Annotated in this window: 211 protein-coding genes, 7 pseudogenes and 1 riboswitch (1 of these 219 only partly in view); of the genes and pseudogenes, 98 read left to right on the forward strand and 120 right to left on the reverse strand. The window is 62.3% G+C overall.

The features are described from left to right. From NHF53_RS15235 to NHF53_RS15245, 3 genes are all read right to left on the reverse strand, one after another. Window positions 1-674 (reverse strand): SDR family oxidoreductase (locus NHF53_RS15235; protein WP_308218662.1); only part of this gene is annotated, 674 nt, incomplete at its 3' end. A 27-nt stretch (window positions 675-701) separates the two neighbouring features. Next, entirely contained in the window at window positions 702-860 is a 159-nt protein-coding gene (locus NHF53_RS15240) for a hypothetical protein (RefSeq protein WP_252835009.1), read from the reverse strand. After that, window positions 853-1,182 carry an L-rhamnose mutarotase gene (locus NHF53_RS15245; protein ID WP_114363552.1) on the reverse strand — a complete coding sequence of 110 codons (330 nt, stop codon included), beginning with the start codon at window positions 1,180-1,182 and terminating at the stop codon, window positions 853-855. The genes NHF53_RS15240 and NHF53_RS15245 overlap by 8 nt, the downstream gene beginning before the upstream one ends. Window positions 1,183-1,537: 355 nt before the next feature. Between NHF53_RS15245 and NHF53_RS15250 the strand changes: the two genes are divergently transcribed. Continuing rightward, window positions 1,538-2,326 carry an IclR family transcriptional regulator gene (locus tag NHF53_RS15250; protein WP_252835010.1) on the forward strand — a complete coding sequence of 263 codons (789 nt, stop codon included), beginning with the start codon at window positions 1,538-1,540 and terminating at the stop codon, window positions 2,324-2,326. A gap of 75 nt (window positions 2,327-2,401) precedes the next feature. Then, on the forward strand, window positions 2,402-3,238 hold the full coding sequence (locus tag NHF53_RS15255) for an amidohydrolase (protein WP_252835011.1): 837 nt from the start codon (window positions 2,402-2,404) through the stop codon (window positions 3,236-3,238). Window positions 3,239-3,475: 237 nt separating this feature from the next. On the opposite strand, the pseudogene NHF53_RS15260 reads toward NHF53_RS15255, so the two are convergent. Continuing rightward, window positions 3,476-3,722 (reverse strand): annotated as a pseudogene (locus NHF53_RS15260) (CoA transferase); the annotation flags it as partial. 255 nt (window positions 3,723-3,977) lie between these two features. Between NHF53_RS15260 and NHF53_RS15265 the strand changes: the two are divergent. The 5 genes from NHF53_RS15265 to NHF53_RS15285 all read left to right on the forward strand — a co-directional run bounded on the left by NHF53_RS15265 (window position 3,978) and on the right by NHF53_RS15285 (window position 10,568). Next, window positions 3,978-4,943: a sugar-binding transcriptional regulator gene (locus NHF53_RS15265; RefSeq protein WP_252835012.1), complete on the forward strand. Its 966-nt coding sequence runs from the start codon at window positions 3,978-3,980 to the stop codon at window positions 4,941-4,943. A gap of 420 nt (window positions 4,944-5,363) precedes the next feature. After that, window positions 5,364-7,112: an acetate--CoA ligase gene (gene acsA / locus NHF53_RS15270; protein ID WP_252835013.1), complete on the forward strand. Its 1,749-nt coding sequence runs from the start codon at window positions 5,364-5,366 to the stop codon at window positions 7,110-7,112. Further along, complete coding sequence (pdhA, locus tag NHF53_RS15275; RefSeq protein WP_252835014.1) at window positions 7,109-9,121, forward strand: pyruvate dehydrogenase (acetyl-transferring) E1 component subunit alpha; 2,013 nt, start codon at window positions 7,109-7,111, stop codon at window positions 9,119-9,121. Before acsA ends, pdhA begins: the two co-directional genes overlap by 4 nt. Beyond that, entirely contained in the window at window positions 9,118-10,317 is a 1,200-nt protein-coding gene (locus tag NHF53_RS15280; protein ID WP_252835015.1) for a dihydrolipoamide acetyltransferase family protein, read from the forward strand. Before pdhA ends, NHF53_RS15280 begins: the two co-directional genes overlap by 4 nt. Continuing rightward, entirely contained in the window at window positions 10,314-10,568 is a 255-nt protein-coding gene (locus NHF53_RS15285) for an acyl carrier protein (RefSeq protein ID WP_114363543.1), read from the forward strand. Before NHF53_RS15280 ends, NHF53_RS15285 begins: the two co-directional genes overlap by 4 nt. 297 nt (window positions 10,569-10,865) lie before the next feature. Here the strand turns inward: NHF53_RS15285 and NHF53_RS15290 are convergent, their stop codons facing one another. The 6 genes from NHF53_RS15290 to NHF53_RS15315 all read right to left on the reverse strand — a co-directional run bounded on the left by NHF53_RS15290 (window position 10,866) and on the right by NHF53_RS15315 (window position 15,140). Further along, a complete protein-coding gene (locus tag NHF53_RS15290; RefSeq protein WP_252835016.1) occupies window positions 10,866-11,675 on the reverse strand; it encodes an IclR family transcriptional regulator in 810 nt (269 codons plus the stop codon). 18 nt (window positions 11,676-11,693) lie between these two features. Next, the gene (locus tag NHF53_RS15295) at window positions 11,694-12,083 is read right to left on the reverse strand and encodes a RidA family protein (protein ID WP_252835017.1); all 390 of its coding nucleotides are present in this window, start codon (window positions 12,081-12,083) and stop codon (window positions 11,694-11,696) included. 19 nt (window positions 12,084-12,102) lie between these two features. Continuing rightward, the gene (locus tag NHF53_RS15300) at window positions 12,103-12,873 is read right to left on the reverse strand and encodes an amino acid ABC transporter ATP-binding protein (RefSeq protein ID WP_252835018.1); all 771 of its coding nucleotides are present in this window, start codon (window positions 12,871-12,873) and stop codon (window positions 12,103-12,105) included. Between the two features lie 11 nt (window positions 12,874-12,884). Then, window positions 12,885-13,550: an amino acid ABC transporter permease gene (locus NHF53_RS15305; protein ID WP_252835019.1), complete on the reverse strand. Its 666-nt coding sequence runs from the start codon at window positions 13,548-13,550 to the stop codon at window positions 12,885-12,887. Window positions 13,551-13,559: 9 nt separating this feature from the next. Continuing rightward, the gene (locus NHF53_RS15310) at window positions 13,560-14,222 is read right to left on the reverse strand and encodes an amino acid ABC transporter permease (RefSeq protein ID WP_252835020.1); all 663 of its coding nucleotides are present in this window, start codon (window positions 14,220-14,222) and stop codon (window positions 13,560-13,562) included. Window positions 14,223-14,297: 75 nt separating this feature from the next. Continuing rightward, entirely contained in the window at window positions 14,298-15,140 is an 843-nt protein-coding gene (locus NHF53_RS15315; RefSeq protein WP_252835021.1) for a transporter substrate-binding domain-containing protein, read from the reverse strand. Between the two features lie 176 nt (window positions 15,141-15,316). Between NHF53_RS15315 and NHF53_RS15320 the strand changes: the two genes are divergently transcribed. Next, complete coding sequence (locus tag NHF53_RS15320) at window positions 15,317-16,396, forward strand: D-TA family PLP-dependent enzyme (protein WP_252835022.1); 1,080 nt, start codon at window positions 15,317-15,319, stop codon at window positions 16,394-16,396. A 63-nt stretch (window positions 16,397-16,459) separates the two neighbouring features. On the opposite strand, the gene NHF53_RS15325 is transcribed toward NHF53_RS15320, so the two are convergent. The 12 genes from NHF53_RS15325 to NHF53_RS15380 all read right to left on the reverse strand — a co-directional run bounded on the left by NHF53_RS15325 (window position 16,460) and on the right by NHF53_RS15380 (window position 26,643). After that, window positions 16,460-16,945 carry a VOC family protein gene (locus tag NHF53_RS15325; protein WP_252835023.1) on the reverse strand — a complete coding sequence of 162 codons (486 nt, stop codon included), beginning with the start codon at window positions 16,943-16,945 and terminating at the stop codon, window positions 16,460-16,462. Between the two features lie 68 nt (window positions 16,946-17,013). Beyond that, window positions 17,014-17,664 (reverse strand): glutathione S-transferase family protein, encoded by a 651-nt coding sequence (locus tag NHF53_RS15330; RefSeq protein ID WP_252835024.1) that lies wholly within the window; start codon window positions 17,662-17,664, stop codon window positions 17,014-17,016. A gap of 76 nt (window positions 17,665-17,740) precedes the next feature. Continuing rightward, the gene (locus tag NHF53_RS15335) at window positions 17,741-18,367 is read right to left on the reverse strand and encodes a TetR/AcrR family transcriptional regulator (protein WP_252835025.1); all 627 of its coding nucleotides are present in this window, start codon (window positions 18,365-18,367) and stop codon (window positions 17,741-17,743) included. Between the two features lie 111 nt (window positions 18,368-18,478). After that, window positions 18,479-19,369, reverse strand: a complete 891-nt coding sequence (locus NHF53_RS15340) for an energy transducer TonB (RefSeq protein WP_252835026.1) — start codon at window positions 19,367-19,369, stop codon at window positions 18,479-18,481. Then, the gene (gene exbD, locus NHF53_RS15345; protein WP_252835027.1) at window positions 19,366-19,839 is read right to left on the reverse strand and encodes a TonB system transport protein ExbD; all 474 of its coding nucleotides are present in this window, start codon (window positions 19,837-19,839) and stop codon (window positions 19,366-19,368) included. Before exbD ends, NHF53_RS15340 begins: the two co-directional genes overlap by 4 nt. Window positions 19,840-19,843: 4 nt before the next feature. Continuing rightward, window positions 19,844-20,725, reverse strand: a complete 882-nt coding sequence (gene exbB, locus NHF53_RS15350; RefSeq protein WP_374591208.1) for a tonB-system energizer ExbB — start codon at window positions 20,723-20,725, stop codon at window positions 19,844-19,846. A gap of 307 nt (window positions 20,726-21,032) precedes the next feature. Then, the gene (locus tag NHF53_RS15355; protein WP_252835029.1) at window positions 21,033-21,323 is read right to left on the reverse strand and encodes a YARHG domain-containing protein; all 291 of its coding nucleotides are present in this window, start codon (window positions 21,321-21,323) and stop codon (window positions 21,033-21,035) included. Between the two features lie 188 nt (window positions 21,324-21,511). Beyond that, the gene (locus NHF53_RS15360; protein ID WP_252835030.1) at window positions 21,512-22,297 is read right to left on the reverse strand and encodes an SDR family oxidoreductase; all 786 of its coding nucleotides are present in this window, start codon (window positions 22,295-22,297) and stop codon (window positions 21,512-21,514) included. Between the two features lie 49 nt (window positions 22,298-22,346). Then, window positions 22,347-23,297 carry a sugar-binding transcriptional regulator gene (locus NHF53_RS15365; protein ID WP_114363531.1) on the reverse strand — a complete coding sequence of 317 codons (951 nt, stop codon included), beginning with the start codon at window positions 23,295-23,297 and terminating at the stop codon, window positions 22,347-22,349. A gap of 20 nt (window positions 23,298-23,317) precedes the next feature. Further along, window positions 23,318-24,787 carry an FGGY family carbohydrate kinase gene (locus NHF53_RS15370; RefSeq protein WP_252835031.1) on the reverse strand — a complete coding sequence of 490 codons (1,470 nt, stop codon included), beginning with the start codon at window positions 24,785-24,787 and terminating at the stop codon, window positions 23,318-23,320. Between the two features lie 81 nt (window positions 24,788-24,868). After that, window positions 24,869-25,834 (reverse strand): transketolase family protein, encoded by a 966-nt coding sequence (locus NHF53_RS15375; protein WP_252835032.1) that lies wholly within the window; start codon window positions 25,832-25,834, stop codon window positions 24,869-24,871. After that, a complete protein-coding gene (locus NHF53_RS15380; protein WP_252835033.1) occupies window positions 25,834-26,643 on the reverse strand; it encodes a transketolase in 810 nt (269 codons plus the stop codon). The genes NHF53_RS15375 and NHF53_RS15380 overlap by 1 nt, the downstream gene beginning before the upstream one ends. Before the next feature lie 203 nt (window positions 26,644-26,846). Here NHF53_RS15380 and NHF53_RS15385 point away from each other — a divergent pair, with 203 nt between their 5' ends. From NHF53_RS15385 to ribB, 5 genes are all read left to right on the forward strand, one after another. After that, a complete protein-coding gene (locus NHF53_RS15385; RefSeq protein WP_252835034.1) occupies window positions 26,847-27,821 on the forward strand; it encodes an ABC transporter permease in 975 nt (324 codons plus the stop codon). Between the two features lie 121 nt (window positions 27,822-27,942). Continuing rightward, window positions 27,943-28,878: a substrate-binding domain-containing protein gene (locus NHF53_RS15390; protein WP_112689555.1), complete on the forward strand. Its 936-nt coding sequence runs from the start codon at window positions 27,943-27,945 to the stop codon at window positions 28,876-28,878. Window positions 28,879-28,899: 21 nt separating this feature from the next. Beyond that, complete coding sequence (locus NHF53_RS15395; protein ID WP_252835035.1) at window positions 28,900-30,393, forward strand: sugar ABC transporter ATP-binding protein; 1,494 nt, start codon at window positions 28,900-28,902, stop codon at window positions 30,391-30,393. A gap of 16 nt (window positions 30,394-30,409) precedes the next feature. Next, complete coding sequence (locus NHF53_RS15400) at window positions 30,410-31,198, forward strand: SDR family oxidoreductase (RefSeq protein ID WP_252835036.1); 789 nt, start codon at window positions 30,410-30,412, stop codon at window positions 31,196-31,198. Window positions 31,199-31,365: 167 nt separating this feature from the next. Next, window positions 31,366-31,510: riboswitch (FMN riboswitch) on the forward strand. Window positions 31,511-31,624: 114 nt separating this feature from the next. After that, window positions 31,625-32,260, forward strand: coding sequence for a 3,4-dihydroxy-2-butanone-4-phosphate synthase (gene ribB / locus NHF53_RS15405; protein WP_252835978.1), 636 nt, complete (start codon window positions 31,625-31,627; stop codon window positions 32,258-32,260). A gap of 179 nt (window positions 32,261-32,439) precedes the next feature. Here the strand turns inward: ribB and NHF53_RS15410 are convergent, their stop codons facing one another. From NHF53_RS15410 to NHF53_RS15430, 5 genes are all read right to left on the reverse strand, one after another. Further along, complete coding sequence (locus NHF53_RS15410) at window positions 32,440-33,087, reverse strand: hypothetical protein (RefSeq protein WP_252835037.1); 648 nt, start codon at window positions 33,085-33,087, stop codon at window positions 32,440-32,442. 97 nt (window positions 33,088-33,184) lie between these two features. Beyond that, a complete protein-coding gene (locus NHF53_RS15415) occupies window positions 33,185-33,730 on the reverse strand; it encodes a hypothetical protein (protein WP_252835038.1) in 546 nt (181 codons plus the stop codon). Between the two features lie 313 nt (window positions 33,731-34,043). After that, window positions 34,044-34,652, reverse strand: a complete 609-nt coding sequence (locus NHF53_RS15420) for a protein rhiA (RefSeq protein ID WP_114363521.1) — start codon at window positions 34,650-34,652, stop codon at window positions 34,044-34,046. A gap of 168 nt (window positions 34,653-34,820) precedes the next feature. Then, window positions 34,821-35,507 carry a hypothetical protein gene (locus NHF53_RS15425; RefSeq protein ID WP_252835039.1) on the reverse strand — a complete coding sequence of 229 codons (687 nt, stop codon included), beginning with the start codon at window positions 35,505-35,507 and terminating at the stop codon, window positions 34,821-34,823. Between the two features lie 146 nt (window positions 35,508-35,653). After that, a complete protein-coding gene (locus NHF53_RS15430; RefSeq protein WP_252835040.1) occupies window positions 35,654-36,694 on the reverse strand; it encodes a helix-turn-helix domain-containing protein in 1,041 nt (346 codons plus the stop codon). A gap of 535 nt (window positions 36,695-37,229) precedes the next feature. On the opposite strand from NHF53_RS15430, the gene NHF53_RS15435 reads away from it, so the two are divergent. The 5 genes from NHF53_RS15435 (at window position 37,230) to NHF53_RS15455 (ending at window position 44,038) form a co-directional block, all read left to right on the forward strand. After that, window positions 37,230-38,174, forward strand: a complete 945-nt coding sequence (locus tag NHF53_RS15435; RefSeq protein WP_252835979.1) for a TAXI family TRAP transporter solute-binding subunit — start codon at window positions 37,230-37,232, stop codon at window positions 38,172-38,174. A gap of 93 nt (window positions 38,175-38,267) precedes the next feature. Then, window positions 38,268-40,385, forward strand: a complete 2,118-nt coding sequence (locus NHF53_RS15440; RefSeq protein ID WP_252835041.1) for a TRAP transporter permease — start codon at window positions 38,268-38,270, stop codon at window positions 40,383-40,385. A gap of 2 nt (window positions 40,386-40,387) precedes the next feature. Next, window positions 40,388-40,795, forward strand: a complete 408-nt coding sequence (locus tag NHF53_RS15445) for a DUF1850 domain-containing protein (protein ID WP_374591246.1) — start codon at window positions 40,388-40,390, stop codon at window positions 40,793-40,795. A gap of 43 nt (window positions 40,796-40,838) precedes the next feature. After that, complete coding sequence (locus tag NHF53_RS15450; RefSeq protein WP_252835043.1) at window positions 40,839-42,689, forward strand: ATP-binding protein; 1,851 nt, start codon at window positions 40,839-40,841, stop codon at window positions 42,687-42,689. Next, entirely contained in the window at window positions 42,686-44,038 is a 1,353-nt protein-coding gene (locus NHF53_RS15455; protein WP_252835044.1) for a sigma-54 dependent transcriptional regulator, read from the forward strand. The genes NHF53_RS15450 and NHF53_RS15455 overlap by 4 nt, the downstream gene beginning before the upstream one ends. A gap of 129 nt (window positions 44,039-44,167) precedes the next feature. Here the strand turns inward: NHF53_RS15455 and NHF53_RS15460 are convergent, their stop codons facing one another. Further along, entirely contained in the window at window positions 44,168-44,710 is a 543-nt protein-coding gene (locus tag NHF53_RS15460) for a hypothetical protein (RefSeq protein WP_252835045.1), read from the reverse strand. 140 nt (window positions 44,711-44,850) lie between these two features. Here NHF53_RS15460 and NHF53_RS15465 point away from each other — a divergent pair. Beyond that, window positions 44,851-45,478: pseudogene (locus NHF53_RS15465) on the forward strand (site-specific integrase); the annotation flags it as partial. A 202-nt stretch (window positions 45,479-45,680) separates the two neighbouring features. Here NHF53_RS15465 and NHF53_RS15470 read toward each other — a convergent pair. The 8 genes and pseudogenes from NHF53_RS15470 to NHF53_RS15505 form a co-directional block, all read right to left on the reverse strand. Next, window positions 45,681-45,894: pseudogene (locus tag NHF53_RS15470) on the reverse strand (hypothetical protein); the annotation flags it as partial. Window positions 45,895-45,906: 12 nt separating this feature from the next. Beyond that, window positions 45,907-46,809 (reverse strand): SMP-30/gluconolactonase/LRE family protein, encoded by a 903-nt coding sequence (locus NHF53_RS15475; RefSeq protein ID WP_308218664.1) that lies wholly within the window; start codon window positions 46,807-46,809, stop codon window positions 45,907-45,909. A 29-nt stretch (window positions 46,810-46,838) separates the two neighbouring features. Further along, window positions 46,839-47,921 carry an ABC transporter ATP-binding protein gene (locus NHF53_RS15480; protein WP_252835046.1) on the reverse strand — a complete coding sequence of 361 codons (1,083 nt, stop codon included), beginning with the start codon at window positions 47,919-47,921 and terminating at the stop codon, window positions 46,839-46,841. A gap of 34 nt (window positions 47,922-47,955) precedes the next feature. Then, the gene (locus tag NHF53_RS15485; RefSeq protein ID WP_252835047.1) at window positions 47,956-48,795 is read right to left on the reverse strand and encodes a carbohydrate ABC transporter permease; all 840 of its coding nucleotides are present in this window, start codon (window positions 48,793-48,795) and stop codon (window positions 47,956-47,958) included. Between the two features lie 14 nt (window positions 48,796-48,809). Then, the gene (locus tag NHF53_RS15490; RefSeq protein WP_252835048.1) at window positions 48,810-49,727 is read right to left on the reverse strand and encodes a carbohydrate ABC transporter permease; all 918 of its coding nucleotides are present in this window, start codon (window positions 49,725-49,727) and stop codon (window positions 48,810-48,812) included. Window positions 49,728-49,838: 111 nt separating this feature from the next. After that, a complete protein-coding gene (locus NHF53_RS15495) occupies window positions 49,839-51,140 on the reverse strand; it encodes a sugar ABC transporter substrate-binding protein (protein WP_252835049.1) in 1,302 nt (433 codons plus the stop codon). Window positions 51,141-51,341: 201 nt separating this feature from the next. After that, window positions 51,342-52,259, reverse strand: a complete 918-nt coding sequence (gene kdgD, locus NHF53_RS15500; RefSeq protein ID WP_252835050.1) for a 5-dehydro-4-deoxyglucarate dehydratase — start codon at window positions 52,257-52,259, stop codon at window positions 51,342-51,344. Between the two features lie 74 nt (window positions 52,260-52,333). Then, window positions 52,334-53,080 (reverse strand): FadR/GntR family transcriptional regulator, encoded by a 747-nt coding sequence (locus NHF53_RS15505; RefSeq protein WP_308218665.1) that lies wholly within the window; start codon window positions 53,078-53,080, stop codon window positions 52,334-52,336. Window positions 53,081-53,340: 260 nt separating this feature from the next. On the opposite strand from NHF53_RS15505, the gene NHF53_RS15510 reads away from it, so the two are divergent. Next, complete coding sequence (locus NHF53_RS15510) at window positions 53,341-54,138, forward strand: NAD(P)-dependent oxidoreductase (protein WP_252835981.1); 798 nt, start codon at window positions 53,341-53,343, stop codon at window positions 54,136-54,138. A 96-nt stretch (window positions 54,139-54,234) separates the two neighbouring features. Here the strand turns inward: NHF53_RS15510 and NHF53_RS15515 are convergent, their stop codons facing one another. The 3 genes from NHF53_RS15515 to NHF53_RS15525 form a co-directional block, all read right to left on the reverse strand. Beyond that, window positions 54,235-55,494 carry a glycoside hydrolase family 28 protein gene (locus tag NHF53_RS15515; protein WP_252835051.1) on the reverse strand — a complete coding sequence of 420 codons (1,260 nt, stop codon included), beginning with the start codon at window positions 55,492-55,494 and terminating at the stop codon, window positions 54,235-54,237. Between the two features lie 173 nt (window positions 55,495-55,667). Next, entirely contained in the window at window positions 55,668-56,630 is a 963-nt protein-coding gene (locus NHF53_RS15520; RefSeq protein ID WP_252835052.1) for a mannonate dehydratase, read from the reverse strand. Between the two features lie 746 nt (window positions 56,631-57,376). Continuing rightward, window positions 57,377-58,417, reverse strand: coding sequence for an AraC family transcriptional regulator (locus tag NHF53_RS15525; RefSeq protein ID WP_252835053.1), 1,041 nt, complete (start codon window positions 58,415-58,417; stop codon window positions 57,377-57,379). Window positions 58,418-58,881: 464 nt separating this feature from the next. On the opposite strand from NHF53_RS15525, the gene NHF53_RS15530 reads away from it, so the two are divergent. The 4 genes from NHF53_RS15530 to NHF53_RS15545 all read left to right on the forward strand — a co-directional run bounded on the left by NHF53_RS15530 (window position 58,882) and on the right by NHF53_RS15545 (window position 64,398). Next, the gene (locus tag NHF53_RS15530) at window positions 58,882-60,891 is read left to right on the forward strand and encodes a primary-amine oxidase (protein WP_252835054.1); all 2,010 of its coding nucleotides are present in this window, start codon (window positions 58,882-58,884) and stop codon (window positions 60,889-60,891) included. A gap of 117 nt (window positions 60,892-61,008) precedes the next feature. After that, complete coding sequence (locus tag NHF53_RS15535; RefSeq protein ID WP_252835055.1) at window positions 61,009-61,740, forward strand: cytochrome c oxidase assembly protein; 732 nt, start codon at window positions 61,009-61,011, stop codon at window positions 61,738-61,740. 100 nt (window positions 61,741-61,840) lie between these two features. Beyond that, entirely contained in the window at window positions 61,841-63,442 is a 1,602-nt protein-coding gene (locus tag NHF53_RS15540) for an APC family permease (RefSeq protein WP_374591211.1), read from the forward strand. 122 nt (window positions 63,443-63,564) lie between these two features. Beyond that, window positions 63,565-64,398, forward strand: a complete 834-nt coding sequence (locus tag NHF53_RS15545; RefSeq protein ID WP_252835057.1) for a glutamine amidotransferase — start codon at window positions 63,565-63,567, stop codon at window positions 64,396-64,398. A gap of 247 nt (window positions 64,399-64,645) precedes the next feature. Here NHF53_RS15545 and NHF53_RS15550 read toward each other — a convergent pair whose 3' ends face one another. Further along, entirely contained in the window at window positions 64,646-65,572 is a 927-nt protein-coding gene (locus NHF53_RS15550; protein WP_252835058.1) for an AraC family transcriptional regulator, read from the reverse strand. A gap of 32 nt (window positions 65,573-65,604) precedes the next feature. Here NHF53_RS15550 and NHF53_RS15555 point away from each other — a divergent pair, with 32 nt between their 5' ends. Next, the gene (locus NHF53_RS15555; RefSeq protein WP_252835059.1) at window positions 65,605-66,507 is read left to right on the forward strand and encodes a cysteine hydrolase; all 903 of its coding nucleotides are present in this window, start codon (window positions 65,605-65,607) and stop codon (window positions 66,505-66,507) included. Between the two features lie 588 nt (window positions 66,508-67,095). Here NHF53_RS15555 and NHF53_RS15560 read toward each other — a convergent pair. The 5 genes from NHF53_RS15560 to NHF53_RS15580 all read right to left on the reverse strand — a co-directional run bounded on the left by NHF53_RS15560 (window position 67,096) and on the right by NHF53_RS15580 (window position 71,142). Further along, window positions 67,096-67,875, reverse strand: a complete 780-nt coding sequence (locus NHF53_RS15560) for an SDR family NAD(P)-dependent oxidoreductase (RefSeq protein ID WP_252835060.1) — start codon at window positions 67,873-67,875, stop codon at window positions 67,096-67,098. A 49-nt stretch (window positions 67,876-67,924) separates the two neighbouring features. Then, window positions 67,925-69,091, reverse strand: coding sequence for a 2Fe-2S iron-sulfur cluster-binding protein (locus NHF53_RS15565; protein ID WP_252835061.1), 1,167 nt, complete (start codon window positions 69,089-69,091; stop codon window positions 67,925-67,927). 301 nt (window positions 69,092-69,392) lie between these two features. Then, window positions 69,393-70,016, reverse strand: a complete 624-nt coding sequence (locus tag NHF53_RS15570; RefSeq protein WP_252835062.1) for a pyridoxamine 5'-phosphate oxidase family protein — start codon at window positions 70,014-70,016, stop codon at window positions 69,393-69,395. Between the two features lie 30 nt (window positions 70,017-70,046). Then, window positions 70,047-70,532, reverse strand: a complete 486-nt coding sequence (locus NHF53_RS15575; RefSeq protein ID WP_252835063.1) for a nuclear transport factor 2 family protein — start codon at window positions 70,530-70,532, stop codon at window positions 70,047-70,049. Between the two features lie 64 nt (window positions 70,533-70,596). Continuing rightward, complete coding sequence (locus NHF53_RS15580; protein WP_252835064.1) at window positions 70,597-71,142, reverse strand: carboxymuconolactone decarboxylase family protein; 546 nt, start codon at window positions 71,140-71,142, stop codon at window positions 70,597-70,599. Window positions 71,143-71,270: 128 nt separating this feature from the next. Between NHF53_RS15580 and NHF53_RS15585 the strand changes: the two genes are divergently transcribed. Then, on the forward strand, window positions 71,271-72,221 hold the full coding sequence (locus NHF53_RS15585) for a LysR substrate-binding domain-containing protein (RefSeq protein ID WP_252835065.1): 951 nt from the start codon (window positions 71,271-71,273) through the stop codon (window positions 72,219-72,221). Between the two features lie 311 nt (window positions 72,222-72,532). Here the strand turns inward: NHF53_RS15585 and NHF53_RS15590 are convergent, their stop codons facing one another. Next, window positions 72,533-73,423, reverse strand: a complete 891-nt coding sequence (locus NHF53_RS15590) for an AraC family transcriptional regulator (RefSeq protein ID WP_252835066.1) — start codon at window positions 73,421-73,423, stop codon at window positions 72,533-72,535. Between the two features lie 160 nt (window positions 73,424-73,583). On the opposite strand from NHF53_RS15590, the gene NHF53_RS15595 reads away from it, so the two are divergent. Beyond that, the gene (locus NHF53_RS15595; RefSeq protein ID WP_112691624.1) at window positions 73,584-74,153 is read left to right on the forward strand and encodes a carboxymuconolactone decarboxylase family protein; all 570 of its coding nucleotides are present in this window, start codon (window positions 73,584-73,586) and stop codon (window positions 74,151-74,153) included. Between the two features lie 96 nt (window positions 74,154-74,249). Further along, window positions 74,250-74,684 (forward strand): hypothetical protein, encoded by a 435-nt coding sequence (locus NHF53_RS15600; RefSeq protein WP_252835067.1) that lies wholly within the window; start codon window positions 74,250-74,252, stop codon window positions 74,682-74,684. A 1-nt stretch (window position 74,685) separates the two neighbouring features. Here the strand turns inward: NHF53_RS15600 and NHF53_RS15605 are convergent, their stop codons facing one another. The 12 genes from NHF53_RS15605 to NHF53_RS15655 all read right to left on the reverse strand — a co-directional run bounded on the left by NHF53_RS15605 (window position 74,686) and on the right by NHF53_RS15655 (window position 85,096). Then, on the reverse strand, window positions 74,686-75,324 hold the full coding sequence (locus NHF53_RS15605) for an ATP-binding cassette domain-containing protein (RefSeq protein ID WP_252835068.1): 639 nt from the start codon (window positions 75,322-75,324) through the stop codon (window positions 74,686-74,688). Next, window positions 75,321-77,030 carry an ABC transporter permease gene (locus NHF53_RS15610; RefSeq protein WP_252835069.1) on the reverse strand — a complete coding sequence of 570 codons (1,710 nt, stop codon included), beginning with the start codon at window positions 77,028-77,030 and terminating at the stop codon, window positions 75,321-75,323. The genes NHF53_RS15605 and NHF53_RS15610 overlap by 4 nt, the downstream gene beginning before the upstream one ends. Then, entirely contained in the window at window positions 77,027-78,232 is a 1,206-nt protein-coding gene (locus NHF53_RS15615; protein WP_252835070.1) for an ABC transporter substrate-binding protein, read from the reverse strand. The genes NHF53_RS15610 and NHF53_RS15615 overlap by 4 nt, the downstream gene beginning before the upstream one ends. A 37-nt stretch (window positions 78,233-78,269) precedes the next feature. Then, window positions 78,270-78,905 (reverse strand): CDP-alcohol phosphatidyltransferase family protein, encoded by a 636-nt coding sequence (locus NHF53_RS15620; protein ID WP_252835071.1) that lies wholly within the window; start codon window positions 78,903-78,905, stop codon window positions 78,270-78,272. Next, the gene (locus NHF53_RS15625) at window positions 78,902-81,061 is read right to left on the reverse strand and encodes an FAD-dependent oxidoreductase (protein ID WP_252835072.1); all 2,160 of its coding nucleotides are present in this window, start codon (window positions 81,059-81,061) and stop codon (window positions 78,902-78,904) included. The genes NHF53_RS15620 and NHF53_RS15625 overlap by 4 nt, the downstream gene beginning before the upstream one ends. Window positions 81,062-81,133: 72 nt before the next feature. Then, window positions 81,134-81,340, reverse strand: coding sequence for a zf-HC2 domain-containing protein (locus tag NHF53_RS15630; protein WP_252835073.1), 207 nt, complete (start codon window positions 81,338-81,340; stop codon window positions 81,134-81,136). After that, window positions 81,334-81,930 carry an RNA polymerase factor sigma-70 gene (locus NHF53_RS15635; RefSeq protein WP_252835074.1) on the reverse strand — a complete coding sequence of 199 codons (597 nt, stop codon included), beginning with the start codon at window positions 81,928-81,930 and terminating at the stop codon, window positions 81,334-81,336. The genes NHF53_RS15630 and NHF53_RS15635 overlap by 7 nt, the downstream gene beginning before the upstream one ends. 153 nt (window positions 81,931-82,083) lie before the next feature. After that, window positions 82,084-82,464: a hypothetical protein gene (locus NHF53_RS15640; protein WP_252835075.1), complete on the reverse strand. Its 381-nt coding sequence runs from the start codon at window positions 82,462-82,464 to the stop codon at window positions 82,084-82,086. A gap of 83 nt (window positions 82,465-82,547) precedes the next feature. Further along, a complete protein-coding gene (locus NHF53_RS15645; protein ID WP_252835076.1) occupies window positions 82,548-83,012 on the reverse strand; it encodes a DUF6789 family protein in 465 nt (154 codons plus the stop codon). Window positions 83,013-83,069: 57 nt separating this feature from the next. After that, window positions 83,070-83,642 carry a nitrate/nitrite transporter NrtS gene (gene nrtS, locus NHF53_RS24315; RefSeq protein ID WP_374591214.1) on the reverse strand — a complete coding sequence of 191 codons (573 nt, stop codon included), beginning with the start codon at window positions 83,640-83,642 and terminating at the stop codon, window positions 83,070-83,072. Continuing rightward, entirely contained in the window at window positions 83,539-84,639 is a 1,101-nt protein-coding gene (locus NHF53_RS15650) for an FAD-dependent oxidoreductase (protein WP_256481280.1), read from the reverse strand. The genes nrtS and NHF53_RS15650 overlap by 104 nt, the downstream gene beginning before the upstream one ends. Window positions 84,640-84,643: 4 nt before the next feature. Next, on the reverse strand, window positions 84,644-85,096 hold the full coding sequence (locus NHF53_RS15655) for a hypothetical protein (protein ID WP_252835078.1): 453 nt from the start codon (window positions 85,094-85,096) through the stop codon (window positions 84,644-84,646). Window positions 85,097-85,552: 456 nt separating this feature from the next. On the opposite strand from NHF53_RS15655, the gene NHF53_RS15660 reads away from it, so the two are divergent. After that, entirely contained in the window at window positions 85,553-85,999 is a 447-nt protein-coding gene (locus tag NHF53_RS15660; protein ID WP_252835079.1) for a hypothetical protein, read from the forward strand. 19 nt (window positions 86,000-86,018) lie between these two features. Next, entirely contained in the window at window positions 86,019-86,759 is a 741-nt protein-coding gene (locus NHF53_RS15665; protein ID WP_252835080.1) for a BON domain-containing protein, read from the forward strand. Between the two features lie 195 nt (window positions 86,760-86,954). On the opposite strand, the gene NHF53_RS15670 is transcribed toward NHF53_RS15665, so the two are convergent. Both NHF53_RS15670 and NHF53_RS15675 read right to left on the reverse strand, forming a co-directional pair. Beyond that, the gene (locus NHF53_RS15670) at window positions 86,955-92,483 is read right to left on the reverse strand and encodes a peptidoglycan-binding protein (protein WP_252835081.1); all 5,529 of its coding nucleotides are present in this window, start codon (window positions 92,481-92,483) and stop codon (window positions 86,955-86,957) included. Beyond that, complete coding sequence (locus tag NHF53_RS15675) at window positions 92,437-92,772, reverse strand: hypothetical protein (protein WP_252835082.1); 336 nt, start codon at window positions 92,770-92,772, stop codon at window positions 92,437-92,439. Before NHF53_RS15675 ends, NHF53_RS15670 begins: the two co-directional genes overlap by 47 nt. A 68-nt stretch (window positions 92,773-92,840) precedes the next feature. On the opposite strand from NHF53_RS15675, the gene nifB reads away from it, so the two are divergent. The 6 genes from nifB (at window position 92,841) to NHF53_RS15705 (ending at window position 96,939) form a co-directional block, all read left to right on the forward strand. Next, entirely contained in the window at window positions 92,841-94,322 is a 1,482-nt protein-coding gene (gene nifB / locus NHF53_RS15680; RefSeq protein WP_252835083.1) for a nitrogenase cofactor biosynthesis protein NifB, read from the forward strand. A gap of 45 nt (window positions 94,323-94,367) precedes the next feature. Continuing rightward, window positions 94,368-94,562 (forward strand): 4Fe-4S dicluster domain-containing protein, encoded by a 195-nt coding sequence (locus NHF53_RS15685; RefSeq protein WP_112691644.1) that lies wholly within the window; start codon window positions 94,368-94,370, stop codon window positions 94,560-94,562. A 110-nt stretch (window positions 94,563-94,672) separates the two neighbouring features. Next, window positions 94,673-95,452, forward strand: coding sequence for a 4Fe4S-binding leucine-rich repeat protein (locus NHF53_RS15690; protein ID WP_252835084.1), 780 nt, complete (start codon window positions 94,673-94,675; stop codon window positions 95,450-95,452). A 6-nt stretch (window positions 95,453-95,458) separates the two neighbouring features. Beyond that, window positions 95,459-95,770: a nitrogen fixation protein NifZ gene (locus NHF53_RS15695; protein ID WP_114363477.1), complete on the forward strand. Its 312-nt coding sequence runs from the start codon at window positions 95,459-95,461 to the stop codon at window positions 95,768-95,770. Further along, entirely contained in the window at window positions 95,767-95,979 is a 213-nt protein-coding gene (nifT, locus tag NHF53_RS15700; protein WP_114363476.1) for a putative nitrogen fixation protein NifT, read from the forward strand. Before NHF53_RS15695 ends, nifT begins: the two co-directional genes overlap by 4 nt. A gap of 30 nt (window positions 95,980-96,009) precedes the next feature. Then, a complete protein-coding gene (locus NHF53_RS15705) occupies window positions 96,010-96,939 on the forward strand; it encodes an SIR2 family protein (protein ID WP_252835085.1) in 930 nt (309 codons plus the stop codon). On the opposite strand, the gene nifA is transcribed toward NHF53_RS15705, so the two are convergent. The 11 genes from nifA to NHF53_RS15760 all read right to left on the reverse strand — a co-directional run bounded on the left by nifA (window position 96,926) and on the right by NHF53_RS15760 (window position 106,991). Then, window positions 96,926-98,665, reverse strand: coding sequence for a nif-specific transcriptional activator NifA (gene nifA / locus NHF53_RS15710; RefSeq protein WP_252835086.1), 1,740 nt, complete (start codon window positions 98,663-98,665; stop codon window positions 96,926-96,928). The two genes, NHF53_RS15705 and nifA, sit on opposite strands and share 14 nt — an antisense overlap. A gap of 149 nt (window positions 98,666-98,814) precedes the next feature. Then, window positions 98,815-99,114: a ferredoxin family protein gene (locus NHF53_RS15715; protein WP_252835087.1), complete on the reverse strand. Its 300-nt coding sequence runs from the start codon at window positions 99,112-99,114 to the stop codon at window positions 98,815-98,817. Window positions 99,115-99,168: 54 nt separating this feature from the next. After that, complete coding sequence (locus NHF53_RS15720; RefSeq protein ID WP_252835088.1) at window positions 99,169-100,476, reverse strand: FAD-dependent oxidoreductase; 1,308 nt, start codon at window positions 100,474-100,476, stop codon at window positions 99,169-99,171. A gap of 13 nt (window positions 100,477-100,489) precedes the next feature. After that, window positions 100,490-101,599, reverse strand: coding sequence for an electron transfer flavoprotein subunit alpha/FixB family protein (locus NHF53_RS15725; RefSeq protein WP_252835089.1), 1,110 nt, complete (start codon window positions 101,597-101,599; stop codon window positions 100,490-100,492). 16 nt (window positions 101,600-101,615) lie between these two features. After that, window positions 101,616-102,470, reverse strand: coding sequence for an electron transfer flavoprotein subunit beta/FixA family protein (locus tag NHF53_RS15730; protein WP_252835090.1), 855 nt, complete (start codon window positions 102,468-102,470; stop codon window positions 101,616-101,618). A 232-nt stretch (window positions 102,471-102,702) separates the two neighbouring features. Further along, complete coding sequence (nifW, locus tag NHF53_RS15735) at window positions 102,703-103,086, reverse strand: nitrogenase stabilizing/protective protein NifW (RefSeq protein ID WP_252835091.1); 384 nt, start codon at window positions 103,084-103,086, stop codon at window positions 102,703-102,705. Continuing rightward, window positions 103,079-103,909: a serine O-acetyltransferase gene (gene cysE, locus NHF53_RS15740; RefSeq protein WP_252835092.1), complete on the reverse strand. Its 831-nt coding sequence runs from the start codon at window positions 103,907-103,909 to the stop codon at window positions 103,079-103,081. The genes nifW and cysE overlap by 8 nt, the downstream gene beginning before the upstream one ends. Continuing rightward, on the reverse strand, window positions 103,897-105,063 hold the full coding sequence (gene nifV / locus NHF53_RS15745; protein ID WP_252835093.1) for a homocitrate synthase: 1,167 nt from the start codon (window positions 105,061-105,063) through the stop codon (window positions 103,897-103,899). Before nifV ends, cysE begins: the two co-directional genes overlap by 13 nt. 14 nt (window positions 105,064-105,077) lie before the next feature. Continuing rightward, on the reverse strand, window positions 105,078-106,253 hold the full coding sequence (nifS, locus tag NHF53_RS15750) for a cysteine desulfurase NifS (protein WP_252835094.1): 1,176 nt from the start codon (window positions 106,251-106,253) through the stop codon (window positions 105,078-105,080). An 11-nt stretch (window positions 106,254-106,264) separates the two neighbouring features. Continuing rightward, window positions 106,265-106,657, reverse strand: coding sequence for a NifU family protein (locus NHF53_RS15755; protein ID WP_252835095.1), 393 nt, complete (start codon window positions 106,655-106,657; stop codon window positions 106,265-106,267). Between the two features lie 13 nt (window positions 106,658-106,670). After that, the gene (locus NHF53_RS15760) at window positions 106,671-106,991 is read right to left on the reverse strand and encodes an iron-sulfur cluster assembly accessory protein (RefSeq protein ID WP_112691657.1); all 321 of its coding nucleotides are present in this window, start codon (window positions 106,989-106,991) and stop codon (window positions 106,671-106,673) included. Window positions 106,992-107,381: 390 nt separating this feature from the next. Here NHF53_RS15760 and nifH point away from each other — a divergent pair, with 390 nt between their 5' ends. The 11 genes from nifH (at window position 107,382) to NHF53_RS15815 (ending at window position 117,654) form a co-directional block, all read left to right on the forward strand. Continuing rightward, complete coding sequence (gene nifH / locus NHF53_RS15765; RefSeq protein WP_112691676.1) at window positions 107,382-108,272, forward strand: nitrogenase iron protein; 891 nt, start codon at window positions 107,382-107,384, stop codon at window positions 108,270-108,272. Window positions 108,273-108,357: 85 nt separating this feature from the next. After that, window positions 108,358-109,869, forward strand: coding sequence for a nitrogenase molybdenum-iron protein alpha chain (gene nifD / locus NHF53_RS15770; protein WP_252835096.1), 1,512 nt, complete (start codon window positions 108,358-108,360; stop codon window positions 109,867-109,869). 151 nt (window positions 109,870-110,020) lie between these two features. Continuing rightward, window positions 110,021-111,562 (forward strand): nitrogenase molybdenum-iron protein subunit beta, encoded by a 1,542-nt coding sequence (gene nifK, locus NHF53_RS15775; protein ID WP_114363466.1) that lies wholly within the window; start codon window positions 110,021-110,023, stop codon window positions 111,560-111,562. A gap of 66 nt (window positions 111,563-111,628) precedes the next feature. Beyond that, entirely contained in the window at window positions 111,629-113,134 is a 1,506-nt protein-coding gene (nifE, locus tag NHF53_RS15780; protein WP_252835097.1) for a nitrogenase iron-molybdenum cofactor biosynthesis protein NifE, read from the forward strand. Then, window positions 113,134-114,516 (forward strand): nitrogenase iron-molybdenum cofactor biosynthesis protein NifN, encoded by a 1,383-nt coding sequence (nifN, locus tag NHF53_RS15785; protein ID WP_252835098.1) that lies wholly within the window; start codon window positions 113,134-113,136, stop codon window positions 114,514-114,516. Before nifE ends, nifN begins: the two co-directional genes overlap by 1 nt. Further along, a complete protein-coding gene (gene nifX / locus NHF53_RS15790) occupies window positions 114,482-114,979 on the forward strand; it encodes a nitrogen fixation protein NifX (RefSeq protein WP_252835099.1) in 498 nt (165 codons plus the stop codon). Before nifN ends, nifX begins: the two co-directional genes overlap by 35 nt. 11 nt (window positions 114,980-114,990) lie before the next feature. Beyond that, on the forward strand, window positions 114,991-115,476 hold the full coding sequence (locus NHF53_RS15795; protein ID WP_252835100.1) for a NifX-associated nitrogen fixation protein: 486 nt from the start codon (window positions 114,991-114,993) through the stop codon (window positions 115,474-115,476). Window positions 115,477-115,490: 14 nt separating this feature from the next. Further along, window positions 115,491-115,691 carry a CCE_0567 family metalloprotein gene (locus tag NHF53_RS15800; protein WP_252835101.1) on the forward strand — a complete coding sequence of 67 codons (201 nt, stop codon included), beginning with the start codon at window positions 115,491-115,493 and terminating at the stop codon, window positions 115,689-115,691. Next, entirely contained in the window at window positions 115,691-116,014 is a 324-nt protein-coding gene (gene fdxB / locus NHF53_RS15805; RefSeq protein ID WP_114363460.1) for a ferredoxin III, nif-specific, read from the forward strand. The genes NHF53_RS15800 and fdxB overlap by 1 nt, the downstream gene beginning before the upstream one ends. A gap of 19 nt (window positions 116,015-116,033) precedes the next feature. Next, entirely contained in the window at window positions 116,034-116,675 is a 642-nt protein-coding gene (locus NHF53_RS15810) for a nitrogen fixation protein NifQ (RefSeq protein WP_252835102.1), read from the forward strand. Between the two features lie 172 nt (window positions 116,676-116,847). After that, on the forward strand, window positions 116,848-117,654 hold the full coding sequence (locus NHF53_RS15815) for a TOBE domain-containing protein (RefSeq protein ID WP_252835103.1): 807 nt from the start codon (window positions 116,848-116,850) through the stop codon (window positions 117,652-117,654). A 109-nt stretch (window positions 117,655-117,763) separates the two neighbouring features. Here the strand turns inward: NHF53_RS15815 and NHF53_RS15820 are convergent, their stop codons facing one another. The 3 genes from NHF53_RS15820 to NHF53_RS15830 form a co-directional block, all read right to left on the reverse strand. Then, window positions 117,764-121,006 carry an efflux RND transporter permease subunit gene (locus tag NHF53_RS15820; protein WP_252835104.1) on the reverse strand — a complete coding sequence of 1,081 codons (3,243 nt, stop codon included), beginning with the start codon at window positions 121,004-121,006 and terminating at the stop codon, window positions 117,764-117,766. 114 nt (window positions 121,007-121,120) lie between these two features. Next, on the reverse strand, window positions 121,121-122,302 hold the full coding sequence (locus tag NHF53_RS15825) for an efflux RND transporter periplasmic adaptor subunit (protein ID WP_252835105.1): 1,182 nt from the start codon (window positions 122,300-122,302) through the stop codon (window positions 121,121-121,123). Between the two features lie 61 nt (window positions 122,303-122,363). Beyond that, window positions 122,364-123,155, reverse strand: a complete 792-nt coding sequence (locus NHF53_RS15830) for an alpha/beta hydrolase fold domain-containing protein (RefSeq protein WP_374591217.1) — start codon at window positions 123,153-123,155, stop codon at window positions 122,364-122,366. 146 nt (window positions 123,156-123,301) lie between these two features. On the opposite strand from NHF53_RS15830, the gene NHF53_RS15835 reads away from it, so the two are divergent. The 3 genes from NHF53_RS15835 (at window position 123,302) to NHF53_RS15845 (ending at window position 125,258) form a co-directional block, all read left to right on the forward strand. Continuing rightward, window positions 123,302-124,249: a LysR family transcriptional regulator gene (locus NHF53_RS15835; protein WP_252835106.1), complete on the forward strand. Its 948-nt coding sequence runs from the start codon at window positions 123,302-123,304 to the stop codon at window positions 124,247-124,249. Between the two features lie 152 nt (window positions 124,250-124,401). Then, window positions 124,402-124,752, forward strand: coding sequence for an antitoxin Xre/MbcA/ParS toxin-binding domain-containing protein (locus NHF53_RS15840; protein ID WP_252835107.1), 351 nt, complete (start codon window positions 124,402-124,404; stop codon window positions 124,750-124,752). An 8-nt stretch (window positions 124,753-124,760) separates the two neighbouring features. Continuing rightward, window positions 124,761-125,258 carry an RES family NAD+ phosphorylase gene (locus NHF53_RS15845; RefSeq protein ID WP_252835983.1) on the forward strand — a complete coding sequence of 166 codons (498 nt, stop codon included), beginning with the start codon at window positions 124,761-124,763 and terminating at the stop codon, window positions 125,256-125,258. A gap of 13 nt (window positions 125,259-125,271) precedes the next feature. Here NHF53_RS15845 and NHF53_RS15850 read toward each other — a convergent pair whose 3' ends face one another. Further along, window positions 125,272-125,445 (reverse strand): hypothetical protein, encoded by a 174-nt coding sequence (locus NHF53_RS15850; RefSeq protein WP_252835108.1) that lies wholly within the window; start codon window positions 125,443-125,445, stop codon window positions 125,272-125,274. 218 nt (window positions 125,446-125,663) lie between these two features. Here NHF53_RS15850 and NHF53_RS15855 point away from each other — a divergent pair, with 218 nt between their 5' ends. From NHF53_RS15855 to NHF53_RS15880, 6 genes are read left to right on the forward strand one after another with little or no spacing between them, the layout of a single operon-like run. Next, window positions 125,664-126,260 carry a TetR/AcrR family transcriptional regulator gene (locus tag NHF53_RS15855; protein WP_252835109.1) on the forward strand — a complete coding sequence of 199 codons (597 nt, stop codon included), beginning with the start codon at window positions 125,664-125,666 and terminating at the stop codon, window positions 126,258-126,260. 29 nt (window positions 126,261-126,289) lie between these two features. Next, window positions 126,290-127,453 (forward strand): isovaleryl-CoA dehydrogenase, encoded by a 1,164-nt coding sequence (locus NHF53_RS15860; RefSeq protein ID WP_252835110.1) that lies wholly within the window; start codon window positions 126,290-126,292, stop codon window positions 127,451-127,453. A gap of 18 nt (window positions 127,454-127,471) precedes the next feature. Then, on the forward strand, window positions 127,472-129,070 hold the full coding sequence (locus tag NHF53_RS15865) for a carboxyl transferase domain-containing protein (protein WP_308218668.1): 1,599 nt from the start codon (window positions 127,472-127,474) through the stop codon (window positions 129,068-129,070). Between the two features lie 8 nt (window positions 129,071-129,078). Continuing rightward, window positions 129,079-131,073 carry an acetyl/propionyl/methylcrotonyl-CoA carboxylase subunit alpha gene (locus NHF53_RS15870; RefSeq protein WP_252835111.1) on the forward strand — a complete coding sequence of 665 codons (1,995 nt, stop codon included), beginning with the start codon at window positions 129,079-129,081 and terminating at the stop codon, window positions 131,071-131,073. After that, on the forward strand, window positions 131,066-131,938 hold the full coding sequence (locus NHF53_RS15875) for a hydroxymethylglutaryl-CoA lyase (RefSeq protein ID WP_252835112.1): 873 nt from the start codon (window positions 131,066-131,068) through the stop codon (window positions 131,936-131,938). Before NHF53_RS15870 ends, NHF53_RS15875 begins: the two co-directional genes overlap by 8 nt. Continuing rightward, window positions 131,935-132,705, forward strand: a complete 771-nt coding sequence (locus NHF53_RS15880; protein ID WP_252835113.1) for a crotonase/enoyl-CoA hydratase family protein — start codon at window positions 131,935-131,937, stop codon at window positions 132,703-132,705. Before NHF53_RS15875 ends, NHF53_RS15880 begins: the two co-directional genes overlap by 4 nt. A 25-nt stretch (window positions 132,706-132,730) precedes the next feature. Here the strand turns inward: NHF53_RS15880 and NHF53_RS15885 are convergent, their stop codons facing one another. From NHF53_RS15885 to NHF53_RS15930, 10 genes are all read right to left on the reverse strand, one after another. Further along, window positions 132,731-133,522, reverse strand: a complete 792-nt coding sequence (locus NHF53_RS15885; RefSeq protein WP_252835114.1) for a cyclase family protein — start codon at window positions 133,520-133,522, stop codon at window positions 132,731-132,733. A gap of 3 nt (window positions 133,523-133,525) precedes the next feature. Further along, the gene (locus tag NHF53_RS15890; protein ID WP_252835115.1) at window positions 133,526-134,443 is read right to left on the reverse strand and encodes an NAD-dependent epimerase/dehydratase family protein; all 918 of its coding nucleotides are present in this window, start codon (window positions 134,441-134,443) and stop codon (window positions 133,526-133,528) included. Then, window positions 134,443-135,420 carry a fumarylacetoacetate hydrolase family protein gene (locus NHF53_RS15895; protein WP_252835116.1) on the reverse strand — a complete coding sequence of 326 codons (978 nt, stop codon included), beginning with the start codon at window positions 135,418-135,420 and terminating at the stop codon, window positions 134,443-134,445. The genes NHF53_RS15890 and NHF53_RS15895 overlap by 1 nt, the downstream gene beginning before the upstream one ends. A 52-nt stretch (window positions 135,421-135,472) precedes the next feature. Continuing rightward, window positions 135,473-136,054, reverse strand: coding sequence for a cupin domain-containing protein (locus NHF53_RS15900; RefSeq protein WP_252835117.1), 582 nt, complete (start codon window positions 136,052-136,054; stop codon window positions 135,473-135,475). Beyond that, window positions 136,051-137,169: an MFS transporter gene (locus NHF53_RS15905; protein WP_252835118.1), complete on the reverse strand. Its 1,119-nt coding sequence runs from the start codon at window positions 137,167-137,169 to the stop codon at window positions 136,051-136,053. The genes NHF53_RS15900 and NHF53_RS15905 overlap by 4 nt, the downstream gene beginning before the upstream one ends. A 76-nt stretch (window positions 137,170-137,245) precedes the next feature. Beyond that, window positions 137,246-138,373 carry an FAD-dependent oxidoreductase gene (locus NHF53_RS15910; RefSeq protein ID WP_114363447.1) on the reverse strand — a complete coding sequence of 376 codons (1,128 nt, stop codon included), beginning with the start codon at window positions 138,371-138,373 and terminating at the stop codon, window positions 137,246-137,248. Further along, window positions 138,370-138,747, reverse strand: a complete 378-nt coding sequence (locus NHF53_RS15915; RefSeq protein ID WP_252835120.1) for a Rieske (2Fe-2S) protein — start codon at window positions 138,745-138,747, stop codon at window positions 138,370-138,372. Before NHF53_RS15915 ends, NHF53_RS15910 begins: the two co-directional genes overlap by 4 nt. Before the next feature lie 3 nt (window positions 138,748-138,750). Further along, window positions 138,751-139,698 (reverse strand): VOC family protein, encoded by a 948-nt coding sequence (locus tag NHF53_RS15920; protein ID WP_252835121.1) that lies wholly within the window; start codon window positions 139,696-139,698, stop codon window positions 138,751-138,753. 30 nt (window positions 139,699-139,728) lie between these two features. Further along, window positions 139,729-140,391 (reverse strand): EthD domain-containing protein, encoded by a 663-nt coding sequence (locus NHF53_RS15925; protein ID WP_252835122.1) that lies wholly within the window; start codon window positions 140,389-140,391, stop codon window positions 139,729-139,731. Beyond that, complete coding sequence (locus tag NHF53_RS15930; protein WP_252835123.1) at window positions 140,388-141,560, reverse strand: S9 family peptidase; 1,173 nt, start codon at window positions 141,558-141,560, stop codon at window positions 140,388-140,390. The genes NHF53_RS15925 and NHF53_RS15930 overlap by 4 nt, the downstream gene beginning before the upstream one ends. 187 nt (window positions 141,561-141,747) lie before the next feature. Between NHF53_RS15930 and NHF53_RS15935 the strand changes: the two genes are divergently transcribed. Together NHF53_RS15935 and NHF53_RS15940 are read left to right on the forward strand one after the other, a co-directional pair. Beyond that, window positions 141,748-142,689 (forward strand): LysR family transcriptional regulator, encoded by a 942-nt coding sequence (locus NHF53_RS15935; RefSeq protein ID WP_252835124.1) that lies wholly within the window; start codon window positions 141,748-141,750, stop codon window positions 142,687-142,689. Window positions 142,690-142,970: 281 nt separating this feature from the next. After that, window positions 142,971-143,858, forward strand: coding sequence for a transporter (locus NHF53_RS15940; RefSeq protein WP_252835125.1), 888 nt, complete (start codon window positions 142,971-142,973; stop codon window positions 143,856-143,858). A gap of 89 nt (window positions 143,859-143,947) precedes the next feature. Here the strand turns inward: NHF53_RS15940 and NHF53_RS15945 are convergent, their stop codons facing one another. Then, on the reverse strand, window positions 143,948-144,205 hold the full coding sequence (locus NHF53_RS15945; protein WP_252835126.1) for a hypothetical protein: 258 nt from the start codon (window positions 144,203-144,205) through the stop codon (window positions 143,948-143,950). Window positions 144,206-144,411: 206 nt separating this feature from the next. Here NHF53_RS15945 and NHF53_RS15950 point away from each other — a divergent pair. After that, a pseudogene (locus NHF53_RS15950) lies at window positions 144,412-144,642 on the forward strand (transporter); the annotation flags it as partial. A 121-nt stretch (window positions 144,643-144,763) separates the two neighbouring features. On the opposite strand, the gene NHF53_RS15955 reads toward NHF53_RS15950, so the two are convergent. Further along, a complete protein-coding gene (locus NHF53_RS15955; protein ID WP_252835128.1) occupies window positions 144,764-145,396 on the reverse strand; it encodes a TetR/AcrR family transcriptional regulator in 633 nt (210 codons plus the stop codon). Window positions 145,397-145,500: 104 nt separating this feature from the next. On the opposite strand from NHF53_RS15955, the gene NHF53_RS15960 reads away from it, so the two are divergent. Continuing rightward, the gene (locus tag NHF53_RS15960) at window positions 145,501-146,706 is read left to right on the forward strand and encodes a multidrug effflux MFS transporter (RefSeq protein ID WP_252835129.1); all 1,206 of its coding nucleotides are present in this window, start codon (window positions 145,501-145,503) and stop codon (window positions 146,704-146,706) included. Between the two features lie 145 nt (window positions 146,707-146,851). Here NHF53_RS15960 and NHF53_RS15965 read toward each other — a convergent pair whose 3' ends face one another. The 4 genes from NHF53_RS15965 to NHF53_RS15980 all read right to left on the reverse strand — a co-directional run bounded on the left by NHF53_RS15965 (window position 146,852) and on the right by NHF53_RS15980 (window position 151,307). Beyond that, window positions 146,852-147,697 (reverse strand): fumarylacetoacetate hydrolase family protein, encoded by an 846-nt coding sequence (locus NHF53_RS15965; RefSeq protein WP_252835130.1) that lies wholly within the window; start codon window positions 147,695-147,697, stop codon window positions 146,852-146,854. A gap of 63 nt (window positions 147,698-147,760) precedes the next feature. Beyond that, entirely contained in the window at window positions 147,761-149,257 is a 1,497-nt protein-coding gene (locus NHF53_RS15970; RefSeq protein ID WP_252835985.1) for a bifunctional 3-(3-hydroxy-phenyl)propionate/3-hydroxycinnamic acid hydroxylase, read from the reverse strand. 111 nt (window positions 149,258-149,368) lie between these two features. Next, a complete protein-coding gene (locus tag NHF53_RS15975; RefSeq protein ID WP_252835131.1) occupies window positions 149,369-150,262 on the reverse strand; it encodes a VOC family protein in 894 nt (297 codons plus the stop codon). After that, a complete protein-coding gene (locus NHF53_RS15980; RefSeq protein WP_252835132.1) occupies window positions 150,255-151,307 on the reverse strand; it encodes an amidohydrolase family protein in 1,053 nt (350 codons plus the stop codon). Before NHF53_RS15980 ends, NHF53_RS15975 begins: the two co-directional genes overlap by 8 nt. Window positions 151,308-151,593: 286 nt before the next feature. Here NHF53_RS15980 and NHF53_RS15985 point away from each other — a divergent pair, with 286 nt between their 5' ends. Next, the gene (locus tag NHF53_RS15985; RefSeq protein ID WP_252835133.1) at window positions 151,594-152,313 is read left to right on the forward strand and encodes a GntR family transcriptional regulator; all 720 of its coding nucleotides are present in this window, start codon (window positions 151,594-151,596) and stop codon (window positions 152,311-152,313) included. A gap of 48 nt (window positions 152,314-152,361) precedes the next feature. On the opposite strand, the gene NHF53_RS15990 is transcribed toward NHF53_RS15985, so the two are convergent. Beyond that, entirely contained in the window at window positions 152,362-153,327 is a 966-nt protein-coding gene (locus tag NHF53_RS15990) for a LysR family transcriptional regulator (RefSeq protein ID WP_252835134.1), read from the reverse strand. Between the two features lie 165 nt (window positions 153,328-153,492). Here NHF53_RS15990 and NHF53_RS15995 point away from each other — a divergent pair, with 165 nt between their 5' ends. From NHF53_RS15995 to NHF53_RS16010, 4 genes are all read left to right on the forward strand, one after another. Next, the gene (locus tag NHF53_RS15995) at window positions 153,493-154,833 is read left to right on the forward strand and encodes an MFS transporter (protein ID WP_252835135.1); all 1,341 of its coding nucleotides are present in this window, start codon (window positions 153,493-153,495) and stop codon (window positions 154,831-154,833) included. A gap of 37 nt (window positions 154,834-154,870) precedes the next feature. Then, window positions 154,871-156,358, forward strand: a complete 1,488-nt coding sequence (locus NHF53_RS16000) for a carotenoid oxygenase family protein (protein WP_252835136.1) — start codon at window positions 154,871-154,873, stop codon at window positions 156,356-156,358. Window positions 156,359-156,398: 40 nt separating this feature from the next. Beyond that, window positions 156,399-157,082: a glutathione S-transferase family protein gene (locus NHF53_RS16005; RefSeq protein ID WP_252835137.1), complete on the forward strand. Its 684-nt coding sequence runs from the start codon at window positions 156,399-156,401 to the stop codon at window positions 157,080-157,082. Window positions 157,083-157,148: 66 nt separating this feature from the next. Then, window positions 157,149-157,583, forward strand: a complete 435-nt coding sequence (locus NHF53_RS16010) for a heme-binding protein (protein WP_252835138.1) — start codon at window positions 157,149-157,151, stop codon at window positions 157,581-157,583. A 209-nt stretch (window positions 157,584-157,792) separates the two neighbouring features. Here NHF53_RS16010 and NHF53_RS16015 read toward each other — a convergent pair. After that, window positions 157,793-158,428: pseudogene (locus tag NHF53_RS16015) on the reverse strand (nicotinate-nucleotide--dimethylbenzimidazole phosphoribosyltransferase); the annotation flags it as partial. A 54-nt stretch (window positions 158,429-158,482) separates the two neighbouring features. Between NHF53_RS16015 and NHF53_RS16020 the strand changes: the two are divergent. Beyond that, the gene (locus NHF53_RS16020) at window positions 158,483-159,460 is read left to right on the forward strand and encodes a threonine dehydratase (protein WP_252835140.1); all 978 of its coding nucleotides are present in this window, start codon (window positions 158,483-158,485) and stop codon (window positions 159,458-159,460) included. Window positions 159,461-159,468: 8 nt separating this feature from the next. Here NHF53_RS16020 and NHF53_RS16025 read toward each other — a convergent pair whose 3' ends face one another. Next, entirely contained in the window at window positions 159,469-159,975 is a 507-nt protein-coding gene (locus NHF53_RS16025) for an Lrp/AsnC family transcriptional regulator (RefSeq protein ID WP_252835141.1), read from the reverse strand. Between the two features lie 53 nt (window positions 159,976-160,028). On the opposite strand from NHF53_RS16025, the gene NHF53_RS16030 reads away from it, so the two are divergent. Continuing rightward, a complete protein-coding gene (locus tag NHF53_RS16030; protein WP_252835142.1) occupies window positions 160,029-160,982 on the forward strand; it encodes a threonine/serine dehydratase in 954 nt (317 codons plus the stop codon). Window positions 160,983-160,998: 16 nt separating this feature from the next. Here NHF53_RS16030 and NHF53_RS16035 read toward each other — a convergent pair whose 3' ends face one another. From NHF53_RS16035 to NHF53_RS16070, 8 genes are all read right to left on the reverse strand, one after another. Then, complete coding sequence (locus tag NHF53_RS16035; protein WP_252835143.1) at window positions 160,999-162,036, reverse strand: ABC transporter permease; 1,038 nt, start codon at window positions 162,034-162,036, stop codon at window positions 160,999-161,001. After that, window positions 162,033-163,547 carry a sugar ABC transporter ATP-binding protein gene (locus tag NHF53_RS16040; protein WP_252835144.1) on the reverse strand — a complete coding sequence of 505 codons (1,515 nt, stop codon included), beginning with the start codon at window positions 163,545-163,547 and terminating at the stop codon, window positions 162,033-162,035. Before NHF53_RS16040 ends, NHF53_RS16035 begins: the two co-directional genes overlap by 4 nt. Window positions 163,548-163,616: 69 nt before the next feature. Beyond that, window positions 163,617-164,690, reverse strand: coding sequence for a TMAO reductase system periplasmic protein TorT (gene torT, locus NHF53_RS16045; protein ID WP_252835145.1), 1,074 nt, complete (start codon window positions 164,688-164,690; stop codon window positions 163,617-163,619). A 35-nt stretch (window positions 164,691-164,725) separates the two neighbouring features. Next, the gene (locus NHF53_RS16050) at window positions 164,726-165,694 is read right to left on the reverse strand and encodes a biotin-dependent carboxyltransferase family protein (protein WP_252835146.1); all 969 of its coding nucleotides are present in this window, start codon (window positions 165,692-165,694) and stop codon (window positions 164,726-164,728) included. After that, complete coding sequence (locus tag NHF53_RS16055) at window positions 165,684-166,559, reverse strand: allophanate hydrolase subunit 1 (RefSeq protein WP_252835147.1); 876 nt, start codon at window positions 166,557-166,559, stop codon at window positions 165,684-165,686. The genes NHF53_RS16050 and NHF53_RS16055 overlap by 11 nt, the downstream gene beginning before the upstream one ends. Next, window positions 166,559-167,941, reverse strand: coding sequence for an acetyl-CoA carboxylase biotin carboxylase subunit (locus NHF53_RS16060; RefSeq protein WP_252835148.1), 1,383 nt, complete (start codon window positions 167,939-167,941; stop codon window positions 166,559-166,561). The genes NHF53_RS16055 and NHF53_RS16060 overlap by 1 nt, the downstream gene beginning before the upstream one ends. Next, on the reverse strand, window positions 167,938-168,180 hold the full coding sequence (locus NHF53_RS16065; protein ID WP_112691346.1) for an acetyl-CoA carboxylase: 243 nt from the start codon (window positions 168,178-168,180) through the stop codon (window positions 167,938-167,940). Before NHF53_RS16065 ends, NHF53_RS16060 begins: the two co-directional genes overlap by 4 nt. A gap of 12 nt (window positions 168,181-168,192) precedes the next feature. Further along, the gene (locus tag NHF53_RS16070) at window positions 168,193-168,993 is read right to left on the reverse strand and encodes a 5-oxoprolinase subunit PxpA (RefSeq protein WP_114363426.1); all 801 of its coding nucleotides are present in this window, start codon (window positions 168,991-168,993) and stop codon (window positions 168,193-168,195) included. On the opposite strand from NHF53_RS16070, the gene NHF53_RS16075 reads away from it, so the two are divergent. Both NHF53_RS16075 and NHF53_RS16080 read left to right on the forward strand, forming a co-directional pair. Continuing rightward, on the forward strand, window positions 168,963-169,217 hold the full coding sequence (locus NHF53_RS16075; RefSeq protein ID WP_252836047.1) for a hypothetical protein: 255 nt from the start codon (window positions 168,963-168,965) through the stop codon (window positions 169,215-169,217). The genes NHF53_RS16070 and NHF53_RS16075 overlap by 31 nt on opposite strands. A gap of 37 nt (window positions 169,218-169,254) precedes the next feature. Continuing rightward, window positions 169,255-170,154, forward strand: a complete 900-nt coding sequence (locus NHF53_RS16080; protein ID WP_252835149.1) for a LysR family transcriptional regulator — start codon at window positions 169,255-169,257, stop codon at window positions 170,152-170,154. A 427-nt stretch (window positions 170,155-170,581) separates the two neighbouring features. Here NHF53_RS16080 and NHF53_RS16085 read toward each other — a convergent pair whose 3' ends face one another. From NHF53_RS16085 to mtnK, 5 genes are read right to left on the reverse strand one after another with little or no spacing between them, the layout of a single operon-like run. Next, a complete protein-coding gene (locus tag NHF53_RS16085; protein ID WP_252835150.1) occupies window positions 170,582-171,766 on the reverse strand; it encodes a RuBisCO large subunit C-terminal-like domain-containing protein in 1,185 nt (394 codons plus the stop codon). Beyond that, window positions 171,766-172,767, reverse strand: a complete 1,002-nt coding sequence (locus NHF53_RS16090; protein WP_252835151.1) for a transketolase family protein — start codon at window positions 172,765-172,767, stop codon at window positions 171,766-171,768. The genes NHF53_RS16085 and NHF53_RS16090 overlap by 1 nt, the downstream gene beginning before the upstream one ends. Before the next feature lie 2 nt (window positions 172,768-172,769). Continuing rightward, window positions 172,770-173,705 (reverse strand): transketolase, encoded by a 936-nt coding sequence (locus NHF53_RS16095; protein ID WP_252835152.1) that lies wholly within the window; start codon window positions 173,703-173,705, stop codon window positions 172,770-172,772. Window positions 173,706-173,709: 4 nt separating this feature from the next. After that, entirely contained in the window at window positions 173,710-174,804 is a 1,095-nt protein-coding gene (mtnA, locus tag NHF53_RS16100) for an S-methyl-5-thioribose-1-phosphate isomerase (RefSeq protein WP_252835153.1), read from the reverse strand. After that, window positions 174,801-176,072, reverse strand: coding sequence for an S-methyl-5-thioribose kinase (gene mtnK, locus NHF53_RS16105; RefSeq protein WP_252835154.1), 1,272 nt, complete (start codon window positions 176,070-176,072; stop codon window positions 174,801-174,803). Before mtnK ends, mtnA begins: the two co-directional genes overlap by 4 nt. 146 nt (window positions 176,073-176,218) lie before the next feature. Between mtnK and NHF53_RS16110 the strand changes: the two genes are divergently transcribed. The 3 genes from NHF53_RS16110 to NHF53_RS16120 are packed head-to-tail and all read left to right on the forward strand — an operon-like array spanning window position 176,219 to window position 179,877. Further along, window positions 176,219-177,736, forward strand: coding sequence for a sugar ABC transporter ATP-binding protein (locus tag NHF53_RS16110; RefSeq protein ID WP_252835155.1), 1,518 nt, complete (start codon window positions 176,219-176,221; stop codon window positions 177,734-177,736). Further along, window positions 177,733-178,782: an ABC transporter permease gene (locus NHF53_RS16115; RefSeq protein WP_114363418.1), complete on the forward strand. Its 1,050-nt coding sequence runs from the start codon at window positions 177,733-177,735 to the stop codon at window positions 178,780-178,782. Before NHF53_RS16110 ends, NHF53_RS16115 begins: the two co-directional genes overlap by 4 nt. A gap of 51 nt (window positions 178,783-178,833) precedes the next feature. Further along, complete coding sequence (locus NHF53_RS16120; protein ID WP_252835156.1) at window positions 178,834-179,877, forward strand: substrate-binding domain-containing protein; 1,044 nt, start codon at window positions 178,834-178,836, stop codon at window positions 179,875-179,877. 484 nt (window positions 179,878-180,361) lie between these two features. On the opposite strand, the gene NHF53_RS16125 is transcribed toward NHF53_RS16120, so the two are convergent. Beyond that, a complete protein-coding gene (locus NHF53_RS16125; RefSeq protein ID WP_252835157.1) occupies window positions 180,362-182,416 on the reverse strand; it encodes a bifunctional aldolase/short-chain dehydrogenase in 2,055 nt (684 codons plus the stop codon). A gap of 58 nt (window positions 182,417-182,474) precedes the next feature. Next, window positions 182,475-183,455 carry a sugar-binding transcriptional regulator gene (locus NHF53_RS16130; RefSeq protein ID WP_252835158.1) on the reverse strand — a complete coding sequence of 327 codons (981 nt, stop codon included), beginning with the start codon at window positions 183,453-183,455 and terminating at the stop codon, window positions 182,475-182,477. Between the two features lie 479 nt (window positions 183,456-183,934). On the opposite strand from NHF53_RS16130, the pseudogene NHF53_RS16135 reads away from it, so the two are divergent. After that, window positions 183,935-184,093: pseudogene (locus tag NHF53_RS16135) on the forward strand (glucose dehydrogenase); the annotation flags it as partial. Between the two features lie 67 nt (window positions 184,094-184,160). Next, window positions 184,161-185,780, forward strand: coding sequence for an FGGY-family carbohydrate kinase (locus NHF53_RS16140; protein WP_252835159.1), 1,620 nt, complete (start codon window positions 184,161-184,163; stop codon window positions 185,778-185,780). A 210-nt stretch (window positions 185,781-185,990) separates the two neighbouring features. Here the strand turns inward: NHF53_RS16140 and NHF53_RS16145 are convergent, their stop codons facing one another. Further along, on the reverse strand, window positions 185,991-186,914 hold the full coding sequence (locus NHF53_RS16145; RefSeq protein ID WP_252835160.1) for an AraC family transcriptional regulator: 924 nt from the start codon (window positions 186,912-186,914) through the stop codon (window positions 185,991-185,993). A gap of 201 nt (window positions 186,915-187,115) precedes the next feature. On the opposite strand from NHF53_RS16145, the gene NHF53_RS24100 reads away from it, so the two are divergent. The 3 genes from NHF53_RS24100 (at window position 187,116) to NHF53_RS16155 (ending at window position 189,219) form a co-directional block, all read left to right on the forward strand. Then, window positions 187,116-187,238 carry a hypothetical protein gene (locus tag NHF53_RS24100; RefSeq protein ID WP_256481281.1) on the forward strand — a complete coding sequence of 41 codons (123 nt, stop codon included), beginning with the start codon at window positions 187,116-187,118 and terminating at the stop codon, window positions 187,236-187,238. A 23-nt stretch (window positions 187,239-187,261) separates the two neighbouring features. Beyond that, window positions 187,262-188,635: an alpha-glucosidase/alpha-galactosidase gene (locus NHF53_RS16150; RefSeq protein ID WP_252835161.1), complete on the forward strand. Its 1,374-nt coding sequence runs from the start codon at window positions 187,262-187,264 to the stop codon at window positions 188,633-188,635. A gap of 281 nt (window positions 188,636-188,916) precedes the next feature. Further along, window positions 188,917-189,219: a cupredoxin family copper-binding protein gene (locus NHF53_RS16155; RefSeq protein ID WP_114363411.1), complete on the forward strand. Its 303-nt coding sequence runs from the start codon at window positions 188,917-188,919 to the stop codon at window positions 189,217-189,219. Between the two features lie 289 nt (window positions 189,220-189,508). On the opposite strand, the gene NHF53_RS16160 is transcribed toward NHF53_RS16155, so the two are convergent. Beyond that, window positions 189,509-191,050, reverse strand: a complete 1,542-nt coding sequence (locus NHF53_RS16160; protein WP_252835162.1) for an MFS transporter — start codon at window positions 191,048-191,050, stop codon at window positions 189,509-189,511. A 165-nt stretch (window positions 191,051-191,215) separates the two neighbouring features. Between NHF53_RS16160 and NHF53_RS16165 the strand changes: the two genes are divergently transcribed. The 3 genes from NHF53_RS16165 (at window position 191,216) to NHF53_RS16175 (ending at window position 195,434) form a co-directional block, all read left to right on the forward strand. Next, window positions 191,216-192,073 (forward strand): LysR family transcriptional regulator, encoded by an 858-nt coding sequence (locus tag NHF53_RS16165; protein WP_252835163.1) that lies wholly within the window; start codon window positions 191,216-191,218, stop codon window positions 192,071-192,073. Between the two features lie 252 nt (window positions 192,074-192,325). Next, complete coding sequence (locus NHF53_RS16170; protein ID WP_252835164.1) at window positions 192,326-194,080, forward strand: thiamine pyrophosphate-binding protein; 1,755 nt, start codon at window positions 192,326-192,328, stop codon at window positions 194,078-194,080. Window positions 194,081-194,156: 76 nt separating this feature from the next. After that, window positions 194,157-195,434 (forward strand): FAD-binding oxidoreductase, encoded by a 1,278-nt coding sequence (locus NHF53_RS16175; protein WP_252835165.1) that lies wholly within the window; start codon window positions 194,157-194,159, stop codon window positions 195,432-195,434. Between the two features lie 73 nt (window positions 195,435-195,507). Here the strand turns inward: NHF53_RS16175 and NHF53_RS16180 are convergent, their stop codons facing one another. Further along, window positions 195,508-196,434, reverse strand: coding sequence for a LysR substrate-binding domain-containing protein (locus NHF53_RS16180; protein WP_252835166.1), 927 nt, complete (start codon window positions 196,432-196,434; stop codon window positions 195,508-195,510). Window positions 196,435-196,533: 99 nt separating this feature from the next. Between NHF53_RS16180 and NHF53_RS16185 the strand changes: the two genes are divergently transcribed. Next, entirely contained in the window at window positions 196,534-197,025 is a 492-nt protein-coding gene (locus tag NHF53_RS16185) for an Lrp/AsnC family transcriptional regulator (RefSeq protein WP_114363406.1), read from the forward strand. A 26-nt stretch (window positions 197,026-197,051) separates the two neighbouring features. Here NHF53_RS16185 and NHF53_RS16190 read toward each other — a convergent pair whose 3' ends face one another. Further along, a complete protein-coding gene (locus NHF53_RS16190) occupies window positions 197,052-197,996 on the reverse strand; it encodes a LysR substrate-binding domain-containing protein (protein ID WP_252835167.1) in 945 nt (314 codons plus the stop codon). Between the two features lie 65 nt (window positions 197,997-198,061). Here NHF53_RS16190 and NHF53_RS16195 point away from each other — a divergent pair, with 65 nt between their 5' ends. The 5 genes from NHF53_RS16195 to NHF53_RS16215 are packed head-to-tail and all read left to right on the forward strand — an operon-like array spanning window position 198,062 to window position 205,264. Next, window positions 198,062-198,208, forward strand: a complete 147-nt coding sequence (locus NHF53_RS16195; RefSeq protein ID WP_252835168.1) for a hypothetical protein — start codon at window positions 198,062-198,064, stop codon at window positions 198,206-198,208. Next, complete coding sequence (locus NHF53_RS16200) at window positions 198,195-199,397, forward strand: pyridoxal phosphate-dependent aminotransferase (protein WP_252835169.1); 1,203 nt, start codon at window positions 198,195-198,197, stop codon at window positions 199,395-199,397. Before NHF53_RS16195 ends, NHF53_RS16200 begins: the two co-directional genes overlap by 14 nt. An 18-nt stretch (window positions 199,398-199,415) precedes the next feature. After that, window positions 199,416-200,918, forward strand: coding sequence for an aldehyde dehydrogenase family protein (locus NHF53_RS16205; RefSeq protein WP_252835170.1), 1,503 nt, complete (start codon window positions 199,416-199,418; stop codon window positions 200,916-200,918). 23 nt (window positions 200,919-200,941) lie between these two features. Further along, window positions 200,942-202,345, forward strand: coding sequence for a VOC family protein (locus NHF53_RS16210; RefSeq protein ID WP_252835171.1), 1,404 nt, complete (start codon window positions 200,942-200,944; stop codon window positions 202,343-202,345). Beyond that, the gene (locus NHF53_RS16215; RefSeq protein ID WP_252835172.1) at window positions 202,346-205,264 is read left to right on the forward strand and encodes an FAD-binding and (Fe-S)-binding domain-containing protein; all 2,919 of its coding nucleotides are present in this window, start codon (window positions 202,346-202,348) and stop codon (window positions 205,262-205,264) included. Between the two features lie 8 nt (window positions 205,265-205,272). Here the strand turns inward: NHF53_RS16215 and NHF53_RS16220 are convergent, their stop codons facing one another. Beyond that, a complete protein-coding gene (locus NHF53_RS16220; RefSeq protein WP_252835173.1) occupies window positions 205,273-205,980 on the reverse strand; it encodes an aspartate/glutamate racemase family protein in 708 nt (235 codons plus the stop codon). Window positions 205,981-206,223: 243 nt separating this feature from the next. Here NHF53_RS16220 and NHF53_RS16225 point away from each other — a divergent pair, with 243 nt between their 5' ends. The 4 genes from NHF53_RS16225 to NHF53_RS16240 all read left to right on the forward strand — a co-directional run bounded on the left by NHF53_RS16225 (window position 206,224) and on the right by NHF53_RS16240 (window position 209,861). Continuing rightward, on the forward strand, window positions 206,224-207,198 hold the full coding sequence (locus tag NHF53_RS16225; RefSeq protein ID WP_252835174.1) for a TRAP transporter substrate-binding protein: 975 nt from the start codon (window positions 206,224-206,226) through the stop codon (window positions 207,196-207,198). Window positions 207,199-207,267: 69 nt separating this feature from the next. Further along, window positions 207,268-207,804 carry a TRAP transporter small permease gene (locus NHF53_RS16230; RefSeq protein ID WP_252835175.1) on the forward strand — a complete coding sequence of 179 codons (537 nt, stop codon included), beginning with the start codon at window positions 207,268-207,270 and terminating at the stop codon, window positions 207,802-207,804. 4 nt (window positions 207,805-207,808) lie between these two features. After that, window positions 207,809-209,122, forward strand: coding sequence for a TRAP transporter large permease (locus NHF53_RS16235; RefSeq protein WP_252835176.1), 1,314 nt, complete (start codon window positions 207,809-207,811; stop codon window positions 209,120-209,122). 10 nt (window positions 209,123-209,132) lie between these two features. Further along, window positions 209,133-209,861, forward strand: coding sequence for a sulfite exporter TauE/SafE family protein (locus NHF53_RS16240; protein WP_252835177.1), 729 nt, complete (start codon window positions 209,133-209,135; stop codon window positions 209,859-209,861). 181 nt (window positions 209,862-210,042) lie between these two features. On the opposite strand, the gene NHF53_RS16245 is transcribed toward NHF53_RS16240, so the two are convergent. Beyond that, complete coding sequence (locus NHF53_RS16245; protein ID WP_114363395.1) at window positions 210,043-210,786, reverse strand: SDR family oxidoreductase; 744 nt, start codon at window positions 210,784-210,786, stop codon at window positions 210,043-210,045. A 30-nt stretch (window positions 210,787-210,816) separates the two neighbouring features. Further along, the gene (locus tag NHF53_RS16250) at window positions 210,817-211,212 is read right to left on the reverse strand and encodes a cupin domain-containing protein (protein ID WP_252835178.1); all 396 of its coding nucleotides are present in this window, start codon (window positions 211,210-211,212) and stop codon (window positions 210,817-210,819) included. A gap of 106 nt (window positions 211,213-211,318) precedes the next feature. On the opposite strand from NHF53_RS16250, the gene NHF53_RS16255 reads away from it, so the two are divergent. After that, the gene (locus NHF53_RS16255; protein ID WP_252835179.1) at window positions 211,319-212,212 is read left to right on the forward strand and encodes a LysR family transcriptional regulator; all 894 of its coding nucleotides are present in this window, start codon (window positions 211,319-211,321) and stop codon (window positions 212,210-212,212) included. A 284-nt stretch (window positions 212,213-212,496) separates the two neighbouring features. Here NHF53_RS16255 and NHF53_RS16260 read toward each other — a convergent pair whose 3' ends face one another. Beyond that, window positions 212,497-213,030 (reverse strand): helix-turn-helix domain-containing protein, encoded by a 534-nt coding sequence (locus NHF53_RS16260; protein ID WP_308218670.1) that lies wholly within the window; start codon window positions 213,028-213,030, stop codon window positions 212,497-212,499. On the opposite strand from NHF53_RS16260, the gene NHF53_RS16265 reads away from it, so the two are divergent. The 7 genes and pseudogenes from NHF53_RS16265 to NHF53_RS24325 form a co-directional block, all read left to right on the forward strand. Further along, window positions 213,015-213,866: an alpha/beta fold hydrolase gene (locus tag NHF53_RS16265; protein WP_252835180.1), complete on the forward strand. Its 852-nt coding sequence runs from the start codon at window positions 213,015-213,017 to the stop codon at window positions 213,864-213,866. The genes NHF53_RS16260 and NHF53_RS16265 overlap by 16 nt on opposite strands. Window positions 213,867-214,340: 474 nt before the next feature. After that, the gene (locus NHF53_RS16270; RefSeq protein ID WP_114363391.1) at window positions 214,341-214,598 is read left to right on the forward strand and encodes a DUF4212 domain-containing protein; all 258 of its coding nucleotides are present in this window, start codon (window positions 214,341-214,343) and stop codon (window positions 214,596-214,598) included. A gap of 14 nt (window positions 214,599-214,612) precedes the next feature. After that, on the forward strand, window positions 214,613-216,379 hold the full coding sequence (locus NHF53_RS16275; RefSeq protein ID WP_252835181.1) for a sodium:solute symporter family protein: 1,767 nt from the start codon (window positions 214,613-214,615) through the stop codon (window positions 216,377-216,379). Between the two features lie 91 nt (window positions 216,380-216,470). Continuing rightward, window positions 216,471-218,297, forward strand: coding sequence for a DUF294 nucleotidyltransferase-like domain-containing protein (locus NHF53_RS16280; protein ID WP_252835182.1), 1,827 nt, complete (start codon window positions 216,471-216,473; stop codon window positions 218,295-218,297). 13 nt (window positions 218,298-218,310) lie between these two features. Further along, complete coding sequence (locus tag NHF53_RS16285; protein WP_252835183.1) at window positions 218,311-218,835, forward strand: hypothetical protein; 525 nt, start codon at window positions 218,311-218,313, stop codon at window positions 218,833-218,835. Window positions 218,836-220,288: 1,453 nt separating this feature from the next. Then, complete coding sequence (locus tag NHF53_RS24320) at window positions 220,289-220,909, forward strand: PolC-type DNA polymerase III (RefSeq protein ID WP_374591249.1); 621 nt, start codon at window positions 220,289-220,291, stop codon at window positions 220,907-220,909. Then, window positions 220,905-221,098: pseudogene (locus tag NHF53_RS24325) on the forward strand (peptide ABC transporter ATP-binding protein); the annotation flags it as partial. The gene NHF53_RS24320 and the pseudogene NHF53_RS24325, both read left to right, overlap by 5 nt. Before the next feature lie 133 nt (window positions 221,099-221,231). Here NHF53_RS24325 and NHF53_RS16300 read toward each other — a convergent pair. The 3 genes in view from NHF53_RS16300 to NHF53_RS16310 are tightly spaced (at most 13 nt apart) and all read right to left on the reverse strand, a layout consistent with a single transcriptional unit that may run on beyond the window. Beyond that, window positions 221,232-222,320: an ABC transporter ATP-binding protein gene (locus NHF53_RS16300; protein ID WP_252835184.1), complete on the reverse strand. Its 1,089-nt coding sequence runs from the start codon at window positions 222,318-222,320 to the stop codon at window positions 221,232-221,234. A 9-nt stretch (window positions 222,321-222,329) separates the two neighbouring features. Further along, complete coding sequence (locus NHF53_RS16305) at window positions 222,330-224,576, reverse strand: glycoside hydrolase family 2 protein (RefSeq protein WP_252835185.1); 2,247 nt, start codon at window positions 224,574-224,576, stop codon at window positions 222,330-222,332. Between the two features lie 13 nt (window positions 224,577-224,589). After that, a protein-coding gene (locus NHF53_RS16310) for a carbohydrate ABC transporter permease (protein ID WP_252835186.1) crosses the window boundary here: on the reverse strand, window positions 224,590-225,339 show its 3' portion. It continues 66 nt past the right edge of the window; the window shows 750 of its 816 coding nt (coding positions 67-816); its start codon lies beyond the right edge, outside the window; the stop codon is at window positions 224,590-224,592.

The following is a 225,339-nucleotide window of genomic DNA, read 5'->3' on the forward strand; positions in this document are numbered from 1 at the left end:
CCGGCGATTTCTTCCGGGGTTCCGAGCCGCCCCATCGGCTGGCGGGCGATGAAGGCGGCGCGCGCCGTCTCGTAGTCGCCCTGCGCCTTCATGCGCTCCTGCAGCGAAGGGCTCTCGACCGTGCCGGGGCAGATGGCATTGCAGCGGATGCCTTGCGCGACGAAGTCGGCGGCGACCGACTTGGTGAGCCCGATGACGGCGGCCTTGGTCACGGTGTAGGCGCAGCGGTTGGGCACGCCCTTCACGCTAGAGGCGACGGAGGCCATGTTGATGATCGAACCGTCACCCTTCTCGATCATGCCGGGCAGCACGGCGCGGATGGTGCGGATCATGGCGCGGACGTTGAGATCGAAGGCGAAGTCGAGGTCCTTGTCGGCCATGTCCAGCACGGTGCCGGAATGGACGAAGCCGGCGCAGTTGAAGAGGACGTCGAAGGGTCCGGTCCCGGCGACGACCTCTGCCACCGCCGCATCCTTCAGGACGTCAAGCACGCGGGTCTCGACGGCGAGCCCTTCCGCCTTCGCCTCGGCCGCAAGGCTCTCGAGCGCCCCCTCATTGATGTCGGTTGCGACCACGCTCGCGCCCGCCCGCGCAAAGGCCAGCGCACTCGCACGGCCGATCCCCTGGCCAGACGCCGTCACAAGTACGCGCTTCGATTGAAGGGGGAGGGACATATCTTCTTCCTTTTCTCTGATGCGCGCTCAGGCCGCCTTCGGCCGGCGCTCGACGATGTGGATGTGATCGGCTGCGAGCACGATCTCGCCCTTCTGGTTGATGACGTCGGTGTGACGTGCGGGACGGCTCGTTCCCCTCTGTCCGACAGACCAGAGGGGGTGGTTCGCGAAGCGTGCGTCATGCATGGAAGAAGACTTCCGGCATTTGCGCCCACCATTCTCCCTCCTTGCGGCTCGCAAGCGGCTCTTGGCAGGGGATGCAGACGGACCACCATTCCTGGGTTTTCGGATCGGCCGCCATCTTCGCCATGTCGGCCGCATAATCGGCGCCGTGATATTCGAAGAAAGAGAAGAGCAGGTTCTCCGGCTCCTTGAGGAAGATCGAGTAGTTCTTGATGTTGCAGGCGGAGATCATCGAAAGCACCTCGGGCCAAACGGCCGCGTGGAGGCGCTTGTATTCCTCGATCTTTTCCGGCCGGACGCCGATCACCATGCCAATGCGTTGCATTTTCTCCTCCTCTAGCGAATGTCGTGGTCGAGGCCGGCATGGTACGGGTGGTAATCGTGTGCCAATCCCGCGCGATGCCGAGGCCAGTGCTGACGGCAGCGCCATGTCGTTCTGTTCCCGGGCAGATGGGGCCAACGCGGTTCCATCAGGAAATTCGGGCACACCGACAAGCCGATCGTGACGCTCGTCCGGAACCCGGGCATTCTCTCCTCCCATGTGGGCTCACGCCGCAGCCCTTGCCAATGAGTGCATTATTCATATACAAACCATTTATTCATGTTTCGTCAAGCCGAAACTATTGTAGAGGCCTGATTATCCGTATATGAAAGGTTGTATTCACTAAGGAGTGAAATACGTGGCTGACGACGAGAATGATCGCTACCGTGCGCCTGCGCTCGACAAGGGGCTCGACATTCTCGAGCTTCTTGCCGCCGTCGATGGCGGACTGACGCAGGCCGAAATCGCCAAGCGCCTCGAACGCAGCCCAAACGAATTCTACCGGATGCTCGACCGCCTTGTGAAGCGCGGCTATGTCACCAGGATCGACGGGGACCGCTTCACCCTGACGCTGAAGCTCTTCGGTCTCGCACAACTGCACGCACCGGTTCGCCGTCTCGCCTCCTTTGCCATTCCGCTGATGCGCGAGCTTGCCGAGGCTTCCCGTCAGGCGAACCAGCTGGTGGTCTTCGACCGCGGCAATCCCGTCGTCATCGCGCAGCAGGAGGCGCCCGGCTACTGGGGTATCTCGATCCGTGTCGGTTCACGCATCAGCCTGTTCGATACGGGCTCCGGACACGTCCTTCTTGCCTTCCGTACACCCGAGGAGCGCCAGATGATGATTGCCGAATATCTCGGCAGCGGCGGCGACGAGAGCAAGGTGACGGCGGAATTCCTGGGCCGGCTCGACCAGATACGCTCGCGCGGCTACGAGATGATGCCGAGCGCCCAGACCGCGGGCGTCATCAACCTTTCCGCGCCCGTCCTCGGGGCTGACGGCAAGGCGATCGCTGCGCTCACCGTGCCCTATATCACGCTGATCAACACGCCGGCCGCTCCGGACATATCGAGCACGATCCACCTTCTCGCTGAGACGACGCGCCGGCTTTCGGAAATGGCGGGATCCGGGTTCCAGAGTGAATCCTGAGTTCTACAAAATTCGTATTTGAATAGATGATTTTTCTGTGGCAGGGTTTTCGTGTCAAAGAGGAGGACCCGCGGCATGATCATCGACACGCACCTGCATCTCATCTACCGCGAGCGGCTTTCCTATCCGTGGCTGAAGAGCGTGCCTCCGCTCGACGCCGACTTCACCTATGAGCGCTATGTGCAGGAAGCACGGCGTCTCGGCATCGGCGCGGTGCTTCACATGGAAGTCGATGTCGCGGAGGAGGAGATCGAGCGCGAAACGGATCTTGTCAGCGGTCTCGCCGGAGCGGAGGAAAGCCTCCTCGTCGGCGCGATCGCCTCCTGCCGGCCGGAACAGGCAAGTTTCGCCGACTATCTGGAGCGGGTCCGGGCCAACGGCTTCGTACGCGGCTTCCGCCGTGTGCTGCACGTGGTGCCTGACGACGTTTCCGAGGGAAGCCTCTTCCGTGAGAACATCCGGCGGCTGGCCGGGACGGGTCTGACCTTCGATCTCTGTGTGCTGCCGCACCAGATCGAGAAGGCCATCGCCCTTGTCGATCTCGCACCGGACGTTCCGTTCATTCTCGACCACTGCGGCGTGCCCGACATCAAGGGCGGCGGTTTCGGTGTCTGGGAGGGGCCGCTCGCGGAGATTGCCCGGCGGCCGAATGTGACGGTCAAGCTTTCGGGGCTGCCTGCCTACGGCGCGGAAGACTGGACGCTCGAGCACCTGAAACCGTATTTCGCGCATGTCGTGGAGAATTTCGGTTTCGATCGCATGGTCTGGGGCAGTGACTGGCCCGTCTGTACCCTCGGCGGCGGCCTTTCTACGTGGATGGGGGCAACCCAGGCCCTGCTTTCCGGTGTCAGCCTCGAGGACAAGGAAAAGGTGTTCTCCGCCAACGCCAGGAGAATATGGCGGCTGCCGTGAGACAGGACGCCGGATCGAAGTCGGGAAGGTTTGCGGAAGCGGGGGCGATCAACCCCCGAAGCTCTTCGGGAACCCGTCGTTCGGGTGAGTCGATCGCAAGCTCGAAGGAGATGTCACCCGAGACCGCGTCGTTGACGATACGGGAAGCCTGTTCCCGGAAGGGCATGTAGCCATTGTGACGGGGCCGCAGCCACGCGCCTTCCAGCGTGCGGCGGTCGCGCGGTAGGGCGACAGTGTGTCTAGGCCGAGCCGCTCGATTACGCCGGGGCGGAAATTCTGGATCATTACGTCGGTCTTCGCCAGCAGCTTGCGCAGGAAGGCGAGGTCCTCCGGGTTCTTGAGGTCGATGCGGAGGCTTTCCTTGCCGCGATTGATCGCATGGAAGAGTGTGGAGTCGCCGCAGCGAACAATAGGGACCCGAGAGGAACTGGCTCATGTCGACAACGGTCAGGCCTGTCAGCAACGATTCAGATCTATGCTGCATTCCTCGCTCCTCCCGCCCGCCGGTGGGTTCCGTTGTGCAGATTTTCGCGCAGAAATTCTTATTTGAATTTTTAGTTCACATATGAGTAATTCGCGCAAGCGCAAACCGATCTGAAACCGCCGCCCGAGACAGCCATGGCGGCTTTGCACCGGCGACGGGGAACCGCCACCGGCCACAGCCGCGCGCAGTCCCCCGCGGTTTGACAGGGATCGCAAAACTTGGCAGCACTGGCGGGGAAGCGGGGCGGAAGACCGGATGGCGAGACGATCGGAAGGGCAGACACGACTGGATGATGCAGCGCGGGCTGGCTGGCTCTACTATGTCGCCGGCCGAACGCAGGACGAGATCGCCGCGGCGATGGGGATTTCGCGCCAGAGCGCGCAGAGGCTCGTCTCGCTTTCCGTCGCAGAGAAGCTGATCAAGGTCCGGCTCGATCATCCGATTGCCGCCTGCATGGAACTCGCCGAGGCCTTGAAGGACAAGTTCGGCCTGAAGCAGGTCGAGGTCGTTCCGTCCGACGGCGGAGGGGATTCCGCGACCGTCGGCGTGGCGGAAGCGGGTGCCGCCGAACTCGAGCGCTGGCTGAAGCAGAGCGAACCGCTGATCATCGGCATGGGGACGGGGCGCACGCTTCGCGCGGTGATCGACCAGCTCTCGCCCATGGAGTGCCCGCAGCACAAGATTGTGTCGCTTACCGGCAATATCAGTCCGGACGGGTCGGCCGCCTATTTCAACGTCATCTTCTCTATGGCGGACGCCGTGAAGGCACCGCATTTTCCGATGCCCCTGCCGGTTCTCGTCTCCTCACGCGCGGAACGCGATCTCCTGCGCAGCCAGCCGCTCGTGGCGCCGACGATCGAACTCGGTTCGAAGGCGGACGTCACCTTCGTCGGCATCGGCCATATGGGGCTTGATGCGCCGCTGCTCCTTGATGGTTTTCTGAAGCGTCCGGAAATGGAGGCCCTCCTCGGGACTGGCGCTACCGGCGAGATCTGCGGCTGGGTCTTCGGGGCAGACGGCAACCTTCTTGACGATCCGGTCAACGAGCGTGTCGCGAGCATTTCGATCCCTTCGCGGGAAAGCTCCACCGTGATCGGCCTTGCGCGCGGCCGGCGCAAGCATGCGGCAATCCGGGCGGCCGTAGTCGGCGGCCACGTCAACGGGCTGATTACGGACGAGGAAACCGCACACTACCTGCTGAAGACGACAGCGGCGCCCTGAACCGCAGACGCCGCCGCCCGTCGTCGGGTTCGACCGGCGTCAGAGAAGCGCGATCTTGCCCGTCGCAAGGTCATATTGTGCCTCGACGACCTTCACTTTTCCCGACGTCACTTATTCCGACAGGATCGGCGAGGCCGTCTCGAGGCGGTGCGCCGCCAAGCGCACATTTTCCGCGATCGACGCGGACAACAGGTCGGCGGGCTTCGCCTTTTCACTCCGCCGGCGCGCTGTTCCAAACCGTCTCTCGCAATTGTGGTTGATTGATATAGGCCAACAACAATGTAATTATATCCGAATAAAAGAATAAGAAGCGTCGTCGGGGATCGCTCCGGTAATGGCCGGCGGCGAAAGGCGTTCGATGAACCGGGGGCAGGCGGCGATCGCAGGTTGATGCCGGGTCAAACCGGAGGGGAGGCAGGGATGGAGGTCATCACCAAAGACCGGAGCACCGTCGAGGGCGCGAATTTTTCGAGCTACGAGGTTTTGCGCAAAGACTTCACCTGGGACAAGGCCCGCTCCCTTCTCGACGGACTGCCGGGTGGCGGACTCAACATCGCCCACGAGGCGGTCGACCGCCACGTCGCCGACGGTCTTACAGACAAGGTCGCCATTCGCTGGATCGCCAAGGACGAGAGCCGTCACGACTTCACCTATGCCGACCTCAAGGACCGGACGAACCGCTTCGCGAACGTGCTTGCGTCGCTCGGCATCGGGAAGGGAGACCGTGTCTACGCGCTCTTGGGGCGCGTGCCCGAACTCTACGTCGCGGCGCTCGGGACGCTGAAGGCCGGCGCGGTCTTCTGTCCGATGTTCTCGCAATTCGGGCCCGAGCCGGTCAGGGCGCGCATGGAAATCGGCGACGCGCGCGTGCTGGTCACATCGGCCGCGCTCTTCAAGCGCAAGGTGGCCGGCTGGTGGCGTGAGCTTCCGGGTCTTGCCCATGTCCTCATCATCGACAGTGACGGCGAGCCGCCGCAGGGGACGTCGGACCTTCGCAAGCTGATGGCCGAGGCGTCGCCGCACTTCGAGGTGGCACGGACCATGCCGGAAGACATGGCGCTTCTGCATTTCACGAGCGGCACGACCGGCCGGCCGAAGGGTGCGGTGCACGTGCATGAGGCAGTAGTCGCGCATCACGTCACGGGTCGGATCGCGCTCGATTTTCACCCCGACGACATCTTCTGGTGCACGGCCGATCCGGGCTGGGTGACGGGTACCTCCTACGGCATCATCTCCCCGCTGACGAACGGCGTGACGATGATCGTCGACGAGGCGGAGTTCGACGCCGAGCGCTGGTACGGTATTCTCGAGGCCGAACGGGTCAACGTCTGGTACACGGCACCGACGGCGATCCGCATGCTGATGAAGGTCGGCGCCGGGCCGGCGAAGCGTCGTGATCTCTCCAGCCTTCGTTTCATGGCGAGCGTCGGCGAGCCGCTCAATCCCGAGGCGGTCGTCTGGGGCAACGAGACCTTCGGCAAACCCTTTCACGACAACTGGTGGCAGACGGAAACCGGCGGCATCATGATCGCCAACTATGCCGCGATGGACGTAAAGCCCGGCTCCATGGGCAAGCCGCTTCCCGGGATAACGGCCGGCATCGTGGAGAAAGCCGAAACCGGCGTGCGCGAGGTGACGGCTCCGATGACGATCGGGCATCTGGCCCTTCGACCCGGCTGGCCGTCGATGATGCGTGCCTATCTCCATGAGGAGGAGCGTTACCGCAAGTGCTTCCTCGACGGCTGGTATCTCTCCGGCGACCTCGCGATGCGGGATACCGACGGCTACTACTGGTTCGTCGGGCGGGACGACGACGTGATCAAGAGTTCCGGCCATCTGATCGGCCCCTTCGAGGTCGAAAGTGCGTTGATGGAGCATCCGGCCGTCGCCGAGGCTGCGGTCATCGGCATCCCCGACGAAACGGCGGGGGAGGTGGTCAAGGCCTTCGTTGCGTTGAAGCACGGATACGAGCCCGGTGAGGAGCTCGAACTCGACCTGCTCGGCCATGCCCGGCGCCGCCTCGGTCCGGCCGTCGCGCCGAAACAGATCGCCTTCCGGACGAACCTTCCGAAGACCCGTAGCGGCAAGATCATGCGGCGGCTCCTGAAGGCCCGCGAACTCGGCCTCCCCGAGGGAGATATCTCCACGCTCGAGAGTGACGAAAGATGACCAGCGACAGCAGCCTCAAACCGCATCTCACCCGGGAGCATTCGCTGAACCTCCTGAAGCAGATGATCCGTATCCGGCACTTCGAGGACAAATGTGCCGAGCTTTATACCCAGGAGAAGATCCGGGGATTCCTGCACCTCTACGATGGCGAGGAGGCGGTCGCCGCCGGCGTCATTCCCGTGCTGGACGACGGGGATCGCCTCGTCGCCACCTATCGCGAGCACGGGCATGCGCTGGTGCGCGGCGTGCCGATGGGTGCGGTGCTGGCCGAAATGTACGGCAAGGCGGAGGGGTGTTCCGGCGGGCGCGGGGGCTCGATGCATCTCTTTTCGAGCGCCCGCAACTTCTATGGCGGAAACGCCATCGTCGGCGGTGGCCTGCCGCTTGCCGTGGGGCTCGCGCTCGCGGACCGGATGCGGGGCGAGGACCACGTCACGGTCTGCATCTTCGGCGAAGGGGCGGTCGCCGAGGGCGAGTTCCATGAGAGCCTCAACCTTGCCGCGCTCTGGGACCTGCCGGTCCTCTTCGTTTGCGAGAACAATCGCTATGCGATGGGCACGGCGCTGGAACGGTCCGAGGCCGAGACCGACATTCACCGGAAGGCGGAAAGCTACAGGATCACGAGCGAGGCGGTCGACGGCATGGACGTGGTTGCCGCCGAAGCGGCGGCAAGGCGCGCCGTCCATGCAATCCGCGAGACCGGAAAACCCTATTTCCTGGAGTTCCGAACCTATCGCTTCCGCGCCCATTCGATGTTCGATGCGCAGCTCTATCGCGACAAGGCCGAGGTCGAGGCGTGGCGGGCCAAAGGCCCGATCGTCCGCTTCCAGTCGTGGCTCACGCAGAACGGCATCGTCCACGAGGCCGACATTGCCGCGATCGAGACGGAGGTCGCAAGCGAGATCGCGGAGGCGGTCGCATTTGCCGAGGCCGGCACCTGGGAACCGCTCGAAACGCTGACGCGGGATGTCTATGCGGATGTGCGGCCGCCCGTGCCGGCAATTATCCCGCCGTCGGACGAGACCGTCGAGATCAGCTACCGTGAAGCCGTCAAGGCGGCGATCGTCGAGGCGCTGGAACGGGACGAGAAAACCTTCCTGATGGGAGAAGACGTCGGTCGCTATGGCGGTTGCTATGCCGTCAGCAAGGGCCTCCTCGAACAGTTCGGGCCCGAACGCATCCGTGACACGCCGCTTTCGGAATCGGGCTTCACCGGCGCGGGGATCGGTGCGGCGATCGCCGGCATGCGGCCGATCGTCGAGGTGATGACAGTGAACTTCTCGCTGCTCGCGCTCGATCAGATCGTCAACACTGCCGCTACGCTCCGCCACATGTCGAACGGCCAATTTCCGGTTCCGGTCGTCATCCGCATGGCGACGGGCGCCGGCCGGCAGCTCGCCGCCCAGCATTCCCACAGTCTCGAGGGCTGGTATGCCCACATTCCCGGCATCCGCGTGCTCGCGCCGGCGACGCTCGAGGACGCCCGCGGCATGCTCTGGACAGCGCTTCAGGAACCGGATCCGGTGCTGATCTTCGAGAACGTCATGCTTTACAATCGCACGGGCCGGCTGGCCGCAAATGCCGGTCCGGTCGACATCGACCGTGCCGCCGTCCGTCGCGATGGACGCGACGTGACCCTCGTCACCTACGGAGGCTCGTTGTTCAAGACGCTGGAGGCCGCCGAGCAACTGGCGAAGGAGGGCATCGAGGCGGAGGTGATCGACCTCAGATCGCTGCGACCGCTCGACATGGACACGATCCTCGCCTCGGTCGGCAAGACGCATCGGGTACTGATCGTCGACGAGGGCTGGAGGACGGGCAGCCTTGCCGCCGAGATAGGGATGCAGATTGCCGAGCGCGGTTTCTTCGATCTCGATGCGCCGCTTGCCCGCGTCTGCAGCGCGGAGGTGCCGATCCCCTATCCCGCCCATCTCGAGCAGGCGTCGATTCCGCAGACTGCGACGATCTTTGCCGCGGTCAAGGCAATGTTCGGAAAGGGCGGACCATGAGCACCTTCCACATGCCTTCTCTCGGCGCCGACATGGAGGCGGGGACGCTGGTCGAATGGCTCGTCAAGCCCGGCGCGACCGTCCGCCACGGCGATGTCATTGCCGTCGTTGAAACCCAGAAAGGGGCGATCGAGATCGAGGTCTTTGAGGACGGTGTCTTCGAGAAGAGCCTCGCGGCGATCGGTGACAGGCTGCCAGTCGGTGCGCCGATGGCAGTGATCGCCCATCCCGGTGAGGCTGCCGTCGAAGCTCCGGCGCCTCCGGTTTCCGTGGAGGCAGTGGAGACGATCGCGGCAGCCGTCGCCCCGCCTCCCGTTCCGCAGGCCGTGCTCGTGGTTTCGGCCGCGCCGGGGGTAGCCAAACGCATTCCTGTCACGCCGGCGGCGCGACAGCGCGCGGAACAGTTGGGAATTGCGCTGGCGGAGCTGCGTGGCAGCGGCCCCCGGGGCGAGATCGTGCTTGCCGATGTGGATGCACGAAAGGAACCTGAGGGCGCGCCGCAAGAAGGCGAGGCAGCACCGGCGGGACAGACGATGACGGGTATGCGCGCCGCGATTGCCGCCGCGATGGCGCGATCGAAACGCGAGATCCCGCACTATTACCTCGCCCACACGGCGGAACTCGCGAAGGCCGAGACGTGGCTCGCCGCCTACAATGCCGGCCGGGACGCCGCAAGCCGGATGCTGCTCGGCGCCCTTTTCGTCAAGGCCGTGGCCGTCGCGGCAAAGGGCTACCCGGAGTTCAATGGCCAGTACCAGAACGGCGCATTCGCGCCGGCGAGCGCAGTGCATGCCGGCGTGGCGATCAACCTCCGCGGCGGTGGGCTCGTCGCCCCGGCGATCCATGATGCCGACCGGCTGCCCCTTCCGGAGCTCATGGAGAAGTTGAAGGATCTCGTCGCTCGCGTGCGCGCCGGACGTTTCCGGGGCTCGGAACTGGCCGACCCGACAATCACGATCTCGAGCCTCGGGGACCGGGGCGTGGAGACGCTCTATGGCGTCATCTATCCGCCGCAGGTGGCGATCGTTGGTTTCGGCACGCCCGCGACGAAAGCTGTCGTCGAAGACGACCACATCGTGCCGCGACGCGTCGTCAGCCTGTCGCTCGCCGGCGATCACCGGGTCAGCGACGGTCATCGCGGCGCGCTTTTCCTCGGCACCATTGCAGATCTGCTCCAGCGACCGGAGGCGTTATGACCGCACAGGACATCGAAAATGCCATCAAGGCGGAGTTGCGGCGGATCGCGCCGGACATCGATCCCGCCGAGATTGTTCCCGACCGTTCGCTACGGGAACAGTATGACCTCGATTCAATCGACTTTCTCAACCTGATGGCGGCACTCGGCAAACGGTTCGGTTTGCCGATGCCCGAGGAGGATTATCCTCGTCTTGCGACCATCTCGGCAATTGTCGCCTATATCGCGGAGAAGATCGGGCAGCCGCGGTGAAGGCTTTTCCTTGGAGTGTGTCGACCGCAGGTTGTCCCAGTCCAAAACCCATCTCGCGATCCGCGACAAGCCGCCGATGAGCCAGGCACCCGCATGGCAGTAATCCGCTTGCGTGCGCCGATCGTCAGGAGGCGGGACCTGAGCTTGTCACGCGTTTCGGGCGAAGGGGAGGTCGCACGAACCGCCCCCGTTCTTTCCGGCAGGGCCCGAAGGACTTGGACGCCGAAGCCGCAACGATCGTTTCCGGGACCCGGTCTCCTGCAAAAGGCGAGGGACCAGATCTTGCATCACCCGATGCTATCTCGAACTCGCCGCGATTGCCTTCGTTTCGGGATGAAATCCAAGTTTCTCGGAAATTTCTTCTGCGGCCTTCAGCAGGCTGGCGAGGTAGGCTTCGCGGTTGCGCAGCCCGTCCTCGCGCGGCGTGACGAGGCAGAGTGTTGCGATACAGGTGCTGTCGGCCTGGTAGATCGGCACGGCAAAGCAATGGGTAAAATTCTCGACTTCGCTGTTGAACGTGAAGTACCCGTCACGGCTCGCCTGGCGCACCTGGGCGATGAACTCGGACGGCTGCATCTGTCGTCCGTTGGGGAGGACGAAATCCTCCGGCGGGATGAAATCGACGATTTCCTGATCGCTCAGATGCGAGACCAGCAGGCGGCCGGAGGCGGTCCACGGGATCGAAACCAGTTCGCCGACACTGGACGAAATCCGGAAAGGCCGGATACCCTCGCGCATCATGGCCACCGTGTACTTCCTGCCTTCCAGCAGGCACATCTGCGCCGTCTCGCGGGTCTCCTCGGCCAGTCGCACCAGCATGCGGTCACATTCGCGCATCAGGTCGAACTGTTCGGCATAGGCCGTGCCCAGGAAGTAGAGGCGACGGCCGAGATAGACGCGGCCGTCACCCCCCTGATAATCCAGCATGCCATGGCTCAAAAGGAGGTTGACCAGTTCATAGACCGATGACCGGGGCGCCCCGATTTCGGATGCGATCTCGTTCGGCCGCATCGGCTGCCGCTTCACGCGGAGGAACTCGAGGATCTCGAAGGCGCGATCCAGTCCCCGGGTGCGTCGCGACACCATATCGCCTGCGGCCTCGGCCATGCTTTTCTCCAATCGTTGTCAGGCGCGATCAGCGCGGTAAGCCACGCAGTCGACCTCTACCTTGCAATCGACCATCATACGCGACTGAACACAAGCACGTGCCGGAGGATGGTCTCCGAAGTACTCGGCATAGACCCCGTTGAAACTCCAGAAGTCGCGCGGGTCATCGAGCCAAACGCCGACACGAACCACGTCTTCGACGCCGTACCCAGCTTCATGCAGGATGGCAATGAGGTTTTCGATCGCCTTGCGGGTCTCCGCCACGATGCCACCGCGGATGATCTCGCCCTTCTCCATCGGCACCTGCCCGGAGACGTAGAGCCATCCGTTCGCTTCCACCGCGCGCGCAAAGGGAAGTGGCTGGCCGCCTGCACCGGATTCGCCTGCGCCGTAACGTTTGATCGTCATAGAATTCTCTCTCTTTCTTTCAGTTGAAACTGGATGTCTTCAGGAACTCGGCAAGCCGTTCGGTCTTCGGCTTGACAAACATCTCCTTCGGGTCGCCTTCCTCGCAGATGACGCCCTGGTTCATGAAGATCACGCGGGTGGAAACCTCGTAGGCGAAACGCATCTCGTGGGTGACGAGCAACATGCTCATGCCGTCGGCGGCCAGACCCTTGATGACCTGCAGGACTTCGCCGACGAGTTCGGGGTCGAGCGCCGATGTCACCTCGTCGAACAGCATCAGCTGCGGCGACATGGCAATCGCGCGGGCGATTGCGACGCGCTGCTGCTGGCCGCCGGATAGCTGGCCGGGATAGTGATCGCCGCGGCTCGCGAGCCCGACACGGTCCAGCCATTTCTCGGCGATGGCACGTGCCTCGTCGCGGCTCATCTTCTTCACCTTGAGAAGTCCGAGCATGATGTTCTGCAGGGCGGTCATGTGCGGAAAGAGATTGAACTGCTGGAATGCCATGCCGGTCATCGCCCGCTGCCTTGCAATTTCCTTTTCGCTCTTGCGCTTGCGAACGCCACCGGCGTGGTCGTAGCCGATCTCTTCGCCGGCAAGACGGATATGACCGCCCTGGAAGTCCTCCAGCATGTTGATGCAGCGAAGCATCGTCGTCTTGCCGGATCCGGACGAACCGATGATCGAGATCACCTCGCCTTCGCGCATGGTGCAGTCCACGCCCTTCAGCACCTCGAGCGTGCCATATTGCTTGCGCAGACCCTGGATTTCGAGAAGTAGCTTGCTCATGACATGCGGCCTCAGGCGGGAATGGCCGTCTTGCGCTCGACGTATTTGCCGAAGCGCTCGATGCCATAGTTGATGACGAAGTAGAGAAGCCCGGCAAAGAAATAGAACTGCAGGCTCATGAAGTTGCGGGAGATGATCTCCTGGGTGCGGAGCAAGAGCTCCGCCACGCCGATGACGGAAAGGAGCGTCGAGGCCTTCACCATCTCGGCGGCCGTATTGACCCAGGCCGGCAGGAATTGCCGAAGGGCCTGCGGCCAGAGCACGTAAACGAAGGTCTGGCCGAAGGTGAGGCCAATGGCCTTGGCGGCCTCGGTCTGGCCCGTCGGGATGGCTTGCAGGCCACCTCGAACGATTTCACCGACATGCGACGAGCAGAAGATCGCCAGCGCCAGCACCCCGGCCTGGAACGGCCCGAGCTCAATGCCGACGGTGGAGAGCACGTAGTAGCTTGCCAGAACCAGCACGAGCACCGGCGTGCCGCGAATGAAGTCGGTATAGGCGCGGACCACGAGGCGGAGCGCACGGTTGCCGTAGACCAGCGACAGGCCGACGAGCACGCCGAGGAGGGAGCCCGCGATGATCGACATGAGCGAGATCGAGACGGTGACGCCGAGACCCTTCAGGATCACGTAGCGTGCCAGCCAGAGCTGATCGAGGAAGGCTGAGAAATCCATCATGATTTCGACCTATCTTGGAACGGCCAGCCGCCGCTCGGCGACGCGCATGAGGGCCGCGAGTACGGAACAGGTGGCGACATAGAGGCCTGAGGTGACGATCCAGGTTTCGATCACGCGGAAGGTTTCGACGTTGATCTTGCGCGCCTCGAAGGTGAGTTCCGGCACGGCGATCGCCGCGGCGAGCGACGTATCCTTGAACAGTGAGATCACGGTGGAGGAGAGCGACGGAAGCACGTTGCGAAACATAAGCGGCGTGATGATCGAGGTACGGATCTGCATGGGCGTAAGACCGATGGCGAGACCGGCTTCCGTCAGGCCCTTGGGGATCGACAGGAGACCGGCGCGGAAGACCTCGGCGAGATAGGCGCCGGAATAGACGGCCAGAACGGCGACGAAGCTCTCGATCTTGCCGAGCCGCACGCCCATTTGCGGCAGCGCGAAATAGGCAAAGAGGACGAGGACGAGGATCGGCAGGTTGCGAACGATCGTCACGTATGTCGCGGCCGGCGTCTTCAGCCATGCGCTTCTGGAGACCAGTGCAAATGCGACCATCAGCCCGATCAGTGCGCCGATCAGAATAGAGACGAAAGCCAGCCCGAGGCTGAGAAGCAATCCTTCGAGAAGTTGGTCGAAGCTGCGCCAGACGGCGGAGAAATTGAGCGTGTAGCCCATGGCGGGGTCCTGCCATAGAAGGTGAACGAAGGACGAAGGGCCTTGGCCCTTCGTCCCGATGACAGTGCTCGCGTCTTACTTGAACTCGACCGGGAAGCCGATCTGCGGCGGGGCCAGATCCTTGCCGAACCACGTCTTGTAGGACTTCGCATAGAAGTCGAACTCGACGCCGGTCATGGCCTCGTGCAGCGCCGTGTTGACGAAGTTCAGCCAATCCTGGTCACCGCGCTTGACGCCGCAGGCGTAGGTCTGCGGATTCCAGCCGTAGCCGGCGTCCTTATAGCGCCCCGGGTTCTGCGTCATGTACCAGGCAAGCGACGACTGGTCGGTTGCTGCGGCATCGGCACGGCCGGATTCGAGCGCCTGATAGATGAGGTCGACGGATTCATACTGGTCGACAGTCGCTTCGGGGAGTGCGGCATGCACCATGTCTTCGGCATAGACGTTCTGCAGGACCGAAATGGTGACCGAGGAGCCGGCGGCCTTAAGCGCAGCGTAGTCGGCATATTTGCCGTCGGCCTTCAGCATCAGGCCGACGCCTTCGCGGTAGTAGGGAATGGTGAAGGCGATCTGCTGGGCACGTTCGCCGGTGACGGTCATGAACTGGCAGGTCAGGTCAACCTTGTCGGTCGTGATGTTGGGAATGCGGGCGTCGGAAGACTGGTTGACGTACTCGATCTTGTCCGGGTCTCCGAACAGGGCCTTTGCGACGATACGGCCCATATCCACGTCGAAGCCTTGCAGCTTGTCGTCGGCGCTCTTGAAATGCCAGGGCGCGTTCGTGCTGCCGGTGCCGAGCACGAGGTGGCCACGGGCAAGGACCTCGTCGAGCTTGCTGCCGTCGGCGAGAACCGGCGTGGAGGAAAGGAAGGTTGCGGCGACCAGCGACATCAGGCCGGCGCGGAAGGAAATGGTCATGGCGTTCCCCTGGGAATTGAGTGTTTCTTCTGAAATCCAATATAGCGGACATATGTCTGTTTTACCGGATTGACATATCAACGCCCGTGGAGGATGTCTTGTCAATAGCCATTGCGATGCAGCGCTAAGCAGTGGCACGTCCCTGCCGCGCTGCATCCATCAGTACCGAGGTTCTCATGTCCTTTTCTCCCGAAGACCTGGCGGCGATCGACACGCCGGCTGTTCTGATCGACCTGGACGTCGCCAGGCGCAACATCGAGCGTTTCCAGCACTATGCGGATGACCACGGGCTTCGCGTCCGACCGCATATCAAGACGCACAAGCTTCCGGCCATCGCCGAGATGCAGCTTGCGGCCGGCGCGGTCGGCATAACCTGCCAGAAGGTGTCGGAGGCCCAGGCGATGGTTGCGGGCAGCCGTGCCATCGCCGATGTCCTGATCACCTACAACATCGTCGGCTCTGAAAAGCTCGATCACCTGAAGGCACTTGCCAGGAAAGTGACGTTGTCCGTCGTCGCAGACAGCCGCGCCGTCGTGGACGGGCTGTCCGGGGCGTTTCGCGGCGAGCCGCAGCCTCTCACCGTCCTGGTGGAATGCGACACCGGCGCAAACCGTTGCGGTGTCCTGACGCCTGAAGCGGCGGAGGCTCTTGCTGCGCATATCCATGCGTCGCCTGGTCTCGTCTTCGGTGGTCTCATGACCTACCCTCCGGCGGGAGGCGAGGCGGCCGTGGAGCGCTTCATGGAGGAGGCGAAGAGCCGCATCGAGGCACGGGGCATCGCCGTCCCCGTCATCACCTCGGGAGGCACGCCCTCGATGATGCATGCTGCGGAAGCCCCGGTGACGACCGAGTACCGGCCCGGGACCTATGTCTACAACGACCGCTCGCTGGTATCGCGTGGAACTTGCGGTTGGGACGACTGCGCCTTGAATGTGCTCGCAACTGTCGTTTCGGTGCCGGCACCGAACCGCGCCATTGTCGACGCCGGGTCGAAGACCTTGACCTCTGATCTTCTCGGGCTCACCGGCTATGGCCACGTGCTCGGGCGCGACGATATCGCGATCGACCAGCTCTCCGAGGAGCATGGACGATTGGTGAGCCAGGGACCGATCGGTCTTGCTGTCGGCGAAAAAGTCCGGATCGTGCCGAACCACGCCTGCGTGGTGACCAACATGGTCGATGCCGTCGTGGTGACGGGCGACGGTCGGACGACCCCGGAGACATGGCCGATCGTTGCGCGTGGAAAGATCGTCTGACGCGGCGAGGTTCGCCTCCTTGTTCTGGTGGTCCGGCCGGGAACAACCGGCCGGACCGGCCGCTCATGACCGGTTTGCGGCCGCGGCTTCAAGCGTCGCGATGTCGATCTTCTTCATCGTCATCATCGCTTCGAAGGCGCGCTTTGCCTCGCCGGCGTCCGAACTCGTCGTGAGCTCGATCAGTCTCCGTGGCGTGATCTGCCAGGAGAAACCCCAGCGGTCCTTGCACCAGCCGCATTCGCTCTCTGTGCCTCCGTCCCCGGTGATGGCATTCCAGTAACGGTCCGTCTCCTCCTGGTTTTCGGTGAGAACCATGAAGCTTACGGCTTCGTTCGGCGTGAAGACCGGGCCGCCGTTGAGGCCGAGGAAGCGCCGGCCGAGCACCGTGAATTCGACCGTCAGTTCGGTGCCCGCACCGCCGCCGGGAAAATCGCCGGGGGCGGTGCTCACCTTGTCGACGTGACTGTCGGGAAATGTCGTGGCGTAGAACTTTGCGGCCTTGCTTGCTTCACCATGGTCGAACCACAGGCAGGTAACGAGTTCGGTCATTTCCATTCTCCTTACGTCTTCGGGTTTCGGGTGCTGTTCGGCGCCGCCGCTCGGCGGGGCCGTGGTCGTCAGGCAGGCGGCTTGCCGGCATTGATCGCCAGTTGCGCGGCGAAAGCGCGCTTGTAGGCGGGCCGCCCCTCGCCGCGGGCGACATAGGCGGAAAGGTTCGGATACTCGTCGAGGATCCGCGAAGATCTCAATCTGATGAGGACCGAGACCATCATCAGGTCGCCGGCACTGAACTCGCCATCGAGCCAGTCGGCGTTGCCGAGGCGGGCGGAAAGATCGTCGAGCCGGCTGCGGATGCGGTCGTCGACGAGGCGCAGGCGCTGCTCGCACCAGGGCTCCTTCTGTTCCGATATCCAGGTCGTTGCACGGTCGAGGATCGGCGGCTCCACGGTGTTCAGAGCCGCGAACATCCAGGTGATCGCGCGGGCCCGGGCATTTGCCTCCGTCGGCAACAAACCCTCGTGGCGCTCGGCGATATGAAAGACGATTGCTCCGCTTTCGAAGAGCACGAGATCGCCTTCTTCGTAAGTCGGGATCTGGCCGAAAGGATGAACTGCCTTATGTGCCGGCTCCTTCATTGCGCTGAACGAGACGAGGCGGACATTGTAGGGTTGCCCCACCTCCTCGAAGGCCCAACGGACGCGGGTGTCACGTGCGAGTCCCTGACCACCGTCCGGCGAACGTTCGAAGGCGGTAATGGTGGGTGTCATCGGAAAGCTCCTCGATTTCGCGTCGTCTCCGATCCTCCTCGAAGACCCTGACCGCCTGTTGTCGGGGCGGCATCACTCAGAGGCTCTGCCGCTCTGCTCCGGCGCCGAAGAGCAATCGGATGTAGCGGCTGAGGTGGTCGATGCTGTCTGCTGCGATTTCGGCTCCACCCGTGGCCTTTGCCAGGATGAAGGCACCCTGGATGACGGCCTGGGTGTGGAGCGCGAGTGACTTCGCCGTCCAGTCGGGCGCCATCTCGCGCTCGCGCATCGCCGCTTCAATGTCGGCTTCGAGTGTCATGGCATGACTGGCGATGCTGCTTGCGCAAGCGTCGCGGATGGCAGGCACCGTCTCGTAGGTCTCCTGCACCATGGTGCCGACGAGACAGGTGAAGTCCGGCAGGTCACCCGCGAGAAGCGCCTTGCGGAACTCGAGATAGTCGAGGATCCGGACGAGAGGGGCAGGGTGGTCGTGATAGGACGCGCCGGCGAACAGTGCCCCCGTCATTTCAGACCAGTGGTTGGCCGCGGCGACGCCGAGTTCGTTCTTGCTTTTGAAGTGGTGGAAGAAGGCACCCTTGGTGACGCCCGCGGCCGCGCAGAGTTCGTCGACCGTAGTGGCCGAATAGCCCTTCGTGCGGATCACCGTCAGGGCGGCGTCCAGCAGCTTGGCTCTCGCATCCTGTTTGGTGACTGATCCGGGCATCATGTTCTCCTCCAATGAAGCAAGTACCGACTAGTTGGTATGTAGTCAACAAGCCGTGTCTCGCGCATTCGTTCGAGGGAACAGGTCGCACCGCTCGCCGTGGGGGTGTCTTCAGCGTATGTCGAAGCGAACCGGCGCGACGATTGTCGTACTGGCGCCCGGCGGCGGCGGCGGTACGGGAGAGGCGCGTCGGACAAGGTCCAGAACCGCCTCGTCGAGGGTAGAATGACCTGACGACCTCGAAAGCGAGACGGACAGCACATTCCCGGAGGTGTCGATCCGGAAACGCACATAGACCGTGCCTTCCTGATGAGCCGATCGTGCCGCCGCGGGATAGCGTTTTCTCCGTTCGAGATGTGCCATGAGCCGAGATTGCCAGCGCGCGGGAGAGACTGCCGTGCCCCGGCCGGCGGTTGTCTCGGAAGCTGCAGTGCGTTCGGACTTGGTGACGTCGATCTTGGCTTTGCGGGCCGCCTGCGAGGGCGGCGGTGCCTTGTGGGCGGGTGCCGGCGTCGGGGGCGCAGGGCGGGTGACGGGCAGGGGAACTTCGACGTTCTCGAGAGCCGCAAGAACCTGCTGTTCGATCGGATCCGGCTCCTCCTGCTGCGGTGGCACCGTCGTCGGTTCGGGGCCGGGGATAACCTTCTCCGCCGGTCTGTCCTCCGCCGGAGCGAGCGGTTCCGGCGGCGTCGTATCGCTTGTCTCCAACGGTTTCGGTTCGTCGGGGGCGGGTGCGGGATCTGCTGCAGGGGAGATGATCTCGTCCGCATCCACATTGTCGGGAACGATCTCTTCTTCCCGGGGTTCCGTCGCTTCCGGTTCTGCGGCGAGCTCGATCATGATCGCCGCCTGCGGGCCCGGATCGGCGCCGATCTCCGTGGGCGTGTGCATCATAACGGCAAGGGCAGCAGCGTGGGCGGATGCAACGATCAGTGCCGCAGCGCCCCAGGCGAGACTGTCCCCGGCGAGACTGCGGCGAAAGTCGTTGAGCAATACGGTCACGGCGCCTTTGCCTCATTGCGCGGCGCAGCCCCGGCGCCTTCCGCGTTAGCCGGTACGCTCTCGAGGCCCACGAGCGCGATCTTCAGGTAGCCGGCATCGCGCACGAGGTTCATGACCTCCATGAAGTGCCCATAATCGACGACCTTGTCCGCCCGAAGAAAAATGCGGCTTTCGTGATTTCCCTCGGTTAGTCGTTCAAGGCTTGCCCCCAGCCCGTCCCGGCTGACGGGACTGTCGCCGAGCATCAGTGAAAGATCGTCCTTGAGCGTCAGGTAGATCGGCTTTTCAGGCCGCGGAACGGCCTTCGCCGTCGATGCCGGCAGGTCGACATTGACGTCGACGGTGGCGAGCGGTGCGGCGACCATGAAAATGATGAGAAGCACCAGGATTACGTCGATAAAGGGCGTGACGTTGATCTCGTGGTTTTCCGAGAGTTCGTCGCCGTGGCTTTCGCGGATTCCTCCGGCCATCGACCTATTCTCCTGCGAATGTCGGCTTCGCGCGGCCGGCGCCGGAGAGCTTGCGAAAATCGAGGTCGCGGCTGACGATCCGTTCTATCCCGGCGGACGCGTCGGCCAGAAGATGCCGGTAGCCCGTGACCGATCGCGCGAAGACGTTATAGATGACGACAGCGGGAATGGCCGCCACAAGGCCGATCGCTGTCGCGAGCAGTGCTTCGGCGATCCCGGGAGCCACGACGGCAAGATTGGTCGTCTGGGCCTGCGAGATGCCGATGAAGGAGTTCATGACGCCCCAGACGGTGCCGAACAGGCCGACGAACGGAGCCGTGGAACCGATTGTCGCCAGCACGCCGGTGCCCTTTGCCATGCGGCGGCCCGCTCGTGCTTCGGTCCGTTCGAGAGCGGAGCCGACGCGGGCCTTCAGGCCCTCGCTGCCCGCATGATCGATCGCCGGATCAGAGAGTTCGATTTCCCGCTGAGCAGCGAGGAGCATGTCAGCGACCGTGCCGCTGCGTCCTGCGAGCGCAGTGAGTGCGCCCGCCATCGTGGGGTTTTCCGACAGGAGGCGCAGACCGCGGCTGGCACGATATCTTGCGGTTGCAAGCTGCAGCGTCTTGGCGAGCCATATGGTCCAGGTCACGACGGAGGCGAAGCCCAGAGAAATCATCACGGCTTTGACCACGTTGTCAGCGGCCAGGAACATTCCCCAGGGCGAGAGATTGTGCGGCAGTGCGGAAGGAGGAAGCTCGACCGTAACGTCTTCCACGGACGGCTGCGCAGGCGAAGGCAGCGACTGCACGATGTCCGTCGACGTCGGACCACTCTGTTGCTGCGCAAGGGCTGTCGTCATTGCGCCATCGCTCCAGAGCGCAAGACATGTGATGAGAAGAGCCATAGCGGCAAATGGGAGAGAACGGGTCCGCACCGTCAGGTCCTTTCACGAAAGCAGGTCGGTGACGCAATGGTCCGAGACGCGGACCGTGCAACCGCCTCTGGAGACCTGATAATAAACATGAGTAAAAAAGACAAGTAATAACTCGAAAGAAACCACAAGCAGCCCCCGGAGTCCCGTCGGGCGGCTTTCCGCCGTGATCACGATGCGCGAAAGGCTAGGCTTTCCAGGCCACGAGTCTGTTCAGCCGGGAAGCGGAATTCCAGGCCGGGAGGCGAGAAGTGAACTCGGTGAGCCGGCGCCTTCGGGATCAGCGGCAACCGTAATAGCGTTCCCACTGCTCTATGAGGTTGACGCGCCGCGTTTCGCTGCGCGTGAGTTTGCCGAAGGGTGGGAAACATCCCCGTCCAAAAACGCTGCGCGCGCGGTCGGTTTTGAAGCAGTACCCCTTGGCGGCATAAATGGCGTTCCTCTCGTACCAGAGCTCGTCACAGCTCATCCGGCCGTAATCCTGCGCGAATGCCTGCGCGGAGGTCACGGCGTAAAGCGGAACGACAATTGCGAGCATCGAGACTGCGGCGGATATTCTCTCACGGGTCATGGCGAGATCCTCTTGGGGCCGATAGCCGCCGCATATTAGCACGAATGCGCGAATGACGACTGACACAGGTCAAGTCCGGCACCTGGCTCGGGGATAACGGAATGCGACGTGGGATCGTCGATCCGCCCGATGCGAAGGTAGGCTCAGCCGAGATGGGCCGATCAGATCGGCAGCCACCGGCGACACGCTCACGACATGATCAGCCCGCCATCGACGTTGATCGTCTGTCCGGTGATGTAAGCCGCATCGGTGGAGGCGAGAAAGGCGACGAGTGCGCCGACTTCGGCCGGCGTGCCGGCGCGGCCCATCGGAATGCCCTCGACCCATTCTGCCATCAGTTCACCGGGTCCGTAGTCGCCGAGCATCTTGCCCCAGACGCGGTCGTTGTAGTCCCACATTTCGGTGTGGATGATGCCCGGGCAGATGGCATTGACGGTGATCCCCTCGCGGGCCAGCTCCTTCGCGAGGCTCTGGGTCAGTCCGACGACCCCGAATTTCGAGGCTGCATAATGCGGCGTATAGATGAAGCCCTGGCGTGCCTGGCCGGAGGCGGTGTTGATGAGCCGCCCCTTTGTTCCGCTGGCGCGGAAACGGCGGATCGCCTCCTGGCAGCAGAGGAACACGCCCTTGGTGTTGACGTCGAGATTGAGGTCCCATTCCCGCTCGGTGAGGTCTTCCACCTTGGCGATCGTGATCACGCCGGCGTTCTGGACCGAGACAGACAGCGTCCCGAGCCTTGCCTCAGCCTCCGCATAGGCCTTCCGCACTGCGTCGGCATCGGTCACGTCCAGCACGAGCCCGATGACCTCCGCCCCGGTCTCCCGTGCGAGATCCGCCGCGGCGTCTGTGGTGTTCTTTTCGATCGCGGCGATGGCGACCTTCGCGCCTTCTTCAGCGAAGCGCCGGGCGATGCCCAGTCCTATCCCCTTGTTTCCCCCCGTGACGAAGACGGACCGGTTGGAAAAACGCTGCATCGTCTCACTCCTCCGCTTGCAGCCGATCCGGCAGTCCGTCCCCAGGAGGTCAGGCTGTCAGCCTCGCTGCCGTGAATTTGTCCGTCACAAGGACGTCGATGATACCCATCTTCAAGGCGCCGGCGATCGCCTGGGTCTTTGATTCCCCGCCGGCAACCGCCATCACGCGGTCCGCCTTCCTCAGGTCCTCGAGCGACATGCCGATGACCCGCTCGTTGAGCGGCGTCTCGACCGGTTTGCCGTCACGGTCGTAGAAGCGGAACGAGATTTCGCCGACCGCGCCTGCCTCCTGCAGCATCGCCATTTCCTGCCGCGAAAAGACGTTACCGGAACGGGCCAGGAGTTCCGAAGGCTCGACCGCACCGATGCCGATGATCGCGAGGCTCAGCCGCCCGAACAGGTCCATGGTGCCGCGCACGACCGGGTCGGCGAGCATGACGAGCTTCGCCTCGCGCGACGAGGTGATGCCCTGGACGAGCAGCAGCCGTGGTTCGCCACCCGTCAACTTGGCGAGCCGGGCAGTCAGCTGCGTGGCATGGGTCTGGACCGATGCATCGCCCATGCCGCCGAGGATCTGCACGATGTACTTGGCCTTGGCGCTTTTCAGCGGATGAATGTTGTCGACCATGCGCAGGATGGTCTGGCTCCAGCTCGAGACGCCGATGATCTCGTCCTGCCGGAGGGTCACCTCCAGAAAATGTGCCGCGGCCTCGCCGATGCGCGCCATGATGGCGCCGTCACGATCCTCGGAACAGTCGATGACGATCGCTTCCGTCAGGCCGTAACGCTCGCGAAGTGCGGTTTCGAGATCGGCAAATGTGCCCGGCGGCGGAATGACGGTGGTCCGGACGATACCCTCCAGCTCGGCCCGTTTCAGCATCCGGGAGACGGTTGCCTGAGACATGTGCAGGCCATCGGCGATCTCCGCCTGCCGCTTGCCCTCGACGTGATACATCTGTGCAACGCGGGCGATCAGTCGCAACTCGTTCAGGCGTCCCATGGTCCCTCCGGGGTGAATTTTTATTCACCCATAATTGAAGTCGCGGGAACCGTCGAGCGGAAGATTGCGTCCTGCCACACCCGAAGTCGCTCGGCGGCATCGGAGGCTCGCGGGGCAAGCGCGATTCTGCTGCGCGGCAGAGCGGCAATGGTGTCGAGATCGGGCCAAACGCCGAGGGAGAGACCCGCCAGATAGGCGGCTCCAAGCGCCGACGCCTCCGGCGCTTCACTCTGGATGATGGCGTGGGCGAGCGTATCTGCGACGCATTGCATGAGGAAGGTGTTCTTGCTGGGCCCTCCGTCCGCATAAAGGCGACCGAGGGGGGCGGGCGACTGTGCCGACATCGCCCTGAACACGTCGTGCACCTGAAAGGCCATGGAGTCCGTCACCGCGCGGGCCATCTGCGCGCGGGTCGTGTTGAACGTGATGCCAGCAAAGAGCGCCCGGGCGTCGGCCTGCCAGTAGGGTGCGCCGAGACCGACGAAGGCCGGGACGAAGCCGGGCCCGCCGGGCGCTGCCGTTGCCGCGAGGTCGACGAGAGCCTGGACGTCGGGAAGGCCGAGGATTTCGGTCATCCACGGCAGGGCCGAGGCAGAGACCAGAATGTTGCCCTCGAAGGCATAGGTCGGCTCGCCGTTGATCGACCAGGCGATCGTCGTCGTAATGCCGTGCTCGGGCGCGATGAAGCGGGGCAATGTCGTCATGATCGACGAGCCGGTCCCGAAGGTGACCTTCCCGTCGCCGGGGCTGAAGGCCCCGTGGCCGAAAAGGGCTGCATGGCTGTCGCCGATCGCTGCCGCTATCCGGATTCCGTCGCGCAGGCCCGGCACGTTGCGCGTTGCGCCGAAGTCGGAGGCACTGTCGTGCACCTCCGGCAGGACCGCTCTCGGCACGCCGAAGAGCTCGCACAGTTCGTCGCTCCAGGTATTGCGATTGAGATCGTAGAGCTGGCTGCGTGCGGCATTGGACGCATCACACGCGTGCGCGGCACCGTCGGTCAGGCAATGGATCAGCCACGCGTCGATCGTCCCGATCCGCAGCGAGCGATCAGCCGGCGCGCGGTCGAGCAGCCATTTCATCTTCGGGCCGGGAAACATCGGGTCGATCGGCAGACCCGTGAGCGCCTGGACGCGGTGCGAATGCCCGGCCGCGTTCAGGTCGGTGCAGACCGGTGCGCTGCGGCGGCATTGCCAACTGACCACGGGGCCGAGCGGCTCGCCGGTCTCGGCATCCCAGATGGTCACCGACTCCCGCTGGTTGGAAATCGCGATGCCGAGCACATCGACCGGAGGCCCGGCGCCGAGGCATTCGGCAATCGCTTCCTGCACCGACTGCCAGATCCGCAAGGGGTCCTGTTCGACCCAGCCGGGTTGCGGGTGCGAGATCCCGACGGGCGCCGATCCGCGCGCCAGAATTTCCCCTTCAGTCGAGACGAGCACGGCCTTTGAATTCGTGGTGCCTTGGTCGATGGCGAGGATGGCGGTGATCATGATGTCTCCACAGACGGACGTTGGCGGGCGCGGCAAGAGGGGTGTTCTGCCGCGCCCGGCACGGATTTTAGACGCGCATCGTCAGATGCGTGAAGACTTCCGTGCGATCAGGGTCTTTGCCGCGTCCACGATCCCGGCGGGCGACATGCCGAATTCGTCCAGGAGGAATTCGGCCGAGCCGGTGGGCGCAAAGATCCCCGGAACGCCGAGAATTTTCATCGGCACCGGCACCTCGGCGACGACGACCTCGGCGATTGCAGAGCCGAGCCCGCCGAAGGTCGAATGTTCCTCTGCCGTGACGATGGCGCCGGTCTCCCGCGCCGCCGCAACAACTGCCGCGACATCGATGGGGCGCACCGTCGCCATGTTGAGGACGCGCGCCTCGATCCCCTCAGCGGCCAGGATGTTCGCAGCCTTCATCATGCGGTGTGTGAGGGTGCCGTTGGCAATCAGCGTGACGGCGTCGCCGTCGCGCAAGAGGTTGGCCTTGCCGAGCTCGAATTGGTGGCCCGGTGCCAGGAGGTCGGGGACCCCGACACGCGACAGGCGCAGGAAGACCGGACCCTCGTAAGCTGCCGCCCATTCCACTGCGGCGGCCGTCTCGATCGAGTCGCAGGGCGCGATCACCGGAAGATTCGGCAGCACGCGCGTCCAGGCGAAGTCCTCGATGGAGTGATGCGTCGGGCCGAGCTCGCCATAGGCCATGCCGGACGAGATGCCGACCAGCTTCACGTTGGCGTTCGAATAGGCGATGTCGGCCTTGACCTGTTCCAGCGAGCGGCCGGTGAGGAAGCAGGAGGCGCCGCAAACGAATGGCAGAAGGCCGCCGTTCGCGAGACCGGCGCCGACGCCCACCATGTTCTGCTCGGCAATGCCCACATTCACCAGGCGCTCCGGCCATTTCGACTTGAAGCCGCCGAGCTTCGACGAGCCGACCGAGTCGTTGCAGACGGCAACGACCTTCGGATTTTCCGCCCCGAGCCTTTCCAGCACGGAAACGAAGGCGTCGCGACAATCGTGGAGCTTGGGGGACGTCACGGCGTTCATCACAGCGCCTCCGAAAGTTCGGCCATGGCAATCTTGTACTGTTCGGCATTCGGCACCTTGTGGTGCCAGTCGACCTTGTCCTGCATGAAGGAGATTCCGTGGCCTTTGTTGGTGTGGGCGACGATGCAATGCGGGCGTTCGCCACGTCGCTGAAGAGCTGGAACGATCTCACCGATGTTGTTGCCGTCGATCTCGGTCACCTCCCACCCGAAGGCTTCGAGCTTGGCCGGGAAGGGGGCGAGGTCGTTCGTGTCCTTCAGCGCCGCGCCCTGCTGGAAGCGATTGTGGTCGATGATCAGGGTGAGATTGTCGAGGCCGAACTGGGCCGCGGACGATATCGCTTCCCAGTTGGAGCCTTCCTGCATCTCGCCGTCACCGGTCAGCACGTAGGTGTGATAGGCTGCACCGGTCAGCTTTGCGGCCTTCGCCATGCCGACAGCGACGGGCAAACCGTGCCCGAGTGGTCCGGTATTCGTCTCGACGCCGGGAACCTTGTTGCAGTTCGGGTGCCCGTTCAGGCGTGAGTGGGGCTTCAGGAATGTCGAGATCTCGTCTTCCGGGATGAAGCCACGCTTTGCCAGCGTCACGTACAGCGCCAAGGCGACATGACCTTTCGACAGGACGAACCGGTCCCGATCCGGATGCTTCGGCTGGTCGGGCCAAATTCGCAGCACCTGGAAGTAAAGCGCAGTCAGAATGTCGATAGCAGACATTTCACCGCCGATATGGCCGGCGCCCGCTTCGTAAACCGCCTGGAGATCGCGAAGACGTATCTGTCTGGCGATGCGGTCGAGATCGTTCGGCTGCATGAAATCCTCATTGTGAATAAATATGCCGTACGTCATATAATTGCACTTGCGTTCCGACTGTCAAGCCTTTCCGTCGAAATAAAACTGATGATCCCGCGTAGATGGGCAGTTGACAGCCCAACAATTCGTGCGTTACGAATTTACAGACAGTAATGAATAATTATGCCGACGTAAACCGGTCGGCGGCAGCATGGGAGGGCTGGATGTCGGTATCAGCGACAGACCAAGATCGCAGCGCAGGCTCGAGTGCCTTGTCGGCATTGAGAGGAGCGACCGGCCCTCTGGTTGGCCTCATCCTGCTTTGCATCTTTCTTTCCTTCGCGACCGACAAGTTCATGTCCGTCCGCAATCTGCTCAATGTCCTCGACCAGATCACCGTTCTCGGGATCATGGCGGTGGGCATGACCATGGTGATCCTGATCGGCGGAATCGATCTCGCCGTCGGCTCCGTGCTGGCGTTGACGATGATGGTGATGGGGTATCTCTCCAACCAGATCGGCCTGCCGCTGCCTGTCGGCATTCTTGTGGCGCTGGCTGTTGCGGCCGCCACGGGGGCGATATCGGGCATTCTGATCACGGCGCTCGGCGTGCCGGCGTTCATCGCGACGCTCGCAATGATGTCCGTGGCGCGTGGTCTCGCCAACATGATCACCGACGGGCAACAGATCGTCGGCTTTCCGTCCTGGTTCAGCCTTCTGGCTTACACCCGTTACGGCGGCTTTCTCACCCTCACCGTGGCCGTGATGCTGGTGGTGTTCATTTTGGGGTGGCTCTACCTGCGCTACACGTCGGGCGGCCGCTCTCTCTATGCCATCGGCGGCAACCAGGAGGTTGCGCGGCTCGCCGGCATCAATGTCAAGCTCTACACCGTCGGCGTCTATGTCATCTCGGGACTGCTAGCGGGGCTGGCGGGCGTGGTTCTCGCCATGCGCCTGGACTCCGTGCAGCCGACCGCCGGCGTCTCCTACGAGCTCGACACCATTGCAGCCGTCGTCATCGGCGGGACGAGTCTCAGCGGCGGCAAGGGTGGCGTTCCCGGAACCATCATCGGCGTGCTGATCATCGGCGTGCTGCGCAACGGCCTGAACCTTCTCGGGGTCTCGCCCTTCACGCAGGCGGTGGTCATTGGCGTCGTCATCGCGCTTGCAGTCGCAGCCGAAGCCGTCAAGCGAAGGTAACGCTTCGGCCTCGTGCACAGTTTGGCGGCGATGCCGCCAGTTCACCGCCGGGCAAATCGCCAGGCAAAACATCGGGCCTGCGGTGGTAGCGAGGTCCCGAAAACAACGGAGGAGATCTACCATGAATTTCAAGACAGTCCTTCTGGCTGCCGCTGCACTGGCAACCACGACGCTCAGCCCGCTCGGCGCTTCGGCCGCAGAGGTGAAGAAGATCGGCCTCGCGGTCTCGAACCTGCAGGCGGACTACTTCAACCAGATCAAGATCGGTGTCGAAGCCTATGCCAAGGAGAAGGGCATCGAGGTCATCACCGTCGACGCCAAGAATGACAGCGCGACCCAGATCAGCCAGGTCCAGGATCTGCTGACCCAGGACATCGACGCCTTCATCTACATCCCGGCGGGTGCCGCAGCTGCGGCCGTGCCGACCCGTCTCGCCAAGGAAGCCGGCATTCCGGTCGTCAACGTCGACCGCAATGCTGATGAGGCGCCCGGTGACACCTTCATCGCGACTGACAACGCCACCTCGGCCTACGAAGTCTGCAAGCACATCATCGGTCTTGCCGGCGGCAAGGGCAAGATGCTGATGATCCACGGCCAGAAGGGCACGACGCCGGAAGTCGAGCGTACCAAGGGCTGCCAGAAGGCGATCGGCGAAAACGCCGGCGTCGAACTCGTCGCCGAACAGTGGAGCGAGCAGTGGTCGCAGGCCGAAGGCCTGAACATCGGTCAGAACCTGCTGCAGGCCAACCCCGAGGTTTCGCTGATCTTCGCCCAGGCTGATGGTCTCGCTCTCGGCGCCGCCCAGGCGGTCAAGGTCTCCGGCGTCTCCCAGCGCGTCTATATCGGCGGCTTCGACGGCGACACGACGGCCCTGCCGATCCTCGCCCAGGGCGGTTTCGACGCGACCGCGACGCAGCAGGTTCGCGGCATCGGTCGCCTCGCAGTCGACAGCGCGATCAAGCTTGCAGCCGGCGAAAAGCTCCCGGCCGAACAGCTGCTGCCGGGCTTCCTGACGACGCCGGAGAATGCCGCGAAGTTCGTTGCCGAGCATCCCTGATTCCGATCGGAAGAGAGCGCCATGACCGCCAAGGACACCGCACCCATCCTTTCTCTCCGGAAGATCCGCAAGGTCTACGGCTCGATGGAAGTGCTGCACGGCATCGATCTCGATGTCCGGTCCGGGGAGGTCGTGGCGTTGCTCGGCGAGAACGGAGCCGGAAAATCGACCTTGTCGAGGATCATCTCCGGGGCCGTCGAGGCGACGGCCGGTGACATGACATGGCTCGGGGCGCCTTACGCCCCGGCCAATCCACGCGCCGCGATGGACGCGGGCGTCGGCATGATCCATCAGGAACTGAAGCTCCTGCCGCAACTGTCGATCGCGGAGAACGTCTTTGTCGGACGTTACCTGATGAAGGGCGGTCGCGTGGACCGGCAGGCGATGGAAGAACGTGCCCATGCTGGCCTCCAGCGCCTCGGGCTCGACATCTCTCCGCGCCGGCGGGTGGAAGGTCTTTCGACCGCCAAGCAGCAGCTGATCGAGATCGCGAAGGCGATGACGCTCAACGCGAAGCTTCTGATCCTCGACGAACCGACGGCTGCTCTCGGCGGCGAAGAGACACAGCTACTGTTTCGACAAATCGAGCGCCTCAAGGCCGACGGGGTCGGTATCATCTATATCTCCCACCGGCTGGAAGAAATTCGCCAGATCGCCGATCGCATCGTGGTGATGCGCGACGGCGCAAAGGTGCAGGAGTTCGACAGCGGCGACGTTCCGGTCCGCACCATCGTCGAAGCCATGGTCGGCCGCTCGCTGGAGCGGATGTTCCCGGCGGTTCCCGCACCGCAGAATGAGGTGATGCTGGAGGTACGCGATCTCTGCGCGCCGGCCGGGACCTTCAACAACATCAGCTTCTCGGTAAAGCGGGGCGAAGTCTTCGGAATTGCGGGCCTCGTCGGTGCCGGGCGCACCGAACTCGTCCGTGCGGTCACCGGTGCAGACCCGATCGCGAGCGGCGAGGTGCTCCTCGACGGCGATGTCGTGACGCCGCGCTCGCCGGGCGAGGCGATCAGGAAAGGCATTGTCCTGGTTCCGGAGGACCGCAAGCTGCAAGGACTGGTCCTCGAACATTCCATCCAGGAAAACATCGGCTATGCCAACCTGCAGGAAATCTCCCGCGGTGGCTGGCTGACCTCGCGTCGCCTTGGCCAATTCGCCGAGGTTTACATCCGCAAGTTCGGCGTCAAGGGCAGCGGAAGGCAGGACGCCGGCGAGTTGTCGGGCGGCAACCAGCAGAAGGTCGTGCTGGCGAAATGGCTCGCGCGCAAGCCCAAGGTGGTGGTGCTGGACGAACCGACCCGCGGCATCGATGTCGGCGCGCGCTCTTCTATCTATGACATGATCATGGACCTGGCTCGAGAGGGTGTGGCGGTGATCGTCGTCAGCTCGGACCTCGAAGAGGTGCTGGGCGTCTCCAATCGCATCATGGTCATGGCGCAAGGCAAGCAGGCCGGTATTCTGGATCGCAAGGACGCGAACGACGTCTCGGTCATGGAACTGGCGACGATTTGAAGAAGGAAAGAATGTCATGCCGGACATCACACTGAATGCACCGAAACTGTTCGACCTCGGCGGCAATGTCGCGCTGGTGACGGGGGCGGGCAGCGGGATCGGTCAGCGTATCGCCATGGGCCTGGCCCAGTGCGGCGCCGACGTCGCGCTGCTTGACCGTCGGACCGATGACGGGCTGGCGCGGACGGCGGAGTTCATAGCCGGAACGGGCCGCCGCAGCATCCGGATTGCGGCCGACGTGACCCAGGCCGTCGCGCTCAACGAGGCGGTCGCCCGGACCGAGGCCGAGCTCGGCCCTCTCACGCTCGCGGTCAATGCCGCCGGCATTGCCAATGCCAACCCGGCGGAGGAGATGGAGGAGAGCCAGTTCCAGACGATGATGGACATCAACCTGAAGGGGGTCTTTCTCTCCTGCCAGGCGGAAGCACGGGCGATGTTGAAGAACGGACGTGGGTCGATCGTCAACATCGCCTCGATGTCGGGCGTGATCGTCAATCGTGGGCTGAACCAGTGCCACTACAACGCTTCGAAGGCGGGCGTTATCCACTTGTCGAAGTCGATGGCCATGGAATGGGTCGGGCGCGGTATCCGCGTCAACACGATCAGCCCCGGTTACACCGCCACGCCGATGAACACGCGGCCCGAGATGGTGCACCAGACGAAACTGTTCGAAGAGCAGACCCCGATGCAGCGCATGGCGACGGTTGACGAGATGGTTGGGCCCGCCGTCTTCCTGCTTTCCGGTGCGGCCAGTTTCGTCACCGGTGTCGACCTTCTCGTCGACGGTGGTTTCTGCTGCTGGTAGCGTCTGCCGGTCAATATCGGCTTTCATCGAATACGGCACGGTGTTCTCGAGCACCGTGCCGTTTTCTGTGCGCGACGATTAAGAAAGGCAAACGCGACATTCGCCGACCAATTGCCGCCACCGGTTCCTTTGCACTTGAAATCGCTGTGGTCTTGCGCCTATTTTCAAAGGGTTCTCAGGGCGGGGCGAAATTCCCCACCGGCGGTATCCGGCTTTGCCGGGAGCCCGCGAGCGCTTTCACTCCGGTGAAAGGCAGCAGATCCGGTGCGATGCCGGAGCCGACGGTCACAGTCCGGATGAAAGAGAACATCGGCCATGGCGCCTCCCCGATGGGGAGACGTGTGTGCTGTGTTCGCCCAAGGGATGGATGGCGGCCGGAAGGTCGTGGTTTGGCCGCTCACGCGGTTACCCTTGAAAGGCATTGAAATGACACTTTCGAAAATTGAAGACGCATTGGATAGCTTTGCGCGGGGCGGAATGGTCGTGGTCGTCGACGACGAGGACCGCGAGAATGAAGGCGACATTATCGTCGCTTCCGATCACGTGACGCCTGAGGTTATCGCATTCATGATGAAGCATGCGCGCGGCCTGATCTGCGTTGCCATGGAAGGGGAACGGCTGGACGCTCTTCGCATCCCGCTGATGGTCCCGCACAACACGGAGTATCTCAAGACAGCGTTCACCGTCTCGGTCGACTATGTCCACGGAACGACGACGGGAATTTCGGCCGCCGACCGTGCCGCAACGGTGCGTGCACTGATGGACGAGACGTCGGCGCCTGAGGACTTTGCCCGGCCGGGACACATTTTTCCGCTACGCGCCCACCCGAAAGGCGTCCTTGGCCGCCCCGGTCATACCGAGGCCGCGGTCGACCTTGCGCGCCTGGTGGGCAAGAATCCGTCCGGAGTGATCTGCGAGGTCGCAAATGATGATGGCACCATGGCGCGCCTGCCCGAACTCAAGGCGTTCTGCAAACTCCATGATCTCCCGATCATCACGATCGAGGAACTGATCCGGTACCGGAAGCACCAAGATGCCGCGGCTTGCATCGCTGCGGCCTAGGTAGGGGGCGGTGCGGGTCGAGCAGGCCCGCAGCCCTTTCGTGCATGTCGCCCGGATGTCTTTTCCCGCAGGGATGCTTGCGAGCAGTTCTTGGGCCTGACCAACTTCAGGCGAGAGCGATCCAACGGAGATCTTGCGCGATCGGGCGGATTATCCTGCCGGCTGCATCGTCACATGCGCTAGTGGGTAACGCTGGTCACGAGCCAGTCGGTGTCCTCGACCGCTGCGAGCATCGCACGCGCATCGTCGATTGCACCACTGTGACGAAGAGCGTTCCAGCTCTCCCGAACCGCCGGCGAGGCGCCGGAATCGACTGTCGCCGCAAGACGGGCGAGCAAGTCCCCGAGTGTCCTTGCCACGGTTCCGTCCGTCCAGCCGCCTGTCTCGCGAAACTTGCTTGCGACGAGCTCCTGGGGAGCGCTCGAATACCGGGCGAGCATGACCTCGATCGGATCACCGCGGACGAGAAGTTGCACCTCTCTCGCGTTCCAGCCGAGCACTGGTAAATGCGTTGTAAGCAGGTAGTGGTTCGTGTCCTTGCCGGCGCTGAGGGACGGTATCGGCACGAAACTGTCGGCAAGCAGGACCAAGGCAGCGAGCCCGGGGCTCACGAATTCCGGCTGCAGCCAGGATGGCATCGCCCCGTCCGGATCGAGGCGAAACGCCGCCTGGATATCCTCGCGTTCCGCGATCCGGGGCAGGCGACGCAGCGCCATTGCGGAGAGTTTCTCATGGTCGCCGGCATCCCATGCCGACAATACCTCGCGGACCGTCTCTTCGAAGGCCGGTGTGACGGGGCAACGAAAGGCGTGATGCAGTACGGCCATGTCTTGCACGCTCCTTTGGAAAGAGCCGCCGGGCCGAAGGCCCGACGGCGAGGGCATTCATCCTTGTTCCGTTCAATGCAATTCTACCGGCACGATGTCACGGTCCGCAATTGCCGAGCGTTCCGTTGACGATCGTCACGCCCGATCCACCGGTCGTCGCGAGGGCGTGAAACCCGGCAGCAGCAACCCGGCTGGCCGCATTGTTCGCCGCTGCGGCCGTGATCTGGGCTTTCGGGATGCTCCAGTGGCCGGGCGGGACATCGTCGAAATCGATCTGCCAGGGAAACGGCAACGGCTGGTCGGCCGGGTTGGCCACAAAGTGAATAGCTGCGTTCCCGACGTTATCGTGGTCGCCCTGTACCGGAGCGTTCGTGTTCGGAAGGTCGACCTTCACGAAGCACTGCGCGGTTGCCATTCCGGCCCGGGCTGCGGTGTCGCTTGCGAAATAGAAGAAGGAGAGGGTCGGGGGATTGCCGCTCACACCGAAGTTCGCGGCGTTCCATGTGACGGCGCCGGTCGTCGCATCCGCATTGACGGCGCGGTAGACCGAGTAGGCCATCGCGGGACTGACGAGCCCGAGTGCCGCAAGTGCGGCAAAGATGACGGCGAGACGGCGGCGGAAACGAAGTCTGCTGGTTTTCATGACTGCATTCCTTTCTGCAACAGGGGGACGAGCGCTCCCAGCACCATGCGAGGAGCGTTGACCGGCGAGGCCTCTCGCCGGCTTTCGATGTGGAGGCCCGCGTCGAGAGGGCCGTGTCTGTGGGTGTTGTGGGGACGTCTTCAGATCGTCCCGGTTTCCGGTTCAGGACGGCCCGTTATGTCGGACGCGTTCGTTGCCGGATCTATTGGCCGCTCTGCGGCCTCGTTGCCGGCGATGCCGAGGGGTGCCCCCGGCATCGCCTCTCCTGGCGTCTAGTTTGACCGACGGCGGGGAGGAGCGCCGCCCCAGGGCGTCAGGAGACGGTGATCAGGTTGTCGATGCCGAGAGCGGCACTCCGCGTCGTCAGGGCGCCGCCATAGGTGACTTCGACGGCATTGGTGACATCCTCGATGTCGATGACATCCCCGGTCACGAAATTGCCGAAGATGACCCAGTAGTTCGGGTGAGGCGTGAACACGGCCGTCATGTTTGGTGCTGCCTGCACGGCGAATGTGCCCGAACCGGACATGCCGACGCCGACGGAGGTCCGGTTCGGCGCGACATTCGGGAGCTGCTGAATGGTCAGGGAACCGATGGCTCCACTGGCGTTCGGGTTCGCAAAGGTCGTCGCACCGTAGGTGTCCTGCGTCAGCTGGATCAGGTTCTGGCCGTTCGGATCTGCCGGCATGGTCTGCGACGCCGAGAAGTTGATCCCCGGCTGGAGTACCCCGGTTTCAGACCAGACGAAGCTGTACTCGAGATTCCAGGTGAAGGTCACCTTGCTTTTCGGAGCGGTCGGGCGGGCAAACCAGGCGAGCGAGAACACATTGCCCGGAATGGTCATCGGCGGTGCCTTCTGGAACACGGCGAAGCTTCCGGAAAGCTGGGAGTTGTTGACGCACGTCAGAGAGTAGGTGGTCATTGGCTTTGCCTTTCTTCGAGGAACATCCCCCGGTTTGAAGGAGCCGGTATCGCCTCGGGGGCTGAAACGATACCGGCCGTTGCCTCGCCGCCCACGGATCAGGCGGAGAATCGGGAGTGGCGAGGATCCGCCCGGCAGGAGGCGGGCGCCGGGCAAGCTGGTTCGCTGTCAACCGGTCTCGACGATCTGGTTGTCGAGGCCGACGGTGATGGCCGCGGTCGCCGTCGGGCTCGTGCTCGTCGCATCCGTCTTGAAAGTGACGGTCTGTGCCTGGCTCTCGTCCGAGATGGCGGGTGCCGGCAATTGGAAAGCGGTGCCGAACATCACCGTGACGGCGGGCGAGAAATCTGGTTCGAGCGTCAAAGGCGAGAGGCTGACGGGGATCGGCACGAGGATCGGGGCAGGGCCTACGACAAGACCCACCGAACCGCCCACGGGAATGCCCGGAGCGAAGGTCACGGTGAGGACACCTTCGGGTCCGCCGGGCGAGGGCGTGATCGTGAACGCTCCGTTCGCCCAGGCCACGGCGACGTTATCGCCGAGCGCGACCGGTGTCCTCTCCGCACCTGCCGGATCCGCATCCGCAGCGAGCACGAGCATGCTCAACGCCCCGGCTCCGCCGTTCCAGGTGATGTCCACCGGCGGGGATGTATTGGTCGTTGCGGGGGACACGAGCGCGGTGATCACTTGTGCGTTCGCGGGGAGATTCTTGAGCGCCGGCGGAAAGACGTTGAAATAGACGGAGCCGGGAACGCTCGATGCGTTCGTCGCGGTCAACTGGAAGGAAATGGCCCCGGTCGCGGGTGGGTCGTTAGCGGCGATGCTGGAGTCGGAACTGGCCACCTGTGTCGACATTTTCGGTCTCCTTTCGGCGAACGGGGGCTGATGGGCTGACTGCAACTTCCTTCGGGTTTCTCGTTTTATGTGTGGATAGCCTATGGCCATTCCTTCCGGTTGTCCTTGGGCGGATGTCCCGGAAACTTGGACGTGCGTCCCGAATTTCAACCGCTGATAAGTGCAAGCAGCCAGTCGGAGAGGGATGGACCGGCGGGGGACGCCGGTGAGACACCGGGATGACTGCCGGTGCGGGCGGAGGCACGAGCCTCCCGCGGAGACATTCCGAATCTCTGTCGAAAGAGCCGGCTGAAATGAGCCTCGTCGGCGAAGCCGGCGTCGTAGGCGATTTCACCGATCCGACGATCGGCGTGGCGAGGATCGCAAAGGGCGGCCAGGCCGCGGCGGAGACGCCTGCGGCGAATGTAGGTATTCACTCCGCCAACTTTATCGAAGTGTCTGTAAAGTTGGGTACGGGAGACGCCGAGTTCGCGTGCGATGGATGCCGGGGTCAGATCGTCGCGTGGAAGGTTCTCCTCGATATGGCGCCGCAATCGCTGTCCGAGGCTTGCTCTCCCACCGGCAGGGGACACCGGCGCCATCGCGCCGAGACATGATGCCAGCAATTCCGGGACTGCTCCGGAAAGCGCCACCACCTCTCCGCCAGCGAAGTGACGGGCGGCAGCCGCCAGCGCTTCCAGCATACCGCGCACGAATATGCCCATGGCGCTTCCGCCAAGCAGGATGCGAGGTGAGGCGGGCTGTTCGGCCGCGATCGAAGCGGGGAGCGCCCATTTCGGCAGGACGAGATGCAGCACGTCCGCGTTCGTCACCGCAAAGGCGAGCGGTGCGGAGAGATCGACGATCGAAACGTCGCCCGGGCGAAGTCGTTTGACTGCCGGGTGGCCGAGGGCAATTCCTCCGCTCAGCAGGCAGGAGACGACGATATGGTCGAGGTCGTCGCCGGCGAGCTTGTGCCGGCTGCGGTGATAGCGTCCGCCGCTGGCATTGCTCCTGCACAGCAGGAATGTCCCGAAGTGGTGCACGACGAGGCTGGCATTGAAGGAAATCGCCGCCGACCGCGGCGGCGGAACACATTCGAAGAGCAAATCGAGGACCGTTCGCCATGCGCCAAGGGGATCGTCGGCGCCGGCGGTTGTGAAGACAAAACTCCTCACAGCGCCATTCCCGTCGTCGGGAGGCGTCATTTCGTCGGCTGTCTCCTCGTCCCTGCCCCTCATGGTTGCAGTGAAGGGCAGTTTCGCCAATCAGGCTATTACTTATACAAGCGAGAGCTAACAGAATTTTGCGGGAGAGCCGATCTTGCCTGTGGCCGGCCTGGTATCTCTCGGCTGCAGTGCTTTTGAACAAGCTCCGTCTTCACTTCTTACCTGCTCCTGCGACGCTTCTTTATTGCCAGCATCGCTTCGACCGGCATCAAGGGGTAAAGTCTCTCGGGGCGTAGATGAAGATCGCGTCGAGCCTCCTGCATATCCCGGAGGTGGTACGCGCCCACAGGCGCGGGGGAATTGGTAGTCGTGCTGGCAAAATCTTGCCAGAAGTGCGGCTAACTCAGGCAGAAACTTGCTGGCCGTTGCTCGATTTTCGCGTGCGGTACCAATGATTTCAAATGGTTGGAAATGGCCCATCAATTGCTATGGACCCTGTATGCGGACCGGTTCCGAGGAGGACGGCTGCATCGATGTGAAACTTGAACGGGAGGATTCTCAAGTGAACCTTAGACTGAAACGCGCCGCCTTTGCGGCGATCGCCGGTACATCCATCATGTTTTCCGCGGCGTCGGCGGGCGCGAGCGAATTCATCAACATCCTGACGGGCGGCACTTCGGGCGTCTATTACCCGCTCGGCGTTGCTCTTTCGAAGATCTACGGGGAGAAGATTGCGGGTGCACGCACCCAGGTTCAGGCGACCAAGGCTTCGGTCGAAAACCTCAACCTTCTGCAGCAGGGCCGCGGCGAGATTGCCTTTGCCCTCGGCGACAGCGTCAAGCTCGCATGGGAAGGCAATGCCGATGCGGGCTTCAAGGCGCCGCTCGACAAGCTGCGCGGGATTGCCGCGATCTATCCGAACTACATCCAGATCATGTCGTCGAAGGAGTCCGCCATCAAGACGATCGCCGATTTCAAGGGCAAGAGCCTCTCCGTCGGCGCGCCGAAATCCGGCACCGAACTGAACGCCCGCGCAATCCTCGCCGCGGCCGGGATGAGCTACGACGATCTCGCGAAGACAGAATATCTGCCTTTCGCGGAATCGGTCGAGCTGATGAAGAACCGCCAGCTCGATGCCACCTTGCAGTCGGCAGGTCTCGGCGTCTCGTCGTTCAAGGATCTGGCGACTTCGGTCGATGTGCAGATGGTCGCGGTGCCGGAAGAAATCGCCGGCAAGCTCGGTGCGCCCTATATCGCTGCCACCGTTCCGGCCGGTACTTATCAGGGACAGGACGCTGATGTCCCGACCGTCGCCGTTGTCAACTTTCTCGTGACCCATTCCGATGTGTCCGACGAAACGGCCTATCAGATGACGAAGCAGCTCTTCGAAAACCTGCCGGAGATGGAAGCGGCGCACAAGGCGGCGGCCCAGATCAAGCTCGAGAACGCGCTCAAGGGCATGCCGGTGCCGCTGCATCCGGGCGCCGAGCGCTATTACAAGGAAAAGGGCCTGCTCTGACAGCGACGGGCGGCGGTCGCGACCACTATCACCGGCTCATCCGGTGTCTTGGGCGCCGCCGCCTGCGCATGCTCGGATTTTCGGGAGGAATCCATGCACGACACGACTAATGCACAAGAGCAGGCTGCGCCTGCGGAACTGCACGGGCACGCCGCCGCAACCCAGGCGTTTCCGAAGACCTGGGACGGTCGGCTTCTCTTCGGGATTGCGCTCGCCTTTTCCGTTTTCCAGATCGCGACCGCTGCGCATCTCATCGACCTGCCGAGCCAGATCGTGCGCGCCGTTCATGTCGGTTTCGTCACGGTACTGGTCTTTCCGTTGCTGGCCATGTTTTCGCGGCGCGGCGGCATCGCCAAGGCGATTGCCTGGGCTATGGCCCTGCTGGGTGCGACAGTCGCCTTCTACCAATGCTACGAGTACAGTGAACTGCTTATCCGCGCCGGTGATCCCCTGCCGCGGGACGTTGCGGTGGGCGTTGTCGCACTCGGAGTCGTGTTTGCCGCGGCCTGGGCGCTTATGGGCCCGGCCTTGCCGATCATCACAGGCCTGTTCCTCGCCTACAGCCTGTTCGGTGAATACCTGCCGCCGCCGCTCGACCACCGCGGCTACGATTTCACGCAGGTGATCGACCACATGGCCTACGGCACGGAAGGAATCTATGGCATTCCGACCTTCGTCTCTTCGACCTACATCTTCCTGTTCATTCTCTTCGGCGCCTTCCTTGAAAGAGCCGGAATGATCAAGCTCTTCAACGACGTTTCGCTGAGCTTCGTCGGCGACAAGCGTGGCGGTGCGGCGAAGGTCGCGATCATCTCGTCCGGGCTGATGGGAACGATCTCGGGTTCCGGGGTGGCGAATGTCGTCACCACCGGCCAGTTCACCATTCCGCTGATGAAGAAGTTCGGCTATCGCGCCGCCTTTGCCGGCGGTGTCGAGGCGACGGCCTCGATGGGCGGACAGATCATGCCGCCGGTGATGGGCGCGGTTGCCTTCATCATGGCTGAAACACTGGGTGTCGAGTATCACGAGATCGTCAAGGCGGCGATCATCCCGGCGATCCTCTATTTTGCTTCGGCTTTCTGGATGGTTCATCTCGAGGCGGGCAAATACGGGCTTCTCGGCCTGCCGAAGAACGAACTTCCTTCGGCAAAGGCCGCGCTGATCGAGCAGTGGTACCTGATCCTTCCGTTGGCGGCGCTCGTCTGGTTGCTGTTTTCGGGCTACACACCATTGTTTGCAGGAACGGTCGGCCTTGCCTTCACCGCGTTGTTGATCCTCGGCAGTTCCGTGGCGCTCGGTCTTCCCTCCAATGTGATCCGGATCATCTTCTGGGTAGGCCTCGGTTTGGTGGCGGCCGCCTTCTTCCAGTTCGGTATCGGTGTCGTTCTCGCTGCACTGGCGGTGCTGATTGCGGTCAACGCCTTCTCGCGAGGCGGACGGGAGACGCTCGTCACGTGCCGCGACGCACTTGCGGAAGGCGCAAAGACGGCGTTGCCGGTGGCGACGGCCTGTGCGCTCGTCGGCATCATCATCGGCACGATGACGCTGACGGGGGCGGCGAACACCTTTGGCCAGTTCATCGTCTCGGTCGGCGACAAGAGCCTGTTCCTGTCACTCTTGCTCACCATGGTGACCTGTCTTGTCCTCGGCATGGGGATACCGACGATCCCGAACTACATCATCACCTCGTCGATCGCCGGCCCGGCTCTTCTGGAGCTCGGCGTTCCGCTCATCGTCAGCCACATGTTCGTCTTCTACTTCGGCATCCTTGCCGATCTGACGCCGCCGGTTGCGCTCGCCTGCTTCGCCGCGGCGCCGATTGCGCGTGAAAGCGGACTGAAGATCGCGATCCAGGCGATAAAGGTGGCGGCGGCCGGTTTCGTCATCCCGTTCATGGCGGTCTACTCGCCGGCCCTGATGCTCCAGGATGGCGGGGCCATGGCCGCCAGCCTCGGCTATCCGGCGGCGGTCGCTTACGTCGTCGTCAAGACCGGTCTTGCGATCGGTCTCTGGGGCGCGGCCGTCATCGGTTTCCTGGTCGTCCGTCTTTCGGTCGCGGAACGGCTTCTGGCCGCCGCGGCAGCTTTCACTCTTCTGGCGGCGCTGCCGCTGACGGACGAGATCGGCTTTGCGCTTTCGATCCTGTTCGCTGTCTGGATCTGGCGTCGAGGACGACAGGTGGGCGGTAAGTCGGTACCGGGTGCCGCATGACCATGGCGGTCTGTATCGTTGCCGGCGGCAAGGCGATGGCCGTTGCCGCCGGCGTCTTCACGCTCGGCTGGACACACTCGGTCGAGAAAACCGAGTGGCAGGAGCGCTGGACGCCGACACCACAGGGGCTCGTTCTCGAAGAGGCGCGCGTTCAGGGCTCCGGTGCCGGCATGGAGCCCGGCGACGGCGCCCGCCGGGAGGGGAAATGGTGGGTCTGGACACCAAACCTCGTGCCAGTTCCCGAGCTGGTGCTCGCGGCCTCGGGGGCGACGGTCTCGGGCTGGAGACTTTGCGATGCCGACGGATGCCGCGAGCTCGGACGACAGGCTCAGGAGCCACTCGTCCTGCGGCCCTGTGACCGGGAGCAGTCAGAGGCTACCCCGACGCCGCGATCGCCTAATGAAGGATAGGGGCGGCGGCTGTTCTCTCTTGACCGAGGAGACGCTACACTCGATGCAGAAGACAGGATCCAACCACGTCGGCTCGGTGATGGCGCGTAACATCGGCAGAATGACTGCCTTCATGCTGGTGGCGACTTTCACGGCGCCTTTTGCTGCCTATTATGTGGCGAGCGGGGCGGCCGTCAGCGCACTGGAGGCGCAACTCCAGCGCAGCCTGGTGCTCACCAACAGGGCGATCGCCACGGAGGTCGAGAGGTTCCGGTATCTGCCGCTTGTGATCGGCGAGGATGCCCGCATCCGCGCGCTTGCCGAGAACGCGCGCAGCTCCGCCACTCTCGATGCTGCGAATCTCTATCTCCAGACGGTCGTGCGGCAGGCGGGCGCGGCCGAGCTCTACGTGCTCGACAATCGTGGCGTGACGCTTGCAGCCAGCAATTTCGCGACCGCCGAGAGCTTCATCGGACATGATTACAGCTTCCGGCCCTATTTTCAGGACGCGATTCGCAACGGCGAAGGCCGCTATTACGCGATCGGCGTCACGACAAAGAAGCCGGGCTACTTTCTGAGTTCGCGCATCGATATCCCCGGTCATCAGCCGATCGTCGTTGTCGTCAAGGCCGATCTGCGACCGCTTGAGGTGACCTGGGAAGCGGCGGGCGTCCAGACGGCAATCGCCGACCGCTGGGGCATTGTCTTCCTCTCCGGCAATCCCGACTGGAAATACCGACCGCTTGCACCGCTTTCGCGAGAGGCCGCCGAACGGGTCGCAGCGGAGAGAACCTATGACGGCACCGATCTTGCCGAAGCCAAGCCGATCCTGCCCGCGGGCGTCGTGCCGCCGATCAACGCGGCCGACATGCCGGCGCTTCGGGTCGATGGCGAGGGACAGCAGCTTCTGGCGAAGTTTTCCGCCATCGAGCCGGACAGCTGGATCGTGCTTGCGGCAACCAGCACAGAGGATATCGCAAAGCTCGCCGGCTTCTGGGCGCTCGCTGCGCTCATTGCCGGCCTCGTCGCGACGGGCGCGCTCTACTTTCTCCACCAGCGGGCCCTGCTGATCCGCATGCGCCTGCGCCAGGGCGAGATCCTGGAACTCAAGGTCGCCGAGCGAACGCAGGATCTCGCCCGCGAGATCGACATGCGCAGGCGGACCGAGGACGAGTTGCGCCGCGCGCAGGAAGGGCTCATCCATTCCGAGAAGATGGCGGCGCTCGGACGGATGTCGACGGCGATCGTGCATGAAGTGAGCCAGCCGCTTGCCGCACTCGAGGCAACACTGGCGACGGCCGGTGTCCTTGCGGAGAAGGATGAGGCGGCAAAGGTCGGCGAGCGGCTTCTCGACGCGCGCGCGCTCGTCAAGCGCATGCAGCGTACCGTCAAGCACCTGAAAACCTTCGGCCGGAAGGGCGCTTCCGAACTCGAGGCAGTCGACATCGACACCGTCATTCGCAACGCGATCGATCTCGCCGCGCCGCGGGCGAAGGCGCTCGGCGTCGTGCCGATCGTCGAAGCGCAGGGCCCGGCTCCCGTCATCACTGCGGTCGGGGTCAAACTGGAGCAGGTGATGCTCAACCTGCTTCTGAACGCGCTCGACGCCGTCGAGGGCCGTCCTGCTCCTTCGGTGATTGTTCAGCGAACCGCGGAGGCCGGACAGGTGAACGTGACCGTCATCGACAACGGGACCGGCATCGCGCCGGAACACCGCGATCGCGTCACCGAACCGTTCTTTACCACCAAGCTGACCGGCGAAGGTCTCGGCCTCGGCCTTTCCATCGCGACCGCAATCGTGCGGGAATACGGTGGCGAAATCACCTTTGCCGAAGCACCCGGCGGCGGTACCATCGCCACGATGTCGATGCCGATCGACAAGCGATCGGCACATCCACTCGAGGCAGCACAATGAGCCGCGGAGACGTTCTCCTCGTCGACGACGACCGCGATCTCCTGAAGGCGGCGACCGACTGGCTGGAGGTCAGCGGGTTCTCCGTGACCGCCTTCCATCGGCCTGAAGAAGCCTATCAGCAACTCCTGCGCACCGAGCCGGATGTCGTGGTGAGTGACATCCGCATGCCGGGCATCGACGGCATGACGCTCCTGAATTCCGTCATCAAGGTGCGTAGCGACGTGCCTGTCATCCTGATGACCGGCCATGGCGATGTCACGCTCGCGGTCAAGGCGATGAAGCAGGGCGCGGAGGACTTCATAGAGAAGCCATACGACGCGGAGTACCTCCTCTCCGTTCTCGACAAGGCCGTCGAGAAGCGCCGGATGAAACGGGAGATCGCCCGTCTGCAAGGCCTGGTTCAGGAGGAGAGCGGTGGCCCGCCAATCGTCGGGGACAGTCCCGCCATGTGCGAGCTTCGCAGCCGCGTGGCGATGCTGGCCGATGTCGATATCGACGTGCTGATCATCGGCGAAACCGGTTCCGGCAAGGAGCTCGTCGCGCAGGCCCTGCATCGTCAGGGTCGCCGCCGGGTCGGCCCCTTCGTCGCGATCAACTGCGCCGCCCTGCCGGAAAGCATTTTCGAAAGCGAGATCTTCGGCCATGCGAAAGGCGCTTTCACCGGCGCGCTTTCCGAGCGTGAGGGCAAATTCGAACATGCCGCCGGCGGAACCGTCTTCCTCGACGAGATCGAATCCATGCCTCTCGCCCTGCAGGCGAAAATCCTGCGTGTGCTTCAGGAGCGGGTGATCGAACGGCTCGGCGAAAACCGGCTGCGGCCGGTCGACGTACGGATCATTGCCGCTGCCAAGAGTGACCTTTCCGGCGAAATTGCTGCCGGAAGATTTCGTGAGGACCTGTTCTATCGGTTAGCGACCGTCGACATTCGAATTCCGCCATTGCGTCTGCGGAGGGACGATATTGGCCTGCTGTTCAGCCATTTCGCCTCGCTCGCTGCCCATCGCTACGGCCGTGCCGAGCGTACCGTGTCGGCCGATCTGCTTGCGAGCCTGCAACAGGAGGAATGGAGGGGGAATGTTCGCGAGCTCAAGGCACGGGCGGAGCGCTTCGCACTTGGTCTCGATGAACAGGGCACCGGCACCGCCGCGCAAACGAGTCTGTACGGTGAGTTGACGCTGCCGGACCGGCTTGCCGCCTACGAGGTGCAGTTGATCCGGGCGGCGATCGACGAGCACGACGGCAATACGGCGCGCGCGGCCGCGAGCCTCGGCATACCGCACCGGACCCTCAACGAGAAGATCGCGCGGTATGGACTGAGAGGTAGTCGGGAGAAGTCATCGGACCTGTAGTGGACACGGCAACGACGTGTTCTGCGTCCCCCGGAGCAGACGATGTCCGCACTTGCCGACACGCCTGTTGCACCATTCGCGTCCCGGAAATGAGCGTATGACCCTAGCCGAGGGGCTCAAGCTTCAATCTTACCCCAGTTGGCTGAACGGACCGTTATAGACGGTTCGGGGAGGGATCAGTTCCGGGTCGACCTGTATCAGCACCGGGTCGGTAACACCGCTGTCGACCAATTCAAAGGCGGTGGCGATGAGTTGGTTCGAGTTCTGCCGTACCATGTGCACAGGAAATTCCAGGAATGCCGCAAACGGGTCATAGTCGTAGCAACCGAAGACGCTCTGTTCGAATGCTTCCGAGGGAAGGTGGACAAACTCGCTGACGATACCTTCGAACGCTCTGATCGAGTTGATGAACAACCCGGCTGGCAATCCGCCGATACGGTCGCTGAGTGCCGAGACCTCGCGAGCGGCGTTACCGGGAGCGTATCCGCAGGTAATGACCTGATCTTCATCAAACGATCCTCGTAGCTCCAGGACCGTCGATCGAAATGCCGAAATTCGGTGTGCAGAGTGAGAGTGCTGACGGGTTTTCCGTGACGGGTTAAGGGCTGGAGAAGAGGTCTCCGGCGCCCGTCGCGGATAACAACGATGTTCAGGAATGACCGCAGCGGGCATGCCGGGTCCGACAGGACGAGCCTTTGCGACGACATCACCGGCAAGATCATCAGCCGAGCTGAAGGTGGACCGCTTCCCCTGGGTCCATCGCCGTGAAATTGTTCTGGCCGATCATCAGATCGGCGGCTTCAATCTGCCTTAATCCAGCATCCGGCATTCCGACCGAGCCAAAGGTCCAGGGCACGCGCTGGCTCAGCGAGGACGAGTTCGTGCAGCTCTATCGCTGGCTAGGATGCCCTGACACGCCGGTTCATTCCTCTTATCCGCGCGCCGTGCAGATCATCATGCTGACGGGTCAGAGTGTCGAGGAAATCGCCCGCCTGCATGTCGATCAATGGGATGCCAAGGAGCGGATCATCGACTGGTCGAAGACTAAGAACCTCCAGCCGCATGCCGTTTCGGTCCCGTCGCTCGTTGCCGAGCTGATCGAGTCGATCAAGCCGAACGAGTACGGCTGGTACTTTCCTTCGGCGAAGGATCCGTCCAAGCCTGTCAGCCATGCGACGCTCTACAGCTTCGTCTGGCGGCAGCGTGATGGTGGCGTAATTCCCTACGCCACCAATCGTGATCTGCGCCGGACTTTCAAAACGCTGGCAGGCAAGGCCGGTGTCTCGAAAGAGGCTCCGCGACCGCCTGCAGAATCATGCGCTGCAGGACGTCAGTTCGAAGAACCACGACCGCTGGAACTACATGCCAGAGAAGCGCGCCGGCATGAAAAAATGGGACAAGTTCGTACGGGCGATGCTTACCAAAGTGCAAAACCGTTGAGCAGTTTGAGGGTGAGCCGTGTTGTAAACGATATCATTTTACCACGTAAAAACAGTATGATGCCTAAAGTTGTCGTAAACGTGCCATAGAAGAGGCGAGACTGTTGATTATGGGTGCAATTGATCTAGTTTTTCATTTCGTCGCGACCCAGATCAACTAACGAATTTATTAACAGCGGAGCCAGGCCCCACGCCGAAATACATTCGAAGGCTGCCATCTGGACCGTTGCGGCCTTTTGATCAACGGAATTGGCAGGCTGTTCGACCGTGCGCTCGTATGGCTTCCAGCTTTCGCCGGTGATTTGCTCGTAAGCGGAGACGGCACATTCGGCTGCCATGCGAAGTAATGTGGGCCTGAAGTCCCATCTCGGCTGCTAACTCGCGCTTGCGCTCGGCGCGGCTGTCGAAGCCTACCGGGTCCAATCTAATCTAAGGCCGATAGTGAGGCTCAGCCAGGCCCTGGAAGGGCGTGGCCACCGCATAGACGTCACCGCCCGTCCCGCCATCCGGACGCAAGGATGTAATATAGGCCGTTCTTAGATCACTTCCACCAAAGCAGATATTGGTCGGGTTTCGCGTCGCCACGATGATTTCGGCATCGATCTTGCCATCCGCCGTGAGCCGCAAGACACGACCGGAATCGCTGGCGGCGATCCAGTAGCAGCCATCGACGTCGATGGCCGCGCCATCCGGTCGACCGCCAAGCTTGCCGTAATCGGCGAAAAGCGTGGCATTGGCGCGCTCGCCCGTATCGGGGTCGAAGTCAAAGGACAGGACATGCGGATTGGAGACATGGGAATCCGAAACATACATCCGCCGTCCGTCAGGGCTCCAGGCAAGTCCGTTCTGGACGCGGAAGCGCCCACCGCGAGCGCGAAGGTCCCGGTTCCGTCCGATGCTGTACAACGCTCCAGACGCTTCGGGCGCGGCCGGTGTCGGCGACAGGGTGCCCGACCAGAACCGACCCTGCCGGTCACAGGCGCCATCGTTCATCCGCCCACCTTGCGGAATGTCGGGAGTGGATCCGAAGGCAAGGACTGGCCCATCCCGCTCCAGGTCCAGGTCCAGACGGGCAAACCCACGATCCGTCGCCGCGATAAAACCTCCATCCTGCCGTAAGGCGAAGGCGCTGACCGTCGCGGGTAGCGGCCAGCTTTGGAACGCTCCCCCCGCGGCCGGCATGCGAAAAAATTGCCGGCTGGTGATATCGACCCAGTAGAGATCGTCGGTCAGTCGGTCCCAGACCGGGGACTCGCCAACCTTGCAATTCGGCCTCGCAATGCATTCGGCAACATAGCTTCGGACGGTCATCGAGGATGAAATCTCCGGCATTGCACCTTCCAGATGTCGTAATTCAACGATCAGCGCGCCGCGATCCTGCGCTCCGTCGCCGTGTCGAACATCAACACCTTCTCCGGCCGCATCGCCAGTCCGAGCCGCTCGCCGGGCCGTAGCTGGCTGCGCTGCTTGGATGAAAGAAGCATCTTGCCGCTGCCGGTATCGCAGATGACGGTCGTGTCCGAACCGGTGGTCTCGACCGCATTGACGACGCAGGGAATGGTTCCCGGCGTGCCAAGCTCGCTCAGTTCGAGAAATTCGGGCCGCACGCCCAACAGCACCTCGCGACCATTCATGTCGGAGAAGCCTTCCGGCATCGCCAGGCTGGTCTGGCTTTCCGGCACCAACAATGTCCGCGCATCGTCACTGACCGAAGCCTTGATCATGTTGATCGCCGGCGAGCCGATGAAGCCCGCGACGAAGACGCTGTCGGGCGAATCGTAGAGCGTGAGCGGCGAACCGACCTGTTCGACCCGACCGTCGCGCAGGACGACGATCTTCTGTCCCATGGTCATGGCCTCGACCTGATCGTGCGTGACGTAGACGGACGTCGTCGCCAGCCGCTGGTGCAGGTCGCGGATTTCTCCGCGAACCTGGCTACGCAGCTTCGCGTCGAGATTGGACAAAGGCTCGTCGAAGAGAAACACGGCCGGATTGCGCACGATCGCGCGGCCCATGGCCACGCGCTGACGCTGGCCACCGGACAACTCCTTCGGCAGGCGGTCGAGCAGGGTCTCCAATTCCAGCATCTGGGCCACCGCGTCGACCTTGCGACGGATCTCCTCCTTCGGCCGGCGCGCGAGGCGCAGCGAGAAACTCATGTTCTCCCGCACCGTCATCTGCGGATAGAGGGCATAGCTCTGGAACACCATCGCGATGTTGCGTTCCTTGGCTTGCATATCTGTCACGTCGCGGCCGCCGATATGGACCTCGCCCGCCGTGCAGTCCTCGAGCCCGGCAATAATGCGCAGCAGTGTCGACTTGCCCGAACCGCTCGGACCGATCAGCACACAGAATTCGCCCTCGGCGATGTCGATCGACACGTCCTTGATGACGTTCACCGCCCCGAACGACTTGCAGACACCATGCAGCGATACAGCTCCCATGTCATTCCTCTTGTATTCTCGCGCGAAGGCGCGGTTAGCCCTTGACCGCACCGGCGGTGATGCCACGATTGAACTGCTTCTGGAGCAACAGATAGACAATGATCGGCGGCGCCATCGCCAGCAGCGTGGCGGCCACGAAGATGTTGGGCGTGATCGTCTCGTCCACGCGCAGCATGCCCAGCATTACCGGCATGGTGAACAGCGACTTGTCGTTCACCACGATCAGCGGCAGCAGATACTGATCCCAGATCATGATGAAGCCGAAAATTACCACTGTACCGAGTGCCGGCCGCACCAGCGGCAGCACCACATAGGCGAAGACCTGCCACTCGTTGGCGCCATCTATCCGCGCAGCTTCCTCCAGTTCCTTGGGGATCGCCCGCATGAACTCGGTTAGCACGAAGATTGCAAACGCCCAGCCGACGACGGGCAGAACCATCGCGGCGTAGGTGTTGTAGATCGAGACATCCAGCAGCGGGAAGCGTTTCTGGACGATCAGATACAGCGGAATGGAGATGATTTCCTCCGGCAGCATCATGGTGCACAGGATCAGCAGCGAGACGATGGCGGCGCCGCGGAACTTCTTGCGCGCCAGCGCATAGGCGGCCAGCGCGCTGACAATCACTTGCAGCGTGGTGCCAAGCGCGACGACGACCAGCGAGTTCAGAAGGTAACGCCAGACATTGAGGTCGATCAGCGCGGTGCGAAAATTGGCCAGCGTCGGCTGCACGGGCCAGAGAAACAGCTGACCAGGCTTGAGGATCTGTCCGCTGAAGGCGGTGACGACGATACCCCAGAAGGGACCGACGAAGACGATGAAGACGAAGATGTAGAACAGGATCCGCGAAACCCGGATTGCGACGGACTGATGCATCGGAGTTCTCCTCGTCAGTTGGAAATCCGCGTCTTGATCGCCATGTGGATCAAGGTCAGCAGAACCGTGAACAGAAGGAGCAGAAGCGATACAGCGGAGGCATAGCCATAGTCGAGATCCTCGAAGCCCACCTTGTAGACATGGGTCATGATCGTCTCTGTCGACCCCGCCGGACCGCCGCCGGTGGTGGCATAGACCTCGGCGAAGACGCGAATGCCGCGAATGAATGACAGCATGACGACCACGGAGATCGACGGAATGATGCCGGGCAGGGTTACGTGCCAAAGACTGCGCAGGCGGCTTGCACCATCGACATTGGCCGCGTCGTACAGCTCGCGATTAATGCCGACGAGACCGGCGATGAAGATGACCATGTCGTAGGGCGTGTTTTTCCAGACCTGCATCAGGATCAGCACCCACAGGGCCTGCGAGGGATCCGTCAGAAAGCCCTGCGGATCGACGCCGACGAAGCCGAGCAGCGAATTGACCACGCCGTAATGGGCTGAATTGAACAGAATGCGCCAGACTTCGGCGATGATGGCCGCGCTGGTGATCGCCGGCAGGAAGATCGCGGTGCGCAGAACGCGCAGATGCCGTGCCTGCCCCTCTAGAGCCAGCGCCATGAAGAAGGCGATGATGCTCGAGCAGACCGTGCCAACGACCACGTAGATGACCGTGTGCCACACGGCAACGCGCAAATCCGCGTCGCTCAGGGCGCGCGCGAAGTTGTCGAGGCCGATCCATTCGCTGTCGCTGTAAAACTGCACGTCATAGAACGACATGATGAAGCCGGACAGCATTGGATAGAACTTGAACCAGGTGAAGATCACCAAGGCAGGGGCAAGGAACAACCAAGGCACGAGGGCCACCCGCCACGTACCGGCGCGGCGCCGCGCCGCCGTGCGCGCGGTACCGGCCGAAGCCGTTGGCAACGCGGGGCCCTCCGAGGAGGATTTGATCGATCCGAGCATGGAAATCTCGCAGCTGTCAGCAAGGAATGTCCGCGCCGAACGATCTCTCGTCGGCGCGGAATGACGACAAGATTATTGCGTGGCCGTGGCAAGCGCCTTCTGCTTGCGAAGCTCATCCGCCATGCTGTCATCGACCGCCTTCAGTTCGGCGGCGATGTCGGCATCGCAGTTCGACAGGATCTTGTTGAAGCCTTCCGCCGTCAACATGCGGATCGGAGTCCAGTTCGGCACCGGCGGAACGTAGTGCGAGTGGTTGTCGAACACCTCCTTGAAGGTCTGCCAACGCGGATCCTGACGAACGGCATTCACATCGATGTTCTTGTTCACCGGAAGACGCACAAGCGGCGTGTGGCCGGAACCCTGCGCCATGCCGATTTCCTGCCCCTTGGGCGAGATGAAGAATTCGATGAACTTTGTCGCGGCTTCGCGATGCTCGGTACCCTTCATGATATAGGCGCTGGTACCCTCCGCGAGAGCAGCGGGCCCACCCGGACCTGCCGGCGGCGGCAGGACCTCGATCTTGTCCTTGCCCGGCTGCTCGTCAATCTGCGCGATGTGATAGGGACCCGACAGGAAGATACCGGTCTGGCCGGAGCGGAAGGTCGGCAGAGCGTCACCCGTCGTGGCGTTGATGGCGCCCGGCTGGGTCAGGCCTTCGCAAAACAGCGACCGCACGAACCCCAGCGCCTCGGCCCCCGCCTTGGTGTTGAGGTCGGGCTTGAAACCGGTCGCGCTCTGCTGGACGAAATCGCCACCGGCGGCCCAGATGAAATTGCTCATGAACCAGCTGGTATAGCCGCGAACGGTTGATGCCGGGATGGTCATGCCGAAAGTGTCGGCCTTGCCGTTGCCATCGGGATCGTCATTGGTGAAGGCTACCGCCAGCTTGTGAAGATCATCCCAGGTCTTGGGCTGCGGCAGGCCGAGCTTTTCACGCCAGTCCTTGCGCACGAAGAAGGCGAACGCCTGCGCGGAGACCGGAACGGAGTAGAACTTGCCGTCGCTCGCCTTGGCACTGTTCCAGGCGGCGGGCGAGACGTCTTCATTGCCCTTGATCGTGGACGGATCGATGTCCTCGATGATCCCCATACGGAGCATTTGCCCCATCGCCGAGTCGTCGTTGACGACAACATCGGGGAGATCACGCCCCGCCGCCGCGCGAGCCAGGCGCTGCTCGAAATCCGTACCGGTATTATAGGTCTCGACCTCAATGCCGGTTTCGGCGGTAAACGCCGCCGACAGCGCCTTCAGAACGCTGACGGATTCATCGGTCTGACGCGACCACACCTTGATCGTCTCGGCCGACAGGGCCTGAGTGCTCATCGCCATGAGCGCCGCCCCTGCCATCAACGCCACTTTCGAATGTCTACGCATTTCATTCCTCCCTTGTGTTGAGATACAAGAGCCCTCTCGGATATTCAAACCTGCCTTCCTCCCGGGAATGGCAAATATCCGAAACAGGCAATTCAAGTCATCATATGAATGACCGCCCGACCACCAGGCCCCATGACGATCACCCGGATGTCCGCCGCAGCTCCGCCGCGGCGCACCCTTCGCTGCGAGACCGGCCCGTTGTCAGGCCGCCCGCCGGCTCTGGTTACGCACTATGAGGGCTTCAAGCATGCCCTCCTCCTCGTCCGTCAGGTCACACAAAGGACTGCGCACCTTGCCTGCCGCGAAGCCCTGAAGCCGGACGCCGGCCTTGACGGCTGACACCGCATACCCCTTGCGCCGGTTACGAATGGCCATGAAGGGGTAGAAGAACTCGTTCAGGGCGCGTTCGCAGTCGGCGCGGTCTCCCGATCGCAGAGAGCGATAGAAATCCACCGCCAGTCCCGGCACGAAATTGAACACAGCGGAGGAATACGTGGTGAAGCCGGCACCCAGATAGGCCTCCGCGAAAAGCTCCGCCGTCGGCATTCCGCCCAGATAGGTCAGGCGATCGCCCATCATGGCTGTAACCTGGCGAACGAGGCCGATGTCGCCGGTTCCATCCTTGAAACCAATCAGGTTCGGGCACTCATCGCAGAGACGAGCCAGCGTGTCGGCCTGCAACACCGCGTTGTCGCGATTATAGACCATGACGCCGATGTCGACGGACTGGCAGACACGCCGGACATGTTCGCGCATGCCGTCCTGCGGCGCATCGATGAGATAATGCGGAAGCAGCAGAATGCCATCGGCCCCGGCCTTCTGAGCGGACTGCGCGATCGCCACTGCCATCTCAGTGCCATAACCGCAACCCGACACGATTGCCGTATCGCCGGCAGCCTCCTTGGCGGCCCGGACGATCCGCGGAATCTCGGAGGGCGTGAGCGAAAAGAACTCACCCGTGCCGCCGGCGGCAAACAGAACAGGGGCATCGAAACCCGAAAGCCAGTTCACGTGCGACTGGTAGCTGTCCACCGCGAATTCACCGTTCGCATCGAAATGCGTGACCGGAAATGACAGCAGTCCGGAACCAAGGATGGTTTTGATTTCCTGCGGCCGCATACAACAATTCCTTCAATATCAAGTCCATTGAGGGAACGCTACCACCAGCGCGGCGCGGCTGTCAACATGTCATATTATAACTTTGACAAAGTCCTCTGATGAATGGCTCGATACCGCGACAGGCTGCCGCGCAGATGCAGCTTCATGGCCGCGCGGGCGCCCGCCTCGTCGCCGTTCGAGATGGCTTCGACGATCTGGGCATGCTCTCGGTGGATCTGCGAGATATACTCGTGCTGAAGGGACGTATCCTGACCGTCCTGCAGGGCCGCACGCGGGATGCCACCCTTGCCGATCATCTGCAGGAACTCCGGAAAGCGCGGATTGTTCGTGGCCTCGGCGATTGCCAGATGAAGGGCGAAATCCGCGTCGGCGGTGGCTTTCCCTGCCTCGATCAGGACAAGAAGGTCACGCTGACGCGCGAGGATCGCTTCTTCCTGCTGCGGCGAACGGCGCAAGGCGGCAAGCGCTGCGGCTTCTATTTCCACGGCCGTGCGCAGTTCGAGCAGTTCGATGACGGAGGAAATCCGGGTGCTGTCGACGTCCTGAAACGGCAGATTTACGGGCGCGGGAGGATCAAGCACAAAGACCCCCGCCCCCTGGCGCGGTTCGACCAGCCCCTCGGACCGCAGCACCGCGATGGCCTCGCGTATCACGGTACGGCTCACGTCATGATCGATCGTCATCTGCGCTTCGCTGGGCAGCCTGTCGCCGGGCTGGAAATCCCCGGCCAGGATCGACTTCCGAAGCTTGTCGACAAGTTGAGATACAAGCGTTCCTGTACCTTTTCGCGTCCTGGAAGCCTGCCGTGCGTCTGCTATCACCTTGAGTTCCCGTGCTAGATGCCGTTGACTGTCGCCCGAATCCAGTTCGCTGCCACCATGCCACCGAATGGCGGCGTCTCAGCATGCAGTGACCTTGATCAGACGTCCGTTACTGAAGAGTTCGCGCTCACGTTGTCATAAATATCAACCGACATCAAGAGAACCACGGGTCATGTCATATGATAGGTTGTTGCAAAACCGGCCCTTATATATGATCTATCCGTGTCAGCTTCCCACGCATCGACCATTTGGAGATTCCCGTGCATCGACTTCTTATCACTGGCGCGGCCGGCGGCATCGGCCGGATCATGCGCCAGCGGCTTGCGCCTCTTGCGACGATAGTGCGTCTTTCGGACATTTGCGACCTGGGCGAAGCCGCCCCGAACGAGGAGCTTGTTTCCTGTGATCTGGGGGACGACAAAGGCGTTCATGATCTGGTCAAGGGCTGCGACGCCATCGTTCATCTCGGAGGCATGTCCGGCGAGGCATCCTTCGCAAAGATCATGAATGCCAACATCGCGGGTTGCTACAACCTGTACGAGGCGGCAAGGGCCAATGGCATGCCGCGGATTTTGCTTGCAAGCTCGTTGCATACGGTCGGATTCTACCGGCAGGACGAGTATTTCGATGCCAACGTCCCTCTGCGTCCGGATGGGCTTTACGGGGTGTCGAAGTGCTTCAGCGAAGCGCTTGCCCGGATGTATTTCGACAAGTTCGGACAGGAGACGGCCGTGGTCCGCATCGGCTCCTGCTTCGAGCATCCGCGCGATCACCGCATGCTGGCGTCGTGGTTGTCCTACGGCGACTTCGCCTCGCTGGCCGAATGCGTGTTCAAGGCGCCTAGGCTCGGCTGCCCCGTCATATGGGGCGTATCCAATAACGACGCCCGCTGGTGGGACAATAGCCGGGCGAACTTCCTCGGTTGGCAGCCCAGAGACAACGCAGGGCTCCATCGTGCCAGGATCGAGGAGACGGTACCGCTCCCGGATCCGCAATCTAGCTCCGCGTTATACCAGGGCGGCCCGTTTACCGAGCACCCTATCTTCAAAGAGGATTGAAATCGCGAGGCTATAAAAGACTGTGCCCGACACCGCGATCAGACGCGGAGCCGGGCACAGGGCCTGGGAGGGCCTGTCACGGAAAATCCACGCCAATCAGGCGCCCATCATCCTATCCAGTTCAACGATCACCGAGGCGTTCCAGCTTTCCGGCAACTGCGCCGGCCGATCTATTTCGATGTCGTCCAGCGACAATCCGGAAACTCCCCTGGCGAAGACGCCAGGCATGCCGCCCGGATAAGGGACCAGCCCGATAATCTTGCCGTCCGGACCGAAACGCCACGCATTGACGCGACCGGCCCCCTTGTCCTGGGGAAAGCGATCAAAACGGTCATCGATCGTCGGGCGAATGTCATAGGTGAGCGCCGTTCCCAGCGGACCGGGACGCTGCTTGAGGTGCACGCCCCTGATCGCGACGTTGGCGATATCGCCGGGACGCTCCGCAACGAGGTTGATAGCGCCCTCCATGGAGCCCGTGACATTCTCGATGACGATGTTGCTCACCCGGCCAGCCGGACCTTCCTCCGGTCGACGATCGATCGTGTTGATCGTCACGGCCTCGCCCGAGCCCCAGAACCCCGCCGGCGTTTCGTGGCAGGCCAGGGTGATGCCGGAAAACCGCACGCCGTCGACCAGACCGCCATCCCGCGAGAAAATGCCGAGCCCGCGGTTGGAACCCTCGATCCTTATCCGTTCGAACGAAATATCGCGGAACGGCGAGAAGCTCTCCGTGCCGATCTTGAGCGCGCAGGAGCGGCTTTCCACGACGCAATCGCTGACTTGGATCTTTTCGCAATCCCCCGTCAATCGCCCATCCTCGCGCCGCGTCGTCTTCAGGACGATGCCGTCATCAGCTGTGCGAAAGCTCGATCCGCGGATGCGGACATTACGGCATCCGTCGATCACGATCCCGTCGGTATTGGGCATGCGACGATTGTTGTCGACGGAAACGCCAACGATCTCCAGATTTTCGCAGCCAGCGAAATGCATGGTCCACATGGGAGAATCGTCGATGCGAATACCCTCGACCCGAACATTCCGGCAGTTCTCGAGAACCAGCACGCGAGGCCTGAGTTTGTGGGCGACGAGCGTGCCCATGTCACCATCCTCGCCATGGGTAAAGGCAGTGGCGCCATCACCAAAGATGCGACCATCACCAATGATCGAAATGTTGCTCGCGTCGGCGGCGACCAACATGCCCCGGTCGCTCTCTTCGGCGACAATGGACACGGATGTGGCCTCATAGGCCGCGTAGTCCGGGATGAAGTGAAGCTCCGCCCCCTTGGGAATTTCGATTGTCAGATCCGAGCGCAAACGCAATCCGCCGCAGCGATGAACGCCCGGTTCGAACCTCATGTGCAAGGGGCCTTCATGGTCGTCAAGAATGGCCTGCAGGGACGCGCTCACATTTCCCGGTCGCGAGGAAACACTCAGATGATGAGGAGAGGACATGAGTCTATCCGTGATTCTCGGCTGGACGCCGGACGCCGGCTGGCCCGAGGACCGGCGACCCGAAAGTGACGAGGATTTCAGCCGCGCGTCTGCAGGAGCGCGGCGATGTAGCCATAGCAGTGGGCGAACGCCACCTGCTGCTGATTGTCTCCGGCCAGGGTCGGCGCATGGTCGGGCATGACCATGTATTTGTAGCCAACGTCGCGCAGCACATCGATGATCGAAGGCATGTCGATGTCGCCATCGTCCAGGAAGCTCTCCCGGAACGAATAGCGCTTGCCGACAATGTTGCGGAAATGGATGTTCATGATCTTGCCGCGCTCGCCGAACCACCTCGTGACCTCGGCGGCCTCGCTCACGTCTTCCAGCATTTCGCCAAGCGTGCCGATGCAGAAATTGAGGCCATGGACGGGGCTCTCATGCATTTGCACAAAGCGCTTCATGCCCTCCACGCTGCCGAGAATTCGGGTCACCCCCTTGTAGCCCGGCGGCGTCGCCGGATCGTGCGGATGGCAGGCAAGCCGAACATTGACCGCCTCCGCCGCGGGCACGACACGGGCGAGGAAATAATCGGCCCTTTCCCAGATCGTCTCCTCCGCGATGACGCCGGCCGGGCCCGGCTCGTTCTGGTCGACCAGATCCCAGCGGAAGGCTTCGGCCATGTAGCCCCCCCGGCCCGGCTCCATCGGCGTGCGGGGAATGCCGATATAGTTGAAGTTGTAGCGCACCGACGGAATGCCGGCGGCGGCGCAGTTCTCGATCAGCCGGCATAGGCCGTCGATCTGCTCGTCCCGATTGGGTCCGGCCAGCAGGATATCCTTGCACGGAGCGCCATCGACCGGGGCTGAATGCAAAGGCAATTGCAGCATGTCCAGCGTCAGCCCGAAACCGTCGATCTTCTCGCGAAAGCGCTCCAATGTCGGGCGATCCCAGTCGCGCCAGGAACCATCCGGATTGGCAGAAACATTGTTGACGCCGAGTTGCTTCATGACGCGGTAGTCATCGTCATGGCGCGCTGGAAGCTGCGTTCCGACATACATTTTGGATACTCCCGTATTTGAATAGGTAGCTAAGGCTTGCATACAAAGGGGCGCGTGCGGGCGGAGCCGCCCATGGCATGGATGGCAGCCAGAGAGAAAAGGCAGTTACTGCCGCCAACGGCGAGCGCCAAGCTCAGGGTCGATAGGAAATTCTCCTCCTCATGGCCGCTCGAAACGCCTTCCGGCAAGCTGGCATGCTTATTTGAAAGTCATACTATGAAATAGTCTACAGATAAGATGAGTGCCGTCAATGGGCGTCGCAGGTGATGCACGGCTGGGAATTCAACGTAGCGTGGATTTTTGATTGACGGTTGTTTGTGACTCTATGGCTTTCAGCGGGGACACGATCCACCACCCTCGCCAGCGCCGCTGTCGTGATGGAGCGTTTGTCGCCGCATCGGCGGCGTGTGTCGTCTTTCATTCAATCAGCGGGGCGCTGATCGTCGATCGTCGGCCCAACGGCTATGTGATGAATTTTTCGGCCCGTCCGACCGAGCCTGTCGAACCGCCTCCGGGACTGACGGAAGCGCTCGCAGCGCGGCCGGTCGAGGTGGTGAGAGCGGGTGCCGTCTTCTCGGCGAGAGGGTCGAGCTCGCGGGCGGCTGCGTCTTCTATCTCGAAGGGTACGCTGAGGTCTGATGTACAGTCTCCGGGTGACTGTAGGGAGCGTTTGCCACAGCGCTGTCCCGACGCTTCGCAAATAAAACAAGCATTGATAATGATCGATGAAATCGACTGACTATTGGTCAACGGCTTCTGGAGAAAGCGCGAGGAGACTGCCCGGTCCAGGCTCGAAACGCACGAGACATCGATGCCGCATCCGCATACCCAAGGCCCCCGGCGACCGCTCCCAACGACATCTTTTCGTTCCTGAGCAGAGCTTCAGCGGTCCGATGGCGTTGCTCCTGCACGACGTCGCGAAATGTCTTCCCTTGATCATGAAGACGGCGCTGGAGCGTGCGAGGTCCCATTCCGAGCCGGGAGGCGACGGCCTCCAGTGTGACTTTCCCCTGTTTCATGCACCGCATGATGGCATTGGAAACGGCATCGTCAAAGGTCTGTAGAACCGAGTCGCCAATAAGGTCGGTGAGATGCTGTTCGATGATGGCGATTGCGGCTGCATTCGCCGAGGCGAACGAAAGATCGAGATCTTCCGAACGGATCAACATTCGGTTGATCGGCTGCTCGAAGCGAACCACCGCCCCGAAGAATTGTGACATCTCGCTATGGTCGCGCGGACCAGCGTGCTCGAAGTGCACTTCCTCGGGCGCCCAGCCTTTCCCGAGGCGGCTACGGGTCAGCGCACAAATCAGCGCAAGCGTGAATTCAGAGTCGTGACGCCGCGGCCAGATTGCCGGATCCTCGATCTGGTATTCCAGCCATGTTTCGTCACCTTCGATGCGAAGTCCCAGCCGAGTGCTGCTTTGCAGCGCAGGAAAAAACCGGCTGAAGCGGACGATGGCGACGCGCAGCGACTGCATCATGGTATAGAGAACGCCGACAGGACCCAAATCCTCCGGCTTGATAGTCTCTCCAAGGCGTATCCCGAGCAGAGGCTGCCGGCTCAGGCGTGCCGCATCCTCGAAGAACGCAACATAGCTTTTGAGCGACACCGGATCATAGGGGTCCTCGAGGGTAGCTTTCGAGAGATTGTGCCTCACCAGGACGTCGTCAGTCGGAAACTGTCTCGCTTCCAATGCATCGACCACGACGCCGAGGACCGAGGAGCGGATGCTCGCCAGCGGTTGCAGACCTGCCTCGTAGGATTTCGTCAGGCGTGGGGGCATCGACGTATTCCCGGGGCTATCTGCTGCGACGCAGTATCCGTCGCGCACATCGGTTCGCGGAGGACTTGTTCAAGGAATACAGCTGTTTCGAGTGTGTCATCGCCAACCACAGACGGCCCAAAACAAGTCAAATTCGAACGCACTCGCACAAAATTTGCGCACGACAAAAAGAAATGCAATTGGCACGTATTGCATCTGTTTTGTCGTATTTTGCAATTTTTTTGACGAAATGCAAGTGTATCATTTGTCAAGTGTCAAATTAGCTCAAACGGACATAGCGCTTCAGTTTCTCAGACTAAACGGATCCAAGCCGCAGGTCCTGAAATTACCGAAGACTGATCCGAGCAAAATTTGACGTAAAAGTGGCTTTGTGAAAGCTCATCATCGCCACCCATCATAAGCAAGAACCTGGGAACAAAGTAATCCTGCGCGTGTATGCGCGCCAGGAGAGGAGAAATATTACCATGAACATCGAAAACGCCGTCAAGAGCGGCAGTGATCACGGCTGCGCCAAATCCGGGCAATCGGAAGCTGCCATCCACCCTCTCGATCCCTTGAGCACGACGGAACTGGCAAAGGCGACCGGCATCCTCCGGCAGGAGAAGGGATTGGGAGGCACCTGGCGTTTTCCCTATCTGCAATTGCAGGAACCGGATAAGGCCGAGGTCGTTGCCTTCGAACCCGGCAAGCCGTTCAGCCGGAAGGCCTTTGCGCTGGCGCTCGACCGCGCCACGGGCGACACTTTCGAGGCGGTCGTCGATCTTCACGCCGGAAAGGTGACGAGCTGGGAGAAGCTCGACATCGAGACGCGGGGCCAGGCGCCGATCATGATCGAGGAATTCGACACCTGCGTCGAGATTGTCCAGAACGATGCGGCCTGGCGCGAAGCCGTGAAGAAGAGAGGCCTCACCGAAGCCGACATCGAGAACATTCAGATCGATCCCTGGTCCTTCGGCTATTTCGGTGATGAGGAGAAATACCGTGGCAAGCGCCTGATGCGCGGCGTTGCTTTCCATCGCAACAAGAGGACGGACAACGGGTACGCCCATCCGATCGAAGGGCTGGTGGCCATCATCGACCTCAACGAAGGCAAGGTGATCGAGCTTCTCGACGACGGCCCGGCCGCGCCGATCCCACAGGATATCCGCAACTACGACACCCCCTCCCTCGGCGAGCCGCGCGAAGGCCTGAAGCCCCTCCACATCGTCCAGCCTGAGGGTGTCAGCTTCTCCGTCGACGGCTGGAAGGTGACCTGGCAGAACTGGGAGTTCCGCGTGGGCTTCACGCCGCGCGAAGGCCTGGTCCTGCATGAGCTCGGTTATCGCGACAACGGCAAGCTGCGCCCCATCATCTACCGCGCCAGCGTCACCGACATGGGCGTTCCCTATTCCGATGAAGCACTCAACCACTATTGGAAATGCGCTTTCGATGGCGGGGAATACGGTCTCGGTCGTCTGGCCAACCAGCTCGAACTCGGTTGCGACTGCCTCGGCGCTATCCACTACTTTGACATTCCATCGGTCAACGACTTCGGCGAGCCGATCGTGATGAAAAACGCGGTCTGCATGCATGAGGAGGATTACGGCACGCTCTGGAAGCATTACGAGTTCCGTACCGGCGTCTTCGAGATCCGCCGTTCCCGCCGGCTCGTCATCAGCTTCTTCTGCACCGTCGCGAATTACGACTACGGCTTCTACTGGTATCTCTACCAGGACGGCACCATTCAGCTCGAAGCCAAGCTCACGGGCATCATCCAGACGGCGGCGGTAACGCCGGGCCAGAAGCCGGTCGGCGGCATGGTGACGCCGGAGATTTACGGCCCGTCGCACCAACACTTCTTCAGCGCCCGCCTGCACATGATGGTCGACGGTGAGAAGAATTCGGTGGTCGAGACCAATGCAACGCCACGTCCGATCGGTGAAGGCAACAAATGGGGCAATGTCTTCAACATCGAGACCACCACGTTGAAGACGGAACTGGAGGCTTGCCGCGACGCCAACGGCGCGACAGGACGCTTCTGGAAGATCGTCAATCCGAACGTCCGGAACTCGGTCGGCAACAATCCGGGCTACAAGCTGATTGCCGAGCACAATCCGGTCATCCTCGCCGCTCCGGAAAGCCATATCGGCAAGCGGGCGGGATTTGCCCGGCATCATCTGTGGGTAACGCCCTACGATGAAAAGGAACGCTACGGCTCCGGCGACTATCCGAACCAGAACAAGGGCGATGGCCTGCCGATCTGGGTGCAGCAGGACCGTCCGGTCGAGAATACCGATCTCGTCGTTTGGCATACGTTCGGCCACACGCATGTATGCAAGCCGGAGGATTTTCCGGTCATGCCGGTGATGTATGTCGGCTTCCGACTTCAGCCGAACAACTTTTTCGAAGCCAACCCGGCCATGGATCTGCCGGCCGTCCGCGATCACGCGAGCGTGCTCGGAAGCGGTTCGGCTTGCTGTCACGCAGCCGAGTAAGCGCGCTCCCTTGGTTCCTGGCCAACCAAGTCAAGCGATCCGTGCATGGGGCACCCATGCACGGATATGGGGGGAAGCGTGCCTAATCATAGCGAACATCAAGAGGGAACAGATGCGATGGGGCTGGCAGTTGACGTGCCTTGGGAGCTGCTTTTGATCGTCACTCTGGTCGCCCCTATCATGGCGGATCGCCAAGCATGGCAGAAGCATCCGGTTCTGACTGCATCGGCCGGACTCCTCTTCTTCGCGGGCATGTATCCGGGCCTCGATGCCATCGCCAGGCACTCGGTGTGGCTCCATAGCCTTCAAAGCCTGATGATCCACCATCTCGGCCCTCTTCTCATGCTTTTTGCGGGTATCAATCCCTGTCGTGCCATGCCCGGCTCCGGAAGGGTCTTCGGCTCCACGCCGGCCACCATCCTGGTGCTGTTCTCCTTTACGGGCATGACGTTGCTGTGGCTGTCACCCGACCTGCATGTGACGCTGATGGAAAGTGCGGGTCTTTACAGCCTCATGAAGTGGGGTATGGCGCTCAGCGGCATCCTGCTTTGCAACGTCGTCGCCGGCCAAAACAACGCCGTGAGCAGGGATATCCTGCGCGGTGTGGCTTTCAACATCGCCATAGCTGCGCCGCAGACGGCGGCGGGCATCTATCTCATGGTAAGCCCGCCGCTCTACCCCATGCCGGGCTGTATCACGCCCCCTGTGAACTGGCTGCCATTGCTGGATGCCGTGCCGGATCAACGCCTCGGAGGAGGGCTCTTGATCGTAGCCTCCGGCATTTTCTTCTTCGGAGACGTGATGGGGCGCCTGAGGACGGCGCCGGAGGCTTTGGCCGCCCCGACCTGATGGCCTCGGGAGGGGGCAACGCATAATCCCGTCGGCGGATTGGGGGCGCCGACGGGAACATTGAAGAACTAGTCAAAACCAACAAAAAAGGGGAATGACGATGAGTGTCATCAACGATGTGTCCGAAGGCTTGGCCCTTCAAAACTGTGAGCTGAAACGCTCGATAACGTGGAAAGATGCCTTCTGGGTCGCCAGCGGCGTGCCGGCGCTGGTGCTGTTTTCGATCGGCGGCATCGCCGCGCTCGTGGGCAGCCCGTCATGGGTCTGCTGGACGCTTTCGGTGATCTTTGGTTTCTTCCAGGCGTTTGTCTATGCAGAGATCGCCGGATTGTTTCCCGGAAAATCCGGCGGAGCGTCGGTTTATGGTGCCGCCGCCTGGGTGCGCTATTCGAAGATCATCGCTCCGCTGTCCCTGTGGTCCAACTGGCTCGCCTGGACGCCGGTGCTGACCGTGGGATCCAGCGTTGCTGCGAGCTACATTCTCGCCAATATGTTCCCGTCGACCGCATCGATCATGACGGCGAAGCTGACCATTCTCGATCTGGGAATGCTCAAGGAAGGGCTCGAGGTCCGCATCAACGCCGTTTCGGTCGTCGCCACGATCCTTCTCCTCGGAACCTTTGCGATCCAGCATCGCGGTATCCTCGGGACGGCAAAAGTCCAGACAGTCATCGGGTTGGTCGCTCTGACGCCCCTTCTTCTGATCGGCGTCGTGCCCTTCCTCACCGGCGACGTGGTGTCGTCGCATTTCACGCCGTTCGTGCCGCTGAGCGGCGCATGGGACAAGACGGGGTGGACCCTCTTTCTCGGTGGCATCTATCTGGCGGCCTGGTCGTCCTACGCTTTCGAGACCGCGGTATGCTACACGCGTGAATTCCGCAATCCGGAGACGGACACGTTCAAGGCCATCTTCTGGTCCGGCGTGCTCTGCCTTGTCGCCTTTACGTTTGTTCCGATGGCCTTCCAGGGCTATCTCGGGCAGGAGGGGATGACGGCGCCCGGAATCGTCGATGGCTCCGGCGTGGCGGCAGTCATGGCCACCATGGCCGGCGGAAGCGGCGTGATCGGCAACATCATCATCGTCATGCTGGTTCTCGCACTGCTCCTTGGCGTCAGTACCTCGATGGCCGGATCATCGCGCACCCTCTATCAGGGCAGTATCGACGGCTGGCTGCCGCGTTACCTGAGCAAGGTCAACGAGCATGGTGCTCCCACCCGGGCGATGTGGACAGACCTGGGGTTCAATGTCGTGCTGTTGACCCTTTCGGATTCGTTGTTCGTGCTCGCGGTCTCGAATATCTGCTATCTCGTCTTCATCTTCCTCAACCTGCAGTCCGGCTGGATTCACCGGATCGACAATGCCCATATCAAGCGCCCGTATCGCTGCCCGAGCTGGATCATGGCGATCGGCGTCACGCTCGGCTTCGTCAACGCCTTCCTGCTGGGAGCAGGGGCAAATGTCTGGGGCGCGGGAACGCTTGTGACCGGGAGCATCGCACTGGCGCTCATTCTTCCGGTGTTCTGGTATCGGCACTACATCGTCGACAAGGGCGTGTTCCCGGCCGAGATGCTGAAGGATTTGCACACCGCCGACGGATTGTTGTCCGCTCCGAAGGCCGGCTGGCTTCCGTTCGGCGCACTCGGTCTTGGCCTTGTCCTCGTCTTCGGAGCAAATGCCTACTTCCATGGCAGTCTGTGGTGATCGCGCCCTGAGCGCAACAATGGCAGCTGGAACGCCGTAGATAAAGGAGAAGACAGGCGAACAGGGAACCGGTTCGCCTGTTTCAACATCACGGAAGGGTGCCGGTTGTGGAGAAGCGTAGGGTGTCGCGGGCGGAAATGGATAATGGTCATTCAATGACTTGCCCAATCGCGATCGTCAAAACCGGAGAAACGTTTCCCGAAATCAATCGCCGCTTCGGCGATTTCGAGCGCTGGATCCGTGATGGCCTCGGGACCAAGGACGTGGACGTTATCGTTGTGGATCCACGAAATGAGGCCGCGATGCCGGACCCCGCCGTCTTGGCCGGAATTGTCGTCAGTGGATCGCACGCAATGTTGAGCGACGACACAGGCTGGATGCGGTCATTGGCGGTCTGGCTTCGGCAAGCGGTGAGCCGGCGTATCCCGCTCTTGGGGATTTGTTTCGGGCATCAGATATTGGCGCAAGCGATGGCGGGATTGGTCGAAGATCGAGTCTGCGGTGCCGAGCTGGGCACCGTAGAGGTCAGCCTGACCAGCGCCGCTATCGACGATCCTCTGTTTGGCAATTTGACGCCGACTTTTCCGGCCCAGGTCGTGCATTGGCAGTCTGTCGTCGAACTGCCGGAACGTGCCATCGTTCTCGCACATTCCCCGCTTGAACCCTACCAAGCCATTCGTGTCGGTGACTGCGCCTGGGGTGTGCAGTTTCACCCGGAGATGCCGGAAGCGGTCATGCACAGCTATATCGATGCGCTCGCCGAAAGCGTGGCGGTGAACGAGGCGGTCGGTCGCACCGTAAGGCAGGCACTAAAGGACACTCCGGTCGCGCGGAGAATCTTGCTCAACTTTCTTGACTATGCCGAAAGAGACCGAGCCGCAAACGGGCAAGACAGGTCATTTCCGTCGTCTGAGGCGGAGGTGACCTCTGCTTCGTGCCGCTGGAGGAAGCCGTGACGTTCACGCCGCTGGCGCGGCCGCGTCGCTTGCGGCCTATGTGGCCAAGCGGGCGAAAGATGGCGAGTGGTCGGGACAAGTCGCCTGGACAGAGAGCGACTGTGCCGGCAGACCCCGAACGACGGGACGAAGGCCGTATGGTCGTCTCGCGGTGGTCGTTCGTGTTTCCGGCATCTGGCCAAAATCAGGCGGAAATTCCGCTTGTCGCGGCTGTTCAGGTCACCCCAGCCACGTCTCCGTGCCGTGCTCAATTCTCCTTTCTCCGAGCGCTCCTCCTGAACTCGCTTGGTGTCATGCCGAAGGCTGCAGCGAACTGCATGCTGAAATAGCTCCGGCTTAGAAAGCCGCACTTTTCGGCAACACGCGCCATGCCCGCATCGGTTTCGATCAATTGTCTCGCAGCAGACTGCAGGCGAAGACCGCGTAGCATTTCCATCGGACCGGTTCTGAAGCTCGCGGAAAAGCGGTGTGCGAACCGAGAGCGGCTCATGCCCGCAAGCTCTGCGAGGCTTTCCACCGTGTGCATCGCGCCGGGTTTTTCCAGCATGGCCTTGAGAGCGGGCCAAAGCTTCTGGTCGCCGAGTGCCGCGAGCCAGGATGTGCTCGGATCATTGGCCCCAACCCGCAGACGCAACAGGTTCAGGACTATCTCGAGGAGCAGGGTCTTTATCATCACCCTGCTTCCCAGGCGCGGCTCCTGCAATTCTGCTAGGATCAGGTCTAGCCCGCGCATGGCAAGCCTGTCTTCCGACAGGGGTTCGACGATTGGAACCTGCAAAAGGTCGATGACCGCGCCCGCTCCCCGAAAGCCCACCGTCAGATGGGCGCACAGCACCACGAGGCCGACCTTTGCGGACCCGTCGGTATCCGCCGAAGCCTGTCGGACGGAGTCCAGGCCAATGCTGGCAGGCTTGCATACCGCTTGGCTGAGGTAGGTCCCGGGCGATGAGGTCAGCCAATGGTGTTGTGCTGCCGGAATGAGCACGAGGTCGCCTTTCCTCAGCGCTCGGGGTCGTTGTCCCGGCATCTCCATCGTACCTGCTCCGTCGAGAACGTAGTGGAGGCTCACCAACTGTGATCTCGGCATGTCCAGTCTACTGCGGGGTTCGAGCTCGCAGAGAGAAAAGGGATTCGTATCGACGACGATCGATTCGAGGATTTCTTCGATTTCCATGGTTCAAACGCAAATGAGACGATAGAGAACATTTGATCGGTTACGACTGTAGCGTCCCAAACTACAGGAGTACACCGGAAATGTGCAGCCACGACGATCATCGCCATTGTGACCACGCAGAGATCGAACCCGCGGGTCTGACAAGACGCAAAGCCATTCTCTCGGCGGGTGTCGCTGCCACCGCAGCGCTGTCGGTCGCCCTGAGCACCCCCGCGGAAGCCGCCGCCAGCAAGAATGACAAGTACGCCGACCCCAAGGAACCCGCGCTCCCGGCATCGACCATGCAGTTGCGCAAGGCCGAGACGGCGCTCGTTGTCATCGACCCCCAGATCGACTTCCTCAGCCCCAAGGGCGTGACATGGGGCGTTGTCGGGCCGAGCGTCACTGAGCACAACGTCGTCAGCAACATCGGCAAGTTGTTCGCCGCCGCGAAGTCCGGCGGCCTCACGGTGGCGGTGTCTCCGCACTACTATTACCCCACCGACCACGGCTGGAAATTCGAGGGTGCGCTCGAGAAGCTCATGCATTCGATCGGCATGTTCGACCGAAAAGGTCCCCTCGACTTGACAGACTTCCGCAACTCGGGTGCCGATTTCATGCCGGAGTACAAGGAATACATCGAAGACAACAAGACTGTGATCGTTTCTCCGCACAAGGTGTACGGTCCCGAGACGAACGACCTTGTGCTTCAGTTGCGCAAGCGTGGCGTCAGCCAGGTGATCCTCGCGGGTATGTCAGCGAACCTCTGCGTCGAATCCCATATGCGCGAACTTCTCGAGCAGGGCTTCGAGGTGGCGGTCGTCAAGGATGCCACTGCCGCCGCGATCCTTCCCGATGGCGACGGCTACCTCGCCGCCATCACCAACTTCCGATACATGGCGAACGCCGTTTGGTCGACCGAGGATGCGCTGGGCCGTATTGCCGCCGCCCAGTGACTGGCTCGGGGGAGGCTAGTCCCCTCTACGCCTCCCCCGAGACGCCAGAGAACAAGCCTGTCGCGAGGAAACTCAGGTCCTCAGAAATCCACCGCCGACGATTCCTCGCGCACCTTGCGGCCCGGCGACCTCGCCCGGGCCGCAATTGTTTGCGTGAAAGAGCCGGAAATGACGGTAAGTCACGCAGAGAGGGAGGGCGCAGCCTGACGCTGCTGCTCCGAGGTTGCCCGGAAGGCCTGCCCAAGCCTTCCTCCGTCAGTGCGTCTTCACACCGACGGAGGAAAAGGCAGTGTTCCGGCCTGCAAGCCGCGTCAAAGGCCGCAGCTGTTGCACGGGCGGCCATTCGATGATTGCGGATAAGTAGCCGGATTTCCCGTCGGATTCTCAGGCGTCGCCATGCTAAGTGAACGAGGCGCGAGATCCCGGTCCATGGCGGACGATGATTATCACCCGCGCAATCTCGCAGCCTTCACGGTTGAGCAACAGGTGCTCCGGTTAGGGCAAAGGTGATGGGACGTGAAGGCTGGCCGTCGGGCAGGGTGATTTCGCAATGCTGTACTCACATCGGACCCGGCGCACGCAGGTTTCTCAGTTCTGGGCGTTGCGACCTGCCATGACGCCGCCATCCACGTCCCAAACCGCCCCGGTCACCCAGCCCGCCTTGGGCGAGAGTAGAAAGGCAATCACATTTGCCACATCTTCCGCAGTTCCGATCCTCCCGATCGGATGGAAGCCGTTGAAACCCTGGAGCGCGTCGTGCACCTGTTCCCTTGGGATGAAGGCTTCGTAGATAGGTGTCTCGACCACCGCCGGTGAGACACCGTTGACGCGGATGCCATGCTCGGCCAATTCCATCGCGAGGTGCTGGGTCATGGCGTGCAAGCCGGCTTTCGCCATTGAGTAGGCGGAGGAGGGGGTTGCCTGGACGGCCTGCCTCGCCCACATCGACCCGATGTTGACGATTGCACCTCCATTTCCGCGCACGGTCATGGCCCTGGCCACGGCCTGCGTGAGGAAGAAGGTGCCACGGTTGAGGTCGAGGTAACGGTCGTAGTCCTCCTCCGAATGCTCGAGGAAAGGTCTCGGGAGGAAGACGCCGGCACCGTTCACGAGGCCGGTGAGATCGGAGAAATCGTCCGGCACCCGGTCGGTGAAGGCGCGCACGGCCCCCGTATCGGTGATGTCCAGCACTTCGATGTCGACGCGCCCGATCTGCGCGAGCTCGCGGCGAGCGGCTTCAAGCTTGGCGCGCTGGCGGCCAAGCAGGACGACCGCACCGCCGTCGTTGAGCAACATGCGAGCGGTTGCTTTGCCCATGCCGCTGGCGCCGCCGACGAAAAGGGTCCGGGTTCGCTTAAAGTTCGTCATGATCTTCATTCTTTCGGTTAGCCGGTTGGGAGTGCTGAAGGTTCTTGTTTCAAAGTTCGAGGCTGACGGGCCCGTCCGGCAGAGCGCAGCAGAGCAGGACCTCGTCTTTCGCGATGGCGGCTGTCGGCACGTGGTCATATCGGACCGCGCCGGAGAGCTTTCTGGTCGTACACGCGCCACAACGCCCTGAACGACAACTGAAGGGAGGATTGAGCCCGAGATCCTCGGCGAATTCGAGGAGGTTCAATGCCCGCGGGTCGAACGGCGCGGCTATGCCCGCCTTGACGAAGCTCACGACCGCATTGCCCCCGGAACTTGTCACTGGGGCTTGCTGGCGACGGCGCTCTATTGTTGCAGGCCCGAAGGACTCGTATCGGACGCGCTCGTCGGCCACGCCGAGTGCGGTGAGGATCTGGTCCATTGCGTTCATGAAGGGGGCGGGACCACAAAGATACACGTCGACGTCCGGTGAGGGGACGAGGTGACGCAGGAGAGCCTCATCGACCAGTCCATGGCTGTCCGGTGCCCTACCGCTCACGGCACCCGGGAGCCGTTCGCTGTAACGGACATGGACAGTCAGGTTCGGCATGCGACACGCGAGGTCCGCCACCTCGGCCTGGAACGGATGATCGTGTTGATGGCGCATCGCCAGTACGAGGACAACGTTGCGGCGCGCCTCGCGTTCTGCCAGCTCTCGCAGCATCGCAAGCAGCGGCGTGATGCCGATGCCGCCCGCAAGCAGGACGATCGGCCGGCAGCTCGCTCCGTCAAGGACGAAGTGGCCTTGCGGTACGCCGGCACTGATAAGGTCACCGACCGTCCAATTGTCGTGGATATGGTTGCTGACCCGCCCTGGTGGCCGGTCCGGGAGACACTCGCGCTTGATGCTCAGTCGGTAGCGACCGGCTTCAAAGGCCGATATTGTATAGGTTCGCCGCAGCAAACCGTGACCGGGTACCTCCACCGAGATGGGCAGGTACTGACCGGCGAGAGGCGTCGGCAACGCTGTACCATCCGGTGACGCGAGCCAGTAGGAGGTGACGAGCTCGGTTTCCCGCTGCGCTGCTGCGAGCATCAAAGGCCGCTCCGGAACGACCGGAAGATGCTCGTCGTCGGACGTCGGCAGACTGCCTGCGCCTGAGAGGCTGTCCGCTTTCGCACCGCCGGTTGGTGCGTCGAGAAGGGGTCGGGGAATGAGCGACATACTCTTGTTCATCTCACAGTCGTTCCTTTGACCCGAAGCGAGGCTCGCTCGGAATGAGCGGGAAGAACCTCCGCAAGGGGCCCCATAGTCTTCAGTCGGGTATGAATGACGGGATGGGGTTTCGACCCTGGCGTTGCATGTGCTGTGTACATGTGGAACGCACGCCCGTGGTGGCCTGCAGTGCGCCGGCCAGGAATCTGCTCTTGGTCCGGAGATGTTCGTCGATCGCCGAAAAGAGGTGCCGCGCTCTCACATGCGCCAGGTTGCGCCTTCCACTGAGAATGCCGAGGAGACACGGGCAGCATGACGCAGCTCATCGCGCCGCCTGCGGCGCAATGCGTTGCGCCAGTTCGGCCTCAAGCTCGGCAATCCGCCTTGTCAGCGGCTCCGTCACCGTCTTCATTTCGTCGAGCGAATAGCGCTCGGTGATGTGCTGCGGGCAATTCCAGTCGAAGCCTTCGACCCTGACGAGGAAGCCTCGCTCGATCCGTGCCCTGTAGTCGGGCATCTCGAGGCGTGACAGTATGTCCTGTCTCTCATGCCCGATGATCAGGGCACGGCCCAGCAGTTTGAGACGGATCCTGTTCGGGTAGTCCATGAAGAACAGCGATATGCGGTCGTTCGTCATCAGGTTTCCGACGCTGATGTACTGCCGATTGCCCCGGAAGTCCGCGAAGCCGATCGTGTTCTCGTCGAGCACGCGCATGAAACCGGTCGGTCCGCCGCGATGCTGGATATAGGGCCAACCCGTCTCACTGACCGTGGCCATGTAGAAAGAGTTCCGCGCGGCGATGAAACTGGCCTCGGCTTCAGTGAGCCGATGGTTGAGTGCGGCCGGCACATCCTCCATGCCGGCATAGGAAGACCGGCTGCCAAGTTCTTCCTGCACCTTCTTCACTTTCGGTGTGAAGGCGATCTCCGCGAAATGATGTGGCATGACGTCCTCCTGAGACTGAGATCCCGCGTGTTACAGCCCGAGGTCCGACAGACCCGGGTGATGCGCGGGGCGTGGTCCTTGCGGCCAGTGGAACCTCCGCTCGCCTTCGCGGATCGGCTGGTCGTTGATGCTGGCAAATCGAAGCCGCATCAGGCCGTGCTCGTCGAACTCCCAGTTCTCATTGCCGTGGCTGCGGAACCAGTTCCCGGCATCATCCCGCCATTCGTAGGCGAAGCGCACCGCGATGCGGTCCCCGGCGAAGGCCCAGAGCTCCTTGACCAGGCGATATTCGAGCTCCCGGGCCCATTTGCGCCTGAGGAAGGCGACGATGTCGGCGCGTCCGACCGGAAATTCGGCGCGGTTGCGCCAGCGGCTGTCTTTCGTGTAGGCGAGCGAAACACGCTCCGGGTCACGCGTGTTCCACGCATCCTCAGCCAGCCGCACCTTCTGGAGCGCAGTGTCGAGGGTGAAGGGCGGCAGAGGTGGGCGAGCGGCAGGTTGAATCGTCTGGGTCATCGGGATTTCTTTCCGTTCGGGGGAAATGGCGCGGCGGAAGCCGCGCCAAGTGTCGTCTTCCTGTTCAAAGAAACTGGTTCAGGTCGACCTTCGGGAAGTCGATTTCGACCTGGGTCGATTTGCCGAGAAGATTGGTGAAGATGTTCATCGCGACATGCGTGATGATCTCGATGATCTCCGCGTCGGAGTGACCGGCCGCGCGGACCGCGTCGAACTCCGCTTTGCTCACCTGGCCGCTACTATCGACGAGAGCGCGGGCGAAACCCAACGCGGCCGCAGCCTTTGCGTCGGAAGACTGGCCCTTGCGGTTGGCGAGCATCTCCTCGTTGCCGAGGCCGGCTTTCCGACCGATCGCCGTGTGCGCCGAGACGCAGTACTGGCAGGCATTCTGCTCAGCGACTGCGAGCGCGATCCGCTCCCGCGTCTGCGGGTCGAGAACACCTGCACCGGCAATCCCGTGGATACCGAGAAAGGCGCTCAAGGCTGCCGGCGAGTTCGCCAGCACACGGATGAAGTTTGGAACCATTCCGAGGCCAGCCTGGACCGCGTCCAGAAGCTCCTTTGCCTCGCCGGTGGCGGATTGGGGGTCGATGACGGCAACACGAGCCATGAGATTTTGTCCTTCCGTGAGTGGTGGTGCGGTGCTCGTCGGCGCCGCTCGCACATAATTTGACTCATCGTCGCGATTGAAAGAATATGCGTCATATGAAACACTTTATTTCGAATGGAGGAATAAAGATGGATCGTTTCCATGAGGTCGAGGTGTTCGTTGCCGTGGCCGAGGCTGGCAGCTTCGCCAAGGCTGGAGCGCGGCTCCGCCTGTCGCCGCCGGCCGTGACGCGTGCTGTCTCGGCGCTCGAAGAGCGACTTGGTGCGCGCGTCTTCAACCGCACGACGCGAAGCGTGACGATCACCGACGTCGGTCGACGCTTCCTGGAAAGCGCGCGGCGCGTGCTCTCGGACCTAGAGACGGCCGAGAAGGAGGCGATCGGCGAAACCGCCACGCCGCAAGGCCACCTCACCATCACGGCATCTGTGACATTCGGCCGATCCGCCCTTTCGCCGGTCGTTTGCGGTTTCCTCAGTCGATACCCGCGGGTAACGGCATCCGTTCTCCTTCTCGATCGGGTGGTGAATCTTGTCGAGGAGGGCGTCGACGTCGCCGTGCGCATCGGTCACCTGCCGGACTCGGGCCTGATCGCCAAACGGATTGGCGCCGTCCGCCGGGTCCTGGTCGCGAGCCCGGATTACATCGCCAGGCGAGGGATGCCTGCTTCACCGGCAGAACTGAGGCTCCATTCGGTGATTGCCTTCACAGGCCTCATGCCGAACCGCGAATGGCGATTCCTGAACGGGCAAAAGCAGGGCAGCGTGAGCCTTGGCCCGATCTTCGAGATCAACGACGCGGCATCCGCCATCCAGGCCGTAGAAGAGGGGCATGGTGTCACGGTAGCGCTGTCGTATATGGTGAGCGATCAGGTCCGCCGCGGGAAGCTGGTGCCAATCCTCGATGCCTTTGCATTGCCGCCGCAGCCGGTGCATCTGGTCTATCCTCAGGCGAGGCTTGTCGCCCCCAAGGTCCGCGCCTTCATCGACTTTGCAGCACCCCGGTTGAAGGCGTCCCTCGACCAGTTGACATGGACGAGCGCAGAAGACGCCAAATCTGGCACGTCGCCCACTCTTCGGTGAATAGGTCGGGATAGCCGCGAACCGTGTCCCGGTTTTCGACCTGAGCCGACATCGCTTGGGCAGATACCCAGATCAAACATCTCTGGCCGAAGCTGGCGTCGTTTCTGTACCATCGTCGCATGCGGATCTAGCTGGCGAATTCCTCAGGCAAGAGGGACGGCAACATGGCGCGCGCGGAGGACAACCTCACCCTGAGCGGGAGGGTCACCCGGTGGTGGTGGGGCGAGGTCGTCGAGACGTCGATGAAGGGGTGGCGTCCCGTGCGAGGGGTGGTCGCCACGGACGACACATTACGATCAGGAACGCCGTACCTAGAGGCCGGGATCACTTCTGCGCCGATACGTCGCCGGAGAGACGCCGAAGGCACGCTTGAACGCCTTGCTGAATGAGGAGGCGGTGTCGTATCCGCAGCGCTCCGCCACGTGATCGAGTGTCACGGCGGTTTCCTTCAGCCAACGCGCGGCGATCTGCATCCGCCAGTCCGTAAGGTATTCGATGGGTGACATACCGATCCGGGACGCGAATTTCTCGGCGAGAACGGTCTTGGAAATGCCCGCGCGCCCGCAAAGTTCGGCAATGGACCACCGATGCCAGGGCTCGCGGTGAATCAGTTCCAGAACTGTGGCGATCCGGCGATCCTGCATCGCCGCAAACACGCCATCACGCACCAGTTCTGCCTCGATGCAATGTCGGACCAGCAGAATGAAGAAGCCGTCACAGAGGCGCTCGATCACCGCCCCGCTGCCGAAACGGGCATGTTCGGACTCGGCGATAACCAGTTCGATCAGACGTGCAAGGCTGTCGCCGGCATCCTTCTTCCGGATGACGATCTCGGCGGGCAGAGCGTGCCAGAGCGGCGACTGCGGCGCATTGAGCTCGATCTCGCCGCAGATGAAACCTGTTTCGCCTGCCGCCCAAGTGGTCAGATCGCCGCTCACGTCGCCCAGCGGCACATGGTCAGGACTGTAGGACAGGTAGTGTTGTGCAGCGTGAGGCAAGAACACCATCACGTCGCCCTCCACCAGTTCCAGCGGTCCATCGATCGCAGGGGAGTGGACCCATCCATGCCCTTTGCCGACGAGGTGAAACCAGATCGACCTGTCGGAATTATGGTCCATCGTCCATTGTCCGCACACCCCGCCGGCGTAGGCGAGCTTTGCGCGCAGGTTGAGGCCATTGGCCAAGGCTGTCAGTGCGTCCAACGTCATCTCCCGGACAGGCGGACATGCATTCCGGAATCCCTCACATGGGGTCCTGTGCTCGCCATTGCTACAGTCTCCAGGCGATCACGGGGGTGCGTTTGTCACAGCGCTGTCCCGACGTTTCGCAAATAAAACCTGTGTTGACAATGGAGACTGGACGATGGCCGAGATAGCACGATTGACACTTGACGGCGTGGACGCCGATGCCGCCGAACCCACTGTGAAGGCCCTGCTCGACGGGACCCGGAAGTCCCTCGGCTTCGTGCCGAACATGTATACCAACATGGCCAACTCGTCCGGCCTGCTGGACACCTACATGGTCGGTTACAAGCATTTTCGGGCGGAGAGCCATCTCGCTCCTGCCGAGCAGGAGGTCGTGCTCCTGACCATCAGCCATGAAAATCGCTGCCAGTATTGCATGGCCGCGCACAGCATGGTCGGCGAGAAGATGTCCAACGTACCGGCGGCGGTACTCAGCGCGCTGCGCGCCGGAAACATCCTGCCCGATGCCCGGTTGCAGGCGCTTTCGGTGTTCACACGACTGATGGTGAAGGGCCGCGGGAATCCGTCGCCCGGGGAGCTTCAGGCCTTTCTTGCTGCCGGCTTCAGCGAACGCCACGTCCTGGAGATCATTCTTGCGATCGCGGTGAAGACCATCAGCAACTACGCCAACCATCTCTTTCATACCGAACTGGATGCGGTTTTCTCCGGCTACCGCTGGGATGCCTGACGGCGGTTCGAGAACATGGCGCGGGCGGCCTCTTGTCGCCCCGCTGCCCGCCGACACGGCGTATTTCCAATGGCCTCTCAATTCGGATATCCGATCATGACATCGAAATGGAGAAGGATCTGGGCCTCCCTTACGGGCCTGCCGCTCTGGGTCAGGCTGTGGCTTGTCGTTCTGGCCCTGACGAATATGTCGTCCCTGGCGCTTCTTGGCACGGACAGCGGCCGCTGGACAGCGGTGGCATTCGCCGCCATGGGCGTGTTCAACATGCCCATGGTCTATATTCAGGGTGGGCTGACGCGGCTGCTGTCGGTTCCGCATGCCATATGGATCCCGCTGCTGATTCATCTCATCCAGAGGCTATTCGTCGATCACGCAATCGCGCCGGGCAGCGATGAGTACGTCTTTGCTGCGGCAGTTGTCGCGGTGAACGGGACTTCCCTCTTGTTTGATGTACTCGAGAGCTGGCGCTGGCTGGCGGGCCGCCGGGAGATCCTGGGGTTGCACAAGGCCGGACGCGACACTGTCCGATAGGCTACAACAGGAGCTGTCTTCCACCGGCAGCGGCAGCGTCGGCCTCATCATGGGTGACCATCAGAACCGGAAGTCTCTGCTCTTTGCCATGCGCAAAGACGAACGCACGAACGTCATCCCTGAGGCCATTGTCCAATTTCGAGAAGGGCTCATCGAGAAGCAGGGCGTCCGGCCCGGCCAGCAAGGTGCGCATCAACGCCACACGCGCACGCTGTCCTCCGGACAGCGTCGCCGGATCCCGGTCTGCGAAACCATCAAGGCCGGCGCTTTCGAGGGCGCACTCGACGCATCTCCTGCGTTCCTTACGTCCCTTGACGTCCGCACAAAGGCCAAAGGCAAGGTTGTCCCCAACCGAGAGATGCGGAAACAAGAGATCGTCCTGAAACAGAATGCCGATCTTGCGCTTCTCTGCCGGCGTGTCGGTGATATCTCTTCCCCCGATGCGCACCGTGCCGCTCGCGCTGAAACCTCGGTCCAGATGTCCGCCGATGAAGGAGAGCAGCGTTGATTTGCCGATGCCGCTCTTGCCCATGATGGTAACGATCTCACCGGGAGCGACGGTCAGGCTGAGGTCCGAGATCAGCGATGACGTCGCGCCGGGTGCGGCTATCGAAATCTCTTCGAGTACGAGCTGGTTCATACTGTCACTCCGTTGAGTTCGCGGCGGTCGGCGTAGACCATTCCGGGAAGAGAGAAGGCGACGCCGTAGACGAGCAAGGGGACCAGGGCCTGAAGGGCTGCATAGACACCTATGATCCTGCGATCCCCGCCGGACGAGAGCGTTACCGCCTCGGTTGTGAGCGTGGCGATGCGGCCGGCTCCCAGAAAGAGCGTCGGCAGATATTGGGCGGCGCTCACAGCAAAGCCGATGGCTGTGGCGGCCAGCAGTGGACGCAGGAGAAGTGGGAGTTTGAGGCGGAACAGGGTTCTGAGCGGCGACGCGCCGAGCGCCGCCGCTGTTCGTACATAGCGGCGGTCCAGTGCTCGCCATGGATCGCTGAGCGCCAGCATCACGTAGGGAAAAACAAAAAGTGTGTGGCCCCAGAGAACTGCGGCCAGGGAGCCATCTATTCCTGCGCGCAGGAAAGTGACTTGAAGCCCATAGAGGAAGCCGATCTGCGGCAGGAGAAGAGGCAGATAGAGCATGACCGGTGCACCAGGCAGAAGCCTGCGTCCACTCCGGTCCTCGCCTTCGAGCCAGAGGATAGCCAGGAGGAGCGAAAACAGGGTCGAACCGAATCCGAGGCCTGCGGTGTTGGCGAGCGCCTGGAGCCAACCGCTGGCCGATCGCACCCAGATGGACGTCGTGAAGGATGAGGGCATGGCATCCGGGAAGGACCAGCGCCAGGTGAACGACCACATGATCAAGGACAGGATTGCTGCAAAGCCGACCGCCAGAAGCGCCAGGACGCAGACGGTCGCGAACCGGATCAAGGGTTCGCTTTCAAGTCCCCTGCCGCCGCGCCGGATCAGCGCTCGACCCGCGGCGGCGACCAGCTTTTCGCCGAGCCACCAGCCCGATATTCCCGCAACGACCACGGCGATCTGAAGGATCGAAGCCGCGGCCGCCGGTAACAGCAGATCGACATCCGCCGCCATGAACCACCGCATGGCCGCGACGGAGAGAACCGGCGGATTTGAAGGCCCGAGAATGATCGCCATGTCGACGACGGAGAGGGCAAAGGCAAGCACGGCATAAACCGGCAGTCGGATCTGGCGGTAGACCTGGGGGAAGATGATCTTGATCCAGATGACGCCGTGGCCGTAGCCGAGCGCGCGCCCCGCGGCCAATTGCTGTCGGGCGGAGACCTGGTTGAGCGCGGCAATGATCACGAGGAGCAGAAAAGGAACTTCCTTGACCACGAGGCCGAGGACCAGCGACAGGCCCGCCGGGTCGTGGACCGTCGTGAAGCCGGGAGGTAAGGTCCACGCCGTCGCCCAGGGACTGAAGAGCCGCGCCAGCCAGCCCGAAGGTGCAATCAGGAATGCGATCCCGATGGCCATCGCCGCATGGGGGGCGGCCAGTAGCGGAGAAAGTACGCGCTCGGCCCGCCACGCGCCCACGCGTCCATGCACGGACGCGCAAAAGGCGACGGCAAGTCCGAGCGACAACAGTGTAGACAGAAGCCCCGTGAACACGGTCAGACGAAGGCTAGTCCATACGCCGGGCAAGGCGGCAAGTGCAGTCCAGGCCTTCACGCTAAACCTGTCGGCGCCGATGGCGGGAAGGATCCCGAATGCCGGGAGCAGCGTCTCCCAGAAACCAAGGGCAATGGGAGCGACGAAGCCGCCACAAAGAATGGCGGCTCCACAGAACTGCAACCAGATGCCGGTGCGACTACTCATTTCGTGTAGCGCTTTGCCCATTCCTCCGAAAGCCGGCTCATCCATGATGCATGGGGCTCGAGCAAGGTTGCTCCAAGCTCGGCGTTGCCGGGCAGGGCAGGGGATGTCGGCAGAGAGGCAAAGAGCGCCTTCTGTTGTTCATCCAGCTTGTTCTGATCCAGGACAGAGAAGCTGCCGAGAACGGATATATCCTGCGCATGGGCCTGTGTCGCAGGCTCCAGCAGGAAATCTGCAACGACCTCCGCTCCTTCCCTGTGTGCCGCATTGAAGGGGATTGCGACGAAACTGATATTGCCGATGGTCCCACCGTCGAGCGAATAGGTTCGGATCGTGTCGGGCAATTGACCACCGGCGATTGCGGCAGCGGCGCTGGCCGGATCGAAAGACATCGACATGTCGATCTCTCCGTCGTTCAGCAACTGCTGCTGGGCGGAACCATTGGCAGGGAATGTCGTTCCGGCCTGCCAGAGATTCGGCCGCAACGCGTCATACCAGGCCCAAAGCGGCGCCGATGCTGTCTCGAAGCTGGCATCGCTCACGGGGCTTTGCAAAACGCTGCGATCAGGTGCGAGTTCGATCAGGGCCTGTTTAAGAAACGTAGCGCCCATGAAGTTGCTGACATCGGGATGGGTAAAGCGCCCAGGGTTCTCCCTGACCCATTCGAGCAGCGCTTTCATCGACTTCGGTGGTGCTTGGACCCGCGCGGAATCGTAATTGAAGACGAACTTGGCGAGCCGCCAGGGCGATTCGTAACCCTCCACCGGGACCGTGAAATCCACCGATGCCGCGGAGTTCGCGCCGAGGTCGAGGAACCGAGCATTTGGCAGTTCATTTACGAACGGGCCGTGCAGAAGCCCCTTTTCCTTCATCGAGAGAAAATTGGGACCGTTTATCCAGATCAGGTCGACGGAACCTCCTTCGGTCTTGCCCGCAGCCTTCTCCGCGATAACGCGGGTCACGGCTTCCGCCGTGTCGGTCAGCTTGACCTGTTGAATGGTCACGCCGTAGCGCGCCTTGACCTGTTCGCCCGCCCAGGAGATGAAGGCGTTGGTTCGTTCGTCTCCACCCCATGCGTTCCAATAGACGGTTTGGCCGCGCGCCTTGGCGAGGGTATCGTCCCAGCCACTGTCGGCGAAGGCGCCCCCAGCGTGGACCACCAGCGCTGCGGTCAACAGAAGAACGTTTTTCATGAAGTCTCCCATGGAAAGATCGGCTTATGGGCGTTGGTCGCCAGAGCCGCTAAGTTCTTACATTCGCATCGATGTTTTTCTGCGCGAAGGCGACCCATCCCTGATGCCAACGGGTCACCGTCGTGATCAGGCACATCAGGGCGTAGAAAAATGCGATAAGCGGAAAATGATCTGGCCACAGACACATCGCGACGAAGGCGGCAATCGTTTCCGCCCCCTCTGCAAGGCCGCCCAGATAATAGATGCCTTTTTGCGGGTAGTCCGCGGCGGTCAATCCGCGCTTCTCGGCAATGACGGCGAATGCGAGGAAGCTCGACCCCGTTCCCATGAACGATGAAACCAGGATTGCCGCGGGCAGGGCATTCACGGCCGGATCGACGATTGCGAAGCCGATCGGTACCGCGGCGTAAAAGAAGAAGTCGAAGGCAATATCGATGAACGCACCCCGGTCTGTCGGCCCGGCCGCCCGTGCAACCGCTCCGTCAAGACCATCGAACAGCCGATTGAGCAAGATGGCGAGAAGTGCCTCGCGGTACAGGCCGAATGCCAGGAGCGGAACGGCCGACAAGCCGATGGCGAAGCCCGAAAGGCTTATGGCGTCCGCATGAACTCCATGCTTGGCCACCTGGCTTGCGACCGGCTGCAAGATCCGTTTCTGCAGAGGCAGGACGTAGCGATCGATCATGCGCGCTCTCCGCGCCGATAGCGGTGGAAGGTTTCCAGAAACGATTGCACGCCGCGGGATACATGTGCCCGTCGCCACTCGCCGGCGACATATTTGTTGGCCTCGGCCAGGGTCGGATAGGTGTGGATCGTGGACAGGATCTTGTTGAGGCCAAGCCCGTGCTTCATGGCCAGCACGAACTCCGCGAGAAGGTCGCCGGCATGTTCGCCGACGATGGTCACCCCGAGCAGAGTGTCCTTGCCGGGGACGGTCAACACCTTGACGAAGCCGTGTGCCGTTCCATCGGCGATCGCCCGGTCGAGGTCATCGATACCGTAGCGGGTCACTTCGAAAGGAATGCCTTGTTCGCGGGCTTCCTGTTCGTTCAGGCCGACGCGGGCCACTTCCGGATCAAGGAATGTGGTCCACGGAATGACCCGGTAGTCGGCCTTGAACTTCTTGAACGTTCCAAACAGCGCGTTGACCGCGGCAAACCAGGCCTGGTGTCCCGCAGTGTGGGTGAACTGGTACGGGCCCGCGACATCGCCGGCGGCCAGGATGTTCGGGTAGATCGTTTCCAGATAGGCGTTCGTCTCGACCGTCCGACCGACCGGTATTCCCAGTTCCTCGAGACCGAAGCCTTTCAGGTGGGGCGACCTGCCGACGGCGCAGATCAGTTCATCGAACGCGACCCGCCGCCGCTCGCCATCCTTCTCGACAATGATAGCCCTCTCACCGTCATGGACTTCGCAGGAAAGCGCCCTGTGCCCCGTGAGGACGCGAACGCCATCGTTCTGCAGTGCCTCGAGCGCATAGTTCGACACATCGTCGTCTTCGCGGACGAGCAGTCTCGGCGCCATTTCGATCTGTGTCACGCTGGACCCGAGACGGGCGAAGCTCTGGGCGAGCTCACAGCCGATGGGGCCTCCACCAAGGACCACCAGCCTTTTTGGCGGGACGTCGAGGTCGGCAAATCGTTCCCACAGGGTGTCGGAGGTCAGGTAGCCGACCTCGTCAATGCCCGGGAGCGGCGGGACGAACGGACTGGCGCCGGTTGCGATGATGATGGCTCGTGTGGTGAGCACCTGGACCTTGCCGTCCGGGTGGGTGATTTCAACTGTCCACGGATCCTTGATGCGCGCATGACCCCGCAGCACCTCGACGCCGAGCCCTTCGTATCGCTCGACGCTGTCGTGTGGCGCGACTTCGGCGATGACATCGTGAATTCGCCGCATGACGCGGCGAAAGGAAAAGGCCGGTTCGGTCGCGAACAGACCATACTGATCGGCGTTGCGTATCTGCTTGGCGAGCTTGGCGCTTTTGATCAGGGCCTTGCTTGGCACGCAGCCATAGTTCAGGCAGTCGCCGCCCATCTTGTGGGCTTCGACGAGCGTTACCCTGGCCTTGACGGCTGCAGCGATATAGGCGCTGACGAGGCCGGCGGCCCCTGCGCCGATGACGATCAGATTGCGATCGAAGCTGCGGGGTTTGCGCCATCGGCTATAGACCTTACGCCGCTTCCAAAAGGCGAGCGTCAGCCTGGCGATCCAGGGAAAGACGCCGATCAGGGCGAACGAGGCGAGGATGCCCGGCGACAGGACATCACGGGCATTGTCGATTTGCGCCAGTTGTGTTCCCGCGTTCACATACACGGCGGTCGCCGGCAGCATGCCCAGTTGGCTGACCCAGTAGAAGGTCCGGGCACGAACGGGGGTCAGGCCCATGACCAGGTTCACGACAAAGAAGGGGAACACGGGAATGAGGCGTAGCGTGAACAGATAGAATGCACCGTCCTTCTTGAGGCCATCGTTGAACCGTGCAAGACGGGAACCGTAGCGTCGCTGCACGGCATCGTGAAGAAGAAGCCTGGACACAAGAAAGGCGAGGAGTGCGCCGAGGCTCGAGGCAAAAGAGACGATCAGCAATCCGCCCCAGAAACCGAAAAGCGCACCGCCGGCCAAGGTCATCAACGTGCCGGCAGGTAAGGAAAACGCAGCAACGGCGACATAGATGCCGAAGTACAGAAGGGCCGAGGTCAGCGGCCTGTCTTCGACCGTCGCGGTGAGGAAGGCCATATTCGCCTTCAGCTCGGGCAGGGAGGGGATATGTTCCCTGCCATATACGTAGACGATGCCCGTGACGATCCCTATGAGGGCGACAGCAATTGCGCGTTTCAAGTTCCACCCCGGAGAAAGAGCCTTCATGCCCTTTCGTCGTGGAACCGGGCGTAATCTTACAGCCGGCCGAATTCAGTCCTGCTTTTTCGGGCTTTCACCCTGCCCGGCTCCGGAGCAGTAGAAACGGGACATTTGCCGCAGGTCGCGAACCTGAGACGTGAAGTTGCGACAGCCGGAGCACATCGCGATGTGTGCCTTCAGCTTGAGACGCTCCATCATCGTCAACTCCCGGTCCATCGCCTGCGAGGCGAGCGCGGTTGCCGTCCAGCAATTCAGCATTCGGCGGTCTCCTTTGCGAACCAGTGGCTTTCAAGGCAACCGCGCAGGCGGAGCCTTGCCCTGTGAAGCAGGACATTGAGGTTCGAAACCGTGATGTCGGCTTCGGCGCATATTTCCGTCGTCGCCATTTCGAGGAATTCGCGCATCATGAAAATCCGCCCCTGCTGGGCGGGCAGGTGATTGAGGCAAGCGTCGAACACGCGCCAGAACTCTTTGCCAAGCAATTCATCTTCCGGGTTTCCCCAGTCCGTCGGCCGATCCTCCGGTTGCCACATGCCGCGGCGATCGAAGAGCTCCGTTGTCTCTTCGTCGTCGGAATCAAAGTTCAGGAGGGGCTGGATTTCGGCTCGCCGTTGACGTTGCCGGATCATGTCGACGATCTTGTTCTTCAGGATTGCGAAAACCCAGGTTCGCAGGGCGGAGCGACCGCCAAAGGACGTGGCATTGCGCAGTGCGCCGGTGAGTGCCTCCTGAACTGCGTCTTCGGCGGCGACCGGATCCGAAAGCTGCAGGGTCGCGAACTTCAGCATCTGGGCCCGAAGATCCGTGAGAAACGCAGGGTCGTCGAAAGTACCGGCAGTCAGGCTCATCATTCCCCCTTGCGCTTCATTGCGATACGCACCGCACTGGATGTTGCGACACAATAGCTGATCACATAGCTCGGTACCACGTAAGGTGCGGTGGACATATGGTGCCGAGTGACCGTCCTGATGGCTTGTGATCAATGATCGCATGGTCGCTTCTCATTGCGAAAGGCGGTAGACAGCCATCGCGTCCACCACGGCAGCGATCAGCCACAGGACTGCGAGGAAGAGCACGACACATACCAGGAAATTAGCCAGGCTTTGCACGACACGCTGCCGGCGAGTTGGATTGTGGGGAAACAGCCGGATTTCCGGGCGGAGCAGAAAACGTGATGTCAGGTAGCCGAAGAGCAGGGCCGCCAGCACCCAATACAATGGCCCGAAGACCTGCCCAGGATGGCGTATGGCGAGAAACTGCGCGAACCCCACGATGATACACCAGCGAACGATCTGAAACGCTTCTTCGACGAGCGCTTCGAAGCGTCTGCCCAACTGGTGTCGGAAGTCTTGGTCTGTCAAGAGGTCGAGGAGTTCTTTCACTGGCTCGCCGGTTCCTGCAAAATGAAGCCTGTGGAGGCCCCACCTGAGCCTCCACCGTCTGCGGAAAATCGCTCGCCGGGTTCCTATCGGCCGGTGCGCCCGGTATTGTCGTCCGATGCCGGTAGAGCCTGAAAAACGGCACCGAGGACAGCTCCGAAGACGATGTGCAGGACGAGGGTCATTACGGGCGCCATCAGCCCGAGTCCGACGCCAAACAGAGAGGCGCCCGCCATCGGCATGGGGCCGATCATCATCAAAAGCCAGGCAAGCACGCCGAAGGAGATACCCTTTGTCACTGCATTGTCGCCAGGCAGTCTCCCGTAAAGCAGTACAAACAGGATGCCCCAGATCACTGTGCCGATCATGAAGTGCATAAGCCAAGCAAGTCCTGCGCCGCCAAAGCCCATCAGATCCTGAACCATCTTGGCCAACATGGCGATGACGTCCAGTTCGGGCATAATCCCCATCGCCCCTTTCATGATCATCAGGGCTGACAGCACAACGGTCGCGACAAAGCCCGCGATCATGGAGCGGATATAGATATTCATGGTGATTTCCTTTCGCTTTTCGGGGCGGGAGCCGCGTGCGCCCGCCTGTTTCGGTATTCAAGACGTTTGCGGATCCCGTCCGGTCTCCTGCGATCCGCCTTTTCGAGGGGCGTCAGGGTCAAGCGGAGCCATACTGCCCCCGACGGCGGATGGGCCTGGCGCCTCCTGCACCGCGTCTCCCGCTGCGAAGGGATATGAATGTCGCAGGGGCGCAGACTCTGGTGTCTGAGCGTGAAGGCCGGAGGCGCACTCGGTGTCACAAGTCGTGCAGGGGGCCAGCCTCGCTCTCCCCCGCTCATGCTTCATCTCGTTGCGCACGGCGCTGTATGTTGCGACGCAGTAGGGGACGACGTAGTTCAACACCACATGCAGCCACGACGGGGTGTCTCCGGACAATACGGTTCCCCCTTGATTGATCAGATTGAGGACCGTGCCGACAAAGAGCGAGATGCGAACCGCATTCGTCGCGATGGAACGCTGCAAGGCCACGGCAAAGAATTCCTGCATCTTTAAGACCCTGCCTCGTTCAGCCCTGGCGGAAACGCTTGATGAAATTGCGATCGATCCGGTCTTTCCAGCGCCAGACCCATCTCCCGGCAGCTCCCAGACCACCCCACGAGAGGATCGCATTGTCCGGCCCCGACACCAGCAGGTAGAGGGACCGTCGTCTGGGCCTGTAGGGTCGAAGGGGTCGATCCTCTGCTGCTGCGATCAGGTTGTGCGCCAGTATCGGTCCGGCGCGCACCGCATGGACACCGGATCTCGTCGTGGCGTCGTCCAAGCGGGCAGACACGTCTCCTGCCGCAAAAACATTCCGATGCGATACGCTTCTGTGAAAGCTGTCGACCGCGACAAAGCCGTTGTCGCTGAGACCAAGCCGTGATTGGGCCAGAAATGCCGACGGACGGGCCCCGGTTGCGGCGATCACGAAATCTGCCCTGACCAGCTCGCCGCTTGGCAAGACAACGCCGTTCTCGACCCCCGCAGCTCGCTCGCGCCGGACCCTGATCCCGGCGGCCTCGAGTGCCGACTGCATGCGTCGCCGGACCATGGGATTGTGGCCGGAAAGCAATCCGGAGTTACCCGTGACCAGTGTCACCGCGCATTTCCTTTCGGCCGCCGACAACGCTGTCTTCATGGCGATCGACAATTCGGCCCCGGCCGCTCCACCGCCCACGACCACGATGCGCGAGCTTCGGAGCGCTGCGAGCTGATTGTAGACCTTCCGCCACAGTTCACAAAACTGCTCGACCGGCTTCACGGTCAGCAATCGATCCGAGAGGCTCGCCAGCCATTCGACATTGGTCTCGCTGCCGGTATCGAGCGACAGCAGATCGTATTCGAGATGGCTGCCATCTCCCAGACACAGGAGGTTCCGGTCCGCATTCATTGCGGTGACACGGTCCAGGATCATGTGCACACCAGCCTGTGTTGCCAGAGGATGCAAGTCCACGCGGCAATCATCGTCACCGTATCTTCCCATGATCCAGCCGGGAAGCATGCCCGAGTAGTATTGCCATCGAGAGGGCGTTACCAGCGTGACGTCGAGCGTGGCCTCACGCCGCTTCGCCAGCGCTTCCAGCACGATCAGATGGGCATGCCCGCCGCCGACAAGAACCAGGCGCATGGTGTCAGCCAAAGTGCTTCACAAGGAGGGCCCGCGCCGTGCTGCTTCGTGTGGCATCGGAAAGATCATCCTTGGATACGTAGAGGAACATCTTGCTGCCACCAGGAAGGAGCGAACCAGTCCCCTGATCCGCGCCGAGAACGGCTCCCGCGATGCCGAGGCCCTGAAGCAGGCGTTCAATCTCCGGCCTGATCTGCGAATAGGGGCGGAGTGCTGCAAACAGGATCGGGAGGGACGGATTTGCCTGCCGGACAATCTTGACAACGTCGGCGGCACTGGCGGCGATCGACGATGACACGGCGAGCGAAATGACTGCCCCGGCGCAGGCGCGCGCATGGCTGGCAAGATCATCGACGTGATCCGGTCGTTTGACCGAATATCCGCCCTGTTCCAGCCACGGCTTCATCTCACCGACAATGAAGGGATGGGGCCTCGCCAGCAATACCTGTCTGCTCATGCCTATTTCTCCCCAGGATGGTCTCGTTGCTTCTCACAGGTCGTTTGTCGCGAGAGGTCGGCGTTTCTTACAGGCCGGTCAGCAAATCATGTGGCGGGGATCTTGCTTTCCGCGGTGTGAATGGGGGCGGAACTGCCCCAGGGCTGCGTCCTTGAATAGGCCATAGGTCACATGGCTGCCGGCGAGTGTCATCCGGCGTGCCGTGGGTCCGGTGCCGGCCGTACAGGTTGCGGCGACGTTGCCGCTGGCGTCCACCGCCGACTTTAATCCGGACGACGGAGAAGAAGGCGCTCGGGATCACCTGCACTGTTGACCGTCTGCAGCTTCACGGTGAGCGAGAACTAAAGTAGAGTTTATTGATATGCGTCATGGAAGCAGGGGTGCTTCGAGGAGAACATGAAACATATCGGAGATCCGATTGCACAGATCGAAACCTGACACTTCGGAGCGATGGCGATGGAATACGAACTCGACCTGGACGCGGCGCATGTCGTCGAATGGCTGAAGCGGGAGCTTGCATCGGGCGGGAGGTCCCGATTCGAGATAGATGCGAGCAAGATGTTTTTCACGGACGATGCCGGCGGTCAGCTCGAGGCGATCGCGGAGGCTGACGACCTCCAAGCCCTTTCCACCGTCGGGATTCTGGAAGTGAAGCCATTGGTGGACAGCGGCGGACACTGGCTGCTGCGGATCAGGATTGAAGACGTCCTAGGGAGCAGCCTACCCGAGGGAGGAACGGTATCCGACGAGCCGGAGGAGATGACTCTCCAGGGTTTCGAAGAGGATTTCGTGAAACCTGATCGGGGAACGGCCCAGGTGACGGTCGAGCTGGAGACCGATCAGGACCGGCAGAAGTTCGAACGGTTTCTGAGCGATGTTCAGACGGACAGACATGCATCTTGACGAGGTTATGGAGGGTCTCATGTTCGGTCTCGAGCCGGAAAAGATACGCAAGATCGTCGACGAGCTGCGTGGGCGCCTGTCGGGGGAAAGCCGCCTCGGGAGCCGGTTCAAGGCCGATGGCCTTTCGCTGGAAGGCGACGGAACGCTGATCTTCGAAGCGGAAGTGGATGGTGTCGCCCAGAAGAAGCTTGCGCTTGAGATTGCTGCAGCGATGCCCGACGTCGTCGCCATCGTCGACCGCGTCCGAGTGAAGCCGGCATCGCCCATGGGAGACGCGGAAATTCGCGCCCGTCTGCGGCGCGAATACGCGGAAGATCCGGCTCTTGCGAGTCTGAATGTCGAGGAAATCAGGGGTGGCCACCGCGAGACGATTTCGAGATCGCCGGATGCCCATGGCGACGTCGACTACGAGGTCGATGACGGGGTTGTCACGTTGAACGGATCGGTTCCAGGCCTGACCATCAAGCGCTACATCGGCCTGCTCGCGTGGTGGGTGCCGGGATCACGTGACGTCATAAACGGAATTGTTGCCGGGGACGACGACGAGGACAGTGCCGACAGGATTGCTGAGGCGGTCCGGCTTGCATTGGAAAAGGACCCCTACATCGATGCGGCGCAGGTCAAGATCGGCGTTCGCAACCGGACCGTCCGCCTCACCGGCTATTTGCCGAGCGACGACCAACGGCGCATGGCGGAGAATGACGCCTGGTACACATTCGGCGTCGACGAAGTCGTGAACGAGATCGAAGTCGGACCGTAGATTACCCTGCCGATTGCCATTTTGTCTCGGCGTTTCCGCGCGAGGGCGGAAACGCGACATCGTCGGGACTGGGCGAAGTTCGGCGTGGCACCCTTCGTCCCTGTTTGCGAGCGAGCAAACGGCGGATGGCAAGCTCCAGAATCCAGAACCGGCGGGATGCCCCGAAGGAAAATCGGGGACATCCCGGACCGGCATCTATTGCACCGGTGGCAGTATTCGCAGCAGCGGCGGGATCGTCTCGCGGGGCTTCGGAGTCGTCTGGCCCGGAACCGGCTCCACCGGCAGCAGGAGCGGTACGCAGCGCTCGCGTCGGGCATCCCAGCGTGTGTTACGGGGGCAGACGCAGGCCTGTTGCTTGGCGCTCCAGGTCCGGCCACCCGTGCAGGTCGGGGGCTTGGTGGTCGGCGGCACGACGATGTCGCCGGGCCGCCCGCAGGTCAGGCTTCCGACCCGCCTGATCTGCCAGCCTTGCCGGGAGAGGGACGCTGCACGGTTCGGGTCGATCTGCTTCCACCCGCGCGGGCAGCTTTCGGTCGTCGCCGGCGGGCGGGCACAATAGAGCACCTGGTCGCCACTGCGGCGCACGACCACTTCGAAGCCCTCGGGTATCCGGCTGCGGCTCGGATAGGCCTTGTAACCAGTCGGGCAGACGAGTTGCGGCGGGCGGGCGCAGTAGAGAACTTGCCCGCCGCTGCGGCGCGCGACCACCTCCCAGCCCTTCGGTATCCGGCTCTGGTTCTGGAACGCTTGATAACCGGACGGGCAGACAAGTTGTGGCGGACGGGCACAGTAGAGGACTTGCCCGCCGCTACGGCGCGCGACCACCTCCCAACCCTTCGGTATGCGGTTCTGGCTCTGGAAGGCCTGATAGCCCGACGGGCAAACGACCGGTTGCGGACGGGCGCAGAAGAGCACCTGACCACCACGTTCCCGACGCACCACCTCAAAGTTCGGCGGGATCTGGTCCTTGTCGCGATAGGCCGTGTAGCCGGAGGGGCATGTGAGCGGCGGAGGAGCGACGCCGCACAGGATCGTCCGCCCGCCGCGGCTGACCGCCGTGATCCTCCAGCCCTGGGCGCGCAGGGCGTCGGCGCGGGCAGGATCCACCGGCGTCTGGCCTGCCTTGCAGACCGGCGGCGGCACGACGGGCTCACGAACGACGACCGTCGCGCAGGCGTTGTCGTTTGCCGCGTTGGCATCCCCCTCGCCCCAGGAGGCGAAGAGCCGGCGAACGAGTGCCGTGTCGATCTGGCCCGTCGCAGGCAATCCGGCGCTTCTCTGGTAGTCGGCAATCGCCTTGCGCGTCCTGCTGCCGGCCTGCCCGTCGACGTCCCCCGCGGCAAACCCGAGCTGGTTCAACGCCTGCTGGACCGCCATGACGAGGGCCGTCTCGTTCCAGTCGAGACGGGCGCAATTGCGCGCTGATCCCGAACCGGTGCGGACCGGCTCGAGTGTCAGGGCGAGCGTGCGCGACTCTCCCGGCCCGAGCGTCGTGCGCGGGTAACTGCAGAGGAATGTCCCGCGGCTTTCCCGGCACGTCCAGGACGAAGGCTCGAAGTTTGCGAGCCTCGCACTTCCGGGAGAGAAGACGTCGCTGACCCTGAGCGGCCCGACATAGGTCGTGCGGCTGGCATTGGTGACGGTGACCAGGAAGTCGCATGGCGAGCCGGCGACACAGGTATCACGACCAGCCGATTTGGAGACCGCGAGATCCGCAACCACGACATTTGCCGGCGGCGGAGATGTCGGCGGCGTCGGGGGTGGGGTCGTCGGCTCCTGCGGCTGCAGGATCGTGATCGTGCTGGTGTGGCGATCGTTCTCCGGCTTGCCGTCCTTCACCCGCGTGTCGGGCCACAGCATCTCCTTGCGGTGGATTATGCGGCGGTGGGGGAAATCGGCCGGAATGTCGAGTGTGAGGTGAATGTCCGCCGCAGCACCCGGCTTCAGAACCATCTCCGTGCTGTCGCATTCATAACGTCCGGTCCCCGTCACCCGGCAAGTGAGACCGGAGGTCCGGCTCTCGATGCTGCTGATCGTGACACCGGGATCGAGCGTGCCGCGCAGGCCGGCGGCACCCTTGAACAGCCTTCCGCCGCGGTTCTCGATCCTGACGTCGATCGGGCAGGACGTTCCGAGCTCGCAGGTCGTCGCGCCCCAGGGCGCGAGATCGGCGGCAAGCACCGGCACGGTGACGCAGGCCGGTCCGTCATTGGCGGCGTTGTCGTCGCCGGTGTAGATCGATCCGATGTACCAGTCCGGCGGTGGCGCGTCCCAGTTCATCGCGGCACAGTTCTCGACAACGTCGCCAGCGACGGGATCGGGCAGGCGAACATGCAGAGCCGTTTCCTGCGTCGCACCGGGCGGCAGGACGCCGCCTGTCACGCAGGTCAAGCTGCCCGGCATCGCGCTGTTGCAGGTGAAGACACCGGTGACACCCTCGAGCGTTGATCCCGCGGGCATCTCGTCGGTGAAGGTCATCAGCCCGGCAAAGGGCGCAGGTCCGTGGTTGGTGACGTCGATCGCAAAGTCACAGGCGCTGCCCTCATAGCACTCGGCCGGGCCGGTCTTGGCGATTTCCAGATCGAAGCCTTCGTCGGCCAGTGTCGGGACGCATGTCGCGTCGCTTTTCTCCGGAGCGCCGGTCGCCGGGTTGTCGTTCGGAGGCATGCCCGGTGCTGCCCAGTCGAAGGTGATGCAGTTGAACATTGGGTCGGCCGGCGCCGGATCCGGGATCGCGACCGTGAGCGTCAGGTCACGGCTGTCGCCTGGATGGAGCGTGTGTGGACCGCCATTGAGCGTGCAGGTGATCGCAGGCCCCGCCACGCAGGCCCATTCGGGATTAGCGGAGACGAGCGTCACACCCGCTTCCGGCGTATCTTCGACGACCACCTGGCCGGTGTAATCGTCCGGTCCGCTGTTGGCGACGGTGATGTGATAGGTGCAGTTGCCGCCCGCATTGCAGTGGGCCGGTCCCTGCTTGGTGAGGGAAAGATCGAAGAACCCCGCGCTGTCGAGCACGTTCACGGTGAAACAGGCAAGGTCGGGGTGGACGTCTGCGGCGCCGTCATTCGCGGTCATGGCGCCCCAGTTGATCTCGGCGCAGTTCTCGATCGTGCCGCCTGCGATGCCGTCCGGCAGCTTCATCTGGACGAAGATGGGCACGATTCCACCGACAGGAAGGGTCATGTCGGGTGTCTGGCAGAGAATATCGCTGCCGCTCGGAGCGCAGGTGACCGTGCCCGGATCGAGGCCGGCGGCGACGAACGTCGCCCCGGCCGGCAGCGGGTCGCGGACGGCGAGCACGCCGTCGAATTCACCCGGACCGTGGTTGACGACCTGGACCATGAAGGCGCAGTCGGCATTCTCGACGCAATTGACCGGTCCATCCTTGGTGATGCCAAGGTCGAAGCCGTCGGTCACCGGCGTGTCGACGCAGTCCTCGTCATTGCCGTCCCCCGGTCCGTCATCCGTCCCCATCTCGAACCAGTCGATGGCGGCACAGTTGTGCACTGTCGGGCCGGGGATGTCGGCCGGCAGCAGCAGGTTGACCTCGATAGCCGCGGTGGCGCCGGGCGCCAGCAGCGCGAAGGCATTGGTGATGCAGGAGAAGGCCCCCCCAGCGGGCGTGCAGTTCCAGCCAGGCGAGGTCGAGGCAAGCGTTGCGCCCGCCGGCATGGTGTCCGTGATCGCCAGCGGGCCGATGTAGGCGATCGTCCCGAGATTGCGGATCGTCACCGTGTAGGTGCATTCGACGCCTTCCTGGCATTCGGCAGGTCCCGTCTTGCGGATCGCCAGATCGGTCTCGATCGGCCAGGGCGGCGGCGGGAACCAGCCGTCCTCGGGCGGCGGGGCGGGCAGCCAGCCTTCCGGCGGCAGACCTTCCGGCCACGCGGAAGTGACCTCTTCTTCGGTTGTGACGGCAGGCGGCGCGGTTCCCTCGCTCACGGCTTCGCCCGCGCCCGGCGGCGGTTGGAAGACCGCGACGTCGCCCACTCTTGTCGCATCGTTGCGCTGCAGGTCCGCTGCAATGGCGTTGCCGGCGGCATCGGTGTTGACGTCTGCATCGACCATGAAGGAACCGTCCGGGCCTTCCGGCGGAGAGGCGGGACCCGGCGACGGATAGGGCTGGAAGGCGGTGACCGGCTCGAAGGCCTCATAGGGCTGGGAAGAGCGGCCCTCGATGCCGGTCACCTGAGAGGAGTCGGTGTGTTCGCCGACGCTGCCGTCGAGGCAGAGCCCGCGTGGCGAGCAAAGGCCGTCTCCGCTCATCCAGACGAAGCCGTCGGGCTGGGCCTGGTCTGTCTGCCAATTCGAGCCGTAGCCGGGTCCGAAGGACACGCCGCCAGCGGCGTTCGCGCGTATATAGGGCGGGCCGTCCTCGCTGCGATCGTAGTAGCCGACGTCGTAGCGTCCGGCTCCGCGCCAGGAACCTGCTTCAGTCAGCTCGTAGCGCAGGACGCGCGCCTCATGCGGATAGGCGAAGGCATCGTCGGCGGCGAGGCCGAGATTGCGCATGCCGCCGCGTTCGGCAACAAGCATCACGGCCTGATCGCCAACGGCCGGGAAGGCGATGTCGGAAACCGGGTGGCTGCGGCCCGCCCGGGCGATGGCTTCCGGCGAGCGGAAGAAATCGGGCAGGAAGAACTCGCGGCGCACGCCGCCGCCGTCGAAACTGCCGTCCGCGGCGATGCCGACCGACCAGATCGCATTGCGTCGGTCGTCGTCTTCGGCGGCGGCATAGTCGGGGTTACCGAAGCCCTGGCTTCCCCACACTGCGTAGTAGAGCCGCGCGGAACCTGTCCCCGGTTCCATGCGGACACCGAGGCCCCAGATCCGGCGGCGGAAGTCGGCGAGGTTCCAGCAGGAGGGCGTGCGGGAGAAGTCGCCGCTCGAGCAGTCGGAGATATGGGCCGACGTGGCGGGGTCGAAGGAGACCTCCGGCAGCGAGCGGAATTCGCCCGTCGTTACGTCGAGAAAGCCGGTACGCCCTGCGACGCCATGGTCGAAGGTGCCGAGATCGGCACCGTCGGTGAGGCGGAGGCGGTGGATCATGCCCGTCTCGAGGTCGGAAACGTAAAGCTGCCGGTTTTGCGGATCGAAGGCGATGTTGCCGAGGGCTGCTGCGGAGTTCGCGCGCCCGCTAAGAGTGATCTCGGCGAAGACCTGCGGTCGGTAGCCATTCGCGGCATCGAGTTTCCAGACGGTGCCGGGCCCGCCGCCTGCGCCCCACATGCCTGTCATCCAGCCGGAATTGTCGGCATTGCGGTGCAGGCCGAAGGCGGCCGTCGCGGTCAGGTAGATGTTTGGCGGTGTGGCATCGTCGAGCGCCACACCGAACACCTGACCGATGTCGCCGGCAGTGACGGCCGCACGCTGGCTCTCGTTGAACCAGTGTGCGCCGATCGGCGGGCCGCCTGGTTGCCGCAGGTCGAGGATGCTGGCCGAGGCCCCGTTCGTGTCGATGATCCGGCGGCCGGCGTCATCGACGGTTCCGGAGAAGCGTGTGACGACGGCTTCCCCCGGCTGCAATGCTTCCTGAGCGGCGACATGAGATGTCGTCAGGCCGGCAGAACTGATCGCGAGCGTCGCGATGAAACGAAGGGCACGCCGCCATGGCGAGATCCGGCGAACACGCGCTGAAGTGCACGGATCGGGGTGGAGACGCTCATGGAAATTTTCAGGACGATACCCGTCCTTTGCGCGGGATGCCGTCTTCGGTACCATCTGCCATTCCTCCCTCTGGCACATGCGTGAGCGTCAGCTTTGCCGGCTCTCGTGTCCCGGCTGCATCTGTAGAAGATCGTGTTCCCTGACGTTCCTCGCTTTCGGAATTGCTAAAGTATATCGGACGGTTGTCTGCGACGTTTTGATGCAAGTCAACCGGGAAGGCCGACATGCGCAGGTGGCGCCGCTTGTTGTCCGGTTCGCCACGTTTTGTCGGCCATCCGACAAGATCGTCGTCAAGCAGACGGGTGCGGAAAAGGGGGTAATCTTTCAAGCTATTGAAATTCAATTGGGAAATATCCTGGCACGGCACTTGCGTCGTATTGCTCGTCGAAAACAGAGCGCACGGAGCAAACGATGTCCGCACCCATCATCTCCCTGGAAAGCCTCGCCTCTGCCTCCTCCATGGAGGCTCTGCTCGCCAAGGCCGCCTCCGGCGGTTGCTCATCGTCGTCTTGCGGCTCCTCGGCGAAGCCCGACGACATGGATCCGGCCGTCTGGGAGAAGATCAAGGACCATCCGTGCTATTCGGAGGAAGCGCACCACTATTTTGCCCGCATGCATGTGGCGGTGGCGCCCGCCTGCAATATCCAGTGCAACTACTGCAATCGCAAATACGACTGTGCCAACGAGAGCCGACCGGGCGTCGTTTCGGAGAAGCTGACGCCGGATCAGGCCCGTCGCAAGGTGATTGCCGTCGCGAACGAAGTGCCGCAGCTTTCCGTCCTGGGGATCGCGGGACCGGGCGATGCCTGCTACGACTGGAGGAAGACCCGGACGACTTTCGAGGAGGTGTCGCGAGATATCCCCGACATCAAGCTCTGCATTTCGACGAACGGGCTGGCGCTGCCCGATCATGTCGACGAGCTCGCCGAGATGAACGTCGATCACGTGACGATCACCATCAACATGGTCGATCCCGAGATCGGAACGAAGATCTATCCATGGATCTTCTACAGGAACCGCCGCTACACCGGCCTCGAGGCGTCCCAGATCCTGCACGAGAGGCAGATGCTCGGACTGGAAATGCTGACCGCCCGCGGCATCCTGACCAAGATCAATTCGGTCATGATCCCCGGGGTCAACGACGAGCACCTCATCGAGGTGAACAAATGGGTCAAGGAACGCGGCGCCTTCCTCCACAATGTCATGCCACTCATTTCCGATCCGGCGCACGGCACGCATTTCGGGCTCACCGGACAGCGAGGGCCGAAGGCCATGGAGCTGAAAGCCCTGCAGGACAAGCTCGAAGGCGGCGCCAAGCTCATGCGCCACTGCCGCCAGTGTCGGGCCGACGCGGTCGGCCTGCTCGGCGAAGACCGCGGCCAGGAATTCACCCTCGACCAGATCCCCGAGGAGGTCACCTATGATCCTTCCACGCGCGAAACCTACCGCGAGGTGGTGGCGCGCGAGCGGGGCGATCACGTCGCTGCCAAGCAGGCAGCCCTCAGCACGGTTGTAGAAACCGAGGCTACCGGCGCCCTGCTGGTTGCCGTGGCAACCAAGGGCGGCGGCCGTGTCAACGAACATTTCGGCCATGCAAGAGAGTTCCAGGTCTACGAGGCGTCGCCGAAAGGCATCGTCTTCGTCGGGCACCGCAAGGTCGACCAGTATTGCATGGGAGGCTTCGGCGAGGATGCCACGCTCGACGGCGTCATCGACGCGCTGGAGGGCATCGACGTCGTGCTTTGCGCCAAGATCGGCGATTGCCCGAAGGACAGCCTCAGCACCGCCGGCATCCGCGCCACCGATGCCTACGGGTATGACTACATCGAGACCGCGATCGCCGCGCTCTACGCCGCCGAATTTGGCCTGGAGCTTCTCGCCGAGAGTGCCTGACCTTTTTGAAATCCGTGACCGAAGCAGCCGACAGGAGAGTCGAAAATGGCCTTCAAGATTATCGCATCGCAGTGCACCCAGTGTTCCGCCTGTGAGTTCGAGTGCCCGACCGGGGCAATCAAATTCAAGGGCGAGACCTATGTCATCGACCCGAACAAGTGCACCGAATGCGAGGGATATTTCGAGACCCAGCAATGCGCCGCGATCTGTCCGGTGCCGAAGACCTGCGTTCCGGCCTGATGCCCGTCAGGTGGGAAACACGGCCGTCGCCCAGGGACCTTGACTCCCCGTGGCGACGGCCGGGCCCCCGTTTCCGGTCGGGTTCCGCCCGGCAAACCCGGAGAGACTGTATGGACAAGAGTGGGCTCCAGCCGATGGAGGATGACGACGCGCCGCCGGCGATCGACTGGCTCGGTAACCCGGTTTCGTGCCTCGACTGTCCGCACGAGGAAAACCGTGTCTCCGGTCTTTGCGATCTCGGTCGCGCCTGTGTCAGGGACTTGCGCGCGCGCCGGATCGACCGCTTCTTCTCGATCAATCCGGGCCTCGCAGACAGCTACCTCGATCATCCGTTCTTCGAGGTGCGCAGCATTGCCGCCCGCTATGCGTCGCCGTTCAGGCTGCTACCGCTTCTCTCCGATGTCGAGCCCGACGTGCGTGCCATGGCCGCGATCAGGCTGCCGGCGACCCGCGTGCTCGCCTTGCGGTCGGACCCGGATCGCCGTGTGCGGATCGCGCTCGCCCGCCGGCTCGCGGGAGAAGATCTGGTGCCGCTGCTCGGCGACCCCGACTACCAGGTGAGGCTGAGCGCAGCCCGTTCGGCAAACGCGGCCCTGCTCGTCGGGCTTATCGACGATCCCGAGCCCGACATCCGCCGTGAGGCGGCCCGCCGGGTACCACTCATGCATCTGCCCGCGCTCGTTGCCGATCCGGAGCCGCTGGTGCGGATCGAGGTCGCCCGAAGGCTGGAGCCGGCACGGCTTCATCTTCTGGCCGCCGACCCGGATTTTCGCGTGCGCTATGCGGTTGCCGAGCGGATCGCTGTCAATGAGCTCCCTCCGTTCCTGCAGGACGAGGACGAGGCCGTGCGGGAACTCGCACGGGAGAGGACGAAAGACGGGAAAGGATAGGGCTCCATGGGTCTTGGGCGTGAAGAGGAGATCGAAATCCGAAGGGCGCCGGTGTTCCGGCCCGGTGAGCGGGTGCGGGCTACCCGGCATGTGCGCAACGACGGCACCTATCCCGGCAAGGACATCGGCGAAAACCTCGTCCGCAAGGGGGATGTCGGCTACGTCCGCGACATCGGCACCTTCCTGCAGCAGTTCTACATCTACTCGGTCGAGTGGGTGGACAGGGGCACCCTGGTCGGCATGCGGGCGCGGGAGCTTGCCAGCCTCGACCGTTCCGAAATTCTGGAAGCTGGCAGCATCGGGAGAGACGAAAGATGAAGGTCATGATCCGCAAGTCCGAGCGCGGCTTTTCCGCCTATGTGCCGAAGAAGGATCTCGAGGAGCCGATCGTCCGGGCCGAGACGGAGGACCTCTGGGGCGGCGTCGTCACGCTGAAGAACGGCTGGCGTCTCGATCTTCCGCCGATGCCGGCCGATACCCGGCTGCCGATCACCGTCGAGGCGCGCAAGCTCGGAGACGACGAATAACGGAACCCGCGAAGACAAAGGATCGATGCCATGAACGCGATATTGCACGAGGACTTCCTGTTCGTTGTGTCGGAGGAGGCCGCCGAAAAGGCGCTTCTCGATGTCGGGCAAGGCCTGAGGCGCGGCGTGCTTGTACCCTTTCTTGGACCGGGCCTTGTCGCGCTGCAAGCCGGTGAACGGCGCGTGCCGGCGGCGCCGGAAGAGGTTGCGGCAGCGCTCCATTTGCGGGCACCGGCGCCTTCGCGCATCCGCACCAACATGTGGTCGGTCGCCCAGCATATCGAGCAGCGCAGGCACAGGAACACGCTGAAGGCGTGGATGGCCGAGATCTTTTCCGCCGAACCGCAGCCGGCGGCGCTGCACCGCTGGCTGGCGGGGCTCGCCCTGCCGCTCATCGTCGACAGCTGGTATGACGGCGCCATGCGGGCCGCACTCGGGGACAGCGGGCGGACGGATTTCGCCAGTATCCAGGGGATCACCCGCGCCGGCGAGGTTCGGGACATCTGGACGCGGATCTACGGCGCCGACGGCAATGCGACCGACGATCCCGCCGCTTCCACAGCGGCCACGATCCTTTACGAGCCCCACGGTTCGGCACGTCCCGCGGGCAATTTCCTCGTGGCGGATTCCGACTATGTCGAGGTTCTGACCGAGATCGACATCCAGACGCCGATCCCCGAGGTCGTCCGGGATCGCCGCGGTTCTCTCGGGTTTGTCTTTCTCGGCTGCCGCTTCGACGACCAGATGCTGCGCACCTATGCGCGCCAGATCATCAAGCGGTCGAAGGGGCCGCACTACGCCGTGATGAGCGGAGCCGAATTGACGAGGAACGAGCGCCGGTTTCTCATTGCGAACGGCATCACCCTCATCGACATGCCCTTGCCGGATGCGATCAATCTCGTCATCGGCGCCGAGCCCGCGCCCGAACCTTCGGACGGCGGGGCGCTCAGAACTTCTTGACCGGGATGTCGTGGCGGCGCAGCGCGTAACCAACCTGCCGCGGCGTCAGGCCGAGAATGCGGGCCGCTTTCGCCTGCACCCAGCCTGAACGGTCCATCGCCTCGATCAGACGCTCGCGTTCGGTCAGCCGACCGCCGTTCGCCGCATGGTTCACGATGTCCGGGTCACTGTCGCCGCCATCGTATGCGGCGGCGGGTCTCACCGGGGGAACGGTCGGTATTGGCGTGCCGGCCGGCAGGATGTGCCCGCTCGCGAGCATGTCGATCGCATTGTGCGGAACCTTGCCGTTGCCCTTCCAGAGGAGGGCGGAAAGACACTGGCCGCTGCTGCACGCGAAGTCGTTCGGTCCGATGACCTCGGCCCGGGTCAACGTCGCCGTCCGCTGCACGCAGTTCTCCAGCTCCCGCACATTGCCGGGGAAGTAGCACCGGGAGATGAGGTCGAGCGACATCTTGCTGAAGCTGAGGCGCCGGCTGTTCTGACGATTGAAGCGGCGAAGGAATTCCTCTGCAAGGCGCGGGATGTCGCCCGGCCTTTCCCGGAGCGGCGGCAGGGTCACCGGCACGACGCTGATGCGGTAATAGAGATCGGCCCGAAACTCGCCCTTGCGGACGGCATCTTCTAGGTCGCGGTTGGTTGCGCAGATCAGCCGCACGTCCACCTTCAGCGTCTTGTTGCCGCCGACGCGTTCGAACTCACCTTCCTGCAGCACGCGCAGCAGCTTCGCCTGGAAGGCGGCGGAAATCTCGCCGATCTCATCGAGCAGCAGCGTGCCGCCATGGGCAAGCTCGAACCGCCCGACCCGTTGGTTGGTCGCCCCAGTGAAGGCACCCTTCTCGTGTCCGAAAAGCTCCGACTCGAGCACGGTTTCGGGAAGGGCCGCGCAGTTGAGCTTGACGAAGGGCTTGTCGTGCCGCGGCGAAAGATCATGGATGGTTTGCGCAAACAGTTCCTTGCCGGTGCCGCTCTCGCCGCGCAGGAGAACGGTGGAATTGGTCCTGGCGACGATGTTGATGGTGTCGAGCACGTTTTTGACGGACGGGCTTTCGCCGACGATGTGGCTGTTCCTGGCGTTCGAACGGCGCGGCCATGTCTCTGCGCCGTCGCCGAAGGCCTTCTCGATCCGACGCTGCTCGTCGATCAGCCGTTGCCGGTCCTCGCTGAGGATCCGGTGAAGGCGGATCGTCTGCCCGGCGAGATTGGCGACCATCGTGAGAAAACGCATGTCGTCATCGAGGGTGAAATCGGTACCGTCCTTGCCGGAGCGATCGATCGACAGCGTTCCGAGAACGGTGTGATTGGCCTTGACCGGGACGCCGATGAGACACACTCCCGGCTCACCCTCCTCGGCGAAGAGCTCGGACTTGCTCGTATCGGCAATGACCAGCGGGGTCGCCGTCGCTACGATCTGGTCGATGACCGCTTGCGGGATCGGCATGAAATGGCTCTCGTCCGGTTTGTGAAAGTAGCCGGCGGTGGCGATGATCTCGGGCAGGCCGCCGTCGTCGAGAACGATCAGGGCACCATGCCGCATCTGCAGGAAGGAGGAGAGGATGTTGACGACGTTGGCGAGCGTGATCTCCAGGCGGGCGGGCTCGGCGAGCACCTTGGAGATTTCGTAGATGCCGCTCAGGGAAATGGTGGCGCGGCGGCTCGATCGAATGGCAGCATCCGACGGGCCGGATTCCCTGCCGGGCGGACTGACATGTTCGACATAGCGGTTCATCTGAAGACCTCTTGGACTATCCCAGGCCGGATTGTTCCAAGGGCAACCTCCCCAAACCGTCTCTTGTTATATGGCAAATCAGCTTACGCCGACGTCGCCCTTTGTCAATTCGGTTCGGAGCCGGCTCGCCCGTTTTCGGGGCGTGGACGTCAGCCGAACTTGAAGAGCACGCCGTAGCCGCCGCGCGGGTAGTTCCATTCGATCTCGCCGGATGCCTCGCAGAGAACCCGGCAGGTGCCGCATTCCATGCAGCCGTCGGCGGTGATCTCCACCTGGCCCTTGTCGTTCTGCTCGTAGCACTTGGCAGGGCAGACCCTTGTGAGCGCCAGAAGCGCCGGGCTCGGCGTCTCGTGCGGGCGCACCGTGATATGCGGCCGGCCGACGTCGACCAGATAGCGGTTCTGGAACAGCTTGTCCTCGACCCGGACGTCCTTGATGGCAATGGTCATTTAGGTACTCCTCGTTGTCGGTTGTTGCGTCTCGCAAGCAGCCTTCGCGCCCCGTTAGCGCCAGGCGAAAGCGAGTCTCACGGCGTCGGAGACCATGCCCCAGCGGCTGCGGCTCTTGACGAACTGGGCAACGGTCGCCCTCTCCTTGTCGATCTTCGGCGTACCGTCGACGCGCAGGAAATTCTGCGCCGCCGTCGACATCAGCTGCGGATAGGTCATGAAGAAGTTGTGCGAGTTGGTGTGCAGCAGGGCGGGCATATCCTTGTGCTTCTTCAGGTCCTTCACCACGAACGAGTCATCCAGCATCTTCTTGTAGAGGCTCAGGTTTTCCGCCGTCATCGGATCGCGTCTGCTCCTCACCTGGAAGATCGCCTCCGCCGCGATCCGGCCGGAGGTCATGGCGAGGTTGGAGCCTTCGCGATGGACCGCATTGTTGAGCTGGGCGGCATCGCCGACCACGACCCAACCGTCGCCGAAGAGCTGCGGGATCGCCTTGTATCCACCCTCCGGGATCAGATGCGCGGCATATTCCTTGACTTCGGAGCCTGCCAGCAGGGGTTTCACAGAGGGATGGTTCTTGAATTCCTCCAGCAAGGCATAGGGGCTTTCCATGGTCTTCGCATAATCGGAGACCAGGCAACCGACACCGAGCGAGATCGACTCCCTGTTAGTGTAAAGGAAGGCCAGCCCCGTCATGCCCTGCGAGAAGGTGCCGGCGGCTTCGATCACGCAGCCTTCATTGCCGGTCAGCCCGAAGCGCTGACAGATCACTTCCTCCGGCAGGAAGTGCATTTCCTTGACGGCGAGCGCCACCGTTTCCGGCCTCGGCATGTCGCGCAGGCCGGCGCGGGTTCCGAGCAGGCCGTTCACGCCTTCGGCGAGCACCACCACGTCGGCGAAGATCGCGCCGCCCCGGCGGTCGGTGTGAACGCCGATCACCTTGCCGCTGGTATCGCGGGCAAGTTCGGTCACAGTCGTTTCGCACAGCACCGTCGCGCCGGCTTCCTTGACCTTGGAGGAAAACCACTTGTCGAACTGAGCGCGGATGATCGTGTAGCGGTTCGGCTTCTCCTCGTTGAAGTCGTTGGAGCGGTAGTGCATGCCGGTGTGCGAGCTGTCGTCCATCATCCAGAACCGCTGTTCGACGAGGTGCCGCTCGAGCGGCGCATCCTCCCGGAAGTCCGGAATGATCTTCTCCAGCATCGAGGCATACATGATCGCCCCCTGGACATTCTTCGAACCGGCATATTCGCCTCGCTCCAGCTGCAGCACCTTCAGCCCGCGGCTTGCCAGCGTATAGGCGGCGGCATTGCCGGACATGCCGGCCCCGATGACGATGGCATCGAATTTCTCCTCGATCATGGTCGCATCTCCGTCAGCTGGCGAGCTTGTCGCGGTTGTGGGGCGAAAGGCGGCGGATGAACGCCTCGGTGAGGGCAGGAAGAAGGCGCACCGCGTCGGTGACGATGCCGACATGGGCGAAGTCGAAGATCGGGGCATTGGGGTCTGTGTTGATCGCGACGATCAGGTCGGCGCCCTCGACGCCCACCCGGTGCTGGATCGCCCCGGAGATGCCGGCCGCGATATAGAGCTTCGGACGGATCGTCTTGCCGGTCTGGCCGATCTGGCGTTCGGACGGCATCCAGCCCTTCTGCACGACCGGCCGCGAGCAGCCGTATTCCGCGCCGAGCGTCGAGGCGAGGTTGCGGATCAGCTGAAAATTCTCGGCCGCCCCGAGCCCGAGCCCGCCGGCCACGACGATGTCGGCATAGGCGAGGTTGACCTTGGCAGACTGGCTGTCGGGAATGAAGCTCAGGACCTTGGTGACGATGTCTTCCTCCATCATCGACAGCTTGTGCTGGATGACGCGGCCGACGGGCCGGTCCTGGCGCTCGGGCATCGGCATGACCCGCGGGCGAACTGTCGCCATCTGGGGGCGGAAATTCAGCGTGTAGATTGTGCAGAGCAGGGAGCCGCCGAAGGTCGGGCGGGTGGCCGCGAGCGACTTGTCGTCATCGACGTCGAGTTCGGTACAATCGGCGGTAAGACCCGTCTTCAGCGTCGTGGCGACCGAGCCGGCGAGGTCGCGGCCAAGCGTGGTTGCACCGAGCAGGAGGATTTCCGGTTGATAGGTGTTGACCAGGTCCGTCAGCGCCTTCGAATAGGGCTCGTTGCGATAGTCCTTGAGGATCGGATCCTCGACCAGATAGACCATGTCGGCACCGTAGGCGAAGGCCTCTGCCACGGCATGCCAAGTCGCTTCTCCCGGCGGTCCGATCACCGCGCCGGCCAGTTGCACGCCGAGCTTGTCGGCGAGCGTGCGGCCGCAGCCGAGGAGTTCGTAGGATACCGGATGCACCTGGCCGCGTTCCATTTCGATCGCCACCCAGACATGCTTGTAGGACTTGAAGTGCTCGGGCAGTTCCTTCTTCATGCCGGCGCGTCCGGCGGCGGGTGCTGCGGGTTTCTTGGCCTCTTCGGTCATGATGTCCTCATCTTTCCTATGCGGCGCAGCCGGCGGCCGCGAGAGCCCCTTCGAGCGCGGGTTTGCGGGCGAAGATTTCCGCGATCAGGTTGTCGGCGAGATCGCGCGCGCTGTCCCCCGGTTCTCCGATCGTCGTCGCCTTCTCCTGACGGGCCGTCGGTGCAAAGACCCGTTTCACCACGGTCGGCGATCCACGCAGGCCGCATTTGGTCAGGTCTTCGATCCCCGCGTCGGTGGCACTCCAGGTGACGATTTCAGCCCGGGCGGCCCGTAACGCATCATCGAGCGTCCCGCGGCGGATTTCGTTCGAACCCTCGAGCATGGTGACGAGACAGGGCAGTCTCGTCTGTAGGACCTGCGTGCCGCCTTCCGCCCGCCGTTCGACGGTGATCGCCCGTGTCTCGGGGTCGACGGACGCGATCTTTGCGACATAGGTCAGTTGCAGGAGGTCGAGACGCTTGGCGATGCCCGGTCCCACCTGCGCGGTGTCGCCGTCGATCGTCTGCTTTCCGGCAAAGATCACGTCCGGCTTGCCGTAGACCTGGCCGATCTTTTCGATCGCCGCGGACAGCGCAAAGGACGTGGCCAGCGTGTCGGAGCCGGCAAAGAAGCGGTCGGTGAGCAGCACGCCGCGATCCGCCCCGAAGGTCAGGGCCTTCCGCAGCGCATCTGCGGCCATCGGCGGGCCCATGGTCAGCACGGTGACCTCGCCGCCGTGGGCGTCTCGCATCCGCAACGCCTCCTCCAGGGAAAACAGGTCGAAGGGGTTGATGATCGTCGGGACGCCCTGCCGCATGATGGTGTTGGTCACCGGATGGACGCGGATCTGCGCCGAATCCGGCACTTGCTTGATACAGACGACGATATGCATGCCGCGCACCTCCATCAGGTTTCTTCAAAGGTTACGCAGATGCAGCAGCATAATCCGTGCCATGTCGCTGATCGAAGAATAACCCTTTGATATCTCTTCATTCCCGTCTCCATCATCCGTCGTGGTCGAACGTTTTGTCGGGTTCTTGACACTGTCTTGTCGCATCGTGTCGTCTCGGGTCCGGCGCAGGCGGATGTCGAAAGGACGTGCCGCCTCGGGAAGGGCACCAGGCCTATTGTTCGGCAAACGGCTTCAGAGCGGCGTCGAAGGAGACGAAGGCGCCACGTTTTTCCGCGGGCTTCTCCGGATCGTGCTCCTTCAGTACCTTGAAGACGCGCTGCGAAAGCGGCGAGGCACTCTCGAAGTCTGAATAGGCGCGCTCCAGCGTCGAACGGGCGCGGGCCGCGATCACCCGGTCGGGAAGGCCTTCGAAATCCTCCTCCGCGAGATACTGGCCCATGCGTTTCAGGATGTGCAGCCGCGCGACGTTCAGCACCCGGCCATCGTAGAGGATGCCGAGGGTGTGAAAGAAGTCCTCGGCAGAGGACAGGCCGCGCAGACGTTCGAGGATGTTGTCGACGTCGATCGGGCGGGAATTGGACGAACAGTCACTCATGGGGGGCTCCTGCGGGTTCCGGTGCATTTGTAATGGATGTGACCGAGACATCGGTCAGCGGGGAAAGGTTCGTCCGCGCCTGCAAACGGGCGAGGCGAACCTCGAGGAAATCGATGCGGTCGACGAGTGCCGCGATGGCTTCGCCGACGGGGTCGGGCATCAGGTGATGTTCGAGGTCGATGCGGCGGTCGCCGGACCTTCGTCGTTCCTGCGCCGGCTTCACCACCCGACCGGGTATGCCGATGACCGTCATCCCGGGCGCGACATCCTCGATCACCACGGAATTGGCCCCGATGCGGCAACCGGCACCGATCGTGATCGGGCCCAGGACCTTGGCGCCGGCCCCGACGAGGACGCCGTCGCCGAGCGTCGGATGCCGTCTGCCGGGCGTCCAGGACGTGCCGCCGAGGGTCACGCCGTGGTAGAGCGTCACGTCGTCACCGATTTCGGCGGTCTCGCCGATCACCACACCCGCGCCGTGGTCGATGAAGAAGCGCTCGCCGATGGCGGCTCCCGGATGGATGTCGATATTGGTGAGGAGGCGTGACAGCCAGGAGAGCAGGCGCGCGGGAAAACGCAGTCGTTTCCGCCACAACACGTGGGACAGACGATGCCAGATGATGGCGTGTACGCCCGGGTAGGTCAGCAGGATTTCGAGCGCGAAACGCGCGGCCGGGTCACGGGCCTTCACGCAGGCGATGTCGTCCAGAACAAGCCGCAGCAGCGACTTTGGCGCCGGCGGCCCCTCTTTCGGTCGGTCGGAGTCGATCGTCGCTCTGCCGGCGGCGGCCGACCCTCGTCCGGTGCGCATCACGAACGACATGGCTGGTCCTCCCGGTCCTGATGCGTCGCCGTCCGGTCGTAGAGTTCGAGCAGCACTTCGGGGGGCACCGGCTTTTTCGTCATCACCGCGCGGCGGCGAATCTCGGGCATCAGCCTTGCCAGGATCGCCGGTTCGCACCCGCGGTCGTGGTCCGCCAGCACGTAGGCAAGCGCTTTTGCCCCGGAATGCTTGCCGATGGCGATCTCGTGACCGCGCCCGAAAGGTTCCGGATCAAGGCCCTGATAGGTGCGCGGGTCGTTGAGGAGGCCTGCGACGTGGATGCCGGATTCGTGCGTGAAGACGTCGCCTCCGGTGATTGCCTGTGAGGGCGGCAGTCGACGTCCCGAACAGCGGGCGACCAGTTCGGCGAGGTCCTTCAGCGCCGAGAGGTCTATTCCGGTCACGACGGCCTCTTTCAGCGCCAGGATTGCCGCAACCTCTTCGAGCGCGGCGTTTCCGGCGCGCTCGCCAAGCCCGGAGACGGTGACGGAAAGATGTTTCGCCCCGGCGCGGAAGGCGGCCAAGGTATTGGCGGTCGCCAGCCCGAAGTCGTCGTGGGCGTGGAATTCGACGTCGATCAGGCCGGCCTCCGCCAGCGGCTGGACGAGCGCCATCGTGGAGAAGGGGTCGAGGATGCCGACCGTATCGGCAAGGCGCAGCCGTTGTGCTCCAGCCGCGGCGGCGACAGCGGCGACGTCCCGCAGATGGTCAGGGTCAGCGCGCGAGGCGTCCTCGCACCCTATGGCGACGAAAAGCCCGAGGGACACGGCGCGGCGCGTCATGCGCCCGATCCGGTCGAGGGCTTCGCCGCGCCCGATCCCCAGCTTGGCGGAAAGCTGGAGATCGGAGGCGGGCAGCGAGAGGTTGACTGCCTCGACGCCGGTCTTCAGCGCGGCGTCGAGGTCCTCGTCGGTCATGCGGCACCAGGCCATGACCCGCAGCGGCAGTCGGCGCGCCACGATGGCGCGGATCGCCGCGATCTCTTCCTCGCCCATGGCCGGCGTGCCTGCCTCGATTTCCGGAACGCCGGCCGCGGCGATCGCTTCGGCAATCGCCGCCTTCTCGGCCACGGAGAAGGCGACGCCCGGCGTCTGCTCGCCGTCACGAAGGGTCGTGTCGTTGAGAAAGACGGCGGGGTGGTTGGGTGATCCCATCATGGTCTCTTTCATCATCCGGTCCGTGCGACCTTCCGCGCGCCGGCGGGTTGCCTCAGCCGCATCACCAGCTGCGGCAGCACGGCGAGCACGTGGTCGATATCGCTTTCGTCGTTGTCCCGTCCGAGAGAAAAGCGGACGGCGCCGCCGAGGTGGCTCGCCGGTACGGCCATCGCCTGCAGGACATGGCTCGGCTGCATGGAGCCGGCGGAACAGGCCGAGCCGGAAGAACAGGCAATGCCTTCGCGCGCAAGCAGCGCCAGGAGACCATCGCCGTCGACATCCTCGAAGGCGATGTTGCAGGTGTTCGCGAGCCGCGCCATCGGATCGCCGTTGACGCGGGCGCCGGGGACCGCGCCCAGCAGGCCCTGTTCCAGCCGGTCGCGCAGCGCCTTCATCCGCGCCGCTTCGCTTTCCAGTCTCGATGCGGCGCGATCGGCCGCTTCGCCGAAGCCGACGATCGCCGGCACGTTCTCTGTTCCACCGCGGCGGTTGCGTTCCTGCCGGCCGCCGAGGATCAGGGGATAAAACGGCGTCTTACGCCGAACATAGAGAGCGCCGATACCCTTCGGCCCGGCGATCTTGTGAGCGGAAAGGCTCATCATGGAAATGGAGGTTTCTTCCACCCGGATCGGTACCCGCCCCGCCGCCTGCACCGCGTCGGAGTGGAAGAGGGCGCCGGCGGCTTTCGCCTTCCCGGCGAGGGTTTCGACGGGGAAGAGCGTGCCGGTCTCGTTGTTCGCCCACATGAACGAGACGACGGCGGTGCGTTCGCACAAAGCGTGCTCGTAGGCCGCGACATCGATGCGGCCGTAGCGGTCGACGGGAATGCGGTGCACCCGGGCGCGTCCCTCCGCCTCCAGCCGTTCGCAGAGCGTCAGGACGGCCGGGTGCTCGACGGCAGACACGATGATTTCGTTGCGCGGGGCAAGGGCCGCAAGTGCGCTGAGAAGGGCGGTATTGTCGCTCTCCGTGCCGCCGGATGTGAAGACGATCTCGCTGTCTTGCGCGGCGCCGATAAGGGTCTGGACCTGGCGCCGCGCCTTGCGCACGGCACCTGCCGCCGCCTCGCCGACGGCATGGTGCGACGAAGGGTTGCCGAAACTCTCGCTGAAAAAGGGCAGCATCGCCTCGACAACCGCCGGATCGATCCGCGTCGTGGCGTTATGGTCCAGATAGACGGTGCGCATTGCGATCACCCTCACTCGACGGGAATGACCCGCAGCGGCATTCCGACTGCTTCGACCAGTCTTTGGCGGACACCGGCGACGGTCACCGAGGCGAGCTGGCACCCGACACAGGCGCCGGTCAGCCGCACGAAGACCGCATCTCCCTCGATCCTGACCAACTGGCAATCGCCACCGTCACGCCTGAGGTTCGGGCGGATCGTCTCCAGCGCGGCCTCGATCAGCGGGCGCCGACGGGCGATCAGGGCCGCCCTGAGGTCCGGACCATCGGGAACTCCGTGCGCCGCGGGCTGGGGTTCCGGCGTTGTCGTCACGATTGCCGGCAGTGGGCGTGGCGCGGCGGGTGAAGAGCGGCCGCCGAGGCCGTCGAATAGTGTGATGCGCGTGGCGCGGCTTTGTTCCGGCATCGCCGTCCCTCGCTCAGCTGAAGGACTTGCCGCAGGCGCATTTATCCGCGGCATTGGGATTGTCGAAGACGAAGCCGGAGGATTCGAGGCCGGTGACGAAATCGATGGTCATGCCGGCGACATGTGGCTGGGAGCGGTCGTCGACGAAGACCTTGACTCCATCGGCGTCGATCACCGCGTCGCCGTGTCGGACGGTCGATTCCAAACCCATCATGTATTTGAAGCCGGCACAGCCGCCGGCTTCGACCATGATGCGAAGCCCTTCGGCGGGCTCGGCAGCCTTCGACAGGGCGGACTTGACGGCGGAAATGGCATTCTCGGTCAGAGTGATCATGGCACGTTTCTCCGTTTTGCAGGACGACGCGAAACACTATGCATCAGCCATGCCAGAGAAAAAGACATTGGAATAACAATCACATGGTGGAATTCCGTCTTGTCGGCTTTGCGACAACGTCTTCAATTCGACAGGAGCTGTCGGCTTCCTACAAAAACGTCGAGCCCTGTCGGGTTTGTCGCGTCTGCGACAGAGCGATGTCGTGGCCAAGTTTCGCCGGTCGGAAAGGCTAACGATATGATTCAAAAGAGAAAAATCTAGATACTGCAATCAGCCTTCCGAGTTGGCACGGGTCTTGAAACGGAGAAAGCGGCGGCGGTCGAGCCGACCCATCCGATATTCAGCCCCGCGGGAGAGGCCGCGGACGCTTCAGCCAAGGAAGGAATGAACATGTCAGGTTTGCGTCAGATCGCATTTTACGGGAAAGGCGGCATCGGAAAGTCGACCACCTCCCAGAATACGCTCGCGGCACTTGTCGATCTGGGTCAGAAGATCCTTATCGTCGGCTGCGACCCGAAGGCCGACTCCACCCGTCTCATCCTCAACTCCAAGGCCCAGGACACCGTTCTGTCGCTTGCCGCCCAGGAAGGCTCCGTCGAGGACCTGGAACTCGAAGATGTTCTGAAGATCGGCTACAAGGGCATCAAGTGCGTCGAGTCCGGCGGCCCGGAACCGGGCGTCGGCTGTGCCGGCCGCGGGGTCATCACCTCGATCAACTTCCTCGAGGAAAACGGTGCCTACGACGACGTCGACTATGTGTCCTACGACGTCCTCGGCGACGTCGTGTGCGGCGGCTTCGCGATGCCGATCCGCGAGAACAAGGCGCAGGAAATCTACATCGTCATGTCCGGCGAGATGATGGCGCTCTACGCCGCCAACAACATCGCCAAGGGCATCCTGAAATATGCCAATTCCGGCGGCGTGCGCCTCGGCGGGCTGATCTGCAACGAGCGCCAGACCGACCGCGAACTCGACCTTGCCGAGGCTCTCGCGGCGCGTCTGAACTCCAAGCTGATCCACTTCGTGCCTCGCGACAACATCGTCCAGCACGCGGAACTGCGCAAGCAGACGGTCATCGAATACGCGCCGAACTCCCAGCAGGCCCAGGAATACCGGCAGCTCGCCGAGAAGATCCATAACAATTCGGGCAAGGGCACCATCCCGACCCCGATCACGATGGAGGAGCTCGAAGACATGCTGCTCGCCTTCGGCATCATGAAGACCGACGAACAGATGCTCGCCGAGCTTCAGGCCAAGGAAGCCTCGGCCGCGGCTCATTGAGCGAAGGATTCAACCGGGCGCCGGCCTTGACCCGGCGCTCCAGTCGAAACGGCGGCACGCCGCCACCAGCGAGGGATCGCAAGCCATGAGCCTCGATTATGAAAACGACAGCGGACTCCATGAAAAGCTCATCGAGGAAGTGCTGTCGCATTATCCGGACAAGACGGCCAAGCGCCGCAAGAAGCATCTGAACGTCGCCAAGGCGGGCGACGAGGTCGACGCGGAAGAGGGCAAGGCTCTTTCCGAGTGCGACGTGAAATCCAACATCAAGTCCATTCCGGGCGTGATGACCATCCGCGGCTGCGCCTATGCCGGGTCCAAGGGCGTGGTCTGGGGACCGGTCAAGGACATGGTCCACATCAGCCACGGTCCGGTCGGCTGCGGCCAGTATTCCTGGTCCCAGCGCCGCAATTACTACATCGGCACGACCGGCATCGACACCTTCGTCACCATGCAGTTCACCTCCGATTTCCAGGAGAAGGACATCGTCTTCGGCGGCGACAAAAAGCTCGAAAAGGTCATCGACGAAATCCAGGCGCTCTTTCCGCTGAACAACGGCGTGACGATCCAGTCCGAGTGTCCGATCGGCCTCATCGGCGACGACATCGAAGCCGTCTCGCGCAAGAAGAAAAAGGAGCATGACAAGACGATCGTGCCCGTCCGTTGCGAGGGTTTCCGCGGCGTGTCGCAGTCCCTCGGCCACCACATCGCCAATGACGCGATCCGCGACTGGGTGTTCTCCGGCGAAGACAAGCATGCCGAATTCGAGACCGGCGCCTACGACGTCAACATCATCGGCGACTACAATATCGGCGGCGATGCCTGGGCTTCCCGCATCCTGCTCGAGGAAATGGGCCTGCGCGTGGTCGGCAACTGGTCGGGCGATGCGACGCTTGCCGAGATCGAGCGGGCGCCGAAGGCCAGGCTCAACCTCATCCACTGCTACCGTTCGATGAACTACATCTGCCGCCACATGGAAGAGAAATACGGCATCGCCTGGACGGAATACAACTTCTTCGGTCCCTCCCAGATCGAAGCCAGCCTGCGCAAGATTGCCAAGCATTTCGGCCCCGAGATCGAGGAAAAAGCCGAGGCGGTGATCGCGAAATATCAGCCGCTCGTCGATGCGGTGGTCGCCAAGTACCGGCCTCGGCTCGAGGGCAAGACCGTGATGCTCTATGTCGGCGGCCTTCGCCCCCGCCACGTCATCACCGCCTATGAAGACCTCGGCATGGAGATCGTCGGTACGGGCTACGAGTTCGGCCACAACGACGACTACCAGCGCACCAGCCACTACGTGAAGAACGGCACGCTGATCTACGACGACGTGACCGGCTATGAACTGGAGAAGTTCATCGAGGGGATCCGGCCCGATCTCGTCGGCTCCGGCATCAAGGAAAAGTATCCGGTCCAGAAGATGGGCATTCCGTTCCGCCAGATGCACAGCTGGGACTATTCCGGTCCGTATCACGGTTATGACGGCTTTGCGATCTTCGCGCGCGACATGGATCTCGCGATCAACAATCCAGTCTGGGGCCTCTACGACGCTCCGTGGAAGAAGAAGCAGCCGCAGCCGCTGCCGATTGCCGCCGAATGAGCGGTTGGCTTTCGCCCCCGGGGCGGAGGTCCGGCCCCAGGGCCGATCCAGAATGAAAACGCCCGCGGGACAAACCTGTCGGGATCAGTCGAAACGTCATTTGTCCCGGAGCCGCCGTATGGCGCGGCCCGCAGGATGGAGGTGACCAGTCATGCCGCAGTCCGCCGAAAAAGTGCTCGATCACGCCCCGCTCTTCCGCGAGCCGGAATATGTCGAGATGCTGAAAAGCAAGAAGGAAATGTTTGAATGCCCGCATCCGGGCGAATGGGTCGATGACCAGCGCGAATTCACGAAGAGCTGGGAGTATCGCGAGAAGAACCTTGCCCGCGAGGCGCTCGTCGTCAATCCGGCCAAGGCTTGCCAGCCGCTCGGTGCCGTCTTCGCGGCCGCCGGCTTCGAAAAGACCATGTCCTTCGTTCATGGCTCGCAAGGCTGCGTCGCCTATTACCGCTCGCACCTTTCCCGCCATTTCAAGGAGCCTTCGTCTGCCGTCTCCTCCTCGATGACGGAAGATGCCGCTGTCTTCGGCGGCTTGAAGAACATGATCGACGGCCTCGCCAACACCTACACGCTCTACGGGCCGAAGATGATCGCGGTCTCGACCACCTGCATGGCCGAGGTCATTGGCGACGACCTGCGCAGCTTCATCGAGAACGCCAAGAACGAAGGCTCCGTGCCGACCGATTACGACGTGCCGTTTGCCCATACGCCGGCCTTTGTCGGCAGTCATGTCGACGGCTACGACAACATGGTCCGCGGGGTCTTCGAACACTTCTGGAAAGGACAGCCGCGCACCGAGATCAAGGGGCGGTTCAACCTCATTCCCGGCTTCGACGGTTTTTGCGTCGGCAACAACCGTGAACTGAAGCGCATGCTGTCGTTGATGGGCGTCGATTACACCTTCATCCAGGACGCCTCCGACCAGTACGATACGCCCTCCGACGGCGAATACCGCATGTATGACGGCGGCACGAAGATCGATGACGTCAAGGATGCGCTGAACGCCGAATGGACGCTGTCGCTGCAGCATTACAATACCCGCAAGACCGAGGACTACTGCAAGGAAGTCGGCCAGAAGACGGCCTCACTCCACTATCCGCTCGGCATTCGCGGCACCGACGACCTGCTGATGAAGGTTTCGGAGATGACCGGCAAGGAAATCCCGGAGGAACTCCGCATGGAGCGTGGACGTCTTGTCGACGCCATGGCCGACAGCCAAGCCTACCTGCACGGCAAGAAATACGCGATCTACGGCGATCCGGATTTCGTCTACGGCATGGCGCGCTTCATTCTGGAAACCGGTGGCGAGCCCACCCATTGCCTCGCCACCAATGGCACGCCTGCCTGGGAAGCAGAGATGAAGGAGCTCTTCGCCTCCTCGCCCTTCGGCAAGGATTGTCAGGTCTGGCCGGGCAAGGATCTGTGGGCGATGCGCTCGCTGCTCTTCACCGAGCCGGTCGATCTCCTGATCGGCAATTCCTACGGCAAGTATCTCGAGCGTGACACCGGCACGCCGCTCTTGCGTTTGATGTTCCCGATCTTCGACCGCCACCACCATCACCGCTTCCCGCTGATGGGTTACCAGGGCGGCCTGCGCGTGCTGACCGCGATCCTCGACAAGTTCTTTGACGTCTACGACCGGGAAACGATCGTGCCGTCCAAGACCGACTATTCCTTCGACCTCACGCGCTGATCCTCGCCGGCCCCCGCCTGCGGGGGCCGGTCCAGAACTCTCAACGTTTACGGTGGAGACGGTCAGATGTCGGCATTGAAGGCGAAGATCGAAGATGTGTTCAACGAACCCGGCTGCGACAAGAATCGGGGCAAGGACGACAAGGCCCGCAAGAAGGGTTGCTCCAAGCCGTTGACGCCAGGGGCGGCGGCCGGCGGCTGCGCCTTCGACGGCGCCAAGATCGTGCTGCAGCCGGTGACCGACGTTGCCCATCTCATCCATGCGCCGCTCGCCTGCGAGGGCAACAGCTGGGATAACCGCGGGGCCGCTTCCTCGGGCTCGAGCCTCTGGCGAACCAGCTTCACCACCGATCTCACCGAGCTCGACATCGTCATGGGGCAGGGGGAACGCAAGCTCTTCAGGGCGATCCGCGAGATTGCCGAAACCTTTTCGCCGCCGGCGATCTTCGTCTACTCGACCTGCGTGACCGCGCTGATCGGCGACGATATCGAGACCGTCTGCCGGCGCGCCTCCGAAAAGTTCGGCCTGCCGGTCGTTCCGGTCAACGCGCCCGGCTTCGTCGGTTCGAAGAACCTCGGCAACAAGCTCGCGGGCGAGGCGCTCCTCGACCACGTGATCGGGACGGAGGAGCCAGACGACGCGACCGAGATGGATGTCAACATCCTCGGCGAATTCAATCTCTCCGGCGAGTTCTGGATGGTGAAGCCGCTGCTCGAAAGGCTCGGCATGCGGATCCGCGCCTGCATTCCCGGCGATGCGCGCTACCATGACATCGCGACGGCTCACCGGGCGCGTGCGACGATGATGGTCTGTTCCACCGCGCTCATCAATCTCGCCCGCAAGATGGAGGAGCGCTTCGGTATTCCCTACTTCGAGGGGTCTTTCTACGGAATTTCGGACACGTCGGAGGCCCTGCGCCAGCTTGCCAGTCTGCTGGTTCGAGGCGGTGCCGATCCGGCGTTGGCGGAGCGGACGGAACGCCTGATCGCGGAGGAGGAGGCGATCGCCTGGGCCAGGCTCGAGGCTTTCCGTCCGCGTCTTGCCGGCAAGCGGGTCCTGCTCAACACCGGCGGGGTAAAATCCTGGTCGGTCGTCCATGCCTTGCAGGAAATCGGCATGGAGATCGTCGGAACGTCGGTGAAGAAGTCGACGCCGGAGGACAAGGAGCGCATCAAGCAGTTGCTCAAGGAGGAGAACCACGCCTTCGAGTCCATGGCACCGCGCGATCTCTACGCCATGCTCGCCGAGCATAAGGCCGACATCATGCTCTCCGGCGGCCGCACCCAGTTCATCGCGCTCAAGGCGAAGATGCCATGGCTCGACATCAACCAGGAGCGCCACCATCCCTATGCCGGCTATGACGGCATGGTCGAGCTCGTCCACCAGATCGACGTCGCGATCCACAATCCGGTTTGGGAGACGGTGCGGTTGGCTTCGCCGTGGGACGAGGCGGGCAACCTGGTGCCTTCTCCTGCGGGGGGCAACGGGAGGGAGGAGGCGATGTCTGCAACGCCTGTCCGCGCCTTCCGGAAATTCGTCAACTCCGTCACCGACGAAATGGGAGAGTGCTGATGGCCCGCATTGTACAGCAGAAAAGACAAGTGGCGATCAATCCGCTGAAATCTTCGCAGCCGCTCGGAGCGGCCTTCGCCTATCTCGGCGTCGATCGCGCCATGCCGCTCTTCCACGGCAGCCAGGGTTGCACCTCCTTCGCGCTGGTGCTGTTCGTCCGGCATTTCAAGGAGACGATCCCGTTGCAGACGACGGCAATGGACGAGGTGGCGACGATCCTCGGCGGCGCCGACCACCTGGAAGAGGCAATCCTCAATCTCAAGAGCCGCACCAAGCCGAGTCTCATTGGCGTCTGCACGACTGCGCTGGTGGAGACAAGGGGCGAGGATTTTGCCGGTGACATCGCCGCGATCAGGATGCGCCGGGCAGACGACCTCGGCGACACCGAAATCGTGCTCTCCAGCACGCCGGATTTCGACGGCGCCATCGAGGAAGGCTGGGGGAAGGCGGTAACCTCCATGATCGAGGGGGTCACGCGGCCGGGCGAGCAGCCCCGTGATCCGAAAAAGGTGGCGATCCTTCCCGGCTGGCATCTGACGGTTGCCGACATCGAGCTCATCCGCGAGACCGTCGAAAGTTTCGGTTTGCAGCCTGTCATCCTCCCGGACATTTCCGGCGCGCTCGACGGCACCGTACCGGACCGCTGGATTCCGACCACCTACGGCGGAACGAAGGTGGAGGACATCCGTGCGCTCGGGAACTGTTTCCAGGCGATCGCCGTCGGCGAACACATGCGACCGGCGGCCGAGGCGTTGCAGGCAAGAACCGGCGTGCCCTACGTGCTCTTCCAGCAACTCGTCGGCATGAAGGCGATTGACCGGTTCATCACCATGCTGGCGATGATTTCGGGACATCGTGTGCCGGCGAACGTGCGCCGCCGCCGAGCACAGCTGCAGGACGCACTGCTCGACGGCCACTTCCACTTCGGCGGCAAGAGAATCGCGATCGCCGCCGAGCCGGATCATCTCTACCAGCTCTCGACCTTCTTCACCGGGCTCGGTGCGGAGATCGCCGCGGCCGTGACGACGACGGGCAGCAGCGGGATCCTTGCGAAGGTGCAGGCCGAGACGGTTCAGGTCGGCGATCTCGCCGATCTCGAGGACATGGCTGCGGGTGCGGATCTTCTCGTCACACATTCCCATGGCCGCCAGGCCGCCGAGCGGCTCGGCATACCTCTGATGCGTGTCGGCTTCCCGATCTTCGATCGGCTCGGCAGTCAGCACAGACGCACCGTTCTCTACGAAGGCGCGCGCGACCTGATCTTCGAGGCGGCCAATATCTTCCAGGCCGGCAATCATCAGCCGACGCCGGAGGAGCTCAATCCTTTCCGCAACAGGGAGACTGACAATGACAGCCGTCCGACGTCTTTCACTCGTCACTGACGAGGGGCCGGGACCAGCACCGGAACGCCCCAAAGGCGCTCTGCGCATCGCGATTGCCACCCAGGACATGAAGGGGCTCAATGCCCACTTCGGTTCGGCCAAGTTCTTTGCGATCTACGACGTGACCCCGCAAGGGTCGGCCTTCGTTGAAGCCGTCAGTTTCGGAGAGGTCTCCGACGAGAGCGGCAAGCACAGGACCGAGGGTGACGACAAGATCACGCCAAAGGTCGAGGCGCTCAAGGGGTGTCACCTGCTGTTCTGCCTGGCGATCGGCGGCCCGTCCGCCGCGAAGGTCGTGTCGGCGAAAATCCATCCGATCAAGGTGCCGCAGCCGTCCTCGATGGAGGAAGTCCTGTCGCGCACCCAGTCCATGCTGAAAACCGCACCGCCGCCCTGGCTCCGCAAGGTGCTGGCCGAGGCCGGCGTTTCGACAGCCAAGCCTTCCTTCGACGATGAAGACTGAGGAGAAAGCGCATGTCCACCACCGATACGCTCGAAAAGACCGCTACCGTTACCGATCCGGCCGTCATGACAACACCGTTCATGCAGTGCCTCGTCCGGTTGATGCGCGCGCAGGATACCTATGACGCGTGGGAGGGTCGATCCGACGCATCGATCCTCAATGATTTCATCGTCACGAAAGAGCAGCGCCGGGAAATCCCGATCATCGGGGACCCGGATCCGGATGTGCTGTGGAGGCTGGAAATCTTCTATTCGGCGGTTGGGCTGGCGATCGAGCGGGAGACCGGGCTCATCGCTGCTCCAATGATGAAAATGAGCCACGAGGGTTTCGGGCGGGTGCTCCTCACCGCGGGGCGTCTGGTCGTGGTGACGAAGACCCTGCGCGACGTCCACCGTTTCGGCTTCGAGAACCTCGCAAAGCTCTCTGAAGCCGGCAACAAGCTGGTGCGGGAGGCGGTGGAGATGATCGCCAGGTTCCCCGACGTCGCGAAGTACTGACGGGAGACCAGGCCATGTCGGAACTCGAAGACCTGCAGAAGAAGGTTCGCAAGCTCAATTCCAGAGCCGGTGCCGCGAAGATGGAATTGCATGATCTCGCCGAGGACCTTCCGATCAACTGGACGGAAATCAGGGCCGTCGCCGAGCGCACTCACGCCGTGTTTGCGGAACTCGAGGCGGCGAAGCTCGAACTCGCGGCACTGGAGAAAGCGTGATGGGCAACCCTTTCTCCACCCGTGACGGCTCGGTCTGGATGCCGGAATACCTGACCTCGATCGACGGCAAGACCTGTATCGGCTGCGGTCGCTGCTATAAGGTCTGTTCGCGAGATGTGATGCATCTCTATGGCGTCGACGAGGATGGCGAAGTGCTCGGCCTCTACGACGAGGAGGAAGGCGGCGATTTCGACGGCGAGCTCAACCGCATGATCATGGTCGTCGACAGGGCCGGCGCCTGCATCGGCTGCGGAGCCTGCGCCCGTGTCTGCCCGAAAAACTGCCAGACGCATGTCGCCGCGAGCGAGCTTGCCGCCGCCTGACAAGGAAGGAGAAGCGCGCGTGTTCGCAGATCACTATGCCAGCCTGATCGCCGGCCAGTGGCCCGCGATCGACGAGGGAACCGCGTTCGACCGCCATGCCCTCGCCTGCGTCTTGTCCGTCGCCCGGGAAGAGGGGCTGAGCGGTCGCGCCACGATCGAGGAGGCGACGGGGCTTGGTCCGCGTGAGCTCCTCCACCTCGTCCACCGGCACTTTCCCTGTGTGTCTCCGGAGAGGCTCGGGCTTGGCCCCGACACCGGCGAAGCCGAACGCGGCATGGAAGAGGACCTGCTCCTCGACCTGCTCATGGAGCACGCCGATCCCGGCCTTTCCGACAGCCGCTGGTTTGCCCGCATCGTCGCAAGGCGAGCAATGCGCAATGATCATCTCTGGCAGGATCTCGGGCTCTTCGAACGCGCGGAACTGACGCGTCTGCTCAATCGCCATTTCCCCGAGCTGGCACGCGGCAACACCGACAACATGAAATGGAAGAAGTATTTCTACCGAAAGCTTTGCGAGGCGGAGGGTTACTCGCTCTGCACGGCACCGAGCTGCCGCGAATGCAGCGATTTTGACGCCTGTTTCGGGGACGAGAGCGGCCAAAGTCATCTGGCCCGGCGGAAGAATGGTCACGAGGTGGCTGCTCTCCTGTCCGATAGATGACACGGGGACCTGTCGGGTCTCCGACATTGTCGGAAAGTCTCCGGGCGTGACGTTGCCAAGTGCTTGAAAATACTTGAATGAATGGCTCGGCACGGGGCTTGCATTGAGAGCCTTGTCGGTTTTGCCGACCGATATGAAGCCGAGCTGCATAACGACAACAGAGGAAGCTTTCATGCGTCAGGCGCTGACACCCTTGCTTGATTTCCGGGGCGCCGACGGCCACCGGGCCGGAGAGGATCGCTTCAACCTGTTGGCGGCCATCGACGATACCGGCTCGATCGCGGCGGCTGCGAAGATGGTCGGCCTCAGCTATCGCGCTGCCTGGGATGCGGTCAATTCGCTGAACAACCTCTTTCCCCGCCCCATCGTGATCGCCGCTGCTGGCGGCAGACACGGCGGCGGCGCCTGCGTGACAACAGAGGGCCTGCGCGCGCTGACGGTTCATCGCCTGCTCACAGCCTCGATCGGCGAGATCGTTGCCAATCTCGAAACGACGATTTCCGGCGATCCCTCCGTTTCCTTTCCTGCCCAGTCCCTGCTTTGGAGCCCGATCATGAAAACCAGTGCTCGCAATACTTATCACGGTATCGTCACCTCGGTCGAACACGGGGCGGTCAACGCGGAGGTCGCACTGAAGGTGGCCGAAGACGTTGTGCTGACGGTCATCGTGACCGAGCGCAGCATCGACAACCTCGGCATCGCGCCCGGGGCGGAGGCCTATGCCCTGATCAAGGCGAGCACGCCGATCCTCGTCAGCGAGGACGAGCCGTTGCGGACGTCCGCGCGCAACCGTCTCTCCGGTACTGTGATCTCGGTCGAGAAGGGCGCGGTCAATTCGGAAGTCGTGCTCGATATAGGAAACGGCAAGACGCTCTGCGCGATCGTCACCGACGACAGTGCGGAGGATCTGGAGATACGGCCCGGCAAGCGACTTGGTGCCCTGATCAAGGCATCACAGATCATTCTGGCGATGGGGTGACGGCGGGAGAGCACCGGGGTGCTGGGGCGACGGGGGATGTCCGTGAATGTGACATCACGCGTGCAGCAGTGCTGCACGCGTGATGCTCGGTCAAATGTCCTCTTCCGTCTTACATGGCTTCGGCGGGCTGGGGCCGCGAAGGTGTACCGTCGTTTGCGGCATCCACTGATCCATGCGGGGGCTGCTGAAGGAAATCGGGATGGATCTCGTGGTGAACGAGGGCCCGATTGCCGGTCAGCCTGCGGACGAGAACATAGAAGACCGGTGTCATGAAGATGCCGAAGAAGGTCACGCCGATCATGCCGGAGAAGACGGCAACGCCCATCGCCGCGCGCATTTCGGCACCGGCGCCCGTCGATACCACCAACGGAACCACGCCCATGATGAAGGCCATCGACGTCATCAGGATCGGTCGAAGCCTGAGTCGGCTCGCTTCGATCGCCGCCTGCACCGGCGTCCGCCCATGCAACTCCAGTTCGCGGGCGAATTCCACGATCAGGATCGCGTTCTTCGCCGACAACCCGACCAGCACGACAAGACCGATCTGCGTGAAGATGTTGTTGTCTCCATCGGTGAGCCACACGCCGGTCAGGGCTGCGAGGATACCCATCGGCACGATCATAATGATCGCGATCGGCAGGGTCAGGCTCTCATACTGGGCTGCGAGCACCAGGAAGACGAGGAGCAGTGCGAGCGGAAACACGACGACGCTCGAATTGCCGGCGAGGATTTCCTGGTACGTCAGGTCCGTCCATTCGAAATTTATGCCCTGGGGGACGGTCTCCCTGACGATCTTTTCGATCGCCGCCTGCGCCTGACCCGAGGAGAAGCCCGGTGCCGGACCGCCGTTGATGTCGGCGGCAAGGAAGCCGTTGTAGCGGGTCGTGCGCTCAGGTCCCGTCGTTTCTTCGACCTTGAGCAAGGCCGACAGGGGGATCATCTCGCCTGATCGCGATCGAACCTTCAGCGCTCCGATATCCGCGGCCTCGGCACGGAAGCTTGCGTCTGCCTGGACGCGCACACTGTAGGTTCGCCCGAAGGCGTTGAAGTCATTCACATAGAGAGAGCCGAGATAGATCTGCAGCGTCTCGAAAATGTCGGTGACAGCCACGCCGAGCTGCTCGGCCTTGGCGCGATCGACGTCTGCGTACAGCTGCGGAACGTTGATCTGGAAGCTGGAGAAGATCCCCGCCAGTTCCGGCGTCTGGTAGGCCTTGGCAAGGACCGACTTTGCCGCCTCGTCGAGCGCCTGATAGCCGTAGCCCGCCCGATCCTCGATCTGCAGTTTGAAGCCGCCCGTCTGGCCGAGGCCGTTGACCGGCGGGGGCGGGAACATGGCGATGAAGGCGTCCTGGATTCCGGCATATTTCTGGTTCAGTGCCATGGCGATGGCGCCTCCCGACAAATCGGGGGTCTTGCGATTTTCGAAGTCGTCGAGAACCGCGAAGACGATGCCAGCATTGGAGCCGATGGTAAAGCCGTTGATCGAAAGGCCCGGGAAGGCGATCGCATGTTCGACCCCCGGCTGTTCGAGCGCGATGTCGCTCATCTTTCGGATCACCTGTTCCGTGCGGTCGAGGGTAGCGCCGTCTGGAAGTTGGGCGAAGCCGATCAGATATTGCTTGTCCTGCGCCGGCACGAAGCCTCCCGGCACGGTGGTAAACATGCTGTAGGTCGCACCGACGAGGGCCAGATAGATGACCATGACGAGGCTCTTGCGCGACAAAAGCCCGCCGACCGAGCGGCCGTAACCGTTGGAGGCGGCCCCGAAGGCACGGTTGAAGCCGCGGAAGAACCAGCCGAAGAGCCCGTCCATGATCCGGGTCAGCCGATCCTTCGGCGCGTGATGATCCTTCAGAAGAAGGGCCGAAAGCGCAGGAGACAAGGTCAGCGAATTGATGGCGGAGATGACCGTCGAAATGGCGATCGTCAGTGCGAACTGCCGGTAGAACTGTCCCGACAGGCCGGTGATGAAGGCCAGCGGCACGAAGACCGCCACCAGCACCAGCGCGATCGCGATAATGGGGCCCGACACCTCGCGCATGGCTCGGTAGGTCGCCTCGCGCGGTGATAGCCCGTTCTCGATGTTTCGCTCGACATTCTCGACGACCACGATTGCGTCATCGACGACGATGCCGATGGCCAGCACCAGGCCGAACAGTGTCAGGGCGTTGATCGAAAAGCCGAAGGCGTACATCACCGCGAAGGTGCCGATGATCGATACCGGGACGGCGATCAGTGGAATGATCGACGCCCGCCATGTCTGAAGGAAGAGGATGACCACGAGGACGACCAGCCCGACGGCTTCGAGCAGGGTTTCGACGACCTTCTCTATGGAGGCACGGACGAACTTCGTCGTGTCGTAGACGATCTCGTATCGCACCCCTTGCGGCATGGCCAGTTGCAGCTGTTCCATGGTTGCACGGACATTGTCGGCAATCTCGATCGCGTTCGAGCCCGGTGCCTGGAGCACTGCGACAGCGACGGCGGGTTTGCCGTCGAGAAGCGAACGCAAGGTGTAGTCGGCGGCGCCGAGTTCGATGCGGGCGACGTCGCGCAGGCGTGTGATCTCGCCGTTCTCGCCGCTCTTGACGATGATGTTGCCGAATTCCTCCGGCGTCTGCAGACGGCCCCGCGCATTGACATTGAGCTGCAGGCCGGTGCCGGGCACGCTCGGCGATGCGCCAATGATGCCGGCCGCCGCCTGGACGTTCTGGCCGCGGATTGCGTTGGTGATGTCACTTGCCGCCAGCGAGTGCTCCGCCGCCTTCTGCGGGTCGACCCATATCCGCATGGAATAGTCGCCCGCTCCGAAGACCTGGACCTGGCCGGCGCCCTCGATCCGCGCCAAGCGATCCTTCACGTTCAATGTCGCATAGTTGCGCAGATAGGTGATGTCGTAGTTGGCGTCGTCGGACACGAGGTTGACGACCATGATGAAGTCGGGTGAGCTCTTGACCGTCGTCAGGCCGAGTGCGCGTACCTCCGCCGGCAGGCGGGGCTCGGCCTGGGCGACGCGGTTCTGGACGAGTTGCTGGGCCTTGTCCGGGTCCGTTCCGAGTTTGAAGGTGACGGTGACGGTCAGCACACCATCGGACGTAGCCTGGCTCGACATATAGAGCATGTCTTCGACGCCGTTGATCTGTTCCTCGAGCGGCGTGGCCACGGTTTCGGCGATAACGGTCGGGTTCGCGCCGGGATAGCTGGCGCGCACGATGATGGAGGGGGGCACGACTTCCGGATATTCGGAAATCGGGAGAGAGCGCACGCCGATCAGGCCGGCGACGAGGATCAGGATAGACAGGACGGCTGCAAAGACCGGCCGATCGACGAAGAAGCGGGATATATTCATGGCGGGATCTCCGGCATTGCGCCGCAAACAGAGCGGCGGGGCGTCTCCGGTCGTGCGGGCCGGAGACGGGATCGAACCGATAGTTGGGGAGCGGCGGGGTCGCCGTTCTCGTCTTTACTGGCTGGCGACCTTGGACTCGTCCTCGGGTGCGACCGCCATCCCCGGCCGGATTCTCTGCAGGCCGTTGACGATCACCCGCTCGCCGGGGGCGATACCGGCTTCCACGATCCGGTCTCCGTCCACGCTGGCGCCGAGCTGCACCGGACGGTAGGTGGCGACGTTGTCGTCTCCGACCACCATCACGAACTTCTTGTCCTGATCCGTTCCGATTGCGCGTTCGCTGACCAGCAGATGGTCTTCGGGCGTGGGCTCCCCCACCCGGATGCGGACGAACTGGCCGGGGATCAGACTGCCGTCCTTGTTGTCGAAGATGGCCCGGACCCGAATGGTGCCGCTTGACCTGTCGACTTCGTTGTCGACAAGCTGCAGCTTGCCTCGGATCGGGTTCGCATCGTCGGTCGAGGCGGTGATCTCGACGGGAACCCGATCGAGGGCCGGCATGCCGTCGTTGCGTGGTAGTCGGGACAGCAGCCGGGTGACGAGTTCCTCATCGGCGCTGAAGCTCGCATAGATCGGGTCGACGGACACGATCGTGGTCAGCTCGGGAGACGTGGAGCCCGCCGAGACGAGGTTGCCCTGCGTAACCTCGAGCCGGCCGATTCGTCCCGAAATCGGGGCACGAAGCTCGGTGTATCCGAGGTCGAGGCGAGAAATCTTCAGTGAAGCCTCGGCAGCTCGCAGCGTCGCTTCCGCCTGGGCGAGTTCGCTCTCGCGCTGGGCGAGTTCGCTTTGCGATATCGTCCTGTTCGCCGAAAGCGTCTTGCCGCGCTGGTACTCGACCTCGGCGAGCTCGAGGCGAGCGCGTGCAGACGTGACCTGGCTTTCCGCCTGGGTGACGGCCGCTTCGTAGGGCGCCGGATCGATGGTCACCAGGAGATCACCCGCCTTGACCATGCTGCCCTCGCGGAAGTGCACCGATTGGATGGCACCGGCCACGCGTGGACGGATCAGCACGCGGTCGACCGCCTCGAGGCGGCCGGAAAACTGTTGCCAGGTGGTGACACTCCGCGGCTTCAATGTGGTTACGGTAACGGGAACAGCGGGCGGCGCGGCCTGTTCGGCGGGCGCGGCGTTGGCGCCCGTCGGCATATCGAGATGGACGGTTGCTGCGATTGCCGACAAAACGACGGCCGTGCCGGCAGCCCAGAGGGCCCAGCGGGTCTTCTTCACGGTCATGACTTGCTCTCCTTGGTTCCCTTGGGGGGAGGAACCGTCAGGTGGACTAAATGCGTCTATTTCAATGCGTTACTTCACCAGAGAAGGCGGCGAACGCATCGCGTACCGCGTCGAGCCACGCGCCTTCCTCATTCCGGTAGATGCCCGTCCAACCGGAGCCGGACGGCAGAACTTTCAAATGCACCCGAACGCCTGCGGCGGAGAGGCGTTTCGAGTAGGCCGACACCTCGTCGTGCAAGGGGTCGTCTTCAGCAGTCATCAGGAGCGCCGGTGCGACTCCTGCAAGTCTCGAACACAGACACGGCGCCGCGTACGGGTGCATCATGTATCTCGCGGAATGCAGATACCGGCTCCAACCCTCCGACCAGCGCCCGCGCATTCCGATCCGGTCGGCATCGCGGATCGAGCCGCTCGCCATCAGCGGATCAATCATCGGGGAAAGCAGGATCTGCCCGCGAAGTTCGCCCGACATTTGGTCTCGCGCCTTCAGCGCAAGCCCTGCTGCGACGTTGCCGCCGGCTTCATCGCCGGCGATAAACAAAGTCGACTTTGAGCTGCCGTATTGACGGCGGCACTTGCGAATGCCGGTGAGCACCGTGAAAGCCCGATCGAGCGCACCCGGAAAGGTGTTTTCCTGCCAGCCGCCGAGATCGACCTCCATGACGATCGCGCCAGCTGCGGCAAGGGCACGCGCCACCGGGGCTTCCTCGGCGGGTGCCGCCCGACGTTGAAAGGCGCCACCTGCCAGGTAGAGGACGATCGCCGGTTCCCTGGTGTGTGCGCCGCGATCGTAAATCCGGACGGACGTTGCCTCCGACGGATCGAATGCAATTTCCTGCCAGTGTGCAGACATCACAACTTTTCCTGTTCCGGTGTTGAAACGCTCTTGCTGCGAAGTTGCATTGGAATAGTATTATTCGATAATCGACACACAAGCATGCTGATTTCGTAAACACTATTCCAAAATCGCGGATAATCGCGAAGTGCGAGGACAAGCAGATGGATCAGCTTTCCGCAATGCGGGTATTCGTGCGTGTGGTGGAGATGGGCAACTTCACCCGTGCCGCGGCATCGCTCAACATGCCGAAGACGACGGTGACCAATCTCGTACAGTCGCTCGAGGCACGCCTTTCGACCAAGCTCCTGAACAGGACGACGCGTCGGGTGATGGTGACCACAGACGGTGCACTCTATTACGAGCGGGCACTGCAGATCATCGGCGACGTGGATGAACTGGACAACAGCCTGTCGACCTCGCAGGCGCAGCCGTCGGGTCGGCTGAGGATCGAGATGGCGGGCATTTTTGCCGATTTGATCGTGCTGCCCGGCATGTGTGACTTCCATAGCCAGTTTCCGCAGATCCAGCTCGATATCGGCGTCGGGGACCGCCTCGTCGACTATATCGCCGAGAATGTGGACTGCGCGCTCCGTGGGGGAACGCCGGCCGACCAGTCGCTGATCGCCCGCAAGGTCGGGGAACTCAGGCTGCACTGCTATGCTGCCCCGCGCTACCTGGAGCGCTTCGGGCATCCGCAACATCCCGAAGATCTCGCCACTTCCCATTACTGCGTCGGTTATCTGCATGCCTCGTCGGGACGCGTCTGGACGATGGACTTCACCCGCGGGGAGGAATTCTGCCAGGTGGACCCGCGCTATATCATCTCGGTCAACGACAGCAGGACCTATCTGAACGCGGCGGTTTCAGGCCTCGGCGTCGTGCAGTCCGCGCCCTTTTTCGTCAAGGATGCGCTCGCAAAGGGCGAACTGGTGCCGATCCTGACCGACTGGCAATGTGAGCGGCTGCCGCTCTACATCGTCTATCCGCGCACGCGTCACTTGAGCAACAAGGTGCGGGTGTTCATCGACTGGCTCGTTCGGCAGTTGCAGGTGATCGACAGGATTCCCTTCGACCTCGACGTTACGGATTTCCAGCGCAAGGCGTCGTAGGCTTCGCCTGACGGCTCTGGCCCGGTTGCTTTACCGAGGATGTCCGGAACGGGCGGTTGGTTCCGCCACATCTGACGCGGAGTTGAATGGCGCAATATACGACGCTATATAACGTCAATATAAGTGGGATACTCGAAAGGAAGGCCGTCGCCATGGGTCTCGCCCAATATGCCGAAAAGGGTCTTTTCGCTCCGCAAAAGATCGCCGAGGCTTTTCACACGACCAGTATGGAAATCGCGCGCACAGCGGGTCTCGGCAAGGATGCGGTTCAGCGCAAGGAGCGCATCCGCTCCGACAAGACACAACGGCGATTGCGTGAAATGATCGAGATCGTCAACAAGGTTGAGCCGCGTTTTGGTTCGGCACTGATGGCCTTCGCCTGGTACAGATCGGAGCCGCTCCCCGGATTTTCCGGGTTCACCGCCATGCAACTCGTGCGCGGCGGGCGGGCGGATGAGGTGCTTGACTATATCGACGCCGTCGACGCCGGCGTCCACGCGTGACGAAGCCTATGCGCTTCGAGGGGAAGCTCTATAGGGCCCTCAACCCCGTCTATGCGCATGAGCCATTGTCCGGCCGGGGTGCCGAACTCTACGGCGGACGTTTCAATCCCAAGGGAATGCCGGCACTCTATATGTCCCTGTCGATAATGACGGCCGTACGGGAGGCCAATCAGGTCGGCAATCTGCAACCGACGACCTTGGTTTGCTACGAGGCGGAGATCGACGCCGTCTTCGATACACGTGACGCGGGAGCGCTCGCGGCAGAGGGCATGGATGCTTCAAGCCTTGCGGATATGAGCTGGCGCGATCAGATGAAGCGCGGCGGAGAGGCAAGAACGCAGACTCTTGCGCGGCGGCTTCTCATCCGCGGCTTTCAGGGTTTGCTGACGCAAAGCTTTGCACCCGGCGCACAGGCCGATGATCTCAACATCGTCCTCTGGAGCTGGGGAGCCTCGGCTCCGTCGAGACTTCTCGTCATAGACGACGAGAATCGGCTGTCACGTTGACTTGCGCAGGACCTCAGCGCTCGGACGCCTCGTCCGGCTGCCGTCGCTCCGTGCGGCGTGTCTTCTCGGCTTTCGCCTCGCTGAGCGCCAGACCGATGAGATGGGCGAGACGTTCCTCCTTCTGCAGCTTTGTCAGATCGAGCAGCGTCGCAAGCTCGTTGGCGATATAGTCGATCTGTTTCGTCATTCCCTTCCCCCTTCTTTCCGGAGGTGCTCCGCCGCGCACCTGCTGATACCGGCGATGCATACCAGAGATTGCATGGAGTTTCCATTCTCAATTGACGTCGAAGGCTGGGCGGCCATTTCAACTCGGCCGGTTGCCTCTTCGGCGGCGCGGCCGTCTTGACGGGCGATATAGTCCTCAGTTAAAGAAATGAACGTTCATTCAATTATGGAGGCGAGGCCGTGGCACGTCGGGCCGGCTCGGCGGGTGAGAAGACCGCAGCGGCGATCCGCAAGCAAAGCCTCAGGCTCTTTGCCCAACACGGCTATGACGCCGTCTCCATGCGCATGATCGCGGATGCCGTCGGCGTGCAGCCCGGCGCGCTCTACCAGTATTTCCCGACCAAGCAGCAGATCCTCGTGACACTGATGCGCGAGCACATGGAGGAACTTCTGGCGTCGTTGAAGGCCGAGGGGATCGAAGGCGAGCCACCGGCGGCGGCACTCGAACATTTTGCACGCTTCCATATCCGCTATCACCTGACGCGCGCCGACGAGGTTTTCATTTCCTATATGGAACTTCGCGCGCTGGAACCTGCCGGGTTCAGGGAAATCGAGAGCTTGCGCAAAGCCTACGAGAGCGAGCTGAAGACGATCCTCGTTCGCGGAAGCGAGCGTGGCCTATTCCGGATCGAGGACTCCCATGTCTGCGCGATGGCGATCATCGCCATGCTGACGGGGGTCAACACCTGGTACCGCAGCGGCGGAAGGCTTTCGGAGAAGAAGATCGAGGAAATCTACGCGGAAATGGTGCTGCGCAGCGTCGGCTGCGCGCACTGATATTTGTTGTTTTCTGTTGGGAGGCGGGAATGTTCAACAACACGATGAGATTTGGTTTTGACGAGGAGACGGAGGCGCTTCGCGACACGGTTCATCGCTTCGCCCAGGAGCGCGTGAAGCCGATGGCTGCGGAGATCGACCGCAGCAACGCCTTTCCGAACGAGCTCTGGCGGGAAATGGGCGATCTCGGATTGCTGGGTGTCACCGTTCCGGAGGAATATGGCGGGGTCGGACTGACCTATCTTGCCCACACGATCGTGGTCGAGGAATTGGCGCGGGCTTCGGCCTCCGTCTCGCTCTCCTATGGCGCCCATTCCAATCTCTGCGTCAACCAGATCAAGCTCAACGGTACGGAGAAGCAGAAACGGAAATATCTGCCGAAGCTTGTTTCCGGAGAACATGTCGGCGCGCTTGCCATGTCGGAGGCAGGCGCGGGTTCCGATGTCGTGTCCATGAAATTGCGCGCCGAGAAACGCAACGACTGCTATCTCCTGAATGGCACGAAGTACTGGATCACCAACGGTCCGGATGCCGATACGCTGGTCGTCTATGCCAAGACGGACCCTGAGGCCGGCTCGAAGGGAATCACGGCCTTCATCATCGAGAAGACCATGCGAGGTTTTTCGACGTCCAGGCATTTCGACAAGCTCGGCATGCGCGGATCGAACACAGCCGAGCTGATCTTCGAGGACGTCGAGGTGCCGTTCGAGAATGTGCTGGGCTCGGAGGGTCGAGGCGTCAATGTGCTGATGTCCGGCCTCGATTACGAGCGCGTCGTCCTCTCGGGGATCGGTTGTGGCATCATGGCGGCCTGTCTCGACGAGATCATGCCCTACATGGTCAGCCGCAAGCAGTTCGGCCAGTCGATCGGCGACTTCCAGCTGATGCAGGGCAAGATCGCCGACATGTACACGAAGATGAATTCCGCCCGCGCATACGTCTATGCCGTCGCTGCCGCTTGCGACCGTGGCGAGGTCACGCGACAGGATGCGGCGGCCTGCGTTCTCTACGCTTCCGAGATGGCGATGGAGGTCGCCCACCAGGCTGTTCAGGCGATGGGTGGGGCCGGCTACCTCAATGACAGTGCGGTCAGCCGGATTTTCCGCGACGCCAAGCTCATGGAAATCGGTGCCGGCACCTCGGAAATCCGCCGGATGCTGATCGGCCGTGAGATGATGAATGCGATGCGCTGAGGCGGGGAGGGTCTACAAATGACGATCATTGGCACGCCGCTTACCCCCGAAGCCGAGGCCAATCGCGCTGCAATGCTCGCCCAGCGAGACACCATCGAGGCGGAGGCCCTGCGCATCATGGCCGGGGGGACTGAGTCTGCGCGCGATCGCCACGTCAAGCGCGGAAAGCTGTTGCCGCGCGACCGGGTGGCGGGACTCCTCGACGTTGGCTCACCCTTTCTGGAGATCGGGCTTTTTGCGGCGACAGGTGTTTACGACGAGGACATTTCGGCGGCGGGCCTGATCGCCGGCATCGGCCGTATCGAAGGCCGGGACTGCATGATCGTCTGCAATGATGCCACCGTCAAAGGCGGTACCTACTATCCGCTGACGGTCAAGAAGCACCTGCGTGCGCAGGAGATCGCCGAGGAAAACCGTCTGCCCTGTCTCTATCTTGTCGACTCGGGTGGAGCCAACCTCCCGAACCAGGATGAGGTTTTTCCCGATCGCGATCATTTCGGCCGGATCTTCTACAATCAGGCGCGGATGAGCGCGAAGGGGATCGCGCAGATCGCCGTCGTCATGGGCTCATGCACGGCAGGCGGGGCCTATGTTCCGGCCATGTGCGACCAGGCCATCATCGTCAAGAACCAGGGGACGATCTTTCTGGCCGGCCCGCCGCTGGTGAAGGAGGCGACCGGCGAGGTCATCGATGCCGAGACGCTCGGCGGCGGCGACACCCATACGCGTCTTTCCGGTGTCGCCGACTATCTTGCCGACAACGATGATCATGCGCTGGCGCTCGCCCGCCAGATCGTCCGGAATCTCGGGCCGGCACCGCAGCCAGCCATCGCGCTCGGTCGGCCTCGCACTCCCCTCTACCCGGCCTCCGAGATCATGGGTCTCGTGCCGGCCGATCCGAAGTTGCCCTATGATGTCCGTGACGTGATTGCTCGCATCGTCGACGGCTCGGACTTCGACGAGTTCAAGCCGCGCTACGGCACGACACTGGTCACCGGCTTCGCCCATGTCGACGGCGTACCGGTCGGCATCATCGCCAACAACGGCGTCCTGTTTTCCGAAAGCGCGCTCAAGGGCGCCCATTTCATCGAGCTCTGCTGCCAGCGCAAGATCCCGCTTCTCTTCCTGCAGAACATCACCGGCTTCATGGTGGGCTCGAAATACGAGGCGGGCGGCATCGCCAAGGACGGTGCGAAACTGGTGACCGCGGTCTCGACCGCCGCCGTGCCGAAAGTGACGGTGATCATCGGCGGCTCCTATGGCGCCGGCAACTACGGCATGTGCGGCCGCGCCTTCGGGCCGCGCTTCGTCTGGATGTGGCCGAACGCCCGGATCGCCGTCATGGGAGGGCCACAGGCGGCGGGCGTATTGGCCAATGTCAGGCGCGCCGGCATCGAAGCGCGAGGTGGCACGTGGTCAGAAGAGGATGAGGCCGAATTCAGGCGGCCGACGCTCGAGCTGTTCGAGCGCCAGTCGGCGCCCCTCTATGCCTCCGCACGGCTCTGGGACGACGGCATCATCGACCCGGAAAAGACCCGCGACGTCGTGGCCCTTTCTCTCCGGGCCGCACTCAACGCGCCGATCGAAGAGACGAAATTCGGCCTGTTCAGGATGTGAGGCGAGCCATGTTCTCGAAGATTCTTATCGCCAACCGTGGTGAAATCGCCGTCCGCATCATCAAGACGGCGAGACGACTCGGGATCAGAACCGTCGCCGTCTATTCGCGGGTCGACCGCGACGCATTGCATGTCGCGCTCGCCGACGAGGCGGTGTTCCTCGGAGCCGCACCGGCGACCGAAAGCTATCTCGACATCGGCAAGGTCGTCGCGGCAGCCCTTGCCAGCGGCGCCGAAGCGATCCATCCCGGCTATGGGTTCTTGTCGGAAAACCCGGATTTTGTCGATGCAGTGGGGAAGGCAAGCCTTACCTTCATCGGTCCCGACGCCGCCTCGATCCGCGCGATGGGCCTGAAGGACGCCGCCAAACGATTGATGGAGGAAGCAGGCGTTCCGGTGGTGCCCGGCTATCACGGTGACAATCAGGACGCAGCCTTCCTGAAGCTCGAAGCCGGCAAGATTGGCTACCCCGTGCTGATCAAGGCGTCCGCGGGCGGCGGCGGCAAGGGGATGCGGCGCGTCAACGCGGAGGATGATTTCGACGTCGCGCTTCAGAGCTGCCGTCGCGAGGCGAAGTCCGCCTTTGGGGATGAGCGTGTTCTGATTGAGAAGTACATCTCCTCGCCACGCCACATCGAGGTGCAGGTCTTCGGTGACGGGCAGGGCAACGTCGTTCATCTGTTCGAGCGCGACTGTTCGCTGCAACGGCGGCACCAGAAGGTGGTCGAGGAAGCGCCGGCACCGGGCATGACGGATGCCGTGCGGGCTGCGATGGTCGAGGCTGCGGTCTCCGTCGCGAAAGCCGTCGCTTACAGAGGCGCGGGCACCGTCGAGTTCATCGCCGATGGTTCGGGGCCGCTCCGGCAGGACGGCTTCTGGTTCATGGAGATGAACACGCGCCTGCAGGTGGAGCATCCCGTGACCGAGATGGTGACCGGCTTCGACCTGATCGAGTGGCAATTGCGCGTGGCGGCGGGTGAGCCGCTGCCGGTGCAACAGGACGAGATCCGGCTTCTCGGCCACGCGGCCGAGGCGCGTCTCTATGCCGAAGATCCGGCGAACGGCTTCCTGCCGCAGGCGGGCCGGATCGATCACCTGGAGTTCGGGAGCGGCGAGGGCATCCGCGTCGATGCCGGCGTTCGCGCCGGCGATCAGGTCTCGCCCTATTACGACCCGATGATCGCCAAGGTGATCGCACACGGCAAGTCGCGCGACGAGGCGATCGACCGGCTGAAGAATGCGCTCGACGGCACGCACATCACCGGACTCACCAGTAATCGAGACTTTCTGCGCGCGCTTTGCAGGGACGAGATCTTCCGGCAGGGACGCATGGATACCGGTCTCATCGAGCGGAGCATGGACAGTCTCGTTGCACGGCCCGACGTGCCGGAAGAGGCCATCCTGATCGCAGCGCTTGCGGCCTCCGGTCTCGATCCGAGCGGACCGCATTGCGGCTTCAGGCTCTGGGGTGAGGTCAGTCATCGCGTGGCCATGCACGCGGGCGAAGAGATCATCGAACGGCGCATCGTTTCGGGCGGCGGACGTGTCCGGCTCTCGGGTGGTAACGAGGAGGTCCTGCTCGAGGAAATCGCCTTCGACGGTCGGACCTTCTCGGCTCGTCTGGTCCGCGAGAACGGCAGCGATCGTGTGCTCGCCCGCCTTGTCGTCGACGTCCATGGCGGCGAGCGACGCATCTCCGTCTTGCTCGACGGCGAGACGTACGCCTTCGAGAGGCCGGACCCGTTGGAAGGCGAGGATGCCGCGCACCACCACTCCGGCGAGATCCTGGCACCGATGACGGGCATCGTCCGCCTCGTCGACGTCGGGGCGGGCGTTGCCGTGAAGGCTGGCGACAGGCTGGTCGTCATGGAGGCGATGAAGATGGAATATACGCTGAGGAGCCCGCGCGACGGCCTCGTCGACGCCGTCTTCTGCATCGAAGGCGGGCAGGCGGAAGGTGGAGCCGTTCTCATCCGGATCACCGAGGAGAGGCTCGATGGCTGAGTTTGTCACGGTTTACGAAGTCGGTCCGCGCGACGGATTGCAGAACGAGAAGGAGATCATTCCGGTCGAGGACAAGATCGCGTTGGTCGACCGCCTCTCCGAGGCCGGCTTCCGAAAGATCGAGGTCACGAGCTTCGTCTCGCCGAAATGGGTGCCGCAGCTCGCGGATGCCGCCGAGGTGCTGGCCGGCATCTTGCGCCGGCCGGGCGTCGTCTACAGCGCGCTGACGCCAAACCTCAAGGGGTTGGAGGCGGCGCTCGCCGTAAAGGTTGACGAAGTCGCGATCTTCGCCTCCGCATCCGAAACGTTCAGCCGGAAGAACATCAACTGTTCCATCGCCGAAAGCTTCGAGCGTTTTGCGCCCGTCACGGAGGCGGCGAAGGCGGCCGGTGTTCCGGTGCGCGGCTATGTCTCCTGCGTCGTCGCCTGTCCCTATGAAGGCCCCGTTGCGCCGGAGGCCGTTCGTCCGGTCGCCGAGCGCCTGATCACGCTCGGTTGTCACGAGATTTCGCTCGGTGACACGATCGGCGCGGGCACGCCGGATACGATCTCCGCCATGCTGGACGAAGTCTTGCGATCGGTGCCGGCCGTCAAACTGGCCGGTCATTTCCACGATACCGGCAACCGTGCGCTCGCCAATGTCGAAATCGCTCTCGACTACGGGCTGAGAACATTCGATTCCGCCGTCGGCGGGCTCGGCGGCTGCCCGTATGCGCCGGGCGCCAAGGGCAATGTCGCAACCGGACCGCTTGTGGACTTGCTCGAACGTCGCGGGTTTGAGACCGGGATCGATCCGGAGAAACTGAAGCGCGCCGAGGCTTTCATCAAGGGACGGATCGGGCGTCTCGCAGGGAGAAACGCATGACGGAATTCGAAACCATCCTGATCGAAACTGATGAACGGGGCATCGCTTGCCTGACGCTGAACCGCCCCGACAAGCACAATGCGCTGAACGCCCGGATGATCGGCGAACTCACGAAAGCCGCGGAAATCCTCGGTGCGGATGAAAGCGTCCGTGCCGTCGTGCTCGCCGGCAACGGGGCGAGCTTCTGCGCCGGCGGCGATCTCGGCTGGATGCGGGAGCAGCGGGACAAGGACCGCGCCGGCAAGATGCAGAACAGTCGGGCGCTCTCGGCGATGTTCGCTGCCCTCAATGCCCTGCCGAAGCCGCTGATCGGTCGGGTCCATAGCGATGCCTATGGCGGCGGCGTCGGCCTGATGGCGGTCTGCGACATCGTCATTTCGGTGGACACCGCCCGTTTCGCGCTCACCGAGACTCGGCTGGGCCTCATCCCGGCAACGATCGGCCCCTTCGTGGTCCGCCGCATCGGCGAGGGCTACGCCCGGCAGATCTTCTTTACGGCCAAACCGTTCGATGCCACCTTCGCATTGAAATGTGGCCTCGTTTCGACCGTGAGCGAAGCGGAAAGGCTGGATGCCTGCGTGGAGGCTGAAGTCGCAGCCATCCTGAAGACCCGACCGGGCGCCGTCGCGGCGGCAAAGGCGCTCTGCCTCGAACTCGGCGGTCAGAGCCTCTCCGGGCTCTTCGAGCGCACGGCTGCACTGCTCGCGGACCGGTGGGAGAGCGCAGAAGCCGCGGAAGGCATCGAGGCCTTTCTCGCGAGACGGTAGGGGATTCGATCCGGCCGCCGGCCGTTTACCGCCACGATGCTCGTGTGCTCTCCTCAAGTATGGCGACGGTGCGACACCAGCCAGCGGAACCGCCTTTGATCTTGACCGGCAGGCAAGACACGGTGAAATCCGACGGCGGCAGTTCGTCGAGCCGCGTCAGCTTTTCCATGTGCATGAAAATGCCTTCACGGGCAGCCTTGTGACCTTCCCAGATAAGACCTGCGTCCCCGGTTTCGGCGAAGCGTCGCGCCGTGACAGGGAAGGGGGCATCCCACGACCAGGCGTCCGTGCCGGCGATGTGGATACCCTGTGCCATCAGCCAGAGCGTTGCTTCGCGGCCGATGCCGCAGCCGCGGCCGAGGAAGTCCGGGCGGCCATAGGCGGCGCCGGCGGCGGTGTTGATCAGCACGATGTCGTAGGGTTGCAGCGCGCGCCCCGTGGCCTTCACGGCGGCCTCGATGTCTGCGGCAGTCGCCACATGGCCATCGGGAAGCGCACGCAGATCGAGCTTCACGCCCGGCCGGATGCACCAGTCCAGCGGCACCTCGTCGATGGTCCAGGCACGCTCGCCATTGTTCATGGTGGAGGCGAAGTGCCAGGGCGCATCCAGGTGCGTGCCGGCATGGGCGGTCAGGTGCAGTTGTTCGACCGCCCAGCCCTCGCCGCCCGGAACGTCGGCGATATCGAGGCCCGGGAAGAAGCGGAGCACTTCGTCCGAGCCCTCCGCATGGTTGGTGTAGCTGATCCTCGGACCGAGCCCCGGTGGGTCGGCGGGAATGTCGTTCTCGATGGCCACTGAGAGGTCGATGATCTTCATGGGTCAGTCTCCTAAGAGTGCGGCTTTCGCCAGCGTGTCGAGATTGGCGTCGGCGCGGACGCCGAGGGCGAGCGCCGGCGTGGCGTCAAGCGGCGGCATCGCGCCGAAGAGGCGTCGCAGGTTGTCGTCATCGCCCCAGCGAATGCGGGCTTGCTTTCCGGTCACGCGGCAGACCGCGTCACATACCTCGTTCAGATTGGCATGCAGAACCGGAGGCTGGACGACGGTCCGGGCGGGGTCGGCGAGCTGTGCGGCGTGCAACAGGGTGGAGACAGCCGCTTTCCTCGACATCCACCAGCAGGTGCTGGTCGCGGGGACGGGACAGTCATAGGTATCGCCGGCCGCGATGCGGTGGAAGATCTGGCTCATGAACGCCGATCCGTGTCCGCTCTCGCTGACCGGTCGGGCGACGATGCCGGGAAAGCGCAGGCTTATCGCCGAGAGCGCCCCGCGTCGTGTCATGTCGGACAGCAGAATTTCCATCATCAGCTTGTGAGCGCCGTAGGTGAGAAGCGGCGCCGGCCGGGTTTCCGCCGTCACCGGGCGCTCATCCAGGTCGCCGTAGACGGCGATCGACGAGGCAAAGACGAAGCGGGCACCGGGGCGATTTGCGGCTACCGCGCGCGCCAGAGCCACGGGCGCCAGCAGATTGACGTGGTGGCCAAGATCCTGTTCCCGTTCGGCCAGACCGCCCGGAACGCTTGCCAGGTGAAAGACAAGATCGAAACCCGGCCCCAGCAGGTCCTTGAGAAAATCCTGGTCGCCGAGATCGCCGGCGATCGCTTCCGAACCGGACGGAGCCGGTCCGGCAAAGGCCCGGTCGGTCAGGACCAGCCGCTGGGCCGCCGGATATGCGGTCGCAAGCGCGGCGGCCAGGCCCCGTCCCAGAAAACCGTCGGCGCCCGTGACCAGAATACGCATCAGGTCCGGACCACGCTCTGGTCGATCACCCCGAAGGGGGCGGAGCCATCCGGCAAACGCGCCTCCATCCGCACGCGATCGCCCCAGGTGAGGAAGGGCGTACGCGCGGCGCCTTGATCGAGAAGCTCGATCACCCGGATTTCCGATATGCAGGACGAGCCTGCGTTACGATCGGCATTGGAAACCGTGCCCGAGCCGACGATCGTGCCGGCCGAAAGCCGACGGGTGCGGGCGCAATGGGCGATCAGTTGGCCGAAGGAGAAATGCATCTCGTCGCCACGGGCGCGTCCGACCTCACGGCCGTTGATCTCGACATGCAGCGGGAGGTTGACGCGTCCCTTCGCCCAGTGCGGGCCGAGCTCATCCGGCGTGATCGCTAAGGGCGCGAAGGCGGTGGAGGGCTTTGCCTGCAGGAAGCCGAACCCGGCGCGCATTTCGCGCGGACCAAGCGCGCGCAGCGACCAGTCGTTGATCTGCACCAGCAGGCGTACATGGGCTTCCGCCTGCTCAGCCGTCGTCCCCATCGGCAGATCCGAGAGCACGACGCCGAACTCGCCTTCCATGTCGATCAACAGCGCGTCGTCGGGGAATTCGACATCGGCAAGCGGACCACGAAAGTCGTCACTGGCGCCCTGATAGATCAGCGGGATCGTCTCGAAGTCCGGATTGGGCGGATTGTCGAAGGCCTTGTCCATCAGCCGCCCGTGATTGAGAAACGCCGACGCATCCAGCCATTGCGGCGCGCGCGGGAGCGGTGCAAGGCAACGTTGCGGCTCGAAACGGGTCGCAAATGGTTCCTCGCCCGCGTTCAGCCGATCGTAGAGGCTGGCGAGGCGCGGAGAAACGGCATCCCAGTCTTCGATGGCGGAGAGCAGGGAGGCCGATATTCCTGTTGCCGGCATTGCCAGCGTCAGATCACGTGAGACGACCCACAATTGGCCGTCGCGGCTTCCGTCATGGTAGGTTGCGAACTTCATGGGGACCTCATTGGTGCCGTTGGAGCCTGCTAGGCCTTCGGGGAATTGCGCTTCATCGCCCGGCGAGGCTCGCGGCGAGGGCGGGATCGTAAGTGCCCGAGACGAGGACGAAGAGCATTCGGCACATCCTGCCGGACCGGTTGGCCCAGGCATGGTTGGTGCCGCGCTGGATGACCACGGAACCGGGCTTCAGAAGCGCCTCGCCATCATCGAGCACCAGGGTCATTTCGCCCTCGATGACGATGCCGTAGTCGATCGACTCCGTCCGGTGCATCAGCGGATGCGGAGAGCTCTCCTTGACAGTCGAGGCGGCCTTGTCGCCGATCTGCTCGAACGCCTCGCCCATCCGCCCGGCCCCCGATTTCAGGAAATCCTCGGTGTCCGGTGGAATGTCGACGAAGCGAATGCGGGTGCCGCCGGAAGGCGGGGGCAGCACGAGCGGTCCAAGCGTCGGGTCGTCTTCATTGGCCACGCGCGCGGGGCTTTCCGCCGTCGACCAGACCTCATGGAATACGGTGCCCGGAATAGCGGTGATCTCCACGACGGTCGGCAGCGGTCCGACCTCGGTCAGAATGGAGCGCCCGTCCTGGCTGTGTCCGGTCACGACGCGGGTGATGGGGGGAAAGTCTGTCATGCGCTTTTCGCCTTGGTGAAGAAGCCGATGGAGATGATGCCCACCACGACGGCGGCGACGCCGAGTGCCGAATAGCCGAGGTTCTGGCCGAGCGCTCCGCCGACGATCGGCCCGAGTGCCGCGCCGACCATCAGCATGGCAGGGGTGGCGGCAACCGCGCGCCCGGTCGGATCGAGCTTGGCCAGTCGCCCGAAGGCGAAGGTATGGGTGAATATCTGGATGGACACGAACACCGCCGCCGCAGGCGCCCAGAGGGTGAAGATCGTCGCCGATGTGACGATGACCGCGAGAACGGCCTGAACCGCAGGTCCGATCTGGGTGACCAGTGTCGCCGAAACGCGCGTTTGAAGGAACGCCGCCAACGGCGACGGCAGGATGAAGTTGACGAACCCCAGCGCGATCAGGACGGCGAGAACGCTATCGGGTGAGAAGCCGCGCGTCTTGCCGATGACTTCGACGAAGGAAAACACCATCGCCTGGTTGAAGGTCATGATGCTGATACCGAAGATGGTGAGCCAGGTCGCGCGGCTGAAAGGCCGCCTTTGATGTTCGACGCCGCTCACGGGGTTGCGGAACAGCAGCGCCGAACTGATGGTGGCGACAGCCATGATCCCGGCGAAAACCTGAAACAGGACCGGGCCGCCACGGGCGATCAGCAACTGCGGAATGACGGCAAGCAGAATGATGGCGAGCAAGCCAAGCGCAATGCCGGCCAGCGCGATTAGGCGATGCGGATTGGCGGCGTGTCCCATTGTCCCGTGCACCATGGAGAGCGCAACGCCGACCGACAGGCCCGCGACGAGGTGGAGCAGGGCGAGCGGCATGAAGCCGGCCTGTGTGGACGCGAGCAGGAAAGCCGCTGCGGCCACGCCGAAGCCCAAGGTCGCGGCCAGTCTCTGGTTCATCCTGTTGAAGCGTGGGGCGACCAAGGCGCTGGCGACGACCGCGCCGACGAGGAACAGGGTTGCCAGCGCGCCCGCCTGCTGCGGGCTGAAGCCGTAACGCTCGACCAGCGCGCCGACCCAGACGGGCAGCGCGATGAGATCCAGCATCCCCGAGAAGTGGCCGATGATGAGGGCGGTTACCCCGGCCACTCCGAACTTTTGTCCTGACATTCGTGCTCCTCCAGCAAAATTGAACGGCGGCAATCGGCGCGCGATCTCCCAAATCGCCGCACCGCCGCGACTTTTTTCAGATGGCTTCCGCCAGCGTTTTCATGGAAGCCTGCATGATTGCGGCATGCGCGTCGCGGCTGCCGCCATGGATCTCGATGTCGGCCAACTGGCCGGAATTCTCGACCACCATCCGGCAGCGCTCCCAGCGTCTCGCTTCGAACGCGGCAAGGGCGGAGCCGACATCGGCGCCTTGGCCAAGCTCTTCGGCCAGCACCATCGCGTCCTCGATACCGATGCAGGCGCCGGCCGCCAGATGCGGTGTCGTGGCATGCACGGCATCGCCGATCAGCACCACGCGGCCCTTGAACCAGGGCCGTGGCAACAGCATCTGCTCGAGCGGGCGGTAGATGATCTGATGTTCGGAGGACAGTTCCGACGCAATCCTGCGGATGATCGGGGAGGGGAAGCGCTCCAGCAGGCCCCGCAAGTTTTCAACCAGCACCTCCGGCGGAACGAAGTCGTTGGTGGGGCGATCTTCGGTCAGGAACAGGTAGGCCTGGTCCTTGTTGACGCCGTTCAATCCCACCTTGAGTTTCGGGCCCATCCACATGGTGACGGTATCGATGCCCTCGGGCCTCGGGAGCACGGCGCGCCAGACCGACTGGCCGATGAAGCGCGGTTTGGGAGCCTCGGGAAAGATCTTGGAACGGACGGCGGAGTAGAGGCCGTCCGCGCCGACGACGAGATCGTACGTATCCGAACTGCCGTCACCGAAACTAACACGCACTCCGTCTTCGCCCTGCATGATATCGGTGAACGTTAGCCCCAAGCGAACCTTGGTGGAGGAGGAGCGCACGGCTTCGGAAAGGATCTTGGCGAGCGCCGGACGCATGATGCCACCGCCGCCGGGGATGTCGGCGCCGGCCACGCGCGGGGTCGGCAGCGTCACAAGCACGGAGTCGTCCGGCCCGCGCAGTTGCACGCCGTCGCTGACGAAGCCTTCCTCGAGAAACCGGTCGATCAGGCCAAGATCCCGCAGCACCCGGAGCGTCGAGCCGTGCAGGCTGATGCCGGCGCCATAGGAGCGCCACCCTGCGTCGATCTCGACGAGATCCACCTCAAACCCCTGGCGGGACAATTGCAGCGCCGCGGTCATGCCGGCGAAGCCGCCGCCGATGACAAGCACTTTGATATTTGAATTCATGTGGTTTCCTCCTCTGCGGGCGCGGCGACGAAAATCTCCCCCTCGTCGCTCACGGCAATGTCTACGGCTGTCAGCTTTTGTCCCAGGCAAGGTCCAAGAACGCATTCACCGGTATCGATTTCGAAAAGCGCGCCATGCGAGTGGCACGTCAGATGGGTCTTTTCGCCATTCAGGTAGGCGTCGGTCTTCCATGCCATCGGCGTGCCGGTGGAATAGTGCGGGCAGGCATCAAGCCAGGCGTACAGAACGCCCCGGCGCCGGGTCAGGACGATCTTCCTGCGCGTTCCATCCAGGGGGCCGAAGCCTTTCGCCTCGGCCTCGCCGATCTCATCGGACCGGCACACATAGTGGAGTTTTCGCGTGGCGCTCTGCATGTGTCAGGGCTTCGCGCCGGGCGGCGGGCCTCCGGTGGGAGCCCATTTCTCACGATATTCGAAGAGGACGATCTGGGAGGCCTCGGCTCCGTTCGGGGCTTCGCGCGCGACCCAGGTGTCGTCGTGCTTGTCCATGTCGGCGTCGTATTCGAAGTGACAGCCGAGCGGACTGTTGAAGTACCAGAACCAGTTCGAACCGAACTTGTGCCGGCCGGGGCCCCAGAAACTCTGATAGCCCTTCTTCACGAAGCGCGTACCCGCCACCATCAGCTCGGTCGGGCCGCCCATGTGGAAGGCGAGGTGCTCGCACCCCTTCATGTATTCAGGCGTGCGGATGAAGAAGAGCGTGTGATGGTCGTCGTTCGCCTTCGGCCGCAGGAAGGGACCGGCACCGGTCAGGATGTCGGTGATCACGAAGCCGAGGCGGTCGCAGTAGAACCGGGTCGCGATCTCGATGTCGGGAACGAACAGCACGACATGGCTGAGCGAGCGCGGCAGCGCCGGCATTTCTTCCCAGACGCCGATTTCGTTCGGCTTGCGTTGCGCCGGTGCGCCCGGCGCATTGATCTTTTCCGCTGGCATGACGAGTTCGCGGCGGATCGTGACCTGGAACCTCAGCTCGAAGCCATGGTCATCCTTCAGTTCGATCGAGCCGTCGGACAGGCGCGCCACCCGGCGGTCCTTGGAAAGCTCCGTTTCGATCGCGTCGAGATCCTCGGCGGAGCGCACGCCATAGACCTGCTGACGCAGCATGTTCGACGTCGGCAGCGGCGGAGGCAGCGACGGATCGGACTTGTGGCGGATGATGATGCCTGTACCGTCCAACGTCTCGAACAGGCCGCCGGCAGGGGTAACGTCCGTCGGCTTCAGGCCGAAGGCGGTCAGGTATTCACAACAGGCGGCGACATCGTCGACGCCGAAGACGAGATAATCAGGCCCGATGATGTTCATGGGACATTCCTTTCTATTCCGAAGTCTTGATCAGCCTGCGTGGAGAACATGTTCGCGGGCAATCGCCAGGCAGTAACGTGTGTCGGAGGGAGCGAACGCCGGGGCGGCGTCGCGGCAGGCCTGCGCGAAGGCAAGCCCGGCGGCCTCGTCCGGCAGCCAGAATTCGTCGACGGCCTCGACCGGCCCCGGAAACAGCGGCAGGTTGCGACACTGGCCGAAGAGGCCGAAATCCGCGCCATTGGCGGCATCGGGCACTGTTTTCACGTCCGGTGCATTGTTGAACCAGAACAGGAAGACCTTCACGGCGCCGTCCCGCAGGCCCGGCGGCAGGATCAGCTCTTCGGTGACCGGAAGGCCCAGTACGGAGGTTTCATCCACCATCTTGGGTTCGTCCGGCTGCAGTTGCTCGAGATAAAAGGGCGTCTCGCGCGAGGATTTCGCCGCTGCCATGTCCGGGAACCAGACCTCGGTGACAAAATCCAGGCCGAGCGAGAGGGCCCTGGGCTGCCCGTCACCGCCGAAATAAATGCCGTCGAAGACATGGTTCTGGACGTAGCGGCGCGGCGCCTGGGACGGTTCGCGGGCGATATAGTCCAGCACCAGCCTGCCGTGATGGTCCTTCATGTGCGCACGGTTTTCGCCAAGCGTCTGCCCGAGACGCCGCCGTCCGCAGATCATTGTCTTGATCGTCATGCTGCTTGCTCCGCGACCGTGCGTCCGCCAAGGGTTTCCGCGACCCAGTCGGCGATATAGGCGCCGGCATTGGCGGAATTATCGAAGCTCGAATGCTGCACGCCGCCGGTGCGTTCGTCGAAAATCTTCAGTTCGCGCCTCGGGCTGTTGATCAGCTGGTCGTAAGTGGCGTGCGCCCACTGAAGGGGGATCTGGCTGTCCTTCTCGCCATGGGTCACGAGGAAGGGCACGCGGATCCGGTCGAGGATGCCGTTCAGATGAACGTTTTCGGCGATCTGCATGAACTCGTCCATGTCCTTGGCGCCCCAGACCCACATGACGTGGCTCCAGTAGTGGGGGACCGGGAAGTTGCCCTCGCGGGCAAGGCGCTTCTTCTGCACGTCGCGCCAGTCGTGGTTGGCACCCCAGACAACACCGCAGGCAAACCGCGGTTCGAAGGCGACCGCACGCGGACAGTAGTAGCCGCCGAGCGACACGCCTTCCATGCCGATGCGCCTGGGGTCAACGTCCGGCCGGCCCTCCAGCCAATCGACGACGCGGCTGGCCCAGTGCTCGCTGTCGAAGCGGGCGGTGAGCCCCTGCAGGCGAAGCGCTTCGCCCGTGCCCGGCTGGTCGACGATCAGCGAGGCCACGCCCCGCTTGGCCAGCCAGCCCGGCAGGCCGACGAGGAATTTCATCTCCTTGGTGCTGTCGAGGCCGTTGACCTGGACCAGCAGCGGCGCGAGGCCCTCGACGCCCTCTGCCGGAACATAGAGAGCCGAGAGGTGCTTGCCTTCGTAAGGGATTTCGACCCGGCGGCAGGGTGAGCCGGAGAGCGTCAGACCTTTCTCGAAGCAGTCGAGAAACTGCCGGTAGAGGGCGACGCGCCCTTCCGAACCATGCGCCAGCAGACGTTCGGCGGTGATCATGTAGTTGGCGGCACGGATCAGCTTGTCGCCGGACGAAATCAGCCGACCCTTGGCTTCGTCCTCGTCCGCAAGGGAAACCAGCTTGTCCGCCATATGAATCCATGTTTCGCGGAACGCCTGCGTTCCGGCCGCATCCGGCGCCTTGGCTGCGTCCTGCAGCGGGGCGCACATTTCCTCGATCTCTCCCATCCGGGCGCCCATCTCGATCGACAGATTGACCGAGAGGTTCCAGACGTAGTTGGTCGGAAAATACTTGAACATTAGGTCTCCTCGAGGTCGCCGCGAGCGGCGCAGATTTCATCGGGAGGAGATTGGGCTGACGGCATGGCTCAACCGGCCACATGACATCATCTCCTCCCGAGGCGAGACTTAACGAAAATCAATCTGTTTACAAAATTGCTTTGATGAATGATTTATATTTACGCTGTGAATATCTGGGAGGACACTCATGCGGTTCAAGAACCTCGATCTGAACCTGCTGGCCGCGCTCGATACGCTGATCCGTATCCGCAACGTCAGCCGTGCGGCCGAGGAAATGTTCATCACACAGTCGGCGATGAGCAATGCGCTCGGGCGGCTGCGGGACTATTTCGACGATCCGCTTCTCATCCAGGTCGGGCGATCCATGGAATTGTCACCATTGGCCGCATCGCTCGAACAGCCGGTGCGCGACATCATCGTCCGGATCGAGGCCGCGGTCGTTTCAACCCCGTCGTTCTCACCTGAGGAATCGAACCGGAGCTTCAGCTTCATCGTGTCGGACTACACCGTCCTCACGATCATGCCGGCGTTTCTCCAGCGCCTGGAGAAACTGGCGCCCGCCATCCAGATCCAATTCAAGCCGCAACAGAACTATCCGCACCTTCTGCTGGAACGTGGTGAGGCCGACCTGCTGATCGCGCCCACCGTATTCTGTTCCACCAATCATCCGATGGAGACGCTGCTTGAGGACCGGCTTTGCTGCGTCGTCGATTCGGACGGGCCGTTCTCCTCCGGCGTGATGTCGCAGGCCGACTTTCTGTCCGCCGGCCATGTCGTGATGCAACCGCCCAATGGCGGAGAAAGCTTCGCCCAACGGGCCTTCGATCGCGTCGGTATCAAGCTCAGGATCGAGGTGACCACCTATTTCTTCTCGTCACTGCCCTTGCTCGTTCGGGGCAGCCGGCGGGTCGGGCTGGTCCAGCGGAGTCTGGCGCAGGTCTTGGTGAAGCTCGGCGGTGTCCGGATCGTAGAGCCGCCGTTTCCGCTGCCCGCGCTGCAGCAGTCGCTTCAGTGGCACAGTTATCGGACACGCGATCCGGCCCTCTCGTGGATCCGCGAGCAGATCCACGAGACGGTCCGCGCGATTGCTGAGAGTGGCGCGGTCGAAGGCATAGATCCTGCGACATGATGAATATGCCTGAGCCGGGTATTTATTCTGCGAATAGCTCGTATTGCCAATGACCATTTTACATTCGTCAAGTGCCGGCTTAGTCCGGATTTCGGGTGGTATCGGGTTTCCCTAGAGAATCTCGATGCGCCGGTGGCGAGGTGGCCGCCGAGGGGGAAGGACAGCAGACAATCTGGATGACCAGACTCGCTTACCGCGAGGATGACGTCGTGCGCGCGTTTGCAGCTCGGAGCCCCTTCGCGCGGGTATCGTTGTCGTTGTTCATGTGAGGAGGATGGATAATGAAATTCAGGAAATTCGGGCTTGCCGCGGCGCTATCGGCAACGACGCTCTGTCAGGCGCAGGCTGCCGAGAACGGCAACGCGCAGTATTCGCCGGGTTCACCGCAATTCTTCGCTGCGGGCATTCCACCCTACCCCGGTCTCTATTTTCTTTCCCAGACCAACTATTTCACCGCCGACCGGACCAACGACTCGAACGGCGACAGGGTGCCGATCGACTTCGAGGTCAAGGCGCTGGCGGAAACCTTCCGCTTCCTCTACGTGAGTGACATCGAAATCGGCGGCGCCCAGCTCTGGGGACAACTCGTCGTTCCGGTCGTTCATCTCGACATGTCGCTGCCATTCGGCGAGGACACCACGCTCGGCCTCGCCGACATCACCACCTCCGTGGGACTCGCCTGGCACCCGGATCGCAACAACACGTTCGTCGTGGGTGTCGACGTGGCAATGCCAACCGGCAAGTACGACGTCTCCGACATCGCCAATATCGGCACCAACCACTGGTCCGTTCAGCCGACCGTCGGCTATCACTATTCCGATCCGCAGGGTCTGGAGGTCGGCGCCACGGCCCGCCTGATCTTCAACACGGAGAATACCGAAACCAACTACACGTCCGGTACGGAATTCGTCCTGGATTACGCGGTCGGCTGGAACTTCGACAAGTGGCGCATTGGCGCGGTCGGCTATTACCTCGAGCAGATCTCGGACGACTCCGGACCCGGTGTTGCCGCAGACGGACATCGCGGCAAAGGTTTTGCCATCGGTCCGTCGCTAACCTATTCCTTCAATCCGGGTTTGCAGCTCAGCGCCTCCTGGCAGCACGACGTTCTCGCGGAGAATCGAGCTCAAGGTGACGCTGTCTGGGTCAACTTTGCCACCAAGTTTTAGGCTCGAGCACCTCTCGGAGGGGCATGGCCCCTCCGAGAGGTGAGAGGGAGGCTGCACGCGGAGAGCCGCAGGCGAGCTTCGACAATGCATCAGCGCGCCAGCATCGAGCGAGGATCACAACGGAGAAGCCACGCGAACGGGCGAGTGCGATCGGCTCGCTCGGCGTGGTGGCCGGGGCGACGTTCTTCCGCTTCCAGTCCAAGCACTCCGTCGGCGCGATGATCATGCAGGCCGCTGGCTTTGCCATTCTCTATACGCAGTCGTCGCTGACCGGCGGCATTATCGGCATCGTTCGTCAACAATGTCGGGTGCGGGATCTCGCTGCCGCTCGTGCTCGCCTTCACCATGAGCAAGCTGCCGGGCGGCTATCGTGGCCGGGCCTCGGGCATTTGGACGTCGATGTTCTTTATCGGCCAGTTCGTCTGCCCGCTCTGGGTTGCCGCCGTCTCCACGCTTGGCGGTGGTACGATTGCCGCGATGGCCTTCTTCGCCGGGTTCATCGCAGTCGGCGGGCTGCTTCTTTTGACGGGCTTGGTGCTACAATCGCTTCCAGTTCGGATTGGCCGGGAACATCCGCTGGCAGATCGAGGACGACGAAGGTTCGCCGACTGTGCCGGCGACTGACGGGCAGAGGCATAAATCCATCCGGCTCGGTCCTATCCTGGCGGTCGATTTCCCCGAGCATCGCACCACCGTGATGCTGAAATATCTGACCGACGTCTACAGCCGCAACGCGTTCGACGGCGACTATCTGCAGCTCAGCTTCATTCGAAAGATCTGGTAGCGCGGTCGGACGCCGATCGCATCTTCCCGCTTCTGGACGCGCGCCCGATCAGCCCCGGGCGCGCGGTTTGTTTCGAGGAAGTGGCGGCGACCCTGCGCAACCCGTGAAGTCGAGCCTGCCCTTACGTGGCCGGAGGGCACAGGGCCGCCAGTGCGGCGTCGATGCGAATTTGGAGCTGCCGCATGAGCGTGTCCTGATCCATATCGAGAATGAGCGCCTGAAGATGCAGCTGCCCGAGAATGGCGCCCAGGAATACGTCCACGAGCAGTTTCTTCCGCTCCATGTCGGCGGCGTTGGCGAGCAGGTTTGTCGGCTGGAGCCGCTCGACCATAAGCGTTTGCGCCCTGTCCATGCATTCGCGGTAGAAGAGAGCAGCCAGATCTGGCGACTTGCGTGCTTCCGAGATGACGAGGCGCGTCAGCGCCAGCTGGCGCGGCGAAAGGATGAAGGCGGCGAGGCCGATCAGCAGCTCGCGCAGTCTGTCGCGCGGATCAGCCGCCTCGTCGGGGCTCGCCACCCAGGCGTCGACGGGATCGTGGCTCTGGATCAAGGCGCGGAACAGCGCCGGCTTGTCGGGAAACAGCTTGTAGACCGATTTCTTGGCCATGCCGCAGGCGCGCGCAATCTCTTCCATGGTGGCGTCGCCATAGCCGAGAGAGGCGAAGACCTCCTCTGCCGCCCGCAGGATTAGCTCCCGACGCTTGGTTTCATCCAGAACCGGCGGTCGGCCGGGAGAAGCGACGGAATTCGACATGGTGCAGCAATTCCCTGTTGACATTTGGAAACGAATGCGTTTCTACATAAATGTAGGAAACGATATCGTTTCTATACCTCACTTGGCGACAAAGGAATACCCCCATGGAAAAAGGCGCATCCCGGATTGGCATCGCTCTCGGCCTGATGTGCGGTGTAGGGCCAATGGCAACGGACATGTATCTCGGCGCGATGCCCGAGATCGCCACCTCGCTGAACGGCTCGGCGGCGGGCGTCCAGATGAGCGTCATGGCCTTTTTCCTGGGCTTTACCGTCGGGCAATTGTTCTACGGCCCGATCTCGGACCGGACGGGCCGCAAGCCGATGATCTATCTGGCGCTGACGATCTTCGTCGTCGCGTCGATCGGCTGCATCTTCGCGGGCGATATCCGGCAATTGCTGGCATGGCGTTTGCTGCAGGGTATCGGCGGTTCGATCGGCATGGTGATGGCGGCGGCCGTGATCCGCGATCTCTACACCGGAGTGCAGGCCGCCAGGCTGATGTCTGTCGTGGTGCTCGTCAACGGCGTCGCGCCGATCGTGGCGCCGCTTGTCGGCAGCATGCTGCTGGGCGTCGGGTCCTGGCGGCTTATCTTCATGGTGCTGGCATGTTTCGGCCTGTTGGCCGCCGTGGTCGCCTGGAGCATGCTTCCGGAAACCCGCATGCGCGAGCTGCGGGAGACGAGCAGGCCGAGTGACGCCTTGAAATGGTATGGGCATCTCATGCTGCGCCGGGATTTTATTCCCTACGCCGGCACGCTTGCGCTCGCCCAGGGCGGATTCTTTGCCTACATTGCCGGGTCATCGTTCATCTTCATCGATCTCTATGGCCTGTCACCCTTGGCCTACTCGCTCGTCTTCAGCCTGAACGCCCTCGGTCTTGGAGCAGGGTCGCAAATCGCCACGCGGCAGGTCTCCCGTTTCGGACTGCGGGCGGTCGCCCGCGCCTCGACCGGCATCTACGCCGCTGCCGCGATCCTGTTGCTGGCGATCCAGCTTGCCGGCGCCGGCGGCGTCGTTCCGACCTCGATCCTGCTGTTCCTCATGATCTCCTCGCTTGGCGGCATCATGCCGACCTGCAACGTGCTGAGCCTCGAGGGCCACGGCGCGATCTCCGGCGTCGCGGCGGCTCTGATGGGTGCGCTCGGCTTCGGCGCGGGCGCGCTGGCCAGCCTGTTGCTCGGTCTCTTCGAGGACGGTACCGCGACTCCGATGATCGCGATGATCGCGGTTTGTGCGGCGGCGGCGGCCCTGACCAGCCACCTGGCCTTTCCGCGCCTCAAGGAACAACTTCAGCCGGCCGGTTCGTGACGGTTGTCGCTTCTACATAGAGTATCCGGCCAGTTTCGGAGTCGAACAGAATGGCTCCATATCATTGGCCGGAATTCTCAAAGCCGTCGCCTGCGACAGAACGTGCGGCAGAAGGTCGGGACCTCGCGCCTGCCACATCAGGCTGTCACTCTTCGTCTGCGATCGGGTTTCTTAGGACGCCCAGCTTTTCGATCTCGACCTCGACGACATCCCCCTGCTTCATCCAGAGAGGTGGGTTGCGTTTCGCTCCGACGCCCCCCGGTGTCCCCGTAGCAATGACATCACCGACCTCCAGTCGCGTAAACGTCGAGCAGTATTCGATCTGTCGGGCTACGTCGAAGATCATCTGGTCGAAGGTGGCGTCCTGGACGACCGTCCCGTTCAGGCGCGTCTGGATCCGCAGCGATGCGAGATCACCCAGTTCGTCCGGGGTCATCATCCAGGGTCCGAAGGCGCCGGTATCGGGAAAGTTCTTGCCTGGGATGAACTGATGGGTGTGGCGTTGAAAGTCGCGGATGCTGCCGTCATTATAGGTGGCATAGCCGGCCACATGCGAAAGTGCGTCCTCACGGCGGATATAGCGCCCCGGCCTGCCGATGATCACCGCGAGTTCGCCTTCGTAATCGAGTTCGGTGGACACTTTCGGTCGGATGATAGGCTGAAGATGTCCAGTCTGGCTGTTGGCATAACGAGCAAAGATCGTCGGATGCTCCACCTCCGACCGGCCGGTTTCCTTGCGGTGCATCTCGTAGTTCAGGCCGACGCACAGGATCTTGTCCGGGTTCGGGATGACCGGAAGCCATTCGATGTCGGCAAGCAGTGTCGAGACGGCGGACGCCCGGGCCTCCGCCACACCTTTGAGCCCCGCTTGAAGGGCTGACTTGAGGTCCGGATAGATGGCGGCAAGTGCTGCGCCGACATCATGGAACCTGTCTCCCTCTACGATTCCCCAGGTGGTTTGTCCTGCGGTGACGACTGTCGCTAGCTTCATTGTGTTCTCCAACTCGAGACCTGTTTCATCGAATATTCTTGCGAGAGCGGTGGCCCGAATGTCTCAAGCGAGCAACGACCTCAGTTCGCAGAGTTGCCGCTTCAAGTCTTCCGCACTGTTCGCCGTGGCGAAAACATAGTGATCTGGCCTGACGAGAGCGGCTTGGACCCCGTGGCGGTTGAACCAGGCGGCCATGACGCCATCCTTCTCCTGCAGTACGTCGCCTCGCTTACAGTCCGTGGATTTCGGGAGGAGCCGCATGACCGTGAGGTCCATCTGCCGAGCATCTTCGGCAAAGGCCTCGAGAGCGAGGTCGCCGCGCCCATCGACGAAGAGGCGCCATCCACTCCCGGCAATCTTGTCCAGCAACAGTTCCTTGCCGCCAGTCAGGATGACGGGCTGGACGAAGAGGGTTCCTCGTGCCGGTACATCCGATGACGTGAGCAGTCCCGCCTCCAGTGGCGGTACGATGTCCTGCCGGGTTAAGGTGGGAGCCTTGCCGCCGCCTTCGGCCAGAATGCCCTGATCGCGCTCGGCGGCGGCTTCGGGGTCGCGGATGCAGATCGCCTCACCTATCGCCTTGATCTTGCCGGTCAGGGTTTCAACGTGCCGCTTGCGTTCGACGGTGTAGCTGTCTAGCAGTGCGTTGCCGGACTTTCCCTTCAGTACCCGGTCGAGCTTCCAGGCGAGATTGGTCACGTCGCGCAGGCCTTGGCACATACCCTGGCCGATGAACGGCGGCTGTTGATGCGCGGCATCGCCGGCAATCAGCACACGTCCTTTTTTCCACTCGTCGGCGACAAGAGCGTGGAAGCGGTAGGAGGCGGCGCGCCACAACTCGCCGTCTTCCGGATTGAGCCAAGGTGAAAGCAGTTTCCAGACATTCTCCGGCTTTTCCATATCATGCCGATCCTCGCCGGGTAGAAGCATGATTTCCCACCGTCGGTGGTTTTTCGGGCCGATGACGAAGCTCGTCGGACGGGCAGGATTGCAGAACTGCGCCGAAGTATCGGGCAGCTTGGCAAGCGCCGCGTCGTGCACCTGCACATCGACTACCAGCCACGGCTCATCGAAGACAAGATCCTCCAACTTCATTCCAGCCAGTTGGCGCACCGTGCTGGAGGCCCCATCGCAACCGATCAGATATTTCACCGCGACGGTGCGGACCTGTCCGGCAGCATCCTTCAGCACGGCCGTGACCTCGCTGCCGTGATCGACAAGGCCAATCAGCTCGGTTCCGAGTTCGACAGTCACGTCCCCGAGCCTTTCGACATGGCGGCGCAGCGCCGCCTCGACCGGCGGCTGGGTAAAGACCATGCTCGGCGTATAACCAAGCGGATAAGGTTCCGGCACCATGTCGATCCGGCGGATCAGCTGCCCGTCCGCTCCGAAATGCTGAGATGCGGTGAAGGGTGCGACATAGGGCAGGACGTCTTCGGCGATGCCCATGTTGTCGAAGTGGCGCAGGATCTCATGATCCAGGGCGATGGCTCGGGGTTTGTCGTAAATCTCCGTGAGCCTGTCGATGACCAGTGTCGAATGGCCGCGCTCGCCCAACATGGATGCGGCGACCGCCCCGGCCGGGCCGAACCCCACGATCAGGAGATCGTAACGCGATGCAATGTCTCTGTCGTTTGTCACGGGAATGCCTCTGGAAATGGAAAACGCTGATCAGATGCCGGCAAAACCGACGGCCAGTTGGGCTCTCTTGCAGGCCTCGCTCTTTGGCGGCGCAATGCCCCAGTGATCGGTGCGGCCCGGCGGCCAGACCCATTCGTCCGGCCCCTTGGCCCGGTAGCTGTCGTCCACCTGCAACACCTCGGCGGTGTACTCGATCACGATACCAGCCGGATCGACGAAATAGGCGAAGACATTGTCGCCAGGCCCGTGCCGACCCACACCCCAGCCGATCGGTGTGCCCTGATCGACGACGCGACCCGAGCCGCGCATGACCGATTCCAGATCGGGCATGAGAAAGGCGATGTGGTTGAGGCCGTTGATCGGCGCGTTTGCGAGCACCACGGCGTGATGGTCGTCATTGCAGCGCAGGAAGGCCATCGTCTTCGACCGGTCGGTCTGACTGAAGCCGAGGACCTGCTGGTAGAAGGTCGAGAGAGCCTCGATATCGGCGCTGTTGATGTTGATATGGGCCAGGCGCTCGACCTGATTGGCAACAGTCTTCGGCTCTTTGCGTTGGTCGCCATGGACGAATTCCATGACCGCACCCTGCTGCTCGCGGATAACGAAACGCTGACCGCCCGAAGGGGCATCCGCGACACCGATGTCTTTCAGGACCGCGCAGCCCGCTACCCGACATTTGTCCAGTAGCCGCGGCAAATCCTCCTCCGACCGGACCCGAAACGTGATCTTGCGCAGCTCGGCCTTTTCACTCGGTTTCAGTTCCAGAACATGAAAATCATCGCCAGTGGCGGCAAGGTAGACCTTGCCCTGCGCTTCCGCAGCGACGGTCAGCCCCCAAACGCGGGCATAGAAGTCCACGGAGGTGGCGAGGTCTGGCGTCGAGATTTCGACGCTACGCAGCGCAGCGACAGGAAAATCACTCATTCACTTCCTCCTCGATGTCCAGGAAAGCGAGCGCGTTTGCGAATGTCAGCCGCTCCCGCAGAGCCGCCTCCTGAAAGGCGTTATGGATGCGCGCGATGGGCTCGGCTTCGCTGAAATTGAAGGGGTAATCCGTGCCGATGAGGATGCGTTCCTCACCGAAGATGGCGGTGAGATGGCGCAAGGTCTCGTCTTCGAACACAAGCGAATCCACGTACAGCCGCCGCGCCTGCGCCGAAGGTCGCTCTGCGAGCGTCTCCTTCAGGGAAGAGAATGTCTCGTATCCCTGTTCCAGCCGCGGCAGAAGCGACGGGAAGGTGCCACCACCGTGACTGAAGGCGATGCGCAGGCCGGGGAACCTCGACAGGACATTACCGGTGACGACCGACGCGGCGGCAAGGCCGACATCGGTCGGATAGGCGAGAACCTGCTGCAGGGGCGCCGGGCCAACCAGCCGGTCCGTTCCGGCGGGGCGCACAGCATGTACAAAGATTGCAGCGCCCAACCTCTCGGCCTCGGCAAACAGCGGATGAAAGCGCTCGTCGCCGATCGGGACGCCGTTGACATTGCTGCCGATCTCGATGCCGGCAAAGCCCAGTTCGCTGACGGTGCGCGTAAGCTCGGCAAGGGAACGGTCGAGATCCTGCAAGGGAAGGCCGGCCAGCCCCACGAACCGGCCACCTCCTTCCGTGACCATGGTGGCGATTACGTCGTTGACGTGACGGACGAGACCGTCCGCGGCTTCTGCCTCGATCCAGTAGCTGAACAATTCCGGCATCGGCGACAAGGCCTGAATTTGAATGCCTGAGCGATCCATCGCCTCGAGACGTCGCTCGACGGCCCAGCAGGCGTTGCTGACGGTACGATAGGGCTTCGAGTCGATCACCACGGTGGCATGGCACTCATGGGCCGCGGTCATGGAGGGCCAGCCGGGGACATCCCGCCCGCCGGGCGACGTGGGAAACCGTGACGGCACGACATGGCAATGAAGGTCAATGCCGCAACAGGTGTTGTGCCGTCTGAACAGACCTCCCGTGCGTCGCACCATCTTATTCCCTCCACCAACGGATGGAGAGAAATAATGTACACAATACATCATGTAAATCCATAATTTATAAATTTATGCAAAGATGTGCGTTCATCGCGTGCAACCGCGAGCTTCGATCGATCCGTCCAGCCGATGCTTCTCGTGCCAAACGGCTGCAATATCAGAGCGATAGGTCGAACTTGGATCCGTTCTCCGGGTTGCCATCAGGGTTGCGTAAAAAAATATATTTTCCGGCGGAGGTCGGTTTTGTATATATATATGATCTGCAAATTCCGTGGGAGGCTCCATGAGTCAGGGCGCGATAACCAGGGCGGTCGACGCTCCCGCAACACGCGCGAGCGACGTCTACGAGCGGCTGAAGTCGGACATCCTGGCGGCAGAGCTCGAGCCCGGTCGCAAATTGCAACTCCGTTTCCTCATGGAGCACTATGGTGCAGGGCAGACGCCGCTGCGCGAGGCACTGAACCGGCTGGCGTCGGAGGGTCTGGTGATCGGCAAGGAGCAGCGCGGCTTCTTCGTGAAACCGGCCAGCCTCGATGAGCTACGGGAATTGACGAAGACGCGCTGCTGGGTGGAGGGGCTGGCACTTCGGGAATCCATGGCCAACGCAACCGCCGAATGGGAGGAAACGCTTCTTGTCGCACATCACCGGCTTGATCGTACCCCCCGCTCTCTCGATCCGGATAAATTCGTCAGCAATCCGGAGTGGGAGCAGCAGCATCGCCGCTTTCATGAGATCCTGATCGGCAATTGCGGCTCGAAACCATTGATCGCCTTCTGCCAGCAACTCGCTGAGCGCCTCGCTCGCTATCGGGCGCTGTCAAGCCGCAAGGCTTTTCGGGTGAGGAAGGTCGGGGACGAGCACGCGCAGCTCCTCAGAGCGACGCTGGAAGGGCATGTGGAAGACGCGGTCGCTCTCTTGCAGGCCCACTATATCCGCACGGCCGATTTCGTCGAATCCGATTTTGCTAGTGCTCCATCAGCGAATGAGCCCAGTGATCAGTGACACCGGACGCTGAGCCGATCACTCCGGCTAGACCATTGCGGACGTGCGTCAGCCGGGGCTCGCCGTATCTTCCTGGTGACAAATCGCCGATAGCCTTTCGCTGTGGTGTTGGCGATCGGCGACCGAGAGAATCGCGTCGCGGAGCCACCGGTGGGCAAGGTCCTCGTCAAGATAGCGATGCCATACCATCACCTCTTTCAACGGTTGCATTTCGAAGGGGGCATTGAAAAGCTTCACGGGAAAGCGTTGCGCCATCTCTTCCGCCATCCGCCGGTGCATCGTGACGATGCGGTCCGTGCCGATCACGAGAAGGGGAGCGACACTGAACTGGTCCACGGTACACTCGACACGCCGCTGGCGGCCATAGCGCGGCAGGAACCACTCCTCGAACGCGAGGCTCCTCTCATCCCCCAACCGGATGGAAACGTGGCCGCGCTCGAAATAGTGGTCCAGCGTCAAGTCCGCCATATCCTTCGCGGCATCCGCGCACATCATGCAGACGTGCTCGTCTTCCAGAACCTGGACCTGTGGATGCTGGAGCTTGCCGGCATACTGTTCGGGGATGATCAGGAGATCGACGGCGCCCCGCTCGAAGGCTTCGAGGACGTCATGCGGTGTCCTTCTGATATCCAGCCGCATGCCCGGAGCACTGGAGGCCAGGTCACGAACCACCCGCGCGAGCAGAACGTCCAGCATGTAGTCGGATGCAGCGACGGAGAAGGTCCTGCCGATTGACGCGGGCTCGAAGGTCGGCCGCATGGCAATCGCGGAACGGGCACGCATCAACGCGTCGCGCACTGGCGCCATCAGGCTTTGGGCAAGCGGAGTGAGTTCCATGCGACGACCGACCTGAACCATGAGGCTGTCGCCGAAGTAATCCCTCAATCGTGCCAGCGCTGCACTCGTCGCCGACTGCCCGATATGCAGCCGCTCCGCTGCGCGCGTCACGTTCCGCTCTTCCAAAAGGACGTCGAGGACGACGAGTAGGTTGAGGTCAAACCTGTCCAAACGCATGTCTATTTCGAGCTCCTTACAGAAATGTATCGACACCATCGATGAGTAGCATTAACACAATCTGTTTCATCGTTGAATTGATAAACGCTAATCTCGATTGTGAACTAACAAGCTGTGAGGGAGGCCATCCGAGCGGGCCGGTGACAGTGAAGCTGGCAGTTGCGGATGGAGAAGCGTGCGGAGCCTGATCGGCTGCTGCACGAAATGGCTTGTGGTCGAGACAATACGAAACCGTCCGCTGTCGTGATGGATCGAGCTCGGTTGGGCCGTGTCCAGTCGGCCGTTTGGGCGCGCTTTTCGCAACGGGAGGAGAAGAATATGCCAAAACTGAACAGTCGCGGTGGACATGCCGCGCTCAGTGTCTGCCACATGGCCGGCATGATTGACCTTGCTGCTCTGCCGCTCTGGATTGGTACGCTGATGAAGTCTTACGGCCTGCAGGCGCCTCAGGCCGGGCTGACCGTGACCGTGTTTCTTGGTGCTGTCGTCATCGCCAGCGTCACATTCGCTCCGATGTTCACGCGACTGCGGCACGCGCTTTTCGCGCTTTGTGGCTTTAGCATATCGGCTCTCGCTTTCCTCGCCGCGTCTTTGGTCCCGGTGTCGCAGGAGAGCCTGTCAACATTGCTCGTTCTCCATGCGATCGCCGGTTCTGGCGCGGGTGCGGGCCTGTCCGTCACCCATGGCGCGATCGGCAGGACGGCCAACCCGCATCGCCTGTTCGGCATCGTGAACGTGGCAATGGGAGTGCTGGCGATCATCATGTTCGCAACACTGCCCGGCATTATCTCGGCCTTGGGCGGTCGAGTGATTTTCCGGGCCTTCGCCGTCACCATGGGAGTGGCCGCGATTGTATCGTTGCTCTTCTTTCCGTCGATCGAGAGCTCGGAGGCAAAAGAGGGTGGACTGCATGGCCTTGCGGCGCACACGGCCCTTCCGAAGGTCGCATGGTTGACGATCGGGACCATCGTTTGCCTGTCGCTCAACCAGGCCACGGTGTTCTCCTATGTCGAGCGCATCGGCGTCAGCCATGGCTTCGGTGAAGACGCTGTCCAAGGGGTCCTAGTTCTCATGGGCTTCATCAACCTCGCGCCTGGTATCCTGGCCGCACTTCTGCAGCAGAAGCTTTCGCCGCTTGCCGTCGGTTTGGTCGGGCTGATCTTGCAGGCCGTCATGGCGCTATCGATGACGACAGCTTCGACATTTGTCTTCTACGCGGCTCCGGCGGCCCTGTATGTCTCCCTGGTGATCTTCAGCCACACTTTTCTCTTCGGCCTCTTGTCAAAAGTGGATCGGAGCGGGCGTGCCGTCGCAGCCACACCCGCGATGATGATGTCTGGCTCGGCCATGGGGCCGATCCTCGGTGGCGGCGTAGTCGCGTTGGTCGGTTACCCGGGCCTGGGTTGGGTCGTGCTCTGCATCGCTGCGATTGCAGTCATGCTGATCCTACTGACCCGAAGGGAACTCACGCGGGCGGCACAAGACGCAGTGCCTGCCGTCGCCTGAACCTGCGATCCCCATGATTTGGAAACGGAGTGAGATCATGAACAAGCATGTGAATTTTTCAGCCGGTCTTCAGTTCCCGGATGATGTTGTGTTCAACGGCTATGCTGCACCAGTCCGGATAGAGGGCGAGGTCCACGATCTTGAAGTGATCGGCCGCATTCCGCCGGAACTGGAAGGAATTTACATCCGCAACAGCGCTGATCACACCCACCCGCCGCTGCATGGCAAGGACATCTTCCTGAATGGCGACGGCATGGTGCACTCGGTGCGCATACAGAACGGCCATGCCGATCTGACGATGCGTTATGTCCGAACCCGGAAGTTCCAGCTCGAACGTGCGGCGCGCCGGGCCCTTTTCGGCGCCTATCGCAATCCGTTCACCGACTCGCCCGAAGTTGCCGGCGAGGACGCGAATACGGCCAACACGTCGGTTCTCTGGCACCACGGCAGGCTCTACGCGCTGAAGGAGTCGGGGCGGCCCTACGAGCTCGATCCGAACGACCTGACGACCCGCGGAGAGACGGATTTCGGTGGTCAGCTCACGAGCCGGACTTTCACCGCGCATCCGAAGATCGACCCGTTGACCGGTGATTGTATCGCGTTTGCGTATAACTGCGAGGGCGTCGCGAGCGACGAGATCGAAGTCTACCGGATCGATAAGGAAGGGCAGTTCGTCCGGACTGAACGGTTCAAGGCGCCATACTGCTCGATGGTGCACGACTTCCTCGTATCTCGCGATTTCATCGCCTTCGTCATCTGCCCTATGGTCTGTGAGTGGGACCGGGTGAAGAAGGGAGAGTCTTACTGGCACTGGGACAATCAGAAGCAGACCTACATCGCGGTGATCCCGCGTGACCGGGGTGTCTCCGCGATCCGCTGGTACACGGCGCCGAAGGTCGCGATGCAGACCCATACCTTCAACGCCTGGGATGATGGAAGCCGGCTGGTTCTCGATCATTTCGTCAACGAATCGGGCTGGCTGAGCCAGTTCCCCGACCTCCACAATCCGGATGCTCATGAACTGCCGCCCTTCGGCGAACGCTGGATCGTCGACCTGTCAACGTCGGGCGGGGATGTAAAGGTCGAGCGTTTCATCGACCACATCGGTGAAATGCCGGTCGTAGACAATCGCTTCTCGATGCACCGGACGCGCCATTACTGGTTCGGTACCAACCATCCGGAACGGTGGCCGATGCTGCAACCCGGTCCGAAGGGGCCTCCCTTCACCTGCCTTGGACATTTCGATGAGCACACGGGCAAGATCGACCTCTTCTATGCCGGACCGGACTCTTCGCCCGAAGAGCCTTGTTTCGTGCCGCGCAGTCCGGACGCGGAAGAAGGCGACGGCTGGCTGATGACCATGGTCGGTCGCCGCGGCGAAAACCGCACCGACCTGGTCATTCTGGACGCCCGCAATCTCGCGCGGGGCCCGGTGGCGGTGCTGAAATTCCCCTGCCGGGTGCACGAAGGGTTCCACGGCATCTGGGTACCGGGCAGTGCTCTCGGTTCCGACCGCGGGTTTTGATGGGAATGCGGCTGCGCGGAGGCGTGCTGCCGCGACCTCTATGGGAGGAGAGACGAAAGGTATGATCACGTTGTATGGTGATGTCACGAAGACCCGCGCCAATCGATGCAGTTGGATGCTCGGCGAATTGGAGCAGGAGCACGAGAGACGACCGCTGGCTTTCCGACCCGGCGACCGAAGGCCGGCAGACTTTCTCGCGCTCAATCCGAACGGCAAGCTCCCAACGCTCGAAGACGGCGATTTCACGCTTTTCGAGTCGCTCGCGATCAACCTCTACCTGGCGAAGAAATATGGAGGGATGCTCGGGCCTCAGTCATTCGAGGAAGACGCCCTTATGACACAATGGTCGCTCTGGGTCGTCACGGAGATTGAAAAGCCCCTGCTTATGGCTTCGGCGATCCGCGTTCTGTTCGATCCTCCGAAGCCGAGCGACGATGAATTCGAGTTGGCCATGGAGAGACTGTCCCGCCCGTGGACTGTCCTCGACTCGCATCTGCGGAACTACCGGTTCATGATGGGGGAGCGCTTCACCGTGGCAGACCTGAACATCGCAGCGGTGATGCATCTCGTTCCGATCGCAGGAATTGACATTTCGCGCTGGCCGGCCATGAAATACTGGCTTGAAACCTGCCTGGAGCGGCCGGCGGCCGTCGATGCCCGGACCGTGAATTTCAAAGTCCCGCGTCCGGCAACACCACGCGACATCTTGGCGATGTTCTTGTGAGCGATGCCGCCGCCGCGGCGCACGATCACAGCCCTCGCAGACTTCCTCAACCACGTCAGGGATATCATGCTCAAACTTTCCGAAGCTTCCGACATCATCGACGCAGCCCTTGCAGAGGGCCGGGCCAGGGCGCTGGCTCCGCTCGCCGTCACCGTTCTCGACGCAGGCGGACATCTCGTCGCCTACAAGCGCGAGGATGGCTCGGGCATCGCGCGGTTCGACATTGCTTTCGCCAAGGCGTGGGGATCCCTCGGCCTGGGTTTCGGGTCTCGGGAACTGACTGCACGGACTGCGAAGAACCCAAGCTTTTTCATGGCCTTGGGACCAGTGAGCGGAGGGCGGATCGCCCCTTCTCCCGGCGGTGTTCTCATCCTGAATCATGACGGCGACGTCGTTGGTGCGGTTGGCATCTCCGGTGATCTCGGGGACAATGACGAGTTCTGTGCTATCGCCGGCGTCGAAGCTGCAGGATTTCGTGCTGTGCCGGGGATGGTCGAGTGAGACAGGTGGGGAGGCGTTCCCTGCCATATACTGACTGCCCAGCCTTCAGGGCTTTCGCCGCTATGAGGATATCATCGTCCGGCTCTGGTTGCGGGTATTTGGACTGCATCGCCACCACCTCGGTCGCGTGCTTTCCATGTGTCGCATCGGGCCGCGTCCGAAACGCGGCTCGACAGTTGCCGTTGGCGATAGACCCGGCACCATGCAGATTATTGCGCGGTGCGGCTGTCGACGCCGGCTTCGGCGAAGGTCGCTATCCCGAGATGGCAGCGCAGTGCGGCTTTCGCGAGAATCGCTCCCAGCACAGCGCCGGTCCCTTCCCCGAGCCGCAGATCGAGAAGCGGCCTCAGACCGAGGTCGGCAAGAAGACGCCGGTGGCCCGGCTCCATAGACGCGTGGCCCACCGTGCAACGCACAAGGCCGTCTACGCCGCTGCAATGCAAGGCGAGGGCGGCTGACGAGCATATGAATCCGTCCAGCATTACCGGGATCGAAAGCAGGCGCGCGGCGAGAATTGCCCCGGCCATGGCGGCGATCTCGCGTCCGCCGAGTATCCGCAGGGCATCCAGACCGTCATCGATCGACTCCCGATGGCGTTCGACCCCCTCGGAGATGATGTGGGCCTTGCGTTGACGGACCTCATCGGAAACGCCCGAGCCTCGTCCGCACCATTCGGTCGCGGGGCCGCCGAGGAGAGCGTGGTACAGAGCCGAGGCCGACGCCGTGTTTCCTATGCCCATTTCCCCGGGGCACAGGATGCTGGCGTCCGGTCGCACGGCGTGCATTCCTGCATTGAACGCTGCCAGGAATTCGGCTTCGGTCATGGCGGGCCCATGCAGGAAGTTTCTGACGGGATGGGCATGTCAGTCTCACGGCCTCGAGCAGCAACGGAGCGACGAATGAAGCAGTTTACCCGCAAGGACATCGAAGAGGCGACCGCGCTCGTCTATCGGCATATGCTGCCCACGCCGCAATATGCGTGGCCACAGCTTTCAGGCGAGGTCGGGGCGACCGTCTGGGTGAAGCACGAAAACCACACGCCGGCAGGCGCGTTCAAGGTTCGCGGCGGCATCACCTTCATGGACTGGCTTTGCCGCGCATTGCCGGAGACCCGAGGGATCGTCACTGCGACGCGTGGCAATCACGGTCAGAGCCAGGCACGCGCCGCAAGGGCTTGCGGCCTCGAAGCGCGGATCGTCGTCCCGCGCGGCAATTCCGTTGAAAAGAATGCTGCCATGCGTGCCTGGGGCGGCGGGGTCATCGAGTTCGGAGAGGACTTCGACGAGGCACGAACCGAAGCCCGTCGGCTTGCCGCCGAGACCGGGTATTTTCTCGTGCCACCGTTCCATGAGGAGATCGTCCGTGGTGTCGCGACCTACGCTTTGGAGTTCTTCACGGCGGTGCCCGACCTCGATGCGGTCTATGTGCCGATCGGCTGCGGCTCCGGCATCTGCGGCGTCATCGGCGCGCGCGATGCGCTCGGCCTCGAGACCCAGGTCCTCGGCGTGGTCTCCGCGCACGCGCCCGCCGCGAAGCTTTCCTTCGAGGCGGGACGGCTGATCGAGACGGAAACGGCGCGGACATTCGCCGACGGCATGGCCGTTCGCGTGCCCGTGGAGGAGGCATTTGCAATCTACGCGAGGGGCGCGTCCCGCATCGTCGCCGTCACCGACGACGAAGTGGCCGACGCGATGCGCGTCCTCTATCGCACCACCCACAACGTCGCCGAGGGGGCGGGCGCCGCGTCGCTCGCGGCCCTTCTCCAGGAGCGCAACACCATGTGCGGCAGGAGGGTCGGCATCATCCTCAGCGGCGCCAATGTGGATGCCGAGGTGTTCCGGACGGTTCTGGCCGGGGAAACGCCGCGGATCGCCTGAACCTTCCGTCACTTCAACGGAACGGCGAGCCCGCGCTTCAAGGTCTTCAGGACGACATGGGTGGTGAACTTGCGGACATTCGGGTTCTCGTTCACCAGCCGCTCGGCGAGCGTATCGAAATCGTCGATCGATCCACAAACGACGACGAGCGTGTAGTCGCCGCGGCCGGTGATGCACCAGGCTTCCTGCACCTCCGGCGTCTTCACGATCCATTGATGGAGGTTGGCCATCAGTTCCGGTCGGTCCCGCTCGAGTTCGAGCTCGACGAGCAGGGTGACGCCGAGCCCCACCTTCCTCGGGTCGACGATCGAAACGTCACCAAGAATGACTTTCTGCTCTCGCAAACGCTGAAGCCGCCGCTGCGCCGAGGACGGCGAAAGTCCGGTGCGCGCGGCGATGTCCTCGATCGTCGCGCGGGCATCCTCCTGGAGGATCGCCAGAATCTCCCGGTCGACGGCGGTGACGTTATCGGGTGACCCGTTCGATCCTGCGCGTCTTCCGGGTGAATTATCCATTTGGTCGTCCACGTTTGACGAATTTTCCCGTCTCCGACAGCTATGCTGCCCCCATGACTGATTTGCAACATCTTCCCAGCATCGACGGTATCCTCTCTGCCTATGATGCGATCGATCCGCTCTTTCTCGACACGCCGCTCGTCCGGCATGCCGCGGCCGATGCCGAACTTCGGTTCGCGCTTCACGCCAAGGTGGAAACGCTGAACCCGATCCGCGCCTTCAAGGGGCGCGGAACCGATTGGCTTCTCCAGACGATGCCTTCCGCCGACGTGCCGCTCGTGACGGCCTCTGCCGGAAATTTCGGCCAGGGGCTCGCCCATGCCGCCGCCAAGCGGGGACGCAAGGCGATCATCTTCGCAGCGACAAATGCCAATCCGCTGAAGATCGCCGCCATGCGCGGGCTGGGCGCCGAGGTCCTTCTCCACGGCGAGGATTTTGATGCCGCGAAGGTCGAGGCGCGCCGCTTCTCTGCCGAGAAGGGGTATGCCTTCGTCGAGGACGGGGCCCATGCGGCCATCGCCGAGGGTGCAGGCACGATCGCACTCGAGATCACGCGGCAGGCCGAGGAACGTGGCATTTCGCTCGACGCCATTCTCGTGCCCCTCGGCAACGGCGCACTGCTGACGGGTGTAGGCACGTGGATCAAGGCCAGAATGCCCTCCTGTCGCGTGATCGGCGTCGTCGCCGCGGAAGCCCCGGCGATGCTTCTTTCCTGGCAGCGCGGCACCTGCTTCGCCACCCCGTCGGCGCCGACGATCGCCGACGGCATCGCCGTGCGTGAACCGGTTCCCTATGCGCTCGAATCGATGACGACCACAGTGGACGATGTGTGGACGGTCGGCGAGGACACGATCCGGTCGGCGATGCGCTTCTGCCAGCAGCATTACGGCCTCGTCCTAGAGCCTGCCGGCGCGGCGGGCGTGGCCGCCGCATTGGAACACCGCGGAAGACTCGAGGGGCGATCCGTGGCGACGATCCTCTGTGGCGGTAACGTACCGCAACAGTAGCAGGGTGGCGCTGCTCTCACCGGTTCCCGACGAGCATGCGGTAGCGGAACTGGTCGATGACGACGGCGAGGATCAGCAGTGAGCCGAGGAGCACCATCTGCATGTAAGAGCCGATCTGCATCAGGTTCATGCCATTCTGGACGAGCACGATGAAGAAGGCGCCGAGCACCACGCTTTCCACCCGGCCGATGCCGCCACGCAGCGAGACGCCGGCGATGACGCAGGCTGCAATCGATTCGAGCGCGATCGTGCCGCCGAGATTGGTTTCGCCGCTTTCGACCCGCGCGGTGAGCAGCACGCCGGCGACGGATGCCAGGAGCGCGCAGAGGATATAGGCGAGAAAGAGTGTCCGCTTCGTGTTGATGCCGGAGAGATTGGCCGCCTTGATGTTGCCGCCGATCGCGTAGATGCGGGCGCCGCTACGTGTCCGGTTCATGAGGACCCACATGACCGCGATGGCGACGACGGCGATCAGGACCGGGACGGGTATGCCGAGCACGCGACCGAAACCGAAGAAATCCCCGAATTCGAAGGGGAGATTGCCGATCGGCACGCCGCCGGTCAGGAAGAGCGCGATGCCGGCACCGACGGATTGCACGCCCAGCGTCATGATGAAGGGAGAAACTCCGAACTGTGCGATGCCGATACCGTTCAGCATGCCGAGTGCCAGAGCCGAGAGGAAGCCCGCCGACACGCCGAGGACGATGACGAGCCAGACCATGTCGGGAAACTGGGCTGCAAAATACGCCATGACCGAAGCCGAGACGACCGAGGTGAGCGCGATCGAGGTGCCGACCGCAAGGTCGAAGCCGCCCGTCACCAGAACCACCATCTGGCCCAGCGAGACGAGGACGAGATAGACCGACTGGCGGGCAACGTTCGTCAGGTTGTCGAGGGTCAGAAATTGCCGGGACGCGAGAGAAAAGAGGATCAGCGCCGCGATCAGGAAGAAGGGCAGGGCACCCAGCCTGACGAAGACGGCTTTCAGTGCCGCCGTCGGGGAGAGGGTCTGCTTGGCGTCCGAGACCGACGCGGTTTCGAGCTTGCTGGTCATGCCGATTTTCTTTCCTGATCGAAGAAGGCGCCGAGTACCGCCTGTTCCTGGATGGCCTCGCCTTCCAGTTCGGCCGAGATGCGGCCGTTGCGGAAGACGATCAGCCGGTGGGCGAGGTGCATGGCCTCCGGCAGGTCGGAGGAGATCACGACGACCGCCTTGCCGGCCTCGGCGATGGACTTGATGATGCGGTAGAGGGCAGCGCGGGTGCCCATGTCGACGCCGACGGTCGGCTCGTCGAAGATGTAGACGTCGTAGTCTTTGCCAAAGCTCTTGCCGAAGAGGATCTTCTGCTGATTGCCGCCCGAGAGTTTCGAGGTGCCGCGCTCGAGGAAGGCCTCGCTGAGATCGACCTTGCGTCCGATCTCGCTCGACTGGCGGCGCAGCGCTGCGGGCAAGACGAGGCCGAGCGCATTGCGCGTGTCGCGCCGGTCGAGAATGGAAAGCGCGATGTTGGCGCGCGCACTCGCCCCGAGCAGCAAGCCTTCTTCCTTCCGGTCGGACGGCAGAAAGAAGACGCCGCTTTGCATCATTTCGGGCGTTGTCGCACCGGTCTTGTCGCGTCCCATCAGCGTGACCGTACCGCCCGCCGTCGGCAGCAGGCCCATGACGGCGCGGAAGGTGCGTGATTTTCCGGAGCCGACGAGGCCTGCGACGCCGAGAACCTCGCCGCGGCGGACGTCGATGTCGACGCCGTCAACGCCCCAGGCCCTCAGTCCGCGAATGGTCAGGACAGGTTCCGGTTGCGGGCTACGCGTGATGTGTGGGTAGATCTCGTCGATCTTGCGGCCTGTCATCATTTCAACGAGGGCATTTTCCGACAGGTTTTCGGCGCTGATCGTACCGATCAGGCGACCGTCGCGCAGCACGGTAATGCGGTCGGCGATCGCCTTGAATTCCTGAATGCGGTGGGAGATGTAGACGATGCCGACGCCGCGCCCCTTGGCACGGTCGATGAACTCGAAGAGCTTCTGCGTCTCCCGCTCGGTGAGCGAGGCGGTCGGCTCGTCCAGGATGAGGATTCGGGCCTGCTGATGCAGTGCCTTGGCGATCTCGACCATCTGCTGTTCGGCGCGCGACAGTGAAATCACGGACCGGCGGACGTCGATCGGAAAGCCGAGGCCGGTGAAGAGGACATGCGCCTCGGCATACATGCGCCGGCGCTGGACGAGGCCCATCTTCCGGGGTTCCTGGCCGAGGAAGATGTTCTCGGCGACCGTCATCGTCGGCACCAGCGAAAATTCCTGGAACACTGCGCCGATGCCGGCGGCACGCGCATCGTTGACCGAATGGAAGTGCTTCTCCTCGCCGTCGATCCGGACCACGCCTTCGGTCGGAGTGGTGACTCCGGCGAGGATGGAGATCAGCGTCGATTTGCCGGCGCCGTTCTCGCCGAACAGGACGTGCACTTCGCCGGCTTGCAGCGTGAAGTCGACGCCATCGAGCGCGCGCACGCCGGGATAGGATTTGGCAATGCCGGTCATTTTCACCAGCGGTGGCCGCGAAGTCATTTTCGTATCAGTCCAATCATTGCTGTCGGGAGAGGTTCCGGCGCCCACAAGACGCCGGAACCTGCGCGATCAATTGACCGAGAAGACCGGCTTGTAGCCGTCCGGGGGCAGAATGTTGGTCTGCGGCACCGTCTTCACGTTGGACGGATCGACGACGAAGATCTTCGGCCCGACGTGCTTGACGAACTCCTTGCCTTCCAGTGCACGCACCGCCTGGTCGATGGCGATACGACCCTGGACGACCATCGAATCCGCCGGGGCGGCGAGAATGAAGCCCCGCTTGATGCCTTCGTAGACACCGGGCGTCATGTAGAAGGCGAGAAGGTCGACCTTGCCCTTCAAGCCGCGCTCGCGGATGAGCCCCTGGGCGGCTTCCGCCGTCACCGCCGTGCCGGCGATATAGCGGATGTCCGGCTCGGCCTGCAGCACGTCCTCGACCAGCTTCAGCTGAGCTTCCTTGCCGGTGTCGCCGTATTTCGGCTCGAGAGCCTTGACGGCCGAACCCTTGATCGCTTCGAGGAAGCCCTTGTTGGCGGCTTCTACCCAGCCGGCGCCGGCCGGACCCGGGAACCAGCCGACCTTCACCTCTTCCGAGCCGGCGGGATGCTTCTTGGCGAGGTAGGTGCCGGTCTCGTAGCCCATGGTGTAGAAGGAAACGAGCGACTTGGCGGTGATGTCGGGCGAAGAAATGCCGTTGATGACGTCGATCACCGGAATGTTCTTCTTCTTGATTTCGCTGACCAGGTTGTTGAGGCCGTCAAAGGAGATGGCGCCGATGACGACGGCCTGAGCGCCGCCGGCGACGCAGTCCTCGATCTGGCTGATCTGCTTGGAGAGCTCGGTATAGCCGCCCGCCTCGACAAGGTTCATCTTGACGCCGAGGTCCTTCGCCTCCTCGGCGACGCCGTAGTCGACGCCGAGCCAGTAGGCATCCTTCATGTGCGGGAAGGAGACGCAGATGTTCCAGGGCTTCTCCGCCTTTTCGAGCGGCGAATAGGACATGTCGACCGCCTTGCCGTCGGCTGCGAACGGCGGTTCAACGGCCTGCGCCGGATAGGGATACCAGGCTTCCGCCAGTGCAGGCGTCGCCAGCGTCAGGGCGAGTGCGGAACTCGCCAGTGTGAGTGCAATTCTGTTTTTCATGGTTGTTCCCCTTTTTTCGAGTTGGTTGCTGCGGGTCAGAAGAGATTGCGGATCTGGTTGATCAGGGCGGCTCGCTCCTTTCGTGCGGAGAGCGCGGTTTCCATGTCGACCTTCACGAAGCGGGTCGGCGTATGCGGCTGAAGCTGGCCGATCAGGTCCATGTCGGCGGAGATCACGGTGCCGAGCATGAAATAGCCGCCGCCGGAGACGGCATCGCGGTGCAGGATAATCGGCTCGGTGCCACCCGGAACCTGGATGGAGCCGTAGGGATAGCAGCTGTCGACGATGTTCGACGGATCGGAGCCGGCGCCGAACGGCGGCGTGCGTGGAACGAAATCGAGTTTGCGGCCGCCACGGAAGCGATAGCCCATGCGGTCGGCTTCAGGCGCGACCTTCCAGGTGTCCTCGAAGAAGTTGTTCCCCGACTCTTCCGTGATGCGGTGCCAGTAGAGGCCCGGGAGCACCCGCAGCTCGGCCGGCATGCCGGGACGACGGCGGAGCGCTTCCGGGATCGACTTGCCTTCGACGGCCGTGCCTGCGACACCGACCGGCAGTTCGTCGCCGGCGGCGATCGGCCGGCCCTTGAAGCCGCCGAGTGCCCCGATCGCGTAGGTCGAGCGGGAGCCGAGAGCGAGCGGCACGTCGATGCCGCCGGAGGCGGCAATATAGATGCGTGCGCCCGTCTTCAGGAAATCGAAGGAGAGCACCTGGCCGGCCTTGACCTTGAAGGCGGTCCAGCCCGGCTTCTCTTCGCCGTCGACCCTGATCGGCATCTCGGCCCCGGTCACGGCGACCATCGCATCTTCGGTGAATTCGAGCTTCGGTCCGACAAAGACCGCCTCGAGGCCGGCAGCCCCTTCCTCGTTGCCGACGAGAAGGTTGGCGGCCTTGAGCGCAAGGCGATCCATGGCGCCGCCGAGCGGGATGCCGAGATGGAAATAGCCGGGCCGACCGAGATCCTGGACGGTGGTGGCGAGACCTGGATGTTGAACCTTAATGGCCATGGAGAACGCCCTCCAGCTTCGCGTTGTAGCCGTCGATGTCTTTTTGGAATTCCCTGAGGTCGAACTTCACCTCGCGGATCGGCGGGGCAAAGCGTCCCTTGTCGACGTCTTCCACCGCCTGGTCGTAGCCGTCGCGGTCGACCGGCTTGAACTTGACGATGTCGCCGGGACGGAAGAAGACCATGAAGTCCTTGAGGTAGGACGTCGTCTGGGTCGGATCGTAGATCGGCATCGGGGTGATGCCGAACATCTGGTAGCCGCCGGCGCCGCGAACCGAATAGATGCAACCGAAACAGCCGCCATGGCCGACGGTGAGCTTCGGCGTATCGGTGCGGGGCCGCAGGTATTTCGGCACCTCGATCTGCCTTTGGCGCTCGACCATCTGGTACATGAAGGGCAGGCCCGAAACGAAGCCGACCATCGATACGAACCAGGGCGAACCGGAATGGGCGGCGACGAAATCGTCGACCGAGCCGTAGTCGTTGATGCGGGCAGCGTATTCGAGGTCGGTGCTCGCCGGATCCTGATGGCGTTCGCGGAAACGCATCAGCGTCTCGTGCGTCCACGGGTCGTTGTAGAAGACCGGAATCTCGATGATGCGGGTGGTGATCACCGGCTCCGACTTCGCAGCCGCCGCCTCGATCGCCTGGACTTCCTTCAGGATGTCGTTCGGATGGATGACGTCGGGGTCGAACTTGATCTGGAAGGAGGCGTTTGCCGGGCAGATTTCGGTCACGCCCTTGATCTTCGCCTGCTTGATGCCCGTCGTCATCGACAGCGAGTTGAAGAATGCCTCGAGCGACATTTCCTCGGAGCATTCGACGAAGAGGTGTTCGTCACCTCCGAACGTATAGCGCATGGGCATCAGGCAACCTCCTTGGATGCGACAAAGGCCTTGAACTCCGTCTCCAGCCACGGTTCGAGGAAGCGGGTGTGGACGTCACCGGCGGCCACCGACGGATCGGATGCCAGCGCCTTGTGGAGAGGAATGGTCGTTGCGAGCCCGCGGATCTCGAAATTGTCGAGAGCCTCTCCGAGCCGGTCGAGGCAGTGGTCGCGGCTCTCACCCCAGACGATCAGCTTGCCGAGCAGGGAATCGTAGAAGGGCGGGACCTGGTAGCCGTCGTAGAGCATGGTGTCGAAACGGACGCCGTCGCCTTCCGGAACGCCGAGTGCCTCGACCAGGCCGGGACCGGGCAGAAATCCGCGCATGGGGTCCTCGGCGTTGATCCGGCACTCGATCGCGTGGCCGCGGATCGCGACATCTTCCTGGCGGATCGAAAGCTCCGCGCCGCCGGCGATGCGGATCATTTCCTGGACCAGGTCGATGCCGGTGATCATCTCGGTCACCGGATGTTCGACCTGGATGCGGGTATTCACCTCGATGAAGTAGAACGCGCCCGTTTCGTCGTCATAGAGGTATTCGACGGTACCCGCCCCGCGATAGCCGACCTCGCGAGCGAGCGCGACGGCACTTTCGCAGAGGGCTTTGCGGACGTTCTCCGGCAGGCGGAAGGAGGGGGCCTCTTCCCAGACCTTCTGGCGTCGCCGCTGGAGCGAGCACTCGCGCTCGAAACAGTGGATGGCGTTCCGGCCGTCGCCGAGGATCTGGACCTCGACATGACGGGCGCGGGTGATCACCTTCTCGACATAGAGGCCCCCATCGCCGAAGGCGGCGAGCGCCTCGGCCGAGGCCTGCGGGAAATGCCGTTCGAAATCCTCCATGCTTTCGGCGATGCGGATGCCGCGGCCACCACCGCCAGCCGCCGCCTTGATCATCACCGGAAAGCCGATCTCCTCGACGATTTCGCGTGCGGCGGCGATGTCGTCGATCCGGCCGTTGGAGCCGGGCACGGTCGGGACGCCGGCGCGGCTTGCGACCTTGCGCGCCTCGACCTTGTCGCCGAGCAGGCTGATCGCATCATGGCGCGGCCCGATGAAGATCAGGCCGGCGTCTTCGACGGCCTTCGCGAAGGCGGCGTTTTCCGAGAGGAAGCCATAGCCGGGATGAACGGCGTCGACGCCGGTTTCGCGTGCGGCCTTCAACACGGCCTCAATGTTGAGGTAGGACTTCGCCGCGGACGGCGGCCCGATTTCGACCGCCTGGTCGGCGAGCTTCACCGCCAGCATGTCGCGGTCTGCGGCGGAATGGACCTGTACGGTCCTGATCCCGAGCGCCTGGGCGGCGCGAATGATCCGAACCGCGATCTCGCCCCGGTTGGCAACAAGAATGGAGGAGATGCTCATGCCTCGACCTCGGCAATGACCTGGCCGGCCATGATCGGCTCGTTGTCGTCGGCAACGAAGGTGATCGAGCTTCCGCTCGCGTCGGCGCGGACTTCGTGGAAGGTCTTCATCACTTCGATGAGGCCGATGACGTCGCCGGCTGCCACGCTCTCTCCATCCTGCTTGTAGGGTGCGGCGTCGGGAGACGACCGGCGGTAGAAGGTTCCCGGCAGGGGCGATTTGATTTCGAGCTTGCTCATCGTGGTCTCCCGTTATCTGACGATTTCTGAAATGGGGGCGATGCGGATGCCCGCGGCGATCAGGGCTTCGCGCATGTGGCGGACGATATCGAGGGCGCCCAGCGTGTCGGAATGGAAGCAGATGCTCTCGAAGGGGACCGCGATGTCCTTGCCGGTGACGGCCGTCACGCGGCCTTCGGTACAGGCGCGCACCACCTTGCGGGCGATCGCTGCGGGGTCGGGACGTCCCGCATCGCGGGTGAAGACGATGGAGCCGCTCTCGTCGTAGTCACGGTCCGCGTAAAACTCGCGGACAACGGGATGGCCGGCCTCGATCGCGGCCTTCTCGGTCGCGGACCCGGCCATGCAGAAGACGTAGGCGTTCGGCGCAACGGTGCGCATGTAGGTGACGAAGAGCTGTGCGAGCTCCGGGTTGACCGCCATCTCCATGTAGAGCGCGCCGTGCGGCTTCACGTGCTGCAGGTTGGTGCCGTGGCGGCGGGCAAACTCACGCAATGCGCCCACCTGGTAGACGATGTCGTTGACGAGTTCGCGGGCCGTGCCGTTGATCTTTCTCCGGCCGAAGCCCTGGAGGTCATGGTAGCCGGGATGGGCTCCGACGCCGACGCCATGTTCGACCGCGAGGCGCACCGTGTGATCCATAAGGTTCGGATCACCACCATGGAAACCGGCTGCAATGTTGGCTGAACTGATGAGTCCCATCAGGGCGGCATCGTCGGTATCGCCGACATGCCAACGGCCGAACGCCTCGCCCAGATCACAATTGATGTCCACGATCTCGAGTGCCACTTTTCTTCCCTGTTCTGCCCGCATTTTGTGCAATGCAGCGCAATGCCTTCTTTCTTGTCAGAAGACCGTATGAAGAAAAGTTTCATTTGAAAAATTCTATTTTTCAAAGAAGGATATCTGAAAAAGAGAATTACCAAAGGGACGGTGTCATTCCGCTGAAGGTCGTAAAATCAGGCATTTGCCATTGGGGCGTGTGGGTGAAATCTGATTGCGCTGCAATCATCGCGCTTCTCATTCTGAAAAATTGATATAGGCTATCGTGAATTCAGATCATATGGATGTCCGATGTCGCTGAGCCTTCGTCAAATTCGCTATTTCGTCGCCACCGCGGAATCCGGTCAGGTCTCGCAGGCCGCGGTGAACCTTGCAATCTCCCAATCGGCTGTGACGACCGCGATCAAGGATCTCGAGGAGACGGTTGGTGCAAGCCTCTTCGACCGCACGCCCCACGGCATGGACCTGACGGTCGCCGGCCGGCGCTTTCTTTCGCAGGCCTACGAGATCCTGCAGAAGATCGACGAGGCGACGCAGCTCAATCTGGTATCCGCGGAGGTCAAGGGCACGCTCACGATTGCCGCCACCTACACCGTCATCGGCTATTTCCTGCCCTTTCACATCGAGCGCATGCGGCGGCAGTTTCCAGGGATCGAGATCCAACTCTTCGAACTCAACCGCGAATCCGTCGAAGAGGGCCTCCTGACCAATCGCTACGATCTGGCGGTGATGCTGACGTCCAACATCCTCAACCCGGAACTGGCGACGGAGAAACTCCTGAGTTCGCAGCGCCGGCTCTGGGTCTCGGCCCGTCATCGTCTGCTCGAGCAGGAAAGCATCGGGTTCAAGGAAGTGGCGGAGGAGAACTATATCATGCTGACCGTCGACGAGGCGTCCCACACCTCGCTGCGCTACTGGAGCCAGACACCCTATCTGCCGAGGATCACGCTTCGAACCTCTTCCGTCGAGGCGGTGCGCTCGCTGGTCGCCAACGGACAAGGCGTCGCGATCCTCTCGGACATGGTCCACCGCCCCTGGTCGCTCGAGGGGCGCCGCATCGAGACGATCGCGCTCAAGGATCCGATCCCCTCGATGGATGTCGGGCTTGCCTGGCGCCGGAATGCCGAGTTCACGCCGGCGATGGAGGCGGTGCGCTCCTATTTCCGCCGCTCCTTCAACATACCGGAGTAGCGACGTTGAGTGGACCCATCCGGCCGCTGCAGGAACCTGCTTGCCAGGGTTGCCGCGATGCATCATCAAAGGGGGATGTCGCATCCTGATCTGGCCATCCTTGTGATTGGCGAGAACGCCGTTCGCTGAGATCCATCCACTGGATGCGGCCGATTGCGGTATTTCGGATGCCGGCCTCGTCGACCGCGTGCTGGAGCTCGGGCGGCAAGCCGGTGTTGCCCAATGAAGCTCTCGCCCTGGTGTTCGCCGGAAAGCGGATCGTGTGGATCTGCTCTGCCGGTGGTGGATCTGGCTCGTGAGGCGGCTCAGGCCGGCTGGTTGCGGCAAAGGAGCGTGAAGGTCGAGGCAATACCCGGCGTTGCGACAATGGGGCAGGAGGTCGGGTGGTTCGGCGCCCGCCGCCCGCGGCGGAACGCCTTTGCAAACGCTACCCGGTAACGCTGTCGGGCACGGAACTTCCGCCTACCGAATCCGCGCTATCGCGGGCTGAGCCTGCGCCACGCGCGGCCTCGATGAAACGGCGGCAGGCCTCGACGAGATCGGGCTCTTGAAGAAGTGCGCCGCCGATCAGGTACATGACGTCGTTGCCATAGGCCGCCCGCATTTCCGGCAGGCGGGCGAAGCTCATGCCCCCGCCCGGAGCTGCGACGATGGTTTTCGGCCCGCCGATATCTGCCGCGCAGGCGCGGGCAATTGACAGGCATTCTTCTTGGGTGAAGCCGAACCGGCCGCCGAAATTCGGGTAGATAACAGCATCCGCGCCCATCAGCCGGTGCAGGGTGCCGAAGAAGGTCCTGTGCGAGAAGCCACAATCCGGTGAGACGACATTCGCGCCGGAAAAGGCGGGATGTGAGATGATGGGAAGCGTAAAGTCCGGGTCGGCGGCAAGTGTACGCACGACATCATAGCCGGTGAGGGCGGGGGCGATCATAACCGCGCCGGCACCGGCTTCCTGCGCCTGCTTTGCCCGTTCGATGACCGCCGTCGCAGGACCTGTGACGTTGGGCACATAACTTGTCCTGCCGCCACGTTTGGCGTTGGCTTCGCCGACGGCGTCGACGCAGGCCCTCAGCCGCTCTTCGAATGGCGACGTCCTCTGGTCGACGAGGCCATGGTCATCCTTCACGTAATGCATTCCGCCGAGCGCGAAGTCATGGGCGAGCCGTGCGAGTGCCGTTGTCGACAGCCCCACCGGCTTGATCGCCGACATCAAAAGTGGGCTGTCGCCAATTCCCGCCCGGCTACGCAGCCCGGCGATGCCGTGGCGCGGTCCTTTGCAGAGGTCAAGAATGCCCGGAGAGAGGCCGATATCCTCGACCTTCAGGCCGGGCTTGATCGAGCTGTTGCCGAAAACAATGTTGAGGAACTGTAGAAAATCGTTGCCGACATCGTCCTCGGAATAGGAGATGGCCGCAAGATAGCCCGGCCGTCCGGCTGGATCTTGCTCCAGGTTTTCCAGCCTGCCCAGGATTTCATCCTCGACATAACCCTTCGGAACCGCGTCGCGCGGGATTTCGACCGTCTGTTCGAGCGCGATGTCGAGGGCGCGCGCCTTCGCCTCTGCCGCGTCGGCAGCGCGGACGAAATAGGTGACGGTGAAGCGCGGAGCCATCAGAGTGCCTCCGCTTTCTGGGCCGAATGGACGTGGTCGAGGCGGATTTCCGCCAACTCGTCCTCGCCGATCGCGAGCGACGTACCGAGCAGTTCTCCGACCGCGGTAACGAGCGCCCCGGCGTCGAGCCCGTACTTCTTCATGAGGTAGGGCTTTGAGGCGCCGTGAGCGAAGGTGTCGTTGAGGCCGAGACGTTTTAGCTTGATGCCGAGCCCCTCCTCCGCGAGGATTTCCGCCACCAGCGAGCCGAGGCCGCCGACGATCGTGTGGTTCTCCAACGTGACGACACCCTTCTTGCCGCGCGCCGCTTTCAGTAGGCCGTCGCGATCGAAAGGTTTCAGCGTCGAAGCATGGAGGTGCGTGAGGCCGATGCCACGTTCCTTCAGGGGCTGGACGGCCCGCAGGGCTTCCTCCGTACAGACACCGGAGGAGACGACGAGAATATCGTCGCCTTCCGAGAGGACGCGTAATTTGTTGAACTCGAAGGGCGTGGAGAAGAGCCGTGGTACCTCACCACGCAGGACGCGCACATAGACAGGGCCGTCGACGGCGTCGGCAACCTCGAGCACCGTTTCCACCTCCGTCGCATCCCCCGTTTCGAGGATGGTCATGTTCGGCACTGCGCGAAGAAGCGCGATGTCCTCGATCGCCTGATGGGTGATCCCGCCGGGCGTGGTGATGCCGGGCAGGAAGCCCATCAGCCTCACCTTGCGGTTGGAATAGGCGATCGAGTTGATCAGCTGATCGTAGGGCCGGCGATAGAGGAACACCGAGAATGTGTGGATGAAAGGCCGGTACCCCTGCATGGCGAGGCCACCGGCGAAGGAGAGCATGTTCTGCTCGGCCATGCCGAGCGAAAGAAACTGGTCCGGATGTCGATCACGGAAGCCGTCGACCTCGCATGAGGAGGTGAGATCGGCCGAGAGGCAGAGCACTTCGGGCCGCGCCGTGGCGAACGTCTCGAAAGCCTTTGCATAGGGACGATTGACGATTTCGACCATGTTCAGGCCCTTTCCGCTGCGTTCATGTCGACGCCGAGTTCTGCTGCGAGCGCTGCCTGCATCTCCAACCGCTCCTCTGCAGTCTTGAACCGCACGTAGTGCAGGCGAGGAAAGCGCTTCTTCAGGAAGTTCATGCCCTGATAGGGCGAGGTATTGGCGAGGATAATGAGTGGCTTGCCCGCTTCCGCGCTCGCCGCGGCATTGCGCAACGCCTCGAGATCGTGTCCGTCGACCGACCGGCAGGTGACGCCGAAAGCGCCCACTCTGGCGGCGAGATCGCCGAGATCGAGCACGGAGGACATGGCGCCGTCGCATTGCTGCCGGTTCACGTCCACGACGACGCGGATGTTGTCGATCCGGTGATAGGCCATGGCTGCCAGGCATTCCCAGGTCTGCCCCTCCTGGAATTCGCCGTCCGACATATAGACCCAGACCTTGCCCGGTTCGTCCTTTCTGAGGCGCGCCCAGGCGACACCGGCGGCCATTGAGAGGCCCTGCGCCAGCGAGCCGGTGGTCACTTCCATGCCGGGGCTGTGTTCGGCCCCAATCATCTCGACCGAGCCCCCGTCCTTATTGAAGTGGTCGAGCGCGTGTTCATCCATCCGACCCATCTCGATCAATGCGGAATAGATGACGAGCGCATAGTGGGCAGGCGAAATGAAGAAGCGATCGAAATGCGGCCCGAACGGGCCGTGATAGCCGGCTCCCGTGAAGGCATCGGGATTCTGGGCCGAGGGCACACCGCGGAAGGGCAGCGGAACCTTCGGCAGCGTAGGCTCGCCGAGTGTCAGGAGTTCGTTGTAAAGCAGCGCCAGACTTTCCGCGGCCGAACAGGCCTGGCTGAGGTAGCCGCCGTTATTCTTCATGGTGTGAAAGAAGACGCGCCGACGGATGCCGAGCGCTACGTCCTCGGTAGTCTTCTGGTTTGAGAGGGTCATTGTCTCAGCTCCGTTCGGGGAAAAGCGCCTTCAGGCCTTCCGGGGAAGGGGTGGCAATGCCACGTTCCGTGATGAGGCCGGTTATCAGGCGCGCCGGCGTGACGTCGAAGGCCGGGTTGGCGGCGGGGCTGCCCTCCGGAGAAATGCGCACGCTCGCTATCGTGCCGTCGGATGCGCGTCCCTGGACGAAGCTCACCTCGTCGCCGGTTCGTTCCTCGATCGGGATTTCCTTGACCCCGTCATGAACCGTCCAGTCGATCGTGGGCGAGGGGAGTGCCACGTAGAAGGGAACGCCGTTGTCGCGCGCCGCGAGCGCCTTCAGATAGGTTCCGATCTTGTTGCAGACGTCGCCGTTGGCCGTGGTGCGGTCGGTACCGACAATCACCATGTCGACATCGCCGTGTTGCATCAGATGCCCGCCGGCATTGTCCACGATCAGCGTGTGGGGCACGCCGTGGCCGTTCATTTCCCACGCGGTCAGATAGGCGCCCTGGTTACGCGGGCGTGTCTCGTCAACATAGACGTGGACAGGAATGCCTTCCTCGACGGCCATGTAGATCGGCGCCGTCGCGGTGCCGTAGTCAACGGTCGCAAGCCAGCCGGCATTGCAGTGGGTGAGGATGCGTACCGGCTCACCCGGCTTCTTCGTCGCCGCGATGTCTCGGATGACCTTCAGTCCGTTCGCACCGATCGCGCGGTTGAGCGCGACATCCTCCTCCGCGATTTCCGTAGCGCGCCTGTAGGCGGCTTCGACACGGTCGTCCTCCGCGAGTGGGCGCAGGTGATCGCGCATCGCGTTCAATGCCCAGCGCAGGTTGATCGCCGTCGGGCGTGTTTCGTTCAGCTCTTCCCAGACGGCATCGAGATGGGTGTCAGACGGATCCTTTGCCATGGCGATGGCCACACCATAGGCGGCGGCGACGCCGATGAGCGGGGCCCCGCGCACCCACATGTCGCGGATTGCGACGGCGACGTCGGCGACCGTCTCGAGCGTCACAACACGGAATTCATGCGGTAACCAGCGTTGGTCGATGATATCGACGGTGCGACCGTCATCGTTGAGCCAGATCGTATGGTAGTGTCGTTCTCCGACTTTCACGCGAGTGTCTCCTTCTGAAGCCGCTCCGCCGTGGCGCGGATGTCCTTGAGGCTGGGGATGCGATACCGGTTCACGGCGAGATGGCGCCCGAGTTTCAGCGCTTTGCTTTCGCAGGTGGCACGACGGTCGGGATCGGTGATCGACTCGAAGTCGGCATTGTGCGCAAGGCCGAGAATGCGGCGGTGGATTTCAATGCCGGCAAAGCCCAGCATCTCGTGATAAATCTCATTGAGGACGATGTTCAGCGCCTGTTCGGCGCCGAGCGGGTCGCCGCGGTTTTCGAATAGGCTTGCCTGGTAGAGGATACCCTTGCGCTCGCTTCGCCAAAGGTTCGCGAATTCAACGCGGAACGTTTCCCAGATCGTCTCGATGGTGTCGAGCAGGTAGGTACGCATCGCATCGCGCGCGCCGGGCGCGGACTCGTGACCGGTTTGCGAGAAATAGCTCATCCAGAAGTTGGCGAGTAGCATGCCGATGTCGAAGCTGATCGGTCCGTAGAAGGCGAATTCCGGGTCGATGACCCGGGTTTCATCGTCGGTGACCATGATCGAACCGGTATGCAGGTCGCCGTGGCAGAGCGTTTCGGCCTTGGCGGAAAAGAGATGCTTCAGCCGTTGCGCTTCGACCTTCAGGTCGCGATCGGCGCGAAGCTCCGCCACGAGAGGGTCGAGCTGCGGCGAGGTGTGGCGGTTCATCTCCGCCTCGAAATAGGGATCGGAGAACACGAGGTTTTCCGTGATGTCGCATAGCTCGATATTGTCGGCGAAGAGCGCCATGTCGGCCTTCTTGTCGCGCGTCACCATGCAAAGGTCCGAGCCGCGGAAGAGGGTTCGAGCGACGAAGAGGCCGAGGTCGCGGCCGATCTTGGGCAATTGCCGGCCATCGATCAGTGCGCGGCGCAGAATGACGTGGGGCGTCAGGTACTCCATGACGATGATCGCCTGGTCGGCATCGAAGAAGAAGATTTCCGGCACCATGCCAGGATCGCGCGCACCTTGACGCACGAGCGCGTGGTATTCGAAGAAGGAGCGCTTCAATGGCAACGGCCAGCTCTCGCCGACGAGGCGCACATAGGGCAGCGCCTGCTTGACGATCGCAGCTCCCTTTGCGCCGGTGACGATGAAGACGAGATTGAGGTTGCCGTCGCCGACTTCCCGCACACTCCATCGTGTGAAATCGTCCCCGATCTTTTCCTTCAAAACAGCGTTGCTGCCAAGTCGATGCGGCAATGTCCCCGCGCTCAGCGCCTCGAAGCTTTGCTTGTTCATATCGTCCTCCTCCTGCGCACGACGCCGCTTCATTGCACGTCGCCGTGCCGCGATGTGGCCCCAGCTAAGACGTCGCTCTGGCAAATGTCAATAGCCTTGACATTTGATTACGACCTATCCTAACTTGCCGTCATTGGGAGGAGACAATGAGCGAACAGGTAGTGTTTCGCGTTGAGGGCGTGCACAAGTCCTTCGGGGCCGTACCGGTCCTTCGGGGGGTGGAGCTCGGCCTCAAGGCCAGTGCCGTGACGGTCTTGATGGGCGCCAACGGCGCCGGGAAATCAACGCTGGTGCGTATCCTGAGCGGCGTCTACACGAAGGACGCAGGCAAGATCACGCTGGCGGGTAGCCCCTTCGAGCCCTCGGCGCCCGCCGAGGCTATACGGGCAGGCGTCGTCACCGTGCATCAGAACATCAATGACGGCGTTGTCGCCGATCTCGACGTTGCGACCAATCTGACACTTGATCGGCTGAACGGACGAGGGGCCAGGCTTCTGTTCAATCCGCGCCGCGTGCGACGCGAGGCGGCCGAGGTAGCTTCTCGCATGGGGCTGACCATAGACCTTGCGGCAAACATCAACGACCTCACGCTTGCCGACCGCCAGATGGTCGCAATCGCTCGCGCCATGGCCCATGAACCGAAGGTGCTGATCCTCGATGAGCCGACCTCGTCGCTGTCGACTGCTGAAGCCGAGCGTCTCTTCAGTCTCGTTGAGCGGCTGAAGGCTCACGGGGTCGCAATCCTCTATATTTCCCATCGCATGTCGGATATCCGCCGACTGGCCGACAGCATTGTGTCGCTGAGGGATGGTCGTATCGCCGGCCGCTTCGAGGGGCCGGACCTCGATTACGAGGGAGCGGTCAATGCCATGCTCGGACGTAAAGTCTCGGCAGGTGCGGTGACGGTGCAGGAACGGGGGGCGTCTATTTTCAACGTCCGCGGCCTGAAGCTTTCCGAACAGTCGCGCCCCTTCGACTTCGAGGTAGGTGACGGCGAGATTGTCGCAGTCACCGGCCTTGTCGGCGTCGGCAAGACGGCGCTTGCGGAGACGCTGTTTGGCGCACGAGCCCCGGCCGCGGGTGAAATGATGCTCGACGGTGCGCGCTACGCGCCGAGAAGTACCGGCCAGGCGATTGCCCGGGGGGTGTTTCTCGTTGCCAAGGACCGGGCGGAAAGCGGCATCGTGCCCGACTTCAACATCTACGAGAACATCAGTCTGCCCTTCCTGCGCAGGCTTTCCTCCTTCGGTATATCAAGCCGCCGGGCCGAACGGGCCAAGGCGCGGGCTCAGATCGCATCGCTCGGGGTCGTGTGTCGCAGCGAACGCGACGAGATGCAGACGCTGTCCGGCGGCAACCAGCAAAAGGTGATGGTCGGGCGCTGGCTCTCGGAACCATCGCGCCTCCTCATTCTCGACGAGCCCTTCCAGGGGGTCGACATCGCGGCCCGTCGGGATGTCGGCGCAAAGCTGCGTGCTTCGGCCACCGGGCGTGCGACGATTCTCTTTCTGACCGAACTCGATGAAGTCTTCGAGGTCGCGGACCGCATCCTTGTGATGTCGGAGCAGACCATCGTTGGCGAGCATCGCAACGCCGACATCGATGTCGAGCGCTTGCTCTCGGAGATCGCCGGTCAATTCCATCAACAGGTCAGTACATCATGAGCAACGAACAGAGCAAACCTGCGGCTTCAGCCCACGTTCTTCCGACTGCGCCCGGCTTCAGGGAAACGGCGATCAAATACGGCTTTCTCGTCCTTCTCGCCGGGATGGTCCTCTATTTCTCGCTGGTTACCGGCGGTTTTGCCTCGCCGCAGAGCGCCGTCTTCATTCTGCAATCGGTATCGATCACCGGCATTCTCGCGCTCGGAGTGACGGCAACACTCGTCGTGGGCGGTTTCGATCTGTCGATCGGCTCGGTCGCCACCACAGCGATGATGGCGTCTTCCTATGTGATGGTGGTCATGGGCGGTGATGCCGCTACGGCGACACTCGTCTGCCTTGCGATCGGCGTATTGGTTGGCTTGGTCAATGGTATCATCATCGTCTATATGCGCGTACCGGACCTGTTGGCGACGCTCGGCATGATGTTCCTGCTGCTCGGCCTGCAGCGCATCCCGACCGAAGGTCGCTCGATCGCCGCCGGCATGACCCTGCCGGACGGATCAGTCGCGACGGGGTCCTTCAGTCCCGCATTTCTGGCGCTCGGGCGGCATCGCTTCGACCTTGTCCTGCCCAATCTCATGCCGGTTTCGGTCGTGGTGCTGGTCGTACTCGCGATCGCAATCTGGTTCTTCCTCGAGTACACACGCTTCGGCCGCATGATGTATGCCGTCGGGTCGAACGAGCGCGCTGCCGGCCTCGCTGGTGCGCCGGTCAATGCCTACAAGATTTCGGCCTATATCATCTCCGGCGTCTTCGCTTCTGTCGGCGGCATCCTGCTCGCGGCGCGTCTCGGTCGCGGTGACATCGCCTCCGGCAACAATCTGCTGCTCGATGCCGTGGCGGCCGCATTGATCGGTTTCGCCGTTCTCGGAGCCGCCAAGCCGAACGCCTTCGGAACGGCCGTCGGCGCCCTCTTCGTCGGCATCCTCCTGCAGGGCCTGACGATGATGAATGCCCCTTACTACACACAGGATTTCGTCAAGGGCGCGGTTCTCGTCGTCGCCCTGATCTTCACCTTTGCACTCTCGAAGAGAGGCAAACGCTGACGGCGGCATCCGCCGCCGGATAACCAAAGTTCACCAGTGGAGGAGACTGAAATGAACATCAATAGGAGAACTCTGGGCAAATGGACGCTCGGGCTGTTGGGGGCGGCGGCATTCGCGGTACCGTCCCTGGCTGCCGATATGCCGAAGCCCTTCGACAAGCCCGGCGACGTTAAGATCGCACTGGTGCGATATCTTTCGACCGGTGACTTCTTCCAGTCGTACCTCGCCGGCGTCGAAGCGCAGGCCAAGGCGCTGGGCGTGCAGTTGCAGGTCCTCGACAGCCGCCAGGATGCAGCGCTCCAGGCGGACATGGTCGATCAGGCGATTGCCCTCGGCGTGCAGGGGATCATCATCCAGCACGGTCTGACGGAATCGATGAAGGAAGCTGCGCAGCGCGCGGTTGACGCGGGTATCAAGGTCGTCGCCTTCGACGTCAACGTCGAAAACGAGAAGATTCCGCAGATCGAGCAGTCCGACCGCGACCTTGCCCGCCTCGCCCTCGAACAGGCGATCAAAGACAACGGCGAAAGCTTCAAGGCCGGATACGTCTATGTTGCCGGCATCGCGCCGCTCGGCCGCCGCGACGAGACCTGGAAGGCCTTCAAGGCGAAGTACCCCGGCATCAACGAAGCCGCGCAGTTCGGTACCATGGACAATCCGATCGCCAATTCCGTAGCCAATCAGGCCCGTTCGGTGATTTCGGCAAATCCGGACATCACCGTGATGTTTGCGCCCTATGACGAATTCGCCAAGGGCGTGAAGATCGCGGTCGACGAGGCAGGTCTCTCTTCCAGCGTAAAGATCTATTCGGCCGACATCTCGACTTCGGACATTGCCGCCATGCGCGAGCCGGGCTCTGCGTGGGCAGCGACCGCAGCTACGAATCCGGCCGTCGTTGGTCAGGTTTCCGTCCGCGCGCTCGCCATGCTTCTCGCCGGCGAGGATCCCGGCCATCAGGTCATCGTGCCGCCGACCCTGATCACCCAGAAGGACCTGAACGACCAGGACATCAAGAACATGGAAGAACTCGGCGTGAAGCTGCCGCAGTTCGCCCATGCCGACGTCGCCATGCCGGCCTGGATGCCGAAGCCCTGATTTCGCGTCGAAGGAAAGAGAGGGGGCGGTCCGACGGGCCGCCCCTTTCTTTGTCACTGCGCCCCGAGAGGTCCCTTCATCGGGACGACCGGAACAGCCGTGTTCTCACCCATGGTGACCTGGAGGAATTTCGAGCGGGCCAGCCCCGTGCGTCCATGGAAGAGTTCAACGCCAGGATTTGCGAAGGGTAGAGCGCGCGAGGCGCCCCGTTACCGTTCGGTCCGACTGCACGCCTCGAAGATCCGACGACCGTCGCAGTAGCGGAGATGTGCGAGTCCCGCTCGCCCCTGAGGCTGGCGGGACGTCGTCGTGAGCGTCCGTCATCATCACCTGATAGGGACCGGCCGAGGCGATGTTCCACCTGGGTGGTTTCGTGTCTGTGGTCGGTCTCGTCTTCAGGCCTAGTCCGATCAAGGGGTTCTTGCCCGGTTGGCGTCGGGATCGGCGCAGTTCTATACCCGCTCCGATCCCGGGGTCAGGACGCTCAACGCATCGCGGCTGCGATATTGCCGCCGTCGACGGTCGTGACGTCGGCGGTGGTTCGTTCGGCGAGCGCATGGTGCACGAAAGCGCGCGCCACATCCTCGGCCGTCACTTCGAGGCCGAGCAGGTTGCCGGCCATGTATTCCTTGACGGAGACGCCACGCGACGCCGAGCGGTTGGCAATCATCTCATCATTGAGCAGGCCCGAGCGGATACGGTCGGCGTTGACGGCATTGACGCGGATATGGTCGGCGCCGTGTTCCAACGCGTACTGGCGGGACAGGAACAGCGTCGCTGCTTTCGGCAGGCCGTAGGCACCGAATTTTGCGCCAGGATTTACCGCCTGCTTGGAAGCGTTGAAGAGCAAGACGCCACCGGTCTTCTGCGCCTTCATGATGCGCACGGCATTCTGCGCCACGGTCTGGTGAGCGAAGAAGTTCAGCTCGAAGCTCTTGCGCAGCAAGGCATCGTCCATCGTGGCGATCGGGCTTTCCCAGGCCGCGCCGGCATTGGACACGACGATGTCGACGCCGCCGAAGGTCGCGACTGTCCTGTCGAAAGCGGAGCGTACGGAGGCTGGATCGGTGATGTCGCAGGCGAGACCGATCGAATTGTTGCCGGCACTCTTTGCCACCGCTGCCGCCTTCTCGCCGTCGATGTCGAGCACGACCGCATGCGCGCCCTCGGCCACGAAGGCCTTGACGATCGCCGCGCCGATGGCCCCTGCGCCTCCGGTGACGAGCACGACCTGGCCGGTGAACGGCTTCGGTTTTGCACCAGCGAGCTTGGCCTGCTCGAGCGACCAGTATTCGAGATCGAAGAGGTCGGGACGGCTCACCGGTTCGAAACGGCCGATCGATTCCGCGTCTCGCGCGGCCTCGATCCACATTTCGCCAACGTCGACGGCGATCGTGGCGTCCTTATAGGTCCGCCCGTGGCCGAACATGCCGAGGCCCGGCATGAGCGTCAGGCGCGGCATCGGATCGAGCATGACGCGCTTGACGTCGTCGCGGGCGTCGTTGCTGGAGAAATACGCGGTGTAGTCCGCAACGAAGGCGGCGACGTGATGGTCGATCACGGCGCGGTAGCCGGCAAGGTCGTCTTTCGCCGGCGCCGGCAGCACCATCGGCCCCGTCTTGATGCGGATCGAAAGGTCGGGTGTAGACACACCGCGGGCCGCCATATCCCTGACTTCTGCCGCATTGACGAAGTCGAGGATTGCAGGAGAGGTTCGAAACACGCTGATCATCCGGTCGAAGCGGCCTTCACCTCTGTTGACGGCGACGGCGCCGCGCAGCATCGGAGAAATGTCTTCAGGACTTGCGAGAGAGGAGGGCAAGGCGGCCGGCGTGAACGGATTGCGGCCACTCTTCCTCACGTGCTCTTCCGCGAGCGTGACGTAACGGATCATCCGGTCGTAAGCTTCCTTGGCCGTCTCGCCGAGGGTGAATATGCCATGCTTGTCGAGGATCAGCCCTTCGACGGTGGGGTCCGCGTCGTAGACCTCGGCTGCCGCTTTGGCGAGCGCAAAGCCGGGCATGATATAGGGCACGAAGCCCATTTTCCGGCCGAATAGCTCCGCGCACATTTCCCGGCTGTTCGGCTGATCGGCAATGGCGAGAATGGCGGCGGAGTGCGTGTGGTCGACGAATTTGTGGGGCAGGAAAGCGTGCAGCAACGCCTCTACCGAAGGGTTCGGGGCGCTGGGATCGATGAGATTGGCGCGCAGTAGCGTCACCATGTCCTCGTCTGAAAGCTTCGGAAGCGTGCGGCTCTTCAAGAGAGGGGCAATTTTCACGGCGGGCAGTCCCGGCGGCTCGATGGTGCCCATATCCCATCCGCTGCCTTTCACGCAGAGGACCGCATGCGTATCGCCGACGAGGTCCGTCATCTTCGTCTTGACGGAGGTGTTTCCGCCGCCATGCAGGACGAGTCTCGGTTCGCCGCCCAAGAGCCGCGTCGTGTAGGTGCGCAGCGCAAGATCGCGGTTGACGCCTTTTGCCGCATAGCCGGCAACGACGTTTTCCGCCTCGTCGTCGCGCCAGAGATTTTCCATCGTGTTTTGCCTCCCAATAAGCCGGCCCGGCCGGTATTGGCGGGCCAAACGTCAGTGCTCAGGCGACGCCCGAGCCACCCTTGCCGAGTCCTTCCCGGCTCCAGCGATCGAGGAGCCGCCGTCCCATCGATTCGGTGACGACGAGATGCGAAGCGAAGCCGCCTTTCAACGCAGCCACCAGCGGCTCGAACTTGTTCTCTTCCTGCACGACCAGCATGCGCTTCCTGATCGCGCGAATGGAATCGAGGTCGGCGGATATGCAGCGGCGGTTGTGCTGGCAATCCATCCAATTGCCATCGCGGTCGATCAGTTGTCCGGCGATGACGCCGGCGGCGCCCATTTGCCCCAACCCGTGCATGTCCTCCGGAGAAAGTGCACCGCACTTCACGAGATGGCTGTCGTCTTCGATTCCTCCGACTGAGTAGAGGGCCAACTGGCAGTCTGAAATGGTTGCCAGTTGCTCGCGGATGACCGGCTCGGCGCGCAGTTCATCAGCCAGCCGTTCCGAAGAGAGAACCAGAGGTGCATAGAGGTTGATGCCTTCGGCATTCAGGCGACGGGCAATTTCCGTCGTGCACTGGTCGGGGCGATAGGAATAGGGTGCACCAAGATTGCCGCAAAGCTGCACGACGGTGACACCCCGAAGGTCCGCGAACGGCATGACATCGGCGATATGATAGACGGTGCGGCCCCATGCCACGCCGATCCGGTCACCTTTGTTGATGAGTTCCAGAAAGACCGCCGCCGCTACCACCGGCATCTCCGCTGCGGGATCAAGCGCCTGCCGGTCCTCCGGCACGATCCAGACGGACGTCAGTCCCGTCGCGTCCTCGAGTTCTCGGGCCAGAACGTCGTTGGAGAAGAGTTCCGACGAGGTGGTGATCGTCACGATGCCCATCTCGCGCGCGCGCCGCAGATACATTGCAATTGAGGCGCGGGAGATCTCGAGCTTCTGGGCGACTTCGTCCTGGCGCAGGCCATGGGCGTAGTAGAGCCAGGCGGCCTTGTGGATGATCTGATCAGCGGCACGGATGGGCATGGTGGCCTTTCATGAATTGATTTTGACATTATTCATTCTTGCTGACAAAAGTCAACAGAATGTCTCGGGCAGTCCTTCGGCACTGTCTATCACGGACGAGTTCTCCCCTTCTGTAAGGCATGGGGTGGACTTTCGGCTCGCCGTTGCAGCGAGGCTCTCCACCTCGAGAAATCATAGCAGCCGGCGCCGTCCGGCGCTTGCTTGAGGAGATGGGCCTTGCGCCGGCCGGCGCCGACCAGATCAAGCGGTTCCAGTGAGTGAACTCAGCCGGCGAGCGTGAATGGAAATTTGCTCCTGCTGAAGCAGGCCGAAGGGCGGTGGACGTTTATGAATCATCATCATCCTCTTCTTTGCCGGTCGTCCTCATCCACGAATCACTTCTTTCAGAACCACCTCGACATCAAGAAGCGAAAGTGGCAATTGATGCTTCTTCGATTGAGCGACGATACACAATCGACGAGGTTGGTTGACGAGGGAGGGTCGACGACTGGCCGAGGGCCAAGATGGAGGAGGCGCTCGTCAACGGCAGCCTGATGATGCCGAAAGAGGTGGCGGATGCCGTCCTCTTCATGCTGACCAGGCCGCGCAACGTGACCATCCGCGATCTGGTGATCCTGCCGAACAGCGTCGACCTGTGACCGACATCAGCTTCAAGCCCATGACCTTTCGATGTTTCGAGCCGTGACGATGACCGAGGAGGAAACCATGTCAGGGACAGGAGACGCGCGCCATGTCATCGGCGTCGATGTCGGCACCGGCAGTGCGCGTGCCGGGCTCTTCGATTTTTCCGGCAATATGCTCGCCGTCGCCAAGCGCGATATCTCGCTGTTCCGCGAGGCTGGTGCGATCGTCGAGCAATCGAGCACGGAAATCTGGAACGCGGTCTGTGCGGTCGTCCGCGAGGTCGTGACATCAGCCAGGATCGATCCCGCTACGGTGATCGGCATCGGTTTCGATGCGACCTGCTCGCTGGTCGTGCTCGGCGAAGGTGGTGTTCCGCTCGCAGTCGGTCCGTCCGGGGATGCGGACCGCGATATCATCGTCTGGATGGATCACAGAGCCGTCGAGCAGGCCGAGCGCATCAACGCGCTGGGTCACGATGTCCTGCGCTATGTCGGCGGGCGGATTTCGCCGGAAATGGAAACGCCGAAGATCCTGTGGCTCAAGGAGAACAGGCCGGAGACCTTCAAAGACGCGTGGCAGTTCTTCGACCTCGCCGACTTCCTTACCTGGAAGGCGACGGGTGATCTCGCGCGCTCGACCTGCACCGTCACCTGCAAGTGGACCTATCTCGCGCATGAGGGCCGGTGGGACCAGAGCTATTTCGAGCGGATAGGCCTTCCCGAACTCGCCGCCGAAGGCTTCGAGCGCATCGGCAAGCGGATCGTCGCGCCCGGCACGAGACTGGGTGAGGGGCTGACGGAAGACGCTGCCCATGCCATGGGCCTGAAGCCGGGGACCGCGGTCGCGGCGGGCATGATCGATGCCCATGCCGGCGGCATCGGCACGGTGGGTGTCGGCAGTCGTCCGACCGAAAACCTCGCCTATGTCTTCGGCACCTCATCCTGCACCATGACCTCGACGGAGGCGCCGGTCTTCGTGCCCGGCGTCTGGGGACCCTATTATTCGGCGATGGTTCCCGGCATGTGGCTGAACGAGGGCGGGCAGAGTGCTGCCGGTGCCGCAATCGACCAGTTGCTCTCCTTCCACCCGGCCGCTGCGGAGGCGAATGCACGGGCCCGCGAGTGCGCGATCGCTCTTCCGGTCCTGATGGCGGGGTCGGCGGCGGGGAACGTGGCGAAGCTGTCCGATGCCGTCGATCTGGCCGGAGATATCCACGTGGTGCCGGAATTCCTCGGTAACCGGGCGCCGTTTGCCGATCCACATGCCCGTGCGGTGATCGCCGGGCTCGGCATGGAGCGGGATTTCGACAACCTCGTCGCGCTTTACGTGGCCGGCCTCTGTGGGATCGGCTACGGACTCCGGCAGATCCTCGAGACCCAGGCACAGGCAGGCGCCTCTGTCGAGCGCGTGGTGATCAGCGGCGGGGCGGGTCAGAGCGACCTCGTTCGCCAGCTCCTCGCCGACGCCTGCGGCAAGCCAGTGGTGGCGCCGCGGGCGGAGGAGCCCGTGCTGCTCGGTTCGGCCATCCTCGGCGCAGTCGCATCCGGCGTCTTCACCGACATGCCGTCGGCAATGCAAGCATTGTGCGGTGTCTCCGGCACCTGCGAGCCGGCTGGCGGTGCGATTGCCGATACGCATGAAAGGCGCTTTCGCGCGTTTGAGCAGCTTCAGGCCTGCGCGCGCGCATTGAGGGCAGGCTGAGCGCCGACACCGACGTTTCGCCACAGGAAGCCGGTCAGAGCCTCCGTTTCGTCTCCGCATCGAGGAGGTGCAACTGCGACGAAGCGAAATCGAGGCTGGCGCGACGGAAAGTGCCCGCTGTTTTCCTCCGTGCCGCAGCGGTATTGGCGACATTGATGCGACGAGTGTGATCAGGGCGATGGCCGTCTTCGCCCCGATCGGCGAGCCCGGTCAGCCTGCCGGGGCGGCTTGCTGTTTCTTGCCTGCCATCGGGCTTGCGACGCTCGCATACATGCCGCTGGTCCTGAAATCGCTCGGGTTCGTGCCGTAGAGCCGGCGGAAGACTTTTGAAAAGTAGTTCGGGTCGTCGAAGCCGCAGAGGGCGGAGACTTCCTTGATCGGCATCTCAGCCGCCTTGGTCAGCAGCCTCGCCGCTCGCCGGAGGCGTTTCTGCAGGACGAATTCCGCCGGCGGCAGGCCCTCGCTGGCGGTGAAGATGCGCGAGAAATGGGCACGGCTCAAACCCGCAACGGCCGCGAGCTCGCCGACCGTGAGACTCTGATCGAGGTGGTTCTCGATATGGCTGAGGACGTGCTGGAGGGCGCGGTAATCCTGGGCGAACGTCGGATGAGAGCCGAAGACGTCGTCATAAAGCGCCATCGCGGCCCCGTAAGCGATTGCAGACGCCGCTCCCGGCGTTTCCGCCCCGGTCACCAGCCGGTGACAGCAATGCGCCAGTTGATCGATCGTCTCGGGCTTCAGCCGCAGGACGGGACCGGTCATCGCGAGGATGGAGCGATGGATGCGCAGTGCCTCCTCGCCGTTCATGGAGATCCAGAAGAATTCCCAGGTCTCATTCCTTTCCAGCCAGTAGCGGTGATTGTGCGGGACGAGCAGAAGCAGCGTCTCGCCCGGCCGAACGTGCATCGTCCGGTTTTCGTAGCGCAGGTTTCCCCGCCCGCCGATGGTGTGTTGCAGGACTGTGAAAGGGGCGAGGCCGCGCTTGCGTCCGTCCCAGTCATAATCTCCCCCGCGCCGGATCTCGTAACCGCAACTGGTCGGCATGGTGTGCAGGCTCTGGCGTCCCCTGGGGAGTGACACGGTGCGGCTTGCCGGCCCGAAGTCGAGAAGATTCTGCAGCACAAAATTACCCATGATAGCACAATCCTTCTCTGGTCCCGCCCGGGAATATACGCATAATCGCGGTCACAGGAGAAGCAGAGGAGCGAGTTTCCGAAAGGGAACACCGCAGAATTACCGGATTTCAGGCCTGTCTGCTGCGCGCCGCCGACGAATCGTCATCCTGCAATTGTCGTCGTCGGTCGTGGTCTGATCTCCGCAAGAAGGGTGTGACGAGTGAGTTTCAAAATCGCTATCATCGGTGCCGGCCGTATCGGCCTCACCAGGGAGCTTGCCACCGACATTCTTTGTGTTCGTGAATTCCAAGACGTGGAACTCGCCCTGACCGATATCGCATGATTTCCCATTGCCGGAGGTAAGACATGGCAGGACATCCCAGGATCACATTCATCGGTGCGGGCTCGACGGTGTTCATGAAGAACATCATCGGCGACGTGCTGCAGCGCCCGGCGCTCGCCGGCGCGACGATCGCGCTGATGGATATCGATCCGCAACGGCTCGAAGAGAGCGCGCTCGTCGTCAACAAGCTGATCGCCACGCTGGGGGTAAAGGCGAGGGCGGAGACCTACAGCGACCAGCGCAAGGCGCTTGCCGGTGCCGATTTCGTTGTCGTCGCCTTCCAGATCGGCGGCTACGAGCCCTGCACCGTCACGGATTTCGAGGTCCCGAAGAAATACGGGTTGCGCCAGACGATCGCCGATACGCTCGGGGTGGGCGGGATCATGCGGGGCCTGAGAACCGTGCCGCACCTCTGGAAGATCTGCGAGGACATGCTTGCGGTCTGCCCCGACGCGATCATGCTGCAATATGTGAACCCGATGGCGATCAATACCTGGGCGATTGCGGAGAAATACCCGGCGATCCGCCAGGTGGGACTTTGCCATTCCGTGCAGGGCACGGCGCATGAACTGGCCCACGATCTCGACATCCCATATGAGGAGATCCGCTACCGCTCGGCCGGCATCAACCACATGGCGTTCTTCCTGGAGTTCGAGCACCGCCAGGCGGACGGCAGCTATCGCAATCTCTACCCGGAACTGGTGCGCGCCTATCGCGAGGGGCGGGCGCCGAAGCCCGGCTGGAACCCGCGCTGCCCGAACAAGGTGCGCTACGAGATGCTGACGCGGCTCGGCTATTTCGTGACCGAGAGTTCGGAGCACTTCGCCGAGTATACGCCCTACTTCATCAAGGAGGGGCGCGAGGACCTGATCGAGAGGTTCGGCATTCCGCTCGACGAATATCCGAAGCGCTGTGTTGAGCAGATCGAGCGCTGGAAAGGCCAGGCAGAGGCCTATCGCTCGGCCGAGACGATCGAGGTCAGCCCGTCGAAGGAGTATGCCTCGTCGATCATCAACTCGGTCTGGACCGGCGAACCTTCTGTCATCTACGGCAATCTGCGCAATAACGGCTGCATTGCCTCGCTGCCCGACAATTGCGCGGTGGAGGTGCCGTGTCTCGTGGACCGCAGCGGCATCCAGCCGACGTCCGTCGGCACGCTGCCGCCGCAGCTGACCGCGCTGATGCGCACCAACATCAATGTCCAGGAGCTGACGGTCGCCGCCCTGATGACGGAAAATCGCGAGCACATCTTCCATGCCGCGATGATGGACCCGCACACCGCCGCCGAACTCGACCTCGACCAGATATGGTCGCTCGTCGACGATCTGCTTCTCGCCCACCGGGAATGGCTGCCTGGCTGGACGCAGTCGCCGGTACGGCAGGCGGAAGCGAGCTGACAAGGCACGACTTCGGTCGCATTGCCTGAGCGGTCTGTTTCATGGGCCGCTCGAGCTTGCGAAAGCGAAGGTCGAGATGGTGCACCAGCACGGCGTTGGTTGATCGCGTGATGTCGATCCTACCGGCACGGACGATTGAGTGCTATCCTGCTGCGTACCAAGGGGTGGCCTTGTGCTGCTCGCCAAGTGATACCTTGTCGGCGTAGCCGTCACGGGCCTTGTCGAAGAAAGATCCGGGCGGCAGGATATCGCTACCTCACTGGACGAGGAGGAACAATCAGATGCGCATTGCTCTTACGTTTGTCATGCTTGTCCTTGCGCTGCCGGCCTATGCCGCGGGTCACACGGTCCAAATCAAGGGAATGAAATTCAGTCCGGCGAGGCTTCAAGTCGCGGTCGGCGACACTGTCACCTTTACCAACGCCGATTCCATCCGCCATACAGCCACCGCACTGGACGGTTCGTTCGACACTGGAAGACTTGCTACAGGCAGGACTGCGACCGTGAAGATTACCGTCGCCGGCAAGCACGATTTCAGGTGCATGATTCACCCGTCGATGACAGGCGCCATCACGGCGAAATAGCGGCCCGGGACGACTGACGGATTTTGCCTGTTGCAGCCCCGGCTTCGATTCCGATGAGCGCATCAAACGGCTCTCTGTGATCCCGATTCGACCAGATCTAACCATCGGTGCTAAACGCCATGGCTGTCCCATTTGCCACGTGTTCCTCATCATTCGGCGACAGCCATGGTCTTGGCCGGCAGGGCGAAGGCCCGAACAGCCTTACGAGGACACCTGCGGCGGCGAACCAAAGGTAATTTGCCCGCCCTCGGAGGTTCCGCTTCGACTGCACCGCAGGACCTGCTAGAGGCTATTTGGTGCATGGCACTGCCTCGCCTGTCTGCGGCGTGGTGCCTGGGCGACGTGTCTGATGCCGGAACACGAGAAAGCTGAAGAGAGCGAGCCCCCAGGCGCCAACGCCGCCGTAGAGCATCACCCAGCCAAAGCCCTGGGCGAGAGCTTCGTGGATCAAGGCGCCGGAACGTTCCGGGACAGAACCGACACTGCCGGCCGCAATCCTCTCTGCAAGAGAACGCAGATGCGCTGTATCCGATGGCGTCGGCAGTGCCTCCTTAAGATGTGCGAGCACACCGCTGACCAGGATGAAGCCCATGATCGCGATGTTGAGCGCAAGCGAGATCATCCGGGCGCTCATGTCGATGCCAGACGCCATTCCGACGCGCTCACTCGGTACTGAGCCAGTCGTGGTGTTGGTGACAGGCGTGTTGGTCAAGCCCAGCCCCACGCCGGCGAGCACACAGCCCGGCAACATCGTTAGCCAACTCGCCGGAGTCGCCGCACTGCCCAGCTTCATCAGGATGAAGCCGAGGCCGATCGTGAACAGACCGGCGGGAATGATGGCACCAGGCTGGTATCGAAGCGAAAGCCTCTCGGCAAGCGGCGGCACGACGAGCGTCGGAAGCGTGTATGCGAGCAATGCCAGACCAGCCGAGACACTGTCGTAGCCGAGTCCCGCCTGAAACCAGATTGGCAGATAGATCATGAAAGGCCAGAAGCTGATATTCATCGCCACCGAGCCGATAATGGCGCCGGAGAACGCGGGAATGCGAAAGACCGAGAAGGCGAACATCGGCCGCTGGCTGGTCTTTTCGGCTACGAGGAAGGCGATGAAGCTTCCGATCGAAATCCCGATAACGCTAAGGGCTGCCGTGCTGGTGAAGCCCAGTTCCGGTCCCTGCGTAATGAAGAAGGCGAGACAGAAGACGGACAGCGACAAAGTCGCCATGCCGGCGATGTCGAGGCTGCTTGCCTGCGGGTCTCTCGATTCCTGAACACCGCCGAGGGCGAGGATGAACGTCAGAGCGCCGAGCAGCACGTGGACGAGGAAAACCCACTCCCAGCTCGATACCGCAACGATCGCACCGCCGATGATCGGACCAAAACCGAGACCGATACCGAAGATGATCCCCCACCAGCCGAAAGCGACAGCGCGTGGCTGCCCCTCCCGGAACTGATGAGAGAGTATGGCGATCTGGCAGATCAGCATCGCGCCACCGCTGAGGCCTTGAAGGAACCGAGCGAGGATCAGCACTGAGACATTGCCGGTCAGCCCGCAAATCAGTGACGTGGCGCCAAATGCGGCGATGGCGATCAGGAAGATTCGTTTGCGCCCGTAGCGGTCGGCCAATGTTCCGATTGCCATCAGGACGGTCGTCACTGCGATGGTGTAGGCGTTCATAATCCATTGCAACTGCGGAAAATCAGCGTGCAGCACCTGCTCGAGTGTCGGCAGGATCGCCGGGATGCTGGAGATCTCCAGACCGAACATGAGTGAAGATAGGCAGACTGCAGCCAAAGTGATCGTGCTTCGGCGGGTGAAAGCTGGGATCATGGTTCGGCCTTTCGACGTTACGAGTGGCGACGGCGAAGTCCGGTGTTGACGTCACTGAAGCGTATCCGGCTCGCCTGCTGCAGTGCGGCTCAACATAGATGTCGCTTGATCATTCGAATATGGGATGATTTGATATTTCAAAGACAACAAAATCGGATGACTGGAATGACCGCTCTGGACGTCGATGCCGTCAAGGCCTTCGTAACCATCGCAGACCACCGAAGCTTCACCCGCGCTGCAGAGGTGCTTGGCACCACGCAGGGCGCGATCAGCGTCAAGCTGAAGCGACTGGAGGAGCGTCTCGGCCTAAAGCTGATCGAGCGCACACCGCGGCTTGTGCGGTTGTCGGCCCAAGGCGCGGTGTTTCTCGATTCGGCGCGCGACCTGCTCGCGGCGCACGATCGCGCCATCGCGGGGCTCTCCTCGGTCCGCCGCCGGTTTTTACTCGGGATCGCCACCCATGTCGCAGGCCCGGAGATCCCGACGCTATTGGCACGCCTGAATGCGCACGATCCTGCGCTCACCATCGAAGTCAGGCTCGACAATTCCCGCAATCTATTGGACGCATTCGATCGCGGCGATATCGATGCGGCGATCATTCGGCGAGAGGATGACCGGCGCGACGGCCAGGTGCTGGCAGCGGAACATTTCGGCTGGTTCGCGACGCCGACCTTCGTTTATCGCGAAGGCGAGCCGCTACGTCTAGCCGCGCTGTCGCCATCCTGCGGCGTTCGCGACATCGCCACGCGCGCACTCGATGCGGCGGGCATCGCCTGGACGGAGGTATTCCTCGGGGGCGGCTCCTCCGTCGTCGCAGATGCGGTCGCTGCCGGTTTGGCTACCGCCGTTTTCTCCTGCCGGCTTGCCCCGGCCGGAACGATGGAAGTCACCGAGCGGTTTGGACTTCCTCCGCTTCCCTCTTCGGCGATCGTGCTGCTTTCCACGCTCTCTGATGCCAAATCCCGTCAGGCGCTCCGGACGCTTGCGACCGCCTTTCGCGAACATCGCCCACCGTCCGTATGAATGCCGGAATCGGCTCAACCCTCACGGCTGTCAGGCAGCGTATTTAATAGCGGTTCAAACCTGGAGCGGTTCATAATCGCAGCCGGATGAAAGTTCAGGGGCAGGTCCGTAGCGCCAAAATCGCATCCAGATGGCCAAGTTGTGGTGCCGCCAAATCGCCGGATCGTCAAACTTTATCCGCCAATCTGCCTGTAGGTGGCGGCAGGCGTTCCTCCTAGATTGCTGAAAAGGCGATTGAGGAACTGGTGAATCATGAAGGGTGCTGACATTCTTGTCGAGATGCTGATCGGCTATGGCGTGGACACGATTTTCGGGGTGCCCGGCGATACGAACGTGCCGCTCTACGAAGCCTTGCAGATGCGCGAGGACAAGATCACGCATGTCATGGCGCGCGACGAGCGCTCCGCCGGCTTCATGGCGGACGCCTATGGACGTTTCACGAACAAGCCGGGGATCGTGGAATGTCCGTCCGGCGCGGGCGCAATGTATTCGCTCCCGCCGATTGCGGAATCGAACGCATCTTCCGTGCCGGTCATCCTGCTGACCATCGACATTCCGCTGCCCGGCGAAGGGCGCGGCGTACTGACCGAGCTCGACTGCGCCAGGCTCTTCGAGCCGGTGACCAAAATGTCTGTTCAGGTCAAGTCGGCGGAAAAACTGCCGGAAATCATTCGCCGCGCGTTCCGCGCAGCTTGCTCCGGAAAGCCCGGCGCGGTCCATTTGCAAATCCCGGAAGACATGTTGAAGGCGGATGTCGATCCCGCCCGAGTTTCGCTGCACATTGAGGAAGACTGCAAGACCTTCCCGGCATTCCCGACACGGCCCGCGCCCGGACTGGTGGAGAGCCTTCTCGAGAAGCTGTCCAAAGCCGAGCGTCCATTGATCGTTTCGGGCGGCGGCGTCATCCGCTCCTGCGCCGGCGACAATATTCTCGCCGTCGCCGAGCGGCTGAATATCCCGGTCTGCACGACCATGACTGGCCAGGGCACGATGCCCGACGACCACACCCTTTCCATCGGCGTGATTGGCGACAACGGGTATCACCCCCATGCAAACCGGGCGATGGAGGAAAGCGATTTCGTGCTTTTCGTCGGCTCGAAGATGGGATCTGTCGTCACCATCGGCTGGACCTTTCCGAAGATCACACTGAACAAACGCGTCGCGCAGATCGACATCGATCCTGAAATCATGGCGAACAACTATGAAAACGTGATTTCGATCGCCGGCGATGCAAAGCTCGTGCTGAACGATCTGTTGACCGCCATACCCGGCAGCTTCACCGGAGAACACTATCAGCCGTGGATCGACCATCTCAACGAAATGCGCTCCAACTTCTGGGAAAATGCTGAAAGCCTTCTGAGCAAAAGCAGCGTTCCCCTGCGCCCCGAGCGGGCCGTGCGCTGCTTCAATCAGGCACTGGAAGCATCCGGCAAGCCGGCTTTGATCTATTCCGATGCCGGCACGCCGACCCCGCACATGACGCGTTTCCTGAAGATCAACGATCCCCGTACGCGATTTGCGATCCCGCGCGCGTTTGGCGGATTGGGATCGGCACTTCCGGCAACGGTAGGGGCCTGGCGGGCTGATCCGACGCGGCGTCCTATCGGAATGTTCGGCGATGGCTCGTTCGGGATGACCGTTGGAGAACTGGAAACACTGGTGCGCCTGAAAATTCCGGCAATCCTGATCCTTTTCAACAATGGGCATTTTGGCTGGATCAAGGGTTTGCACCGTCTCAAGGGTCACAATCAGTGCTTCGGTGTCGATTTCACGCCGCCGCGCGGGCAGGCAATCGCAGAGGCGTTCGATCTCAAGGCATGGACTGCGAGGTCGGCGGACGAGCTCGACGACGCGCTCGCCAAGGCGTTCGCACATGAACAAGGACCCTGCTTCATTGACGTTCATGTCGAGTCGATTGCCGATCGCGTGCCGCCGGTCTATTCGTGGCTGACGAAACGCGGGCACGATCCTCTCAGCCTCGAGGCGGCCGAAATCCAGTATCTCTGACTTGAACTTGTGCCTGCGCAAGGCGCGCCACCAGGGCTTGTGCAGCTCAAGAAAAGCAACAGAAAGCCAAGAGCCCATGAGCGTCACGGGAAAATCGATCATTGTCGTGGGAGCTGGCATGGTGGGCGTCAGCACCGCCCTCGAGCTTTCGAAACGCGGGGCGAAGGTCACGCTACTTGATAAAAGTGAGCCCGGCCGAGAAACGTCATACGGCAATGCCGGCGTTCTGGCGCGGTCTTCACTCATGCCGATCAACAATCCCACGCTGCTTTCGCAGCTCCCGGGTCTCATAGGAAATCGCGGTGCCGGCTTGCGCTATGATCCCTGGTTTCTGGCAGCCAATCTGAAATGGGCCGTACGCTTCATGCTTTCATCCCGGCCAAACGTGTTTCGAAAGACAACGCAGGCGCTCGATTCGCTGATCCGGCTTTCCATCGAAAAACATTTGCAGCTTCTCGATCAAACCGGAATGCGGGGGCACCTTTCCGATCAGGGCTGGGTCTTTCTGTACCGGGAGCAGGAGAGTTTTGAACGGACAGCCCTCTTGAGGCAAACGCTTGCCGCGTATGAAGTGCCTGTTTCGCACTTGCGCCCGCAGGAGATTTCCGAGCTGGAACCGGCGCTGATGCCGATTTTCAAGCACGGGCTCTGGATCAAGGGAAGTTATTCGGTGAATGATCCCGGCGCTATTGTCGCCGGCTATGCCCGGCATTTTGCCGAGACGGGTGGCGTCTTTGTTCAGTCAGGGGTCGAGAGAATATCCGAAAACGACGACGGAACGGAAGCTCGCTTGAGTTCCGGTGAGACACTGCGTGCAGACAAGCTCATCGTCTGCCTTGGGCCCTGGTCGCGCAATTTCCTCAAGCAATCGGGCTACGATGTCACGATGGCCTACGAACGCGGCTATCATATGCATTTTTCCGGCGATTCTCGTTCCAACCGGAAACGACTGATGCGGCCTGTTTACGATACCACCGGCGGCTATGTGCTCGCCCCGATGACACAAGGTCTCCGCCTGACGACGGGGGTGGAACTTGCCGACTGCGACGCTCCAAAATCCGACCGGCAGCTGAAGCAGGCGGAAAAGGCGGCGCGTGAAGCCATTTTCCTGGGGGAACCGGTCCAGGACGAATCCTGGCTCGGCCGCCGTCCGACGTTCCCGGACAGCCGGCCGGCCATCGGTTTGGCACCATCGAGCCGCAATATCTATTTTGCCTTCGGACACCAGCATATCGGCTTTGCCACCGGCCCGGGCACGGCGCTTGTTCTCGCCGATCTCATGGAAGGTAAGACGCCGGCCATCGATGCGGCGCCGTTCAATCCGGAGCGTTTCATTACCCGCCGAGCTTCTTAAGCTTCAGGCCGGAAAAGGGCAGCGTGATTCCGGATTGCCGGATGCGTCGACATGGCGATGGACAATGAGCGCTTCAGACTGTCGGCGAGACGCTTCGGGCCGTTTTCGATCGCAGGCGTCTGGTTTCGGAAATAATCCAGTCGCGGAAATCCATCACGCGTTTTGAAACGCCCTTGTTCATCGGATAGACGACAAAATAGCTGTAGCCGCTTGGCACCGGATCTCCAAACGGACAATGCAACTGCCCATCCCGCAACAGATCTTCGACCATGACCATAGGGACGACGGCCAGCCCCAGGCCTGAGACCGCAGCCTTGATGACCATGGTTGTTTGGGCGAAACGCGGGCCGAAAATCGGCCCTTCATGCGCCATCTTCATCGCTTCCAGCCAGCGCAGCCAGCTGTCGGGGCGGCGCGCGTTCTGAATTTTCTGAAATTTATTGTAGAGTTGCGGCTCCAGCTTCTCTCCTTTTGGTATCAGAGACGGGGCGGCGACAACCGTTATCATCTCTTCAAAAAGCTTGTAGGCATGCGCATCGGTCCATGCACCGCGGCCGCGCAGCACTGCGACATCGATGTTGTTCTCCGAAAAATCCGGGGTGTCCGTGGTCGGCACCATGTTGAATTGCGTATCGGGAAATCGCTTCATGAACCCGGCCATGCGGGGCACCAGCCACTGGCTGGCGAAACTGTCCTGAACCCCGATACGTGTTGCGTCCTGCAATTTGGAACCGCGCACCGCGTCGATGGAGGCCTCTTCCAACCCGTCAAGGTATTTTGTTATCGATTCCAGATAGTTGCGCCCCGCCTCCGTGAGCAGGAGACGCGGACCGATGCGTTCAAAAAGACGCACGCCGAGCAAGTTCTCCAGATTGCTGACCTGCCGGCTCACGCCGCTTTGGGTCAGTCCGATATCTTCGCCCGCGCGGGTGAAGTTGCGGTAGGTGGCCGCCGCTTCGAAAGCTGTCAGGGCTGTGAGAGAGGGAAGAAAGCGCCGCATAATCATGACTTATATACATGATAGAATGCGAATTCCACGGTTTTTGTCAGGATGGCTTCTTGGCAGTGTAATTGACAAAAAGCATGAGGGGTTCAGAACATGTATATTCGCAAGCGGGACGCGATCGACCGGAACCTGATCGCAGCACTCGAAGAAGACGCCAGAATTTCGACCTCGGAACTTGCCCGCAAACTGGGCGTGGCAAGATCGACGGTGAATGAGCGGATCGCCCGACTGGAGCGCGAAGGGGTGATCATGGGATATTCAGCCATCGTGCGGCCTGAACTCGATGTTCAGGAAACGCGCACCATGCTCTTCATCACGTGCAACCGGGCGCATTGGAGCCGGATCGTTTCGACGCTCGAATCCTATCCCGAAATTCACGAATGCGTCACCGTCAGCGGCAATTACAGCCTGATGTGCACGGTGCGTACACCGTGCGCGGAAGACCTCGATGCGCTCGTGGAAGAGGTCGCGGCGATTCCAGGTATCACGACCATCGACACGATGGTTGTACTCGCAAGCAAATTTGCTCGAAACGCCACGATTTCGGCGCCGCAACCCGCTCCGAGACTTCAACTCGCTTCATGAGCCCTGGCTTGGTCAATACGGATACTCTAGAGTCTGAGGGGACGGCTGACCTGCTTGCGTAACCAGACTGAGAATTGCGTCGCCAGCGGCTTTACCGCGCCGGCAGGCGTGGCAATGTAATAGTTGCGCCCAAAGGTTTCCGGCAGTGTCGAGACCTGACACAGCGCGCCGGACTGCAGTTCCTTCTCGATGAGATAGGTGGGCAGGATCGCGGCCCCTAGACCGGCAACCGCTGCGGCGATCACCAGCGCGAACTGGTCGAAATAACTTCCCTTGCGCACCGGATGATCAACGCCCGGCATGGTCTGGCGAAATTTCTCCCATAGCAAGGGACGGGAAGACAAATGCAGCAGCGGCATTTCGAATACATCTTCCGCACAGCTCAAGCCGAACCTTTCGACAAGCTGCGGCGCAGCAACCGCTACGAGCCCTTCCGGGCAAAGGGGGGTCAACTGTGCGCCCGGCCAGTCGTTCGGGCCTGTGTGAATGGCGAGGTCGATACCGCTTTCGGCAAATTCGAATGGCTCGGAACGGCTATAGACCACCAGTTCGAGATTCTCGCGTCCGCTTTTGAAGTCCGGCAACCGTGGCACCAGCCAGCGCGATCCGAATGTCGGCAAGACCGCGATCGACAGCAACTGAGTGGAACTTCCCGCCGCGACGGCATGCGCTATGGTCCGCCGCAAGCGGTCGAGATCGCCGAGCAGTTCCCCGGCAAAATTGCGCCCGGCGTCGGTGAGGCGGACGCCCCGGCCCTCGCGGCGGAAGAGGGCGACCCCGATCTGGTCTTCCAGCTCCTTCACATGCCTGCTGATCGCGCCCTGGGTCAGGCCGAGTTCTTCGGCTGCCGCCGTAAAACTCTCGTGCTTTGCCGCAGCTTCGAAGCAGCGAAGAACCGCAAGGCTTGGAAGATGCAGAGGCGTGTCCATGGCAAAGTTCCATTCATTACATATACTCATCGAAAAATGCATAAATGTGGCATTTTGTTCAAGCGTAAATTGGCTACGATCAGCTGGGTCAACGTCGTGAGGTGAACATGGAGAAGGTTGCTGTTCTTGGTCCTGGAAAAGTTGGCGCGTTGGCCGCCGAACTTCTGCTGGGAACCGGTTTCCTGAAGCAGGAAGATATCTCGCTGGAAGCCTTCCTCAAGACGAAGAACGGAACCCGCTATGCCGCAAACTGAGGTACAGGCGGGAGCGGCCGGGTTCAGGCGCGCATCCCGGATCGCATCACTCGAAATATCCGAGATCGTTCAGCTTGCCGAACGGTCGGCCGTGCTGCGGGCCGAAGGCCGGGACGTCATCTCATTTGCAACGGGCGAGCCGGATTTTCCCACGCCGCAGCATGTCGTTGATGCCGCCCATGCGGCGGCACTTGCCGGCAAGACGCGCTATCCGGCGACGGTCGGGACGCCTGAACTTCGCGCCGCCATTGCCAAAATCAATGGCGTCACCCCGAAAGAGGTGATCGTTTCGACAGGCGCCAAACAGGTTCTGGCCAATGCCATGCTGGCAACGCTTGAACCGGGCGACGAAGTGGTCATGCCGGCTCCCTATTGGACCAGCTATTCCGACATCGTATCGATGGCCGAGGGCAGGCCGGTTGTCGTCCCGTGTCCGATGACGGAGGGTTTCAAGCTCTCCCCGGCCGCGCTTGAGGCCCATATCACGCCGCGCACACGCTGGCTGATGCTCAATTCGCCTTCGAACCCTTCCGGCGCGATTTATGATCGGCAGGAGATCAAGGCGCTGGCGGAGGTTCTTGCGCGCTACCCCGATGTCTGGATCGTGGCGGACGAGATATACGAGCATCTGAATTTCGTCCCGTTTCATTCCTTCACCGCCGTGGCACCGGAGCTTTCTGAGCGGACGTTGATCGTCAATGGCGTTTCCAAAGCGTATTCCATGACCGGCTGGCGCATCGGCTGGGGCATCGGCCCGACCGAACTGATCAAGGCGATGGGCGCGGTGCAGGGTCAGATTACCTCCGGCGCCTGCTCGATCGCTCAGGCTGCGGCGCTTGAAGCTCTGACAGGAGATCAGGCGCTTCTGGACGACCGCCGCGCCACATTGCTGGCCCGGCGCGACAAGGTCGTCAGTGCGCTGAATGCCGTTCCCGGGATCGAATGCCCCGTTCCCGATGGCGCATTCTATGCTTTCCCCAATATCGAGGGCGCCATGGCGGCATGCGGATTTTCTTCCGACGCGGAATTCTGCGCATGGCTTCTCGATGAAGCGGGCATTGCGATTGTGCCCGGCCGCGCCTTTGGACTGCCCGGCCACGCACGGCTGTCATTCGCCTATTCAGACAAGGAACTTGATGCCGGCCTTGCCCGCATTTCCGCGACGGTTTCCAGCCGGATCGCCCAGTAATCTCGAAGGAGCCCAAAGATGAACCATCACGATATTCTCGCGTCGACTGGCTTGAGCGAGCAGGAACTCAACGGCGGTACGCTTGCCGTTTTCAGCCCCATCGACGGCGCTGAAATCGCCAAGGTCAAGGAAACGGCGGCGAGCGAAATGCCGGCCGTCATCGCCAAATCGCAGGCCGCCTTCAAGGCATGGCGCAAGCTTCCGGCGCCGCGCCGCGGCGAACTTGTCCGCATCCTCGGCGAGGAGCTGCGCGCTTCCAAGAAGGAACTCGGCGCGCTGGTGACGCTGGAAGCCGGCAAGATCGTCTCCGAGGGTCTCGGCGAAGTGCAGGAAATGATCGACATCTGCGATTTCGCCGTCGGCCTGTCGCGTCAGCTCTACGGCCTGACGATCGCCTCCGAGCGCCCCGGCCACAAGATGTCGGAAACCTGGCATCCGATGGGGCCTTGCGGCGTCATTTCCGCCTTCAATTTCCCCGTCGCCGTGTGGAGCTGGAATGCGGCGCTCGCTCTGGTTTGCGGCGATCCCGTCATCTGGAAACCGTCTGAAAAGACGCCGCTGACGGCAATCGCCTGCATGAAGATCATGGATCGCGCGCTCGAGCGCTTTGGCGCGGATGCGCCGGAAGGCCTGGTTCAGCTGGTTATCGGCGGCGCCGAAATCGGCGAAGCACTCGTCGCCTCGAAAGACGTGCCGATCATTTCGGCGACCGGTTCGACCCGCATGGGCGGCATTGTCGGCCCGAAGGTGATGGCGCGCTGGGGCCGTCCGATCCTCGAGCTTGGCGGCAACAACGCCATGATCGTCGCCCCCTCCGCCGACCTCGACATGGCCGTTCGCGCCATCGTGTTCTCCGCCGTCGGTACTGCCGGTCAGCGCTGCACCTCGCTTCGCCGCCTGATTGCGCATCATTCTATCCGCGAAGAACTGGTCGAGCGGCTGGCAAAGGCTTACGCATCGCTTCCCATCGGCGACCCGCGCCAAGGCACCACGCTCATCGGCCCGCTGGTCGATCATGGCGCACGCGACCGTATGCTGGCGCAGATCGAAAAGGCCAAGGCCGAAGGCGGCAAGGTTCGAGGTGGACGCACGGTGACCACGAATGTTCCGCAGGGCGGCGCCTATGTAGAGCCCGCACTCGTCGAGATGCCCCGGCAGACCGATACCGTTCGGGAAGAAACCTTCGCACCGATCCTCTATGTGCTCGGCTACGACACGCTGGAAGAGGCAATCGAAATTCAAAACGATGTACCGCAGGGGCTTTCCTCCTGCATCTTCACGCTCAATGTGCGCGAAGCCGAAACCTTCCTCTCCGCAGTCGGCTCCGACTGCGGCATCGCCAATGTCAATATCGGCCCGTCAGGTGCTGAAATCGGCGGTGCGTTCGGTGGTGAAAAGGAAACCGGCGGCGGCCGCGAATCCGGCTCGGATGCCTGGAAGGGCTACATGCGTCGGCAGACCTCCACCGTAAACTATTCTTCCGAACTGCCGCTCGCCCAGGGCGTGAAGTTCGACCTCTGAGAAACGGAACCGACAAGAATACCATGTCAAACCTCGTTCATTCCGACACTATCCGCACATTGTTTTCCAGCGCCATGTCCGACATGTACCGCAAGGAAGTCCCGCAATACGGCACGCTGATCGACCTGGTGCGCGACGTCAACGAAGCCGTCCTTGCCGCCGATCCCGCCTTGAAGGCCCGGCTGGAAGCGGCTGACGAGCTGGAGCGCCTCGATGTCGAACGCCATGGCGCGATCCGGCTTGGAACCGCCGAAGAGCTGTTCAACATTCGCCGCATGTTTGCCGTCATGGGCATGTTTCCAGTCGGCTATTACGATCTCTCGGTCGCCGGTCTCCCAGTCCATTCGACGGCCTTCCGACCGGTCGATGAGGCCGCGCTTGCACGCAATCCCTTCCGCGTCTTCACCTCGCTCATCCGGCTCGAATTGCTGGAGGACCGGAACCTTGCGGATGAAGCGGCGGGCATTCTCGCCAAGCGCAAGATCGTCACCGACCGCGCGCTCGAGCTGATCGCGACCGCCGAGAAGAACGGAGGCCTTACGGAAGAGCAAGCCAGGGAATTCGTGGCCGAAGCGCTGGAAACATTCCGCTGGCATTCTGAGGCGACCGTTTCGGCAAATACCTACAAACGGCTGCACGACGCCCACCGCCTGATTGCAGATGTCGTCAGCTTCCGCGGCCCGCACATTAACCATCTGACACCGCGCACACTGGACATCGATGCGGTTCAAAAAGGTATGCCGGAGCGGGGCATTGCTCCGAAGGCCATCGTTGAAGGGCCACCGCGCCGCAAGGCCGACATCCTGCTGCGTCAGACCTCTTTCAAAGCGCTCGAGGAAAAGGTCAATTTTGTCGGGGAAGATGGCGGCAACCAAGGCACCCACACCGCGCGTTTCGGCGAAATCGAACAACGCGGGATAGCTCTGACGCCGAAGGGCCGCGCCCTTTATGACGAACTGCTTGGCAAGACCCGCCGGGCGGTTGCCGTCGGCCGCAAGGGGGAGGACGCGTCTTCCTACGAAGCTGAACTCGAAAAGCAGTTCGAGGCATTCCCGGATGAATTTGAGACGCTTCGTCGCGAAAAGCTCGCCTATTTCCGTTATCGCGTGGCTCCGGGTGCAAGGTCTGACAAGCAAGTCTCGAGTCTCGAAGACCTTCTCGGCTCGGGTGCCTTGATCGCCGATCCGCAGGTTTATGAGGATTTCCTGCCGGTTTCCGCAGCAGGGATCTTCCAGTCCAATCTCGGTTCCGACGCGCAATCCAACTATCTGGAAAAAGCCAATCAGGCTGCATTCGAAGAAGCGTTGGGGGCACAGGTGATCCATGAGCTCGACCTTTATTCAAAGACAGAGGCCGACAGCCTGAAAGCGGCACTGACGTCGCTCGGCCAGACACACCTGCTGACAAGTGTCGACAAGGCTGCCTGAATGAAGGCAATCCTGTCCGGCACGACAGACGACAGTAACCTCCAGCGCTTTCTCAAGGCGCTGGAGACTTGGCATTTTGGCGGCGAGCTTGGATTGAGCCATGCCCAGCGCACGGTTTTCGCTACGGACAATTCCATCTACGAGCGTTTGCCCAAGGCGGTGCTTTTCCCGCGCGAGCCGGAAGACCTCAACCGGATCATGCGGGCCGCTCAAGAAACCCGAACCGCCATTGCGGCGCGCGGCGGTGGAACGGGCACGAACGGGCAATCGCTGAGCGACAGCGTCATTGTCGATTGTTCCCGTTATCTGAGCCGCATTCTGGGGATAGATCCGGCAACTCGAACGGCGGTAGTGGAGCCCGGCGTCATCCTTGACGAACTAAACCGCGCCGCCGCGCCACATGGGCTCTTTTTCGGCCCGACGGTCTCCACCGCATCTCGCGCGACGCTGGGCGGCATGGCGGCAACCGATGCATCCGGCAAGGGATCGCGGATTTTCGGCCGCACATCCGATCATGTGCTTTCCATGGATGTCGTCCTCTCAGACGGAAGCGACTGGCAGGCTGCGCCGCTCGATGCGGAAGGATTTGCCGCCGTGTGTGAGCGTGACGATCTGCCCGGACTACTGCACAGCAGCTTGCGGGATATTCTTGATGCCGAGACCGATGAGATAGCGCGTGTTTTTCCGATCATGAACCGGGGGCTCACCGGCTACAATCTGAAGGAAATACGCGACGATCATGGTGTTTTTCGCCTTTCGAAACTGCTTTGCGGTTCGGAGGGTACACTGGCGCTGACCAAGCGCCTCAACTTGCGTCTCTTGAAGAAGAAGCCGCTGCGCGCGCTGATGGTCGTCGCCTATGACGATGCGATGGCCGCGCTTTCGGATGTCGAGCGGCTGGTGGCCGCTGATCCGGTTGCTGTCGAATTCATCGATGACAAAATTCTCGGGCTTGCACAGTCCGATCCGGTCTGGGCCGATATTGAAGCTGTGCTCTCCCATTCCGGAAAAGCCAAAGTCGGGGGATTGAATTTCGTCGAGGTGCAGGCCGACGATGACACCGAACTCGAGCGCGCCATCGAGAGGCTGGGAGCCATCTTTGAAAAACGGCCATCCTCCGTCCTCGATGAACGCGTGGTTCGCGACCCCCATGTGATCTCGCAGCTCTGGTCTCTGCGCGAAAAATGCGTCGGCCTTCTTGGCCGTATGGACAAGAGCCGGCAGGGAACACCCTTTGTCGAGGATGCGGCTGTGCCGCCGCAAAACCTTGGGCCGTTCGTCAAAGGCTTCCGCGACATGCTCGATTCCCATGGACTGGCTTATGGCATGTTCGGCCATGCCGATGTCGGCTGCGTGCATGTTCGTCCGGCACTAGATATGCGCCGCCCGGATGACGCCGCGATGATCCGCAAGGTGTCGGATGCTGTCGCGGCACTGGCGCAATCCCACGGTGGCCTGATCTGGGGAGAACATGGCAAAGGCGTTCGCGGCGAATATGTGCCGATGGTTTTTGGGGCGAGGCTTTACGACGCCCTCTGCCGGATCAAGAATGTGTGCGATCCACATGGCATTCTCAATCCCGGCAAGATCGCGAACCCGAATCCGAAGCAGGCATTGAAGGCAATCGATGAAGTCCCCTTCCGAGGGAGCCGCGACGCGCAAATCGACAGCAAAATGCTCGGAGGTTTCGAGCTTTCGGTCAGATGCAATGGCAACGGCCAGTGCTTCAACCGCAATTTCGACGACGCGATGTGCCCCTCCTACAAGGCGACTGGCGATCGAACCAAGTCACCAAAAGGCCGTGCCGCGCTCATCCGCGAATGGTTGCGTCTGCGGTCGGATATAGAAAGCGGTGGCATTCGCGCCAAAGGAGCAAGGCGGCTGCTTCCGGAACTTGAAGCCGCTCTCCATGAAAGCCTTTCGGATTGTCTCGGCTGCAAGGCCTGCGCATCGCAATGTCCGGTGAAGGTGGATATTCCCGCCATGCGTTCGCGCTTCTGGGCTTCCTATTACCAGCGCCACCGTCGGCCGCTGCGGCATTATCTTCTGGGTGGGCTGGAAACGCTCGGGCCGCTGATGCGTCTGTCGCCGGCTTTTACCAATGTGCTGATGCACATTTCAGGGCCGCTGCTGTCAGCAATGGGGTTGGTCGATCTTCCGAACGTTTCCACTCCGAAATCGGCGCGCGGTGCCTTCAGACGCCATGGAGCCGATGACAGGACGGTCGTTCTCGTTGAGGATACGTTTCTGGCGACTTTCGACGGCGCCGTGATCGACGCCTGCCAAGCGCTTCTGGAAAATCTGGGATATCGCGTCGTGAGAACCGCTCCTCTGCCAAACGGAAAGGCGCAGCACGTCCTGGGCTTCAAGAGTGCATTTGAAAAAGCAGCCGGCCGAAGATCGGCACGCTTGGAAGCCTTGGCGAAAGAAGGATATCCGCTGATCGGCATCGAACCTGTCGTGCAGGCAATGGAAAGCGATGAGTATGGTTCGCAAGAAGCCGGAAAAGTCGCGATAGTATCCATCGATCGCTTTCTGGAAGGCGAAATTCTCGCGGGCCGCATCCGGTGGCGAACCTTGCAGTCCGATAGAACCGACTTGCCGCTTTACCTTCATTGCACGGAAAATGCCTCCGATCCGGGCAGCGCAAACCGATGGCAAGCCATTTTCGCGGCGTTCGGGCTGTCTGTGAACCCGTTGGCGACCGGCTGCTGCGGCATGGCGGGCACTTTCGGCCATGAGCGTGAACACGCTGAAATGTCGAGGAAGATTTATGACCTGTCGTGGCGTCAGCGGATCGAGGAAGGCAACGGCCCCGCGCTCGTTACCGGTTTCTCCTGTCGCTGTCAGGTGAAACGGTTCTCAGGCAAGCGCGCCCAACACCCCGTCGAGCTGCTCGCCGCCAAATCGAGCGGTTGACCGCATCCTCAGTCTTTCGCGTTTGCAGCCATCAAGAGAGCTGCCGCGTCCAGCAGATGAAAGACCGGAAGCCCGGTCACCTTGCGGATTGCCGGCGCATAGGGTGGCAGGTTTCCGCATTCGAGAAGAATGGCGGAAAGGTCAGGTTCCGACTTTTGCAGGTCAAGGGCTGCATTGCACACGGCCCGTTCCATGGAGTCACGGTCGAACGACTTGTTCTGGCGTTGTTTGGTTGCCAGAAATGTTTCTGCAAAAACGGAGGCATCATCCATGCCTGCAATGGCCACCTGCTTTGGATCGATGCCGGCTGCTGCGAGTGCGTTGGGTCCAAGCGCCTTGCGCGACGCCGTCAAAATGCCGACGCGACCGGGGCAGGATGCCGCGACGAGCGGATAGAGCGAAAGGCCGGAGAGCATAACCGGAATCTTGACGGCATCGGCAATCTTCCTTTGCGCGCTGACCAGAAAACCGCAAGTCGAGACGATCGCGCACGCGCCGTTCCGCTCGAGTTCGATGGCCGCCGCGATAAAACGCTCGAGCAAAGCGCCATCAGGCTCGCCGTCGCGGACGATTGCCGGACTGTCGGCACCATTAACGATCACGACTTTTGACAAAAATGGATAGCTGTCCGGGCAGCCCACATCACCCCTGATCCTGGGGAAGGATGTATCAAGCGCAAGAATGCCGATAAACGGTTGTAATCCCTGTTTGTTCATGGCGTCCCCGGCCTCAGTTCAGTTCGTCGGCATTGTGGTGCCCTCACGGGTACCAGTATCGAGGCCCGTCAAAAAGTTGGAAATTGACGGTCACGGCCAGGCGAAACCGCAGTTTGAGGTGTGCCACCGTCACTTTGACGGTTTTGCCCGCGATTCCGGCAAAATATCGGTGCCGTGTTCTCCAAAAATGAATAAGCTCAAAGTCGCGGAAACAACGCCAACGAATTTTGTGGGAACATTCAAATGATAAAGAAAATAGGACTCCTTGGGGTTTCATTGCTCGCGCTCGCCGCCGTACAGGCCCGCGCGGAGAGCTGGGACATGCCGATGGCCTATCCGGCCAGCAACTATCATTCCGAAAATGGCGCCAAATTCGCCACGTGTGTGGCCGATGCAACCAAGGGGTCGCTGACGATCACGACTCATCCGGGAGGATCGCTCTTTGCCGGGAATGATATCAAACGCGCGGTTCAGACCGGCACGGTGCCGATCGGCGAACGCCTGATATCGGCGCATGCCAACGAGAACCCGCTCTTCGGCATTGACTCAATCCCGTTCCTCGCAACCTCCTACGATGCCTCCGACAAGCTCTGGAATGCAGCTCTCCCGACTCTCAAGGAGGCTCTGGAGGAGCAAAACCTCGTTTACGTCTATTCGGTTCCGTGGCCGCCGCAGGGCCTCTACACGAAAAAAGACGTAAACTCCGCCGCTGATCTCAAGGGAATCAAGTTTCGCGCCTACAACGCTGCGACGGCTAGCATTGCTTCGCTTGCCGGAATGCAGCCGGTTCAGATCGAGGCGGCCGATCTCAGTCAGGCGCTTGCAACCGGCGTCGTGGAAAGCTTCGTTTCGTCCGGTTCGACCGGCGTGGATTCCAAGGCCTGGGAAAGCCTGACAAACTTCTACGACGTTCAGGCCTGGCTGCCGCGCGACGTCGTCTTCATCAATAAGGACTCCTACAGCGCCCTGGACGACGCCACCAAGAGCGCCATCATGGATTGCGGCGCCGAGGCCTCGAAGAACGGCGAGACCATGGCCAAGGATCTGACGGCTCAATATCTGAAGACGCTCGCCGACAACGGGATGAAAGTGTCCCCGCCCGGCGACAAGCTGAAATCGGATCTGGAAGGCTTCGGTGAAACGATGACCAAGGAATGGCTGGAAAAGGCCGGCGCCAAGGGTCAGTCAATCATCGACGCCTACAAGAAGGCCGAATGAGCCCACCCTGACCGCGGCCCGGCGCGAATGAAAGCGCCGGGCTGATTTCCAACCTGTGTCAGGGACACCATGAGCGCATCCTTTCGCAAGCACCCGGTCGGCAATTTGCTGGACCGTCTTTATCTTTTGGCCGGATATCTCGCCGCAGCCTGTCTTATGGGGCTTCTTGTCGTCATCGTCATGCAAATGGTGGCGCGCTGGACAGACCTGACGTTTCCGGGCGGCACGCAATATGCCGGTTATCTGATGGCGGCATCTACCTTTCTGGCTTTCGCATACACCTTGAACAGCGGCGGGCACATTCGGGTGGAGCTGCTGCTTCAGGCGCTGGGTAAGAGCAAATTCCTCGTGGAGCTCTGGTGTCTTCTGGTCGGCACGGCGGCTTCCTCGTATCTGGCCTGGTACGCCGTCAAACTGGTTTACTGGTCCAGAAAACTGCATGACCTCAGCCAGGGGCTGGACGCCACGCCTCTGTGGTACGTCCAGATCCCGGTTGCCGCCGGCGCGATCATCCTTGCCGTCTGTTTTGCCGACAATCTCGTCACCGTGATCTTCACGCGACGGGACAATATCAACCAGAGCGCCGAAGCCGGATTGACGGAATAGAACCATGACCGCTGAATTCGCTCCGATCGCAATTTTCCTTTTCGTTTTGTTCACTCTGCTCGGCTCCGGTGTCTGGGTCGGACTTTCTCTCCTTGGCGTTGCCTGGGTCGGCATGGAGCTTTTCACCAACCGCCCGGTTGGCGACGCGATGATGACGACCATTTGGAGTTCGTCTTCGTCCTGGACGCTGACGGCGCTGCCGCTTTTCATCTGGATGGGCGAAATCCTCTTTCGAACGCGGCTTTCCGAAGACATGTTCAGGGGGCTCTCGCCCTGGATGGCAAAGCTGCCCGGCCGGCTGCTTCACACGAACGTCGTCGGCTGCACGGTCTTTGCCGCGGTGTCCGGTTCATCCGCTGCAACGCTGATGACTGTCGGCAAAATGTCCGTGCCTGAACTGCGGCGCCGCAATTATCCGGAAGAGCTGGTGATCGGCACTCTGGCGGGGGCGGCCACCTTGGGCCTGATGATCCCGCCGTCGCTGACACTGATCGTCTATGGCGTGACGATCAACGAATCCATCACCAAACTGTTCATCGCGGGCATTCTGCCAGGCATCGTGCTTGCAGCCTTCTTCATGATCTATATTGCCGTCATGTCGAAGCTCTCCAAAAGCTATGCGCCGGACGACGAGCCGGAAATGTCTTTCGCGGAGAAGCTCAAGAATTCACGCTTCCTCATCCCGGTCATCAGTCTCATTCTGGTCGTCATAGGCTCCATGTATCTGGGTTTGGCAACGGCTACCGAAGCCGCGGCCTTCGGGGTGATCGGATCGCTCTTGCTCGCCCTGCTGCAGAGGTCTCTGACCTGGAATTCGTTCATGGCAAGCCTCTTGGGGGCGACGCGTACATCCGCCATGATCGGTCTCATTCTGGCTGGCGCGTCATTTCTTTCGCTGTCCATGGGGTTTACCGGTCTGCCGCGACTGCTTGCCGAATGGATAAATTCGCTTGGGTTGACGCGGTTTGAACTTCTGATGGCCCTGCTGGCATTCTATATTGTACTCGGCTGCTTCCTGGACGGCATCTCCTCGGTCGTCTTGACGATGGGGGTGGTGGAGCCGATGATCCGCCAGGCGGGTATCGACGTTATCTGGTTCGGCATCTTCATCGTGGTCGTGGTCGAGATGGCGCAGATAACCCCGCCGGTCGGCTTCAACCTCTTCGTGATGCAAGGGATGACGGGCCATCAGATGAATTTCATCGCCCGCGCCGCATTCCCGATGTTTCTGATCATGGTCCTGATGGTCTTCGTGCTGATAGCCTTCCCGGATATCGCAACCTGGATGCCGGCGCATATGCGCGAAATCCGCTTCTAGCGAGCAGGCGATGGATATTCTCTCTTCGCCTGTGCTGCTGGCCGCGATCTTTGCTATCGTGGCCGCAGCCTCCGTCGTGCAGGCCGGCCTCGGCATGGGCTTCGGCCTCGCGTCGGCGCCGCTCCTGGCCCTCATCGATCCGAATATGGTGCCGGGACCTGTCCTGATCCTCGCAGTCGCAACATCCGTCTGGGCGGCTTGGCGCGAACACGGGTCGATCCGGTGGAGCGAATTGCGGACCGGCATCGCCGGACGCATTGTCGGCGTTTGCGCGGGCTCCCTGCTATTGGCCAGTCTGGCGAACCAGCATATTTTCGTCCTCGTCTTCGGTGCGCTGATCGGCAGCGCCGTTCTGCTTTCCCTGTCCGGCTGGCGGCTGCCTTTCAACAGCTTCACCTTGCTCATCATGTCCACCTTTTCCGGGCTGATGGGCACGATCACATCGGTCGGCGCGCCGCCCATGGCGCTCATCTATCAAAGCCGGTCGTCGCACGAGGCCCGCCCGACACTGGCGGCCTTCTTTTCCATCGGCTCTGCGCTTTCTCTCCTGGGGCTTTACATCAGTGGTTGGGGAAAGCCTGACGACTTCCTGCTGGCGCTTTTGATGGTGCCGCCCATGCTCCTGGGAACGTTCATCGCCAGAAAGCTGAGCTCGGGCTTCGACAAACGCTTCCGTCTGATGTTGCTAATCATCTCTGCGGCGGCTGCAGCGGTGTTGATTTACCGGGGCCTCACGTGAGCGCTTTCCGCAAAGCGCAGGGTTGTTAGCGGCCAAAGTGTAACATATTCAATACCGGCAGTTAGTGGCCGCTGTCAGCGCCGAGACGTAATGTCGGAAATGTCCGTAACGAAGGCGCGTAGCCGCTCGCGCCGAGACGTACGACCCCGCTTGACGCCGGGCCGCCGCTCAGGGCCGATGTTTACCAGGGCTGCTTGGCGGGCCCGACGGTGAATTCGTTGACCGTGGTGTCTTCCGGCATGTCGACGGCGAAGGAGACGACATTCGCAATGCGTTCCGGCGAAATGCCGAATGCGGCGTAAAGACCGGCCATGCCCTGTGCTGCACCTTCATCGGTAATGGTGTCGAGCAGTTCGGTGTTGATCGCAGCCGGATAGAGAGTCGCGGTGCGGATGTTGGTGCCTTCCATAGCCGATTCCATGCGCAGGCATTCCATGAAGTCGCGAACGAACCACTTCGTGCCACCGTAAACGGCCGTGCCCGGATAAGCCTTGATGCCGGCAACCGAAGATACGGCGATTACCTGACCGGATTTCTGCGCGGTGAAGATCGGCATGACAGCAGCAACACCGTTCAGAACGCCGTTGATGTTGACGTCGACCATCTGCTTCCATTCGTTCGTCTTGAGTGCCGAAACGTTGGAAACCGGCATGATGCCGGCGTTGAGAAAGATCACGTCGACCTTGCCGTAGGTGTCCTTGGCAAGCTTGACGATCGCATCGTTACTTTCGGGCCTGGTGACGTCGAGAGCAGCATAGATGGCTTCGCCGCCCGCAGCCTTGATGTCGTCTGCAATCTTTTTCAGCTTGTCCTCACGCCGTGCGCCCAGAATAACCTTGGCGCCCCTGGAAGCCAGTTCTTTGGCGGTCGCTTCGCCAATACCCGACGACGCACCGGTGATGATGACGACTTTATCTTTGATCACGGTCAGTTCTCCTTTTTTGCTTTTCGCTGTTCAGGCGGCGTATTGCTCGTCCGTCACCTTTTCCATCCAGTCGACAGCCTTGCCGTTTTGGACTTCCTGGATGGCCGTGTGGGTCATCGCCGTGCGAGGTGCTGCGCCATGCCAGTGCTTTTCACCTGGCGCAAACCACACCACGTCGCCAACCCTGATTTCCTCGATTGGGCCGCCCCAGCGCTGCACGCGCCCGACGCCAGATGTCACAATGAGCGTCTGGCCGAGCGGATGCGTGTGCCAGGCTGTGCGCGCGTTCGGCTGAAACGTGACGCTTGCTCCCTGTGCACGTTCCTTGTCGAACGGATTGAAGAGCATTTCGACCTGGACCGACCCGGTGAACCAGTCGGTCGGGCCGGGGCCGGCCGGGCGGCTTTCTGCGCGAGTGATTTCCATGTGATGCGTCCTTCCCTCGGATGCCTTGTGTGCTGGCAAGATAAGGGCGGATGCGCTATTCGATTAGGCGCTATAAACTGGATGAACTATTGAGCAGGATTTCATAGTGGCGCGTGACGAGTTCAGCGAACTGAGGGCGTTTATCGCTGTTGCCAATGACAGCAGCTTCACCAAGGCGGCCGCCAAGCTGGGTGTCTCGACGTCAGCGCTCAGTCATACGATCCGCGGGCTCGAAGAGCGGCTTGGCCTTCGGCTTCTCACGCGGACGACCCGCAGCGTGTCGACGACCGAGGCGGGCGAGCGGCTCTATCGATCAGTCGCAACGCATTTCGATCAGATCCGCACGGAAATCGACGCCTTGAGCGAATTGCGCGACAAGCCGTCCGGCACGATCCGCATCAGTTCCGCAATCCACGCGATGGAAATGGTCCTGCGGCCAAAACTGGCGACGTTTCTGACCGAATTTCCCGACATCAGTGTCGAGGTATCCATCAACGACGGATTTATCGATATCGTGGGCGAACATTTCGACGCCGGCGTCAGGCTGGGCGAGTCGATCAGCAAGGATATGATTGCGGTCCGCATCGGCCCGGATTGGAGGTTCATTGTTGTTGGCACGCCCGACTATTTTGCACGTCGGTCACCGCCAGAGCACCCCGGCGATTTGACCAATCATCAATGCATCAACCTGCGCATGGCGTCTGCCGGTGGTCTCTATGCATGGGAATTCGAGAAAGATGGACGAGAGTTAGAGATCAGGGTCGCAGGACAAGCCATTTTCGACAGCATTTTTCCCGTGCTGCATGCTGCCGTCGACAACCTCGGGCTCGCCTATGTCCCGGAAGACCTCGCGCGTCCCTATATCGACGACGGCCGATTGCAGGTGGTCCTGAATGACTGGTGTCCTGTCGTGCAGGGCTATCACCTTTATTACCCCAACCGACGGCTGGCCTCGCCTGCCTTTGCCATGTTCCTGGAGGCAATGCGATATCGGCCGTAGTTTGCGAGCGGCGGCTTTCCGGAGTTCTAGCGGCAGCGTCGAATGGCCGGAATGGAGGCGCTAAGTAGATAAGCTGCTGCAGGGCCGGATGTTGACAGTCTGGTTTCGGCGCAATTGCCTCCAGATCAGTCGACGCTCCATGAAACAGACAATCCTCATGGGGAGAAGCCTTTTTCCGCTACATGCGGCCATCCGTCCACACCGCCTGGCGCGCGATCCTTGCTCGGCGTGCCACAAGGCCTTGTCATCCCGAACCTCGGGTTTCGAAGCGTCGCACTCGGGCGTCACGCCGCGTTTTCCAGAACCGTTTCGAAGTCCGGCTCTACATGTTGAACGTGTTTCTGTCCCCATTCGCACATCGCGCGAATGACCGGCATCAGTTCTCGACCCGTTTCGGTCAGCGAATACTCAACTCTTGGAGGAACCTCGGGATAGACCTCCCGGTGCACGATCCCATCTGCTTCAAGCTCGCGGAGCTGGTTCGTCAGCATGCGTTGTGTACATCCGGGCAGGCTACGGAGCAGCTCGTTGAAACGTCGCGTACGGACGAGCAGTCGCAGAATGATCAATCCCTTCCATTTGCCGCCGATCTTGTTCAGCGCAGCCTCGACCGGGCAGTGCTCCGGGTCCTGGTGTCGCGCTTTACGCGATCCGGCAGTTCCCATTTTCGCCATGTTTTCTCCAATAGAGTAATTTTTGACACTATAAGTGATATTTGTGCGTACTTGCAAATTACTCCCTTTGCAAACATTTTCCTCGAGCTGATCGGCGCCGGACGCCTCACTACGAAGGAGAAAGAAAAATGCTTCGAAATACAATTTTAGCGGCTGCCGCTACCGCGTTGTTTGCGGCCCCCGCCACAGGCGGGGATTCTCCCATTCTAGGACATGAGCTGTTTGGCTCGGGTCCGGAGAAGGTGATCGTTTTTCACGACTGGATGAGCGATGCTACCAATTACGACACAGTGCGTCCCTGGCTCGACACCGGAACCTATACCTACGCGTTCGTGGAAGTGCGGGGCTACGGAGCGTCAAAAGGATTGACGGGGAACTATACCTCCGATGAAATCGCCGGCGACACGCTCCGGCTCGCCGAACATCTAGGATGGGAGAAATTCCATCTTGTTGGCCATTCCATGAACGGAATGGCGGGTTTCAAAACCCTGCTCCTCGATTGGCACGGCGCTCACAGGATCAAGAGCTATGTCGCGGTCACTCCTGTGACGCCTGACGGCTATCCCGCCAGCGACGAGGAAAGAGCGTTCCTCGCGGCGGCAATTACAGACGATGAGACCGCACGCAATGCCTTCGGCGCGCTGACCAATGGCAAGCTGAACGGCGCCTGGGCTGCCAGGAAGACAAATCTCAGCCGCGCATCGTCGCGTCCGCAAGCCTTACGAGGCTATTACGCGATGTGGCTCGATGAGGACTTCTCTGCGGAACTTGCTGCAGCCAACGTCGACACGCCCGTGCTCGTTATCGGAGGGCGCAACGATCTGCCGGGCTTCCAGGAGGCCTACTACTCAAAGACGCTCGCAAAGTGGCTGCCCAACATCCATTTCGAGTACATCGACAATGCTGGCCACTATCCGATGCAGGAGACTCCTGTGCTTTTCGCAACGCTCGTCGAAGCGCACCTGAACGCAAACAAATAGCCGTCCAACAAAACCGGGGCGCGACCGATGAATCGAACCGGTCGCGCTTCATCAATCTGGCGCTGCACAACCTATGTTCTTCGGATCTTGGGACAGCGTCCATGTACCAAGTAACGGCTATGCCACAAGCTGGGCGGTGTGGACGGATTACCGCATGTAGCGGAAAGGGATTCTCCCCATGAGGATTGTCTGATTCATGGAGTGTCGACGAAACACGGGGCTATTCATACAATCGGCGGCAAACTGTTCAAACATGCCAAGCCGGCTCTGCCGACCTACCACGTAAGACTTTGGTCTTACGACCAATCGTGGGCTTGGAAGTTCCCTTTGGCAGGCTAGTCTGACCATGCTGCGGGGGAGTCCGTATTACTGAGGAGCGGTTATACGGCCGACGACACCATGCTCGTCCGGTCCTGCGGCGTGGTGGAGGAGTTCAGGCATCGTTGATGTCTGAAAGCAGAGGGAGGATCATTCATGACGGACAAGTCGTCCAATGCCTACTGGGCAGCGAATATTCGCATTATCTACATATGTCTGGCTATCTGGGCGATCGTATCTTACGGATTCGGCATCCTGCTGCGTCCCATGCTGTCCGGTATAGCCGTCGGCGGCACTGACCTTGGTTTCTGGTTCGCCCAGCAAGGTTCGATCGTCGTCTTTATCGCGCTGATTTTCTATTACGCGATGTACATGAACAAGATCGACCGCGAATTCGGCGTCGACGAGCAGTAAGGCGGACATTCCATATGGAACAGTATACCCTTAATCTTTTGATTGTGGGCGCCTCCTTTGCGCTCTACATCGGTATCGCAATCTGGAGCCGCGCCGGCTCCACTGCTGAATTCTACGCCGCAAACCGCGGCGTTCATCCCGTGCTGAACGGCATGGCGACGGCTGCGGACTGGATGTCTGCGGCTTCGTTCATCTCCATGGCTGGCCTGATCGCCGGCGTTGGATATGCCAACTCCACCTACCTGATGGGCTGGACCGGCGGCTACGTGCTGCTCGCACTGCTGCTGGCGCCTTACCTGCGCAAGTTCGGCAAGTATACCGTGCCGCAATTCATCGGCGACCGTTTCTACAGCCAGAGCGCGCGACTTGTCGCGGTCATCTGCCTGATCATCATCTCGACAACCTATGTTATCGGCCAGATGACCGGCGCCGGCGTCGCATTCTCGCGCTTTCTTGAAGTCGAGGCCTCGACCGGTCTATGGATCGCCGCGGCTGTCGTCTTCGCCTATGCGGTTCTCGGCGGCATGAAGGGCATCACCTACACGCAGGTTGCCCAGTATGTCGTGCTGATCATCGCCTACACGATCCCTGCCATCTTTATCTCGATGCAACTGACGGGCAATCCGTTGCCATGGCTCGGCCTGTTCTCGACGCATACCGAATCGGGCCTGCCGCTGCTGCAGAAGCTTGACCAGGTCGTCACCGACCTCGGTTTCAACGCCTATACCGCACAGGGCTCCATGCTGAACATGACCCTGTTCACCCTGTCGCTGATGATCGGTACCGCCGGTCTGCCGCACGTCATCATCCGCTTCTTCACTGTTCCCAAGGTCTCCGACGCACGCTGGTCGGCTGGCTGGGCGCTGGTCTTCATTGCGCTGCTCTACCTGACGGCTCCGGCTGTCGGCGCCATGGCACGCCTGAACATCATCAACACCATCTTCCCCAACGGTCCGAAGGCCGAGGCTGTCCTCTATGAACAGCGCCCCGACTGGATGAAGACCTGGGAAGTCACAGGTCTGCTGAAGTTCGAGGACAAGAACGGCGACGGTCGGATACAGTATTACAACGACAAGGCTGAAGGCTTTGCCGCCCAGGCGGCTGAGCGTGGCTGGTCTGGCAATGAGCTGACCATCAACAACGACATCCTGGTTCTTGCCAACCCGGAAATCGCGCAGCTTCCGGGCTGGGTCATCGGTCTCATCGCAGCTGGCGGTCTTGCAGCCGCTCTGTCGACGGCAGCGGGTCTTCTGCTGGCCATCTCGTCGTCGATCAGCCACGACCTGATCAAGGACTGGCTCGTTCCGGGCATTTCGGAAAAGAACGAGCTCATGGTCGCTCGTGTCGCCATGGCCGGCGCGATCTTGGTCGCAACCTTGCTGGGCCTCCACCCGCCGGGCTTCGCCGCCCAGACCGTGGCCTTGGCCTTCGGCCTTGCCGCAGCGAGCATCTTCCCGGTTCTGATGATGGGCATCTTCTCGAAGCGCATCAACTCGGCCGGCGCGACCATCGGCATGCTCGTCGGCTTGATCGTGACCTGCCTCTATCTGTTCACCTATCTCGGCTGGTTCTTCATCGCCGGCACGAACATGCTGGAGAACGTACCTGCCAACTACCTGTTCGGCATCCCGCCGGCGGCCTTTGGTCCGATCGGTGCACTGCTGAACTTTGCGGCGGCCTACATCGTGTCGATGATGACCGCAGCACCGCCGGCTCACGTACAGGAACTGGTGGAATCGATCCGCGTGCCGCGTGGCGCGGGTCAGGCAACCGGTCACTGAGATCGCATAGACAAATGAACGGGCGGCGAAAGCCGCCCGTTCACCTTCCTCAACCAAGGTTCGACCGCACGACCGGTCCGTTGGGGTCCTGATGGCTGCAGCCACCTCTGATATCCTGAAGTTTCTCGAGACCGTTCACCCCTACGACAGCCTGCCGCGCGCGGAACTGGAGCGTGTCGCCGGATGTTTCGTCTGCAAGAAGTTGACAGCCGGTACGGAAGTGTATGCCCACGGTGAGCTGCTACCCGGCCTTTTCCTGGTGATGGACGGCAGCGTCGAGGTAAGGGATTCGTCCGGCACCGTCATCTCGCAGCTTTCCGCCCGCAATTCCTTCGGTGAGCGTGGACTGATGGTCGATGGGCTCGCCGTGACCAGCGCGCGGGCGCTGACAGATCTTCTCTTGCTGATCCTGCCGGCGCACGAATTCAAGCGGTTGATGAGCGAGCAGCCGGTCTACGCCCGGTTCTTCACCCGCGGTCGGGTCGCCGACGTCAGGCGTAGCGAAATGACGCTGCGCAAGATCGGCGACCTCATGTCCAAGCCGGTGCTCGTCTGTTCTCCTGGAGACAGTGTCCGTCAAGCCGCCGAACTCATGCGGGACCGGAAGGTCTCGAGCCTCGGAGTGGTGGAGAAGGATCGTTTTGTCGGCCTCATCACCACCCGTGACCTCGCGTCGCGGGTCGTCGCCGAGGGCCTTGATCCAGCCACGACACCCGTCTCGGCCGTGATGACGCGGCAGCCGCTTGGGCTGACCGAAGATGCTCTCGGTTCGGATGTGCTCAATTTCATGCTGGAGCATGGCGTCGGACACTTGCCGGTGGTGGACAGCGACCATTTGGTGGGGATCGTCACGCAGACGGACCTGACCCGCTTTCAGGCGACGACGTCGGCTCTGATGATCGGCGAGATCGCCGCCGCCGAACACGTGTCCGAATTGCGCCAGATCACCGACCGCATTCCACAACTCTTGGTGCAGTTGGTCGGCGGGAACCAGGCGCATGAGGTGGTGACACGCCTCATTACGGATGTTGCGGACGCCGTGACCCGTCGTCTGATCGTGCTCGCCGAACGCGAGCTTGGTCCGCCGCCTGTGCCCTATCTCTGGCTTGCCTGCGGCAGCCAGGGGCGCCAAGAGCAGACGGGCGTCAGCGACCAGGACAACTGTATCTTCATCGACGACAGCTTCGTCGAGAGTCAGCGGCCGTGGTTTGAAAAGCTTGCCCGCCGGGTCAGCGACGGTCTCGATGCGTGCGGTTATGTCTATTGCCCCGGTGACATGATGGCGACCAATCCACGCTGGTGCCAGCCGGCGCATGTATGGCGGGGCTATTTCTTCGGCTGGGTCGAGGCCCCGGAACCCATGGCGCAGATGCTCGCCAGCGTCATGTTTGACTTGAGACCCATAGCTGGCACGGGAACGCTGTTCCGCGATCTGCAGGCGGAGGTTCTCGATAAGGCCAGTCGCAATTCGATCTTCGTCGCTCATATGGTCAGCAATTCCCTCAAGCACGCGCCCCCCCTCGGCCTTCTGCGTGGCTTTGCGACGATCCGCAGTGGGGATCATCGCAACCATATCGACATGAAGCACAACGGCGTCGTGCCGGTCGTCGATCTGGGGCGGGTCTACAGCCTCATGGGGCGGTTACCGCCGGTCAATACGCGTGCTAGGCTGCTGGCGGCCGAGGCAAGCGGCGTGATCTCCAGTGCGGGTGCACGCGACTTGATTGCCGCCTATGATCTGATTGCCGAAATGAGGCTGCGTAATCAGAAGAACCAGGTAAAGGCGGGGCTCAAACCGGACAACTATCTCGCTCCTTACGACTACGGAGACTTCGAGCGCTCCCATCTGCGGGATGCGTTCGTCGTTGTCAGAACAATGCAATCGGCGCTCGCCAACAGCGGACGAGCGCCCGCATAAAGGATTAGATGTCGTGTTTTTCGAGTTGATTGCGGCTGTCGTGGCAGGTGTGGCCGTGGCTGGTGTTGCAATGGGGTTGCGATGGATCAGCCGTGGCCTCCTGCCGAAATGGATCGTGCCTGCGGCGGCGGGGCTCGGCATGCTGAGTTATGCGATCTGGAGCGAGTACAGCTGGTTCGAGCGGAATGTGGCAACGCAGCCCGCCGGAGTGATCGTCGCCTGGAACAATGAGCAACGCTCTTTCTGGAGGCCGTGGTCCTACTATCGTCCGGTGGTTACGCGATACAGCGCCGTCGACACGAGAACCGTGCAGCGCCATCCCGGCCTGCCCGATCAGGTGATGGTCGATCTCTTGCTCGCGGCACGCTGGCAACCGACTGCGCGGATCAAGGTCCTGTTTGACTGCGCCGGCGGCCGGCGAGCGGATCTCATGGGCAAGGATGTTGAGGTTGCCGAAGACGGCACGATCAGCGGAGTGACCTGGACGGACCTGCCGCCTGGCGATCAACTTCTGGACATCGCCTGCAAACGGAGTTGATACAGCAGTGATCATGAGAATCGGACTGCGCGGTCGCATCCTTCTCTTCTTCGTCGCCATCGCCCTCGGCTCGATTGCGGCGCTCGGGATCGGCCTGTGGTTCGGATATCACCGGCAGGGCAGTCCCGATATGCTCAATGCCTTTGTTCAGGGCGCGGTGGTCGCCGTCTTTGGCATCATTGCGCTCGTTGCCGGCGTCTGGTTCCTGTTCGATACCTATCTGGCGCGTCCCATGGAGCAACTGGCCTGGGCCCTGCGCGTGCGCGCGCATGCGGATGTGGCGGACGAGATTGACGCGGCTCAGGCCCGGTATCTGGGTGATCTGGCTGAGGCCGCGGCCTCGGCTACGGCGACGCTTTCGGAGAGCCGCAATTCACTTGCCGAGACGGTGGCGCGGGAAACGGCCCGACTTGCTTCGGACAAGAACAAGCTAGAACACCTATTGTCCGATGTGCCGCCCGCTGTGCTCCTGTGCACCGGTCGGCATCACATCGTCTTCTATAACAGTGTGGCCCATCGGATGTTGTCCGGGCCGAAGACCCCTGTCTGTCTCGGAAAGAACCTCTTCGATTATCTGAACGATGGCGCCATTCGCCAGGTGCATCAGCGTCTGCTCGAGTCGGCGCTGCCGGGCTCCATCGTTGAGTTCGTCTGCAGCAGCCCATGCGGCTCCAGGCGCCTGGCCGGGCGGATGCGGCTTGCCCACGACAATGGCGGGGATGCCGCGGCCTATGTCATGACGCTGCGCGATGTAACGGGAGAGGTCGAAGCCTACGCACGGCGCGACGTCTTGCTGAGCGAGATCTTCGAGCGTGTTCGCCCGACCGTCAGCACGCTCGCGGCTCGAATTGGGGCCGACGACGACGGAACACTTTCGCTGGCAGCGATGAAGGATGAAGTTGAGCAGCTTGATGCGATCCTTGCCGATCTCGCGAGCCGGTTCGACAGCTGTCGTGCCGACGGCTGGCCAATGGCTCCGGTCGACGCCCGCGAACTGGCGGCGAGCCTTCGCAGGCTACTGTCATCTGAAGATATTTCTCTTGATGTTGAGGCAAGCGCGCTTGCGGTCCGCTGCAATGCCTTCGACATGGTCTCGCTGCTTGCCCATATCGCCCAGAAGGTAGCGGCTGAGGCCAATGCTGAGGATCTTCAGCTGGTAATCCGCGCGGTTGGCGATGCAGCCGAGATCCGTCTTGGCTGGCGGGGGCGAGCGCTCGCCGAGACCGAGCTGGAGCGTTGGCTGGCCGAACCGGTAGATGGCAGCCCGGGCGGGCTCTCGGCAAATGCGATCCTGGCCGCGCATGCGACGACGCTTGCACCGGGGGGGGAGGAAGAAAATGCTTCGGTCAGCGTCTTCCTGCGACCGATCCGGCAGCTCGAAGCGACCCCCGCCGACACGCCCTTCTCGGTGGTCTATGATTTCGGTCTGCTGTCGCGCGCGCAGGCGGAGCGGATGGCAGAGTCGCGCCTCGACGATCTGGCCTACGTTGTCTTCGATACCGAGACGACCGGTCTCTTCCCAGAACGCGGCGACGAGATTGTCCAAATTGCCGCCGTGCGGATTGTCAACGGGAAGCGCGTGCCTGGCGAGACCCTCGATCTGCTCGTCAACCCTGGACGCTCCATCCCGCGGGCGTCTTCGGCCATTCATGGCGTGACCGATGCCATGGTCGTCGGTGCAGCAAGCGTGCAGGAAGTGGTCGAGCGATTTCACACTTTCGCCCAGGGCGCCGTGATCGTCGCACACAATGCGCCCTTCGACATGGCCTTTCTTTGGCGACGGGAAGCGGAACTTGGCATCCGGTTCGTCAATCCGATCCTCGACACTGTGCTATTGTCCGCGGCCGTCTTCGGGCTCAGCGAAAATCATACGCTTGACGATCTGGTGAACCGGCTCGGAGTCGACTTACCCCAGAACCAGCGTCATACGGCAATGGGCGACACCTTGGCCACGGCAGAGGTTTTCATCAAACTGAAGCAAGTCCTCCAGGCCCGGGGGATCGAGCGTCTCAATGAGGTCCTGACAGAGGTAAAACGTTATGACAGGCTCTTGCAGGGGGCGAGCCAGAGGTAGCGCTCGGCAACGCGTCGCGCTGACGCGCGCGTTGATTACCCGGCCGTCAATCTCGTCTGCGACGAGCTGGTGTCGGCAGTCGACGTGTCAGTCCAGGCACAGGTGGTCGATCTCTGTGGTCTGCAGGCAGACCTCGGCGTTGCGGTGCTCTCCATCAACCACGACTTCCGGCTCGTCCGCCAGATCAGCCATCTTGCCGGCCGGTCGATCGCCGCCGTGCGGACGGCGCGACGGCAATTCAGCAGGAAATGGCGGCGGAACGACCGCGGCCAACACGTCGCCCGCGGTGCCGGGTTTCTCAGTCGAGGGGCGGGAGTGAGGCCTACCGAATTCGCACCCCGGCGGCGTCGAAGAGGAAGCACTTGCCGAGCGCAAGTCCCACTGTCAGCTGGCTGCAGTCCTGTTCAAACCGAAATCCGTCCTGCTCGACGATGATGCGTTCGTCGGCCGAGAGATCGGCATAGATGTAGCTCGTATTGCCGAGATGCTCGGCCACGTCGACATCGATCGTCAGGTCGGCGTCGCCTTCGCCGGCGGGAAGGAAATGCTCCGGCCGGATGCCGAGGCTTACGTCGTCGCCGACAGCAACCCCGCCTGCGCCGACGGGAAGGTCGAGCCGCACATCGGGCCGGCTTGCAAGCGCAACGGTCACATGGCTGTCCTCGACTGCGGCGATCCGGCCTTTCAGGAAGTTCATCCGCGGGGAGCCGATGAAGCCGGCGACGAAGGTATTGGCCGGGTCGTCGTAGAGTTCGAGCGGCGCGCCCACCTGTTCGACCACTCCGGCCCGCAGGACGACGATCTTGTCTGCGAGTGTCATCGCCTCAACCTGGTCGTGGGTGACGTAGACGATAGTTGACTTCAGTGCCTTGTGCAGCTTGGCGATCTCGACGCGCATGTGCACGCGGAGTTCCGCGTCGAGGTTCGAGAGCGGCTCGTCGAAGAGGAAGACGTCCGGATGGCGGACGATGGCGCGACCGATCGCAACGCGCTGGCGCTGGCCGCCGGAGAGCGCCTTTGGTTTCCGCTCCATCAGGGGACCGAGCTCGAGGATGCGGGCCGCATCGTCGACGCGCCGGTCGATCTCCTGCCGGTCCATGCCCGCGAATTTCAGGGCAAAGCCCATGTTCTCACGCACCGTCATGTGCGGGTAGAGCGCGTAGGACTGGAAAACCATGGCGATGCCGCGCTTCGACGGATCGACGTCGTTCATCAAGGTGCTGCCGATGGTGAGTTCGCCGGAGGTGATGTCCTCGAGCCCGGCGATCATGCGCAGTAATGTCGACTTGCCGCAGCCCGAGGGGCCGACGAAGACGACGAATTCGCCCGCGCCGATCGTCAGGTCGACGCCCTTGATAATCTCCAGGGCGCCGAAGCGCTTGCGTATGTCGGTGAGGCGAACATCGGCCATGGCGGGACCTCAGCTGACAGTGAAGGTGACGGATTGAGGTGCAAAGCGGCGGCTCGCGACAACAAGTTCGATGCTGCCCTGCTCGTCGCCGGCCTCCACCCAGAACCCGGTGGCGCCGCCTTTCAGCGTATGGTCCGCGGGGCCGATGATACGGCCGGGGCCTGAAAGGGCAAGCGAGACCGGCTCCTCGAAATAGGGAAGCAGGTTGCCACACTGGTCGAGGGCGCGGACGACGACGCGCACCGCATCCTTTTCACCGGCGCGCAGCGCCGTGTCGTCCGCCTTGACGTCCAGTGTCGCAGGAACCGGATCTGCAGGCAGGACCAGCGTCTTTGCCACCTTGCCGTCGAGATAGCCGGTGATCGTTCCCTCGCGCCAGACGCGACCCCAGGAGCCGAATTCCTCCTGCGTGACGGTCCGCAGGTCGAGGACGACGGGCGGGTGCGGAAGGTGTGGGTAGTTTTCCTTGTCCGGATAGACGCGCTTTGCCGGCCATTCGCCGAACTTGACGTCGACATAGTCGCAATTGGTGAGGATGATCAGTGGCAGCACCCCGCCGATATTGCGCTCTCCGCGCGCCCAGAAGGTGACCGGCTGCAGCACGACGTCCTTTGCCGGGTCGCCCTGGCTCGCATAGGCATAGGCCGCCAGCTTCGGGATGCGGTACATGTCGAGGACGCCGTGATAGCAGATGCGGTCGCCCGAGCCGAAATCCTTATGGGTGTTGTAGTCGAACATGCACCAGCCGGTGGACCCGGAGATGTTGCCGTCACCCGCGGCTGCGTTGAGCACCAGGAGATGACGGGTCACGTGCTCGGCCTGGCGCTGCTCCTGGTCGAAGCGCTTGGTCGGATACATGTGGCCGTTATACTCAGTGATCATGTAGGGGATCGGCCGGGTGATACCGGTCGTCTCGACCCGGTCCCGCAACACGACACGCCCGCGATTGTTGCCGGGCAGCTCCTCGTTGCCGAGGATGAAGTCGTTCATCGTGTAGACGTCTTCGAGCAGCTCCGAATTGGTGATGAAGCGGACGCCGCCGGTTTGGCGCGTCGGGTCGAGTTCACGGGCGAGCCGGTTCGTCTCGGCGTAGAAGTCGTGGTTGTCCTGGCTCTCGTTGATGCGCACGCCCCAGATGATGATCGAGGGATGGTTCCAGTCGCGTTCGATCATGCGGCGGACGTTCTCGATCGATTCCTGCTGCCAGGCCTTGCCGCCGATATGCTGCCAACCGGGGATCTCCTCGAAGACGAGGAGGCCGATCTCGTCGCAGCGATCGAGGAACCACTTCGACTGCGGATAGTGCGAGGTGCGTACGATGTTGCAGGCGAGGTCGTGTTTCAGGATGTCGGCATCCTTCTCCTGGGCGCGCCGGCCCATGGCATAGCCCGTGTGCGGCCAGGACTGGTGGCGATTGAGCCCGCGCAGCTTCAGCGGCTTGTCGTTCAGCAAGAAACCGTCCGGTGTGAAGCGGGCGGTACGGAAGCCGAAGCGCTGTGTGAACGTGTCCTTGCCGTGCTCGGTCTCGAGCATCAGGGACAGTGTGTAGAGCGTCGGATTGTCGATGTCCCAGAGCGCGATGCCGGCGAGATCGGAGAAGGTGAGGAGCGCTTCTCTGCCGTCCAGTGCCACAGACGCAGACGCGATCTCGGTTCCGCTCCTGTCGGCGATTGTCGCGGTCAGGGTGCCGGAGAAGGTCCGGTCCTCCGGGTTGGCGAGGAAGGCGCGCGCGGTGACGCTCTTCTTGTCCGCGAGCGCATCCGGCGTCTCGATCTTGAGGTTCCCGATCGAGACGGGGCTTGCGACCTTCAGCCAGACGTCGCGATAGATGCCGGCATAGCAGAGATAGTCGATCTGGCCGCCGAAGGGCGGGATTTCCGGGTTCTCCGAACCGTCGACTTTGACGGTGATGAGGTTGTCGCCGCGCACGAGATGCGGCGTGAGCCGGGCCTCGAAGGGTGTGTAGCCGTCCTTGTGGGCGACGATCTCGTGTCCATTCAGGTAGACGACGCTGTCGGCCATGGCGGCATCGAAGACGAGCGAAACCTCGCGGCCCTCGAATTCCGGCCGCCAGGCAAGGACCTTCTGGTAGGTGAACGGCTTCTGGTATTCGGTCTCGTCGAAATAGTTGTACGGCAATTCGACGGCGCTGTGCGGCAGGCGAACGGTCTCGCCCTCCTGCAGGGCGGAGACGCGCGCCGGCTCGAAGCCGTGGCGAAAGAGCCAGTTGCCGTTGAAATTCTCGATAATGCGCATGGGATCCATATTCCTATTTCACTGAGCCCAGCATGCCCTGCACGAACTGGCGCTGCATGAGGAAGAAGATGATCAGGGTGGGAAGGGTGGCGAGGATCGTGCCGATCATGACCACGCCGTAGTCGGGGTAATAGGCGGAGGCGAGCGAGGAGACGACGAGCGTGATCGTCTTGGTTTCGTTCGACTGCAGCACGATCAGCGGCCACAGATAGCTGTTCCAGTTCGTCATGAAGACGATGACGAGGGCGGCCGCATAGGTGGAGCGCATCACCGGCACGTAGATGTAGAGGAAGATCTGCCATTCCTTGAGGCCATCCACCTTTGCCGCGTCGCGCAGCTCCGTCGGGAAGGCTTTGGTCGACTGGCGGAAATAGAAGATGATGAAGGCGGAGGCGACGGTCGGCAGCACGATCGCGATGTGCGTGTTGATGAGGCCTGTCTTCGCCATCATCATGAAAAGCGGGATCATCAGGGCCGCAAAGGGCACCATCAGCGTCAAGAGCACGAGCGAATAGATCCGGTCGCGCGCCTTGGACTTGAACATCTCGAAGCCGTAGCCGGCCAGCGACGAGACGATGATGGTGGAAAGCGTGGCGAGGACCGCCACCTTGGCCGAGTTCCAGAAGACGAGCGGCACGTCGACCAGCGTGAAGAAGTTCGCAACATTCGTCGCGAACGCGCCACCGAAACTCGTCTTGCCGCTGATGATGTCGATCGACGTGTTGGTCGCGCTGATCACCATCCAGAAGAATGGGAAGAGCGA

The organism is Ciceribacter sp. RN22 (assembly GCF_024054295.1).
In the GTDB taxonomy this organism is placed as follows: domain Bacteria; phylum Pseudomonadota; class Alphaproteobacteria; order Rhizobiales; family Rhizobiaceae; genus Allorhizobium; species Allorhizobium lividum.

What these genes read in the sequence shown, in the direction of transcription:
- NHF53_RS15730 (WP_252835090.1), bottom strand. Translation starts at nt 102,470, where the DNA reads ATGCATATCGTCGTCTGTATCAAGCAAGTGCCGGATTCGGCGCAGATC.
- NHF53_RS16115 (WP_114363418.1), top strand. Translation starts at nt 177,733, where the DNA reads ATGAGCAACGAACAGAGCAAACCTGCGGCTTCAGCCCACGTTCTTCCG.
- exbB (WP_374591208.1), bottom strand. Translation starts at nt 20,725, where the DNA reads ATGGCTCTTCTCATCACATGTCTTGCGCTCTGGAGCGATGGCGCAATG.
- NHF53_RS16110 (WP_252835155.1), top strand. Translation starts at nt 176,219, where the DNA reads ATGAGCGAACAGGTAGTGTTTCGCGTTGAGGGCGTGCACAAGTCCTTC.
- NHF53_RS15375 (WP_252835032.1), bottom strand. Translation starts at nt 25,834, where the DNA reads ATGAACGCCGTGACGTCCCCCAAGCTCCACGATTGTCGCGACGCCTTC.
- NHF53_RS15955 (WP_252835128.1), bottom strand. Translation starts at nt 145,396, where the DNA reads ATGTCGAATTCCGTCGCTTCTCCCGGCCGACCGCCGGTTCTGGATGAA.
- NHF53_RS16230 (WP_252835175.1), top strand. Translation starts at nt 207,268, where the DNA reads ATGAGCGCATCCTTTCGCAAGCACCCGGTCGGCAATTTGCTGGACCGT.
- NHF53_RS16065 (WP_112691346.1), bottom strand. Translation starts at nt 168,180, where the DNA reads ATGAGCAAGCTCGAAATCAAATCGCCCCTGCCGGGAACCTTCTACCGC.
- NHF53_RS16120 (WP_252835156.1), top strand. Translation starts at nt 178,834, where the DNA reads ATGAACATCAATAGGAGAACTCTGGGCAAATGGACGCTCGGGCTGTTG.
- NHF53_RS15995 (WP_252835135.1), top strand. Translation starts at nt 153,493, where the DNA reads ATGGAGAAGCGTGCGGAGCCTGATCGGCTGCTGCACGAAATGGCTTGT.
- NHF53_RS15925 (WP_252835122.1), bottom strand. Translation starts at nt 140,391, where the DNA reads ATGACGATCAAGACAATGATCTGCGGACGGCGGCGTCTCGGGCAGACG.
- NHF53_RS15965 (WP_252835130.1), bottom strand. Translation starts at nt 147,697, where the DNA reads ATGAAGCTAGCGACAGTCGTCACCGCAGGACAAACCACCTGGGGAATC.
- NHF53_RS15935 (WP_252835124.1), top strand. Translation starts at nt 141,748, where the DNA reads ATGCGGTTCAAGAACCTCGATCTGAACCTGCTGGCCGCGCTCGATACG.
- mtnK (WP_252835154.1), bottom strand. Translation starts at nt 176,072, where the DNA reads ATGAACAAGCAAAGCTTCGAGGCGCTGAGCGCGGGGACATTGCCGCAT.
- NHF53_RS16040 (WP_252835144.1), bottom strand. Translation starts at nt 163,547, where the DNA reads ATGACTTCGCGGCCACCGCTGGTGAAAATGACCGGCATTGCCAAATCC.
- NHF53_RS15685 (WP_112691644.1), top strand. Translation starts at nt 94,368, where the DNA reads ATGGCCTTCAAGATTATCGCATCGCAGTGCACCCAGTGTTCCGCCTGT.
- nifH (WP_112691676.1), top strand. Translation starts at nt 107,382, where the DNA reads ATGTCAGGTTTGCGTCAGATCGCATTTTACGGGAAAGGCGGCATCGGA.
- NHF53_RS15240 (WP_252835009.1), bottom strand. Translation starts at nt 860, where the DNA reads ATGCATGACGCACGCTTCGCGAACCACCCCCTCTGGTCTGTCGGACAG.
- NHF53_RS16025 (WP_252835141.1), bottom strand. Translation starts at nt 159,975, where the DNA reads ATGGATAATTCACCCGGAAGACGCGCAGGATCGAACGGGTCACCCGAT.
- NHF53_RS15830 (WP_374591217.1), bottom strand. Translation starts at nt 123,155, where the DNA reads ATGTCTGCACACTGGCAGGAAATTGCATTCGATCCGTCGGAGGCAACG.
- NHF53_RS16215 (WP_252835172.1), top strand. Translation starts at nt 202,346, where the DNA reads ATGAAGGCAATCCTGTCCGGCACGACAGACGACAGTAACCTCCAGCGC.
- NHF53_RS15315 (WP_252835021.1), bottom strand. Translation starts at nt 15,140, where the DNA reads ATGACCATTTCCTTCCGCGCCGGCCTGATGTCGCTGGTCGCCGCAACC.
- NHF53_RS15335 (WP_252835025.1), bottom strand. Translation starts at nt 18,367, where the DNA reads ATGCCCGGATCAGTCACCAAACAGGATGCGAGAGCCAAGCTGCTGGAC.
- NHF53_RS15410 (WP_252835037.1), bottom strand. Translation starts at nt 33,087, where the DNA reads ATGGCCGTACTGCATCACGCCTTTCGTTGCCCCGTCACACCGGCCTTC.
- nifN (WP_252835098.1), top strand. Translation starts at nt 113,134, where the DNA reads ATGGCCCGCATTGTACAGCAGAAAAGACAAGTGGCGATCAATCCGCTG.
- NHF53_RS15595 (WP_112691624.1), top strand. Translation starts at nt 73,584, where the DNA reads ATGGCCGAGATAGCACGATTGACACTTGACGGCGTGGACGCCGATGCC.
- NHF53_RS15755 (WP_252835095.1), bottom strand. Translation starts at nt 106,657, where the DNA reads ATGCCGGAACAAAGCCGCGCCACGCGCATCACACTATTCGACGGCCTC.
- NHF53_RS16130 (WP_252835158.1), bottom strand. Translation starts at nt 183,455, where the DNA reads ATGCCCATCCGTGCCGCTGATCAGATCATCCACAAGGCCGCCTGGCTC.
- NHF53_RS15690 (WP_252835084.1), top strand. Translation starts at nt 94,673, where the DNA reads ATGGACAAGAGTGGGCTCCAGCCGATGGAGGATGACGACGCGCCGCCG.
- NHF53_RS15990 (WP_252835134.1), bottom strand. Translation starts at nt 153,327, where the DNA reads ATGCGTTTGGACAGGTTTGACCTCAACCTACTCGTCGTCCTCGACGTC.
- NHF53_RS15580 (WP_252835064.1), bottom strand. Translation starts at nt 71,142, where the DNA reads ATGGCTCGTGTTGCCGTCATCGACCCCCAATCCGCCACCGGCGAGGCA.
- NHF53_RS16275 (WP_252835181.1), top strand. Translation starts at nt 214,613, where the DNA reads ATGGAACAGTATACCCTTAATCTTTTGATTGTGGGCGCCTCCTTTGCG.
- NHF53_RS15530 (WP_252835054.1), top strand. Translation starts at nt 58,882, where the DNA reads ATGAACATCGAAAACGCCGTCAAGAGCGGCAGTGATCACGGCTGCGCC.
- NHF53_RS15960 (WP_252835129.1), top strand. Translation starts at nt 145,501, where the DNA reads ATGGAAAAAGGCGCATCCCGGATTGGCATCGCTCTCGGCCTGATGTGC.
- NHF53_RS15420 (WP_114363521.1), bottom strand. Translation starts at nt 34,652, where the DNA reads ATGACCACCTACTCTCTGACGTGCGTCAACAACTCCCAGCTTTCCGGA.
- NHF53_RS15600 (WP_252835067.1), top strand. Translation starts at nt 74,250, where the DNA reads ATGACATCGAAATGGAGAAGGATCTGGGCCTCCCTTACGGGCCTGCCG.
- NHF53_RS24320 (WP_374591249.1), top strand. Translation starts at nt 220,289, where the DNA reads ATGGCAGAGTCGCGCCTCGACGATCTGGCCTACGTTGTCTTCGATACC.
- NHF53_RS16165 (WP_252835163.1), top strand. Translation starts at nt 191,216, where the DNA reads ATGACCGCTCTGGACGTCGATGCCGTCAAGGCCTTCGTAACCATCGCA.
- NHF53_RS15445 (WP_374591246.1), top strand. Translation starts at nt 40,388, where the DNA reads ATGGCGGTCTGTATCGTTGCCGGCGGCAAGGCGATGGCCGTTGCCGCC.
- NHF53_RS15535 (WP_252835055.1), top strand. Translation starts at nt 61,009, where the DNA reads ATGGGGCTGGCAGTTGACGTGCCTTGGGAGCTGCTTTTGATCGTCACT.
- NHF53_RS15310 (WP_252835020.1), bottom strand. Translation starts at nt 14,222, where the DNA reads ATGGGCTACACGCTCAATTTCTCCGCCGTCTGGCGCAGCTTCGACCAA.
- acsA (WP_252835013.1), top strand. Translation starts at nt 5,364, where the DNA reads ATGGAGGTCATCACCAAAGACCGGAGCACCGTCGAGGGCGCGAATTTT.
- NHF53_RS15550 (WP_252835058.1), bottom strand. Translation starts at nt 65,572, where the DNA reads ATGGAAATCGAAGAAATCCTCGAATCGATCGTCGTCGATACGAATCCC.
- NHF53_RS15605 (WP_252835068.1), bottom strand. Translation starts at nt 75,324, where the DNA reads ATGAACCAGCTCGTACTCGAAGAGATTTCGATAGCCGCACCCGGCGCG.
- NHF53_RS15450 (WP_252835043.1), top strand. Translation starts at nt 40,839, where the DNA reads ATGCAGAAGACAGGATCCAACCACGTCGGCTCGGTGATGGCGCGTAAC.
- NHF53_RS15850 (WP_252835108.1), bottom strand. Translation starts at nt 125,445, where the DNA reads ATGACGAAACAGATCGACTATATCGCCAACGAGCTTGCGACGCTGCTC.
- NHF53_RS16270 (WP_114363391.1), top strand. Translation starts at nt 214,341, where the DNA reads ATGACGGACAAGTCGTCCAATGCCTACTGGGCAGCGAATATTCGCATT.
- nifS (WP_252835094.1), bottom strand. Translation starts at nt 106,253, where the DNA reads ATGCGCACCGTCTATCTGGACCATAACGCCACGACGCGGATCGATCCG.
- nifD (WP_252835096.1), top strand. Translation starts at nt 108,358, where the DNA reads ATGAGCCTCGATTATGAAAACGACAGCGGACTCCATGAAAAGCTCATC.
- kdgD (WP_252835050.1), bottom strand. Translation starts at nt 52,259, where the DNA reads ATGCGGCCGCAGGAAATCAAAACCATCCTTGGTTCCGGACTGCTGTCA.
- NHF53_RS15705 (WP_252835085.1), top strand. Translation starts at nt 96,010, where the DNA reads ATGAACGCGATATTGCACGAGGACTTCCTGTTCGTTGTGTCGGAGGAG.
- NHF53_RS15915 (WP_252835120.1), bottom strand. Translation starts at nt 138,747, where the DNA reads ATGCAGAGCGCCACGCGAAAACTCCACTATGTGTGCCGGTCCGATGAG.
- NHF53_RS16250 (WP_252835178.1), bottom strand. Translation starts at nt 211,212, where the DNA reads ATGGAAATCACTCGCGCAGAAAGCCGCCCGGCCGGCCCCGGCCCGACC.
- NHF53_RS16190 (WP_252835167.1), bottom strand. Translation starts at nt 197,996, where the DNA reads ATGCATTTTTCGATGAGTATATGTAATGAATGGAACTTTGCCATGGAC.
- nifE (WP_252835097.1), top strand. Translation starts at nt 111,629, where the DNA reads ATGTCGGCATTGAAGGCGAAGATCGAAGATGTGTTCAACGAACCCGGC.
- NHF53_RS15570 (WP_252835062.1), bottom strand. Translation starts at nt 70,016, where the DNA reads ATGCCACATCATTTCGCGGAGATCGCCTTCACACCGAAAGTGAAGAAG.
- NHF53_RS16235 (WP_252835176.1), top strand. Translation starts at nt 207,809, where the DNA reads ATGACCGCTGAATTCGCTCCGATCGCAATTTTCCTTTTCGTTTTGTTC.
- NHF53_RS15360 (WP_252835030.1), bottom strand. Translation starts at nt 22,297, where the DNA reads ATGCAGCGTTTTTCCAACCGGTCCGTCTTCGTCACGGGGGGAAACAAG.
- NHF53_RS16010 (WP_252835138.1), top strand. Translation starts at nt 157,149, where the DNA reads ATGCTCAAACTTTCCGAAGCTTCCGACATCATCGACGCAGCCCTTGCA.
- NHF53_RS15835 (WP_252835106.1), top strand. Translation starts at nt 123,302, where the DNA reads ATGGATCAGCTTTCCGCAATGCGGGTATTCGTGCGTGTGGTGGAGATG.
- NHF53_RS15440 (WP_252835041.1), top strand. Translation starts at nt 38,268, where the DNA reads ATGCACGACACGACTAATGCACAAGAGCAGGCTGCGCCTGCGGAACTG.
- NHF53_RS15985 (WP_252835133.1), top strand. Translation starts at nt 151,594, where the DNA reads ATGAGTCAGGGCGCGATAACCAGGGCGGTCGACGCTCCCGCAACACGC.
- NHF53_RS15415 (WP_252835038.1), bottom strand. Translation starts at nt 33,730, where the DNA reads ATGAAAACCAGCAGACTTCGTTTCCGCCGCCGTCTCGCCGTCATCTTT.
- NHF53_RS15715 (WP_252835087.1), bottom strand. Translation starts at nt 99,114, where the DNA reads ATGACCATTGCCATCAAGGACGTCCGGGTCGAGGACAAGCTGTTCCAG.
- NHF53_RS15905 (WP_252835118.1), bottom strand. Translation starts at nt 137,169, where the DNA reads ATGTCAGGACAAAAGTTCGGAGTGGCCGGGGTAACCGCCCTCATCATC.
- nifA (WP_252835086.1), bottom strand. Translation starts at nt 98,665, where the DNA reads ATGAACCGCTATGTCGAACATGTCAGTCCGCCCGGCAGGGAATCCGGC.
- NHF53_RS16180 (WP_252835166.1), bottom strand. Translation starts at nt 196,434, where the DNA reads ATGCGGCGCTTTCTTCCCTCTCTCACAGCCCTGACAGCTTTCGAAGCG.
- NHF53_RS15945 (WP_252835126.1), bottom strand. Translation starts at nt 144,205, where the DNA reads ATGGTGAAGGCGAGCACGAGCGGCAGCGAGATCCCGCACCCGACATTG.
- NHF53_RS16085 (WP_252835150.1), bottom strand. Translation starts at nt 171,766, where the DNA reads ATGGCTCCGCGCTTCACCGTCACCTATTTCGTCCGCGCTGCCGACGCG.
- NHF53_RS16155 (WP_114363411.1), top strand. Translation starts at nt 188,917, where the DNA reads ATGCGCATTGCTCTTACGTTTGTCATGCTTGTCCTTGCGCTGCCGGCC.
- NHF53_RS16225 (WP_252835174.1), top strand. Translation starts at nt 206,224, where the DNA reads ATGATAAAGAAAATAGGACTCCTTGGGGTTTCATTGCTCGCGCTCGCC.
- NHF53_RS15485 (WP_252835047.1), bottom strand. Translation starts at nt 48,795, where the DNA reads ATGCATCAGTCCGTCGCAATCCGGGTTTCGCGGATCCTGTTCTACATC.
- NHF53_RS16145 (WP_252835160.1), bottom strand. Translation starts at nt 186,914, where the DNA reads ATGGGTAATTTTGTGCTGCAGAATCTTCTCGACTTCGGGCCGGCAAGC.
- NHF53_RS15515 (WP_252835051.1), bottom strand. Translation starts at nt 55,494, where the DNA reads ATGAGGTTCGAACCGGGCGTTCATCGCTGCGGCGGATTGCGTTTGCGC.
- NHF53_RS15620 (WP_252835071.1), bottom strand. Translation starts at nt 78,905, where the DNA reads ATGATCGATCGCTACGTCCTGCCTCTGCAGAAACGGATCTTGCAGCCG.
- NHF53_RS15585 (WP_252835065.1), top strand. Translation starts at nt 71,271, where the DNA reads ATGGATCGTTTCCATGAGGTCGAGGTGTTCGTTGCCGTGGCCGAGGCT.
- NHF53_RS16005 (WP_252835137.1), top strand. Translation starts at nt 156,399, where the DNA reads ATGGGAGGAGAGACGAAAGGTATGATCACGTTGTATGGTGATGTCACG.
- NHF53_RS16060 (WP_252835148.1), bottom strand. Translation starts at nt 167,941, where the DNA reads ATGAGCATCTCCTCCATTCTTGTTGCCAACCGGGGCGAGATCGCGGTT.
- NHF53_RS15895 (WP_252835116.1), bottom strand. Translation starts at nt 135,420, where the DNA reads ATGAAGTTCGCAACCTACCATGACGGAAGCCGCGACGGCCAATTGTGG.
- NHF53_RS16175 (WP_252835165.1), top strand. Translation starts at nt 194,157, where the DNA reads ATGAGCGTCACGGGAAAATCGATCATTGTCGTGGGAGCTGGCATGGTG.
- NHF53_RS15300 (WP_252835018.1), bottom strand. Translation starts at nt 12,873, where the DNA reads ATGAGCAAGCTACTTCTCGAAATCCAGGGTCTGCGCAAGCAATATGGC.
- NHF53_RS16220 (WP_252835173.1), bottom strand. Translation starts at nt 205,980, where the DNA reads ATGAACAAACAGGGATTACAACCGTTTATCGGCATTCTTGCGCTTGAT.
- NHF53_RS16240 (WP_252835177.1), top strand. Translation starts at nt 209,133, where the DNA reads ATGGATATTCTCTCTTCGCCTGTGCTGCTGGCCGCGATCTTTGCTATC.
- NHF53_RS15370 (WP_252835031.1), bottom strand. Translation starts at nt 24,787, where the DNA reads ATGATCACCGCCATCCTCGCCATCGACCAAGGCACCACGAATTCAAAG.
- NHF53_RS16150 (WP_252835161.1), top strand. Translation starts at nt 187,262, where the DNA reads ATGGCAGGACATCCCAGGATCACATTCATCGGTGCGGGCTCGACGGTG.
- NHF53_RS15430 (WP_252835040.1), bottom strand. Translation starts at nt 36,694, where the DNA reads ATGACGCCTCCCGACGACGGGAATGGCGCTGTGAGGAGTTTTGTCTTC.
- NHF53_RS15975 (WP_252835131.1), bottom strand. Translation starts at nt 150,262, where the DNA reads ATGAGTGATTTTCCTGTCGCTGCGCTGCGTAGCGTCGAAATCTCGACG.
- NHF53_RS16140 (WP_252835159.1), top strand. Translation starts at nt 184,161, where the DNA reads ATGTCAGGGACAGGAGACGCGCGCCATGTCATCGGCGTCGATGTCGGC.
- NHF53_RS16030 (WP_252835142.1), top strand. Translation starts at nt 160,029, where the DNA reads ATGACTGATTTGCAACATCTTCCCAGCATCGACGGTATCCTCTCTGCC.
- pdhA (WP_252835014.1), top strand. Translation starts at nt 7,109, where the DNA reads ATGACCAGCGACAGCAGCCTCAAACCGCATCTCACCCGGGAGCATTCG.
- nifW (WP_252835091.1), bottom strand. Translation starts at nt 103,086, where the DNA reads ATGAGTGACTGTTCGTCCAATTCCCGCCCGATCGACGTCGACAACATC.
- NHF53_RS15385 (WP_252835034.1), top strand. Translation starts at nt 26,847, where the DNA reads ATGTCGGTATCAGCGACAGACCAAGATCGCAGCGCAGGCTCGAGTGCC.
- NHF53_RS16000 (WP_252835136.1), top strand. Translation starts at nt 154,871, where the DNA reads ATGAACAAGCATGTGAATTTTTCAGCCGGTCTTCAGTTCCCGGATGAT.
- NHF53_RS15255 (WP_252835011.1), top strand. Translation starts at nt 2,402, where the DNA reads ATGATCATCGACACGCACCTGCATCTCATCTACCGCGAGCGGCTTTCC.
- nifB (WP_252835083.1), top strand. Translation starts at nt 92,841, where the DNA reads ATGTCCGCACCCATCATCTCCCTGGAAAGCCTCGCCTCTGCCTCCTCC.
- NHF53_RS15400 (WP_252835036.1), top strand. Translation starts at nt 30,410, where the DNA reads ATGCCGGACATCACACTGAATGCACCGAAACTGTTCGACCTCGGCGGC.
- NHF53_RS15760 (WP_112691657.1), bottom strand. Translation starts at nt 106,991, where the DNA reads ATGATCACTCTGACCGAGAATGCCATTTCCGCCGTCAAGTCCGCCCTG.
- NHF53_RS16170 (WP_252835164.1), top strand. Translation starts at nt 192,326, where the DNA reads ATGAAGGGTGCTGACATTCTTGTCGAGATGCTGATCGGCTATGGCGTG.
- NHF53_RS15460 (WP_252835045.1), bottom strand. Translation starts at nt 44,710, where the DNA reads ATGCCCGCTGCGGTCATTCCTGAACATCGTTGTTATCCGCGACGGGCG.
- NHF53_RS15395 (WP_252835035.1), top strand. Translation starts at nt 28,900, where the DNA reads ATGACCGCCAAGGACACCGCACCCATCCTTTCTCTCCGGAAGATCCGC.
- NHF53_RS15880 (WP_252835113.1), top strand. Translation starts at nt 131,935, where the DNA reads ATGACGGAATTCGAAACCATCCTGATCGAAACTGATGAACGGGGCATC.
- NHF53_RS15725 (WP_252835089.1), bottom strand. Translation starts at nt 101,599, where the DNA reads ATGACCGAAGAGGCCAAGAAACCCGCAGCACCCGCCGCCGGACGCGCC.
- NHF53_RS15820 (WP_252835104.1), bottom strand. Translation starts at nt 121,006, where the DNA reads ATGAATATATCCCGCTTCTTCGTCGATCGGCCGGTCTTTGCAGCCGTC.
- NHF53_RS15815 (WP_252835103.1), top strand. Translation starts at nt 116,848, where the DNA reads ATGCGTCAGGCGCTGACACCCTTGCTTGATTTCCGGGGCGCCGACGGC.
- NHF53_RS15720 (WP_252835088.1), bottom strand. Translation starts at nt 100,476, where the DNA reads ATGATCGAGGAGAAATTCGATGCCATCGTCATCGGGGCCGGCATGTCC.
- NHF53_RS15390 (WP_112689555.1), top strand. Translation starts at nt 27,943, where the DNA reads ATGAATTTCAAGACAGTCCTTCTGGCTGCCGCTGCACTGGCAACCACG.
- NHF53_RS15695 (WP_114363477.1), top strand. Translation starts at nt 95,459, where the DNA reads ATGGGTCTTGGGCGTGAAGAGGAGATCGAAATCCGAAGGGCGCCGGTG.
- NHF53_RS15875 (WP_252835112.1), top strand. Translation starts at nt 131,066, where the DNA reads ATGGCTGAGTTTGTCACGGTTTACGAAGTCGGTCCGCGCGACGGATTG.
- nifV (WP_252835093.1), bottom strand. Translation starts at nt 105,063, where the DNA reads ATGGGATCACCCAACCACCCCGCCGTCTTTCTCAACGACACGACCCTT.
- NHF53_RS15610 (WP_252835069.1), bottom strand. Translation starts at nt 77,030, where the DNA reads ATGAGTAGTCGCACCGGCATCTGGTTGCAGTTCTGTGGAGCCGCCATT.
- NHF53_RS15630 (WP_252835073.1), bottom strand. Translation starts at nt 81,340, where the DNA reads ATGCTGAATTGCTGGACGGCAACCGCGCTCGCCTCGCAGGCGATGGAC.
- NHF53_RS16090 (WP_252835151.1), bottom strand. Translation starts at nt 172,767, where the DNA reads ATGGTCGAAATCGTCAATCGTCCCTATGCAAAGGCTTTCGAGACGTTC.
- NHF53_RS15910 (WP_114363447.1), bottom strand. Translation starts at nt 138,373, where the DNA reads ATGAATTCAAATATCAAAGTGCTTGTCATCGGCGGCGGCTTCGCCGGC.
- NHF53_RS15560 (WP_252835060.1), bottom strand. Translation starts at nt 67,875, where the DNA reads ATGACGAACTTTAAGCGAACCCGGACCCTTTTCGTCGGCGGCGCCAGC.
- NHF53_RS15480 (WP_252835046.1), bottom strand. Translation starts at nt 47,921, where the DNA reads ATGGGAGCTGTATCGCTGCATGGTGTCTGCAAGTCGTTCGGGGCGGTG.
- NHF53_RS15295 (WP_252835017.1), bottom strand. Translation starts at nt 12,083, where the DNA reads ATGACGATCAAACGTTACGGCGCAGGCGAATCCGGTGCAGGCGGCCAG.
- NHF53_RS15920 (WP_252835121.1), bottom strand. Translation starts at nt 139,698, where the DNA reads ATGAACATCATCGGGCCTGATTATCTCGTCTTCGGCGTCGACGATGTC.
- NHF53_RS15890 (WP_252835115.1), bottom strand. Translation starts at nt 134,443, where the DNA reads ATGCGTATTCTGGTCACGGGCGCCGACGGTTTTCTGGGACGGGGCCTG.
- exbD (WP_252835027.1), bottom strand. Translation starts at nt 19,839, where the DNA reads ATGGCCGGAGGAATCCGCGAAAGCCACGGCGACGAACTCTCGGAAAAC.
- NHF53_RS16080 (WP_252835149.1), top strand. Translation starts at nt 169,255, where the DNA reads ATGTCGCTGAGCCTTCGTCAAATTCGCTATTTCGTCGCCACCGCGGAA.
- NHF53_RS15565 (WP_252835061.1), bottom strand. Translation starts at nt 69,091, where the DNA reads ATGAACAAGAGTATGTCGCTCATTCCCCGACCCCTTCTCGACGCACCA.
- NHF53_RS15615 (WP_252835070.1), bottom strand. Translation starts at nt 78,232, where the DNA reads ATGGGAGACTTCATGAAAAACGTTCTTCTGTTGACCGCAGCGCTGGTG.
- NHF53_RS16305 (WP_252835185.1), bottom strand. Translation starts at nt 224,576, where the DNA reads ATGCGCATTATCGAGAATTTCAACGGCAACTGGCTCTTTCGCCACGGC.
- NHF53_RS15475 (WP_308218664.1), bottom strand. Translation starts at nt 46,809, where the DNA reads ATGCCGGAGATTTCATCCTCGATGACCGTCCGAAGCTATGTTGCCGAA.
- NHF53_RS15840 (WP_252835107.1), top strand. Translation starts at nt 124,402, where the DNA reads ATGGGTCTCGCCCAATATGCCGAAAAGGGTCTTTTCGCTCCGCAAAAG.
- NHF53_RS15520 (WP_252835052.1), bottom strand. Translation starts at nt 56,630, where the DNA reads ATGTATGTCGGAACGCAGCTTCCAGCGCGCCATGACGATGACTACCGC.
- NHF53_RS15980 (WP_252835132.1), bottom strand. Translation starts at nt 151,307, where the DNA reads ATGGTGCGACGCACGGGAGGTCTGTTCAGACGGCACAACACCTGTTGC.
- NHF53_RS16200 (WP_252835169.1), top strand. Translation starts at nt 198,195, where the DNA reads ATGCCGCAAACTGAGGTACAGGCGGGAGCGGCCGGGTTCAGGCGCGCA.
- NHF53_RS16125 (WP_252835157.1), bottom strand. Translation starts at nt 182,416, where the DNA reads ATGGAAAATCTCTGGCGCGACGACGAGGCGGAAAACGTCGTTGCCGGC.
- NHF53_RS15845 (WP_252835983.1), top strand. Translation starts at nt 124,761, where the DNA reads ATGCGCTTCGAGGGGAAGCTCTATAGGGCCCTCAACCCCGTCTATGCG.
- NHF53_RS15455 (WP_252835044.1), top strand. Translation starts at nt 42,686, where the DNA reads ATGAGCCGCGGAGACGTTCTCCTCGTCGACGACGACCGCGATCTCCTG.
- NHF53_RS15860 (WP_252835110.1), top strand. Translation starts at nt 126,290, where the DNA reads ATGTTCAACAACACGATGAGATTTGGTTTTGACGAGGAGACGGAGGCG.
- NHF53_RS15525 (WP_252835053.1), bottom strand. Translation starts at nt 58,417, where the DNA reads ATGCCCCCACGCCTGACGAAATCCTACGAGGCAGGTCTGCAACCGCTG.
- NHF53_RS15825 (WP_252835105.1), bottom strand. Translation starts at nt 122,302, where the DNA reads ATGACCGTGAAGAAGACCCGCTGGGCCCTCTGGGCTGCCGGCACGGCC.
- NHF53_RS16185 (WP_114363406.1), top strand. Translation starts at nt 196,534, where the DNA reads ATGTATATTCGCAAGCGGGACGCGATCGACCGGAACCTGATCGCAGCA.
- NHF53_RS15670 (WP_252835081.1), bottom strand. Translation starts at nt 92,483, where the DNA reads ATGGTACCGAAGACGGCATCCCGCGCAAAGGACGGGTATCGTCCTGAA.
- nifX (WP_252835099.1), top strand. Translation starts at nt 114,482, where the DNA reads ATGACAGCCGTCCGACGTCTTTCACTCGTCACTGACGAGGGGCCGGGA.
- NHF53_RS15655 (WP_252835078.1), bottom strand. Translation starts at nt 85,096, where the DNA reads ATGAGCAGACAGGTATTGCTGGCGAGGCCCCATCCCTTCATTGTCGGT.
- NHF53_RS15425 (WP_252835039.1), bottom strand. Translation starts at nt 35,507, where the DNA reads ATGTCGACACAGGTGGCCAGTTCCGACTCCAGCATCGCCGCTAACGAC.
- NHF53_RS16020 (WP_252835140.1), top strand. Translation starts at nt 158,483, where the DNA reads ATGAAGCAGTTTACCCGCAAGGACATCGAAGAGGCGACCGCGCTCGTC.
- NHF53_RS15280 (WP_252835015.1), top strand. Translation starts at nt 9,118, where the DNA reads ATGAGCACCTTCCACATGCCTTCTCTCGGCGCCGACATGGAGGCGGGG.
- NHF53_RS15645 (WP_252835076.1), bottom strand. Translation starts at nt 83,012, where the DNA reads ATGAATATCTATATCCGCTCCATGATCGCGGGCTTTGTCGCGACCGTT.
- nifK (WP_114363466.1), top strand. Translation starts at nt 110,021, where the DNA reads ATGCCGCAGTCCGCCGAAAAAGTGCTCGATCACGCCCCGCTCTTCCGC.
- NHF53_RS16035 (WP_252835143.1), bottom strand. Translation starts at nt 162,036, where the DNA reads ATGACCAGCAAGCTCGAAACCGCGTCGGTCTCGGACGCCAAGCAGACC.
- NHF53_RS15320 (WP_252835022.1), top strand. Translation starts at nt 15,317, where the DNA reads ATGTCCTTTTCTCCCGAAGACCTGGCGGCGATCGACACGCCGGCTGTT.
- NHF53_RS15380 (WP_252835033.1), bottom strand. Translation starts at nt 26,643, where the DNA reads ATGCAGCCGAACGATCTCGACCGCATCGCCAGACAGATACGTCTTCGC.
- NHF53_RS15245 (WP_114363552.1), bottom strand. Translation starts at nt 1,182, where the DNA reads ATGCAACGCATTGGCATGGTGATCGGCGTCCGGCCGGAAAAGATCGAG.
- fdxB (WP_114363460.1), top strand. Translation starts at nt 115,691, where the DNA reads ATGGGCAACCCTTTCTCCACCCGTGACGGCTCGGTCTGGATGCCGGAA.
- NHF53_RS15635 (WP_252835074.1), bottom strand. Translation starts at nt 81,930, where the DNA reads ATGAGCCTGACTGCCGGTACTTTCGACGACCCTGCGTTTCTCACGGAT.
- NHF53_RS15575 (WP_252835063.1), bottom strand. Translation starts at nt 70,532, where the DNA reads ATGACCCAGACGATTCAACCTGCCGCTCGCCCACCTCTGCCGCCCTTC.
- NHF53_RS15885 (WP_252835114.1), bottom strand. Translation starts at nt 133,522, where the DNA reads ATGAAGATCATCGACCTCTCAGTGGCCATCGAGAACGACATTCCCGCC.
- NHF53_RS15305 (WP_252835019.1), bottom strand. Translation starts at nt 13,550, where the DNA reads ATGATGGATTTCTCAGCCTTCCTCGATCAGCTCTGGCTGGCACGCTAC.
- NHF53_RS16265 (WP_252835180.1), top strand. Translation starts at nt 213,015, where the DNA reads ATGCTTCGAAATACAATTTTAGCGGCTGCCGCTACCGCGTTGTTTGCG.
- NHF53_RS16050 (WP_252835146.1), bottom strand. Translation starts at nt 165,694, where the DNA reads ATGGCCATTAAGGTTCAACATCCAGGTCTCGCCACCACCGTCCAGGAT.
- NHF53_RS15660 (WP_252835079.1), top strand. Translation starts at nt 85,553, where the DNA reads ATGGAATACGAACTCGACCTGGACGCGGCGCATGTCGTCGAATGGCTG.
- NHF53_RS15355 (WP_252835029.1), bottom strand. Translation starts at nt 21,323, where the DNA reads ATGACCCGTGAGAGAATATCCGCCGCAGTCTCGATGCTCGCAATTGTC.
- NHF53_RS15930 (WP_252835123.1), bottom strand. Translation starts at nt 141,560, where the DNA reads ATGTTCAAGTATTTTCCGACCAACTACGTCTGGAACCTCTCGGTCAAT.
- NHF53_RS15330 (WP_252835024.1), bottom strand. Translation starts at nt 17,664, where the DNA reads ATGACACCCACCATTACCGCCTTCGAACGTTCGCCGGACGGTGGTCAG.
- cysE (WP_252835092.1), bottom strand. Translation starts at nt 103,909, where the DNA reads ATGTCGTTCGTGATGCGCACCGGACGAGGGTCGGCCGCCGCCGGCAGA.
- NHF53_RS15285 (WP_114363543.1), top strand. Translation starts at nt 10,314, where the DNA reads ATGACCGCACAGGACATCGAAAATGCCATCAAGGCGGAGTTGCGGCGG.
- NHF53_RS16210 (WP_252835171.1), top strand. Translation starts at nt 200,942, where the DNA reads ATGTCAAACCTCGTTCATTCCGACACTATCCGCACATTGTTTTCCAGC.
- NHF53_RS16095 (WP_252835152.1), bottom strand. Translation starts at nt 173,705, where the DNA reads ATGACCCTCTCAAACCAGAAGACTACCGAGGACGTAGCGCTCGGCATC.
- NHF53_RS15325 (WP_252835023.1), bottom strand. Translation starts at nt 16,945, where the DNA reads ATGACCGAACTCGTTACCTGCCTGTGGTTCGACCATGGTGAAGCAAGC.
- NHF53_RS15365 (WP_114363531.1), bottom strand. Translation starts at nt 23,297, where the DNA reads ATGGGACGCCTGAACGAGTTGCGACTGATCGCCCGCGTTGCACAGATG.
- NHF53_RS15870 (WP_252835111.1), top strand. Translation starts at nt 129,079, where the DNA reads ATGTTCTCGAAGATTCTTATCGCCAACCGTGGTGAAATCGCCGTCCGC.
- NHF53_RS15900 (WP_252835117.1), bottom strand. Translation starts at nt 136,054, where the DNA reads ATGACAGACTTTCCCCCCATCACCCGCGTCGTGACCGGACACAGCCAG.
- NHF53_RS15290 (WP_252835016.1), bottom strand. Translation starts at nt 11,675, where the DNA reads ATGGCCGAGGCCGCAGGCGATATGGTGTCGCGACGCACCCGGGGACTG.
- NHF53_RS16280 (WP_252835182.1), top strand. Translation starts at nt 216,471, where the DNA reads ATGGCTGCAGCCACCTCTGATATCCTGAAGTTTCTCGAGACCGTTCAC.
- ribB (WP_252835978.1), top strand. Translation starts at nt 31,625, where the DNA reads ATGACACTTTCGAAAATTGAAGACGCATTGGATAGCTTTGCGCGGGGC.
- NHF53_RS16055 (WP_252835147.1), bottom strand. Translation starts at nt 166,559, where the DNA reads ATGCCCATGCGCTATACGTTCGGAGGTGACGAACACCTCTTCGTCGAA.
- NHF53_RS15265 (WP_252835012.1), top strand. Translation starts at nt 3,978, where the DNA reads ATGGCGAGACGATCGGAAGGGCAGACACGACTGGATGATGCAGCGCGG.
- NHF53_RS15795 (WP_252835100.1), top strand. Translation starts at nt 114,991, where the DNA reads ATGTCCACCACCGATACGCTCGAAAAGACCGCTACCGTTACCGATCCG.
- NHF53_RS15665 (WP_252835080.1), top strand. Translation starts at nt 86,019, where the DNA reads ATGTTCGGTCTCGAGCCGGAAAAGATACGCAAGATCGTCGACGAGCTG.
- NHF53_RS16300 (WP_252835184.1), bottom strand. Translation starts at nt 222,320, where the DNA reads ATGGCCGATGTTCGCCTCACCGACATACGCAAGCGCTTCGGCGCCCTG.
- nrtS (WP_374591214.1), bottom strand. Translation starts at nt 83,642, where the DNA reads ATGCGATCCTCTCGTGGGGTGGTCTGGGAGCTGCCGGGAGATGGGTCT.
- NHF53_RS15970 (WP_252835985.1), bottom strand. Translation starts at nt 149,257, where the DNA reads ATGTTGGGCGAGCGCGGCCATTCGACACTGGTCATCGACAGGCTCACG.
- NHF53_RS16195 (WP_252835168.1), top strand. Translation starts at nt 198,062, where the DNA reads ATGGAGAAGGTTGCTGTTCTTGGTCCTGGAAAAGTTGGCGCGTTGGCC.
- NHF53_RS15865 (WP_308218668.1), top strand. Translation starts at nt 127,472, where the DNA reads ATGACGATCATTGGCACGCCGCTTACCCCCGAAGCCGAGGCCAATCGC.
- torT (WP_252835145.1), bottom strand. Translation starts at nt 164,690, where the DNA reads ATGAAAAACAGAATTGCACTCACACTGGCGAGTTCCGCACTCGCCCTG.
- NHF53_RS15540 (WP_374591211.1), top strand. Translation starts at nt 61,841, where the DNA reads ATGAGTGTCATCAACGATGTGTCCGAAGGCTTGGCCCTTCAAAACTGT.
- NHF53_RS16070 (WP_114363426.1), bottom strand. Translation starts at nt 168,993, where the DNA reads ATGCGGGCAGAACAGGGAAGAAAAGTGGCACTCGAGATCGTGGACATC.
- NHF53_RS15800 (WP_252835101.1), top strand. Translation starts at nt 115,491, where the DNA reads ATGTCGGAACTCGAAGACCTGCAGAAGAAGGTTCGCAAGCTCAATTCC.
- nifT (WP_114363476.1), top strand. Translation starts at nt 95,767, where the DNA reads ATGAAGGTCATGATCCGCAAGTCCGAGCGCGGCTTTTCCGCCTATGTG.
- NHF53_RS16205 (WP_252835170.1), top strand. Translation starts at nt 199,416, where the DNA reads ATGAACCATCACGATATTCTCGCGTCGACTGGCTTGAGCGAGCAGGAA.
- NHF53_RS15650 (WP_256481280.1), bottom strand. Translation starts at nt 84,639, where the DNA reads ATGCGCCTGGTTCTTGTCGGCGGCGGGCATGCCCATCTGATCGTGCTG.
- NHF53_RS16160 (WP_252835162.1), bottom strand. Translation starts at nt 191,050, where the DNA reads ATGATCCCAGCTTTCACCCGCCGAAGCACGATCACTTTGGCTGCAGTC.
- NHF53_RS15940 (WP_252835125.1), top strand. Translation starts at nt 142,971, where the DNA reads ATGAAATTCAGGAAATTCGGGCTTGCCGCGGCGCTATCGGCAACGACG.
- NHF53_RS15495 (WP_252835049.1), bottom strand. Translation starts at nt 51,140, where the DNA reads ATGCGTAGACATTCGAAAGTGGCGTTGATGGCAGGGGCGGCGCTCATG.